General features: G+C 60.1%; 196 protein-coding genes, 5 pseudogenes and 3 riboswitches (2 of these 204 cut by a window edge). Of the genes and pseudogenes, 62 read left to right on the top strand and 139 right to left on the bottom strand.

Annotated features, from left to right (window positions below):
* The 15 genes from V0R60_RS01265 to V0R60_RS01195 all read right to left on the bottom strand — a co-directional run.
* Positions 1-676 carry the beginning of a class I adenylate-forming enzyme family protein gene (locus tag V0R60_RS01265; RefSeq protein ID WP_330078602.1) on the bottom strand. It extends 1,013 nt beyond the left edge of the window, so the window shows 676 of its 1,689 coding nt (coding positions 1-676); its start codon is at positions 674-676; the stop codon falls past the left edge of the window.
* Between the two features lie 3 nt (positions 677-679).
* A complete protein-coding gene (locus tag V0R60_RS01260) occupies positions 680-1,834 on the bottom strand; it encodes an acyl-CoA dehydrogenase family protein (RefSeq protein WP_330078603.1) in 1,155 nt (384 codons plus the stop codon).
* Between the two features lie 13 nt (positions 1,835-1,847).
* Positions 1,848-3,035 (bottom strand): acyl-CoA dehydrogenase family protein, encoded by a 1,188-nt coding sequence (locus tag V0R60_RS01255; protein WP_330078604.1) that lies wholly within the window; start codon positions 3,033-3,035, stop codon positions 1,848-1,850.
* 53 nt (positions 3,036-3,088) lie between these two features.
* Positions 3,089-4,258: an acyl-CoA dehydrogenase family protein gene (locus tag V0R60_RS01250; RefSeq protein ID WP_330078605.1), complete on the bottom strand. Its 1,170-nt coding sequence runs from the start codon at positions 4,256-4,258 to the stop codon at positions 3,089-3,091.
* Positions 4,259-4,268: 10 nt separating this feature from the next.
* Positions 4,269-5,447 (bottom strand): lipid-transfer protein, encoded by a 1,179-nt coding sequence (locus tag V0R60_RS01245; RefSeq protein ID WP_330078606.1) that lies wholly within the window; start codon positions 5,445-5,447, stop codon positions 4,269-4,271.
* A 19-nt stretch (positions 5,448-5,466) separates the two neighbouring features.
* Positions 5,467-5,886 (bottom strand): MaoC family dehydratase, encoded by a 420-nt coding sequence (locus V0R60_RS01240; protein ID WP_136476225.1) that lies wholly within the window; start codon positions 5,884-5,886, stop codon positions 5,467-5,469.
* Positions 5,858-6,991, bottom strand: a complete 1,134-nt coding sequence (locus V0R60_RS01235) for an acyl-CoA dehydrogenase family protein (RefSeq protein WP_330078607.1) — start codon at positions 6,989-6,991, stop codon at positions 5,858-5,860. Before V0R60_RS01235 ends, V0R60_RS01240 begins: the two co-directional genes overlap by 29 nt.
* A gap of 9 nt (positions 6,992-7,000) precedes the next feature.
* Complete coding sequence (locus V0R60_RS01230) at positions 7,001-7,981, bottom strand: bifunctional MaoC family dehydratase N-terminal/OB-fold nucleic acid binding domain-containing protein (RefSeq protein ID WP_330078608.1); 981 nt, start codon at positions 7,979-7,981, stop codon at positions 7,001-7,003.
* Between the two features lie 57 nt (positions 7,982-8,038).
* Entirely contained in the window at positions 8,039-8,824 is a 786-nt protein-coding gene (locus V0R60_RS01225; RefSeq protein WP_330078609.1) for an SDR family oxidoreductase, read from the bottom strand.
* A 32-nt stretch (positions 8,825-8,856) separates the two neighbouring features.
* On the bottom strand, positions 8,857-10,506 hold the full coding sequence (locus tag V0R60_RS01220) for a FadD3 family acyl-CoA ligase (protein ID WP_330078610.1): 1,650 nt from the start codon (positions 10,504-10,506) through the stop codon (positions 8,857-8,859).
* Positions 10,507-10,528: 22 nt separating this feature from the next.
* Entirely contained in the window at positions 10,529-11,575 is a 1,047-nt protein-coding gene (locus V0R60_RS01215; protein WP_136476233.1) for a ferredoxin--NADP reductase, read from the bottom strand.
* Positions 11,576-11,584: 9 nt separating this feature from the next.
* A complete protein-coding gene (locus V0R60_RS01210) occupies positions 11,585-13,294 on the bottom strand; it encodes an FAD-dependent oxidoreductase (protein WP_136476236.1) in 1,710 nt (569 codons plus the stop codon).
* Between the two features lie 89 nt (positions 13,295-13,383).
* Positions 13,384-14,571: an acyl-CoA dehydrogenase family protein gene (locus tag V0R60_RS01205; RefSeq protein WP_203541174.1), complete on the bottom strand. Its 1,188-nt coding sequence runs from the start codon at positions 14,569-14,571 to the stop codon at positions 13,384-13,386.
* Positions 14,572-14,703: 132 nt separating this feature from the next.
* Entirely contained in the window at positions 14,704-16,299 is a 1,596-nt protein-coding gene (locus tag V0R60_RS01200) for an amidase (protein ID WP_330078611.1), read from the bottom strand.
* A gap of 65 nt (positions 16,300-16,364) precedes the next feature.
* Positions 16,365-17,801, bottom strand: coding sequence for an aldehyde dehydrogenase family protein (locus V0R60_RS01195; protein ID WP_330078612.1), 1,437 nt, complete (start codon positions 17,799-17,801; stop codon positions 16,365-16,367).
* 236 nt (positions 17,802-18,037) lie between these two features.
* Here V0R60_RS01195 and V0R60_RS01190 point away from each other — a divergent pair, with 236 nt between their 5' ends.
* Positions 18,038-19,354: a spinster family MFS transporter gene (locus V0R60_RS01190; protein WP_330078613.1), complete on the top strand. Its 1,317-nt coding sequence runs from the start codon at positions 18,038-18,040 to the stop codon at positions 19,352-19,354.
* Positions 19,355-19,359: 5 nt separating this feature from the next.
* Here the strand turns inward: V0R60_RS01190 and V0R60_RS01185 are convergent, their stop codons facing one another.
* The 18 genes from V0R60_RS01185 to V0R60_RS01100 all read right to left on the bottom strand — a co-directional run bounded on the left by V0R60_RS01185 (position 19,360) and on the right by V0R60_RS01100 (position 37,239).
* Positions 19,360-20,550 (bottom strand): MFS transporter, encoded by a 1,191-nt coding sequence (locus V0R60_RS01185; RefSeq protein ID WP_330078744.1) that lies wholly within the window; start codon positions 20,548-20,550, stop codon positions 19,360-19,362.
* Positions 20,551-20,574: 24 nt separating this feature from the next.
* A complete protein-coding gene (locus V0R60_RS01180) occupies positions 20,575-21,612 on the bottom strand; it encodes a Rieske 2Fe-2S domain-containing protein (protein WP_330078614.1) in 1,038 nt (345 codons plus the stop codon).
* Positions 21,613-21,732: 120 nt separating this feature from the next.
* Positions 21,733-22,497, bottom strand: a complete 765-nt coding sequence (locus V0R60_RS01175; RefSeq protein WP_203479253.1) for an SDR family oxidoreductase — start codon at positions 22,495-22,497, stop codon at positions 21,733-21,735.
* Positions 22,498-22,628: 131 nt separating this feature from the next.
* Complete coding sequence (locus tag V0R60_RS01170) at positions 22,629-23,879, bottom strand: helix-turn-helix transcriptional regulator (protein ID WP_330078615.1); 1,251 nt, start codon at positions 23,877-23,879, stop codon at positions 22,629-22,631.
* Between the two features lie 197 nt (positions 23,880-24,076).
* A complete protein-coding gene (locus V0R60_RS01165) occupies positions 24,077-25,285 on the bottom strand; it encodes an acetyl-CoA C-acyltransferase (protein WP_330078616.1) in 1,209 nt (402 codons plus the stop codon).
* A gap of 8 nt (positions 25,286-25,293) precedes the next feature.
* Positions 25,294-25,764, bottom strand: coding sequence for a MaoC family dehydratase (locus V0R60_RS01160; RefSeq protein ID WP_330078617.1), 471 nt, complete (start codon positions 25,762-25,764; stop codon positions 25,294-25,296).
* Positions 25,765-25,774: 10 nt separating this feature from the next.
* A complete protein-coding gene (locus V0R60_RS01155) occupies positions 25,775-26,560 on the bottom strand; it encodes an SDR family oxidoreductase (protein WP_330078618.1) in 786 nt (261 codons plus the stop codon).
* Between the two features lie 145 nt (positions 26,561-26,705).
* Entirely contained in the window at positions 26,706-27,584 is an 879-nt protein-coding gene (locus tag V0R60_RS01150; RefSeq protein ID WP_136476259.1) for an SDR family oxidoreductase, read from the bottom strand.
* A 33-nt stretch (positions 27,585-27,617) separates the two neighbouring features.
* Positions 27,618-28,769 carry an acetyl-CoA C-acetyltransferase gene (locus tag V0R60_RS01145; protein ID WP_330078619.1) on the bottom strand — a complete coding sequence of 384 codons (1,152 nt, stop codon included), beginning with the start codon at positions 28,767-28,769 and terminating at the stop codon, positions 27,618-27,620.
* Between the two features lie 3 nt (positions 28,770-28,772).
* The gene (locus tag V0R60_RS01140; RefSeq protein ID WP_136476264.1) at positions 28,773-29,831 is read right to left on the bottom strand and encodes an acyl-CoA dehydrogenase family protein; all 1,059 of its coding nucleotides are present in this window, start codon (positions 29,829-29,831) and stop codon (positions 28,773-28,775) included.
* A 9-nt stretch (positions 29,832-29,840) separates the two neighbouring features.
* Complete coding sequence (locus V0R60_RS01135) at positions 29,841-31,001, bottom strand: acyl-CoA dehydrogenase family protein (RefSeq protein WP_136476266.1); 1,161 nt, start codon at positions 30,999-31,001, stop codon at positions 29,841-29,843.
* 9 nt (positions 31,002-31,010) lie between these two features.
* The gene (locus V0R60_RS01130) at positions 31,011-31,763 is read right to left on the bottom strand and encodes an enoyl-CoA hydratase family protein (protein ID WP_330078620.1); all 753 of its coding nucleotides are present in this window, start codon (positions 31,761-31,763) and stop codon (positions 31,011-31,013) included.
* A gap of 48 nt (positions 31,764-31,811) precedes the next feature.
* Positions 31,812-32,912: an NAD(P)H-dependent flavin oxidoreductase gene (locus tag V0R60_RS01125; protein ID WP_330078621.1), complete on the bottom strand. Its 1,101-nt coding sequence runs from the start codon at positions 32,910-32,912 to the stop codon at positions 31,812-31,814.
* Complete coding sequence (locus tag V0R60_RS01120) at positions 32,909-33,820, bottom strand: enoyl-CoA hydratase (protein WP_330078745.1); 912 nt, start codon at positions 33,818-33,820, stop codon at positions 32,909-32,911. Before V0R60_RS01120 ends, V0R60_RS01125 begins: the two co-directional genes overlap by 4 nt.
* 16 nt (positions 33,821-33,836) lie before the next feature.
* Positions 33,837-34,634: a CoA-transferase subunit beta gene (locus tag V0R60_RS01115; protein WP_136476272.1), complete on the bottom strand. Its 798-nt coding sequence runs from the start codon at positions 34,632-34,634 to the stop codon at positions 33,837-33,839.
* A gap of 11 nt (positions 34,635-34,645) precedes the next feature.
* Positions 34,646-35,521 (bottom strand): CoA transferase subunit A, encoded by an 876-nt coding sequence (locus V0R60_RS01110; RefSeq protein WP_330078622.1) that lies wholly within the window; start codon positions 35,519-35,521, stop codon positions 34,646-34,648.
* Positions 35,518-36,423: a VOC family protein gene (locus V0R60_RS01105; RefSeq protein WP_330078623.1), complete on the bottom strand. Its 906-nt coding sequence runs from the start codon at positions 36,421-36,423 to the stop codon at positions 35,518-35,520. Before V0R60_RS01105 ends, V0R60_RS01110 begins: the two co-directional genes overlap by 4 nt.
* A 120-nt stretch (positions 36,424-36,543) precedes the next feature.
* On the bottom strand, positions 36,544-37,239 hold the full coding sequence (locus tag V0R60_RS01100; RefSeq protein ID WP_136476277.1) for a TraX family protein: 696 nt from the start codon (positions 37,237-37,239) through the stop codon (positions 36,544-36,546).
* Positions 37,240-37,406: 167 nt separating this feature from the next.
* Between V0R60_RS01100 and V0R60_RS01095 the strand changes: the two genes are divergently transcribed.
* Positions 37,407-38,192 (top strand): enoyl-CoA hydratase, encoded by a 786-nt coding sequence (locus V0R60_RS01095; RefSeq protein ID WP_330078624.1) that lies wholly within the window; start codon positions 37,407-37,409, stop codon positions 38,190-38,192.
* A gap of 55 nt (positions 38,193-38,247) precedes the next feature.
* On the opposite strand, the gene V0R60_RS01090 is transcribed toward V0R60_RS01095, so the two are convergent.
* On the bottom strand, positions 38,248-39,384 hold the full coding sequence (locus V0R60_RS01090) for a CaiB/BaiF CoA transferase family protein (RefSeq protein WP_330078625.1): 1,137 nt from the start codon (positions 39,382-39,384) through the stop codon (positions 38,248-38,250).
* Between the two features lie 243 nt (positions 39,385-39,627).
* On the opposite strand from V0R60_RS01090, the gene V0R60_RS01085 reads away from it, so the two are divergent.
* Positions 39,628-41,604 (top strand): alkyl/aryl-sulfatase, encoded by a 1,977-nt coding sequence (locus V0R60_RS01085; protein WP_375547250.1) that lies wholly within the window; start codon positions 39,628-39,630, stop codon positions 41,602-41,604.
* 70 nt (positions 41,605-41,674) lie between these two features.
* On the opposite strand, the gene V0R60_RS01080 is transcribed toward V0R60_RS01085, so the two are convergent.
* The 18 genes from V0R60_RS01080 to V0R60_RS00995 form a co-directional block, all read right to left on the bottom strand.
* On the bottom strand, positions 41,675-43,003 hold the full coding sequence (locus V0R60_RS01080) for an MFS transporter (protein WP_136476285.1): 1,329 nt from the start codon (positions 43,001-43,003) through the stop codon (positions 41,675-41,677).
* A 74-nt stretch (positions 43,004-43,077) separates the two neighbouring features.
* On the bottom strand, positions 43,078-44,010 hold the full coding sequence (locus V0R60_RS01075) for an electron transfer flavoprotein subunit alpha/FixB family protein (RefSeq protein WP_330078626.1): 933 nt from the start codon (positions 44,008-44,010) through the stop codon (positions 43,078-43,080).
* Positions 44,010-44,759: an electron transfer flavoprotein subunit beta/FixA family protein gene (locus V0R60_RS01070; protein WP_330078627.1), complete on the bottom strand. Its 750-nt coding sequence runs from the start codon at positions 44,757-44,759 to the stop codon at positions 44,010-44,012. The genes V0R60_RS01075 and V0R60_RS01070 overlap by 1 nt, the downstream gene beginning before the upstream one ends.
* 52 nt (positions 44,760-44,811) lie before the next feature.
* Positions 44,812-45,954: an acyl-CoA dehydrogenase family protein gene (locus tag V0R60_RS01065; protein WP_330078628.1), complete on the bottom strand. Its 1,143-nt coding sequence runs from the start codon at positions 45,952-45,954 to the stop codon at positions 44,812-44,814.
* Between the two features lie 15 nt (positions 45,955-45,969).
* The gene (locus V0R60_RS01060; RefSeq protein ID WP_330078629.1) at positions 45,970-47,166 is read right to left on the bottom strand and encodes an acyl-CoA dehydrogenase family protein; all 1,197 of its coding nucleotides are present in this window, start codon (positions 47,164-47,166) and stop codon (positions 45,970-45,972) included.
* Positions 47,167-47,337: 171 nt separating this feature from the next.
* Positions 47,338-48,489 carry a thiolase gene (locus V0R60_RS01055; RefSeq protein WP_136476294.1) on the bottom strand — a complete coding sequence of 384 codons (1,152 nt, stop codon included), beginning with the start codon at positions 48,487-48,489 and terminating at the stop codon, positions 47,338-47,340.
* Positions 48,486-48,878: a Zn-ribbon domain-containing OB-fold protein gene (locus tag V0R60_RS01050; protein ID WP_136476296.1), complete on the bottom strand. Its 393-nt coding sequence runs from the start codon at positions 48,876-48,878 to the stop codon at positions 48,486-48,488. The genes V0R60_RS01055 and V0R60_RS01050 overlap by 4 nt, the downstream gene beginning before the upstream one ends.
* A 25-nt stretch (positions 48,879-48,903) precedes the next feature.
* Positions 48,904-49,371, bottom strand: coding sequence for a PaaI family thioesterase (locus V0R60_RS01045; RefSeq protein WP_330078630.1), 468 nt, complete (start codon positions 49,369-49,371; stop codon positions 48,904-48,906).
* A gap of 19 nt (positions 49,372-49,390) precedes the next feature.
* Positions 49,391-50,359, bottom strand: coding sequence for an NAD(P)H-dependent flavin oxidoreductase (locus V0R60_RS01040; RefSeq protein WP_330078631.1), 969 nt, complete (start codon positions 50,357-50,359; stop codon positions 49,391-49,393).
* Positions 50,360-50,413: 54 nt separating this feature from the next.
* A complete protein-coding gene (locus V0R60_RS01035; protein WP_330078632.1) occupies positions 50,414-51,826 on the bottom strand; it encodes a coniferyl aldehyde dehydrogenase in 1,413 nt (470 codons plus the stop codon).
* Between the two features lie 29 nt (positions 51,827-51,855).
* The gene (locus tag V0R60_RS01030; protein WP_330078633.1) at positions 51,856-52,656 is read right to left on the bottom strand and encodes an enoyl-CoA hydratase/isomerase family protein; all 801 of its coding nucleotides are present in this window, start codon (positions 52,654-52,656) and stop codon (positions 51,856-51,858) included.
* Between the two features lie 25 nt (positions 52,657-52,681).
* Complete coding sequence (locus V0R60_RS01025) at positions 52,682-53,830, bottom strand: acyl-CoA dehydrogenase family protein (protein WP_330078634.1); 1,149 nt, start codon at positions 53,828-53,830, stop codon at positions 52,682-52,684.
* 78 nt (positions 53,831-53,908) lie between these two features.
* Complete coding sequence (locus tag V0R60_RS01020; RefSeq protein WP_136476307.1) at positions 53,909-54,742, bottom strand: SDR family NAD(P)-dependent oxidoreductase; 834 nt, start codon at positions 54,740-54,742, stop codon at positions 53,909-53,911.
* A 17-nt stretch (positions 54,743-54,759) separates the two neighbouring features.
* Positions 54,760-55,176: a MaoC family dehydratase gene (locus V0R60_RS01015; protein ID WP_330078635.1), complete on the bottom strand. Its 417-nt coding sequence runs from the start codon at positions 55,174-55,176 to the stop codon at positions 54,760-54,762.
* 10 nt (positions 55,177-55,186) lie between these two features.
* The gene (locus tag V0R60_RS01010; protein WP_330078636.1) at positions 55,187-55,630 is read right to left on the bottom strand and encodes a MaoC family dehydratase N-terminal domain-containing protein; all 444 of its coding nucleotides are present in this window, start codon (positions 55,628-55,630) and stop codon (positions 55,187-55,189) included.
* Positions 55,631-55,657: 27 nt separating this feature from the next.
* Positions 55,658-56,842, bottom strand: coding sequence for a lipid-transfer protein (locus V0R60_RS01005; RefSeq protein WP_330078637.1), 1,185 nt, complete (start codon positions 56,840-56,842; stop codon positions 55,658-55,660).
* 34 nt (positions 56,843-56,876) lie between these two features.
* Positions 56,877-58,433: an acyl-CoA synthetase gene (locus V0R60_RS01000; RefSeq protein ID WP_330078638.1), complete on the bottom strand. Its 1,557-nt coding sequence runs from the start codon at positions 58,431-58,433 to the stop codon at positions 56,877-56,879.
* A 178-nt stretch (positions 58,434-58,611) separates the two neighbouring features.
* Entirely contained in the window at positions 58,612-60,300 is a 1,689-nt protein-coding gene (locus V0R60_RS00995) for a GMC family oxidoreductase (protein WP_330078639.1), read from the bottom strand.
* 323 nt (positions 60,301-60,623) lie between these two features.
* Here V0R60_RS00995 and V0R60_RS00990 point away from each other — a divergent pair, with 323 nt between their 5' ends.
* Positions 60,624-63,371 (top strand): LuxR C-terminal-related transcriptional regulator, encoded by a 2,748-nt coding sequence (locus V0R60_RS00990; protein WP_330078640.1) that lies wholly within the window; start codon positions 60,624-60,626, stop codon positions 63,369-63,371.
* Here V0R60_RS00990 and V0R60_RS00985 read toward each other — a convergent pair whose 3' ends face one another.
* The 3 genes from V0R60_RS00985 to V0R60_RS00975 form a co-directional block, all read right to left on the bottom strand.
* Positions 63,372-65,843 (bottom strand): LuxR C-terminal-related transcriptional regulator, encoded by a 2,472-nt coding sequence (locus V0R60_RS00985; protein WP_168198469.1) that lies wholly within the window; start codon positions 65,841-65,843, stop codon positions 63,372-63,374.
* A gap of 149 nt (positions 65,844-65,992) precedes the next feature.
* Positions 65,993-67,360 (bottom strand): DUF1329 domain-containing protein, encoded by a 1,368-nt coding sequence (locus tag V0R60_RS00980; RefSeq protein ID WP_136476321.1) that lies wholly within the window; start codon positions 67,358-67,360, stop codon positions 65,993-65,995.
* A 24-nt stretch (positions 67,361-67,384) separates the two neighbouring features.
* Positions 67,385-69,241 (bottom strand): DUF1302 domain-containing protein, encoded by a 1,857-nt coding sequence (locus V0R60_RS00975; protein WP_330078641.1) that lies wholly within the window; start codon positions 69,239-69,241, stop codon positions 67,385-67,387.
* Positions 69,242-69,402: 161 nt separating this feature from the next.
* On the opposite strand from V0R60_RS00975, the gene V0R60_RS00970 reads away from it, so the two are divergent.
* On the top strand, positions 69,403-70,161 hold the full coding sequence (locus tag V0R60_RS00970) for a class I SAM-dependent methyltransferase (RefSeq protein WP_136476325.1): 759 nt from the start codon (positions 69,403-69,405) through the stop codon (positions 70,159-70,161).
* Positions 70,162-70,201: 40 nt separating this feature from the next.
* Here V0R60_RS00970 and V0R60_RS00965 read toward each other — a convergent pair whose 3' ends face one another.
* From V0R60_RS00965 to ccsA, 6 genes are all read right to left on the bottom strand, one after another.
* Positions 70,202-71,893, bottom strand: a complete 1,692-nt coding sequence (locus V0R60_RS00965; RefSeq protein WP_330078642.1) for an AMP-binding protein — start codon at positions 71,891-71,893, stop codon at positions 70,202-70,204.
* A 141-nt stretch (positions 71,894-72,034) separates the two neighbouring features.
* Positions 72,035-73,192 (bottom strand): quinohemoprotein amine dehydrogenase subunit beta, encoded by a 1,158-nt coding sequence (peaD, locus tag V0R60_RS00960; RefSeq protein ID WP_375547251.1) that lies wholly within the window; start codon positions 73,190-73,192, stop codon positions 72,035-72,037.
* 30 nt (positions 73,193-73,222) lie between these two features.
* Entirely contained in the window at positions 73,223-73,546 is a 324-nt protein-coding gene (gene qhpC / locus V0R60_RS00955) for a quinohemoprotein amine dehydrogenase subunit gamma (protein ID WP_136476329.1), read from the bottom strand.
* A 1-nt stretch (position 73,547) separates the two neighbouring features.
* Positions 73,548-74,978, bottom strand: coding sequence for a quinohemoprotein amine dehydrogenase maturation protein (peaB, locus tag V0R60_RS00950; RefSeq protein WP_136476331.1), 1,431 nt, complete (start codon positions 74,976-74,978; stop codon positions 73,548-73,550).
* 74 nt (positions 74,979-75,052) lie between these two features.
* Entirely contained in the window at positions 75,053-76,618 is a 1,566-nt protein-coding gene (gene peaA, locus V0R60_RS00945; protein ID WP_330078643.1) for a quinohemoprotein amine dehydrogenase subunit alpha, read from the bottom strand.
* Positions 76,619-76,808: 190 nt separating this feature from the next.
* Positions 76,809-79,001: a cytochrome c biogenesis protein CcsA gene (gene ccsA / locus V0R60_RS00940; protein WP_330078644.1), complete on the bottom strand. Its 2,193-nt coding sequence runs from the start codon at positions 78,999-79,001 to the stop codon at positions 76,809-76,811.
* Positions 79,002-79,320: 319 nt separating this feature from the next.
* Between ccsA and V0R60_RS00935 the strand changes: the two genes are divergently transcribed.
* Complete coding sequence (locus V0R60_RS00935; RefSeq protein ID WP_330078645.1) at positions 79,321-80,814, top strand: aldehyde dehydrogenase family protein; 1,494 nt, start codon at positions 79,321-79,323, stop codon at positions 80,812-80,814.
* A gap of 118 nt (positions 80,815-80,932) precedes the next feature.
* Positions 80,933-82,246, top strand: a complete 1,314-nt coding sequence (locus tag V0R60_RS00930) for an alginate export family protein (RefSeq protein WP_136476337.1) — start codon at positions 80,933-80,935, stop codon at positions 82,244-82,246.
* A 4-nt stretch (positions 82,247-82,250) separates the two neighbouring features.
* On the opposite strand, the gene qhpG is transcribed toward V0R60_RS00930, so the two are convergent.
* The 5 genes and pseudogenes from qhpG to V0R60_RS00905 all read right to left on the bottom strand — a co-directional run.
* Positions 82,251-83,555, bottom strand: a complete 1,305-nt coding sequence (gene qhpG, locus V0R60_RS00925; RefSeq protein WP_330078646.1) for a flavin-dependent monooxygenase QhpG — start codon at positions 83,553-83,555, stop codon at positions 82,251-82,253.
* Positions 83,548-84,228: a subtilisin-like serine protease QhpE gene (gene qhpE / locus V0R60_RS00920; protein WP_330078647.1), complete on the bottom strand. Its 681-nt coding sequence runs from the start codon at positions 84,226-84,228 to the stop codon at positions 83,548-83,550. Before qhpE ends, qhpG begins: the two co-directional genes overlap by 8 nt.
* Complete coding sequence (locus tag V0R60_RS00915; protein ID WP_330078648.1) at positions 84,218-85,951, bottom strand: ABC transporter ATP-binding protein; 1,734 nt, start codon at positions 85,949-85,951, stop codon at positions 84,218-84,220. Before V0R60_RS00915 ends, qhpE begins: the two co-directional genes overlap by 11 nt.
* A 5-nt stretch (positions 85,952-85,956) precedes the next feature.
* Positions 85,957-87,864: a sigma-54-dependent Fis family transcriptional regulator gene (locus V0R60_RS00910; protein ID WP_330078649.1), complete on the bottom strand. Its 1,908-nt coding sequence runs from the start codon at positions 87,862-87,864 to the stop codon at positions 85,957-85,959.
* A 151-nt stretch (positions 87,865-88,015) separates the two neighbouring features.
* Positions 88,016-88,348, bottom strand: a pseudogene (locus V0R60_RS00905) (isochorismatase family protein); the annotation flags it as partial.
* 169 nt (positions 88,349-88,517) lie between these two features.
* Between V0R60_RS00905 and V0R60_RS00900 the strand changes: the two are divergent.
* Positions 88,518-89,428: pseudogene (locus V0R60_RS00900) on the top strand (LysR substrate-binding domain-containing protein).
* A 32-nt stretch (positions 89,429-89,460) separates the two neighbouring features.
* Here the strand turns inward: V0R60_RS00900 and V0R60_RS00895 are convergent.
* The 6 genes from V0R60_RS00895 to V0R60_RS00870 form a co-directional block, all read right to left on the bottom strand.
* Positions 89,461-90,867 carry a DUF1254 domain-containing protein gene (locus tag V0R60_RS00895; RefSeq protein ID WP_330078650.1) on the bottom strand — a complete coding sequence of 469 codons (1,407 nt, stop codon included), beginning with the start codon at positions 90,865-90,867 and terminating at the stop codon, positions 89,461-89,463.
* Positions 90,868-90,885: 18 nt separating this feature from the next.
* Complete coding sequence (locus V0R60_RS00890) at positions 90,886-93,312, bottom strand: efflux RND transporter permease subunit (RefSeq protein WP_136478953.1); 2,427 nt, start codon at positions 93,310-93,312, stop codon at positions 90,886-90,888.
* Between the two features lie 49 nt (positions 93,313-93,361).
* Positions 93,362-94,381 (bottom strand): WD40/YVTN/BNR-like repeat-containing protein, encoded by a 1,020-nt coding sequence (locus V0R60_RS00885; protein ID WP_330078651.1) that lies wholly within the window; start codon positions 94,379-94,381, stop codon positions 93,362-93,364.
* Positions 94,382-94,452: 71 nt separating this feature from the next.
* Positions 94,453-95,796, bottom strand: coding sequence for a DUF1329 domain-containing protein (locus V0R60_RS00880; RefSeq protein ID WP_330078652.1), 1,344 nt, complete (start codon positions 95,794-95,796; stop codon positions 94,453-94,455).
* Positions 95,797-95,813: 17 nt separating this feature from the next.
* A complete protein-coding gene (locus V0R60_RS00875) occupies positions 95,814-97,478 on the bottom strand; it encodes a DUF1302 domain-containing protein (RefSeq protein ID WP_330078653.1) in 1,665 nt (554 codons plus the stop codon).
* Positions 97,479-97,777: 299 nt separating this feature from the next.
* Positions 97,778-98,851, bottom strand: a complete 1,074-nt coding sequence (locus tag V0R60_RS00870; RefSeq protein WP_330078654.1) for an acyl-CoA dehydrogenase family protein — start codon at positions 98,849-98,851, stop codon at positions 97,778-97,780.
* A 138-nt stretch (positions 98,852-98,989) separates the two neighbouring features.
* On the opposite strand from V0R60_RS00870, the gene V0R60_RS00865 reads away from it, so the two are divergent.
* Entirely contained in the window at positions 98,990-101,686 is a 2,697-nt protein-coding gene (locus tag V0R60_RS00865) for a LuxR C-terminal-related transcriptional regulator (protein ID WP_330078655.1), read from the top strand.
* Between the two features lie 43 nt (positions 101,687-101,729).
* Here V0R60_RS00865 and V0R60_RS00860 read toward each other — a convergent pair whose 3' ends face one another.
* The 4 genes from V0R60_RS00860 to V0R60_RS00845 are packed head-to-tail and all read right to left on the bottom strand — an operon-like array spanning position 101,730 to position 105,287.
* A complete protein-coding gene (locus V0R60_RS00860) occupies positions 101,730-102,881 on the bottom strand; it encodes an acyl-CoA dehydrogenase family protein (RefSeq protein WP_330078656.1) in 1,152 nt (383 codons plus the stop codon).
* A gap of 37 nt (positions 102,882-102,918) precedes the next feature.
* A complete protein-coding gene (locus V0R60_RS00855; RefSeq protein WP_330078657.1) occupies positions 102,919-103,707 on the bottom strand; it encodes an enoyl-CoA hydratase/isomerase family protein in 789 nt (262 codons plus the stop codon).
* 26 nt (positions 103,708-103,733) lie between these two features.
* A complete protein-coding gene (locus V0R60_RS00850; protein ID WP_330078658.1) occupies positions 103,734-104,489 on the bottom strand; it encodes an SDR family NAD(P)-dependent oxidoreductase in 756 nt (251 codons plus the stop codon).
* Positions 104,490-104,531: 42 nt separating this feature from the next.
* Positions 104,532-105,287, bottom strand: a complete 756-nt coding sequence (locus V0R60_RS00845; protein WP_136476367.1) for an SDR family NAD(P)-dependent oxidoreductase — start codon at positions 105,285-105,287, stop codon at positions 104,532-104,534.
* Positions 105,288-105,567: 280 nt separating this feature from the next.
* On the opposite strand from V0R60_RS00845, the gene V0R60_RS00840 reads away from it, so the two are divergent.
* From V0R60_RS00840 to V0R60_RS00800, 9 genes are all read left to right on the top strand, one after another.
* Positions 105,568-106,755: a lipid-transfer protein gene (locus V0R60_RS00840; RefSeq protein ID WP_136476369.1), complete on the top strand. Its 1,188-nt coding sequence runs from the start codon at positions 105,568-105,570 to the stop codon at positions 106,753-106,755.
* A gap of 60 nt (positions 106,756-106,815) precedes the next feature.
* A complete protein-coding gene (locus V0R60_RS00835) occupies positions 106,816-107,253 on the top strand; it encodes a MaoC family dehydratase N-terminal domain-containing protein (RefSeq protein ID WP_136476371.1) in 438 nt (145 codons plus the stop codon).
* Positions 107,254-107,263: 10 nt separating this feature from the next.
* Positions 107,264-107,686, top strand: coding sequence for a MaoC family dehydratase (locus tag V0R60_RS00830; protein ID WP_136476373.1), 423 nt, complete (start codon positions 107,264-107,266; stop codon positions 107,684-107,686).
* A 35-nt stretch (positions 107,687-107,721) separates the two neighbouring features.
* A complete protein-coding gene (locus V0R60_RS00825) occupies positions 107,722-108,552 on the top strand; it encodes an SDR family NAD(P)-dependent oxidoreductase (RefSeq protein ID WP_330078659.1) in 831 nt (276 codons plus the stop codon).
* A gap of 86 nt (positions 108,553-108,638) precedes the next feature.
* On the top strand, positions 108,639-109,784 hold the full coding sequence (locus V0R60_RS00820) for an acyl-CoA dehydrogenase family protein (protein ID WP_330078660.1): 1,146 nt from the start codon (positions 108,639-108,641) through the stop codon (positions 109,782-109,784).
* A 103-nt stretch (positions 109,785-109,887) separates the two neighbouring features.
* Entirely contained in the window at positions 109,888-111,456 is a 1,569-nt protein-coding gene (locus V0R60_RS00815; RefSeq protein ID WP_330078661.1) for a long-chain-fatty-acid--CoA ligase, read from the top strand.
* A gap of 56 nt (positions 111,457-111,512) precedes the next feature.
* Positions 111,513-112,997: a DUF1254 domain-containing protein gene (locus tag V0R60_RS00810; protein WP_136476381.1), complete on the top strand. Its 1,485-nt coding sequence runs from the start codon at positions 111,513-111,515 to the stop codon at positions 112,995-112,997.
* Positions 112,998-113,035: 38 nt separating this feature from the next.
* Positions 113,036-114,472: a DUF1254 domain-containing protein gene (locus V0R60_RS00805; protein WP_330078662.1), complete on the top strand. Its 1,437-nt coding sequence runs from the start codon at positions 113,036-113,038 to the stop codon at positions 114,470-114,472.
* A gap of 100 nt (positions 114,473-114,572) precedes the next feature.
* The gene (locus tag V0R60_RS00800) at positions 114,573-115,394 is read left to right on the top strand and encodes an enoyl-CoA hydratase/isomerase family protein (RefSeq protein WP_330078663.1); all 822 of its coding nucleotides are present in this window, start codon (positions 114,573-114,575) and stop codon (positions 115,392-115,394) included.
* Between the two features lie 50 nt (positions 115,395-115,444).
* Here the strand turns inward: V0R60_RS00800 and V0R60_RS00795 are convergent, their stop codons facing one another.
* Positions 115,445-116,545, bottom strand: a complete 1,101-nt coding sequence (locus V0R60_RS00795; protein WP_330078664.1) for a CaiB/BaiF CoA transferase family protein — start codon at positions 116,543-116,545, stop codon at positions 115,445-115,447.
* Positions 116,546-116,727: 182 nt separating this feature from the next.
* Between V0R60_RS00795 and V0R60_RS00790 the strand changes: the two genes are divergently transcribed.
* Positions 116,728-117,285 (top strand): DUF2889 domain-containing protein, encoded by a 558-nt coding sequence (locus tag V0R60_RS00790; protein WP_330078665.1) that lies wholly within the window; start codon positions 116,728-116,730, stop codon positions 117,283-117,285.
* A gap of 19 nt (positions 117,286-117,304) precedes the next feature.
* Here V0R60_RS00790 and V0R60_RS00785 read toward each other — a convergent pair whose 3' ends face one another.
* The 14 genes from V0R60_RS00785 to V0R60_RS00720 form a co-directional block, all read right to left on the bottom strand.
* Positions 117,305-119,839: a spermidine synthase gene (locus V0R60_RS00785; RefSeq protein ID WP_375547252.1), complete on the bottom strand. Its 2,535-nt coding sequence runs from the start codon at positions 119,837-119,839 to the stop codon at positions 117,305-117,307.
* A 94-nt stretch (positions 119,840-119,933) separates the two neighbouring features.
* The gene (locus V0R60_RS00780; RefSeq protein ID WP_136476389.1) at positions 119,934-121,499 is read right to left on the bottom strand and encodes an arylsulfatase; all 1,566 of its coding nucleotides are present in this window, start codon (positions 121,497-121,499) and stop codon (positions 119,934-119,936) included.
* Positions 121,500-121,598: 99 nt separating this feature from the next.
* A complete protein-coding gene (locus V0R60_RS00775) occupies positions 121,599-122,600 on the bottom strand; it encodes an HAD family hydrolase (protein ID WP_330078666.1) in 1,002 nt (333 codons plus the stop codon).
* A 30-nt stretch (positions 122,601-122,630) separates the two neighbouring features.
* Positions 122,631-123,932 (bottom strand): BatD family protein, encoded by a 1,302-nt coding sequence (locus V0R60_RS00770; RefSeq protein ID WP_330078667.1) that lies wholly within the window; start codon positions 123,930-123,932, stop codon positions 122,631-122,633.
* Positions 123,929-125,527 carry a VWA domain-containing protein gene (locus tag V0R60_RS00765; protein ID WP_330078668.1) on the bottom strand — a complete coding sequence of 533 codons (1,599 nt, stop codon included), beginning with the start codon at positions 125,525-125,527 and terminating at the stop codon, positions 123,929-123,931. The genes V0R60_RS00770 and V0R60_RS00765 overlap by 4 nt, the downstream gene beginning before the upstream one ends.
* On the bottom strand, positions 125,511-126,527 hold the full coding sequence (locus V0R60_RS00760) for a vWA domain-containing protein (protein ID WP_330078669.1): 1,017 nt from the start codon (positions 126,525-126,527) through the stop codon (positions 125,511-125,513). The genes V0R60_RS00765 and V0R60_RS00760 overlap by 17 nt, the downstream gene beginning before the upstream one ends.
* Positions 126,514-127,020, bottom strand: a complete 507-nt coding sequence (locus V0R60_RS00755) for a DUF4381 domain-containing protein (protein ID WP_203541448.1) — start codon at positions 127,018-127,020, stop codon at positions 126,514-126,516. The genes V0R60_RS00760 and V0R60_RS00755 overlap by 14 nt, the downstream gene beginning before the upstream one ends.
* Entirely contained in the window at positions 127,017-127,970 is a 954-nt protein-coding gene (locus V0R60_RS00750; RefSeq protein WP_330078670.1) for a DUF58 domain-containing protein, read from the bottom strand. The genes V0R60_RS00755 and V0R60_RS00750 overlap by 4 nt, the downstream gene beginning before the upstream one ends.
* A 9-nt stretch (positions 127,971-127,979) precedes the next feature.
* Positions 127,980-128,954: an AAA family ATPase gene (locus tag V0R60_RS00745; protein WP_136476402.1), complete on the bottom strand. Its 975-nt coding sequence runs from the start codon at positions 128,952-128,954 to the stop codon at positions 127,980-127,982.
* An 82-nt stretch (positions 128,955-129,036) separates the two neighbouring features.
* Complete coding sequence (locus V0R60_RS00740) at positions 129,037-131,358, bottom strand: tetratricopeptide repeat protein (protein ID WP_330078671.1); 2,322 nt, start codon at positions 131,356-131,358, stop codon at positions 129,037-129,039.
* 130 nt (positions 131,359-131,488) lie between these two features.
* Positions 131,489-132,190, bottom strand: coding sequence for a response regulator (locus V0R60_RS00735; protein WP_330078672.1), 702 nt, complete (start codon positions 132,188-132,190; stop codon positions 131,489-131,491).
* Entirely contained in the window at positions 132,136-135,300 is a 3,165-nt protein-coding gene (locus tag V0R60_RS00730) for a hybrid sensor histidine kinase/response regulator (RefSeq protein WP_330078673.1), read from the bottom strand. The genes V0R60_RS00735 and V0R60_RS00730 overlap by 55 nt, the downstream gene beginning before the upstream one ends.
* 89 nt (positions 135,301-135,389) lie before the next feature.
* The gene (locus tag V0R60_RS00725; protein WP_330078674.1) at positions 135,390-136,610 is read right to left on the bottom strand and encodes an EAL domain-containing response regulator; all 1,221 of its coding nucleotides are present in this window, start codon (positions 136,608-136,610) and stop codon (positions 135,390-135,392) included.
* A 235-nt stretch (positions 136,611-136,845) separates the two neighbouring features.
* The gene (locus V0R60_RS00720) at positions 136,846-137,286 is read right to left on the bottom strand and encodes a hypothetical protein (RefSeq protein ID WP_330078675.1); all 441 of its coding nucleotides are present in this window, start codon (positions 137,284-137,286) and stop codon (positions 136,846-136,848) included.
* Positions 137,287-137,577: 291 nt separating this feature from the next.
* Between V0R60_RS00720 and V0R60_RS00715 the strand changes: the two genes are divergently transcribed.
* The 12 genes from V0R60_RS00715 (at position 137,578) to V0R60_RS00660 (ending at position 150,936) form a co-directional block, all read left to right on the top strand.
* On the top strand, positions 137,578-138,648 hold the full coding sequence (locus V0R60_RS00715) for an enoyl-CoA hydratase/isomerase family protein (RefSeq protein ID WP_330078676.1): 1,071 nt from the start codon (positions 137,578-137,580) through the stop codon (positions 138,646-138,648).
* A gap of 16 nt (positions 138,649-138,664) precedes the next feature.
* Complete coding sequence (locus V0R60_RS00710) at positions 138,665-139,816, top strand: acyl-CoA dehydrogenase family protein (RefSeq protein ID WP_136476409.1); 1,152 nt, start codon at positions 138,665-138,667, stop codon at positions 139,814-139,816.
* 967 nt (positions 139,817-140,783) lie between these two features.
* On the top strand, positions 140,784-141,881 hold the full coding sequence (locus V0R60_RS00705; protein WP_136476411.1) for a 3-deoxy-7-phosphoheptulonate synthase: 1,098 nt from the start codon (positions 140,784-140,786) through the stop codon (positions 141,879-141,881).
* A gap of 32 nt (positions 141,882-141,913) precedes the next feature.
* On the top strand, positions 141,914-142,195 hold the full coding sequence (locus tag V0R60_RS00700; protein ID WP_045201958.1) for a peptidylprolyl isomerase: 282 nt from the start codon (positions 141,914-141,916) through the stop codon (positions 142,193-142,195).
* 125 nt (positions 142,196-142,320) lie between these two features.
* Positions 142,321-144,141 (top strand): extracellular solute-binding protein, encoded by a 1,821-nt coding sequence (locus V0R60_RS00695; RefSeq protein WP_330078749.1) that lies wholly within the window; start codon positions 142,321-142,323, stop codon positions 144,139-144,141.
* Positions 144,138-145,196 (top strand): microcin C ABC transporter permease YejB, encoded by a 1,059-nt coding sequence (locus tag V0R60_RS00690; protein ID WP_330078677.1) that lies wholly within the window; start codon positions 144,138-144,140, stop codon positions 145,194-145,196. The genes V0R60_RS00695 and V0R60_RS00690 overlap by 4 nt, the downstream gene beginning before the upstream one ends.
* Positions 145,196-146,218: an ABC transporter permease gene (locus V0R60_RS00685; protein WP_330078678.1), complete on the top strand. Its 1,023-nt coding sequence runs from the start codon at positions 145,196-145,198 to the stop codon at positions 146,216-146,218. The genes V0R60_RS00690 and V0R60_RS00685 overlap by 1 nt, the downstream gene beginning before the upstream one ends.
* Positions 146,219-146,248: 30 nt before the next feature.
* The gene (locus tag V0R60_RS00680) at positions 146,249-147,640 is read left to right on the top strand and encodes a sigma-54 interaction domain-containing protein (protein WP_330078679.1); all 1,392 of its coding nucleotides are present in this window, start codon (positions 146,249-146,251) and stop codon (positions 147,638-147,640) included.
* A gap of 221 nt (positions 147,641-147,861) precedes the next feature.
* Positions 147,862-149,253, top strand: a complete 1,392-nt coding sequence (locus tag V0R60_RS00675) for a GntP family permease (RefSeq protein ID WP_136476420.1) — start codon at positions 147,862-147,864, stop codon at positions 149,251-149,253.
* Between the two features lie 10 nt (positions 149,254-149,263).
* Positions 149,264-150,034 (top strand): 3-hydroxybutyrate dehydrogenase, encoded by a 771-nt coding sequence (hbdH, locus tag V0R60_RS00670; RefSeq protein ID WP_330078680.1) that lies wholly within the window; start codon positions 149,264-149,266, stop codon positions 150,032-150,034.
* A 55-nt stretch (positions 150,035-150,089) separates the two neighbouring features.
* Positions 150,090-150,569 carry a serine protease inhibitor ecotin gene (gene eco, locus V0R60_RS00665; protein WP_203541465.1) on the top strand — a complete coding sequence of 160 codons (480 nt, stop codon included), beginning with the start codon at positions 150,090-150,092 and terminating at the stop codon, positions 150,567-150,569.
* Between the two features lie 91 nt (positions 150,570-150,660).
* On the top strand, positions 150,661-150,936 hold the full coding sequence (locus V0R60_RS00660; RefSeq protein ID WP_038611202.1) for a peptidylprolyl isomerase: 276 nt from the start codon (positions 150,661-150,663) through the stop codon (positions 150,934-150,936).
* Here V0R60_RS00660 and V0R60_RS00655 read toward each other — a convergent pair.
* The 3 genes from V0R60_RS00655 to V0R60_RS00645 all read right to left on the bottom strand — a co-directional run bounded on the left by V0R60_RS00655 (position 150,933) and on the right by V0R60_RS00645 (position 152,777).
* A complete protein-coding gene (locus V0R60_RS00655) occupies positions 150,933-151,193 on the bottom strand; it encodes a DUF1652 domain-containing protein (RefSeq protein ID WP_136476426.1) in 261 nt (86 codons plus the stop codon). The two genes, V0R60_RS00660 and V0R60_RS00655, sit on opposite strands and share 4 nt — an antisense overlap.
* A gap of 128 nt (positions 151,194-151,321) precedes the next feature.
* Positions 151,322-151,948, bottom strand: coding sequence for a LysE family translocator (locus V0R60_RS00650; RefSeq protein WP_136476428.1), 627 nt, complete (start codon positions 151,946-151,948; stop codon positions 151,322-151,324).
* Positions 151,949-152,093: 145 nt separating this feature from the next.
* Positions 152,094-152,777: a metallophosphoesterase gene (locus V0R60_RS00645; protein ID WP_330078681.1), complete on the bottom strand. Its 684-nt coding sequence runs from the start codon at positions 152,775-152,777 to the stop codon at positions 152,094-152,096.
* A 77-nt stretch (positions 152,778-152,854) separates the two neighbouring features.
* On the opposite strand from V0R60_RS00645, the gene V0R60_RS00640 reads away from it, so the two are divergent.
* Positions 152,855-153,373: a DUF3016 domain-containing protein gene (locus V0R60_RS00640; RefSeq protein ID WP_136476432.1), complete on the top strand. Its 519-nt coding sequence runs from the start codon at positions 152,855-152,857 to the stop codon at positions 153,371-153,373.
* An 80-nt stretch (positions 153,374-153,453) separates the two neighbouring features.
* Here V0R60_RS00640 and V0R60_RS00635 read toward each other — a convergent pair whose 3' ends face one another.
* Positions 153,454-153,654: a hypothetical protein gene (locus tag V0R60_RS00635; protein WP_136476434.1), complete on the bottom strand. Its 201-nt coding sequence runs from the start codon at positions 153,652-153,654 to the stop codon at positions 153,454-153,456.
* Between the two features lie 219 nt (positions 153,655-153,873).
* Between V0R60_RS00635 and V0R60_RS00630 the strand changes: the two genes are divergently transcribed.
* Both V0R60_RS00630 and V0R60_RS00625 read left to right on the top strand, forming a co-directional pair.
* A complete protein-coding gene (locus tag V0R60_RS00630; protein ID WP_136476436.1) occupies positions 153,874-154,278 on the top strand; it encodes a hypothetical protein in 405 nt (134 codons plus the stop codon).
* A gap of 90 nt (positions 154,279-154,368) precedes the next feature.
* Positions 154,369-154,809 carry a hypothetical protein gene (locus V0R60_RS00625; RefSeq protein ID WP_136476438.1) on the top strand — a complete coding sequence of 147 codons (441 nt, stop codon included), beginning with the start codon at positions 154,369-154,371 and terminating at the stop codon, positions 154,807-154,809.
* 252 nt (positions 154,810-155,061) lie between these two features.
* Here the strand turns inward: V0R60_RS00625 and V0R60_RS00620 are convergent, their stop codons facing one another.
* The 3 genes and pseudogenes from V0R60_RS00620 to V0R60_RS00610 form a co-directional block, all read right to left on the bottom strand.
* Positions 155,062-155,505, bottom strand: a complete 444-nt coding sequence (locus V0R60_RS00620; protein ID WP_330078750.1) for an acyl-CoA thioesterase — start codon at positions 155,503-155,505, stop codon at positions 155,062-155,064.
* A 114-nt stretch (positions 155,506-155,619) separates the two neighbouring features.
* Positions 155,620-155,748 (bottom strand): annotated as a pseudogene (locus V0R60_RS00615) (GNAT family N-acetyltransferase); the annotation flags it as partial.
* A 27-nt stretch (positions 155,749-155,775) separates the two neighbouring features.
* Positions 155,776-156,576, bottom strand: a complete 801-nt coding sequence (locus V0R60_RS00610) for a class I SAM-dependent methyltransferase (protein WP_330078682.1) — start codon at positions 156,574-156,576, stop codon at positions 155,776-155,778.
* 420 nt (positions 156,577-156,996) lie between these two features.
* Between V0R60_RS00610 and V0R60_RS00605 the strand changes: the two genes are divergently transcribed.
* The 4 genes and pseudogenes from V0R60_RS00605 (at position 156,997) to V0R60_RS00590 (ending at position 161,286) form a co-directional block, all read left to right on the top strand.
* Positions 156,997-157,329: a YceK/YidQ family lipoprotein gene (locus V0R60_RS00605; protein WP_330078683.1), complete on the top strand. Its 333-nt coding sequence runs from the start codon at positions 156,997-156,999 to the stop codon at positions 157,327-157,329.
* 630 nt (positions 157,330-157,959) lie between these two features.
* Positions 157,960-158,313: pseudogene (locus V0R60_RS00600) on the top strand (site-specific integrase); the annotation flags it as partial.
* Between the two features lie 20 nt (positions 158,314-158,333).
* Positions 158,334-159,920, top strand: a complete 1,587-nt coding sequence (locus V0R60_RS00595) for an ABC-F family ATPase (protein WP_136476445.1) — start codon at positions 158,334-158,336, stop codon at positions 159,918-159,920.
* 175 nt (positions 159,921-160,095) lie between these two features.
* Positions 160,096-161,286, top strand: coding sequence for an MFS transporter (locus tag V0R60_RS00590; protein ID WP_330078684.1), 1,191 nt, complete (start codon positions 160,096-160,098; stop codon positions 161,284-161,286).
* Here V0R60_RS00590 and V0R60_RS00585 read toward each other — a convergent pair.
* Together V0R60_RS00585 and V0R60_RS00580 are read right to left on the bottom strand one after the other, a co-directional pair.
* Positions 161,280-162,311: an alpha/beta hydrolase family protein gene (locus tag V0R60_RS00585; protein WP_136476449.1), complete on the bottom strand. Its 1,032-nt coding sequence runs from the start codon at positions 162,309-162,311 to the stop codon at positions 161,280-161,282. The two genes, V0R60_RS00590 and V0R60_RS00585, sit on opposite strands and share 7 nt — an antisense overlap.
* Before the next feature lie 125 nt (positions 162,312-162,436).
* A complete protein-coding gene (locus tag V0R60_RS00580; protein WP_136476451.1) occupies positions 162,437-163,048 on the bottom strand; it encodes an FMN-dependent NADH-azoreductase in 612 nt (203 codons plus the stop codon).
* Between the two features lie 128 nt (positions 163,049-163,176).
* Here V0R60_RS00580 and V0R60_RS00575 point away from each other — a divergent pair, with 128 nt between their 5' ends.
* Positions 163,177-164,085: a LysR substrate-binding domain-containing protein gene (locus V0R60_RS00575; protein ID WP_136476452.1), complete on the top strand. Its 909-nt coding sequence runs from the start codon at positions 163,177-163,179 to the stop codon at positions 164,083-164,085.
* The gene (locus tag V0R60_RS00570; RefSeq protein ID WP_136476454.1) at positions 164,078-164,437 is read left to right on the top strand and encodes an MmcQ/YjbR family DNA-binding protein; all 360 of its coding nucleotides are present in this window, start codon (positions 164,078-164,080) and stop codon (positions 164,435-164,437) included. The genes V0R60_RS00575 and V0R60_RS00570 overlap by 8 nt, the downstream gene beginning before the upstream one ends.
* Here V0R60_RS00570 and V0R60_RS00565 read toward each other — a convergent pair.
* Together V0R60_RS00565 and V0R60_RS00560 are read right to left on the bottom strand one after the other, a co-directional pair.
* Positions 164,430-164,876: a DUF1294 domain-containing protein gene (locus V0R60_RS00565; RefSeq protein ID WP_136476456.1), complete on the bottom strand. Its 447-nt coding sequence runs from the start codon at positions 164,874-164,876 to the stop codon at positions 164,430-164,432. The two genes, V0R60_RS00570 and V0R60_RS00565, sit on opposite strands and share 8 nt — an antisense overlap.
* A gap of 4 nt (positions 164,877-164,880) precedes the next feature.
* Complete coding sequence (locus tag V0R60_RS00560) at positions 164,881-165,711, bottom strand: undecaprenyl-diphosphate phosphatase (protein ID WP_330078685.1); 831 nt, start codon at positions 165,709-165,711, stop codon at positions 164,881-164,883.
* 261 nt (positions 165,712-165,972) lie between these two features.
* Between V0R60_RS00560 and V0R60_RS26900 the strand changes: the two are divergent.
* The 10 genes and pseudogenes from V0R60_RS26900 to V0R60_RS00515 form a co-directional block, all read left to right on the top strand.
* A pseudogene (locus V0R60_RS26900) lies at positions 165,973-166,788 on the top strand (cache domain-containing protein); the annotation flags it as partial.
* Positions 166,789-166,911: 123 nt separating this feature from the next.
* Complete coding sequence (locus V0R60_RS26895) at positions 166,912-167,646, top strand: methyl-accepting chemotaxis protein (RefSeq protein WP_408005537.1); 735 nt, start codon at positions 166,912-166,914, stop codon at positions 167,644-167,646.
* Positions 167,647-167,726: 80 nt separating this feature from the next.
* Positions 167,727-168,293 (top strand): nicotinamide riboside transporter PnuC, encoded by a 567-nt coding sequence (pnuC, locus tag V0R60_RS00550; protein WP_330078687.1) that lies wholly within the window; start codon positions 167,727-167,729, stop codon positions 168,291-168,293.
* Positions 168,290-168,841 carry an AAA family ATPase gene (locus V0R60_RS00545; RefSeq protein ID WP_330078751.1) on the top strand — a complete coding sequence of 184 codons (552 nt, stop codon included), beginning with the start codon at positions 168,290-168,292 and terminating at the stop codon, positions 168,839-168,841. The genes pnuC and V0R60_RS00545 overlap by 4 nt, the downstream gene beginning before the upstream one ends.
* A 297-nt stretch (positions 168,842-169,138) precedes the next feature.
* Entirely contained in the window at positions 169,139-169,576 is a 438-nt protein-coding gene (locus V0R60_RS00540; protein WP_136476464.1) for a hypothetical protein, read from the top strand.
* 1 nt (position 169,577) lies between these two features.
* Positions 169,578-170,150, top strand: a complete 573-nt coding sequence (locus V0R60_RS00535) for an adhesin (protein WP_136476466.1) — start codon at positions 169,578-169,580, stop codon at positions 170,148-170,150.
* A gap of 52 nt (positions 170,151-170,202) precedes the next feature.
* Positions 170,203-171,690, top strand: coding sequence for a heme utilization protein (locus tag V0R60_RS00530; protein WP_136476468.1), 1,488 nt, complete (start codon positions 170,203-170,205; stop codon positions 171,688-171,690).
* A 64-nt stretch (positions 171,691-171,754) separates the two neighbouring features.
* Positions 171,755-172,435: a C39 family peptidase gene (locus tag V0R60_RS00525; protein WP_136476470.1), complete on the top strand. Its 681-nt coding sequence runs from the start codon at positions 171,755-171,757 to the stop codon at positions 172,433-172,435.
* Between the two features lie 33 nt (positions 172,436-172,468).
* Complete coding sequence (locus tag V0R60_RS00520; RefSeq protein WP_136476472.1) at positions 172,469-173,221, top strand: hypothetical protein; 753 nt, start codon at positions 172,469-172,471, stop codon at positions 173,219-173,221.
* A gap of 46 nt (positions 173,222-173,267) precedes the next feature.
* Positions 173,268-174,548 carry a transporter gene (locus tag V0R60_RS00515; protein WP_330078688.1) on the top strand — a complete coding sequence of 427 codons (1,281 nt, stop codon included), beginning with the start codon at positions 173,268-173,270 and terminating at the stop codon, positions 174,546-174,548.
* Positions 174,549-174,613: 65 nt separating this feature from the next.
* Here the strand turns inward: V0R60_RS00515 and V0R60_RS00510 are convergent, their stop codons facing one another.
* Positions 174,614-175,939, bottom strand: coding sequence for a sigma-54 dependent transcriptional regulator (locus V0R60_RS00510; RefSeq protein ID WP_330078689.1), 1,326 nt, complete (start codon positions 175,937-175,939; stop codon positions 174,614-174,616).
* Positions 175,940-176,251: 312 nt separating this feature from the next.
* On the opposite strand from V0R60_RS00510, the gene V0R60_RS00505 reads away from it, so the two are divergent.
* A complete protein-coding gene (locus V0R60_RS00505) occupies positions 176,252-176,518 on the top strand; it encodes a hypothetical protein (protein ID WP_136476478.1) in 267 nt (88 codons plus the stop codon).
* 133 nt (positions 176,519-176,651) lie between these two features.
* Here V0R60_RS00505 and V0R60_RS00500 read toward each other — a convergent pair whose 3' ends face one another.
* The 4 genes from V0R60_RS00500 to cobW all read right to left on the bottom strand — a co-directional run bounded on the left by V0R60_RS00500 (position 176,652) and on the right by cobW (position 183,155).
* Complete coding sequence (locus V0R60_RS00500; RefSeq protein ID WP_330078690.1) at positions 176,652-177,230, bottom strand: vWA domain-containing protein; 579 nt, start codon at positions 177,228-177,230, stop codon at positions 176,652-176,654.
* An 83-nt stretch (positions 177,231-177,313) separates the two neighbouring features.
* Entirely contained in the window at positions 177,314-178,318 is a 1,005-nt protein-coding gene (locus tag V0R60_RS00495; protein WP_330078691.1) for an ATP-binding protein, read from the bottom strand.
* A gap of 1 nt (position 178,319) precedes the next feature.
* Positions 178,320-182,084: a cobaltochelatase subunit CobN gene (gene cobN / locus V0R60_RS00490; RefSeq protein ID WP_330078692.1), complete on the bottom strand. Its 3,765-nt coding sequence runs from the start codon at positions 182,082-182,084 to the stop codon at positions 178,320-178,322.
* Positions 182,085-182,087: 3 nt separating this feature from the next.
* A complete protein-coding gene (cobW, locus tag V0R60_RS00485) occupies positions 182,088-183,155 on the bottom strand; it encodes a cobalamin biosynthesis protein CobW (protein WP_136476486.1) in 1,068 nt (355 codons plus the stop codon).
* Between the two features lie 96 nt (positions 183,156-183,251).
* A riboswitch (cobalamin riboswitch) is annotated at positions 183,252-183,449 on the bottom strand.
* Between the two features lie 60 nt (positions 183,450-183,509).
* A riboswitch (cobalamin riboswitch) is annotated at positions 183,510-183,741 on the top strand.
* Positions 183,742-183,839: 98 nt separating this feature from the next.
* Here cobW and V0R60_RS00480 point away from each other — a divergent pair.
* The 5 genes from V0R60_RS00480 to V0R60_RS00460 are packed head-to-tail and all read left to right on the top strand — an operon-like array spanning position 183,840 to position 186,168.
* Positions 183,840-184,025, top strand: a complete 186-nt coding sequence (locus V0R60_RS00480; RefSeq protein ID WP_136476488.1) for a CbtB domain-containing protein — start codon at positions 183,840-183,842, stop codon at positions 184,023-184,025.
* A 10-nt stretch (positions 184,026-184,035) separates the two neighbouring features.
* Entirely contained in the window at positions 184,036-184,728 is a 693-nt protein-coding gene (locus V0R60_RS00475; RefSeq protein WP_330078693.1) for a CbtA family protein, read from the top strand.
* Positions 184,729-184,733: 5 nt separating this feature from the next.
* On the top strand, positions 184,734-185,135 hold the full coding sequence (locus V0R60_RS00470; RefSeq protein ID WP_136476492.1) for a cobalamin biosynthesis protein: 402 nt from the start codon (positions 184,734-184,736) through the stop codon (positions 185,133-185,135).
* Positions 185,136-185,162: 27 nt separating this feature from the next.
* Positions 185,163-185,912: a precorrin-4 C(11)-methyltransferase gene (gene cobM / locus V0R60_RS00465; RefSeq protein WP_330078694.1), complete on the top strand. Its 750-nt coding sequence runs from the start codon at positions 185,163-185,165 to the stop codon at positions 185,910-185,912.
* Between the two features lie 10 nt (positions 185,913-185,922).
* Positions 185,923-186,168, top strand: a complete 246-nt coding sequence (locus tag V0R60_RS00460; protein ID WP_136476496.1) for a DUF1272 domain-containing protein — start codon at positions 185,923-185,925, stop codon at positions 186,166-186,168.
* A 2-nt stretch (positions 186,169-186,170) separates the two neighbouring features.
* Here the strand turns inward: V0R60_RS00460 and V0R60_RS00455 are convergent, their stop codons facing one another.
* From V0R60_RS00455 to V0R60_RS00325, 27 genes are all read right to left on the bottom strand, one after another.
* Positions 186,171-187,703: an MFS transporter gene (locus V0R60_RS00455; protein WP_330078695.1), complete on the bottom strand. Its 1,533-nt coding sequence runs from the start codon at positions 187,701-187,703 to the stop codon at positions 186,171-186,173.
* Positions 187,704-187,748: 45 nt separating this feature from the next.
* Entirely contained in the window at positions 187,749-188,621 is an 873-nt protein-coding gene (locus V0R60_RS00450; protein WP_330078696.1) for a prephenate dehydrogenase dimerization domain-containing protein, read from the bottom strand.
* The gene (pabB, locus tag V0R60_RS00445) at positions 188,618-190,678 is read right to left on the bottom strand and encodes an aminodeoxychorismate synthase component I (RefSeq protein ID WP_330078697.1); all 2,061 of its coding nucleotides are present in this window, start codon (positions 190,676-190,678) and stop codon (positions 188,618-188,620) included. Before pabB ends, V0R60_RS00450 begins: the two co-directional genes overlap by 4 nt.
* Positions 190,675-191,010 (bottom strand): chorismate mutase, encoded by a 336-nt coding sequence (locus V0R60_RS00440; RefSeq protein ID WP_330078698.1) that lies wholly within the window; start codon positions 191,008-191,010, stop codon positions 190,675-190,677. Before V0R60_RS00440 ends, pabB begins: the two co-directional genes overlap by 4 nt.
* Positions 191,011-191,049: 39 nt before the next feature.
* On the bottom strand, positions 191,050-192,321 hold the full coding sequence (locus tag V0R60_RS00435; RefSeq protein WP_330078699.1) for an aminotransferase class I/II-fold pyridoxal phosphate-dependent enzyme: 1,272 nt from the start codon (positions 192,319-192,321) through the stop codon (positions 191,050-191,052).
* 19 nt (positions 192,322-192,340) lie between these two features.
* The gene (locus tag V0R60_RS00430) at positions 192,341-193,195 is read right to left on the bottom strand and encodes a HemK/PrmC family methyltransferase (RefSeq protein WP_330078700.1); all 855 of its coding nucleotides are present in this window, start codon (positions 193,193-193,195) and stop codon (positions 192,341-192,343) included.
* The gene (locus V0R60_RS00425; RefSeq protein ID WP_330078701.1) at positions 193,192-194,718 is read right to left on the bottom strand and encodes an NAD(P)/FAD-dependent oxidoreductase; all 1,527 of its coding nucleotides are present in this window, start codon (positions 194,716-194,718) and stop codon (positions 193,192-193,194) included. Before V0R60_RS00425 ends, V0R60_RS00430 begins: the two co-directional genes overlap by 4 nt.
* Positions 194,719-194,901: 183 nt before the next feature.
* Entirely contained in the window at positions 194,902-195,741 is an 840-nt protein-coding gene (locus V0R60_RS00420; protein WP_203541490.1) for a CsgG/HfaB family protein, read from the bottom strand.
* Between the two features lie 27 nt (positions 195,742-195,768).
* Entirely contained in the window at positions 195,769-196,188 is a 420-nt protein-coding gene (locus V0R60_RS00415) for a curli assembly protein CsgF (protein ID WP_330078702.1), read from the bottom strand.
* Positions 196,185-196,580 carry a curli production assembly/transport protein CsgE gene (csgE, locus tag V0R60_RS00410; RefSeq protein ID WP_136476512.1) on the bottom strand — a complete coding sequence of 132 codons (396 nt, stop codon included), beginning with the start codon at positions 196,578-196,580 and terminating at the stop codon, positions 196,185-196,187. Before csgE ends, V0R60_RS00415 begins: the two co-directional genes overlap by 4 nt.
* Positions 196,577-197,107, bottom strand: coding sequence for a type II secretion system protein (locus tag V0R60_RS00405; protein WP_330078703.1), 531 nt, complete (start codon positions 197,105-197,107; stop codon positions 196,577-196,579). Before V0R60_RS00405 ends, csgE begins: the two co-directional genes overlap by 4 nt.
* Positions 197,082-197,456 (bottom strand): type II secretion system protein, encoded by a 375-nt coding sequence (locus tag V0R60_RS00400; protein WP_136476516.1) that lies wholly within the window; start codon positions 197,454-197,456, stop codon positions 197,082-197,084. Before V0R60_RS00400 ends, V0R60_RS00405 begins: the two co-directional genes overlap by 26 nt.
* Before the next feature lie 5 nt (positions 197,457-197,461).
* A complete protein-coding gene (locus V0R60_RS00395; protein ID WP_136476518.1) occupies positions 197,462-197,935 on the bottom strand; it encodes a prepilin-type N-terminal cleavage/methylation domain-containing protein in 474 nt (157 codons plus the stop codon).
* A gap of 3 nt (positions 197,936-197,938) precedes the next feature.
* The gene (locus V0R60_RS00390) at positions 197,939-199,765 is read right to left on the bottom strand and encodes a secretin N-terminal domain-containing protein (protein ID WP_136476521.1); all 1,827 of its coding nucleotides are present in this window, start codon (positions 199,763-199,765) and stop codon (positions 197,939-197,941) included.
* The gene (locus V0R60_RS00385) at positions 199,762-200,262 is read right to left on the bottom strand and encodes a hypothetical protein (RefSeq protein ID WP_136476523.1); all 501 of its coding nucleotides are present in this window, start codon (positions 200,260-200,262) and stop codon (positions 199,762-199,764) included. The genes V0R60_RS00390 and V0R60_RS00385 overlap by 4 nt, the downstream gene beginning before the upstream one ends.
* The gene (pilO, locus tag V0R60_RS00380) at positions 200,262-200,810 is read right to left on the bottom strand and encodes a type 4a pilus biogenesis protein PilO (protein ID WP_330078704.1); all 549 of its coding nucleotides are present in this window, start codon (positions 200,808-200,810) and stop codon (positions 200,262-200,264) included. The genes V0R60_RS00385 and pilO overlap by 1 nt, the downstream gene beginning before the upstream one ends.
* A complete protein-coding gene (locus tag V0R60_RS00375) occupies positions 200,797-201,339 on the bottom strand; it encodes a PilN domain-containing protein (RefSeq protein WP_136476527.1) in 543 nt (180 codons plus the stop codon). Before V0R60_RS00375 ends, pilO begins: the two co-directional genes overlap by 14 nt.
* A gap of 1 nt (position 201,340) precedes the next feature.
* Positions 201,341-202,129: a hypothetical protein gene (locus V0R60_RS00370; protein WP_136476529.1), complete on the bottom strand. Its 789-nt coding sequence runs from the start codon at positions 202,127-202,129 to the stop codon at positions 201,341-201,343.
* Positions 202,110-203,813: a GspE/PulE family protein gene (locus V0R60_RS00365; RefSeq protein WP_330078705.1), complete on the bottom strand. Its 1,704-nt coding sequence runs from the start codon at positions 203,811-203,813 to the stop codon at positions 202,110-202,112. Before V0R60_RS00365 ends, V0R60_RS00370 begins: the two co-directional genes overlap by 20 nt.
* Before the next feature lie 53 nt (positions 203,814-203,866).
* Entirely contained in the window at positions 203,867-204,397 is a 531-nt protein-coding gene (locus tag V0R60_RS00360; protein ID WP_203482454.1) for a response regulator, read from the bottom strand.
* A gap of 229 nt (positions 204,398-204,626) precedes the next feature.
* Positions 204,627-205,271, bottom strand: coding sequence for a SurA N-terminal domain-containing protein (locus tag V0R60_RS00355; RefSeq protein ID WP_330078706.1), 645 nt, complete (start codon positions 205,269-205,271; stop codon positions 204,627-204,629).
* On the bottom strand, positions 205,268-206,803 hold the full coding sequence (locus tag V0R60_RS00350; protein WP_330078707.1) for a cytochrome c/ABC transporter substrate-binding protein: 1,536 nt from the start codon (positions 206,801-206,803) through the stop codon (positions 205,268-205,270). The genes V0R60_RS00355 and V0R60_RS00350 overlap by 4 nt, the downstream gene beginning before the upstream one ends.
* A gap of 5 nt (positions 206,804-206,808) precedes the next feature.
* Positions 206,809-207,453, bottom strand: coding sequence for an SCO family protein (locus V0R60_RS00345; RefSeq protein ID WP_375547255.1), 645 nt, complete (start codon positions 207,451-207,453; stop codon positions 206,809-206,811).
* 26 nt (positions 207,454-207,479) lie between these two features.
* Positions 207,480-208,145 (bottom strand): SCO family protein, encoded by a 666-nt coding sequence (locus V0R60_RS00340; RefSeq protein ID WP_375547253.1) that lies wholly within the window; start codon positions 208,143-208,145, stop codon positions 207,480-207,482.
* The gene (locus V0R60_RS00335) at positions 208,142-210,127 is read right to left on the bottom strand and encodes a cytochrome D1 domain-containing protein (protein ID WP_330078709.1); all 1,986 of its coding nucleotides are present in this window, start codon (positions 210,125-210,127) and stop codon (positions 208,142-208,144) included. Before V0R60_RS00335 ends, V0R60_RS00340 begins: the two co-directional genes overlap by 4 nt.
* Positions 210,128-210,145: 18 nt before the next feature.
* A complete protein-coding gene (gene mnxG / locus V0R60_RS00330) occupies positions 210,146-216,016 on the bottom strand; it encodes a manganese-oxidizing multicopper oxidase MnxG (protein WP_330078710.1) in 5,871 nt (1,956 codons plus the stop codon).
* Positions 216,017-216,166: 150 nt separating this feature from the next.
* Positions 216,167-216,772, bottom strand: a complete 606-nt coding sequence (locus V0R60_RS00325) for a lytic transglycosylase domain-containing protein (protein WP_136476548.1) — start codon at positions 216,770-216,772, stop codon at positions 216,167-216,169.
* Between the two features lie 176 nt (positions 216,773-216,948).
* On the opposite strand from V0R60_RS00325, the gene gspG reads away from it, so the two are divergent.
* From gspG to V0R60_RS00305, 4 genes are all read left to right on the top strand, one after another.
* Positions 216,949-217,371 (top strand): type II secretion system major pseudopilin GspG, encoded by a 423-nt coding sequence (gene gspG / locus V0R60_RS00320; RefSeq protein ID WP_136476550.1) that lies wholly within the window; start codon positions 216,949-216,951, stop codon positions 217,369-217,371.
* A gap of 15 nt (positions 217,372-217,386) precedes the next feature.
* Positions 217,387-218,574: a type II secretion system F family protein gene (locus V0R60_RS00315; protein ID WP_330078711.1), complete on the top strand. Its 1,188-nt coding sequence runs from the start codon at positions 217,387-217,389 to the stop codon at positions 218,572-218,574.
* A gap of 38 nt (positions 218,575-218,612) precedes the next feature.
* Positions 218,613-218,727: riboswitch (TPP riboswitch) on the top strand.
* Positions 218,728-218,771: 44 nt separating this feature from the next.
* Positions 218,772-219,419 (top strand): TenA family protein, encoded by a 648-nt coding sequence (locus tag V0R60_RS00310; protein WP_136476554.1) that lies wholly within the window; start codon positions 218,772-218,774, stop codon positions 219,417-219,419.
* Positions 219,420-219,422: 3 nt separating this feature from the next.
* Positions 219,423-220,082, top strand: a complete 660-nt coding sequence (locus V0R60_RS00305; RefSeq protein ID WP_136476557.1) for a TenA family protein — start codon at positions 219,423-219,425, stop codon at positions 220,080-220,082.
* Between the two features lie 362 nt (positions 220,083-220,444).
* Here the strand turns inward: V0R60_RS00305 and V0R60_RS00300 are convergent, their stop codons facing one another.
* From V0R60_RS00300 to V0R60_RS00280, 5 genes are all read right to left on the bottom strand, one after another.
* Entirely contained in the window at positions 220,445-221,872 is a 1,428-nt protein-coding gene (locus tag V0R60_RS00300; RefSeq protein WP_136476559.1) for a sigma-54-dependent transcriptional regulator, read from the bottom strand.
* Positions 221,841-223,337 (bottom strand): sensor histidine kinase, encoded by a 1,497-nt coding sequence (locus V0R60_RS00295; RefSeq protein WP_330078712.1) that lies wholly within the window; start codon positions 223,335-223,337, stop codon positions 221,841-221,843. Before V0R60_RS00295 ends, V0R60_RS00300 begins: the two co-directional genes overlap by 32 nt.
* Positions 223,338-223,442: 105 nt before the next feature.
* On the bottom strand, positions 223,443-224,408 hold the full coding sequence (locus V0R60_RS00290; RefSeq protein ID WP_330078753.1) for an SCO family protein: 966 nt from the start codon (positions 224,406-224,408) through the stop codon (positions 223,443-223,445).
* A gap of 46 nt (positions 224,409-224,454) precedes the next feature.
* Positions 224,455-227,238: a multicopper oxidase domain-containing protein gene (locus V0R60_RS00285; protein WP_330078713.1), complete on the bottom strand. Its 2,784-nt coding sequence runs from the start codon at positions 227,236-227,238 to the stop codon at positions 224,455-224,457.
* A gap of 177 nt (positions 227,239-227,415) precedes the next feature.
* Positions 227,416-228,885, bottom strand: a complete 1,470-nt coding sequence (locus V0R60_RS00280) for a sensor histidine kinase (protein WP_330078714.1) — start codon at positions 228,883-228,885, stop codon at positions 227,416-227,418.
* Between the two features lie 237 nt (positions 228,886-229,122).
* On the opposite strand from V0R60_RS00280, the gene V0R60_RS00275 reads away from it, so the two are divergent.
* Together V0R60_RS00275 and V0R60_RS00270 are read left to right on the top strand one after the other, a co-directional pair.
* Complete coding sequence (locus V0R60_RS00275) at positions 229,123-230,469, top strand: hypothetical protein (RefSeq protein ID WP_136476569.1); 1,347 nt, start codon at positions 229,123-229,125, stop codon at positions 230,467-230,469.
* A gap of 35 nt (positions 230,470-230,504) precedes the next feature.
* Positions 230,505-230,686 carry the start of an Ig-like domain-containing protein gene (locus tag V0R60_RS00270; RefSeq protein ID WP_330078715.1) on the top strand. The gene runs 2,050 nt beyond the window's last position, so 182 of the gene's 2,232 nt are visible here — the first part of the coding sequence; it begins with the start codon at positions 230,505-230,507; the stop codon falls past the right edge of the window.

Raw genomic sequence — 230,686 nt, 5'->3', positions numbered from 1 at the left:
GGGCCTGGCAAATGGCCCGGTGGCTGGACAACACACCCTTGGCACGGCTGGTGGTACCCGAGGTGTAGAGAATCAGTGCCGGGTCGTCAGGGCCGATGGAAATGGCAGGCAGCGCCAATGCCGGCGCCTCGACCAGGGTTTCGAATCGCTGGCAGTTGGACGGCAGCATCAGCCCGGCTTGCGCGCCGACCACAATGCTGAGCAAGCGCTCACCGAGCAAATCGTCCGCCAACAACTGCAGGCGCTGCTGGTCGCAGACCAGCACCTGCGCGCCGCTGTCCTGCAGGCCATGAAACAACTCATCGCGCAGGCCCCAGCTGTTGAGCGGCACACACACCGCACCGCAGCGCTGCACGGCGACAAAAGCCACCAGCCACGCGGGCTGATTGCGCATGGCGATGGCTACCCGGTCACCCTGTTTCACGCCAAAGCGTTGTGACAGTTGCCCGGCCAGACGGTCGACCTGATCAAAAAAGTCAGCGAACGTCAGGCGTTGCTGCTCCCAGATCAGGAACTCGCGCTCGCCATGCACGCGGCCTGCATCGATGGCCTCGAGCAGGTTCGCGCAGGCATGGCGAAAGTAGCGCGGGCTACTGTCGGGGGGCGTCACCACTTCAAAAGGCGATCCGGGGCCAATCAACTGCTGCCAGGCATTGCGCCACTGTTCCAGCTTCATTGTTCATTTCTCCAAAGACGCGAAAGCGCCATAGCGCGCGCAGTGGAAGTCACTGTCGCCAAGGCACGCCTGGGCCACGCGAATTCGCTTGAGGTACAGACCGACATCCAGCTCATCGGTTACGCCGATACCGCCATGCATCTGCACCGCTTCATTGCTGATCTGAGCAGCCACCTCACCCGCTTTCCATTTACCCAGGCTGACCCTACGCCCACGTTCGGCGGCGCTCAGGCTGCTGTCGTCGAGCGCCGCCAATGCGGCCATGACAGCGCTGCGCGCCAGTTGCAATTCCACGTGCAACCGCGCGGCGCGGTGTTGCAGGGTCTGGAACGAGCCAATCGGTACGTCGAACTGCACGCGGGTCTTAAGGTATTCCAGGGTCATGGCAAACAGCTGCTCACCGGCGCCAAGCAACTCTGCGGCCAGGCAGGCACGGCCACGGTCCAGGGCCTCGTCCAGGGCGGCCCAGGCCGCACCCACAGTCCCCAGCAAAGCCTCGCTACCCACCTGCACCGCATTCAAGCGCAGTCGCGCGCAGTTACGTGAATCGATCAACGCCAACGCGCTGACTTCAAGGCCGGGCGTATTCGCCGGTACCAGAAACAAGCTGATGCCTTGTTCGTCCCCGGCGCTACCGCTGGTACGCGCAGCCACCAGATAGGCATTGGCCTCCAAGCCATCGACGACGAAGAACTTTTCGCCGTCCAGACGATAACCACCGGCTTCGGCTTTGGCCGTCAATGCTGTTTGCAGCGGTGCATGTCGCGGCTTTTCATCCACGGCCAGGGCCAGGCGCTGTTCGCCACTGATCAGGGCCGTCAGCCATTGATCCTGCTGCGCCTGCGAGCCTGCCAGGTGCATCAGCGAACCACCGAGCACCACACTGGATAACAAGGGTGACGCCGACAGATTTCTGCCCATGGCCTCGAAAATCGGCCCCAGGCCCATGCAACCGAAATCCAGCCCGCCGAACGCTTCGGGAAATGGAATAGCGCTCCAACCCAGGCCCACCGCTTCCTGCCACAACGAGGTGTCGTAACCGCCAGCGCAGGCTTCGTCTCGCAGGCGCCGCTGCGCCGCTACAGGGCTGCGCGCGGCCAGAAACTCACGGGCGCTGTCCGCCAACAGGCGCTGCTCTTCGCTATACACAAGACTCATGATCAAACTCCCCTTACACACTCGGCAGGTTCAAGACCCGCTTGGCGATGACATTCAACTGCACTTCCGAAGAACCGCCGGAAATGGTCAGGGCATAGCTGTTGAGCCAGCCACGGGTAATTGCCAGTTCCTCGCTGCTGAACGGCTCGCCTTCAAGGCCAAGGGCGCGATAGCCCAGGGCATCGAGGAGAATCTCGAACTTGTCGCGCTCCTGCTCGGTGTGGACCAGTTTCATGATCGCCATGATCGCGCTGGTATCGAGCCCGGCCCTGGCCTCCTCGCCCATGCGCTGAACGGTAAGGTTGTAGGCATGTTCATTCATTGCGCAGGCCTGGGCGCGGGCGCGCAAGGCCACGTCGCAAGGCGACTGGCTGTCTGGCAGGTAGCGTTCGATCAGCGGCAACAGGTGAAAGTGCGACGGCAGGCTGAATTCGCCAAACTTGGACATGGCCTTGCGTTCATGCTGCAGCAGGCTCTTGCCCAGGTTCCAGCCACCGTTGAGGGGGCCGATCAACTGGCTTTGCGGAACGCGCACGTTATCGAAGAACACTTGGCAAAAGGCCGACTTGCCGCTGATCAAGTCAATCGGCGAGACGCTGATGCCCGGGCTTTGCATGTCCAGCACGATCAGGCTGATGCCCAGGTGCTTGGGTGCGCTGGGGTCGGTGCGCACCAACGCATACATCCAGTCGGACTTGTCGCCGTAGGAGGTCCAGATCTTGGTGCCGTTGACCACGAAATCGTCGCCATCGACAACCGCCGAGGTCTTGAGGCTGGCAAGGTCGGAACCAGCGTTGGGCTCGGAAAAGCCCTGGCACCAGCGTATCTCTCCCCGGCACATTGGCGGCAACAGCGCTTGCTTCTGCGCTTCACTGCCAAATTCGAGCAGCACCGGCCCCAACATCCAGATACCCAGGTTGATCTGCGCCGGCCGACACTTGAGCCGGCGCAGCTCGCTTTCCAGCACCGCGTTTTGCTCGGCGCTCAGGCCTCCACCGCCGTACTCGCTGGGCCATTGCGGGCAGAACCAACCTTTGTCGCGCAGGCGCTCGAACCACAGGCGAGCGTCATCGCTGGGAAACTCTACATGGCGGCCACCCCAGACCATCTCGCCGTCGGGAGTGGCGCTGCGCAGTGACGGCGGGCAATTGGCCTCCAGCCAGTCACGCGTCGCTTGCCTGAATTGCTCAATTGCACTCATTCGTTCACCTGAAAGGGACGTTATTGTTATTCGCTTCAAGGGTACAAGGTGACTCAGCGCTGCGTGCGCGGCATCCCCAGGCCAAACTGGGCGATCAATTCGCGCTGGATTTCGTTGGTACCGCCGCCAAAGGTCAGGTTTACCGACGCCCGTACTTCATACTCCAGCTCGCCAAGCAGATAAGCGGCTGCGGAACCTGCGCGGGTCAAGCCGCTGGCGCCGAGAATGGCCGACAGTTTGCGCAGGATCTCGATCGCCGATTCCGAGCCGTAGACCTTGGTCGTCGAGGCCAGGGCCACGTCGACACGCTCACGTTCAAGGTCGGCGGCGATGCGAAAGTTGATCAGGCGCATGGCTTCGAGCCGGGCATAACATTCGGCCAGGTCGCGGCGCACCCAAGCATGGTCGGTGGCGCGATGGCCCTGCTCATCGGCGCAGCGTGCCCACAAATACACCCTGCTGAACAGGCTCACCACTTTGTCAGACCAGGCACCCAAGCCCAGGCGCTCATGGTTGAGCTGCGCGGTGATGAGTTTCCAGCCACCGTGCAGTTCGCCCACCAGCATGTCCCGTGGCACTCGCACATTATCGTAATACGTCGCGGCCGTGGGGTTTCCGGAGGTCGGAATCAGGGTGCTGGAAAAGCCTTCGGCCTGGGTATCGAGAATCAGGATCGAAATACCCTTGTGCCGCGCCTGTTCGGGGTCGGTACGCGCCGCCAGCCAGATGTAATCGGCCGAATCGGCGCCCGACGTCCAGAGCTTGCTGCCGTTGACCAGAAAACCATCGGCATCTTCGCGGGCAGTGGTTTTCAGCACCGCCAGGTCGCTACCGGCGCTGGCTTCGGAGTAACCGATGGCAAAGTTGATCTCACCGGCGGCAATCCAGGGCAGGAACTTCTCTTTCTGCAGGGTCGAGCCGTGCGCCATCAACGCCGGACCCACGGTGCTGATCGTCACGAACGGCAGCGGCGCGCCGGCAATGTTGGCTTCTTCGAAGAAAATCAGTTGCTCGGTGGCGGCATAGCCCTGACCGCCATAGGCCTTGGGCCAGCCAACCGCCAACCAGCCATCGCGGCCGATCTGGGCAATGGTACGACGAAACAATTCGCCGCCTTCGGTGCCACGCATTTTCTCGCGTAGCTCAGGGGTCATCAGGTTCTGAAAGTAGTCCCGGACCTTGAGTCTGAGCGCACGCTGTTCGGGGGTAAGATCGACGAACATGGGACGCTCCTTATACCGCGCCGAGAATCAGGCCGCTGGTAGGCACGCCGGTTCCGGCAGTGACCAGCACGTTTTCCACACTCTGCACCTGGTTGACCGCCGTACCCCGCACCTGACGGACAGCTTCGGCGATGCCGTTCATCCCGTGGATGTAGGCTTCGCCCAACTGGCCGCCATGGGTGTTGATCGGCAGCCTGCCGCCACGTGCATGATGCCCGGCACGAATGAAGTCCTTGGCTTCACCGCGCTTGGCAAAGCCGAACTCTTCCAGTTGCGGCAGTACAAAGGGCGTGAAGTGGTCGTAGATGATCGCGGTCTGCAAGTCATCCGGGCCCAGGCGCGACTGGCTGTACAGCTCTTTGGCGACCACACCCATCTCCGGCAGGCCGGTGATGTCGTCACGGTAGAACGAGGTCATTACCTGCTGCCCGGCGGCGATGCCCTGGGCGCCGGCCTTGATGATCACCGGCTTTTGCCGCAAGTCCCTGGCACGTTCTGCCGAGGTAATGACCATCGCCACCGCGCCATCGGATTCCTGGCAGCAGTCGAGCAAGTGCAGCGGTTCACAGATCCAGCGTGACGCCTGGTGCTCTTCAAGGGTGATCGGCTTGCCGTAGAAAAAAGCCTGGGGGTTGGTGGCGGCAAAGTCGCGCACCGCTACCGCGACCCGACCGAAGTCTTCGGAGGTTGCACCGTAGGTGTGCATGTAGCGCTGGGCGAACATGCCGACCCAGGCTGCAGGCGTGTGAAAGCCGTGGGGCATGTACCAGCCGTAGTTGACGTTCTCAAAGGTCGGCGTCGAGGCAAAACCATAGCTGCCGGTGCCAAAGCGGTACCAGGAGCGTTCGTTCATGGCCCGATAAACCACCACCACCTTGGCAACGCCGGTGGCCACCGCCATTGCCGCGTGCATGACCGGCCCGCAGGCGGCGCCGCCACCGTGCGGCACCTGGGAGAAGAACTTGACGTCCTTGCAGCCCAACAGTCGGGCAATTTCATACTCGGGGACTTTGTCGACCGAATAGGAACTGAATCCCTCGACCTCGGAGGGATCGATCCCGGCGTCCTTGAGCGCTGCCAGGGTCGCTTCCATGGCCAGGCGCAATTCGGTGCGCCCGGAGTTCTTGGAAAACTCGGTCGCGCCCAAGCCGACAATGGCGGCGCGCCCGGAAATCGACGAATTCGTCATTTTTGCTGTCTCCCGCGAGTCAGGGCAGAACCAGCGTGACCGTGCCGGTCACGTGGTTGCCCATGGAATTTTTGCCCTTCAGGGCCACTTCCAGGCTGCGCGTAGCGGCATCCTGATGGGTAACTTCGCCACTGAACGTCATGCTGTCACCGGGGTAGTTCGGTGCGCCCAGCTTGATTTTCAGCGCACGGAACTGCACCTGCGGGCCACTCCATTGCTCGATGAAACGCTGTACCAGACCATTGGTGGTGAGGATGTTCATGAAAATATGCGGCGAACCCAGCTCCCGTGCAGCCTCCAGGTCATGGTGGCCGGGGAAGTAGTCGCGGGTGGCAATCGCACCACCAGCGATCAGGCCGACAGTGATCGCAATGGTCAGCTCGGGCAGTTGTTCGCCAGAGCGTACGTCTTCAAAGCGCTTGGTGTTCATCGAGGTCATATTTCCATCCCAAGGTGTCGTTATCGCTCAGCCAGTCGCCGAGACGTTCCAGGATCGCCGACGATCCTCCCAATGCACTGCTCAGTGCCCGGCTCCAATACAGGAACCGATGGATTGGGTATGAAAGGTCAACGCCAATACCACCGTGCACATGCTGTGCGGTGTGACCAATGCGGTGGCCGGCCTCGCACGCCAGGTACGCAGTGGCCAGGGCCTCGGAAGGCGCTGGCAGTCCGGCGTCGAGGCGATAGCACAGTTGCCACAGGGCACTGCGCAGTACTTCAAGCTGCACGTGGGTGTCGGCCATGCTCATCTGCACGGCCTGGAAGCTGCCGATACTGCGGTTGAACTGCTGGCGCTCACTCACGTAAGCAACCGTGCGGTGCACCTGCTCGGCGCTGACGCCCAACTGCAACGACGCCAGGGCTGCAATGGCACGCGGAGCCAGCCAGTCCAGCGCCGCGCCAGGCAGCACGTGATCGCTGCTGAGCATGACCCCCTCCACCTGCAGGTCTGCCAGCGCTTCGCCATGGGTCATGACCCCAGGCACGCTACGGATACCGGCCTGCTGCAAATCGACCAGTACCAGCCGTGGTTGTCCTGCGACCTGGGCCAATACCAGCGCAGCGTTCGACTGTTCGGCCAGGGCCAACGCTGCGATACGTCCGTCCAGGCGCCAGCCGTCCGCCTCGGGGCTGGCGTGCAGTTCGATGCCGCGCACGTTGGTCAGGCCATCAAGGGAAAGGGTCAATAACCCCGTCGCCGCGACGGCCCGTTCAACCCACGGGGCCACTGCCACACCACCAAACTGCGCCAAGGTTGCTGCCGCCAATTGGTGACGCCACAGCGGTACTTGCGCCAGAGCGCCGCCCTGGGCATCAAGAATCTGCATCAGCTCGATCATGCCCAGGCCGCTGCCACCCGCCGTCTCGGGAATGGCCAGGGCGTGCAGCCCGGTCTCCACACAGCTGGCCCACAATTGCTGCATATAGGCCTGCCCGGAAAGATCCCAGTCGCGCAGGTACTCGTCGGTGCAAAAGTCGCTCATCAGGCTGCCGGCCATTTCGGCGATGGCGCGCTGATCTTCATTGAGTTCAAAGTCCATACTCGCCCCCTACTCTGCCAATGGCCGGAACATCGGCAACGCCAGATCATCGTCGAAGGTCTGGAACTCGACCTGCACCCGCTGACCAATGTTGATCTCTTCACGCTTGACCCCAGCCAGACCGGCAATCAGGCGCACACCTTCGTCAAGCTCGATCAAGCCGATCGGGTTGGGATGGTCGAACGGCGCCACCTGCGGGTAATGCATCACCACAAAGGAATACAACTTGCCCTTGCCGCTGGCTTGCAGGGTGTCCCAGTCGAACGAGTGGCACTCCATGCACACCGGCGCCGGTGGATGACGCAACGTGGCGCACTCGGTGCAGCGCTGGATCAACAACTTGCCCTGCTGGCAACCTTCCCAGAAAAAGCGCGTGTCATCGCTGATACCCGGGGCTGGACGCTTGGCCACCGGGGCTGCGCCAGCTTCGGCTTGCGGCGTGGCCTCGCGCTTCTCGACGTTGGCCGGCTTGAACTTGAACACCCGGAACAACAGCTCGCCGACCTTCTCGTCGCCGCTCGCCAGTTGCGAGAAGTAGCTCATGACCAGGGTGACGAAGAAACCAGTGCCCAGGCCCGTGGTCTTCTCATCGCCAACCGATTCCAGGCGCGTGGTGTAGTACAGCTTCTCGCCCAGGCGCAGGTTGCGTTCGAAGGTCAGCTCCGAGTTCACCGCCACCACCGACGGATAGCCGTAGCTTTCGATCAGCGTGAGCACTTCATAAGGGTTCTCGGTGGTCGAGCCCGGTGCGTAGTTATTGATGTGAAAGCCTTCCATGCACCAGATCTGCAGCATTGGCGGCGGCGCAATGATGCCGTCGTTGCAGCTGTTGGCGGCCGTCAAGGGATCGGTGTAGAGCGGGTTTTCAAGGCCGATGACTTCGCACCACTGGCGAATCATTGGCGCGTTGACTTCGTCCCAGGCGTTCACGCGACCGTATTGGCGCCCAACCAGGGCGCGTACTTTGGATAGCAATTCTGGATCAGCCAAGAGAGTCTCCTGCGTGTTCAAAGTGGCGCCCGCTGTTGCAACGCCAACGTGGGTCGATCAGTGCGGCGCAACCTGCGCTGCGCTGAGATAAGCCGGGCGTTCACCGCCACCATGGAGCAACAGGTTGCAACCGCTGGCGTAGGACGCCTGCGAGGAAGCGATGTACAAGCAGGCATTGCCGATGTCTTCAGGGGTGGCCATGCGCCCGGCCGGAATACCCGCGCTGACGGCGGCGATACCGGTTTCGTCGCCGTAGTGCAGGTGGGCAAGCTCGGTGCGCACCAGGCCAGGGCTGACGGCCACCACCCGCACCTTCGGCGCCCATTCGACTGCCAGCGATTGCACCAGGGCCAGTACCCCGGCCTTGGCCGCACCATAGGCTGCGGTGCCGGGCGAGGCACGCAGCGCGCTGATGCTGCCGATAAAGACAATGCAACCGCCGCCGGCCTGCGCCTGCATCAGCCGATTGGCGTGCTGGGCAACGTTGAGCGGGGCAATCAGGTTGAGGCGGATAATGCCCTCGTGAAACCGTGGCGAGGCACTGCCGGCGTCGGCCGATGGGCTACCACCGGCATTGTTGATCAGTACATCAAGGCGGCCGTACTCGTGCTGGATGCTGTCAAACAGGCCTTGCAAGGAGTCCGGGTCGCGCACATCGGCGGCGATAAACGCCGCCTGCGCAGCGCCAACACCTGGCAATTGCTCTGGCGCGGTGCGCCCACACACGATCACCGTGGCGCCGGCTGCAAGAAAACTGCGGGCAATTCCTGCGCCGATTCCTTTAGTGCCGCCGGTGACCAGTACTACCTTGCCGTTGTAATCCAGCTGCGAATGACCACTCATGGCACGTTCCTCATGCTTGTATTAGGGTCACTCTAAGGAGAAACGCGCTCGGCAACTTCGTCTGAATGGACGATGAAAACGGCCTGGCGCAATTCACTTTTCACCACTTTGTTCGAAGCATTCACCGGCAACGCCTGAAAAAAGCGTACGTGGCGCGGCACTTTGTAATTGGCCATACGTTCCCGGGCCCAGGCGATCAGCGCCGGCTCGTCCAGTTGTTGGCCGTTGCGCAGGACCACGCAGGCACAGCCCACCTCGCCCATGCGCTCATCGGCAACACCGATCACCGCCACCTGGGCAATGGCTGGGTGCTCGATCAGGCCAGCCTCGATTTCTGCCGGGTAGCAGTTGAAGCCGCCGACGATGAACATGTCCTTGAGCCGGTCGGTGATTTTCAGGTTGCCCTGCGCATCCAGGTTGCCGATGTCGCCGGTGTGCAGCCAACCCTCGGCATCGATAGCCTGCGCCGTGGCCTCGGGGTCATTGAAATAACCGCGCATGACATGAAAGCCACGCAGGCAGATTTCTCCGGATTCGCCCTCGGCGACAGGCTGGTTGTCGCGGGTGCGGATGCACACCTCGGTACCGGCGATGGCCCGGCCACTGGTCGCAGCGACGATATCGGCAGGATCATCCGGGTTGCAAATGGTCGCCAGGCCGCCACACTCGGTCAGGCCGTAGGCGGTGGTCACGACCTTCAGGCCCAGCTCGCGGCGCATGCGCTCGATCAGCACGGGAGGAATGGTCGATGAGCCGGTCACGGCAATACGCAGGCTCGACAGGTCGGTTTCAGCCAGGCGCGGGTGCGCCAGCATCGATAGGTACAAGGTCGGTGGCCCCGGCAGGACACTGATGCGTTCGGCGGCAATGCGCTGGAATACCGCCTCGGCATCGAACACCGCATGAGGCAGAATGGTGGCGCCCGCCAGCAGGCAGGTCAGCCAGCCGGCCTTGTAGCCAAAGGCATGGAAAAACGGGTTGATGATCAGGTAGCGATCACCTGGCTGCAGGCCAATCACCCGCACATATTCGTTGAAGGCGCGCACGTTCTGGCCGTGGGCGCTCATCACCCCCTTGGGCTTGCCGGTGGTACCGGAGGTAAACAGCAGATCGGACAGGTCCTCGGCGCTAACCGCCTCTGCGCGCTGGCGGGCGTGTGCCTCACTGACTGCCGCGCCCTTGGCGAGGAACGTCGCCCAGTCCAGGTCCGTTGCCTGTTGTGGCTGGCCTTGGCCGAACAGCACCAACTGTTCGAGGCTCGGCGGGCGCAACGGCGCCAACATCGCCTGATAGTCAAGGCCCAGAAACGCGCCCTGCATCAGCAGTACACGGGCCTGGCTGCGCGTGAGAATATCGGCCACTTCGGCGCCTTTCATGCGCGTGTTGATCGGCACCAGCACCGCTCCGGCGCAATGCACGCCCAACGCAGCAATCACCCAGTCACGGCAGTTCGGTGCCCAGATCGCCACCCGGTCGCCCGCCACGATCCCCAGTGCCATCAGGCTACGGCAAACCCCCAGCGCCAACCCTGGCAACGCCTGGTAATCAGTGACAATGCCGTCTTGCTCGATAGCGGCCCGACCGGCATAGCGTTGGGCACTGGCGAACAACAAGGCAGGGATCGACAACGGCAGCGGGTTCCAGGCATGCAAGGTGCCCAGTGAAGCGGTACATGCAGTCATAGTGAAAAACTCGGCAATCGTATTATTCGGGAAAGAGCACGCGCAGGTGCTCGCTACGGGCCAGCGACTGGCAAGCCAGCGTCCAGCCCTGGTCAATTTCCTGCTGGTCGAGGGCTTCGTTGCGCAGCATCTGCACCTCGCCGCTTTCAACCGTGCACATGCAGGTGGCGCATGAGCCCACCAGGCATGAGCTGGGGGGTTGCAGGCCCGCTCGGCGCATCGCCTCGAGCAGCGTTTCGCCTTCGGCGCACGGCACCTCGAACTCTTCACCGTCCAGGCGCACCGAAAGCTGGCTACCAGGGCCGCTGGTGTCGACGGCCGGCAGCGCCTTGACCTCGCCCTCTTCGGGCAGGGAAACGAAGCGCTCGACGTGTACCTGCTTACCGGGCATGCCCAGGGTTTGCAGGGCGTCAACAGCAGCCTCCATAAACGGCCCCGGGCCACAGATGAACGCCTCGGCGCTGGCGAAGGGGCGTGCCAGTTCGGCCAACTGACTCACCGTCGGGATGCCCTGGACCGAGTCGAGCCAATGAATCACTTGCAGGCGCTGCGGATGCGCCGCCGCCAGGGCCTTGAGTTGATCGCGAAAGATCACCGACGCTTCATCACGGTTGGCGTAGATCAGCAGAATTCGCCCGTTTCCGGCCAGCAGTGCCGAACGCAGAATCGACAGCACCGGGGTGACACCGCTACCGCCCCCGAACAGCAGCAGGTCGGTGTCCAGTTGGCGCGGCACAAATACTCCGGCCGGCACCAACACTTGCAGGTTGTCCCCCGCCTGCACGGCGTCGCACAACCAGTTCGAGGCACGACCATCACGCACCCGTTTGATCGTGACCCGCAACGGCTCGTCGAGCAGTGGCGTACTCGACAGCGAGTAACAGCGCGGCAACCAGGCCTCCTGGTGCGGCACGCGCAGGGTCAGAAACTGCCCGGGTCGATAGCGAAAGCGCTCAGCCAGCGCATCGGGCACTTCAAATTCCAGCGAGCGGCTGTCGGCGGTTTCTTCGATCACGCGGGTCACGCGCAGGGTCAGGTAATCCAGGCTTGCAGTGGCAGCGGCTGACATGAAAGATCCTCACCGATTGGCGGCAATGTGATTGGCCGCGATGTACCCGAAGGTCATGGCCGGACCAAGGGTCCCGCCCGCACCGGGATAACTGGTGCCCATCACCGATGCCGAGCAGTTGCCGATGGCATACAGGCCTGGGATGGCCTCGCCGGTTTCGCTGACCACCTGGGCATGTTCGTTGGTCAACAGCCCGCCCTTGGTGCCGATGTCGCCGGCGTCCAGGCGCATCGCATAGAACGGTCCCTTGCCAAGCGGCGCCAGGCAGGGGTTGGGTTTGACGTTGCTGTCGCCGTAGTAACGGTCGAACACATTGCCGCCCCTGCCGAACTCGGTATCGATACCGGTACGGGCGAATTCGTTCATGCGCTTGACGGTCTGCTCAAGTCCGGTACTGTCGACGCCGATCTGCGCGGCCAGCGCCGGCAGGCTGTCAGCCTTGAAGTACAGCGTATTGAGCCATTCCTTGCGCAGGCGGCTGTCCGGCATGACCTGGGCCGGCATCAATGGGCCCATGGCGTAGTTGAAGCGAAAGCGCGCGTCGAAGATCACCCAGGCTGGAATCGACTGGCCACCGCTGCCGTGGTTATCGCGGTACATGGCATCGACAAATTCCAGGTACGGCGCCGCCTCGTTGACGAAGCGCCGTCCCAGGCTGTTGACCACAATGGCGCCGGGGAACGCCCGCTCGGCAAACACCCCGCGCGGTTTCTCTTCGCCGGGCACGGCAATGGTCGGTGCCCACCAGGCCCAGTCCATCAGGGCGGTGGCTGCCCCCAGCGCCATCCCGGCCTGCAGTGCGGCACCGGTGTTGTTGCCCGGTGGCGTGGCGCTCCAGTCGCGCGCGGTCGGCTGCGGCAAGAAGCGCTCGCGCAAGGCCTGGTTCTGCTCAAAGCCCCCGGAGCCGAAGATCACCGCGCGACGGGCATGCAATTGCTGGGGCTGCCCGTCACGGCTGACCTGCACCCCGGTGACGCGGCCGTTATCGGTCAGCAGCGCCTGAAAATCGGTGTTCAACCACAGCGGCACCTTGCGGTCCATCAACGAGCGACGCAGCGACGCGACCAAGGCACTGCCCAGGGCGGCACGGCGGTCACGGCGGCCCTTGCGGCGCCATTTGAAATCCAGTTTGTAACGCAACATCAGGCCGAGAATCAGCAGGCGCCAGCCGAACGAGCGCGACATGGCTTTGTGCGCATGGCGGGCGGTCCAGGCGATACGCCCCATCAACAGGGTCGATGGCGACGGCGTGCGCAGATTGGCGAGTTCATCACCGAGCAGGCCGGTGTCGAACAGCTCCGGGTCCAGAGTGCGTCCGCCCGCCAGAGCGCCTGGCAGTTGCGGGTAGTAGTCGGGGTACTTGTGCGCCACGGCATAACGTACGTGACTGTTCTCTTCCAGGGCCCGTATCATCTGCGGCGCGTGTTCAAGGTAGGCGCGCAAGCGTGGTTCATCGCCATGTTCACCGGTCGCCGCCTTGAGGTACTGCAGGGCCAGCTCGAAGCTGTCACGCCCGCCCTTGGCGGCAAAATAGTGGTTGTTGGGAATCCAGATACCACCACCGGAAATCGCCGACGTGCCGCCGAATTTGTCGCTTTTCTCGACAACCAGTACTGATAGACCCTGCTCGGCAGCAAACAGCGCCGAGGTCATTGCACCTGCGCCGGAGCCGACCACAATCACGTCGTAGTGGGAAGTTGACTGAGCTTTAGCTGTCATTGTTGTAGTGCCTTGGCTGTGATCGAAAGTACCCCGGCATGCCGCACGAGGTAAGCAACCCCGGGCCTTCAGGCAGGCCCGGGCATGGCTCAGACGTACGGATCAGGGTTAGGCAGGCCCAACTGCACAGCGCCAAGGCTGCGACCGAACGCCATGAAGTTGTTGGCGATATGCCCACGCGCCTGGTGCAGGTCACGGAACAGGCGCGCAACCGGGTTGCTGCTGTAGAGCCCGGAAGCGGCCATGCAGCGCAGCAGTTCGCTGACTTTCTCGGCGCAGACGTTGGTCACATACGAGGACTGGTAGCGGTACAACAGGCGTGTTTCAACATCCGGGTACTCGCCCGCCGTGGCCAGTTCCATCAGGTGCGCGTAGTTGCGCTCGAGCACAAGCTTCAAGCTGTCGACGATGATGGTCGCCTCTGCCACGGTGATCTGTGCCACCGGATCATCTGCGGTTTTCATCCCGTGCTTGCCGACGTGCGCCGCCGCGTTGGCGCGAAATTCGTTGATCGCGCCCTGCAAGGCACCGATGGCCGAGGTGGAAACGGCGCGGGTAAATACCTGGGCAAAGGGAATGGCATAGATTGGGTTGGTGTTGACCAGGCGCCCCGGAGTGGCTTCGGGCATGGGGTTGTTGGTGCGCTGCACACGGTGTGCCGGCACAAAGACATCTTCGACGACAATGTCGTGGCTGCCGGTGCCTCGCAAGCCCAGCACGTCCCAGTTGTGTTCGATACGGTAGTCGCTGCGCGGGATCAGGAAGGTGCCATGCTCGGCGGCAAATTCGTCATCGGCCGGCAGCACACCGCCGAGGAAGCACCATTGGCAGTGTTCGCTGCCGCTGGAAAAGCCCCAGCGGCCACTGATGCGATAGCCACCTTCGACCACGGTGACCTTGGCCACGGGCATGTAGGTGGAGGAAATAAGCGTGGCGTTGTCCGGGCCCCAGACATCGCGCTGGGCTTCGATCGGGTAGCGCGCCAACTGCCAGGGATGCACGCCCATCACGCCATAGATCCACGCCGTGGACATACAGCCTTCGGCGAGGATCGTCTGGATTTCGAAGAAGGTTCGTGGGTCTACCTCGTAGCCGCCAAACGCGCGCGGTTGCAGGGCGCGCAACAAGCCGGTCTCTTGCAACTCGCAGATCGTTTCGTCCGGCACCCGGAAGTCACGGTCAGCGCGCGCGGTGCGGCTTTTAAGGGCTGGCACCAGGCGCCGGGCATGTTCAAGCAGTTCGATTTCTTCCGGTGTTTTTACTCGCATGCTGTCCATCCGTTCGTTCTCCCAATCTCGTTGCGCGGTTGCGCGAGGCTGGCTTGATGATCGAACGCGGCAGGCGATTATTCATCGTCAAAGCGGACTAGAGAACACCGCAGCGGCGCCTTCCCTGGCGCCATTGCAGGTTTAAATCGACGCGCGGCGGGCGGCCCAGGGACGGTCGTGTTCCAATTGCGAAGCCAGGCGCAGGAGCACATCTTCTGCACCCAGGCGCGCAGTGAACATCATCCCCACTGGCAGGCCGTTGTCACTCATGCCCAGCGGCAAGGAAATCGCTGGCTGCCCACTGACGTTGGCCAGCACGGTGAACGCCGCACTGCCCATGGCCTTGCGTGCATAGCTCTCATACGGCTGGTTGAGCGACAGCTCGCCCAGCGCCGGGGTCAACGTGGCGGTGACCGGCGAGAGGATCACATCGAAGCGGTCGAACTGCTGCTCCATGACCATGCTGATGTCTTCAAACGCATGCCGGGCACGAACCACACCCTCACCCGTGGCCTTGGCAGCGCGCTCCAGCACACCGAAGGTGATGATTTCCAGGTCTTGCGGACCCAACGTGCGGCCCAGGGCCTTTTCCCGATCATTGACCGTGACCAGCAGCGAGTTGCCGATTGCCACACCGTGGGCGCCGAACAACTGCTGGGCCTGAATCGGCAGGCGCAGTTCATCCACCTCGTGACCCAGGCCGAGCAACTGCTTGACGGTTTCGTCGAGGACCTTGGCAATCGCCGGGTCCAGCGCAGCCCCGGTCAGCGACTCGCGCACCAGGCCGACCCGCAGTCGACCTGGATCGCGACCCAGTTCCTCGGCATAGGGCCGCAGCAGCGGCTTAGTCCAGTAGGGGCTTCCAGGCTCGTGGCCCTGGCCGGCATCGAGGAACAACGCCGTATCGCGCACACTGTGCGAAACCACGTTGGCCACGCTGGCGCCAAACGAGCCTTCCAGGCGCGCGGGCCCGCTCGGGGTGCGGTAGCGCGTCGGCTTGAGCCCGACCAGACCGCAATAGGACGCCGGGATGCGAATCGAGCCGCCACCGTCGGTGGCATGGGCAACCGGTACAATACCGGCAGCCACTGCCGCCGCAGAGCCTCCCGACGAGCCACCGCTGCTCAGCGCCAGGTTCCAGGGATTGCGTGTTTGCCCCCAGGCCAGCGACTCGGTGGTCGTGGTCAGGCCGAATTCCGGGCTGGTGGCCTTGCCGAAAGGTACCGCTCCGGCTGCTTCGTAGCGGCGGATCAAAGTACTGGTTACGCTTGAAGGCGGCGCGTCCTTGAACAAACGGCTGCCATTGCTGGTAGTGGTGCCTTGCAGGTAAGTATTGAGGTCCTTGAGCAGGATCGGCACCCCGGCCAGCGTTCCCTGGGCCAGGGTTCCTGCTTTTTGCCTGGCTGCCAGCAACGCCCGGGCGTAGTCATCATGGCGCATATTGACAGCATTGATCTTCGGGTTGACCAGGTCGCAACGGGCAAATGCCGCAGCCAGCAGATCCTCAGCACTGAAATCACCGGCTTGCAGCCCCTTGACCATGGCCCAGGCATCCAGGCTTAGGTATTCATTGGCCGTTAACCCGCCCGCTGCGCGCGCATCGGCAAAACGCCCCAAAAGCCCTACTCCCAACGCTACTGCGCCAGCCTTGAGCACCTGACGTCGCGGCCAGCCATCGGCAGCATCGGCGCCAGGGGCTGCGGCCGTATCAGCCGCTGGCACTGCTTTATTTTCCATGAACTGAATTCCGTTTTAATTGTAATAGTCATCTCGACACGCTCGACCTGCGCCAGAACCCGCGGTCAGTCCGCGGTGATCTGCGCCACCATCGCTGCCAGGAAGTGCTCGCTGTAGGGCGGCAACAAGCCCCACTCGCCACGCGGATCATGCTCGGGTGCCTTGAGCACGGTGCGCATGTGGCTGAACTCGAGGAACCCTTCGCGCCCGTGGTAGTGGCCCATTCCCGAGCCGCCGATACCGCCGAACGGCGCATCATGCAACGCGGCGTGCATCATCACATCATTGAGTGTTACCCCACCCGACAGTGTGTGCTCCAGCACATGGCGCTGCTCCTCGGCGTCGTTGCCAAAGTAATAAAGCGCCAGGGGCCGCGGGCGGCCGTTGATCTGGGCAATGACCTGGTCGACCTCATCAAAGGGCAGCAGCACCATGGCCGGGCCGAAGATTTCCTCGTGCATGATCAGGCTGTCCGGCGCCGGGTCGATCACCAGCTGTAGCGGTCGGCGGCGGTTCTGCGCATCGGCCGGTTGTGCGTAGGGCAGGCTCAGCACCCGCGCGCCGGCTTGCTCGGCCTGGGTAACCAGGGTTTCAACCCGGGCCAGGTGCTGGGGATTGACCACCGCGACCACATCGGGGTTGTGGCTCACCTCTGGAATGAACGTGCGGTAGGCGCTGGCGAACGCATCGATAAAGCTTTCCAATTGCTCACGCGGCACGTAGACCAAATCAGGGTTGATGCACACCTGGCCACTGTTGGTGGTTTTCGACAGGGCAATGCGAAACGCTGCGGTGGCCAGGTCGGCGCTGCGGGCGACGATGACAGGGGATTTACCACCCAGTTCCAGAGTCAGCGGCACCAGATTTTGCGCTGCGTTGCGCATTACCGACTTGGCCACCGCAGTGCTGCCAGTGAACACCAGGTGATCGAAAGGCTGAGCGGTAAAGGCCTGGGCCAGCTCTACCCCGCCGGTGACCACGCCCACCTCAAGCGGGTCGAACCACTCGGTTATCAGCTGCGCCACCAGCGCGGCGGTACGTGGCACCACCTCCGATGGTTTGAGAATGGCCCGGTTACCCGCCGCCAGCGCCGAGCCCAGCGGGCTGAGCAAGGTGTACAGCGGTGCGTTCCAGGTGCCCAGGATGCCCACCGTGCCCTTGGGCTGATACATCACCCAGGCCTCGGCGCCAAGCTGATCGTAGGGGCTGAACACTGGCCGCGGCTCATCCTGCATCCAGCTTTCGAGGTGATCGCGCGCGTGCTTGAGCGAACCCAACGAGCCGAGCACATCATTCATCAACGAGAAGCCCTGGGGACGACCGCCAAAGTCGGCGTCCATCGCTTCGGCCAGCGCCTGATGATGGGCCACGAGCATGTCGACCACGCGCTGGATACGCGCGCGACGCAGCGCTGCCGGGACGGCCCCCTGGGCGTTGAATGCGGCTTTTTGTTCAAGCAACAGCGCCGACAGATCGTCGACAGAAGAAATTGCACAACTCATTGATGCCTCCTCAACTGAACAAGGGCCAACGCCACTGCGCTGTACCCACCATGGCCGTCATTGCACAACGCCCTGTAGCGGAAACTAGCCTCGCGCCACGGCGACCGCGTCGTCCATGTGGACGAGTGAAGCGAAAACGTTAGTCCGTTGAGACGATGTGAAGCCCCCTGGCGCTGGGAATACTGCCACATACGCCAAAGGCGCTTGCAGTCTGCCCGCTTTATCAGGAGTCATCCATGAGTAATACGCACGCTCAACCTACAGGCTGGCGCAGCCATGGCCTGCTGTTTCTATTGGCGATGTTGTACGCCGACAGCTTCGTCGGTCGGCAGATCATTGCGGTGATGATCGAACCGATCAAGCAGGAGTTCGGCGCCAGCGATACGGAAATGGGCCTGGTCTCGGGCCTGGCCTTCGCGGCTGTCTATGTGGTGCTCGGCCTGCAGGCCGGGCGCATGGCCGATCACCTGTCGCGCACGCGCCTGCTGGCGCTCACCAGCTTGCTGTGGGCCTTGGCCACAGTGGCTTGCGGCTTGTCGACCAGCTTTGCCATGCTGGTCATCGCGCGCATGGCGGTGGCGGTATTCGAGTCACCCACTACGTCGGCGTCGATGTCGATCATCGCCGACATCTACCCACCCCATCGGCGTTCGTTTGCCATCAGCTGCTACACCGCTGCGCCGACGTTTTCGACGATTATCGCCCTCAGTGTCGGCGCCTGGGCCGTTGATCAATACGGCTGGCGCAGCGCATTTTTTGCCGTCGCCTTGCCGGCCCTGGCAATCAGTGCCGCGTTTGCCCTGGTGATGCGCGAACCGATACGCGGACGCTTCGACCTCACCCACAGTCACGCCGCCCCAGCCAAGCAGCGCTTGTTCGACAACGCTCGTGAACTGCTGGCCCTGCCCGCCTATCGCTGCCTGGTGCTGGCCTGCGGGGTCACCACCTTCAGCGCCTACGCCTATGCCATGTGGAACGCCAGTTTCCTCGTGCGTTCGCATGACCTGCCCTTGCAATATGCTGGCATCCTCGCGGGCGTGGTAGGCGGCACCTGCGCCGGCCTCGGCGCTTTGTTCAGCGGCTGGCTGACCGACCACCTGGCAGTGAAAAACCAGCATTGGCAAATCGGTATTCCGGTCTTCGGCCATGTGCTGGGTACCTGCGCGCTGGTCACTTACCTGCTCTGGCCGCAGAGCATTCTCATGTATGTGGGTGCAATTCCGGTACCCAGCGCCATGCTCTGGTGCGGGCTGGCCAGTTTCTTCTCGGTCTGGTGGGTAGGCCCGTCGTTTTCACTGTTGACCCAGTTGGTACCCGCCCAGCGCCGCGCCACTGCCGTAGCTCTGCAGACTATCGTCACGACGTTGTGCGGCGTGGGCATTGGTCCACTGGCAACCGGGCTGCTCAGTGACACCCTGATACCCACGTTCGGTATAGAGTCGTTGCGCTACGCCTTGCTGCTGATCAGTTGCACCATCTTCATCGCCGTCATCCTGCTCTGGCGCACCTACCGTCACCTCACCGTAGTCACCGAGCAATCTGCCTACGCCTGAGCCTGTCAGGCCTGCACTACAACCTGTGCAGGCCCGGCAGCGCCAGCGTCGAGGCGGCGTGCCAGCAAGCAGGTAAACGCCAGTACCGGAATCACTGCGCAGCCACCGGCAATCCACAGCAACGTGGCATAGCCCTCGCCCAACAGTTGCCCGGCCAGCGCAGGCCCAGCGATCGAACTCAAGGCAAAGGCCCCCGGAATCAGCATGATCGAGCGGCCGCTATGGTCCAGGCGAGCAATGGCAGCCGTCTGATAGACGCAACCCCACGTGAAGCCCACCTCCCAGATCCAGGCACCCGCGGCGTACATCAAGAAGCCGTCGGCGTTGCCCAGCAACAACAGACCCGTGCCGAGCACCAGCAACACGATGACATGCGGCATGCGCACGCCCAGGCGATCACCGACTGCAGCCAGAATCAACGCTGCTGCACCGCCGAGCAGCTTGAGCACAGCGAAGACGACACCCAGCTCGGTCGGCTGCAGCGCAAGGCCATGCCCCAGGCGCTCGAGAAACGCCCACAGGCCGATCTGCCCGGCACCAAACAGGAAGAAAAACCCCAGCGCCGCATAGGCCGCCGGGGGAAATTGAAAACGTGACAACACTGAGCCCGCCGTCTGCGCTTGACCGTTGGCAATGAAGTCCTGGCGACGCGGTAACGCAAAGGCGCTCAAGCTCAACAGCAGGATGATCGAGGCGAGCATCCAGGCCGCACCGGCGTAGTGGAAATAAGCGATCACCAGCGACGGCAAGGCAAACAGCACCGCAGCCACCACTCCCAGCTCAATGCCCAGGCGTAAACCCAGGGCGCGTTCCTTGTTGGCCATTTCGCCCATGATGCGCATGCCCAGGCACGTCATCAGCGCGGCGAAGAATCCAATCAACGCCCACAGCGGCAGTTGGGCAATCGCCGGCAACCGCGACGACAGCCAATACGCCTGGGCTGCCCCAATGGCGCAGCCCAGGGTCAGCAAACGCCAATTCATGCGGTCGATCAGTACCACTGCTACCAACGTGCCGAGCAGGTAGCCGGCGAAACACACCGAACCCAGCAGGCCGACCTGCTCGATGCTGAAGCCGAGGCTGTCGACCATCGAACCGAGCAGGATAGGCAAGGTATTGAACGGCAAGCCACCAATTGTCGAAGCGAAGCTGGCGGCGAGCATTATCGCCAGTGTTTTTTGCCCACTCGTGGTCATCATGCATTCCTGCTCGGGTGCTTATCAGCGGTGGTCGACAGTGATGATTTCTTTGCGTTCGGCGATTGCCGCCGGCACGTTGGCTTCGTCCATGAAGAACTGCTCGTACCATTCGCGCAGCTGGTACACCGGACCGTCACCTTCGGCCAGCACCGGCTTGTTGACGCGGATCTTGTGCGCCCAGATGTCCACGTCCTGGTAGAACGAGTCGCGCGTGCGCATTACATAGTCCTGAGCCAAGGCTCGGTTCTGCTCCTCGCTCCAGCCCTCGATCTTCTTCACCATGCAGCCAAATCGCAGTTCAAAGCTATTGGCACTGATAGGTACATGACAGTTGAGCAGGATCGAGTGGATTTCCATACCCTCGAACATCGCACGCATCCGGGTGAAATGCGTCGCAGGCCCGTAGTAGGCGGATTCCGCCACCAGGTCGCCGCCCAGTTGTGCTGAGTCACCATGGAAAATCTGCTGGGCAATATGGCCTTCGAAGACGTTGGCGAAGTACTTGGTCGGGGTGAAGTGCACGGGCCCGAAATGCTGGGCGTCTGCCAGGTTATCGACCAGTTCACGAGGGTTGGTTTCGATGACCAGCTTGTCCATGTGCCAGTCCTGCAGCCAGTCGTCGCTGTCTTGCTCCGGCAGATGCGGAATCACCACGGCCTGTGCCGGGGCGTTGCCCTCGGGGTTGTTCCAGACGAACAGCAGCTTGTTCTCTTCACAGGTCAGCCAGCTGCGGGTCTTGGCTTTTGGCGGGATGCGTTTGCAGTACGGGATCTCGACACATTTGCCACTGGCATCGTACTGCCAATGATGAAAGGGGCAGACCACACGGTCGTTGACCAGGGTCCCGCGGGAAAGGTCGGCGCCCATGTGCGGGCAATGCGCATCGATCACGCTGATCTGGCCGCTGGAAGTGGCAAAGGCCAGCAAACGCGTGCCGAAGATGTTCAATGTGTGCAGTTGGCCATCACGAAAGTCTGCCGCCTCCCCCACACAGTGCCAGCCTCGACCAAAGCGAGGGGCCAGTGCAGTGTTGATGTTGATTGCTGCGAGCTTGGTCATTGTTATTGTTCCTCGTGTGAAAATCCCCGGTTACATGCCAGGTCAATTCTCACCGAGCAGGCGCAAATGCTCATCCCTCGCATGGACTAGTTGAGCACCGCGCGCTGGTTGCTTTGCCGCCTAGAACCGTGTCGGACGCACCATGGCATCCATGCCACCATCGACGAACATCACGCTGCCATGTACAAAGCTGGCCTGTTCGGACTGCAGGAACGCCACCGCCTGGGCAATTTCCTGCGGGTGGCCAGCGCGCCCCAGCGGGGCCACGAACTCTCGAACGGCCTTGGCGAAACGTGGGTCATTCAGCGATGCCTGATGCAACGGTGTCTCGACCGCGCCGGGCGCCACCACGTTGAGGCGAATGCCCTGCCTGGCCCAGGCAACCGCCTTGCCGCGAGCATTGCAGGTCACCGCATACTTGGAGCTGGCATACGCCACATGCGACAGCCCCAGGCTGTTGGCGTGTTCCAATGCGAGCGCCTCGTTGCCGGCCAGCATGGCCTCGACCATCGCTTGCTGGTCTGGTTTGGTGTGGGTGGCAGCAATCGAGCCGATCACCGTGGCGGCAGGTTGTTTACCTTTGGCCAAGGCGTCGGCCAGGCCGTCGAGCAGCTCGGTCACACCAAAGTAGTTGACCGAAATAATGGTGTCGGACACCGCGCTGGAGCCCACCCCGGCGCAGCACACCAGACCATCGAGCACACCTGCACTTTGCTCGAGCACCGCGCTGATGGCCGCCTGACGCCCGGTTGCGCTGGACAGGTCGGCAATCACCTCGGCGTCTGCCCGGTCGATGCCAATGACTCGATGTCCTGCGGCGCGTAGCGCCTGGCAGACTGCTGCGCCGATACCCGACGCAGAACCGCTGACCGCTGTAATGGGCATAACCTTGATCCTCATGATGTAACGGAGGTGATTAGTATTGGTGGCGGACACGCTCGCCAACATCGTCCGCACGGACTAAAACGCCCCGGCCTTGAAAGCAAGACCGGGGCGGCAGTGAACAACGGCCACCGTCACGCGCTGCTGCGCACCGGGTGAGCCAGCTTCAGTGCCGGTTTGCTGAGCTTATCGGCGCCCAGCACGGTCAACTTGGGCTTTCCCAGGGCAACCACGCTGTTGAGGATGATGCGCACCAACTCGGTCTGGCGACGCACGCCGGTCTTGGAAAAAATCGAGCGCAAGTGTGCCCGGGCGGTGTTGCGGCGCACATTCAATACTTCAGCGGCTTCTTCGAGCGAAAGGCCATTGACCAGCTCCATGGCCAATGCGGTTTCGGCCCGGGTCAAGTTGAACAGTTGCTTGGTCAGGGTTTCGCTGGCCATGGAGCGACCGACGGCGTCGCGGATGTACACCACTACCACCGGCTTGCTCTTGCCCTCGGCCCAGTCCTGGGTCGGTATCGCCTCGACGACCACACCGAGGTTGATGTTTCCCGACGGCCTGGACACCGACATCGCTTCAGACGCCGCGCCGGTCTGCGGACTGTCCGGGTCGCGGGCGAAGGCATTGCGCACCAGGCGCTGCAATTCACGGTTATCGCTGGGATACGTGGCTTCAAGGTGGCCACCGACCAGCTTCAGGCCATCCGCCAGTTCCAACAGCTCACTGGCCATCGGATTCATGCGCAGCACGCTGCCATTCTGATCGAGGACGATGGTAGCCACCGACAGGCGACTGATGGCCTGGGAATACAACTCACTGATCGACTCGCTGCGGTCGAGCAGGTTGTGCACATGCATGGCACGGCGCAAGTGCGGCAGGAACATCTCGCACAGCTGGCGTTCAGCGTCAGTGAAGCGAGGGGCGGATCTGGGGCGGGTAATGCGAAAACGCAGCTTGCCACCATCGGGCGTAGAAATATCGGCGCCCATGATGTGGAAGGTGTCGTGGACAATACCGTAGGTCTTGAAGTACACCGAATTGGTCCACTGCGCCTCGGTCATCAGGTCGTCTACGGTAAACACCTTGTCCATCGGCGGATTGTTGAACGGGGTGACCGCTTGCGGGTAGGCCCAGTAACTGACCTCGCCCTCGCCTTCGATATCGCCGACCACAATCATCAGGCCCAGGTCGGGTTGTTCGGGTACACGCAGAATCAAGGTGACATAGTTTGCCTGGTACAAACTGCGGACATGGCGCAAGGTCTTGGCCATCAGCTTTTGATCCAGCGAGCCGTCATAGAACTCGCCGATGAGCCTGTCGTACTCCGCCAGCTCCAAGCCCATGTCTGCCAAGGCTTGAACACTCAAGCTGGAATTCTCCATCGCCAGTCTCCTCGAGGGACACAGCCCAGGCCATGCCCGTTTTTATTGTTATGTTTCGAACACTTGCGGATGCACTGTGCAGCCTGTCAGGGCCGCCCGGCGTACATTGACCATAAACATTGACGATAGCAATACCCTTGATCGGCTCCCGGGGCATCGTCCATATGGCCTACCCCGGTGCCGTCCAGCGCCTTCGATCAGTCCAGTTCAAACAGCCCTGCTGCACCCATGCCACCACCAATGCACATCGTCACCACCACGTAGCGCACGCCGCGTCGACGTCCTTCAAGCAGGCTGTGACCGACCATGCGCGCCCCCGACATGCCGAACGGGTGACCGATGGAAATCGCCCCGCCATTGACGTTCAGGCGATCAGGCGCAATGCCCAGGGCATCGCGGCAATGCAGCACCTGGCAGGCGAACGCTTCGTTGATTTCCCACAGGCCGATATCGGCCACGCTCAAACCGAAACGCTTGAGCAGTTTCGGCACCGCCACCACGGGCCCAATGCCCATCTCTTCGGGTGCGCAGCCCGCCACGGCGATCCCGCGATACGTACCTAGCGGACGCAAACCGCGTTCAGCCGCCTGAGCGCGACTCATCAACAAGCTTGCCGAGGCACCATCGGAGAACTGCGAGGCGTTGCCAGCGGTAATGAACTCGCCCTGCTCCACCCAGGTGCCGTTCTTCCACACAGGTTTGAGTGCAGCCAAGTCTTCGCGCTGAGTCGAAGGCCGGTTGCACTCGTCGCGATCGGCCAGTACCAGCTCATGCCCCGCTGGCTGACCCTCCTTGTCGAACAGTTGCTTGCGCACCTGCAGCGGCACGATTTCTTCATCGAACAGACCGTCGCGCTGGGCGGCGGCCGTGCGCTGCTGGCTTTGCAGCGCGTAGTCATCTTGCGCCGCCCGGCTGATGCCATAGCGCCGCGAAACGATTTCCGCGGTCTCGATCATCGGGATGTACGCGCTGGGCATACAGGCGAGCACCGCCTGCGACTGGTTGCGGTAGGTGTTCTTGTACTTGTTCTGGGTGAGCGACAGCGATTCGACGCCACCGGCGATGGCAATGTCCATTTCACCGACCAGAATATTTTTCGCGGCCATGCCGATGCTGATCAGCCCTGATGCACACATGCGGTCCAAGGCCATACCCGCGACGCTTTCAGGCAAACCGCCGGTGTAGGCACACAGCCTGCCGATGTTGTAGCCCTGGGTGCCCTGCTGAACCGCTGCGCCCATGATCACGTCGTCTACCGCGCCAGGTTCTACACCTGAGCGTTCAAGCACCGCCCGTACCACGTGACCGCCGAGCACTGGGGCTTCGGTGTCGTTGAACGAGCCGCGAAAGGATTTGCTCAGCGCAGTACGCGCGGTAGCAACAATTACAACGTCATTCTTGTCCATGCACAGGCTCACTCACTGATCGGGTTAAAGGTGTAGCGACTGATGGTGTCGACCACGCAGCCGGGGCGCTCGGCGCCTTCGATTTCAACGCTCATGCGCACTACCAGTTGTACGGCGTTGCCGATCATCTCGGCACTGATGACCTGGCCGCGACCGCGTACCCGCGAGCCGACCTTCACCGCAGCCGGAAAGCGCACCCGGTCGGTGCCGTAGTTCACGCCCATTGCCAGGTTGTCGATGCCCATCAGTTGCGGCATGAACAGGTTGGCCAGGGCCAGGGTCAGGTAACCATGGGCGATGCAGGCCCCGAACGGGCCATTGGCCGCGCGCTCAGGATCGACATGTATCCATTGCTGATCACCGGTCGCTTCGGCGAACAGGTTGATCCGCTCCTGGGTCAGTTGCAGCCAGTCGGTGACGCCGAGGTCCAGGCCCTCGGCCTCGAGCATTTGTTCGGCGCTGCTGAATCGGATACTCATGAGCTGTTCCTCAAGCCTGTTGTGAGCTGACCGAGAGCACTTCGCCGACCATGTAGGAGGCGTAGTCGCTGGCCAGGAAAATCATGACGTTGGCCACTTCCCAAACCTCGGCGGCACGGCCGAAGGCTTCGCGGTCGGCCAACTTTGCCAGCAGTTCTTCGCTGGAGGCTTTCTTGAGAAAGTCGTGCAAGGCAATCGACGGCGACACGGCATTGATGCGCACCCCGCTCTCGGCGGCTTCCACTGCGCTGCATCGGGTCAGGGCCATGACACCGGCCTTGGCGGCGGCGTAATGCGCCTGTTCTTTCTGTGCACGCCAGCCAAGCACCGAGGCGTTGTTGACGATCGCACCGGCACCGCGGCGCTCCATATGCGGCAGCATCGCGCGGGTCATGCGGAAGGTGCCGGTCAAGGTCACATCAATGACGCGCAGCCATTCCTCGTCCGTCATTTCGGTGACGCGCCTGGAACCACCCAGGCCCGCGTTGTTGATAAGCACGTCAACGCCGCCAAGGGTCTGCTCGGCGCTGTCGACCAAGGCTTGTACTTCGTCCTCGAGGGTTACGTTGCACAACTGTCCATACACTGCCTGCAAGCCAGTTTCGGCCTTGAGTTGCTCGACTGCCTGTTCCAGGCGACGCGGATGAACATCGGAGATCATCAGGGCACGGCAACCTTCTTCGGCACAGCGCTTGGCCGCGGCAAAACCGATGCCAGCGCCTGCGGCGGCAGTGATCAGTACCGACTTGCCAGCCAGCAGTTGATGACCGGGTACATAAGGTGGGGCTTGTTTCACGATGAATACCTCAGACGGGATACAGGTTGTCCATAGGTATAAAGGCCGAAGACTTCGGGCACATCGTCAAAACGGACGTGATAGGCGAAGGAAGACACAGGGAAACAGGCGCCGACGCGGCCGACGCCTGACATTCACGCCGCTGCTAGCTACCCCAGACCTTCTGCGCCTTGGGCGCTTCGTTGAGGATCGCATCGACGGCTGCGCCTACTTCTGCAACCTGCCAGCGGGCGCCCTTGTCACGGGTGACCCCGGTGCGCCAACCGTCGCCCAGGGAGATACGCCCGCCCTGGCTTTCGAACAACTGGCCGCTGACATGCGCCGAGGCCTCGCTGCCCAGCCACACCACCAGGGGTGCGACGTTTTCCGCCGCCCAAGCGTCGAAACTGTCGTCATCGGGCTTTTTGACCATGTCGGGCATGGCGCTTTCGGTCATCGCCGTGCGCGCTGCCGGCGCCAGGGCGTTGGCCGTGACGCCGTAGCGCGCCAGTTCCGCTGCCTGGACCAAGGTCAGGGAGGCAATGCCACCTTTGGCCGCGGAGTAGTTGGACTGGCCGATGGAGCCCTGCAAGCCGGCCCCGGAGCTGGTATTAATGATGCGCGCGGCCACCGGCGTACCCGCCTTGGCCTGGTCACGCCAGCGCCGACCGAGGACATTGGCCAGGCAGTAATGGCCTTTGAGGTGCACGCGCATGACCATGTCCCAGTCCTCTTCCGAGAGGCTGATGAACATGCGATCACGCAACACTCCAGCATTATTGACCAGCACATGGACCTCGCCAAAAGCCTCGAGTGCGGCATCGACGATGCCCTGGGCACTGGCCAAGGTGGTAATGTCGCCGTCGCTGGCAATTGCCCGGCCACCGCTGGAGCAAATCTCATCGACCACCGCTTCGGCGGCTTCGCGGCGAATATCATTGACCACGACATTGGCGCCCTCGGCAGCGAATGCCAGCGCATAGGCGCGGCCCAATCCACCACCGGCACCGGTGATGATCACGGTACGATCTGTACAGATTCCCATAGGGTTTGTTCCTGTGCTTGTGGATGGGCGGCGTCAAAGCCGCTCGATAATGCTGACGTTGGCCTGGCCGCCGCCTTCGCACATGGTTTGCAGGCCATAGCGCCCGCCCGTACGCTCCAGCGCATGCAGCAAGGTCGTCATCAAGCGGGCACCGGTAGCGCCCAGCGGGTGGCCGAGGGCAATCGCGCCACCGTTGATGTTGGTGGTGGCCGGGTTGTAGTCAAGTTCCTTGGACCAGGCCATGACCACCGAGGCAAAGGCTTCGTTGATCTCCACCAGGTCGATATCGGCCATGCGCATGCCGGCTTTTTTTAGCGCCGCGCGAGTGGCCGCAATCGGTGCGGTCAGGTGCCAGATCGGATCGTCGCCAAGCACCGACAAGTGATGAATACGCGCCCTGGGGGTCAAGTTGTAGCGTTTGAGAGCCGCTTCCGAGACCACCAGCAAGGCCGCCGAGGCATCGCAGGTCTGACTGGAAACGGCCGCGGTGATCGAGGCAAACTCGGCGCTCACCGGTTCCAGGCCGGCCATTTTCTCCAGGCTGCTGACCCGCGGCGTTTCGTCGTGGGCCAAGCCTTCGCAGGAAACGATCTCCCGGGAGAAATAGCCCGCCTCTGTCGCGGCCAGGGCGCGGCGATGGCTTTCCAGGGCGAACACTTCCATGTCCGCGCGGCTGAGCTGCCAGTGATCGGCGATCCGTTGGGCGGCATAGAACTGGTTGACCGGCTGATTGCCAAAGCGCGCCTGCCAGCCCTTGCTGCCGGAAAACGGGTCGCTGAAGCCTAACGCTTGACCCGCGATCATCGCCGACGAAATCGGGATCTGGGTCATGGTCTGCACGCCGCCCACCGCCACCACATCCTGCATGCCACTCATCACCGCCTGGGCGGCAAAGTGCAGCGCCTGCTGCGACGAGCCGCACTGACGGTCAACGGTGGTGCCAGGTACATTCAGCGGCAAGCCTGCGGCCAGCCAACTGGTGCGGGCAATATCACCGGCTTGCGAGCCGATGGTATCGACGCAGCCGAAGATCACGTCGTCATAGTCTTCGGCAGGAATGGCATTGCGCTCGACCAGCGCGCTCAACACGTGGGCGCCAAGGTCGATGGCATGGACATGGGCCAGGCTGCCCTTGCGCTTGCCCGTTGGGCTGCGCAAGGCGTCGACTATATAAGCTTGGGGCATGGCTCAATCCTCGAAGGTGGCGCCCGGCCCAAGCCGGGCTTCGTCGCTGAGCACATAGGCAGCGACGCGGGATTTATGGGTGGCGCGGTCACCCCAGGAGGGGTCCAGCGACCAGGCACGCTTCATGAACATCTGCAGGTCGACTTCCCAGGTGTATCCCATGGCGCCGTGCACCTGAATGCCATGGCGAGCTGCCAACCAGCTGGCATCGCAGCAGGCCAGCTTGGCTTGCGAGACATACACGTCGGCGCCGCGCTCACCCTTGGCCAGGGCGTGGGCGGCGCGATACAGCACCGGTTTGGCGAACTCGATCTTGCTGGCGATATCGGCCAGGTGATGCTTGACCGCCTGGAAGCTGCCGATCGGCTTGCCGAACTGCTTGCGCTGGGCGACGTAATCCACCGACAGGTCGAGAATCCGCTGGGCCAGGCCCAACAGTTGACCGGCCACCGACAAGGCACCGCGGTTGAGGGTTTCGGCCCACAGCGCGCGGCCCTGTTCGCCGTCGACCAGCAAGGTCTCGCCGCTGGGCTGCCAACTCACCTGACCCAGGCGTCGCGACGAGTCGATGCTGGCATTGGCCTGCACATCGACTTGCGAGCGCGGTACGGCATGCACTTCGTCGCCGTGGGCGAGAATCAGCCACTCGGCCAATGGTGCATCGGGCACCAATGGATTGATCGGGTGACCGATTGCCAGGCGCACACTGCCATTGGCAATGCGTGGCAGCAGGCTGGCCTTGACCGGACTGTCGTCCGGCAAGCCGTTGAGCAGGCCGGTAGCCACGTAGGCGGTGTCGGCCAGCGAATCGGGAATGGCGTAGTAGCCCAGCTCCTGTGTCATCAGCGACCAGGCGATGTCGTCCATGCCCAGACCGCCGAACTGCTCGGGCACCGACAACGCGGTAAGGCCCTGCTCGGCGATCTTGGCGCGCAGCTCTGCCGAGCGGCCGACATCGGTTTCCCAGATTTCACGAAGCATTTCCGGCGCCGCTTCGGTCATCAGGAAGCGGCTGATGGCTTCACGAAACGTGAGCTGGTCATCGCTAAAAGTAAAGTCCATGGCCGGCTCCTATTTCGGCAGGCCGAGCATGCGCTCGGCAATGATGTTGCGCTGGATTTCGTTGGTGCCGGCGTAGATCGGCCCGGCCTGGGCGAACAGGAAGCCGTCGAGCCAGGCACCACCCAGCGCTTGCGGGGCGCTGCCCAGCAACTCGCCGTGGGCACCGAGAATGCGCATGGCGGTGTCATGCATCTTCAGGTCGAGTTCCGACCAGATGATCTTGTTGATGCTCGACTCGGCGCCGATCTGTGCACCACGGCTGAGACGCCCGACGGTGTGATAGGACGACAATGCGTAGCCTTCGGCGCCAAGCCAGGCCTCGACTACCGCCTCACGAATGCTCGGGTCGCGGTCGGCGCTCTGTTGGTGCGCCTTGTACAGTTGTACCAACTTGCGGGCCGTGGCCTGAAAGCGCGCCGGCGAACGCAACAGCAAGCCGCGCTCGAAACCTGCGGTGGCCATAGCGACGTGCCAACCCTGGCCTTCGGCACCGATGCAGTTTTCCGCTGGCACCCGCACATCGTCGAAGAACACTTCAGCGAAGGTGTTCTTGCCGTTGAGTGCGCGGATCGGGCGAATGGTCACCCCCGGCGTATCGAGGGGCACCATCAGGAACGACAAGCCGTTGTGCCGCGTTGACGCCGGGTCGCTGCGAAACAGGCCAAACAGCCAATCGGCGTACAGCGCGCGGCTGGACCAGGTCTTCTGCCCGTTGAGCACATAGTGATCGCCATCACGGGTGGCCTTGCTGGTAATCGCAGCCATGTCCGAGCCCGCGTTCGGCTCCGACCAACCTTGGGCCCACATGTCGACACTGGAAGCCATGCGCGGCAAAAAGCGCTTCTTTTGCGCCTCGGTGCCGAACTCCATCAGGGTCGGCCCGAGCAGCAACTGGCCATTCTGGTTGACACGCATCGGCGCATCGGCGCCGTAGTACTCTTCTTCGAAAATCAGCCACTCGATCAGATCGCAACCACGGCCGCCGTATTCCTTGGGCCACATGACCATCGACAGGCGCTGCTCGAACAACTTCGCTTCCCAGGCACGATGCTGCTCGAACCCTTCACGGGTGTCGTAGTTAGCCAGCGGCTCGGTCGGTTGATTGGCCGCCAACCATTCACGCACTTCCGCTCGGAAGGCCTTTTGTTTCGGGGTATATGCTAGTTCCATGGCTGCCTCTCAGAACTTGGCGTCGCGCTTTTCGACGAAGGCGCGGCGGGTTTCGGCAGAATCGGGGCTGGTGTAGGCCTGCAGGGTGAAACCCTGTTCCCAGCGGTATTTGTCTTCCAGGTTGCCGTCTTCTATGCCGTTGAGGGCTTCCTTGGCCAGGCGGATCATTGCCGGGCTCTTGGCGGCGATCTTGGCGGCGATCTCCAACGCGGTCTCGCGCAGTTGCTCCTTGGCGACCACACGTTCGATAAAGCCGTACTGCGCAGCCTCGGCGGCGCCGATCTTGTCGCCGGTAAAGAACAGGTAGCGAACCTTCTGTACCGGGAACAGCCGTTGCAGGTGTGCACCGCCGCCCATGGCGCCGCGATCGACTTCCGGCAAGGCGAAGGTGGCGCACTCGGAGGCCAGGACAATGTCGGCGGCGCCGGTAATTCCAATGCCGCCGCCTAGGACAAAGCCATGCACGGCAACGATCACCGGCACTGGCGAGCGGTGTACGGATTTGAACGCGGCGTAGTTGCCGGCGTTGACCGCAATGATCCGCTCCGGGTGGGCGTCCAGTTCCTTGATATCGACCCCGGCACAAAAACCACGGCCTTCGGCGCGGATGACGATCACCCGCACTTCGGGGTTGGCGCCCAGGGCTTCCACTTGCAGGGCCAGGTCCATCCATTCCTGGCTATCCAGGGCATTGACCGGCGGTTTGGCGAGCACCAGTTCAGCAATGCCCGCGTCGATCTGTGTAGTAAATGCTTGACTCACGATGGTCTTCTCCAATGCTCAGCGGGCGTGTTCAGTACGCGTTGGTCTTCAACTTTCCTGCACCGGTGCAGGCTGACACTCGCGGTGGCGAGCGGTTAAGGCATCCAGGCAGCGCTCGGCCTGCTCGGCAATTTCCTCGATCACTTGCTGGCAACTTTTAAGCTCGGCAATCGCCGCAGCCACCTGGCCACTGGGCAAGATGCCCTCGTCCGGTACGCCATCGATCATTGAACGCTGCAGCAATACCGGCTGGTTGGCGGCCATGACCGTTTGCGACAGGGTGCCGGGGTCTTCCTTGAGAGCCTGACGCAGCACTGCGAACAAATGGCCGAGGCTCATGCCGGTCTGTTGTTTCCATTTCCACGCGCTGCGCAAGGCAATGCGCAGGCGCCCGAAGGCGCTGGCCTGCTCCAGGCGATTGATGAACGGGTTTTCGATCATGCGGTGGCGCATGCCGTCGACGGCGGTGCTCACCCGCACCAACTGCGGGTCGTTGACCTTGAGGTAATGCACCAGGGTGGCCGAAGGTGTCGGCGATTCACGGGTCATCAAGAAACGCGTGCCCATGGCGATGCCCGCAGCGCCGGCCGCCAGCGCGCCAGCCAAGCCGCGGCCGGTGGAATAGCCGCCGGCGGCAATCACCGGCACCGATACGGCGTCCAGTACCTGCGGCAACAGAATCGAACTGGGCACACCACCGGTATGCCCGCCGCCCTCACCGCCCTGAATGGTGATCATGTCGGCGCCCAGTTCCACCGCCTTGAGCGCATGCTTGAGGGCCCCGACCGTAGGAATGCACAACACCCCGGCGGCCTTGAAGCGGGCAATCGTCTGTTTGTCCGGCCCACGGCCATAACTGACCGCACGCAGGCGGTAGCGGATTGCGAGGTCAACGCACTGCCCGGCGTTTTCCTGGAACATGTGAAAGTTCAGGCCGAAGTTGCTGCCACCGGTGGCGGCAATCACCTTGTTGATCTCACCTTCCAGCGCGTCGGCGGCAATGGTTGCCCCGGCCAGAAAGCCGAAACCACCCGCCCGCGTCGTGGCTATCACCAGGTTGGCGTCGGCGACCCAGCCCATAGCTGTCTGCACAATGGGATAACGACAACCCAGAGCATCGGTCAGCGCTGTATTCATCCAGCGGCTCATGCCTGTTCACCACTGGCAGCGACTTTGTTGGCCTTGGCCATGGCCTTGGCATCGAAACCACCGAGCTTGTCGCCCGACAGCAACTCATTGTGCGCATGGGCAAAGTGGTGCCAGGCAAACGCAGCATCCATCGCTGTGCGCTTGCCCTGCAGGTCTTCAACATGGTTGATCGCCTGCTTGGTCAGGGCCAGGCCCATACGGGGCTGGCGCGCGATGATGGCCGCCAGCGCATAGGTTGCCTGCTCCAGCTCATCGCGCGGCAGCACCCGATTGACCATGCCCATCTGGTAGGCACGCTCGGCACTCATGCGGTCGCCGGTAAAGAGAAACTCCTTGGCGATACGCGGGTTCAGCTCGTAGGGGTGGGCAAAATACTCCACCCCCGGAATACCCATGCGCACCACCGGGTCCTGGAAAAACGCATCATCGCTGGCCACGATCAAGTCACAGACCCAGGCCAGCATCAGGCCGCCGGCCACGCATGCCCCCTGAACCATGGCAATGGTCGGTTTGGGCAACTCGCGCCAGCGCCGGCACATGCCCAGGTACACCTCCTGCTCCCGAGCATACAGTTGCTCTCCGCCCGGCTTGTTGGTGTGGTCCCACCACAAATGGGCACGCTCGAATGGCTTATTGATGTCTCGACCCGGAGTACCAATGTCATGGCCGGCAGAAAAGTGCTTGCCTGCCCCGCGCAGGACGATGACTTTAACCGCGTCATCGTCGACGGCCTGGCGCAACGCGGCATCCAGCGCATAGGTCATCTGCGAGTTCTGCGCGTTGTTGAAGCTAGCCCGGTTCATGGTCAGGGTGGCGATACCCTCTGCTGCGCTGTACAACACCGGTTCCTGCGTTTCGTACACCGCGAGATCTTCACGCTGGACGAACTCATTGTCTGGGCTGTTCATGCTCATGTCCCCTGCCTTACGCCTGGCGAATGCCGGCTGGGTTGCCCTTGATCGCCGCGCTGCGGTAATCGTGGGGATCAAGTCGGCGGATAATTGCCAACTGCTCGGGCGTCGGGTGCGCGGTTTCCTTGAGCGACGGTGACTTGAGCAGCGGGAAGCCGGTGCTTTCCTGCACCTGCTCGAAACTCACTCCGGGATGCAGGCTGCGCACCTGGACCGCACGCTCCGGGCCATCGAAGTCCATCACGCAGAGGTCGGTGATGATCAAGCGAATGTCCATCAGGTCGCGTCGCACCCCTTGTGGCCAACGGTCGGCCTTGAAGCCGACGCCGGAGACCATGTCCACTTCGCCGCTGACAAACACGCGAGGGTTATGGTTGGGCACGAAGAACGAGTTGATGTGGTTGATGCTGTTGCCAGGCAAGCCACGCACACCGAGCATGGCGGCCTTGGGCTTGTGGTAGTCACCCACGCAAGAGAGGTTGCTCTGGCCCCAGCGGTCGATTTGGGTTGGCCCGATCATGGCGTGGCGACGGCCACCCCAGACACACTCGAAGACGCGCTCGAAGTTCAACGAACCGCAATATTTAGGCACGTAATCGCCACGCGGGCCCAATGGAATCGGCTCTTCCACCAGATAGGCCTCGCTGTCGGTCATCAACAATTGCGGGCTGTGGCTGAGCTTGGCCAGGCTCGCTCCCAGACGCGGGATAACCCCCAGGCCCGAGGCGATCAGCTCGCCGTTGCCGCGCCAGGCTTCGCTGGCTGCGACGATCATCAGTTCAGCGAGGGTAAACTCACAGGTAGTCGACATTTTCATCCTCCTCAGAACACTGGCAGGGCCAGGGAGCCCATGCGTTCGGCACCGCCGTTTTTATCCTGGTAAGCCAGTTCGCCGGCCACCACGTACGCTTCGACATAGGCTTGCCAGCCGCCCTCCTCACCCGCACTGGCGGCGTAATGCTTGAGGTGGCTGCGGTCCCAGCCGTATTCGGGTTGGCACGCCGTAGGATGAGCGCCGAACGGTGCATGGATAACACCGCTGACCAGGTATCGCTCAAAGGTGTTGAAGCGGGCCTGCTCGGCCGTCAGCTCCAGGCGCTCGTGCAGTTGTTCGCAGGACACGAAGCACTGCTGGGCTGCGCGGGCGAACAGATGGTCGAAGTACGGATCCGGGCCGGTCACCAGGGTGTTGCCCAGACGGTCGGCTACGTTGACATGGACAAACGCCACATCGAGATTCAACGCCGGCATGGCCAGCAGCACTTCACCATCGTCATAGGGCGACGCAATGGTTTTCAACGCCGGATTGAGCCGCGTCACATCGGTGGCCAGGCCACAGCGGGTGGGCAGAAACGGCAGGCGCATGGCCGCCGCCCGCAGGCCCCACTGGAACATGCCTTCATCCACCTCCAGCAGTTCCAGGCCACCGGCTTCGCGCGCCTTGCGGTAGTAGGGTTCCAGCGGGATGGCATCGAGGGTGGCAAAACCGAACACCAGCTTCTTGACCTTACCCGCGGCGCACAACATGCCCACTTCCGGGCCGCCATAGGCGACAACGGTAAGGTCCTTGACTGGCGACCGCAGAATCTCGCGGACCACTGCCATCGGCTTGCGCCGCGGTCCCCAACCGCCAAAACCGATGGTCATGCCATCGCGCAGTTGCGCAACCGCATCGGCCGCTGTCATTTGCTTGTTCATTGCTCATCTCCTTGTTGTTGGCCGACTGAAAAGTCATGCCCCCACAGGCTTACGCGGGTAAATTCGAAGGCCGAGTGTTCAGCCCAGTCCACTTGCAGGCCGCCGTAGCCGAACTCCAGGTCGAAGCCGGACGGGGTCTTCATGTAAAACGAGGTCATCAGGTCATTGAGGTGCTGACCGAGGGTCGCCGACAGCGGCACCTTGTGAGCCAGGCGGCGGTCGTGGGCGCGGCCCACTTCGGTCATCGAGTCGACTTCCACCATCACGTGCACGCAGCCTGAAGGCGCGGCAAACTCAGCCAGCGCCAGAGAGTGATGACGGCTGTTACGGCAATGCAGGAAATGAATGCGGATGGGCGGTGCCAGTGGATCGGGACGAAAGTTGAAGATGTCCGAGAGTTCGAAACCGAGCACGTCCTTGGCAAACGCCAGGGTGGCGTCAAAGTCCGGGGCCGGCAGCACGGTATGGCCCAGGCCCATATCCCCGGTAACAAAGCGCGGCACGCCTTGCGGGGAGACAAACACCTGGCAATCGGAACGGTGTCCCCAGCTCAGTTCATGGCGATTGCCGGAGGGATCGAGCACACTCACCAGCGCTTGCACGCCCCGCTGCTCGATCTCGGCAGCGCTGCCCACCTGCCAGCGCACACCCTTGTGCTCCAGCACCTGCAGCGCCGCGTTGAAGGCACCTTCACTGGGCAACTCCCAACCCGAGGCCAGGTAGCCGGCTTGGCTGCCTTCGACGATGAGCATGCGAAACGGCCGCTGGTCCATCTTCACGTACAGCCCGCCACCGGGCGCGGGTACTACCATCATGCCCAGCACGTCTTCGGCGTAACGTTGCCACTGGCCGAGGTTTTCGATTTGAGCGACGAAGTAGCTCAGCCCGCGGATATCCATCATGCCCTGCTCCTCAATGAATGGACCTGTGTTGGTCTTCATTGTGATGAGGGCGAGCACCGGGCTCATCGTCCGTTGAGACTAAGCCGTTGATCTGTTGGGCAAACGGCGTGGAGGGCGTGTCTAGCGGGCCAAGAACTTGATAAGCAGCAGGTGCAGCGGGTAAAACCAGTAGCCCCAGCGGCCTACACGCCAGATAGCCCTGCCGTAATGACGGTGCAATACAGCCAGGCCAACCGGCGCCGACAACACCGCAACCGCCAACGCCATGAGGGTGATCGGCTCAGCCGGATGGCTACGCAGCCAGGCGTTGGTCAGGTTCGCCGCCGCTGCGATAAACCCGGGAAAAATCCAGGTTCCGCGCCCGCCGTGCAGCGCCAACAGGAACGCCGACGGCAATACCACCCCCGGCCAGCCGTACATCAGCACATCACTGACCAGCAAAGACAGCGGCAGTACCGCCGCGGCCAGCCAGCGCTGGTGCTGAACGCCCCATGCCAGCAGCAACCCCAGGGTCAACGTCGGCATGATACTGAACGTTCCGGTACTCACATCCAGTGATCGATAAGGCCACTCCGAGAGCACAGAGAAGGCCAGCATCCAGCCCAGATAACGGCCATTGGCAGCGCTGAACAACTGCCCTGGACGCGAGCGTGCCACATTCACCGCAATGGCCAGGCAAAATAGAGGAAACGCCAGGCGGCCGATGACGAACAGCCAATCAGCGGTCGGCCAGATAAAACGCAGGTGATCGGCGACCATCGTGACCATCGCCAGCCACTTGAGCAGATCGAGGCCTGCCGAACGCGGGCTATTCATGGACATCCTTGAATCAATGCAGGAACCAGCTCACAGCCTAAACGAAAAGACCGGCAAACGGCGCAGCGCGCAGTTGCCAATAGCTGAGCTTCGTCTGAACGGACGATGCACTTCAGCGGGTGCTTGATGACACTGGCGGCCAAAGACTTGCGCCCACGAGGATGCCAATGGACGACTCCACCCTACCACCGGTTCTGCTTGAACATCCCCTGCCCGGCGTGGCGTTATTGCGCCTGAACCGGCCCCAGGCTACCAATGCCCTGAGCCTTGAGTTGCAAGCACTGCTCTCCAGGTACTTCACCGAGCTGGCGCAAGACCCGCAGATTCGCTGCATTCTGCTGACTGGTGGCGATAAGGTCTTCGCTGCCGGTGGCGACATCAACAGCTTGGCGGGCGTGGGCCCTATCGACATCTACAAACGCCATACCGAGCGGCTCTGGGCGCCGATCCAGCATTGCCCAAAACCGGTGATTGCGGCGGTATGCGGCTATGCCTATGGCGGCGGCTGCGAGCTGGCGATGCACGCTGACCTGATCGTTGCCGGACGCAGTGCGCGCTTCTGCCAGCCGGAAATTCGCATTGGCATCATGCCAGGCATCGGTGGTACCCAGCGCCTGGTACGGGCGGTGGGCAAGGTCAAGGCCATGCGCATGGCCCTGACCGGACAACCGATCAGCGCCGAAGAAGCCTGGGTAGCGGGCCTGGTCAGCGACCTGGTGGACGACGACCAGGTACAAGCCAAAGCCCTGGAGCTGGCCGCAGTCATCGCCGCCATGCCAGCACTGGCTGCCGAACAGATCAAAGAAGTGATCCTCGCTGGCATGGATGCACCGCTGGAGGCTGGATTGGCCCTTGAACGCAAGGCCAACGCCCTGCTGTTCGCCTCGCGCGACCAGAAGGAAGGCATGCAAGCCTTCATCGAAAAGCGCCCGGCGCGATTCGACGGTCATTGAACAGCCTGGGATAACGCACGCCCAGGCCAAGGCCGCACCGCCTAGCGCAAAACGATTAGATAATGCGCTGCGCTTTCAACGCCTCGATCCGCTCGATCTCGATGCCCCAGTCGGCCAGGATAGCTTCACTGTCCGCCCCGCTCGGCCGTGGGGCGGTCGGGGTTGTAGGTACGCTGCGACTGAAGCGCGGTGCAGGCGCCGGCTGCAACACCCCATCCACGCGAATAAAGGTTTCGCGCTCGATATTGTGCGGATGCTCTGCTGCCTCGTCCCAATCCAGTACCGGAGCAAAACAGGCATCAGTACCTTCGAGCAATGCACACCACTGCTGCCGCGTCTGCGTCATGAACAACTCGCTCATGCGCTCCTTGAGCGGTGCCCAAGCTGACTTGTCCCGCTGAGTATGGAACGCCGGGTCGGTGATGTTGCACAGCTTGAGCAACAAAGAATAGAACTGCGGTTCGATGGCTCCAATGGCGATGAACTTGCCATCGGCACAACGATACGTGTCGTAGAAGTGTGCGCCGCCATCGAGCAGGTTGTCGCCCCGCTCATTGTTCCAGGCCCCCGCGGCCTTGAACCCGTACATCATCGCCGAGAGCAACGCGGTGCCATCGGTCATGGCCGCATCGACCACCTGGCCTTTGCCCGAACTGCGCGCCTCGGTAAGCGCGCAGAGCACGCCATAGCCCAACAGCATGCCGCCGCCACCAAAGTCACCCACGTAATTCAACGGCACCACCGGCTTTTCGCCTGCACGGCCAATGGCATGCAAGGCGCCGGCAATCGCAATGTAGTTGATATCGTGGCCCGCCGCGTGCGCCAGAGGCCCGAACTGGCCCCAGCCGGTCATGCGTCCGTAGACCAGCCGCGGGTTACGCGCCAGGCACACATCCGGTCCCAGGCCCATTCGCTCCATCACGCCAGGTCGAAAGCCCTCGATGAGGATATCGGCCTTGGCGATCAATTCCAGGACGGTGTCGGTGGCACCCTCTGCACGCATGTCGATGGCCAGCGAACGACGACCGCGATTGAGCACCTGCACACGGCTGTTGTCGGTGGCCTCGGCCTTTACCGGCTTTTCGATACGAATCACCTCGGCACCCATGTCCGCCAACATCATCGCGCAAAAGGGCGCCGGCCCAAGCCCTGCCATCTCTACGACTTTCAACCCTGCCAACGGTCCTGACATTGCGCTACACCTTTGTGGTTGTTTGATGACATCAAGCCTAGTGCCTGCGCCTGCCGCGACAATCGTTCGAACGAACCAAAGCCACCCCTGCAGCCGCCACACCGATAGTGCGCAAACGAAGCGTATGGTTCGTTCGATCTACTGCCATTGCCCACCCCGTCCTTTAGTGTGCAGTTTCCAAGACCTGCAACGTCAAGGTGGGTGAACACACCCGTTACGCATAACAATAACCAAGGTGGATTCATGAAACACGTCTTCAAACCCCTGCTGCTGGCTGCAACAATCGCTGCCATCAACAGCCCGATGCTGTACGCAGCCGAGCCTGCCCTCAACCAACCTGCCTCAAGCCAGACGATCAGCAGCAACAAGGCGGTTCTGAGCCAGTTGCCGTTTACCGATCGCGCTGACTACGAGTCTGTCAGTCGCGGTTTGATCGCAACATTCAACGGTCAGATCAAACGCGCCGACGGTAAGGTGGTTTGGGACACCACTGCGTATCAATTCCTCAACAAAGACCAGGTGCCCGACAGTGTCAACCCGAGCCTGTGGCGCCTGGGCCAGTTGAACAGCCATGCCGGCTTGTTCCAGGTTTCCGAGCGCATTTACCAGTTGCGCGGGATGGACGTATCGAACATGACCGTGATCGAAGGCGATCAGGGCCTGATCATCATCGACCCGCTGACTGTTTCCGAAACGGCTCGCACCGCACTGGACCTGTACTATCAGCACCGTCCGAAAAAGCCGGTGGTTGCGGTAATCTACAGCCACACGCATGCCGATCACTTCGGCGGCGTCAAAGGCATTGTCGACGACGCCGACGTGCAGTCGGGCAAGGTGAAAATCTACGCGCCGAGTGGTTTCATGGAACATGTGGTCAGCGAGAATATCTTCGCCGGTACCGCCATGAGCCGCCGCGCCTTGTACCAGTTCGGCAGCCTGCTGCCGCGCGGTGAAAAGGGCCAGGTCGATGCCGGCATGGGCAAATCGACCCCCGTGGGTGGCACGATCACCCTGATCGCACCGACCGTATCGATCAAGGACCCTTACGAAACTCACCGTATCGACGGCGTCGATGTCGAGTTCCAGCTGACCCCCGGCACCGAAGCACCTTCTGAGATGAACATGTACCTGCCGCAACTGCGCGCGTTGTGCATGTCTGAAAACACCACGCAAATGATGCACAACATCCTCACCCCGCGTGGTGCCCTGGTGCGCGATGCCAAGGCTTGGGCGCAGTACATCGATGCCAGCCTCGAGCGCTACGGCGACAAGACCGACGTCATGTTCGTTTCGCACAACTGGCCGACCTGGACCGGTGAACGCGTGCGCACCCTGCTCGCTGACCAGCGTGACATGTATGCGTTTCTCAACGACCGCACCTTGCACCTGCTCAACCAGGGCCTGACCCCCGCGGAAATTGCCGCGGACATGCAGAAACTGCCGGGCGACCTGGAGAATAAGTGGTACACCCGGGGCTACTACGGCTCCCTGAGCCACAACTCGCGGGCGGTGTACCAGCGTTACCTCGGCTACTACGACGGCAACCCGGCAAACCTTAACCCACTGCCACCCGAGCAAGCCGCCGAACATTTCGTCAAGGCTTTGGGAGGCCTGGCGCCGGCCATGGAGAAAATGAAGGAAGCACTGGCCAACGCCGAGTATCGCTGGGCTGTGCAACTGGGCAACAACCTGGTGTTCTTCGCTCCCGACAACCAAGAGGCGCGCGAGCTTCAGGCCCGGGCCATGGAGCAATTGGGTTATCAGAGCGAGAACGCGCTGTGGCGTAACATGTACCTGACCGGGGCCATGGAGCTGCGTCACGGTGTGCCGCAGTACCAGGGCGTCAGCAGCTCCCCGGACATGATCCAGGCCATGTCACCGTCGATGTTCTTCGATTACCTGGCCGTGCGCCTGGATTCGCAGAAGGCCCAGGGTCACGACATGACCTTGAACTGGGTGTTCAGCGACCTCGACCAGCCGTTTGCATTGACCTTGCGCAATGGCGTGCTGACGCACCGCTCGGGCAATCACAACCCGCAGGCTGCGGTCACCGTGACAATGGATAAGGCCACGCTGGATAAAATCAGCCTGCGCCAACTGGACTTCCCAACGGCCATCAAGCAAGGCGATATCCACATCCAGGGTGACAGCAAGAAGCTCGGCGAACTGCTGGGCATGCTCGATACCTTCACCCCTACGTTCAATATCGTCACACCTTAAGAAATTTTCGCGGGGCTTGGCGCCCCGCGATTCCTTTTCCCCATTGCGGGGAGAGCCCGCGCCTAGCGGTTCAGAGTTTGGCGCGTTCGGTCAGTTGCCGCGCAGGTATTGCCAGCAGCAACACCAGCACACCCACAATCAGTACACCACCAATCAGATCGAAGGCCAGGTACAAATCCCCGGTCGCTGACTTGATCGCACCAACGGCAATCTGGCTGACAACGCCCGCCAGGCCACCAATGCAACTGATCACCGCAATTCCGACCGGAGCCGCTGCAGGCGTAAGCAGTGCTGGGGGAATGGTCCAGAACAACGACAGCGAAGTCAGTGACGCTGCTGCGCCGACACTCATCAGCACCACCGAGGCAACCAGATTGCCTTGTGCCGGCCCCAGCAAAAAGAAACAACTGGCACCGACCATTACCGTCACCGCCACATGCCAGCGCCGCTCAAGGCGCTTGTCGGAGCTGCGCGCCAGTAGGTACATGCCCACCAGGGCCAGCAGGTAGGGAATGCTCGCGAGCATGCCAATGGTCTTGAGATTCTCCACGCCGAAGCCGCGGATCAGCGTGGGCATCCAGTACGAAACGGTATTCGAGCCGCTGTACAGGCAAAAGAACACCAATCCGGCAATGTACACCCGCGGGTTGCGCAGTACCTGGGCAAGGCTGGCATGGGCACTACCGGCGACCTGTCCCTGGGCCAGGGCGTTGGCCAACAGGTGCTTCTCGCGGGTGCTCAGCCACGGCGCGTCGGCCGGTTTGTCGACCAGCCAGAACCAGCCAAACAACCCCAGCAACATCGCCGGCACCCCCTCGAACACAAACAGCACCTGCCAGTCTCGCAAGCCCATGAAGCCGCCGAAATGACTCATGATATAGCCCGCCAGCGGCCCGCTGACGATTCCGGCGATCATCGCTGCCATTAGAAACACTGCGGTGATGCGCGCTCGCAACGCTGCAGGGAACCAGAAGGTCAGGTAAAGGATGACGCCCGGGAAGAACCCGGCCTCGGCAACCCCGAGCAGAAACCGTGCGGCAATCAACTGTCCCGGCGTGGTGACAAAGGCCGTTGCCACGGTCACCGCCCCCCACAGCACCATGATTCGAGTCAGCGTGGCTCGCGCGCCAATGCGCTGCAGATACATGTTGCTTGGCACTTCGAAGAGGATGTAGCCGAGGTAGAAAATCCCTGCACCAATGCCGTAGGCAGCATCGGTAAGGGCAATGTCTTCGGCCATGCGCAGCTTGGCGAAGGACACGTTCAAGCGATCGATGGTGTTGATGGCATAGGCCAGGAACAGGTACGGCAGCAGGCGCAGAATTACTTTGCGGTACACCGCGCGGGTTTGCTGCTCATCCTGCTCGGCCGCAGCCGGCAGTACGACGGCGTCATTCATGGAGCACTCCTTGGCTGACAGTTGCGCAGGCCGCCGACGTTGCACACGCCAGCGGCCAGGGACAGGAAGGTCGATTAGAGAGAGGCTTGCAGCTCAGGCACCGCCTCGAACAGGTCAGCCACCAGGCCGTAATCGGCAACCTGGAAGATCGGTGCGTCTTCATCCTTGTTGATCGCCACGATTACCTTGGAGTCTTTCATCCCTGCCAGGTGCTGAATCGCACCCGAAATGCCGACGGCAATGTACAACTGTGGCGCAACGATTTTGCCGGTCTGCCCGACCTGCATGTCGTTGGCGACAAAACCGGCGTCAACCGCCGCACGCGAAGCGCCCACCCCTGCGCCAAGCTTGTCGGCCAGGCTGTACAGGTGCTTGAAGTTGTCACCGTTCTGCATGCCGCGACCGCCAGACACGACGATCTTCGCCGAGGTCAACTCCGGCCGATCAGAGCTGGCCAAGGCCTCGCCCACAAAGCTTGAAATCTGCTCACACGCCACACTGGCCACCGGCTGCACGCGAGCGTGCCCGGCAGCCGAGCACGCCGCACTGGCAAACGCCGTACCGCGCACAGTAATGACCTTGATCGGCGCACTCGATTGTACCGTGGCAATGGCGTTACCCGCGTAGATCGGTCGCTTGAAGGTGTCAGCCGAGACCACCGCGGTAATCTCGGAAATCTGATCGACATCGAGCAGCGCCGCAACCCGCGGCAGAAGATTCTTGCCATTGGCGGTGGCCGGTGCCAGCACATGGCTGTAGCCCGAGGCCAGCTCAACGATCAGTGGCGCCAGGTTTTCCGCCAACTGATGCGCATACGCTGAATCGTTGGCGACCAGCACCGTGCTGACACCGTCGATGCTCTGCGCCGCGCTGACAGCGCCGTCGATATCGGCACCGGCCACCAGCACATGTACCTCAGCCCCCATCTGCTGCGCGGCCGTGACCGTGTTCAAGGTGGAGACGGCAAGTTCAGCGTGGCTGTGTTCTGCAATAACCAGGATTGTCATCAGATTACTTTCGCCTCGTTCTTCAGTTTCTCGACCAACTCCGCCACCGACTTGACCTTGATCCCGGCACTGCGGGTAGCCGGTGCTTCTACTTTCAAGGTGCTGACTGTCGATGCCGTGCTGACGCCGAGTGCTTGCGGGGTGACAGTTTCCAGCGGCTTCTTCTTGGCCTTCATGATATTGGGCAGCGACGCATAGCGCGGCTCGTTCAGGCGCAGGTCGGTGGTGACGATTGCAGGCAGGCTCAGCGCAACCGTCTGCAAGCCGCCGTCGACTTCACGGGTGACATCGATCTTGTCGCCAGCGACTTCGACCTTGGAGGCGAACGTGCCTTGGGCATAACCGCTCAACGCAGCGAGCATCTGCCCGGTCTGGTTGTTGTCGCTGTCGATGGCTTGCTTGCCAAGAATCACCAGTTGCGGTTGCTCTTTGTCGGCCACAGCCTTGAGCAGCTTGGCCACGGCCAGGGAACCCAGTTCATCGGCCGATTCCACCAGCACGGCGCGATCAGCACCCAGGGCCAATGCCGTGCGCAGTTGCTCCTGCGCGGCGCCAGGGCCTACACAGACCACCACGACCTCACTGGCCACACCCTGCTCTTTCAGGCGTACAGCCTCCTCGACGGCGATTTCGCAGAAGGGGTTGAGGGCCATTTTTACGTTGCTCAGGTCAACGCCGCTGTTATCCGCCTTGACGCGGACCTTGACGTTGAAATCGACTACGCGTTTGACGGCTACGAGGACTTTCATCGCAGAACTCCAAAATGCCGGGCCCGCAGGCCCGGGAAACAAGACGTCAGGCTCAGGCGACCTGCAGTAGCCGGGCGTATGCCTGCAGATGATGATCGTCGTCACCGAACTGGTGGCTGATCATCACTAAGTGCTTGGCATGGTGCGACAGCACATATTCCTGAGTCAGACCGATACCGCCGTGCAGTTGGATCGCCTGTTCGCAGATGAAACGGCCAGCACGGGTTACCACATACTTGGCGGCAGCCAGGGTTCGGCTGCGTTCATCGCTATCGGCTTGATCGGCCGCGCAGGCGGCCAGCATCGCCATGGAGGTGGCCTGGTCCAGTTCCGAGCGCATGTCGACCATGCGGTGTTGCAGGACCTGGAAGCTGCCGATTGGCTGACCGAACTGCTTGCGTGTCTTGAGGTAGTCCAGGGTCAGGCTGCAGGCTTCTTCCATGCTGCCCACCGCTTGTGCACACTGCGCGGCAATAGCGCGGCCCTGTTGGTAACGCAGTGCACTGTACGCCTTGCCGGGCTGGCCAAGCACCTTGTCGTTGGCCACGAAGACGCCATCAAACAGCAACTCGCAGGCTGTCACACCATCGATAGTCGGGTACACACGGCGGGTCACGCCCGCCGCTGTTGGATCGACCAGGAACAGACTGATGCCGTCTTCGTCGCGGGCACCTGCGGCCGAACGCGCCGACACCACAATCAGCCCCGCCGTCTGCCCACCGATCACTACCGCCTTTTTCCCAGACAACGTCCACCCCCCATCCACCGCTTGGGCACGGGTCTGTACATCGTTGAGGTGGTAGTGACTCTGCGGCTCTTCGAAAGCCACTGCCAATTGCAATTGGGCACTGGCAACCTGGGTCAGCAGTTGGTCTTTCTGCTCGTCGCTGCCCAGTTGCTCAAGTAGACCGCCGGCAAAGATCACCGAGTGCAGATACGGCTCCAGGCACAACCCACGGCCGAGCTCGTTCATCACCAGCATGGTGTCGACACCGCCGCCGCCAAAGCCGCCGAACGCTTCTGCAAACGGTACGGCTGTCAGCCCCAGCTCGCCCAGTTGCGCCCAGAACGGGCGGCTGAAACCCGCTTCGCTGCGGCGAAAGCTTTCGCGCTGCTCAAAGCCATAACCCTCGCGAACCAGACGGGCCACGGTGTCTTGCAGCATTTGCTGCTCTTCAGTCAATTTGAAATCCATGATCGGAGCAACCCCTTACAGTTCGAGAATCATTTTCGAGACGATGTTCTTCTGAATCTCGTTGGAGCCGCCATAGATCGAGAGCTTGCGCATGATGAAATACTGGCTGGCCAACGTCGCGCTGTAGTCGGTATGCAACAGCTCACCGGCATAGCTTTGCTCCAGTTCCTCTTCCAGGAACGGCAGCGCATAGGGGCCAATGACTTTGCGCAACAGGTGGGTGATGGCCTGGCGAATTTCGGTGCCCTTGACCTTGAGCAGCGAGCTTTGCGCGCCGGTTTCGCCCCCTTCCTGGCTGGCAGCAAGAATGCGCAGGTTGCTCATCTCGGTGGCCTTCAACTGAATCTCTACCTCGGCGATCTGGGCGCGAAGCAAAGGGTTGTCCAGCAGTGGCTTGCCGTCACACAGTTGCTCCTGGGCAATCGCCTTGAGCTGGGCAATCAACGCCTTGGAGAAGCCGACCCCGGCAAGACCGGTGCGCTCGTGGGTGAGCAGGTATTTGGCGCAGGTCCACCCCTGGTTCTCTTCACCTACAAGGTTCGCCACCGGCACCCGCACGTTGTCGAAGAACACTTCGTTGACTTCGTGCTCGCCATCGAGAGTGACAATCGGGCGTACGGTAATGCCTGGCGTATTCATGTCGATCAGCAGAAAGGAAATGCCGCGCTGCGCCTTGGCCTCAGGGTCGGTGCGCACCAGGCAGAAAATCCAGTCGGCGTGTTGGGCCAGCGTGGTCCAGGTTTTCTGGCCGTTGACCACATAGTGATCGCCGTCACGCACGGCTCGGGTTTTCAGCGATGCCAGGTCGGAGCCTGAACCGGGTTCCGAATAGCCCTGCGCCCACCAGTCGGTGCCATCGAGAATTCGCGGCAGGTAGTGAGCCTTCTGCTCCGGGGTGCCGAACTTGATGATCACCGGCCCGACCATGACCACACCGAACGGCAACACGCGCGGCGCACCGAACTGGGCGCACTCTTCATCGAAGATGTGCTTCTGGATCACGCTCCAGCCCGTACCCCCCAGCTCTACCGGCCAGCCGTTGGCGTACCAGCCACGCGCGTTGAGGGTGCTCATCCAGCCGCAAATATCGGCCTTGGACTGGCGTTTGCCGAGCTTGACCTTGGCTGCCAGGCTAGCCGGCAGCTTTTCACGCAGAAAGCTTCTTACCTCCTCACGGAAGGCAAGTTCATCGGGTGTGAAATGGATGTCCATCGAGACTCCTCGAGCAGTCGAGACGCACAGCCAGACCCTCGGCGTCGAGGGTCGCCTGCGCGTGGTTTCTTGTTGTTATGCGAACCTGTGGTGAGTATTGAATGACTCACCTGTCGAGGCTCTAGATCGTTCGGACCAATTTGCGTCCGTACTTCCTTTGCGGTGACGCGCTCAGAGCGCGTTTTCGCTCCCCAGGAACGCGGTTACCTGGCTCGACAACGTGCCACCGTTGCCATGCAGCAAAGCGATGTCGGCTTTTTTCAGTTGCCGCGCCCCTGCCTCGCCACGGATCTGACGTACCGCCTCGATGATCATGAACAGGCCGTACATGCCGGGGTGAACGCAGGAAAGGCCGCCACCGTTGGTGTTTACCGCCAGACCGCCGCCTGGCGCGATATGCCCACCCTGAACGAAGCGCCCGCCCTCACCCTTCGGGCAAAAGCCGAGGTCTTCAAGAAACAGGATGGTGTTGATAGTGAACGCATCGTAGAGCATCACCAGATCGATATCGGCGTGACTCACACCGGCCATTTCCATCGCCCGTGGCCCGCTCTCGGAGGCTGCCGTTACGGTGAGGTCGGGCATTGCCACGACCGAACGGTGCCACTGCGCGCCGGCGGCGCCGAGAAAGTAGGCCGGCTTGCGCTGCAAGTCACGGGCGCGATCGGCACGCACCAGCACACAGGCGGCGCCGCCATCGGTAACCAGGCAGCAGTCGGCGGACGACAACGGATCGCTGACCATACGACTGGCCATGACATCATCCAGGCTCAACGGACCACGGGCGAAGGCTTCGGGATTAAGGTTGGCCCACTGGCGTGCCGACACCGCGACTTCGCCGAGCATCTCCCGGGTAGTGCCGTACTGATGCATATGGCGGCTGGCCGCCAGGCTGTATGAGGTGATCGGGTGGCGCGGTTTGTAGAACGCCTCGTGCCATTGCGGTTCGCTCATCGAAACCAGGCGACCGCCGGCAGTGCGCTGGTTGGAGCCGTAGCAGACCAATGCGGCGTTACACAGGCCGGCTTCCAGCGCCAGGGTCGCTTGTAACAGATGCATCTCGAAGCTGGAACCACCGATGTTGGTGCCATCTACATAGGATGGCTTGATCCCCAGGTACTCGGCCACCGATAGCGTCGGAAAGGCATGGGAGCTGGTGGCGGCAAAAATACCGTCGATATCCTGCAACTGCAGGCCAGCATCGGCGATGGCCTGCAGCGACGCCTGGCCGAGCAACTCCATGGCACTGAAACCCTTGGCCTCGCCGACCCCGGCGGTACCGATGCCGACAATGGCAGTCTTGCCACGAATAGCCTGGTTCATGCCGCGACCTCCTCAATCACATCAAAGACCACCATAGCGACGCCCTCCTCCTCGATGATCCGTGCCTTAACGCGGCTGCCGATCGGCGCCGTTTCACGGCCTTCGATGCGCGACATCATCCGCGGGCCTTCGTCGAGATCGATCAGTGCCACGTTGTGGCTGCCGTTGCGTGCACGGTTGACGGTGATGGCGTAGAGCGTGCCGGTACCCTTGGCTTGCTCCCATACCAGGTCGGTTTCACCGGTGCCTGGAATCAGCACCCGCGGATAGAACACATAGCGGCCGCTGGACAGGCTGCGCTGCAGCATGAAACGGCCCTGGGCAAGAAATTCCAGGTACTGCTCCTGCGGGCCAAGCGTGGCCGCAGCCGTGGCTAAGACGTCACTCATGCGTTGCTCCAATGAGATGAATCATTTATTGGTTGTCAGGTTTGCTGGTCGGTGCGCCTGCGGCCGCGACGAAGATCGCGTTGCCCTTGGCAATTAGGCGCTCGCCGTCCTTGAGCACACAGCTGGCATTGGCAAGACGTGCACCGATCTTCTGGATCTCGACCGTGGACTCGACCCATGAGCCGGGGTATGCCGGGCTGAGGTACTCGACGTTCAGGCAGACCGTTACCGGCGGCACTTCGGTTTGCGTCGTCAACTTGATCGCCATGCCAAACGAGGTATCGATCAAGGTCGCAAGCATGCCGCCATGAGCAAAGCCCAATGGATTCAAATGACTTTGGGCAATCCGGGCGCCCATGCTGCGGCGCTGGCGATTGACATAAATGGCCCCAATCGAAGGGACAAAACCGCTGCCCTGCATGGGCTCGAAGCCTTCGGGTACATCAGTGCCCGGCACGGGGGCATGACCGGGATGAAGTGCTGGGGTATGCATGTTCGCTCCTCCTACAGGCTCAACCCATCAAGTTCCGGGCACGGTGCAGACTGTCGCGACACTCGCGAACCATGCGCTCGATCAGCTCGGCGCAGGTCGGTACATCGTCGATCAAGCCAACGCATTGGCCGGCGGTGATGATCCCGTCCTCGTGCTGCCCGGATTCCAGCGCCGCACGCCCACGGGCACCGGCCACCAGGTGGCGGATGTCCTCGAACTGCGCGTTGCCACGTCTCTCGATGCTCACCACCTCCTCGGAAATCGGGTTGCGCAACACCCGAGCGGTATTGTGCAAGGTGCGGAAAATCAGACGCGTATCGCGCTCACTGGCCGCCACCAACGCCTGCTTGATGTGGTCATGGATCGGCGCTTCACGGGTAGCGCAAAAACGCGTGCCCATGTTCACCCCTTCCGCGCCCAGGGTCAGTGCCGCGGCCATGCCGACACCATCGGCAATCCCACCCGAAGCAATCACCGGCACGCTCAGTTGACGGGCCGCCAGCGGGATCAGCACCAAACCAGGAATATCATCTTCGCCAGGGTGCCCGGCACACTCGAAACCATCGATGGACACCGCATCGACGCCCAGGCGCTGCACGGTCAGGGCATGGCGCACCGCCACGCACTTGTGGATCACCGTGAGCCCGGCCGCTTTGGCGCGGGTGATGATTTCGCCCGGGTTGTTGCCGGCCGTTTCCAAGACCTTGACGCCGCTGTCGATAATTGCCTGCAGGTAGAGCGCGTAAGGCGGCGGGTTGATCGACGGCAGCAAGGTCAGGTTCACCCCGAACGGCTTGTCGGTCATTTGTCGGCAGCGGGCGATCTCTGCCGATAGCGCCTCAGGGGTAGGCTGGGTCAGCGCAGTCAGTATTCCCAGGCCCCCGGCATTGGACACGGCGGCTGCCATTTCAGCGCGGCCGACCCACATCATGCCGCCCTGAATGATCGGGTAGCGAATCCCCAGTAACTCGGTAATACGGGTTTTCATAAGCGTCTCTCGTCTCGGTGCGCGCTACCAGGCTGGCGCGTCAGCCACAGGTGCTCAGCGGGTAATCAGCGAACTCACGATCTGGCGAACCTGTTCAACGTAAGGTGGGCGCATCAGGTCCGGGCCGTCGGCGGCGCGCAGCACGGCCTTGGCATGGCTGAAGGTGCGAAAGCCATCACGGCCGTGGTAGGCCCCCATGCCACTGGGGCCGACACCGCCAAACGGCAGGCTCTCGACGCCGACGTGGCGGATCACATCGTTCAAGGTCACACCACCACTGGTGGTACGGCTGAGCACCAGCTGTTCTTCGGCTTCATCGCTGCCGAAGTAGTAAAGGCCCAGTGGCCGGGGGTGGGCGTTGATGTAGGCGACCACCTCGGCGATGGTCTTGTAGGGTTTGATCGGCAACAGCGGGCCGAAAATCTCATCCTGCATCACCAGCAAATCGTCGCTGGGGTTGTTCAGCAAGGTCGGTACCAGCTTGTGGTGGTCTTGTTGGCTGAAGTCTTCGTTTGCCGGGTTGAGCTCGATCAACTCGACGCCCGCCGCTTGCGCCTGGCTCAGGTAGCCCTGCAAACGCTGGAAATGCCGGGCATTGATCAGCGAGGTGTAGTCAGGGTTATCCAGCAACCGCGGGAAAAAGGTCGCCACGACTTTTTTTGCCGCAGCGATAAAGTCCTGCAGCGACTCCTCTGGCACGAACACATAGTCCGGCGCCAGGCAGATTTGCCCGGCGTTATGCAGCTTGCCGGTGATGATCTTGGTCACGGCGGCATCGAAGTCCGCTGAACGCGAGATGATCGTCGGCGATTTTCCACCTAGTTCCAAGGTGACCGGCACCAGGTTTTCGGCTGCGGCGCGCATCACGTGCTTGCCGATGCTGGTCGCGCCGGTAAACAGCAAGTGGTCGAATGGCTGGGCGCAGAATGCCTGACCCACTTCTGGCCCGCCGGTAATCACTGCCACTTCACTTTCACTGAATACCGAAGCGATCATCCGTGCCATCAGTGCCGAGGTCTGTGGGGTGAACTCAGACGGTTTGATCATCACCCGGTTGCCCGCCGCCAAGGCGCCAGCCAGGCCGCCAAAGGCCAGGTTGACCGGGAAGTTCCACGGGCTGAGGATGCCGATCACGCCCAGCGGCTGGTACTGCACCCACGCCTCGCCACGCTCGGTGGGGCGAGATTCGGGCTTCATCCACTCGCTGAGCTGGGCCTTGGTCTGCTTGAGGGTCATCAGCGGCGAAAGCACTTCGGTAACGCGGCTGAAGTCTTTGCTGCGCTGGCCAAAATCGGCACACACTGCCTCGACGATGTCGTCCTGATAGTCCACCAGCAGGCCGATGGCGCGGTCGATCAGCTCGATGCGCTGGGCAGCGCTCAGGGGGTCGCGCTCCAGCAGGCTGGCGCGCTGTTTGTCGAGGATCGAACGAATGGCAAGCGGACTCGTGTTATCAATGCTGCTCATGGCACACCTCCTGTGGTGATGACAGTCGTTTATTTGCTGCTGGGCCGTGCCAGCGGCCACTGGTACAGCGGCGGCTGCTTGCTGGCAAAGCGCGCCGTGGCTTGCTGCAAGTAACTGGAACTCATGGCCACCGCCTGGCTGCTGGCTTCAGCGTCCAGTTGGGTCGCCAGATCGGTTTCGAACGAACGGGCCAGCAGGCGTTTGGTCATGCCAAAGGCGCAGCCCGACATGTTCGCCATGCCCCGCGCCAGCTCTTCGGCGCGGCTGAGCAATAGCTCGGCAGGCTGTACTTCCAGGGCGATACCCAGCGCCAAGGCCTGCTCGGCGTTGATTTCGGCCGCCGAGTAGATCAGTTGCTTGGCTTTCTGCAGCCCGACGATGCGCGGCAGAAAATAGGAAGCGCCAAGGTCCGGCGCCAACCCGACGCGGGCAAACGCCATGCAGAACCGCGCCCGCTGCGAAGCGATGACAAAATCTGCCGCCAGTACCAGGCTGAAACCGGCGCCGAAGGCGACGCCATCGACGGCGGCAATAACCGGGCGGTCAAAGTCGGCCAGGGCACTGAGCAAACGATTGTTTTCGACCATACGCGTGCGCACCGCGTCCGCCTCGACCGCGCCTTGCATGCTGCCCAGGTCGCCGCCAGAGCAGAAATCACCTCCGGCACCGGTCAACAGCAATGCCTTGACCGTGCTGTCGCGGCGCAAACTCGCAAGCGCTTCGAGCATCTCGGCGAACATCTGCGCCGTCAGCGCGTTCTTGCGCTCGGGGCGGGTCAACACCAGCGTTGCCAAACCGCGGTCAACGCCCACTTCAATGGTTGTGCTCATACCTGTACCCTCGCCACGCTCGCACCTACAAGGTGCGAGCGACCAGCTCTTTCATGATTTCGTTGGAACCGCCAAAGATCTTGCCAACGCGTGCGTTGACGTACAGGCGCGCGATCGGGTACTCGGTCATATAGCCGTAGCCACCGTGCAGTTGCAGGCACTCATCGATCACGTTGCAGTTCTGCTGGGTGCACCACCACTTGGCCATGGCAGCGGTTTCAGGGTCGAGCTCGCCCTTGAGCACCTTGGCCATGCAGTCGTCGACAAAGCTGCGCGCCACGGTGGCGATGGTCTTGCACTCGGCCAGCTTGAAACGGGTGTTCTGCAGGTCCAGCAGCGATTGACCGAAAACTTTGCGCTGGCGCACGTATTCAGAGGTTTCTTCAACGGCGCGCTCCATGGTGCTGATCGCGCCCAGGGCGATGATCATGCGCTCCTGCGGCAGTTGCTGCATGAGCTGGATAAAGCCCTTGCCCTCCTCCGTTCCCAGCAGGTTGGAGCACGGCACGCGGACGTCATCGAAGAACAGCTCGGTGGTGTCCTGGCCTTTCTGGCCAATTTTTTCCAGGATCCGGCCACGGCGAAAGCCCTTTAGATCCTTGGTTTCGACGACGATGATCGAAACACCCTTGGCGCCTTTTTCTGGGTCGGTCTTGGTCACCACCAGAATCAGGTCGGCGTGGTAGCCGTTGGTGATAAACGTCTTGGAGCCGTTGATGACATAGCTGTCGCCATCACGCACGGCGCGGCATTTGATGCTCTTGAGGTCGGAGCCTGCACCCGGCTCGGACATGGCGATGGCTGCAACCATTTCGCCGCGGGCCATTTTCGGCAGCCAGTTGAGCTTTTGCTCTTCGCTGGCATAGCGCAGCAGGTAGTGCGCGACAATACCGCTGTGTACGTTGGTGCCAAGGCTGGTGCTGATTGCACGGCTTTGTTCCAGGGTGACAATAGCGTCATGGGCGAAGGTGCCACCGCCGCCACCATATTCCTCCGGGATGCTCGGCAACAGCATGCCGAACTCACCGGCCTTGAGCCAGATTTCACGATCGACGTGCTGCTGCTTGGCCCAGCGCTCTTCGTGCGGGGTCAGCTCATTGGCTATAAATCGACGGATCGAATCCTGGAAGATCACCAGGTCATCAGTGATCCAGGGAGAGGTTTGGGCACTCATGAAAGCTCCTCGGCAAGACGGTCAAGCAACAGGAAGGGAGTGAGCTACCACGCCGATGCATGGCAGCTCGCAGGTCACTTATGGACGCCCGCCGCCCACGACCAGTACCTGGCCAGACACATAGTTGGATTCCGGAATGCAGAACAGGTACACCGAGCCCGCGGCTTCCTGCGGCGTACCGGCACGGCCCATCGGAATCATCGACTCGATGTTCTTCATCAGTTGCGGGTTGACCCCGACCTTGATCTGCTTGCCATCGATATCCAGGGTGGAGGTGTTGTTTTCACCCGCGGTGGCTTCGGTCAGGCGGGTCTTGATCAGGCCGAAGGCGACGCTGTTGACGCAAACCTTGTAGCGGCCCCATTCCTTGGCCAGGGCCTTGGTCAGGCCGTTAATGGCAGATTTGGCCGCGGAATAATTGGCCTGGCCAGCGTTGCCCATCACACCCGACACCGAGGAAATGTTGACCACTTTGCGGAACACTTCCTGGCCCGCTTCGGCTTCCTGCTTGGCGCTTTCACGGAAATAGTCACTGGCAGCACGCAGGATGCGAAACGGTGCGCTGACGTGCACATCCATGATCGCGTCCCACTGTTCATCGGTCATTTTCTGGATGACGTTGTCCCAGGTGTAACCGGCATTGTTGACGATGATGTCCAGGCGGCCGAAGGATTGCAGTGCAGTTTTGACGAAGCGGTCGCCAAAGTCCTTGTCGGTCACGCTGCCAACGCAGGCCACTGCCTTGCCACCGGCGGCGATGATTTCTGCCACCACTTCTTCGGCAGGTGCCGCGTCAAGGTCGTTGACGACGATGGCGGCACCGTCCGCCGCCAGCTTCAGGGCGATCTCGCGACCGATACCACGGCCAGAACCCGATACGATTGCCACTTGGTCTTGAAGTTTGTTGCTCATGTTTTTCTCCTTGTTGTTCAAGCGCCCAGGGCCACGATGGCTTCGCCGGACAATTTGATTTCGCCTGCCTGGTTGCGGGTGGTGACTTCAAGGCGGACCGTGCCCGTGGCCTCGTCCTTCTCCACGACGGTGCCCGAGCAGGTCACGGCATCACCCAGTTGGGTAATGGCGACAAAACGCACCGAAAACTGTTGAATCGATTGCTGCGGCACCCAGGCGGTCAACAGCCGTCCGAGGTAAGCCATCGACAACATGCCGTGGGCAAACACATCGGGCATGCCGGCCTTGCGGGCAAAGTCGAGGTCAACGTGAATCGGGTTGTGGTCACCCGACGCGCCGCAATACAGGGCCAGGGCCAGGCGGCTGATCGGCTCGCTGGTGAACGACGGCAACTGGCTACCTGCCTGCACGTCGACAAATTTGACTGGCTGCATCAGTTGCTCCTTATCCATTGCGCACCACCAGGCTGTTACGCAGTTCTGCGACCAGTTCACCGCTCTGGCGGGTTACGCGGGTTTCACGCACGACAAATTCCAGGGCGCCGCCCTTCTTGTCGTAGATGTCGACGATCCGCGACTCGAAATGCAGGCAATCACCGGCATATGCCATCTGGTGGTACTTGAAGCTCTGTTCGCCGTGCAGCACTTTGCCGATGTCGATGTTCAGCAGGTCCATGGTGGCGCGCGGGTTCGGCGCCTCCATGTCCAGGCAGAACAGGAACGTCGGCGGTACCGGCAGGTTCGGGTAACCGGCGTCTTGCGCCGCGGCCGGGTCGGTGTAACGCGCATCGCGCTGTCCGGTGGCCTTGGCGAAGAAGCGCAGGCGACCGGCTTCAACGTTTACGCTGTGGCTCGAGACCACGGCGCCGATATGGCTTTTATCGATCATGCAGATATCTCCGGTTCGGGGCGCGGGTCACTGACGCTGGTAGAGGGTGACGACGCAGGCGCCACCGAGGCCCAGGTTGTGTTGCAGGGCCAGACGCGCACCCTCTACCTGACGCGCTTCGGCGGCGCCGCGCAGTTGCCAGGTGAGCTCGGCGCATTGCGCAAGGCCGGTGGCGCCCAGCGGGTGACCTTTGGAGAGCAGGCCACCGGACGGGTTGGTGACCACGCGCCCGCCGTAGGTGTTGTCACCCTCGAGAATGAACTTCTCGGCGGTGCCTTCCGGGGTCAGGCCCAGGCCTTCGTAGGTGATCAGCTCGTTGGCGGTGAAGCAGTCATGCAACTCGACGACGTTGATGTCGGTCGGTGCCACGCCCGCCTGCTCGTATACGCTCAGCGCGGCGCTGCGGGTCATGTCGTAACCCACAACCTTGCGCATGTCGGCTTCATCGAAGCTGCTGTTGCGATCGGTGCTCATGGCCTGTGCGGCAATCACCACGCGGGTGTCCAGGCCGTGCTTTCTGGCGAAGGCTTCAGAGCAGAGGATCGCGGCCGCAGCGCCACAGGTCGGTGGACAGCACTGTAGGCGCGTCATCGGCTCGAACACCGTCGGCGAGGCCATGATTTCTTCCAGGCTCACCGGATTGCGGAACACCGCAAATGGGTTGTTGGCGGCGTGGTTACGCGCCTTCACCGAGATGCGCCCGAATATTTCCGCGCTGATGCCGTACTCACGCATGTAGGCACGCCCGGCGCCACCGAAGAACTGTGCGGCACGCGGCGCCTCGGGTTCAAAACCCTGGATCTCAGTCATGACATTGGCGAAACGTTCCATCGGACCTGGACGATCGGTCCAGGCTCCTTTCAGCGCGCCCGGCACCATCTGCTCGAAGCCCAGGGCGATAGCACACTCGACCGCGCCGCTTTCTATCGCCTGGCGTGCCAGGAACAGGGCTGTAGAGCCGGTGGCGCAGTTGTTGTTGACGTTGATGACCGGAATACCCGTCAGCCCAACGCCATAGATGGCCGCCTGGCCCGAGGTCGAATCACCGAACACGTAACCGACATAGGCTTGTTGCACCAGGGCGTAGTCGATACCGGCATCGGCCAGTGCCTTCTTTGCCGCATTGGCCCCCATGACCGGATACGTGTCGCTTTGGCCCGGCTTGGTGAACGGGATCATGCCGACGCCGGCAACCACAACTTTATTGCTCATGTTTTACTCCATCAGGGTCAAAGGTTGGCCGGGATCAGTTGACCGCTCGGGCCTGGTCTTTCCAGTAGGGTTCGCGCAGGTCGCGCTTGAGAATCTTGCCGGCGGCCGACAGCGGCAAAGCGGCAGTGAAATCCACCGATTTCGGACACTTGAAGCCGGCGATGTGGCTGGCGCAGTGTTCACGCAGTTGTGCTTCTGTCAGTTCGCTGCCGGGGGTGCGCACCACCACCGCGTGCACCGCTTCGCCCCAACGCTCGTGCGGAATGCCGATCACCGCGCACATGGCGACGTCGGGATGGCGGGCGATGACGTTTTCGACTTCGGCGGAGAACACGTTTTCGCCACCGGTGACGATCATGTCCTTGAGGCGGTCGACGATGAACAAATAACCGTCCTCGTCCATGTAGGCGCCGTCACCGGTGTGCAGCCAGCCGTTTTTCAGGGCCTTGGCGGTTTCTTCCGGACGGTTCCAGTAGCCCTGCATGATGTTCGGGCCGCAGGCAACGATTTCACCCACGGTGCCACGCGGCACTTCATCGCCATTCTCATCGACGACCCGCACCATGCCACCGTAGCCACCGCGGCCAACGCTGCGCACGCGACCACTGGCGATGCCTTCAGGACCATGACTGGAGTGCGGACTTACCGACACTACCGGCGCGGCCTCGGTCAACCCGTAGGCGTGCATGAATTCGATACCCGGCAGCGCTGCCATGGCCTTTTCCAGCAGCGTTGGCGAAATGGGCGATGCGCCATACGCCAGGCGTTTAAACGAACTCAGGTCGTAGTTGGCGAAGTCAGGATGCATGACCACGGCCTGCAGCATGGTCGGCACCAGGAGCATCTCGTTGACCTGCTCGCGCTCGATGGTCTGCAGTATTTCGAGGGCGTCGAAAGCAGGAATCAGCACATGGGTGCCGCCGACCACGAACATGCCCACGGCACGGGCCATTGCTGCGGTATGAAACAGCGGTGCAGCGTGCAGGCCGCGGCAATTGTCCAGGGCTGGAAACTGCGCGGCACGGGCAATAGCCGAAGACCACAGGTTCATGTGCGATTGCATGACACCCTTGGGCAAGCCGGTGGTGCCGCCGGTGTACATGATTGAGGCCAGATCGTCGCCGCCGCGCCCGGCATCGGCAATCGGCGCGGTTTCAGCGATCAACTGCTCGTAGGCATACATGCCTTCCGGTGCCAGGCCGTCGCCAGCATGGATGACGATTGGCGCACGGCGGGCAGTGGCGCGGATCTGCTCGACCATTGGCAAGAAGTGATCGTCGACAATCAGGATGCCGGTATCACAGTCGTCCAGGGAGAACACGATCTCCGGGACGCTCCAGCGAATGTTGACCGGATTGAGCACTCCGCCACCCCACCAGGTGGCCAGCATGTACTCCAGGTAGCGGTCGGAGTTGAGCGCAAGCATGCCCACCCGATCACCGCTGTTCATCCCCAGCGAACGCAACGCGCCGCCCAGCCGGCTGACCCGCTGGCCGAGCTCGCGATAGGTCTGGCGGCGGCCACGGTAGATCGTGGCAAGGTGGTTCGGCTCCTGTTGCAGCATGCGCTGCAAGCCTTGGGTCAGGTACATGGTCAAGCTCCTGATGCTGTTGTTCTTGTTGGTTTGATACTAAGGAGAGTGCGACCGCTCAGCGTCGATCAAAGGGATGAACCTGACGATGGTTTTCTCCTGGTTCGAATGAACTAGGGGCATCCCCCAGGCACGCAGACGCCGCAAGCCTGGACGGTTTGCGGCATCTGCTGCATGGCTAGGCGAGTGCCGGTTGGGACGTGTCGCCTGCGACCACCGGCGCGCGACAGTCGGCAATGATCAGGTCCGCAGCCTTCTCGCCGATCATCATGCACGGGGCATTGGTGTTGCCGGCGACCACCCGCGGCATCACCGAAGCATCGACAACGCGCAGGCCCTGCACCCCACGCACGCGCAGTTGCGGATCGACCACCGAGGCCACATCGCTGCCCATTCGGCAGGTCCCTACCGGGTGATACACGCCATCGGCGCGCTCGCGGATGACCTGCTTGATCTGTTTGTCATCGCTGCCGTCGAACTTGAGCCCGGCAAAGTGCAAGGCCTTGCCACCAAAGCGCGCCAGCGCGGGCTGTTCGAGAATGGCCTGGACCTGATGCACGCCCTTGAGCATCACCTCCATGTCGCGATCATCGGCGAGCATATTGAGCTCGATCACCGGCGCGTCACGCATGTCAGCGGACGCCAGGCGCACCTCGCCACGGCTATGCGGATGCAGAACGCAAACATGGCACGAGTAGCCGTGGCCGTAGCGGAACTTGCGTCCATGGTTGTCACCGGCAGACATCACAAAATGCAGCTGCACATCCGGTTCGGCCAGCGTGGGGTCGGTTTTCAGGAAGCCACCCGCCTCGGTAAAGCTACGGGTGAAGACCCCTTCGCGACGGCCTCGGTACTTGACCAGTTCCCAGAGATAGCGGAAAGCGCCGCGCACCGACACCCCGAACATCTCGGTGCGAAACAGACGCTTGTGCAGGATCACATCGACATGTTCTTGCAGGTTCTTGCCAACCTGCGGCGCATCGACCAGCACTTCGATACCTTTCTCGCGCAAATGCTCCGCCGGCCCTACACCTGAGACCATCAACAGTTGCGGCGAGATCAGGCTGCCAGCACTGAGAATGACTTCCTTGCGGGCACGCAGGACCTGCTCGCGACCGTCCTTGAGCACCACCACACCCACCGCCCGCACCCCTTCGAACAGCACCCGCAGCACTTGCGTGTTTACCTGCACGTGAAGATTGGCGCGGCCGCCGTTGAGTTGACCATCGCCGGTCCTGCCCTGGTGCAGATAGGCACGCGCCGCGTTCCAGCGCTCGCCGTTGCGCTGGGTGACCTGGAAGTAGCCGACGCCTTCCTGGACAGGGCCATTGAAGTCGTGGTTATAGGCATGCCCGGCGCTGCTTGCCGCTTGCAGAAAATGCCGAGCCATGGCGCAGGGTGAGCGTGGATCGGTCACATGCAGCGGGCCCGTGCCGCCGTGCAGCGGATCGTCGTCGCGACCGGCTACCCGCTCGTTGCACTCGGAGCGCTTGAAGTACGGCAACACGTCCTTCCAGCCCCAACCTTCAGCGCCCATGCTTTCCCAGTGATCGTAATCGGAGGCGCGGCCGCGGATATACACCATGCCGTTGATCGAGGAACTGCCGCCCAGGCCCCGCCCCCGCGGCTGGTAGCCTGCGCGGCCGGCCATGGTCGGCTGCGGCAAGCTGTTATAGGCATAGTTGAATTCACCGGCTCGCGGGATCACCAGCGCGATGCCGACCGGCGTCGTCACCAATGGACGATGATCGTGGCCGCCCGCTTCCAGCAGGGCCACCTCGCCACACTTGGCATCAGCCAGCCGTCCGGCTACCGCGCAACCCGCCGACCCTCCCCCGACCACGATGAAATCGTAAGCCTGTTCCATACCGTCACCCTTGTTATTGTTCGAAAGTCGCATTGCCGTGAACGGCAAGCCATTGGTACATACAGCGCCCAGCCTAAGCCGGCGACCAACGAGCACAATCGTTCGAACAGGTGAAACGGTGACTAGTCCCTTTGGCTCAGCGGTTGATTGATAAGCCGGGTAAGGGTGGGCTTTATGCCATCTGGAGACGTGAACTAGTTCGAAAGAACGGCATACCTGCCACATTTGACGTGGCAAGATACAAACCTCAAATAACAATAAAAGCGGAACCATGGCGGCGTCTATGGGCGCCCCCCCTCTAGCCCGCTTGCTGGAGACCCTCTATGCCCGATGTTCTGGAGCACCACGACTCAGCCGCCACGGACCTTGGCCACATAACGCCCGCCAAGGTGCTGCAAGCCAAGCTTTCAGCTCCGATTGCCGCGCCGAGCCATCTTGTTCGTGCCCACTTGCTGGACACCATGGACAGTATCGCCAGCGCACGGTTAATACTGGTGCGTGCCGCTGCCGGCTTCGGCAAGACCACTCTGCTCCTGCAGTACCGCGAACGCTGCCTGGCTGCCGGGCGCAGCGTGCAATGGCTGAACCTGGACAAAGCCGATAACGACATTCAACGCCTGATCAATCATTTGCTCTGTGGCATTCGCGAACTGAGCGCAGGCGATGCACTCGAGGGTAACGCCCAGCCCGCCTGTTTCAGCGCCGCCGAGCAGTTGCAGGAGTTGCTGGAGCGGATCAGCAGCTTTGTGCAACCGTTTTCAATCGTGCTCGACGAATTCGAAGCGATTGAAAACCCTTCGGTACTGGACTTCATTCAACGCCTGATGGACGCCCTGCCCCCCTGCGGGGTGCTGGTGATCGCCTCTAGAACCACACCCGACATCGGCCTGGGGCGCATCCGCGCCCGCGGTCAGTTGGTAGAGATCAACCCCGCCGCGCTGCGTTTTTCCCTGGAAGAGGCTACGCGCTTTATCCGCGAGAAGCGCCAACTGACGCTGCGCGACAATGATATAGCTACGCTGTTTCGCTGCACCGAAGGTTGGATTACCGCCATTTACCTCGCCAGCCTGTCGCTGCAAGGACGTACCGACCCTGCCGCTTTCGTCGCGTCTTTCTCCGGTTCCAACCTGGAGCTGGCGCAGTACCTGGCCGAAGACATTCTCGCCAGGCAAAGCGAAGACTGCCGCTTGTTTCTGATGCAAACCAGCATTCTCGACCAGCTCAACGCGCCCTTGTGCGATGCCGTCAGCGGACGCAACGACAGCCAGGCAATGATCGAGCATCTTGAGCGCAGCAATCTGTTCATTTTCCCGCTGGACAACGATCATCAGTGCTTTCGCTACCACAGTCTGTTCGCCAGCTACCTGAAGGATGCGCTGAACCGCCAATTCCCCGGACATGCGGTCACCCTTCACCACGCCGCTGCGCAGTGGTATTTCGAGGCTGAGCGACCGATTCCGGGCATCGAGCACTTGTTGCAGGCCGGGGCTACCGCTGAAGCGGCCAGCCGCCTGGCGATCTATGCCGGACAATTGATGGCCGAAGCACGCTCACGCCTGCTGCTCAGTTGGCTTGATCGGATTCCGGCGACTTACCTGGAACTGCACCCCAACCTCAACGTGGCCTATGCCTGGGCCCTGGCATTGCACCGCCGCTACCGCGATGCATTGAAAATTGTCGAACAGCTTGAGGCCCGCGCCGACGAAGACACGCGCAAGCTGTTCAAGCTCGAGGCCAGGACCATTCGCTGCATGGTCCTGGCCATTACCGATCAGGTGGACGCATGCTATGTCGCCGGTCTTGAGCACATTGACCAGATACCCCTCGATGAAGTGTTCCAGTACGGCGTGGTGACCAACTCGCTGGCATTCAGCATGCTGGTTACCGGGCGCCATGAAGAGGCTCGCCGCCTGTTTTCCCGGGCCTTCAAACGCAGCTCGCCGGACCGCGTTACCTACCTGACCACGGTCACCGATTGTATCGAAGGCGTTCTGGATCTGACTCAAGGTCGCCTGGGCAATGCCCTGGCGCGACTACAGGCTGCGGCCCAGCGTCAGTGGGTGGACAACCGCAGCAGTGCATTCGGTGGCAAAACCTCACTGAATATCACCTTGTCGCTAGCGTTGTACGAGTCCGATGCCTTGGAAGAGGCCGAACACAACCTTGCCGAGGCCTTGCCTCACGCCAAGGACGGTAGCCCGCCGGACTCGCTGATTTCCAGTCATGTGCTATTGGCGAGAATCGCCTACTTGAAAGGCGAACGCGACACCTGGCTGCGCTACCTTGCCGAACTGGAACAGATCGGTCGTCAATCCGGCTCCGACCGCGTGGTGTGTTCCAGCTGGCTGGAGCGCGCCCGCGTCGCCACCCTGGAGAACCGCCTGGACGTGGCCGCCCAGGCGCTGCGCTCGGCTAACCTGATCAGTAGTTGGGAGCGTCCGGGGCTGATCTTCCACGGCAGCGATGTCGATATTCCATCCATCGCCCGCCTGCGCCTGCAAATTGCCCAGGGCGGCTGTATGGATGCTGTTGGGCAACTGCAGGATGTCATTGTTCAAGCCAACCACCGTCAGCAGTATCGCCGCAAGCTGAAATTGCGCCTGCTGCTGGCCATGGCATTGGACGGCGCCGGGCAGCCGGAAGAAGGCTTTGCCCAACTGACCAAAGCGCTGCGCTTCGCCAGCCACGAAGGCTTCCTGCGCACCTTCCTTGATGAGGGGCATCGGCTGGCCGACCTGCTTCAGCGCTGGGCTGTGTCGTACCAGGCACGGGCCAGCAGCCTGGGCATCGAGACGCGTTTTCTAACCACCTTGTTGCAACGCGCAGGCAACCTGGGCGATTCCTCTTCAACCTCGTCGGGCGACAGCGACACACGCGAATCGCTGACGACCCGCGAAATACAGGTGATCCAGCAACTGGCGGCCGGGCTGCGTAACCGGGCGATTGCGCAGAAGATGTTCCTTTCCGAGTTCACGGTAAAATCACACTTGCGCAACATCAACGCCAAGCTCGGGGCGCAAGGGCGCACCGAGGCTGTGGCCATTGCCCGCGCCAAAGGTCTGCTCGACTGATCACCCCTGGGTCAGGCGATGCGCACGGTCGTTCACCGGCGCGTCGCCCCGCTCCAGCAGGCCCATTTCCTGGGCGCGCATCACCGCCAGCGCACGGCGCTTGACCCCAAGCTTGGCGTTGATGTTCTTGGTGTGGGCCTTGACGGTATTGAGGGAGATGAACAGGCTATCGCCGATTTCCTGATTGGTAAGGCCGCTGGCCAACAGGTTCAGCACCGCCAGTTCGCGGCTGGACAATTCAAAACGTGAGGGCTTGGCGACCGGTGGATCGGCCAATGGCGCATTGCCTTGGTCGTGGGCTTGGAGCGATGCAAGCTGTGAGCGCGCCTCTTTGGCCAGCGCATTGAACTTGAACCGCTCGCATTGCTCGATCATTGCCACTAGACGCTGGCGTGCTTGGTCTGCCTGGCCAAGCTCGCACTCAGCAACCGCAAGCACCCGCTGGATACGCAGTGGCAACGAGGGTGTGTGCAGGGGTGCGATACGCCCGGATTCCGGATTCAGCTGTGCTTGCATCGCCAGGGCAAGCGGCACAACCGCCTGCCAATCGCCCTTATGTACCAGCACACGCAGGCGCTGGTAGTCCAGCAGCATCTGATAGCAGCTGGCCTGGGCTTTCTGGCAGTGCATGTGCCGTTCGGCGTCATGCATTGCCCGGCTTGCCTGATCAAAGTCACCGCGTCTGGCAGCAATTTCACCCAAGCCTATATAGCCGTGCAGCTTGAACGGGTCAGCACTTTCGCGGGCCAGGCTCATACCCAACTGAAGCGCCTTGTCGGCGTCACTGGTATTGCCGCGCAACAGGTGCAGTTCGCCTTGCAGCAGCTGCAGGCGCCCCAACAACAGGCTTGGCCGGGTATCGGCGCGGGTCAGTTCCAGGCTCTGATGGAGGAGAATTTCGGCCTGGGCCAGTTCATCCGCGAGGATCGCCTGGCGGATACGGTCGGTGTTGATCAGTACTTCGTTGGCCAGACAGCCATGGCGGCGTGCAATTTCTACCGCGTCCTGGAGCAACTGGCGGCCGTCCTGACTGTTGCCGGTCGCCATTTCTACCCGGCCAAGGGTCGAGTAACACAGAATCGCCGATCGCCAGTCGTGACTGCCCAGGTGCGCCAGCGCCTGCCGACAATGTTCACGGGCCGTCTGCGCATGACCGCGCAAGCCTTCGAGGCTGCCGTGCAGTGCCTGCCAATTGGCAATCAGGCGCTGGTTCTGAACAGGATCGGGATGCGGCAAGAAGCGCTCCAGACGAGCGATGCAGCTGTGTGCTTCATCCAGGCGCCAGCTCAACAGCAAAGCCCGGGCGCTCTGGAAAACCAGGCGCGGTGAGCCGAGCAGCAACGACGGCGGCATCCTGTCGTACCAACCCAGCCATTTACGCAGGTGCTGGCGGGCGAATAGCCAATCGAAGCCCAGTCGATCCATCAGATTGGCGGCAAGATCGGGCTGGCCTGCACACAGGGCCAATTCTATGGCGTCGTCAATGCACCCTGCGCTGCTCAGCCAATGACAGGCGCGCAGCCGCAGTTGATTGAGCGCAGCGCCCTGGAGCTGATCGCGCAGGGCATTGGCGATAGCGGGCAACAGGCAGTACCACTGACCGGCCGCATCCAGCATATGAAAATAGGCGTTGGTACGCAGCATCAGTTCAAAGGCCGCGGTACCGCTTTCATCGTCCCACAGGTGCGCGTACAGCGCAGCGTTGAACTTGGGCAGATGAGCCAGGGCACAGAGTATCGACACTTGCCGCTCGGTCAGGCGCGACAGTACTTCATGCTGCAGGTACTCGCGCAACCAGACTGTACCTTGTTGCTGCGACGCCTCACACAACAGCCGCGTGGCGGCGCACCAGCCCAGCGATTGCTGCCAGAGCACCGCGTTGTCGTTGGCACAACGATTAGGCGCCAACAGGCCCATCAAGCGGTCGAACTCGTCGTGGCTGAACCCCAGTTGGCGGCTGTCCAGTTCCAGCAACTCATCCTCGAGCAACAACCGTGACAGATTCAATTGCGGGCGCTGACGACAACTGACAAACACCTGCAAGGTGCAGCCTGGCAAGCCAAGCAACTGGTCGAGCCAGTGACCGATCGGGTCCGGGCCCTGGCTTGGATAGTCGTCGAGCACCAGGCGCAGCGTTTCCTCGCACTGGCTGAACCAGGCGCGCAATGCATCCGCATCACGGTAGAACTTTGCGTTGACCCCGAAAGCCTTGCCGATTTGCTGGCAGAACGCTCCGAGGGTAAGCCACTGACCATTCATCGCAATCCAGGCACTGCGCCCATGCGGAACTTGGCGCAGGGTTTCGCACAATAAGGTGCTTTTGCCGAAGCCTGCCGGCGCGCACAACAGGCGCAGGCGCGGGTTCTTTTCCAGTAGCAGGTCGACCAGATGCGGGCGCGGCAAGTGCCGAGCGGGCAAGTTGGGGAGTGACAGCGGCAGCGAAGGCAATGTCTGGAGATGAAGACTGGTCATGACAACACCTGATAATTGTTATTGGCCAGGCGGCAGAGTGTGCCTAGCAAATCATCAGGGGCCCGCCTCTACAATCGGTCGTAGGAACTAGTTCCTGCGACCGTCCCGAGGCAAAGAGGCCGCGATCAGGACGATCGCGGCGCAGGGGTTCAGCGGATACCGGCGTTACGCAATGCGCCAGGGGTGAAGTCCGCCATCGTCGGCTGGGTGCCGTACTCGGTGCCATGCGGCGCCTCGTTGGCCAAGGCCATGACCAGATAGCGACCGGCGACCAGATCGTTGATCGCCATGGCCGCGTAGTTGCCAAGCCCTTGTTCATAGTCGTTCATGGCAAAGCCCTCGGCAACCCGCCACAGCTGGCCACGGCCATCGTAGTGGTCGATCTCGACCAACTGCCAGGTGTCTTCATCGAAGTACATGTGGCGCTTGGCGTAGATGTTGCGCTCACCAGGCTTGAGAGTGGCGACGACTTCCCATACGCGGTGCAGCTCGTAGCGGGTGTGGTCCGGGTTCATGTGCCCGGCCTGGAGCATATCCTTGTACTTGAGCTGCGGCGACGCGAGACGGTAATTGTTGTACGGAATGTACATCTCCTTCTTGCCCACCAGTTTCCAGTCGTAGCGGTCCGGCGCGCCGTTGAACATATCGGCATTGTCAGCTGTGCGCAGGCCGTCGGCGGCCGTCCCCGGGCCGTCATAGGCTACCTGTGGGGCACGACGTACCCGACGCTGGCCGGCGTTGTAGACCCAGGCCATGCGTGGTTCGGTCACCTGGTCGATGGTTTCGTGCACCAGTGTCACGCCACCGGCCAGGCGCGAAGGCGCAGTCACTTCCTGTTTGTAGTAGAACAGGACGTTCTCGGCTTTTTTTCCGTCGCCGTCCTTCATGTATTGCGGGTAACCCACTTCATCGCTCAACTCGACGGCAGTAAAGGAGCCATTGGTTTGCGGGGCTGCCTGAGCGGTCAGACGATGAAAGTTTTTACCACGGTAGCGGCTGATGTGGTTCCACAGCACTTCTACGCCGGTTTTAGGCAGCGGGAAAGCATAGAACCGCGAGCCTGTGAGGTTGCCGACATAGTTGCCGCCGGCCAACGATTCGGTATTCAAGGCACTTTTCTTCGCCGCATCGTAGACTTCCTGTGGGTTCGAGGCGGTGCGGTGGCTGGTGTATACCGGAATCCGGTAGCTGTCCGGATAGCGCTTGAACATCGCCATCTGCCCGTCAGTCAGCTTGTCTTTGTACTGTTGTGCATTCTGCGCGTTGATCACGAACAGCGGCTTTTCATCAGCGAACGGATCGCCCAGAAAGCCTTTCTCCACTTTCGCCGCCCCTGGTTTGAGCCCGCCGGTCCAGGCCGGAATGCTGCCGTCGCTATTGCCTTCCTTCTGTGCGCCAAGAGGCGTCAGTGTGGTGCCGAGTTGGTCCGCTTCCTGTTGTGACACTGCCGCCATGACACCAGTGGCCAGCAAGGTAAGGGTCAGCGCTGCACCCTGAAAAAAAGTGATGGGTTTCATCTGCAGATCTCCACGGAATCAGGTTTAGAAGTTCACGCCGAAACTGAGCGACATAAAGTCACGGTCCACCAGCGTGTTGAAGTCGCCGCCAAAGTAGTTGGTGTAACTGAGGCTTGCGGTGTAGGTGTTCTCGTAGTCGGCATCGAGCCCCAGGCTGACCGCCTTGGCGCCTTCCTCGAAGCTGACACCGGTGCCGTTGACGTCATGCGACCAGGCCAGACTCGGCGACAAGTTGATACCGGCAATCACGTTGGGATAGTCGAGCTTGCCGCGCACCCGATAGCCCCAGGAATCGCTGGTGTAATAACCTTTGTTGTTGCATTCCTGCTGCGGGTTGCTCGCTGTTGGTGTACCGGCGGCGGTACCTCGGCATACCGCACCGTTGTCGACCAGCGCGCCTGCACCGTAGGTTGGGCTGCGACCGAAACGCACGTCACCGGTATCGGTACTCAAGCCAGACACGCGGTTGTAGTCCACCTCACCCACCAGCGTGAGGCGGCTGGCGGCCAGTACCTGATCGAAGAACTTGGTCGCCGTCACCTGCACCTGGGTCACTGGCATGCGCTTGTAGCCCGGAATTGCCGCGCCTGGGGCGTTGGTGGCAAAACCGTCGACAAACACGGGCGAGACTGCACCCGGCACGCCATTGATCAGGCCCAACTGGTTGACAGCGGCCAGGTTGAGGTCGGCGGTGTTGATCTGCAGCGGCATGTTCGGACGGAAGCTCACCTCGCCGCCAAGCGCAACACCGGAAACGTTGGTCTGGAAACTCAAGCCATACAGGCGGATGTCTTCCGGGTAGTCGACGAAGTAACTGGCGGTACGCACCCGGGCCGGAGTGTTAGCGGTATTCGGTGGAGCCGCCACGGTGGTGCGGGTAAAGCTCAGGTACGGATTGCGGCTGTGATAATTCATCGCGTAGGCCGCCAACTCGGTGTCATTCAACTCAGGCAGGAACCAGCGCAACGCCAGGCCAAACTGGCCACTGTCCCCAGGCTCGTGGTCTTTGGCCCGTGGAATGTAGGCGTTATCCAGACCCTGGGCAACTGCTTGAATGTTCAGGCTGTTGCTTGCCACACCGGGGGCAAAATCGGGACCGGCAATAACCAGACGGTCATTACAGCCCTTGGCCACCGGGTCGGCGCCAAAGAACGTGCCGCAGTTATCGGTGACCGTCTTGTCCCACTCCAACTGGTAGAACATTTCTGCAGTCAGGTTCTCGGTCAGGCCCTGCGACAGGTAGAACATGTTGACCGGAATCAACCCTTCCTTGACCTCGGCCCCCGGGCGGCGCAGCGCGGCGACGTCGATCGGGTTGATGGCGTTGATCGAGTTCTGGATGAACGTGCTTTCCCCCCAACTGACCACCTGTTTGCCCAGGCGCACGTTGCCGGGCAGATCGCCGATCTGATAGTTGTGGTAGACAAAGGCATCGAGAAACTCTGCGCCCGAGGCCTTGGCCGAACGGTCACGGCCGTGGTCATCGATGTCGTAGAAATGCTGCTCGCCGTCCTTGAGCTCAAAGTCATACCAGTACTTGCCGCGCACAAACACGCCAGAGTCTTCGTACTTGAGCGACAGGTCGTGGATACCTTTGAAGATCTTCGAGAAGGTTTCGTTCTTCTTGAAGTTCAAACGTCCGTCGTCGGCGGTGCGAGAGGCGGCACGGCCCTCTTCGCCCATCACGTTGAAGTTGGAGATGAAGTCCGAGTCGGGATCTTGGGTACCCCAACTTGCACCAATGGACAGTGACGAGTCGAAGGTGCCTTCGATTTCCCCGATGTTGAAGCTCACGGCTTGCGCCTGAGTTCCCCACGCCAAGGCGATTGCGGTCGCCAACAGGGTGGGATGCAGGTTTGCGCGCTTTATTATTGTTTGCATGCGGCTTTCCAGGAGTTGGATCAGATGGAAAGCCCATGCTATGCAGGTAAACCGGCGAGCAATATTGCCTGAAGGGGTAGTTTTGCGAATCACCCTTGCGGGTAGTAACGTGGCGATAAAAGGACTATTGGCAACGACTCGACGGCCAGAGGTGAATATCAATGAATAGCAGCACCGCACAGAGCACCAACTGGTTTGACAAGGGTGCCGAGGCCTACGCGCGCTTCAGGCCGCAATACCCGCAGTCACTGGCCGCCTACCTGGCTTCGTTGGCGCCGAACATGGCTTTGGCGGTAGACGTTGGCTGTGGCAACGGCCAGCTTACCCGAGACCTCGCCGAGCACTTCAGCGCAGTCTCAGGCTTTGATCCCAGCGAAGACCAGATCGCCCACTGCACCGCGCAAGCCAACGTCAGTTATCAATGCGCCCCGGCAGAAGATCTGCCCCTGCAATCGCGCAGCGCCAGCCTGATCACTGCAGCGCAGGCGGCGCACTGGTTCGACTTGCCGCGCTTTTACGCTGAAGTTCGCCGCGTGGCGGTACCCGGGGCCATCCTGGCACTGATCAGCTACGGCGTGCCGCTGCTCGAGCCAACACTGAACGAGCGCTTCCAGCGCTTTTACTGGGACGAAATCGGGCCCTATTGGCCGGCACAGCGCAAGCTCGTCGATAGCGGTTACGCGACGCTGGACTTCCCGTTCACGCAAATCAACGGCGACGCCATCAGCTTCTGCCTGGAGTGGAACCTGGAGGAATTTCTTGGCTATATCTCCACCTGGTCGGCAGTACGCCAGGCATCGCATGCAGGCAAGGACGAGGTACTTACGCACTTTGCCGAAGAACTTGCCAGGCTATGGGGCGAGCCCACTAGCAAACGCCCTGTTACCTGGCCGATTAACATGCGCATTGGTCGCGTGTAACCCGCGACAGGCGCAAGCCTGATGCGGGCCACCCCCACTGCTAGCGACCATTGCCTTCCACGGTAATGGTCAACTCCTCGATACTGATCTCGCGCATTTTGAACTTCTGTACCTTGCCGGTCACCGTCATTGGGAACTCCTCGACAAAGCGGAAATGGCGCGGCACTTTGAAGTGAGCGATCTGCGCCTTTGCCCAGCTGCGTAGCTCATCCTCAGCGACGCTGTGGCCGGGATGAAACTTGATCCAGGCGACGATTTCTTCACCATAACGGCTGCAAGGTATGCCGATCACCTGGACGTCGGCGATGGCCGGATGGGTGAAGAAGAACTCTTCCAGCTCGCGCGGATAAATGTTCTCACCGCCACGAATGATCATGTCCTTGCTACGCCCGACAATGCGCACATAGCCCTGCTCGTCCATCACCGCCAGGTCGCCGGTCTGCATCCAGCCCTCAGCGTCGATGCTCGCCGCGGTGGCAGCAGGATTGTTCCAATAACCGAGCATAACGCTGTAGCCACGCGTGCACAGCTCACCGATCTCGCCCCGGGCCACGGTTACGCCTTCGCTGTCGATGATCTTGTTCTCCAGGCGCGGCTGGGTGCGCCCCACCGAGGTCACGCGCAGTTCCAGCTCATCTTCGGCGGCGGTCTGTAGCGATACCGGGCTGGTTTCGGTCATGCCATAGGCAATCTGCACCTCGCCCATGTGCATCTCGTCGATCACCCGGCGCATCACTTCGATCGGGCAAGTCGCCCCGGCCATGATCCCGGTGCGCAGACTGGACAAGTCGAAGTCGGCGCGTTGCGGATGGTCGAGCATGGCAATGAACATGGTCGGCACGCCGTACAGTGCAGTGGCCTTTTCTTCGGCAACCGTGCTCAGCGTCAGCAGCGGGTCGAAGGCATCGTTGGGGTAGATCATGGTGCTGCCATGGGTCATGCAGCCCAGGTTGCCCATGACCATGCCGAAGCAGTGATACAGCGGCACCGGGATCACCATGCGATCCTGCTCGCTCAGGCCCAGGCTCTCACCCACCATGTAGCCGTTGTTGAGGATGTTGTGGTGGCTGAGCGTGGCCCCTTTGGGGAAACCTGTGGTGCCGGAGGTGTACTGGATGTTGATCGGGTCTTCAGGGCGCAGGCTGGCCTGGCGGCTTGTCAGGGTTTCGCCGCTGACCGCGGCGGCCATTTTCTGCAGCTCGTTCCAGGCCAGAAATGCCTCGGGAGGGTCGCTGGCCAGGCTTACCACACCACGCAAGGCAGGCAGCCGTTCACAGTTGAGGGTACCGGGCTTGACCTCGGCCAGCTCCGGCACCAAGCCGAGAAACATGGCGTGATAGTCGGAGGTTTTGAAGGCGTCCGCGCAAATCACCCAGCTGCAGGCGGACTGCTTGAGCGCGTATTCCAGTTCGCTGCTGCGATAGGCAGGGTTGATATTGACCAGAATGACGCCGATCTTGGCGCTGGCAAACTGGGTGATGCACCATTCGGCGCAATTGGGCGCCCAGATGCCCAGGCGGTCACCGCTGTTCAACCCCAGGGCCAGCAATGCCCGGGCGTGGCAGTCCACTGCATCGGCCAGGGCCTGCCAGCTGTAGCGCAGGCCCTGATGCCGGACAACCAAAGCTTCGCGCGCTGCGAATTTGGCAACCGTGGTATCGAACGCTGCGCCGAGGGTCATGGCCAGCAGGTCTTTGTCCTGCCGCCCCTGGGAATAACTCAGGTGATTCATGTAGGCCCCTTTGTGATTGTTGTGGGCTGTAACGCGAATTCAGGCGCTGTGCTACCCGCCTTGGGCCGGCAGCACAGCGCGGGTCAACTGCAGCAATGCTAGACCATACACTGTGCTTGTAAGGCCAGCGCTGCGCTCAGGTCAACGTGTAAACACCTGGGCGGTGCCGGTCACCATGTCGCCACCGGGCAGCTTGATGTTGTTGGTCAGTTCGAGTTTGTCCGGATCGTAGACGGCGATGTCACTGAAGGTCCCGGTCAGGTACAGCTTGCTGCCTGCCTTGTTGAAGCTGATGCAGTAGTAGGAGTGCGCAAGCTTGGCTGCCTTGATCAGCTTCTGCTCCTTGATGTCGTACTTGGCCAGGCGGTTGAGCACGCTGAACATCTGGTTCGGGTCTTTGGGTGAGCGCATGCCGGTAAAGTACACCTCGGTCAACGGTGCGAAGTCCGTCGTCTCGGTCTTGCCGGTGGCGAGGTCGACACTGACGTACCCATAGACATAGTCGGCGGTGGCCGGGTCTTGCTTGTCATCCTTGAATTTCGCTGCGGTGTAGAGCAGCGAGAAATCGCGGCGCGGGCTCTGGTGCGACCAGATGTACAGCAGGTCCGGCGGGCTGTAATGCGGCCGCGTCCAGCTGCCGGTAGGCAAGGCCACGCTGTACTTGCCGGTGTTCACGTCGAGCTTGTAGATATCGCGACCGGCCATGTACAGGGTGCCGTCGTCACCCACCTGCATGATCGAGACCTGGCGCGGCACCGGGAAGGTGCGCACCGGCTTGGCGTCGAGGCCCGCGTCGGTGCTGTACACCTGCAGGCGTGGTTCCTGCACGGCATAGTGGTCGTTGAGTATCAGCGTGGGGTTGGCGACGGTGTAGACCTCCTTGCCGTCCGGGCTGACCGCCAGTGACAGCATGGCCCTGGCCTGCTCGCCCGGCTTGTACGCCAGACGGGCGTGGAACACGGTCTTGCAGGTATCCATATCGATACCATAGATATCGCCATAGTGGTTGTTGAGCACATAGGCCGTCTTCTTGTCCGGCGCCACCTGAGCGGCACCCGGACCGAAAGCGTCGGGCATCTCGCAGGTCTTGTAGAGCTTGTCGGTGGCAACATCGATCAGGTGCAGGTTGTTGGGGTAGTTGGTCGCCAGCAGGTATTCCTGACCGGGCTTGAGCGCCGGGCCGCTGTTGGCGGCACTGGCGCTCGGCACGCCCATGGCAAGGCCAACGGTGGCGGCGGTACAAACGGCAAACAAACCCATGCTCGTAGCAGCCAGGCGGCCGATGAACTGAAGCTTCATAGTGTTATCCCTTTTATTCTTGTCATCAGGTCATTTGTCGTTCGGGAACACAGTGCTGAGGTTGCGCCAGCCTTCCTCGGAGCTCTGCCCATCCTTGTTCCAGTCCTGGTAGGTGCTCATCATGTCGGGCACCTGCGCTGGCCACCAGCACGGGTCGGAGCAGCCATACAGGTCGGCCTCCATCGGCTGGCACAACGACGCCACGCCACCGAACACATCGACTTCCCAGCCTGGGTCCGTGGTTGCGGTACAGCCGGCCACGCTGCTCATTGCCACGACTTCTTCGAGACGATCTTCGGCAGCGGCCTGTTCGAGGATCAGCGCTTTATTGTTGAGCGGCTTCAGATGTTTCATGTCAGTGGACCTTGCGCGGAGTGATGTAACTGCTGATGAACGCCGGGTTGCCGGCCATGATGCGGCTATAGACTTCGATGCCGAAGTCCACCCAGTCACGCATCAGCTCGCAGTAGTGATAGGTCGGGTGGGTCGGGTCGCCGTAACGGGCATAGCTCTCGTGGTAGCAGCCACCGGAACACAGGTTGCGGATATGGCAGGTGTCGCAGCCGGTGTTGGTGCGATCCAGGCGTTGCGAAAGGAAGTCGGTCAGTTCAGTCTGCTTCAATTCGCCATGAACGTTACCGAAGGTCGGCATGCTCGAACCGGTAAAGCGATGGCAGAGGTTGAGCTCCCCCTTGTGGTCCACTGCCAGCATTTTCAGCCCGGCGCCGCACGGCAAGGCCTTCTTGTGCCCTTCGTGAATGTCGGTGATCAGCTGATGCAGGTTGGAGAAACCGATATTGCGGTGTTCCAGCGCTGCTTCCAGGTAACGCCGACCGAGGGCCTTCATGTTGGCGAAGACCTCGACCAGTTCCTCGCCGGTCAGGTTGAAGTTGGACATGTCGCCCGAGGTGACGGGGGCAAAGCCGACTTCAGCGAAACCCAGTTCATTGAACAGGTGATTCCAGATGGTTTCGACATCGGTGATACCGCGGGTAAGGGTCACCCGCGCGCCGACCGGACGGCTGCGATAGCGTGACAGCAACAGGTCGACCTTGCGCCGGACCACATCGTAGGTGCCCTGCCCGCCGACGGTAATGCGGTTGCGGTCATGCACCGTCTTTGGCCCGTCGATACTGACCGATAGGCCAAAGCGGTGGGCATTGAGGTAGTCGATGATCTCTTCGGTGAGCAGCGTGGCGTTGGTGGTCATGATGAACTCCACCTGCTTGCCCTGCTCGGCGAAGCGACGCTCGCAGTAGTCGACCATGTGTTCGATCAGCGGACGGTTGGACAGCGGTTCGCCGCCGAAGAACACCACGCTGTAGCGCTCCTCGTCGGGCGACTCGCGCAGGAGCATTTCCACCGAGGCTTCGGCGGTATCGGCGCCCATCTTCTTGCCCGCCGAGGGCTTGTCCAGGTCTTCCTTGTAGCAGTAGGTGCAGCTGAGGTTGCAGCCGGTATTGACGTTCAGCACCACGGTATTGAGTGCGGTGCGCTCGACCCGGCTGATGCCGATTTCAGGTGTCAGTTCCGTCCCGTTGCTGACCACCTCCAGTGCGATCAACTCGCGCAGGGTTTCGTCGATTTCCTGCCCGGCGAAGCGCCCGGCCAGGCGTTGGACCAGGTCTTCAGAGCTGCAACCCTGCTGGCGCAGGGCATCGATAATGCCACCGGTAACGTCATCGGTAGCGAACAGCGAACTGCTCGGTATGTGGAACAGCATGCGGTCGTTGTCCACCCGCACTTCGTGCAGGTTGCGTTCGACCAGATTCAAGATAGCGCCCATGGCGACCTCCCGGAAAAGTGCTCAATCGTCGTTGCCACATCGGGCGGGACCTACCCGCCCCCAGCCAGGCACGGTTATGGCAACGGTGGATTGTTCCAACGCTGTACGGTCACGATCAGGTGGCCTTCGCCTTTCATGCCACCTTCCTCCAACTGCGCAATCACTTTCAGGTTGCCGGCGTTGTTGGTCATCATCTTGCGCTGCGGGTTCGGCCCGGCCAGCCCCGGTACGAACACACCATCGTCCTGCATGGTGCCGGCGAACTTGACGTCCTCATCTTCCCTGGCCTGCTCGTTGAACGGCTCCACCGTCCATTTCGCCGGCAGGTAACCGATCCGATAGAGTGCGCCATCTGCGCCCTTGCCCCAGGCTTCCGCCTCGAAGCGGCCTTGCACCTTAGGCGTCGAGCCACCGTTCTCACCTACCCGGGCAATGGAGTACGCAGGCACTACCTTGACCTCGGCGATGTCTTTGTACACCGCCAACTCCACGCCCTTGAGCGCGCCCACGGCGATGCTGCGTACACCCGGCGCCGCATCGGCAGCCGCCTTGACCTGCACGCGCAGTTTGCCAGGCGCAGTTTCGAGGACTTTAAGCACCTCGATGCCGGCGCCCAGATCCGGCGTGCCGGTCAGTCCGCTGCCCACCAAGGTCAGTTCAGCTTCGCTACCTGCCTTGATGAAAGCCGGCTGCACTGCCAGCAACTTGGCGCTATCGCTCTTGGCCGCGCTGAAGTCCAGGCCGCGCTCATCATGCTCGGTCTCGAACATGCGCCCCTTCATCTCGCCGTTGAGTGCTGCAAATACCTGGCGCATGCGCACATCGCCGATCTGCAGGTTGCCGCGCCATTCGTAGCCGTTGTAGAGAATGGCCGAACCGCTGCCATTGAACGGGGTGCCGTCGGCGTACTGGCCCTTGACCTCGACCTTGAAGTTATCGACGGTGTCCGGGGTGACCGTCATCACGCCACGTACATCGCCTTTGGCCAGCATATGACCACTGAAGCTCCATTGCCCCGGCAGCGTGTCCGCCTTGGGCTTGTTCTTCTGCCAGTCGCTCCAGGCCTGACTTTCCAATGGGTAGTGCTTGGCAAGCAACGGTGCGACTTCCTTGTGCGCCAGGCCGAACCAGTCGCGATCGCGCGACAGCGACTGATACTCAAGCGACGGCCAACGACCCAGGTGGAAGTCCACCAGGCGTTCCCACTCCTGCAGTGGACGACGTTGCAGGGCGACCCGTGCCCCAGAGTGGCAGCGCGCGCACATCTGGTTGAGCGGTTCGTCGAACTTTTCCACGGTGTTCAGGCGCCGCTCCATGGCGTAGCGCACGCCATCGGTCTCACTGGGCGCCAGGCCTTGCTTGTCGGCGAGGAACTTGACCACCGTGCGGCGATCCTCGTCATCGATCTTCACGCCATACATGACCTGCATACGCGCAACGCTCATCAACCAGCCTTCCGGCGTTTTGCGCTGGTGGCTGATGCGGGTCAGGGAATCGTTGCCTTCGGGGGTATGGCACGCCATGCACTTGGCATTGAGAATGGCTTGGCCATCTTTTGCCAGAGCAGGCTGCATGACTGCGCAGGCCATCATGGCCAGGGTGCCGGCACCTAGATAATGTCGGAGTCGGGTCGTCTTCAAGGTCAGGCCTCCACGGTATTGTTGTTAAAATTTTCCGCACCCTTCGAGGGTTTTAGCACACAGCTACATCACACAAAGCATGTCGCATGCCAGAACGCATAAAGCCATGCAAAACAACTAGTTACCTACAACGCACACGTACTGCAGGGTGAATCACCCGGTTACCGGTGTCTAATTTCGCGAACCCTGTCTAACTCTGAGACACTTGCGTGGTGTTGCGTCGGGAAGGATGGCCGTGGCCTGGCAGCGCCAGAACACCGAACACCATTGCCAGCAGGCCGATCCAGACCAACGACACAAACGGATAACGACGCACCACCACGACTCCATAGCTGGCCTCTGCGTCACCAGTAGCCGTGCTACCGGCCTGCATCAATCGGGGCGAAGCCGGCACCCAGACCTGCAGGTCTTCAGCCCAGCCGCGCACGATGAACGGATGCAATACATAGCCGGGGTCTCCAACGTGACGCGCATAGCGGTAGTCGAGAATCTCACACAGTTGGCGCACTGGCCCCTGATAGGCTGGCGGCAGTTCGCGTCCGTCCTGGAACAACGCGTGCCCGGCAATCACCTGCCCTTCGCTGCGCAGTTCGACCTGAGCCACCGCGCGGTAGCCTGAGAAATTCGACTCGCTGCTGATCGGCAATACGCGTACTTGTATCTGCTCCGCGACCCGATGCCAGGCGTCCGCTGCGCTGGCAGGCGCGATATTGATCGGCATGTAGGTATTCAAGGCGGTTGCCAGCAGGCCGCCGACCAGCGCGATCACGGCACCGCCGTGAATCAGTGCCAGCGGCCCGGTATGGCGCAGGGTTCCCAGCCTGCGACTGCGCCACAGCACGACCGCGCCCCAGGTGATGCACGCCGCCAGCAGGAACAGGGCCGACAGCAAGGCAGCGTCGAGCCAGGGCAGCACATCGACAATGCTTTGCGACAACACGCCCTCGCCGCGATAACGTGGCGTCAGCCAGCCGCCGCGCCAGGCTGTCAGCGTCACCCACAAGGCCATCGCCAGGGTGATAATGGTCGCCCCCTGCGCGCGCAAGCAGCGGCGCAGAAACACCCAACCACCGATCAAGCCCAACAGGGCGATCACCGGCGTCAGCCACTTGCCAAGCCCGTGACCATCCACATCCCAGTGGTCGAAAGCACGGCGCAAATCGGCCATTTCCGCGGCGCTGGCCCAGGTCATCAAGGTTTCGAAGAAGGGTTTCAACTCAGACGCTTTCTCCATCTGCAGCCACTGGCCGATATGGGCATTGAGCAGCGCAGCCGCGGCAAGCAATGCCGCCCCGGCGAACAGCCAGATCGACAGGTCGAGGCCCCAGTCCGAGGCCGAACGGCGGATCTTCTTCAGGCCTTCGCTGGATCGAGCGAAGGCTTTCCAGGCATACACCAGCAGCAGGCAAATCAGTACCGCAGCCAACGCCAGGTGGCTCAGCCATGAAGTGGTGCCGATGTAGCGATGAGAGCTGGCCAGCACTTCACTGCGTGTCACCGACAAAGCCATGCATGCCAACGCGGCCGTCAGCACACTTAGAATCGGCAACAGGCGCCGGTTGTGGGACGTCGGACGCCAGCGTCTGGCACCATGCAACACTGCGCCCAACATCGCCCAGACAATAAAGGCGGACGTCTGTACCGGGTCCCAGTGCCAGAGTTGGCCAAAGGTAAAGTCTTCCAGCGCCCAGACCATGCCCATGCCGATACCGGCAGTCAGCACCAACCAGGAGCGCCTGCTGTAGGTCAAGGCCACTCGCCCATAGCTGTCACTGGCGCCATTCAAGGCATCGAGTGCTACACCGGCAGGCGCGATGGCCCAGGCATAAGCCGCCAGAATCAACGGCGCGTGAAACGCCATCCAGATTGTTTGTAGATGGGCGTTCATGCCCTGACTTTGCTGAGCCGCAAGCCAGTCGGGCGGTGTCGCCGTAAATGGACCAAGCCAGGCCGCGGCCAGGGTGTACCAGGCGGCGACCAGCGCATTGCTGCGCCCGCTCCAGCCGGGTGCGGCAGCGCTGCGCATACCGATGGTCATGCATAAGGTCGCCAGCAACAGCACCGTGCCCTCGTCACCGCCCCAGAGGTTGGACATTTTCAAATAGGACGGTAACGCGGCGCTGCTGTAGAGCCAGATGTAGCGCAAATGGAAGTCATCGGCGAGCAGGTGCAGGACCAGACTCAAACAGGCGCCATACAAGGCCGCCAAGGCAAACCGCCAGCACGCAATACGCAGGCTGGTTCGCAAAGCGCCCAGCACGATGAAGCCGGCAATCACCACCAGCAACCAGTTGCCGACCTGGGGCAAAAACCACAACAGCGTGCAGCTCAGCACCAAACCGAATGCCCATTGCCCCCCTCCACCGCGTTGCAGATCACTCACGTAGGCCACTCCTTGTTATTGTCTGCTCGACCACACAAGTTACGTGCCAATCTAGAAATTCATCGTATAACCAATCACTTAGCCAGCTTTCACGAAGGATGTGGAGTACCGGCGAATGTTACGTTCTGCGACACCCGTACCAGCGTGCGACACTGTCTCATCCGCCGCCTGATGCATCTCAAACTGCTACAGGCGATTGCGCTCGAAAATCATCCGCTGAAAAAAATAATTCTTATTTATTAATCAGTTATATCGGTCTTGCGGCGTTGGCACGGCGGTTGCGTTGGGCTTGGCAATACTCCCCAACGAGAGCCGACACATGTCTATCGAATTGCCTATCCTCGCGCAGACCCGCGCCTTCGCCAGCGGTCCGCTGAAAATGCTCATCGGTGAGCAATGGCGCGACGCGGCCAGCGGCAACACCATGAGCTTTCGTAACCCGGCAACAGGTGAAATTCTTGGCAATGTTCCCGCCGCCAGCAGCGAGGATGTCGATCTGGCCGTGCGCGCCGCGCGCCAGGCGTTCGACGACTCAGCCTGGAGCCGCATGCGTCCACGGGAGCGCCAGAACCTGCTGTGGCGCCTGGCCGACCTGATGGAACGCGATGCACAGGAACTGGCCGAGCTCGAATGCCTGAACAACGGCAAAAGTGCCGCCGTGGCTCAGGTCATGGATGTGCAACTGGCGATCGACTTTCTGCGCTACATGGCCGGCTGGGCGACCAAGATCGAAGGTTCGACCGTCGAGGCTTCGTTGCCGTTGATGCCCAACGACCAGTTCCACGGTTTTATCCGCCGTGAAGCGGTCGGGGTGGTCGGGGCGATTGTTGCCTGGAACTTCCCGCTGCTGCTGGCTTGCTGGAAACTCGGCCCGGCCTTGGCCACCGGCTGCACCGTGGTTCTCAAGCCGGCGGACGAGACCCCACTTACCGCCCTCAAGCTGGCGTCCCTGGTGCTGGAGGCCGGCTATCCGGCGGGTGTCTTCAACGTCATTACCGGCACCGGCCTGAACGCTGGCGTGGCGCTTACCCGTCACCCCGGCGTGGACAAACTCACCTTCACCGGCTCCACCGAAGTGGGCAAGCAGATCGGCAAAGCGGCGATGGACAACATGACCCGAGTGACCCTGGAGCTGGGCGGCAAGTCGCCGACCATCGTCATGGCCGATGCCAACCTGGAGGAAGCCGCCGCCGGTGCCGCCAGCGCGATCTTCTTCAACCAGGGCCAGGTGTGCTGCGCCGGCTCGCGCCTGTATGTGCATCGCAAGCACTTCGACAATGTGATCGCCGACATCGCTGGCATCGCCAATGGCATGAAGCTGGGCAACGGCCTGGACCCAAGCGTGCAGATGGGCCCGTTGGTTTCGGCCAAGCAACAGGAGCGCGTCAGCCGCTACATCGAACTGGGTCGCGAACTCGGTGCCACCATTGCCTGCGGCGGCGACAGCTTTGGCCCTGGCTACTTCGTCAAGCCGACGGTGATCGTCGATGTCGACCAGCAGCACCGCCTGGTGCAAGAAGAAATCTTCGGCCCGGTACTGGTGGCCATGCCTTTCGATGATCTCGACGAAGTGGTACGTCTGGCCAATGACAACCCGTACGGCCTGGGCGCGAGCATCTGGTCCAACGACCTGTCGGCGGTGCACCGGATGATCCCGCGCATCAAGTCTGGCTCGGTGTGGGTCAACTGTCACAGCGCCCTGGACCCGGCGCTGCCATTTGGCGGCTACAAACTCTCGGGCGTGGGCCGGGAGATGGGCGCTGCGGCCATCGAGCATTACACCGAGCTCAAATCAGTCCTGATCAAACTCTGAAACGCTCGCCTGGCCCAGTAGCAGTGGCTGCCTGACGGCGTTGTCCACGGCTGCTGGGCCCGGCAGCGGCCTGTCGTTTCGCGTTCCATCCGCCAATAAAAACAACAAGGAGCATCCGATGATTCGCAGCAACCGCACCCTTCTCGCCCTGGCCTTGCTCGCGGGTACCTCCCAGGCCCACGAGCTCTACAACAAGGATGGCAGCGTTCTCAATGCCGACCTTGAAGCGCTGTTTGGCGTGTTCCACAGTGACGAAAGCTATGCCATTGGCGGTAATCGCCAGCCCGGCAGCAGTGCCTGGCGCGAGGGTTACGCCAAGTACGGGCTGAGCGGCAGCCAGGCCTTTGCCGACATCGGCAGCCTCTACGGCGCATTCTCTCTGCTCAGTTCTGCCACCTGGGGCGACGGTGATGCCGCCGGCCTGACCTTGGGCAGCGAGCGCCGCACCGCTGTCGAGGACGCTTATCTAGGCTGGCGTTCCGACAATCTGTTCCCGGCGTTGGGAGAAAACGGCGTGGACATCTCCGGCGGGCGGCAAGTGGTGACCCTCGGCGAGGGTTTTCTTATCCAGGGCGATCCGGTCAACCTCGGCAAGGTCGACCTGGGCGCCAACTTCAACCGCGGTGGCGCCTATTACCTGGCCGCGCGCAAAGCCTTCGACCGCACCGCAGTACTGCGTCTGGGGGGCAGCGAAGGCCTGCGTGGCGATCTGATCTGGCTTAAATCCGATAACCACTATCAGGCCGATACCGAACTGGCCGTTGCCAACATCGAACATATCAGCGATGCCGGCACCCTCGGTCTGTCCTGGATTCACGGCATGGACGTCGATCAGCGCTACGCATCGATCCTCGGCCTTGAGGAACGCGACGGCATGGACACCATCAGCCTGCGCGGACGCAGCAGCCTGGGCATCAAGGACTTGGACGTGGCCGCCGAATACGTCACTCAGGAAAAAGACAGCGGACGCGAGAACGCCTGGTACGTGGAAGCGGGATGGACCTTCTCCGACGTCGCCTGGACACCGGCGGCCAGCTATCGCTACAGCCGATTTTCTGAATCATTCGACCCGCTGTTCTATGGTGCCAGCCGTGGCTATGGCACCTGGTTCCAGGGCGAAGTGGCGGCCAACTACGCCGGGCCTTTCAACACCAACACCCAAGTCCATCACCTGGCCTTGAAAGCCAAGCCGCGCGAGAACTTGACGGTAGGCGCGCTGTATTACGACTTTGCCACGCTGGACAAGGACCGGGGCAACCTCGGCGGCCGGGAACTGGACCTGTACCTGGAGTGGATGGTCAATGACCATTGGCTGATCAGCCCGCTGGTGGGTTTCTACAAACCCGAGCGCAGTGCCGAAGACGGCGGCGTACAGTTGGGCAGCAGCGACACCAGCACCTATCTGCAGTTGTTGGTGGGCACCTTCTTCTGAGGTGTCAGCCCTGATAACCCTGCGCAGCCAGCCAGTTGCGCAGCATGGCCTGCTCGGCAGCGGGCCTTGCGCCCAGCAACTGCTCCAACCCTTGCCCACTGCGCAGGCCACTGACCACTGGCGCCAACGGCACACCCTGCAAGTGCCAAATACCCAGGGGCTGGTCTGCACTGACCACCACCTCGGCCTCATCGATGAAACCATCGCTCACCACCGGCCGACGCTCGACCCGCAACTGGCGGTAGTCAGCGGCCAGATGAAGCGGTTGGGCATCCGGCCAGGACTGGCGCTTGTCCCAGAATGCTTGGCCGACCTTGCCCTGCTCCTGGGCATAGAAGTCCCTGCCGATGCGGGCGAAGCGCAAGAACAGCTGCTCGATGCGCTCCTGATGAAAACGCAGCGCCAACGCCTTGTGTCGAGGACGGCGCAGTAACGTGTTGATCACCGCAGGCGCCTGCAACGCCGAAGACAACGACTGGAAAATACCGTTGCCGGACAGCGGGTCCACGGCCATCGCCGCATCACCGACGCGCAGCCAATTGTCCCCGGCGCACCGGCCGGCAAGAATCGCCGTGCTGCTGCGCGCGTAGACCTCTACGGCCTGGGTGGCTGCAGCACCAAACATTTCAGCGACCAGCGCCGACTGGCGCCGACGCTGGGCACAATACTCGGCGAGTTGCGCCTTGCCCGGCAGTGCACCGGCGCTGCTGTCCAGGCTGATCTGCCAATAGCACCGGCCATCGGCCAGGCGCGCCATCCAGGCCCAGCCGTCGGCGAGGCTTTCTACCGCCGACAGCGGCTCACCCGGTTGCTCACGCCACAGATTGAGCAAGCTGACACTTTCCGGCCCGCGCAGGCGACTGGCGGTCAGCGGCGCCTGACGCCCACGAGCCTCAACCAGAAACTCGGCCGTCAGCAACCTGCCGTCGTGCAGTTGCACCTGGTGCCCGTCGGTGCGACTGCTCAGATCAGCGACGCGTGCTTCGATCACCTCGATACCCGCATTACGCAGGTCTTCGCGCAGCGCCTGATCGAAGCAACTGCGATCAAGCAGGCATTCCTGGTTGAGCCATTGGCGCTGGCCATTCCACTCCACCCGGCGCCTGGAAGGCATCGCGGCCTGTTCCAGTGCCTTGCCCAAACCGGCATGGCGCAGCCCTTCCAGTACCCGCTGCGACACCCCTTCCACGGCGTCGAACCGACGCCAGTCGGAGACGACCTGCACCCGGTAACCCAGTCGCTGCAAACCCATGGCAGTTGCCGCACCCGCAGGGCCGGCGCCGAGCACCAAAATACATGGCTCAGTCATGTTCGCTCCCCCGGCGCTCCGGGCCGATAAATGCCGCGTTATCGCGCAGGTAGACCAGCACCTGCTCACGGCTGGCTGCCGGTTGTGCGCTCAACAACCCGCGGATCTGACCGCACAATGCGGCGCTGGCCAAACTCGCTCCAGCCCGGCCGCAAGACGGATCAACCTGTGCGCCAAAGTCTGCCTGGGCCGTGTCCAACCGCGACCATTGACCGTGGCCACAGCGAGCGTCGCCGGTCACGCGAATGACTTCCGGATAACTGGCCGGATACACCGCCGCTCCGCGTGCCGGGCTCGAAGCACAGAGCAGCACGCCAGCCTCGACAGCCGCGGCACAGGCCGCACGCAGCACATGACGATCCTGTTGCAGACCGAGGCTCATGTTGATCAGCGTCGCCCCCTGTTCGACCAGCCACAACAACGCCGCACTGACCTGCAGGGCCGAGGTCAACCATTGTTCAGCGAACACTTGCGCTACCAGCACCTCCCCGCTGCCTCCCTGCTCCAGCAGACAGTCGAGCACTTGGCTGCCATGGCCCAAGGCATCAGCCAGCGTCTCGCCCTCGCACAGCACTCCCTCCTGTAGCCAGAAGCGCCGGGCAGCGGTGACGCCTTCGGCCTGCCGCGGCGCAAAGCCGGTATCGATCACACCGACGCGTACCTCAGTGTCCATGGCGTACCGGCTCATTTTCGATCAGGCGCAAGCGACCATCTTCCAGGTGCAGATGCAAATCGGCATCGGCCAATGTCGACGGGCGATGGCTGATAAGAATGCGTGTACGTCCGGCAAACAGTTGGTCAATCGCACTGATCACCTCACGCTCGGTGGCTTCATCGACGGCCGAGGTCGCTTCGTCGAGCACCAGTATCGACGGTTCCTGCAACAATGCCCGGGCAATGGCGATACGCTGCTTCTGCCCTCCAGATAGTTGCTGGCCACGCTCGCCCAGTGGTCCGTCCAGCCCCATGGGCAAGCTCTGCACCAGGCTGTCCAGGCGAGTCAATTGCACTACCCGCTCCAGATCGGCACGGCTGGCGTTCGGACGGCTGTAGCAGAGGTTCTGTGCCAGCGTGCCGCGAAACAGCACAATGTCCTGGCTGACCACGGCAATGCGCTCGCGCACCGCCAGCAGGTCGAGGTGACGCAGGTCTTCGCCATCGAGCCGAATCCGCCCCTGATCAGGGTCGTAGAAGCGCTGCAGTAGATCGATCAAGGTCGACTTGCCGACCCCCGAGGCACCGCTGATGGCCACCTTCAAGCCAGCGGCAATACAGATATGGGCGTCGGTCAACACCGCACCACGGCGTTGTTCATGGGCGAAATGCACACCCTCAAGGCGCAGCTCGCCAGGCCCCTTTGGCATCGGCACTGGCGATTCCGGCTGGCATACGGTGACCGGCTCCTGCTGTAGCTCCATTACCCGCATCAGGCTGACCGCCATGCGTTGCACGGCGACATACAGCCCAAGCAGACTCTGCACCGGCCCCACCGCCATACCCAGGTAAGTAGAGAACGCGATCAGCGCACCCAATTGCCAGGTGCCCTGGATCACCCAATATCCGCCCAGCAAAAACGCCGCGGCGCGGCATAGCGATGTCAGGGTGCCCGGCACCGCTTGAGTGAAAAACTCGGTGACCTGCACTTTGAGCAACTGGCCCATGTAACCCTGGCCCAAGTGCCCGAGGCGCACAGCTTCTCGCTTTTGCTGACCGGCCGCCTGAATGAACTTCATGGCAGGCAGGGTCTCGACCAGAAACGAGGAGACATCTGCCGAACGCTCGCGCAGGCTGCGCACTTCGCGCTCGACCTTGCGGCGCATCCAGCGCAGCCACAGCACTTCGATGGGAATCAGCAGCGCCAGCAGCAACGATAACTGCCACGACAGCATTAGCATCAGACTCACTGCACCGATCAGGCCGATCAGGCTGGAGACTGCAGAGAACATCGAGTCGACGGCAAAACGCTGAATCTCGGCAACGTCCCCATCGAGCCGCGAGAGAATGTCACCCAGGCGCTTGCGTCCGTAGAAGCCCGGTGACAGTTGCTGCAGGTGGCCATAAAGGTCGTCGCGCAGGGCGAACAGGATGCGTCCGGACAGGCGCGTGTGCAGGTAGCGGTTGATCCCCGACAGCACGGTGCCGAGCACACCGGCGGCGATCATGATCAGCGCGATGTGCCACAGGGTGTCGAAGTTCTTCGCCAGCAGCCCGTCATCGATCAAGGTCTTGACCAGCCAAGGCTGGGCCAACACCAGCAGCGAGGCACTCAATGACAAGCCCAGCAGCACCGCGATCGCCCGCCACTGGGGACGCACAAAGCTGTACAGCCAGGCCAGGGCACGGCGCATGAGTTCGGGGTCGTTGGCGTCGACCAAACGCAGGAAAAGACCACGCATGACCGTCAACTGCGCAATTGCTTGAGTTTACGGTACAGGGTCGCGCGACTGATGCCCAAGGCATCGGCCGCCGCTGTCACATTACCCTGGTGCCGCTCCAGTGCGCCGCGGATCAATTCCACTTCATTCTCACGAATGCTGCCCGGTGGCGGGCTGCTGCCGTTGAGCTCTTCTAGCAGGCAATCGGTCAGGTGCTCGAGGCCCAGCACCTGCTCATCGGTTTCAAGCATTGCCAGGGCCGAGCGCAGGACCATTTCCAATTGACGGATGTTGCCCGGCCAGTCGAAGTTCTCCAGTAGTTCGCTCAGGTCCTTGTCCAGGCGCACACTTTCAGCGCCGAACTTGCGCATCAGGCTGGCAATCACTGCCTTGAGGTCATCGCGGTCGCGCAGCGCTGGCAGTCGCAGGCTGACTCCGTTGACCCGGTAGTAGAGGTCTTCACGAAAATGCTTGTCGAGCACCAGGCGCTTGAGGTCGCGGTGGGTGGCGCAAATAATCGCCACATCGATGTCCTGCTCGTCGCCCGCACCGAGCGGCGCCACCCGGCGCTCCTGCAGTACCCGCAACAGGCGCGCCTGCAACGCCAGCGGCATGTCGCCAATCTCGTCAAGGAACAAGGTGCCGCCGTGGGCCTGCATCAAGCGCCCGACCATGCCGCCGCGCCGTGAGCCGGTAAAGGCCCCCTCGCGGTAGCCGAACAGTTCCGATTCGATCAGCCCTTCGGGAATGGCCGCGCAGTTTACCGCGACAAAGGCTTTGCCCGAGCGTGGACCCGCTTGATGCAAGGCCCGCGCAACCACTTCCTTGCCGGTGCCGGTCTCACCCAATAGCAGCACCGGCAAGTCATTGCTCAAGCCTTGGCGGGCCATGCGCAAGGCGCGGGCGAAGCGCAGGTCGTTACCGGCCAGCGCCTCGAGCTCGGCGCCTTTCTGTGGGGCCGCAGGCTTGCTGGTGACGGGAACCGAATTCAGGCTGGAATGACGCGGTAGATGAACGGTGCGGAAGAAAAACTCGCCCTTGGCAGTCTGCACGCTGCTGATGCCGCCTTGCCACAAACGCGCCATGAATGCCGCCGAACGCTCGCCCATCAGCTCACTGCAGCAGCGCCCGACCAGTTCCTGGCGCGGCACCTGCAACAACGCACAGGCCTGGTCATTGGCAGCCAATACCTCGCCCGCCAGGCTCAGCGCCAGCAGGCCATGCCAGGCACTGCCAAGGTATTGCGCACGGCTGTGGAAGGTCAGCACCAACTGCTCAGGGTAGCGCTGGCCGAACATACGGCTTTCGATATTGCCGGCCGCCAGCAGCAGGGTCGAGAGGTTGTCCTGAGGCTGGGCCATGACCCCTTCACGGGTCAGGTCAAGCACACCGATCACCTCGCCTTGCGGATCGCGCAGCGGTACCGAGGTGCAGGAAAATGGACTGAGGCGGTCGAGGTAGTGTTCGCCACAGTTGATCAGCGTCGGGCGCCCTTCCACCACTGCAGTGCCGATAGCGTTGGTACCGCGCAGCGATTCGCTCCAGCAGGCACCTGGGTGAAGGTCGCGCAGGCCGGATTGACGCAGCACATCGGTGGGGCCATCGATTGCCAGGACGTTGGCCTCGGCATCGCCAAGAATAATGATGCCGCCTTTGCCCTGGCGACCGACCAGGTATTCAAGTTCAGGGGTGGCAGCGTCGATCAGCAGACGGTTGCTTTCCAGCAACGCCTTCAGATCGGCGGCCTGGGACATCTCACGGTGTTCGCCTTCCAGGCAGTTCAAGCCGTAGCCAAGGCTGCGCCGCCAGGACGCATCGATTTCCTCGCGCAGCATGCCCTGCGGCAGTTCACCGTCGTGAACCAGTTTTAGACGAGCCTGACGAGACTCGTGGAGCGGATCAGCAGCGTTTGTTATTGGTATATATCGCGCCATTTGAAACTCCGGGACTGCCAGGTGTCATGGACTTCTGGCAGTTTGCTTGAGCTTTGTCCCGTCGTCACCTGCTTGTGCCGACAGCCTCGTCAGGCAGAGTGGCACAAGGTTCCGCTTACGTAAAGGTAACAAAGGGCAACGTATGCAGCTATTAGCGAGTACCCTCCTTAAGACCGAGCAATTGCCATTCCCAGCGCAGACCCTGGCCAAAACCGCCACCCAGCTCAGCAAAGAGCTTGGCAACGTCGCCTGCAGTTTCTTCGCGCGACCAGTCCCGCTGCAATTCGCTCAGATAGACCGCGGCAGTGATGGGTTTAGCGCCTGACTGTACCATGTGCTGGACGCCACGCTCACGACCCTCCTCGCTCCCACCGCCGGAAGCATCGGTGACGATGTAAACGTCATATCCAGCAGCCAAGGTGCTCTGCACGGCGAGGTTCAAACAAACTTCGGTCCACAGCCCGGCAATTACCAGCTTGGTCTTGCCAGTCTTCTCGACCTAGTTGCGTACCCGCTCATCGTCCCAGGAGTTCAGGCCGGTACGGTCAATCGGCTGCTGCTCGGGGAACACCGCCTGTACTTCCTGGAAAAGCAGAAGCCGCTTTCAAACTGTCGATAGTGCGCTCAACGCCCCCTATTTCAGAACGATAGACATGCAGGACCTCAACGATCTCTATTTATTTGCTCAAGTTGTCGAGCACGGTGGTTTCACGCCAGCCGGCCGGGCACTCGATATACCAAAGTCAACACTCAGTCGACGAGTCGCGGGCTTGGAAAAGCGTCTGGGTGTACGCCTCATTCAGCGCTCGACACGTCATTTTTCGGTGACCGAAATCGGCCACGAATACCATCGTCATTGCCTGGCCATGCTCGTCGAAGCGGAAAGCGCAGACGAAGTTGTCGAGCGACATCGTTCCATACCGCAAGGCATTGTGCGCTTGAGCTGTCCCACCGCGCTGCTCAGTGCCTGGGTGGGCCCAATGCTGGCCGAATTCATGGCCCAGTACCCGCTTGTTGAGTTGCAGGTAGAAAGCACTAACCGATCGGTCGACTTGATCCAGGAAGGTATGGACCTGGCACTCAGGGTTCGCTTTCCACCCTTGGAAAACAGTGAGCTGGTTATGAAAACACTGGGTGAGAGTCGCCAGGTTTTGGTGGCCGCCAGCGAGTTACGTGCACGCTTGCCAAAACGCCCAACGCCGCTGCAAGTAGCATCCCTCCCTACCCTGCATTGGGGATCTCAACAACGCGAGTATCACTGGGAAATCGAGGGGTCGGGTCGGATCGGATACTGACCCTCATTCGTCACCAGCCACGCTACATCACTGAGGATCTGATGGCGCTGCGCGCGGCAGCATTGGTGGGTATCGGGGTAACGCAATTGCCGGAGGTGGTCGTGCGTGACGACATCGCCCAGGGTCGACTGGTCAATGTGCTACCCGAGTGGGCGCCTCGTGCGGGAATCGTTCATGTTGTATTCCCTTCCCGCCGAGGCTTGCTGCCTTCCGTGCGCTCTTTAATTGACTTTCTGGAAAAGCGCTTCGCTCAAAGCACCCTGAGCTGAAAAGGGTGTTTTGAGTCGATGGGACTGAGAAGTCAGTCCACGCGTTCCACGGCCGGTAACCGATAGCTTCCATCCAGCACTGAGGAGGCGGGGCCGTAGAAGCGCATGGTCAAATTGAAATCACCTTCAGGCGCCGGCAGCCAGTTGCTGGTGTCCGCAGGCCGGTCTTTTTGAATGACCACGGTCAACGTGCCATCGGCATCGGGTTTGACCCCCTCGGTTAGGTTACCAATACTGTAGCGACCGAATGTGTTTTCAACGAATAGCATGTCAGGTCCAAATAGCGACAGATTCCAGAACAATGACACCGGCGGCGGCTGGTCTTTTGCAAATCGCAGCTCGTACTTGTGCTGGCCGCTCAGCGTGGCGCCTTGTGCATCTACTTGGGTATTGGGATAAATGACCTCTTCTGCGAACTGGGCACCTAAAACATGCTTTGCTTGCGCCGCACGCAAGGCAAAATCGTAACCGGCCCGACCACCTGAGAAGGTATAGCGCCAGCCGTTGTTGATTTCGCCCACGTTGTTCCAGCGTTGGACGACAATCTGTTCACCCATTTTCACGGCGCGAGCCAGACCTCGCTGAGTCGCTTCGTCCAGCGATTGCCAGGCGAAGCCCTTGGCGACACTCAAACCTATCAGGTTGAAGGTACCCAGCAACGCATCGTCTCGATCGCCACTGAGTGGAAGATATTGTTGCATCGCATAGCCCAGTTGGTCGAAGAAGCGCAAGCCTTCTGGCGCTGAGGCAATGAATGCTGGTGTAAGTGTCGGTTTGGCAGGTTGAGACTGCAACCCTTCACGCAGGTAGGCCGATAGTGGTAGAACCTGGAAGCCTTTCTGAACCTCTACCGCCGCAGCGACGTCCTTCTCGCCCTTAGCCAGGACACGCACTGCAACAATGCCTTTGTGGGTGCGCACAGGCACTTGAATCATCCCGCTCGGCACTTGGCCACGAAAGCCCGGCCCCGTGATCAAGTAGTTGCCGGGTTGAGGGCCTTTAATGCCGCCGACATTGAAACTCACTTCGTCGAACATGTCGCCAATCTGCACCAAGTACCATCGGGGCGTTGTCAGTGCAGGTATGTGAACAACGACCGGTTCTTCAGCCAGATACAAATGCCCATAGGCATCAATCGTAGCGTTATTGGGGGTAACCACGAAACGGTCTTTGGCGGTTTTCAAGCTTGTGTATTTACGCAAACTGTTGGCGCCCACAGCGCTGATTTTTTGCGCTTTCTCACCCGAATTCAGATAGTGATACAGCGGATACCCCCACAGGTATGCTTGTATTCCCAAGGCGTAGGCTTGCTCTTCACGCGCCTGTGCCGCCGACACACTGGCCGACCCTTGGTTCTCGACCACTGAGGCATAGCCGTGAGCAGGCCCCAGCAGCATCAGGCCAAGACTCAAGGCTATCGCGAGTTTTGACTTCGTCATTGGTGTTCTCCGTGAAAGTTAAACCAGCACACGTCGTTGAGTCGCAACCGACACCGCCGCTCGCTTCTGGCGCGTACGCTGAAAATATCCATCCGATAACAGAAAGTGCGACATCGCAGGAATCAGCACCAGTGCGCCAACCATGTTGAGCACAAACATGAACGTCAGCAGAATGCCCATATCTGCCTGAAACTTGATCGGCGACCAGGCCCAGGTCACGACCCCAGCTGCAAGGGTCAGGCCGACCAACGCCACTACCCGACCGGTGAAGTCGACCGAGTGCCGATAAGCCTCGCGTAAGCCCTGTCCTGCCCGCTGTTGTACCAACTGCACGCTGACCAAATACAACGCGTAGTCCACCCCGATTCCCACGCCCAGGGCGATCACCGGCAAGGTGGCCACTTTTACCCCCATGCCAAGCATGACCATCAGCGCTTCACAGAGGATCGAGGTGATTACCAGCGGCACCACCGCGACCACCACTGCCCGCCAACTGCGGAACGCGATGTAGCACAGCACGATGACCGCTCCATACACGAAAAACAGCATACTGCGGTTGGCTTCGCGCACCACGATATTGGTGGCCGCTTCGATCCCGGCGCTGCCGGCCGCCAGGAGGAACTGACGCTCGTCACTGTTGTGAGCTGCGGCGAAGCCTTCGCTAGCTTTGACGACACCGTCGAGGGTCGCTGCCTTGTGATCGGTAAGGTAAGCCACCACCGGTATCACCGAGCAGTCTTCGTTGAACAACTCAGGGTTGTTTGCCGCAGCTGTACGTGCTGCGTAATTGATCACTGCCTGGTCGGGGGACAAGGTCAGCCACTTGTTATTGCCCTCGAAGGAGCCCGCGGTAATACGGCGGGCCGCGTCGGCAAAGGAGCTGGTGGTCTGGACCCCTGGTGTGTTCTGTAACGTCCAGCTAAGTCGATCGATCTCCACTAAGGTTGGGTAACTCAGGCAGCCGTCTGGACCGGCCTTTACGATGACCGCGAAGAGGTCGCTGGACAGAGCGTAATGACTGGTGATGTACGCGTTATCAAGGTTATAGCGCGCATCGCGGCGCAACTCGGGCGCACCCGGATCCAGGTCACCGATCTTCAACTGCAGGCTCAGAGCAAAGCCCACCGCCGCCAGGGTAAACCACACACCAATTGAGGCAATGGCCCAGGGGCGCGAGGTAAAGCGCTCAAGGAGTGCCCACGTAGCCGACTCCCTGCCGTCTCGGCGCAACGCACGTTGTGCCGCCTCGGGCCGCACCCCCGAATACGACAGCATCACCGGCAGTAAGATGAGGTTGGTGAACACCAGCACAGCCACGCCAATGCTGGCGGTGATCGCCAAGTCTTGAATCACCGGTATATCAATGAAGATCAGAACAGCAAAGCCCACGGCATCAGCCAGCAATGCGGTGAGTCCGGCCAGGAACAGGCGTCGGAACGTATAACGCGCCGCCACCAGCTTGTGCGTACCTCGGCCGATGTCTTGCATGATGCCGTTCATTTTCTGCGCACCGTGGGATACACCGATGGCGAAGATCAGAAAGGGTACCAAGATAGAATAAGGATCAAGCTCATATCCTAGTGCCCGCACCAGGCCCAATTGCCAAACAACTGCGACCAACGAGCAGCCCAATACCAGCAAGGTGCTACGCACGCAGCGGGTGTAAGCGTAAATGATCAATGCTGCGATTAAGGCTGCCGCGAGGAAGTAACTCATTACCTCCAGTACGCCATCGAGCAGCTCACCCATCACTTTGGCGAAACCAACGATGTGCAGGCGCACCGGTGCAGTACCCGGTTCTGCCCCTTGTTCATATTTATGTCGAATCGACTCCAGGGCTTGGGAGAACTGGCGATAGTCCAAGGCAAGGCCCGTCGCCGGATCACGCTCAAGCAACGGCACGAAAATCATGCTCGACTTGAAGTCGCCGGCCACAAGGCTGCCTTGCAACTGCGCTCGCGCAATGTTCTGACGCAAGCTGTCAATGGCGCTAGCTGAGCCATCGTAGTTGTCCGGCATCACCGGGCCACCGGAATACCCTTCCTCGGTTACTTCATTCCAGCGCACTGCCGGCATCCACAATGACTTGACCCAGGCGCGGTCGACACCTGGGGTCAAGAACAGCTCATCATTTATCCGACGCAATGTTTCCAGGTATCGGGGGTCGAAGATATCGCCCTGCGGGTTTTCTACCACCACACGCAGGGTATTGCCCAAGCCCCGCAAATCATTGCGATGCTCCAGGTAGTTACGGATATAAGCCTGCCCTTGCGGGATGGTTTTTTCGAAGCTGGCGTTGAGCACCAGCTTGGTTGCTGAATACGCCAGCACGACGCTGACCAGGCTGCAAAAGAGAATCACCAACAGCCGGTGGTTGAAGATCAACCGCTCTAGCCGGTTGCCTGAATGGGCATCGAACTCATCCAGTGTCTTTACTACAGGCATGTCATTGATGTTACTGGTACCAGTAGCCACGGCAGTCTCCACATTCTTGTTATTTAACCTGGCGCACGCCACGCAAACCGACCAGGCTCAGGCAGGCCTCCCCCGCATCGGCGACGGCAAAGTACGGTGCAGGCTGCTCCAGGGAACGGCGCGTGAACGTGCGTCCCTGGTCGTGACTCTGCAGCAGATCACCGGCCAGGCTAACCAGCACTATCGAGCCATCGGCACGGACAGTCCCCGCAGCCAAACTGCTACTCAAGCCTGTCTCAGCCTTTTGCCAGCTCTGCCCTTGATCGGTGCTGCGATACGCCGTGCCACGCAAGCCGATGGCGAGAATCAGCTGTGGCGTACCGACCAAGTTGAAGTAGCTGCCCTTGTAGGGTGTGGTCACCCCTTCAAAGTGTTGCTTCGCCGGGTTCAGGCGTAACAGCAGCCCCTGCTCCCCGGCTATGTACACGCCACCGGCCGCTGGGCGGATGGCATAGAGGTGTAGTGCCTGCGGATTTTGGGTACGTGACGACCAGTTGCTCCAGCTTTTGCCACCGTCTTCTGTACGCAGAATCAGGTTGAACGCACCGATCACAAAGCCGTTCTGAGCGCTCTCGAACCACACGTCCAGCAGCGGGAAATCGCTGCTGCCTTGCGTCGGCAACGCCAGTGCGTTGGTCTCTTGCCCCTGTTGACGCAACAGTGCCCCGATCGCCAGGCCGTCGAGCTGCTTTTCCCAACGGCGACCACCATCCCGGCTATGCAGAACCACGCCCTGATGCCCCACCGCCCAGCCCAGTAATGGCGTAGTGAAGTACACCGCGGTCAGGTCGGTACTGCTTGGAGACTGTGCTTGCTGCCAGTTTTTACCAAAGTCTTCGCTGTACAGTATGGTGCCACGCAGCCCGACGGCCACCAGGCGATCTCCTGCGCGCACCACCGCATTGAGAGGTGCATGAGCGGCCAGCGCGCTAGGCATCGGCGGCACATTCAGAGGGTCGCGAAACGTAGGTTGTGCCAGCGCGGGCAGACAACTGAGGGCGGCCACGACTATCACTGGCCGAATCCATTGTTCGAACATGGCAAAAATCCTTGTCGAAGTAAGCAGACACCTTGTACGGCCAGTTGCAGTACAAGGTGTCTGGCTGTTGCTTAGCGAATGCCGCTTCCGGCCAGTGAGTCCGGCGACCAGAAATTGTCAGGCTGATGTTCGGCAACGATGCGCAGGCCATTGCTGCCCGGCCAGAGATTGATGTAGTAGCTGCCGCCTATCAGGTCATAGTGGCCCGAGGTGTAGCTGGAAAATGCCTGTACGTCGTAGCTCTGGGTCGGGTAGTTGAAGCCGACTCGCCAAAGACTGTCGCGGGCATCGTATTGATCGACGGCCAGTGGCGACCAGCTGTCTTCGTCCAGGTAGAACTCACGCTTCTTATAGACGTGTCGAGCACCCGGCTTGAGTGTCGCCTCCACGACCCACACCCGATGCAGCTCCCAACGCACCATGTCGGGGTTGATGTGATTGGCCTTGAAGACCGCCTTGGGGTCGTTGGCATACACCATCCGGTAGGTGTTGTAGGGCACATACAACTCTTTTTTACCTACCAGTTTGAAGTCGAAACGGTCCTGTTTGCCGTTAAACAAACCGACGTCGTCCATGGTCGCCATTCCTGAGGTGGTGGTGTTAGGCGTGTCATAGGCGAGGTCAGGTGCCAGCTTGACGCGTCGTTGCCCTGGCAGATACTGATAGGCGCGACGTTCAGCCTGCTCGTAGTTGGCGGGCTCCAGAATCATCAACGACTCCCCTGCCCGCCGCGCCGGCCCGTTGTAATCGGCACGGGTGCGCTGCAACAGATTGCTACCTTGCTTGGCGTTGTTGTAGTACTCGGACTCGACCAAGAAGCGCCCTTGAGTGGAAATAGCCAACTGGCCGGCGGACGTCACGTTAAAAGCAGTGAACTTACGAAAGTCCATGGTATCGCCGTTGTATCGCATCAACATGTTCCACATCGCTTCGTTGCCATTTTGCGGTATCGGGAACGGCGTACTGGCATGCACTCCAGAGACCGAAGTGCCCCCAGCCTCCAGCTTGGCCTTGCCGGCATTGTTGATGGTGTTGTCCTGCACCCACTGCGGATACGCCGCCGTGCGGTGAGTGGTGTATACATCAACGCGAAAACTGGGATAGCGCTTGATCAACGCGATGGTGCCGGCGGTGAGCTTGCTCGCATACTGATCGACATTGCTTTGATCGATCGACAGGAGCGGCTTCTCGTTGGCGAACGGATCAGGTCGGACAAATGTGTTTTTATCGAAGCCCGCCGGGGCGGTGGTCAGCCCACCGGTATAAGCGGGGATGCTGCCGTCCTGATTAGCGCTTTTCTCAGCACCGACTGCGGTCAGGCTTTTGCCCAACTGACTGTAGTCAGGTGCGGCAACGGCGATGCTGCTGGACAGCGTCAACAGACTAGCCACCAGTACTTTATGTGATGTTTTCATCGGTTTTTCCTCGCCACTTAAATGGTGGTCTTGAAGGTGAAGGTGATGAGCCCGCGATCCTTGAGAATGGCGGATGTGCCGTTGGCGACGCTCACCACGCCATTGGCGCCCTTGTCGACATCACCGAAGAAGTCCACGTACTTGAGGTCAAAGCGGTACTGCGACAGGTAATCCAGACCAACGCCAACTGCATAACTGCCGGTGTCTTCGTTGCCGCCCAGGGTTACCGCTGAGTTACCGTGCAGCCCCTGGGAGTAGCTCAGCGGCAACGACAGGTCGGCCCCCGGAAATACCTGATACCAGGTCGGGGTGAAATTCAGCCCCATGGCGAGAGCATTCTTGTCGGGCTTGTCGAGTGCGGTGTAGCTGTCGTTGCCCTTGAACAGGGCTTTGTTATCGGTCACTGCAGTCCAGGTGTTCCAGGTCAGTTCGGCGGCATAGGCCGCTGAATCGAACAACGCTGTATCACCTAAAGTACCGACGGCGTTGATCAGGCCATGGGCGGTGTTGCCACGAGCCCCGGGAGTGTCCTCAGGCAGGGCGCCAGCCGGGAGTCCGGCGATGTTGCTGACAAGTGGCATGTTGGTGCGATAGTTGAGGTCGACACCGATACTCAAGCCGCCGAGCATGGTTGAAAGGCTCACGCCATACAGGTCAACATCGTCTCCATAGGCCAGGCCAAAAGTACGCGTGGAGGCTTGCAGGTAGACCTGGGGAAGCTTGTCGGTGAAGTTGCGGTAGTAAAAACCCAAGGTGCCGTCCAGCCACTGTGGGCGCCAGCGCGCGGCCACGCCGTAGTCACCGTGTTTTTCTTTGATGATGTCCGAACCGCGCAGAAAGCGCACACCCGGTACGCCGGGTACTACCACCAGGCTTTCAGCGCCTTCGTTGACGATGTCCTGAGCACCAAAGTAAGTCCCCGCCTCTGGCATCTGCATCCGCTCCCAGTCGAAGAAATACTGGGCGGCCAGGGAGAGCTCAGGCGTCAGTTGCACCTGGGTGGAGACCTGCGGTTGCGGCCGGTAAAGCTCCTTGGCTTCGATGCCAGGCGAAGCCTGCGCCTTGCCCAGGTCCAAGGGGTTCTGGCTGTAAGACACGCCATGAACTGCCCCACCGGTGAGCAATGCTTCGCCCCACGCCAGTGAATGCTGACCCAGCTTGCCGTTGATCTGCATATCAGCCAGGTCAGTCTGGCCAAAAACGAAGGCATCGAGGATCTCACCTGAGGGCCCGTTGTAATAGCGGTCTGCGTATCGGCTCAGGCCCAATGCAGGCTGATTGTTGTTGCGATGGTTGGAGGTGGCGACGTTATCGTTGTCGAGGTTTTCGTACGCCTGGTCATACCACGCAGCGGCGCTGACCCGGGCACCATAGCGCTGGTTGAAGACGATATCGGCTTCGCTGAGCAGGTCCAGTCGATTGGTGACCACACCGCGCTCGAAGTTACGATTACCGTCATCGAAGTTGGGGTTGCCAAGGATCGAGTTGTCCTGTGATTCGACTCGATATCCGAGGTTGTAACGGATGGTGTTATCCCAACGCAGTTGTACATCCGGGTTACCTGTGTCGATGGCAACAGCACTGGCGTTTTGTAACAACCCCGAGGACATGGCGGCGACAGCGATACCGAGGGCAGCCTTTGGCAAGCGGCTTTCTCGCACCCACAAATGAGCGGACTTCATTACCCCTCCATCTTGTGCAAAGCACTTTCTTATTCATTGTTTGGATTGGTTCAGCTACGGGACAGACCGCCCAGCGGTGTACCGTGTCTCCAGCCTACGTACTCGCTGTACTGCTGAAACCACCCACTAGCGGCAGGTGGGGCCCAGCCAGTATTGGGTGGGATGCCACCCCACCCATGGTTCACGTTGTTACCGACACCTGTTTGCGCCTGGAACGCGCGCACAAACAACAACGCCACCAGCCTGGAACAAGGCGGGTGGCGTTTGGGTGTTTGGAGAAGCGGGTTAACTTGCGAGCATCACGAGGTCGTACGTAACCGAACGATGGCCGCGGCGGCTTGACTTATGCTTGGGCGCGAAAGCGGCCCAAGCTGCAACGACACCAAGGGGCTGCGACCGGTACCAGCGGCATTGACCCAGGCGGCGTGATGCTCCACGCGCTCGATAGCACTCCGGGCAAAAAACAGTGCCATGTTCGATTCGGTTTCACAGTCCTGGCCACTTTGGGCCAGCACAAGACCGTGATGACACATTAGCCGCGCGGACTCCACCTGAGTAATCATCTCAGCAAGATGCAGGTTTACCAGCCGCTCGGTTGTCGCAGCGCCGGGCTTGGCTCGCTCTGCCAGGAATGCATCGAGAATCGCTTGGCCTTGAGCGACCCGGCTGATGCCTTCATGCAGACGGACAAAGTTCATCAGCTTGCGGGTAAGCACTGAATCCGGTCCAGCCCCCCCAAGACAGAAGACTTCGTTGACGCGTGTCGCCGTGACCTGGGCACGCGCGGCGTTGCTCTCCAGGCGAATACCGCGAGTTTCGAACCGATCCCGCCGACGATCAAGCAGCAACATGCAGGCGCCCTGGTCTTCGACCTCAACGCTGCTGATCAGAAAACTTGCCCAGAGGCCGCTGGCTACCTCATCGATATTACCGTCGAGGAAAAAGTCGGGGCCTACTCGCTGTGCCCGCAGTCCGTGCCCCTCGCCAACCAGCGCTGGCCCCAGACCTGCAATGCAGCGTCCTGCCAACAAATCAGGCAAATATTGCGGGCATAAAGCCGGTTGTTCCATCAGAACCTCAACCGCCAGCATATTTATCAGCACTACACTGGCAAGCTCAACACTGCCTTTGACCAACTCTTCAAACAGGCGCGCCTGGATGACCCAGTCCATCCCGGAGCCGCCAAAAGCCTTGGGCACAGCCAGTCCTGGCAAGCCGAATTCGGCTACCGCCTGGGTATATTCCAACAACTGTTCACGCGATGCCGGACCAAAGCGCAGCAAAGCCTGATGAGGCTTTACCTCCTGCTGCACAAAAGTACGCATGCTGTCGATTGACAGTTGCTGAATGTCCGTAAGTAGTGGAATCTTCAACTTGAGCTCTTGAACGCCGATGAAAACAGCAAAATAGCCGAAAAAACCGGCGAATCCGCCCACCCTTATTGGGGTGGGAAAGGTTGAATCAGGTACCCCATACTGCCAATAACAAGAACAAAAGAACCTAGATCATCAATGAAGTCGACTTCCCTTCTGGTCACCACCAAATTTGCCCCTCCGCGCGTATCCGTCAACAGCATCCTGCGCGAAGACCTGGCAACCCAGCTACAGCACGCCCAGTACAGCAAAGTTATTCTGGTATGCGGTGGCGCGGGCTTTGGCAAAACCACCGTGCTTGCCCAATGGCGCCAGGGCCTGATCAAGCAAGGTGTTTGTGTGGGATGGCTGTCGCTAACACTGGAGGATGGCGCGTTCGCGTTGTTCTGCGCGAGCCTCATCGGCGCGTTGCAGCAAGTCGGCCTGCCGCTGGCCGATGACCTGTTGTTATTGGGGGATAGCGATGACAGCGACGACCTGCTGTCACTGGCCTCGGTGTTGATCAACGCGGTAGCGCAACTTGATAACGAGCTGTACTTGATGCTCGATGATTTTCATCAGGTGAACTCACCGCGTGCCAATCAATTGGTTCAAGCATTGATCGACAATGCGCCGGCAAATTTGCATTTCGTCATTGCTTCACGCGTTGCTCCGTCATTACTTCTGGGCCGTCTACGCGCCATGGGGCAGTTGTGCGAGATCACAGGCAACGAGCTGTCCTTCAACTTTCGTGAATCGCTGGCGTTTCTCAAAGCTCATCTGGACGCGGAAATCGACTTGGAGGCAGCCCATTCGATACACGCTCAAACCGATGGCTGGCCAATAGGCCTGCAGTTAATGGCTATTTCCTTGAAGTCGGTACCACGCAAGCGCTCAAACTCGGGAGTGCTGGCGACAAACAGCGCCGACCTCAGCGCCTATCTGTCCGAGGACGTGATAGCCAACCTGCCCGAGGGCCTGATCGAATTTCTCCAACAAATTTCCATCCTACGGCGCTTCAATGCCGACCTCGCCGCCCATTTGAGCGGCTGCAAAGAGGCTGCACAGCATATCGCCAATATCGAAGCGCTCAACTTGTTCCTGCTTCCTGTGGACATGGAGGACCGCTACCAGTGGTACCGCCTGCACCCGATGTTCGCCGAATTCCTACAGCAAAAGTTACAGCACAGCGGTGCCGACGTCCGTGCCCTCCATCAGCGAGCGGCGCATTGGTTTGCCAGTCAGGATCTGGTCATTGAAGCCCTTCGTCATGCGTTGCTTAGCGAAGACTTCGATACCGTTGTTCAACTGCTAGAGCACTCTCTACAGCCATTGACCAATATCCGTCACCTTGGCACGTTTTTGCGCTGGATCGAAAAAGTACCCATCGCCCTACTCCCTCAACACCCGCGCTTGGCGCTATTCGGCGCTTGGGGCTATGCCTTGAGCGCACGCCTTGAACAGAGTGAGCGTTGGCTCACATTGCTTGAACGCTCGACCCAGGACCCGAAATACGCCATCCATGCCTGTCTGGTCAAAGCGATGATTGCCGGGCAACAAGATGACTCGGAACGCAGCTTGCTGGCCATCGATGCATTGACCGACACGCCGTTGCGCAATCCTATGCTGGAAAACTTCCGGCTAGGGCTGGTGATCGGTAATCAGGCGATGCTCGGCAACTACGCTCTGGCCCGCGCAACATTCCGTACGCTCAACCTCGCCAGTACCGATGAGCCAGCGTTGATCGCGCGTAGCTCAATGGCCGTGGCGGCATTTCTGGAAGGTAAGATTCTTGAGGCCGAACGTCATGCCGCGCCTATGTTGTCCCTGGCTGAAGCAGCCCATGGTCGACGCTCCATCACCGCCTGCACATGCGCGGCAATATTGGCTGAGGTGCAATACGAGCAAAATCGTATTGATGATGCTCGCGAAATACTGGTCAATCGCCTGGACATGCTCAGCTTTTCCGTGCCCGCCTGCAGCTACAGCGCCGCACTGGTTCACGCCCGCCTACAGCTGTTGCAGGAAACGCCACGGGCTGCACTGGACTACCTGGACAAGAGAGCCGACCATTTCCGGGCTCGTCGACTCGACCGCGGCATTGCCTTGATGCTCGCTGAGCAGATACGGATCGAGGTGCTTGGTGAAGAATGGAAGCATGGAGACTGGCGACATGGTCAGATGTTGCAGAGTGAACTTGATGAGCTTGCTTCACATCATCAGGGGGAAAAAGCCCGAGATCGTGAAATCGTTGCCGCTGCAGCACTTTCGCGTGCGCGCCTGGCCCGGGCCAGTCAACTGCCCGAGCAGGGACTGGTAGCACTTGAAAACGTGTTCTGCATCGGCCAGGCGCTAGGCAGAGGCACGTTACTGGTCAAGGCCAATCTACTCAAAGCCCAGGCCCTTACCGATCTTGGCCGGGATGACGAGGCTCGCAGTTGTCTGATTCAGGTGCTGCAAGATAGCTATTCCCTCGGCCTGTTTCGCACGTTACTCGACGAAGGTGACGATGCTTGTGTGCTGTTAGCCAATCTCAAGGATGTACCCGGTAAGGCACTCGAGGTCTTCCAGCAACAACTCAGCGCTCAGATCAGCGGCCAAATACCGAGCGCGACCTCCACTGCGACCGGTGTCAGCTCGGTGGCGGGTGATATCGCCCTCACCAATCGCGAGGAAGACATCCTTGCCCTGCTCGAACAGTCGATGCCCAACAAGCGTATTGCCCGGACTCTCAACATCAGCGATCAGACAGTCAAATGGAATCTGCGCAATATTTTCATGAAGTTCGGTGTTTCCAGCCGCTATGAAGCGATCATCATCGCCCGCAAACGCGCGAACAGATCCGACACTCAATAAAGTCAGCCCTCCAGCTGGAGAATGCTGCAGGGCTGAACGGTGACTAGAGCTTGCGAGCGATCAGCTCTTTCATGAGTTCGTTGGTACCGCCGTAGATTCGCTGGATCCTGGCATCGGCGTACATGCGTGCGATTGGATACTCGTTCATGTAGCCATAACCGCCATAGCATTGCAGGCAATCATCGAGTACCTTGCATTGCTGCTCCGAGCACCACCATTTGGCCATGTACGCCGCTTCGGGGTCGAGCGTCCCATCGAGCAGACGTTGCGTGCAGTCGTTGACGAAGCTGCGCACGATATGAGCAATGGTCGCGCATTCGGCGAGTTTAAAACGAGTGTTCTGGAAGTCGAAAATGCTTTGACCGAAGGCTTTGCGTTCGCGAGTGTACTGCACGGTGTGCTCAACGGCGCGCTCGATTACCGCTGCCGCGGCGACAGCAACGATCAATCGCTCCCAGGGCAACTCACTCATCATCTGTGCAAAGCCCAGGCCTTCGACGCCACCAATCAGATTTTCCACCGGTACCTTGACGTCGTCGAAGAACAATTCACAGGTATCAGCGGACTTCTGTCCCATTTTGTCCAGTACCCGCCCCACCCGGAAACCCGGCGGTGGGTTGTCGACCTCTACCACCAGCAACGACACGCCCTTGGCTCCCAAGCCAGGATCGGTCTTGCAGGCGACCACGATCAGCTGCGCGGTGGAGCCGTTGGTGATAAAGGTCTTGGACCCATTCAGCACATAGTGGTCACCCTGGCGCTGGGCGTGGGTGCGCAACGTCTTCAGGTCCGAGCCGCAACCGGGCTCGGTCATGGCTATAGCCGTCAGCCATTCACCACTGGCGAGCTTGGGCAACCAACGCTGGCGCTGCGCTTCGGTACCATAGGTCAGCAGGTAATGGGCGACGATCGAATGCACCGAATGCTTCATCGGCATTTCAGCCCGCGCCAACTCATCGACCACCACCAGTTGATAGGCCAATGAAACGCCCGCACCGCCATACTGTTCCGGGATTTCCGGGAGCATCATGCCGAGCTCGCCCAGCTCGCGCCAGATAGGCCGATCGATGTAACCCTGCCTGCGCCACTTTTCAGCTTGCGGCAGCATTCGTTCTTCAGCAAAGCGCCGGACCTGCTGGCGGAACATCGCCAATTCTTCGGTCATCCACGGGTGCTGATTCAATTGCACAGTCATCGCGATACCTTCATAGAGTCAAACAGGAACGGTGCTGTTAGCGTCCGCAGTAAACCGGCGCACGTTTTTCCAGAAACGCATTGATGGCTTCCTTGTGGTCTGCGCTATAGAAGTTTTCCTTCTCGAGCGCCAGCGAGGTATCGAGCACAAGGTTGACCGTGTCGCGCAGGATCTTATTCACCGACGCTTTGCTCGCGGCGATGGCCAAACGCGGACCGTCAGCCAGGCGACGCGCCAGCACTGTCGCGTGTTCGAGCACCTGATCGTCGGCGAGCACCTGGTTGACCAGGCCAATGCGCTCGGCCTCGGTGGCCGTCAGACTGTCGCCGGTAAACAGGTATTGTTTAGCGCGCGCCGGCCCTACCAGCCAGGGCCAAATCGCCGCCCCGCCATCGCCTGCTGCCACGCCGATGCGCACATGCGGATCCGCGATTTTTGCCGATTCGGCAACGAAAATGATGTCGCAGAAAAGCGCAAGCGTCGCTCCCAACCCTGCGGCATGACCATTGACAGCGGCAATGATGGGCTGAGGCAGCTCCAAAAGGTCGATGATCAGCTTACGCGCCTCACGAAACAGCTTGTCGACGCCTGCAGGGGTGATATCGCGAAACCAGCTAAGGTCGCCCCCGCCACAAAAGCCGCGCCCTTCCCCGGTCAGCACCACAGCATGTACCTCTGGGTCCGCAGCGATATCGGCGAACACTTGCGACAGCTCCTGGTGCAGACCGGCATTGATCGCGTTCATTGCTTCTGGCCGATTCAGGTGCAAGGTCATCACGCCGTTGTTCAAGGCGAATTTTATGAACTCATAATGTGCGTACTTCATGGAACCTCCGCAGGCTCTGCAAGGGATTAGGCGGTTACGCCGCCATCGACAACAAAATGCGCGCCGGTTACGTAGGAGGCGCTATCCGATGCAAGCCACAGGACCATTTCGGCCTGCTCAAAAGGCTCACCCATTCGGCGCAAAGGAACGCGCTTCAGTGCAAGCTCCAATGTGCGGGCGTCAAATTCAGTCTCCGGCCCGGTCGTCATGGGGGTGGTGACGTACCCCGGGCACAGGGCATTGATGCGCACGCCATGCTTGCCGTACTCAAGCGCCGCGCTCCTGGTGAGGCCGATCACACCGTGCTTCGAGGCGCTGTACGCGCAAGCACCTGGGGTACCCTGCAATCCCATGATCGAGGCGGTGTTGATAATCGAACCACCCTGGCCTTTCATGGCCCGCAACTGGTGCACCATGCAGTTGAAGACGCCAGTCAGATTGACGTCCAGCACCAGCCGCCATTGTTCAAGCGGTTGCGCGTCGGTGAGTGCCGGCGAGCCACTGATTCCGGCATTGTTGAAGGCGATGTCAAGTTGACCGAATCGTGCCAGCGTCGCTGCCACCAGGGCTGCGCACTGCTCATCACTGCGCACATCCAAGGGTTGAAAAAATGCCTGCCCCCCCACCTGTTCGATTAAATCGACGACTGCTCGACCTGCAAGCACATCAGTGTCTGCGACCACCACGCGAGCGCCTTCATCGGCGAACAATCGGGCAGTCGCCTTGCCAATACCAGATGCGCCACCAGTAACAATGGCCACTTTGCCTTCCAATACTTTCATAAAAGCTCCCGAATCGAATGAATGTGCAACGTAGCGCCGGTTTTACGCGGTGGCTCCGCCATCGACGGTGAACTGTGCTCCCGTCACATATGAGGACTTGTCCGATGCCAGCCACAACGCCATGACTGCCAATTCTTCCGGCGCAGCCTGACGACGCAGCGGCGCGTTGTGCGTTGCCATCTCGATCATCCTGCTGTTGAAACCACTGTCCGCCCCTTGAGTCATGGGCGTTGCAACCAGCCCTGGGCACAAGGCATTGATGCGAATACCGTACTTGCCATATTCCAGCGCAGCGCTTTTGGTCAGCCCGATGACTCCATGTTTGGAGGCGCAGTAAGCAGCAGTACCAGGCGTTCCAGTCTGGCCAGCGATCGAAGCGGTATTGATGATTGAACCGCCCCGCTCTTTCATTGCCTGCAACTCAGGCACCATGCAGTTGAATACCCCTGTCAGGTTGACCTCGAGCACTCGCTGCCATTGCTCAAGGGTCTGCTCTTCCAAAAGCACCGGGGGCACAAAGATCCCGGCGTTGTTGAAGGCGATGTCAAGGCGTCCATAACGCGTCAGGGCTGCGTCGACCAGTGCGGCGCAGTCTTCTTCACGACATACATTCAGGTATTGGAAACAGGCTTGACCACCTTGCTGGGTGATTTGCTCGACCAATTCCATCCCAGCGTCCACGGCCATATCGGCAACCACAACACGAGCACCTTCTCTGGCAAACAGCTGAGCGGTAACACGGCCGATACCTGATGCTCCGCCAGTAATGATCGCTACCTTGTTGCGTAGAAGAGTCATAGAAGCTCCAAAAGTAGGTTGCGCTGGCTGCCGGCCCGGCAAAGGCCCACAGCCACAGCGCTCATAGGCGATCAAGGTTATTACAGCCACCTCAGGCGCCTAACCACCCACTTCGTATGGGCCTTGATAGTCCTCTGCACCGATGAGCACCCCACCCATCCTGATCAGGTTACTCAACCTCACTGTTGAGCCAGAGTTGAACCATGTGCGGCACCCTTTGCCGCTGGCGCCTCGCCCGTCTTTTCTGGCGAAGCAACCTCAACTGAGCGTGGAGATTGAGATGTCGCAGAAAACCTATGTGGCCGGTGTCGGCATGATTCCTTTCGTGAAACCGGGCACCAGCGGCACCTATATCGAGATGGGCTCCGAAGCGGTAAACCTCGCCCTCAAGGACGCGGGAATCACCTATGACCTGATCGAGCAGGCGTACGCCGGTTATGTGTATGGCGACTCCACGTGCGGCCAGGCAGCGCTGTACAAGGTCGGGCTAACCGGTATCCCAGTCATCAATGTCAACAACAACTGCTCGACCGGCTCCAGCGCACTTTTCCTGGCACGCCAGGCGGTGGAAAGCGGCGCAGTCGAATGCGCGCTGGCCGTGGGTTTTGAACAGATGCAGGCCGGTGCGCTCAAGAGTCACTGGGACGATCGCCCAGGCCCAATGGGCCAAAGTATTGCCATCGTCGACCACCTCGCGAGCGACGCTGCCGAATTGCCGATGGCGCTGAAAATGTTCGGCGGCGCAGGCCGTGAGCACATGGAAAGGTACGGCACCCAACTGAGCACCTTCGCCGCTATCCGCGCCAAGGCCAGCCGCCATGCTGCCAACAACCCCTTGGCGATGTTTCGCAAAGTGGTGACTACCGAAGACGTCATGAACGATCAGGTGATCTGGCCAGGCGTCATGACGCGACTGATGGCCTGCCCGCCGACCTGCGGCGCCGCTGCTGCCGTTGTCTGCACTGAAGCGTTCGCCAAGAAGCATGGCCTGCGTCGCGATGTAGTTATCCTGGCCCAGTCGCTGACCACCGATAAACCGATTGCATTCGAGCCACCGTCGATGATCCAGATGGTTGGCTTTGACATGGCCCAGCGCGCAGCGCAGCAGGTTTACGAGAAAGCTGGCATTGGTCCTGGCGACATTCGTGTGGCCGAGCTGCACGACTGCTTCGCCCATAACGAACTGCTCACGTATGAATCCTTGGGGCTGTGTCCCGTAGGCGAGGCGGAGCAATTCGTCCTCGATGGCGACAACACCTATGGCGGTCGGGTTGTCACCAACCCGTCCGGCGGTTTGCTCTCCAAAGGCCATCCGTTGGGCGCCACAGGCCTGGCGCAGTGCTACGAGTTGACCCACCAACTACGCGGCACCGCCGCAGCACGCCAGGTTGAAGGCGTGAACTTTGCGCTGCAACACAATCTCGGCCTGGGCGGCGCCTGCATCGTCACCCTGTTCGGCCGTAATTGATAACTGACCCGCGCCGCTCGCGCGGCGCGTATTTGTGACCCAAGACAGGAAGCACCTGATATGGCAGACAAGAGTCTGATCGGCCGTTCCCTCGGCGTGACCACCGCCGAAGTCGAAAAAGGCCGCTTGCGGTTCTTCGCCAAGGCCATTGGCGAAACTGATCCGATCTACACCGATGAGGAGGCAGCCAAAGCCGCGGGTTACCGCTCTCTGCCGGTACCGCCAACCTTCCTGATGTGCCTGGGTGGCGAAGGGCGGGACCTGGACGAGCAGTTGAACATTTACGGCTTTGACCTGGGCCGTATCCTGCACGCCGAACAAGAGTTCATCTATCACCGGCCGGCCGTCGCGGGAGACACACTGACCTTCGATAGCAAGATCGTCGATGTCTACGAGAAAAAAGGTGGCGCCTTGCAGTTCGTGGTCAGTGAGATCCGTGTCACCAACCAGGATGGCGAGCATATTGCCGACGTCCGTTGCTCGCTCGTACAGCGCTAAGGAGCCCCCGATGACTGCTGCCGTTCAATACTCCGATATCCAGGTTGGCGACGAGATTCCCCTGCTCAAACTGCAACCTGTGAACCGCACCACACTGGCTCTGTACTGCGGGGCTTCGGGCGATCACAACCCAATTCACATCGACATCGACTTCGCCCGCAAGGCGCGTATGCCCGATGTGTTTGCCCACGGGATGCTCTCGGCTGCCTACCTGGGGCGCTTGCTGACCAATTGGGTGCCACAACAGCAAGTGCGCAAGCTGGCCATTCGTTTCACCGGCATTACTCAACTGGGTCATGTCCCCACTTGCACTGGCAAGGTCACCGAAAAATTTGAAAAGGATGGTGAAAAGCTCGTTCGCCTGGCCATCCGCTGCAGCAATCAATACGGCGAAGAAAAGCTCGCCGGTGAAGCCATCATCGCCCTGGCTTAAATCCCCACAAAAATAACAATCTACAGGAATAAAAGATGAAAAAGCTCGAAGGTAAAGTCGCTCTGGTTACCGGTTCCGGTCGCGGTATCGGCCGCAGTGTTGCCCTGCAGTTGGCCGCTTATGGCGCCCGTGTCGTGGTCAATGATCTGGATGCAGGCCCTGCCGAAGAAGTCGTCGCTGAGATCCGCAACGCTGGCGGCGAAGCTGTGGCCTGTGTAGGCAGTGTCACCGCCGTCGATTTTGCTGACCGCTTTGTCCAAACCGCGGTGCAGAACTTTGGCGCTATCGATATCATCATAAACAACGCCGGCTACACCTGGGACAACGTCATCCAGAAGATGACCGATGAGCAGTGGTACGCGATTGTCGACTGCCACCTGACCGCGCCGTTCCGCATTTTGCGCGCTGCACAACCGATCATCAGCGTCCAAGCAAAGAAAGAAGCTGCCGAAGGTAAGGAAGTGTTCCGCAAGGTGGTCAACATCTCCTCGGTAGCCGCTGGCGGTAACGCCGGACAGACCAACTACTCGTCCGCCAAGGCCGGTATTTTGGGTATGACCAAGACCCTGTCGCGCGAGTGGGGCCGGATGAAAGTCTGTGTCAACGCAGTAGCCTTCGGTTTCATTGATACCCGCCTGACTCAGGCGCTGGCCGGTACCGAGAGCAAAACCGTGAACATCGAAGGCCGCGAGATCAAAGTCGGCGTTCAACAGGCGATGATCGACGGCGCCAGCCAGAATATCCCGTTGGGCCGTCCGGGTACCGCTGAAGAGGCCGCAGGCTCGGTAGTGATGCTGTGCCTGCCAGAAGCCAACTACGTCTCGGGTCAGACTTTGGTCTGTGGCGGCGGAATGGGCAGCCTCTAATAATCGCTGCTTTTGGCTCACGCCTGTTGCTGCATTGAACAGGCGTGATCGGGCATAGAATTACAAAAACAACCGAGGAATTTGCCATGTTGGAAAACTATCGCTCGCCGTGGATGACGGAAGACGTACAACCTTTCGCCGACAGTATTCGTCGCTTCGTCACTCAGACTCTGGCCCCACGCGAAGATAAATGGCGTGAGCAGCATCAGGCCGACCGCGAGTCATGGCTGGCGTGCGGTGAAATGGGCATGATTCTGCCTGATCTACCTGAAGAGTATGGCGGTGCGGGCGGCACTCCTGCCCACGTCGCCGCAGTGGTAAACGAGCTCAATTATGCCGGCGTGTCGGGTCTGGGCCTGACCATCAACCATATCGTCGGCCACTACATCCTTGATGACGGCACTGCGGCACAGAAGCAGTTCTGGTTGCCGAAGATTGCCTCCGGTGAAGTCATCTGTTCGGTCGCCATGACCGAGCCTGGCACAGGCTCTGACTTGCAGGCGGTGCGCACCCGCGCGGTGAAGCAAGGCGACCGCTATATCATCAATGGTGCCAAGACCTTCATTACCAATGGCCAGCTCAGTGACATGGTGGCTGTGGTCGCCAAGACTGACCAGAGTATTGGCTCCAAAGGCATTTCGATCTTCCTGGTCGACACCTCGCTGCCCGGCTTTCGTCGCGGCAAATGCCTGGACAAGGTGGGCCTGCAATCTTCCGACACCTCGGAAATGTACTTTGATGACGTCGAAGTTCCCGCCGGCTGTTTGCTAGGCGGCGTCGAAGGCAAGGGTTTCTACACCCTGATGAAACAACTTCCGTACGAACGGGTGCAGATAGCCATGTGCGCAGCCGCGCAGATGGAGCGAGCACTGGCGCTGACCCTGGATTACACCAAGGAACGCACTGTATTTGGCAAAGCCGTTCTGGACTACCAGAACACCCGCTTCACCCTGGCTGACGTCAAGGCGACGGTGCTGGCATCGCGAACCTTCTGTGACCATCTGATCCAGCAATGGGTCGAGGGCAAGCTGGATTCGGCGACTGCCTCGATGGGCAAGTTCTGGCTGACCGAACGCAACAGCGAAGTCCTCGACCGCTGCCTACAGTTCTTCGGTGGCTACGGCTACATGAACGAATATCCGATTGCGCGGATGTGGGCCGATGCCCGGGTGGCAAGAATCTACGGCGGCGCCAATGAAATCCAGCGGGAATTGGTTGGCCGCTCACTTTGAAATCTGTTTCTTGCCAGGGATGGCTTTCGGCATTGTTGTGCGTACCAGCGCCGTGCCAGATGTGGCGATACGACTAACGATAACAACAAGATTGGAGTAGCCCATGTACATCACTCAAGGTTTGCACCGTCATTTGCAAGCCAGGCCCCATGCCACCGCCGTGCGCTTTGCCGGGCGTAGTATCACTTACGTCCAATTGGGCGAACGCGTTGCACGGCTTGCCAGCGCCCTGCAGGGTTTGGGGGTAGCCCGCGGGGATCGCGTGGCGATGCTTTCACTCAACTCTCAGCGCTACATTGAGTATTACTTGGGCGTGCCCTGGGCGGACGCCGTGCTCAATCCGGTGAACATCCGCTGGAGTGCCGCCGAAATCATCTACTCCCTGGATGACTCGGAAACCTCGGTTTTGATCGTCGATGACACCTTCCTCGATCTGGGTAGAAAAGTTGCTGCCGAGTCCAAGACCCTACATACGTTGATTTACGCTGGCGAGGGTGACACCCCCGACGGCATGCTCAGTTACGAAGACCTGCTGGCATCCGCCTTGCCAATCGAAGACGCACGTCGTGGCGGTGATGAACTGTTAGGGATCTTCTATACCGGTGGTACCACTGGATTCCCCAAAGGCGTAATGCTGAGTCATAGCAACGTTGCCTTTTCCGCGATGGCGACTTTGAACTCAGGCAGCTACGGGGCGAATGCAGTTTTTCTCCATGTGATGCCAATGTTTCACCTGGCTGACTTCGCCGCCATGACTGCACTGTTCTTCAGTGGCGGAACACACGTTGTACAGCCGTCCTTCGTTCCCCAGAGGGTACTGGAGGCCATCGATCAGGAACGAATTACCGAGATTCTGCTGGCCCCGACCATGATCCAGATGCTGCTCGATTGCCGCGACAAATCCGAGCAAGCACGCAGTCTTGATCTGAGTTCACTGGCGTGTATCGGCTATGGAGCCTCGCCCATTACCCCTGCGCTGCTCGATCGTGCGCAACTGGCCTTCCCCGCCGCGGGCTTTTCCCAGGGCTACGGCATGACCGAACTTGCCCCCATGGCCACTACCTTGGCGCCCGAATACCACTGCCAGGCTCACCACGACAGCGGCAAGATGTATTCGGCCGGGCGTCCAGCCATTTGCGTAGAAGTGCGCATCGTCGATGCCCAAGACAATGAGGTACCGCGCGGTACCGTCGGCGAGATCGTCGTTCGTGGCCCGAACGTCATGCTGGGCTACCTGAACAAACCGCAAGAAACTGCCGAAGCGCTGAGAAATGGCTGGATGCACACCGGCGATGGTGGATACATGGACGATGATGGGTTCATTTACGTCTGCGACCGCCTCAAAGACATGATCGTCAGTGGTGGCGAGAACATCTACAGCGCCGAAGTCGAAACCGCAATCGCCAGCCATCCCGCCGTTTCACAGATCGCTGCAATTGGTATCCCCTGTCAGAAATGGGGCGAATCGGTCCACGCCATTATCATCCTCAAAGCTGGCGTGACCGTCAGTGGTGAGGAAATCATTGCCCATTGCCGTGAGCGCATTGCTGGCTACAAGTGCCCACGAAGCGTTGAATTCCGCGACAGCCTGCCGCTGTCCAGTGTGGGTAAGGTGCTAAAGAACGAATTGCGTAAAGCCTTCTGGGAAGGCCATCAGCGCAACATCGCCTGAATCATCGCCCTCTGCCATTACAGCAGAGGGGATAATCACTCTGTGGAGCCAGAACAATGACAATACGCATTGGCGTACCGCTTCGACGCGCCCTGAAAACCCTCACTCTGATCAACCTCGCAACTGTCCAGTTGGCACTGGCGCAACCCACACCCCCTGGTGCCTCTACTCAATACGAGTTTCAAAACGGCTACCCGAGTCCGGCCACCATCAGCCAGGTCTACGATGAAATCGACCTGAACCGAGCAGTACAGGCCTACCGATTTTTTTACCCAAATGTCTCGATGATGAATCTCTGGCAGGCCAACATCGAGGACGGCATGCAGCCCAACCAGGTGTTCGCGCTGATGCAGGGCTCACCCGCCAAGCGGGCATTTACGGCGAACTCTGATACCCCGTATGCCGGAGCGCCCATAGACCTGTCAGCCGGGCCGATGGTCGTAGAGTTTCCGCCAGGGCCACTGATGAGCGTGGCCAATGATCTGAACCAAAGTTGGATCATGGACCTCGGCGTGCCTGGTCCCGATGCAGGCAAGGGTGGCAAACACCTGATCCTGCCTCCGGAATATAACGGACCGGTTCCAGAAGGCTATTTTATTGGTCGTTCTACCACCAACAAGCTGTTGTTGCTGCTGCGTGCACTGCCGATAAAAGGTGATATCGAGGGTGCCATCGCATTAATGAAAAGCGTAAAAGTCTACCCGCTGAACAATTCCGCGGATTGGGTGGCGCCAAGCTGGGTGAATTTGAGTGAGCACGCAGTTGACCTGACACCAGTAAAGCTCGAAGACAACCTCCAATATTGGCGCACCCTACACACCTTGCTCGATTCAGAGCCGGCCAACCCGGCCTACAGCAACTACTACGGTGAACTTGCAGCATTGGGTATCGCCAAGGACAAACCGTTCGAGCCCGACGCTCGCATGCAGCGCATTCTGATTGAGGCAGCAAAAAAAGGCATGGTGCAAATGCGCGTGCAATCGTTCGCCGACCGTCGCCCTGATCGCGTCGTGTGGCCGGATCGCCAGTGGGAATGGGCGGTGTTGCGCCCGGAAAACGGTACCTTCAGCACTGGTGGCTACACCGATCTGCAAGCCAGAGAGAAATGGTTCTTCCAAGCCATGATCGCCTCTCCAGCAATGTTCCGGCGCGCGCCGGGTGCAGGTTCACTCTACTGGCTAGGTAGCCGTGACGCCCAGGGGCAGTACCTGGACGGAGCAAAGGCCTACACCCTTAGCGTGCCGTTGCCATTGCCGGCAAAGCTGTTCTGGTCAGTCACTGTCTACGACAGCCAGACACGCTCACAAATCGAAACTCCGCAGGCCAAGGCAGCCCTGCGCTCCCTCGAGGAGCTCAAGGGTCAAGGTCACACTGGCACAGCCCAGCTGTACTTCGGCCCTACTCCGCCCCCCGGCAAGGAACAGAATTGGATCAAAACGACTCCGGGCAAGGGTTGGTTCGCCTACTTCCGTATTTATGGCCCCGACAAACCGGCCTTCGACGGAGCCTGGAAGCCAGGTGACTTCAACCCAGTGAACTGAACCGGTGACGTCATTTTCTAATACATAAAGGATTGCTCATGAGACATCATTTTGGCTTGAACCGTCCGACAACGGCGACGGTCCTGGTACTGCTTGCCTTGCTGGTTATTATGTTTCAAAAGGCCCCGGCCGCTGCCAGCCAATCGCAAATCACCACACGGGTAATGGAAAGCCGTGCGATGGAAGCAGCGTTATGGGGTATGCCCTTGTTGAATTTCAACGCCATGCGCCAGGCCTATTTTCGCGATGCTGGCGCCCAATACAACGACATCATGTACTGGTCGCGCCCTTCAGATTGGCGCAACCAGACCGCTACTCCTAACCACTCCACCTTGTATGTGATGTTCTTCATCAACCTCAAGGACGGACCTGTGGTCGTTGATATTCCTGCGACGCAGGAGGCAGGTTTGTATGGAACGCTGATCGACGCCTGGACCACACCGATGGTCAACGTCGGTAACAAGGGCCAGGACCAAGGCAAAGGTGGACGATACCTGGTACTGCCACCGGGCTATAGCGGGCAGGTACCAGCAGGCTATGTTCCAGTACAGAGCAAGACCTTCAACAACTACAGTCTGCTGCGGGTAATAACCAGGTCGGGTGGCGAGAAGGACCTGGCGCACGGTGTCGATTATCTGAAAAACATGAAGGTCTACCCTCTGGGGGGGACTGGTAGTTCCTCATCAGGCCGCTTCATCGACATGGCGGACAAGGTCTACGATGCACTGCCCAAATTTGATGACAGCCTGTATGACTCGCTCGCGACGATGGTCATCGAGGAGCCAATGCAGGAACGTGATGTGGCCATCATGGGGCAGTTTCGTACGCTCGGTATCGGTAAAACGCTGCACTTCAACCCTGACCCTCAACAGCGCAAGTTGCTCGACACGGCAGCCAAGCAGGCTCAAGCCTACCTGATGACAGGTTACGAACAGTCTGGGCTGGCCATCTGGAGCGGACAACGGAAATGGCGCACATTGGCCGATCCGAAAACCAGCTTAGCGTCCGGGGTAACCTTCGTGCTGCCAGATCAAGATCTACTGCTCGATGAACGTGCCTTTGCCTGGTTCGCGATGTTTGGCCCTGTTGTGCCACCAACACCACACGTCTACATGAAAAGCTATGAGACCGGTGCAGGTCAGCTACTGGACGGAAGCAAACGCTACCGTCTGCGTATCCCTGCCAATGCGCCCGCCAAGGAATTCTGGTCGGTGGATGCCTATGATGCCAGCACTGGCGGTTTCATCCGCAAGGCGCCGGTAGTCGGTCTGGACTCCTATGACAAAAAGCTCAAGCGCAATGCCGACGGTACCGTAGACCTGTACTTTGCCCCAGAACCACCTCCCGGACAGGAAAGTAATTGGATCAGCACCCAGGCTGGCCAACGTTTTTTCACTTTGTTCAGAATCTATGGTCCTGAGCAGGCCATCAAGGACCGCAGTTGGGTTCTCAACGACATCGAACAGATCAACTGACGTTCTGACGTTCATGGCCATCGGTGCGCGAGCCTGCACCGATGGCTACTGGACAAGCTGCTGACGCCCTGCCCATACACATCTTCCTCGGAGTACCGCCATGAGCGATTCACTCGCCCGTATGCCTTTCACGCGCCTACACATTGCTGGACCAGATGCCGACGGCATCGCCCTGGTCACCCTGGCTCGGCCTGAAAGCCTCAACGCTATTGATCTGGATATGTTCCACGAACTCAAACAACTCGCCCTCGTCGCCGAAACGGACCCCGAGGTACGCGCTTTGATCCTGACCGGTGCGGGTCGTGGCTTCTGCGCAGGCCTCGATCTTGAAGTGGCGGGAAGGCTGTCGCAGTTGAGTATCGAGGCGTATATGAAGATTCAGGAGCTGGCCGGCAGCACTGTCTATGCATTGCGCCTTTTGCCCAAACCAGTCGTCGCCGCGGTCAATGGCGCCGCCACCGGTGGCGGACTGGCGCTGGCGTTGGCAGCCGATATTCGTATCGCCAGCGAACAGGCCCGTTTTGGCGTCGCGTTCACCCGCCTGGGACTGTCGGCCTGCGATGTCGGTATGTCCTGGTTGCTGCCACGTATCATTGGCATGGCTCATGCCAGTGAATTGATGCTTACCGGGCGCATCATCGACGCCCAGGCGGCTGCACGCATCGGCCTGACCAATCGAGTGGTTGCCGCCGAAGAACTGCTTGGTTGTGCCTATGAGGTTGCCCGCGAGATAGCCCGCAACTCAGCATTTGCCATGCGTTTGACCAAACAAGGCTTGCAAATGAACGTTGATGCGCCTTCGCTGCAGGCCGCTATCGAGCTTGAAAACCGCAGCCAGGCGCTAGCCGCCCGCTCGGATGAAATGCCTCAAGTATTTGCCCGGTTTCGCCAAGAGCAGGCCACCAGCCGTCGCCAACGCTAAAAAAAGCCGGTACGCGAAAGCGACCGGCTTGCTATTTGTGGTTTGACCTGTCAACGCCATACCGATGCAGTAGCGTCTTCTAGCGCTGCCTGAACTTGTTCGGTGTGCTCACCAAAGCCAGGGATTGGTCCTGGAATCACCACCTTGTTATCAAACCGCGGTGCAGCCACCGTTTGCAACAGTTCATCGCGCTCAAAGTACAACTGGCGAGCGACGTTATGAGGGTGTTGCGCAGCCTCATCCGGGCTCAGTACCGGCGCAAAACAAGCATCGGAGTACTCCAACACCTCGCACCATTGCGCACGGGTGCGCGACTCAAACAGTTCAGCGAAGTGCTGATGCATTTCGTGCCACTTGCTGCTGCCCCACTGTCGGGCAAAACGTGGGTCGTCCGCCAGGCCCAATTTTTCGAGCAAGAGTGTATAGAACTGCGGCTCGATGGAACCTAGCGTGATGAACTCGCCATCAGCGCAACGGTAAGTCGAATAGAAGTGTGAGCTGTCATGCAGGTTGTTGCCGCGTTGGAAGCCCTCGCCGAAGAACCCGGCGTTCCGGGTAGACAGCATCAACTGCATCATATGCGCCGAACCGTCGAGAATCGCTGCATCTACCACAGTGCCCTGCCCGGTCTGACGTGCCCGCAGCACCCCAGCCAACAGCCCCACCGCCAGGTACAACGCACCACCGCCGATATCACCGAGCAGCGTGATCGCGGTACTCGGTGGTTCGCTCGATGTGCCGTTATGAAACAGTGCACCGGATAGCGCAATGTAGTTGTTGTCATGACCAGCCGCCTGAGCCATCGGCCCGCTCTGACCCCAACCCGTCATACGGCCAAACACCAGACGCGGATTACGTGCCTGACACACCTCGGGCCCAAGCCCCAGGCGTTCCATAACGCCGGGACGCATGCCTTCGATCAAAACATCGGCATCTTCGATCAGACGCAGCACCAGCTCGCGACCTTCAGCTGATTTCAGGTCGGCGCTGACGGAGCGTTTGCCACGATTGATCAAGTTGGTCCTGGCGTTCGCCCCCTGGTCGGCGCGCTCGACAGCGATGACATCCGCCCCAAGGTCGGCCAAGTGCATGGCACAAAATGGCCCGGGGCCAATTCCACAGATTTCAACAACCTTGATACCCGACAACATGGACGCTCTCCTTTCTTGTTTTTGCCTGATTTGGGCAGTACGTCGCGCAAACAGATGGCAGATTAAGTGATTTGCCGAACCCTGCCTCCAACCCATGAAAGGTGGTGTTCTTTCAACCCGCAGCCCACCGAAAATCAAGCATTGCCGCTGTAATTCTCTTTTAGCCAGAAAAGGTAAAGGGTATGCCACGCCACACCGATGAACGTACCAGCCGCCGATTGCTGCACTCGCGACAAGTAACCTGTAACGGCTATGTCCGAAGCGATGGTCTGTACGAAATTGAAGGTCGCTTGCAAGACATCAAGACCGACGACAGCGATATGTTTTTCAAGTATGTGCGTGCGGGTGAACCGATCCATCAGATGCGCCTGCGCCTAGTCATCGACCTGGATCTGGTTATTCATGACGTTGAAGCTTTTACCGAAGCAGGGCCCACACCTTACTGCGCGCAAATCAATGCGAGCTACACGCAACTGATCGGCCTGAAGATTGGGTCTGGTTTTAAAAAACAGGTGTTCCAGCGAGTGGGGGCCAGCCTGGGTTGTACCCACTTGACCGAACTGCTGGGTCCGATGGCGACCACCGCTTTCCAGACCACCTTTTTCTTTCAGCACCAAGCCCAACAGCAGAAACATGCCAATAACTCTAGCGCTCCCGTGCCAAGACCCTGGGTGATTGGGACCTGCCATGCCTATCGAACCGATGGCGAAGCGGTTCGGCTGATATGGCCGGAAGGCTGATCTGCTGGCGCCGGCCTACTCACTGGCTGTTGGTAAAAAACCAGCGGAAATACGGATTATCTGGAGCCTTTTGCATCAACTGCGGTACTTCCCGCGCCCAGCCCTGGCGGTCACCGCCATAAGCCATCAGGGTCAAGCCGTAGAACTGGCGCAACAGCCTCCACTGCTGCTCCACGGCTAAGCGCTGGGCTTGGTCGGTGTGTTGCAGCGGCGGCGACGTCCTCAATGCCAGTAATGGCGGCAGCACCCGGGTGATTTCTCGCGAACGGACCCAGGGCGCGTATTCGATTCGCGGCAGGTCGTCGGTGACCGCTGGGGCATCACCGGCAAAGTGCTGCAAGCCCTGGCGGTCGGTCAGCCAGGTGGCGAGCAAGGCTTCGACTGTTGGCACCCCGACTTCGGCCAGCGCCGCCGCCACGTGCGGTTGGGCAAAGCGCTGGCTGATCCGTTCAACGTCCAGGGCCAGCGGCTGCAGCGAGCCGATCAACAGGGTTTCGTGGAACTCGGTGGTCCACAGGCTGGCATACGGGAATACGTCAAGAAAGCTGCGCACCAGCGAGCGGCTGTCGTCAACGTTCTGGGTCGGCAGCGGCAACCACTGGGCGACAATGCCATTGCTCTCCAGCCGCGAGGCAGCCAACTGATAGAAGTCCCGCGAATATAAATTGACCACGCCGCTCGCCGACGGCGGTGGCGGCTCCAGGGTGATTAGGTCATAACGTTCGTCGCTGCGCAGCAGTTCGCGCCGACCATCACGCAGGCGGATGTCCAGGCGCGGGTCGTTGCTCGCTGCGAAGTTACCGTTGAACAACGGTGCGGCCTGCAGCACTTGCGGTAACAGCTCGGCGACCACCGGACGCTGCAGCCCGGGAAACTGCAGCATGGCGCCAGCGGTGATCCCGGTACCAAAACCGATGACCATGGCCGACTGGGGCTCGCCGTTGTGTATCAGCAGCGGCAGCAACGCCTGCAACCGCATGTAGCGCAACGACGGCATGGCGTCGCCGGTATTGGACACACCTTGAATGTACAGGCGGTTGAAGCTGCGCCCTTGACGTTGCTGAGAGACCACAGCGACGGTGCCGCCCCGGCCCTCTTCATAGAATGTGAGGGTGCCATTGCGCGCCCCTGGCATCAGTTCGGCAAGCCGCTGCGGCGGCGTCAGCACGCCGACCGCAAGAGTTGCCAGGCTTACGCCGAGGATAGCCGCACGCAGGCCCTTGTGCTGCGCGCGACCGCGCCACATGGCAATGCAGCCGGTTGCCGCAGCAATCAACGCCAGTACCACCAGGGTGCGAACCAGCCCCAGTTCCGGCACCAGCACAAAACCCACCAGCACGACGCCGGCGATACCGCCCAATGTATTGAGTGCGACCACCGTACCGACATCCCGGCCGACCTGGCCGCTGTCGACCGCCAGGCGCAGGGCCAGGGGAAACGCCGCGCCCAACAAGGTGGTAGGCAGAAACACCACACACACCGCTGCCGTGGCAAACCGCGCTGACATGCCCGCCAGTTCATTGCCGGTCAGGTGCAGGACGAACGCCTCCACTTCGGTCTGAGCGAAGATCAGCCAGCGCCCCAGCCCAGCAACCAATACCAGCGCAAGCAAACCGGCCAAGGCAATCAACAGGCCGAACAGTCCCCATGGATCACGAATCCGGTCGGCGCGCCGGGCATAAATAGCGCTGCCAATGACCAAACCGGTCAGGTAGGTCGCCAGCACCACGGCGAAGGCGAAAGCGCGGGTGCTCATGAACTGCACGATGGACTGGGTCCACACCACTTCATAGCCAAGCGCAACACCACCCGCCACGCAGTACAGGGCAATGGCCAGGCGCGCCGCAGAGGTACGCGGCATGGCCGGGCGCTGTGTTTCAACGGGCAGTTGCTGGTCGCGACGGCGGTAGAGCCAGGCGCCAGCCGCTGCCAGCAGATTGAGTACTGCGGCAATCAGCGCGCTGCCGGTTACACCAACATTGGCCAGCAGCACGAACGCTGTCAGTAACGTGCCGCAGATTGCCCCCGCGGTATTGGCCGCATACAGGCGCCCACCGGCCTCGGCCATCTGCCCCTGGGCAGGGGTCAGGGCGCGCATCAGCACCGGCAGCGTGCCGCCCATGAAAAAAGCAGGAATACCCACTAACAGAAAGGGCACAAACCAGGCCAATAGCCCGACGCTGGCTTCAAGCCGGGCGAACAGTCCGGCGCTGTTGGCCAGTGCCAATGTCGCCAGCACACCCAACACCGCTACACCCAGTTCCAGCATGGCATAGAGCCCGACCGGACGCTGTAGGCGGTCCGTCCAGCGACCGAACAGCAGGCCGCCCAAGGCCAGGCCGATGAAAAAGGCACTGATCCCGGTGGTGATGGCGTACACCTCCACCCCCACCACCAGTGACAATTGCTTCACCCACAGTACCTGGTACACCAGCGCCGCCGTGCCGGAGACGAACAATAACGCGGCCGGTATCAGCATTTGTAGGCGATGCTCGCGGCTTGCCGCTTGCGGGGTAGCAGTGCGAACGCGCGAGGGACTGACAGCTGAACGCATCGATCAACCTTATCGGGCGGTCAGCTGGCCGTGGCCGCCGCGCCCGAGTCACGAAAAAGGAAGCGCCCGTCGGGGACGGGCGCTGGTGCACGGTTTACTTCTTCATTTTCTCATCGATCCTGCGGTCAACATCGGCACGAATCTGGTCGATGCTAAAGCTCGCCGGGCGTTGGCTTGGTGGGTAATCAACGAAGGTTTCCAGGAAGGCTCCGGCCTTCATAGTGGCTTCGAAAAGCAAGTAATCGTTCTTGGTCAACCAGTCGTAATACTGGTCAGAGACCACATCGGCCCGCTCATAGGGATCCATGCGCAGGTTGAACAGCTTGGGTACCCTCAAGGAGGTAAACGGCTCGCTCCACACCTTGAAGCCGCCAGGTGCACGCTGCTCGGCGTATACCACTTTCCAATCGTTCATGCGCATGGCGACCAGCTCGCCATCGTCGTTGAAGTAGTAGAACTCGTTGCGCGCGCTCTTGTCAGCCTTGCCAGTGAGGAAGTCCAACTGGTTGTAGCCGTCCAGGTGCACCTTGAAGTTCTTGCCGCCAACATCAGCGCCTTTAAGCAAGCGATCCTTGATGTCAGTGTCACCCGCTGCCGCGAGTAAGGTCGGAAACCAGTCCAACCCGGAGAACATCTGAGTCGTCACCGTGTCTGCCTTAATCTTGCCAGGCCAGCGAACCAATGCGGGAACCCGATAAGCGCCCTCCCAGTTGGAGTTTTTCTCGTTGCGAAACGGTGTGGTCGCAGCATCCGGCCAGGACCATTGGTTAGGCCCGTTGTCGGTGGTGTAAACCACAATGGTGTTGTCGGTAATCTTCAAGTCATCGAGCTTCTTGAGCAATTTGCCAACGTCGCCGTCGTGTTCGAGCATGCCGTCGGCGTACTCGTTGCCGAGCATGCCGCTTTGCCCCTGCATGGATTCACGCACATGAGTGAAGGCATGCATGCGGGTGGTGTTCATCCAGACAAAGAATGGCTTATCGGCCTTGACCTGCTTGTCGATAAAGTCGATGGCGGCCTGAGTGGTCTCGTCATCGATCGTTTCCATGCGTTTCTTGTTGAGCGAGCCGGTGTCCTCGACCTTACCGTCGGCACTGGATTTGATCACCCCACGCGGTGTGGCAGCCTTGAGAAACGCTGCATCATCCTTGGGCCAATAGGGACGTTCCGGCTCCTCTTCGGCATTGAGGTGATAGAGGTTGCCGAAGAACTCATCGAAGCCATGGTTGGTTGGCAGGTATTCGTCGCGATCACCCAAGTGGTTCTTGCCAAACTGCCCTGTCGCATACCCGTGCGACTTCAGGGCCTGGGCAATGGTTACGTCGCGCGCCTGCAAGCCTACCGAAGCGCCGGGTACGCCAACCTTCGACAAACCGGTACGCAGCGCCGCCTGACCAGTAATGAAGGTCGAGCGCCCGGCAGTGCAACTGTTCTCCGCGTAATAATCGGTGAACATCATGCCTTCTTTGGCGATACGGTCGATGTTGGGCGTCTGGTAGCCCACCACGCCATTGCTGTAGGCACTGATGTTGGTTTGCCCAATGTCATCGCCGAAAATCACCAGGATGTTGGGTTTATCTGCTGCATGAGCCACGTTGATGCCCATCGCCACGGTGGCGGCGAAGGTCATTGTCGTTAACCACCCTCTACTCGGATTCATAAGGCCATTGCTCCGTTTCACGTTACTGGCATGTGCCACGACTACGTACACGTGAGGCCGACTACCTGACTGGTTCCCTGTGTGCCTGCGGGTTCTCGTTCACTGGTCTTTATTGCTGTCAAAGGGGTAGATGCGCTGCCACTCACGAGCCATGTCGACTACGGTCCAGCCGTTGTCCCTGGCAGCAGTCAGGGCCTTGTCCAGGCGTCCGACCTTACTCTGGCGGTCATAGGCCCATTCGCGCCGGGCATCGGTGTGATGCACCAAGCCTGCAAAGCGCAGGCCGTTGCCGGCGGTGGTCCACTGCAGCATCTGCAAGTCACCATCGGAATTGCCGAAAGCCAGGATCGGCCGCCGACCGATGATCGAATCAATACTCACCGGTTTTCCGGGGCCATCATCGTTGTGCAGCAACTTCGGCGAACGAACGATCGAATACTTGCCGCCGGTGTCCTGGAAGCGCGCCTCAAGTGTCGTGCCGATAACCTGCTCCGGGGGTATGCCGTAGACTTCCTCGGCAAAGGCACGCATGAAGGCAACCTCACCGCCCGAAACGATGTAGGTTTTGAAACCATTGGCGCGCAGGTAATCAAGTAGCTCGAGCATTGGCTGGAAAACCATTTCGGTATAGGGCTTACCCGTTTTCGGGTGCACGGCGCTGGCCAGCCATTGGCGCGTACGGGCGATGAACTGCTCGGTGCTGACATCTGAGTGAGTCGCGGCGACGATTTTCAGCAGGCCATCCATGCCAGTGGCGGCCAGGGCTTTCTGGTCTCCGGCAAGCACTGCCTTGAACGGTTGCTGAGTTTTCCACTCCGGGTGTTGCGGGGCCAGGCGCCGAACCTCGTCCAGGGCAAACAACACCTCGAAGTACATCGGTTGCTCGCTCCACAGGGTACCGTCGTTATCAAACACTGCGATGCGTTCGGGTTGTGCCACATAGTCCTTGCCACCGACCTCGGTCACGGCAGTAACAAATCGTACGATCGCCTGTCGCGAGGCGCCGTCGTACCAGGACGGCAGCGGCTCTGCGGCGACGCCAAGCAGCGGCGCCAGCATCAGCAGCGCAAACAACCCGTACAGCCGAGATAGCCTTTGCATAGTTCGCCTCTGGATGACTGCAGCAGGCAGTCAGGGATTCAGTGGTTTCAAACCTTTCCTTGCATCGGTGGCGCTGTTGCGTTTCAACCGCTGGCGCAATTGGCCCAGGTTTTTCAGCAAGCCCGCAGGCACTTCGGCGCTTGCCGATGCCCGGCTGTAGCGGGTTTCGAGCAAGTCTAGTGAACGAAAATCGGCGGCGTCGGAAAAAAGTTCATAAAATGTGCGCAGTGTCCGTTTGCCGCTGCTGCGGCGTACCCACAGGTACAACGCGTCCAGCCGTGGTGGCTGACTGTGCAACTGCTTGCCCAGTTGTTTCCAGGCATAGTCAGCTGAGGCCAGGCGCTCGCTGCGACGCTTGTTCTGCCAGGCACGCAAGCCGTCCCGAAGCGGTCGCCACCAGCGCCGGCCAAGGGTCGCCAGCAAGGCTAGCGCCACCAGCACAACCGTAAGCAGAAACCAATGGGCGCTGAGACGAATGTGCGCCTGCTGGCCAAGCGCGCGTAGGTCGTCGCTGATGGAAAAGGGTGTGTTGTACTGCGCCTGAACTGTATCGAACGACACCGCCTCCACTGCAACGCTGTGCGCTTGGCCTGCGTAATCCCACCACCTCAGTTCGATGGCCGGGAGGCTGAGCGGTCCTGCTCGCGTTACTACATAGATTGCTGTGTCCTCACGCACGCCGCCTGATGTACCCCCTCGTCCATCATTGAGCGCCTTGACCGCAGGTGGTTGCAGGTAGCGTTTGAAACCTTCTACTTCGACAAATTGCGGTGCTGGCATCAGCATCGCCTGGGCACCTTCAGCCTGCAGGGTAAGTTGCCGGGTGATGCTGTCGCCGACCCGCAGGGGCTCATGAGAGCGTTGCAGCACCTGGGTAAAGGTTACGTTGCGCGCTACCAACTGCTGCTGATTGCCGCCCCCGGCCAGGGCCCGGGCGGTAAAGCTCAGTGGCTGGCTGGTGAGGGTTACCGGGCCACTGCCCTGCCCTGGCTGAACCACGAACGGCAGCGCCGGAATTGTGAACTGCCGTGCAGCTTGCGCCGTGATCTGGTAGGTGTAGCGCAGGCCAAAGAAGGTCTTGCCATCGATCTTCTGGTTCAGGTGTTCGGCTTCACCAGTGGGCGGCGTGACCACTGCATCTGCCAGCTCCAGTTTTGCCAGCACCGGCGCTGCGGTGTACCAGGTGTCGACCAGCAGATCGACCTCCAGGCTGACGGTCGCCCCCACCAGCGGATCACCCTCGGGCAACAGACGACTTTGGATGCGCACATCGGGATCGGCCACGGCAAACCATGGCATGCAGATCAGCAACAGGCAGGCCAGGCGCTTCATGGTGTTGTTCCTGCTGGGGACTGGCGGGCGGCATCCTGCAGCGAAAACTTGCGCCTGAGGAACTGTGCCGGTGACGTGCTCAAGTTGTTCAGCCAAAGTTCATCGGAAGCCGCCTGGGCAGTGGTCTGCTGCTTGTCCTTGCCACCTTTGCTGGACGTCTGGTCCTCGACCACCTTGTCGGCTTTCTCATCGGGGGTGCCGGCCTGCTGCTGATCGTCATAGTCCTTCTGCAGCGCCTGGGCCAGGGCGAGGTTCGCCGTGGCCTGCGGGAAGTCCTTCTGGCGTTGCAATGCCTGTTGGTAGGCGGCTATCGCTTGCGGGAACTTGAACAGGTGGACGTAGATATTACCCAGGTAGAAATAGGCGGCTGCCGTGTCCAGGCGGGCAAATTCGCCCAGCGCCACTTTATAGTCGGCCGCGCTGTAGGCCGCCACGGCGCGCCAGTACGGATCCTGGAAATGTGCGGCTGCCTCGGCGTAATGACCATGCTCGAAGGCCCAGCGCCCTTGCTGGTCGGCGCTAAAAAATGCATCGGCAAGCGCTCCTGCACGGGCTGCTTGCGGGGTTATGCCGGCTGATACCATCAGCAGCACGGCCAACCAGTGCACTCGCCAGCCACGGCGAATGCAGCACCATGCAATCAGGGCCAACGGCCAGCACAGCCAATAACCGGCGTCCTTCCAGTGCACTTCCTGGCCTTGGTCCTGGACTGCCTGGAAATGCTGCTGCGCATGCAAGGTTATCCAATCAAGATCGTCATCGTTGAGGGTCAAGCTGCCCAACGGCGCGTTGGCGGCCTTGGCCAGACCTTTGAGGCCCTCGGCATCGAAGCTTGCCAGCAGCGGGCGGCCATCGTTACCGATGCGCGGCCGCCCTTGTTTATCGTGCAGCACGCCCCCGTCCTGACTCCCCACCGCCAGTACCAGTACTTGCAAGTCGCTGCCCTTGATGGCCGCGGTGATGGCCGCGAACTGCTGGGTATCGGCGCCATCGGTGATCAGCACCAAAGTCCCGGGCAGCTTTTCGGCAGCCAGCAGGGCCCTGGCCTGCTCGATTACACCCAGCACATCCTTGCCGGGACGATCCATCAACCCGGTGGCCAGCGCCTGCAGAAAGCTGTCCAGCAGACTTGGATCCTCGGTAGCTGGAAGTACCAGATGGGCGCTGCCGGCATAGGCAATCAGCGCCGTGCGGGCCCCGGCACGGCGGGTCAGCAGGTCGTGCATCTTGTGTTTGGCGGCTGCCAGTCGCGAGGGCGGCACATCGTCGGCGTCCATCGACGGTGACAGGTCGAAGGCGAGAATCAACGGTGCGCGGTTGTCGACAAAATCAGGCCGATCCTCGGTCCAGGTCGGTCCTGCAGCAGCCACCGCGCCCAGGCCCAGAATCAATGCAAGCAGGTGCACCGGGTGAACCTTGGAGCGCACCGGAGGGGTGATCACCAGCGCGGTGATCAGGTGCGGTGCAATCAAGCCGTCCAATTGACGCTTGAGGTCATGACGGCGTGTCCACAGCCAGGGCAGCAGCACTGCTGGCACGATCAGCAGCAGCCATAGCGGGCGCAGGAAATGAAAGGCGCTAAGGTCGATGTCCATCCCGGCCCCCTTCTGACAACGACTTCAAACCCCGGTGTGGCAGCCGCCCATACAACGCTGCAACAACATGGGTGACCGTCAACAGCGCCAATGCAACGCCCAACGGCAACCAGAAAAGGTCGCGCTTGGGTTGGTGGCGCAGGGTTTTCACCTGATGCGGGGTGATCCTGTCGAGCGTTGCGTAAACCTGCTGCAAGGCATTGCGGTCCTCGGCGCGGAAAAACCGTCCCCCGGTTTCCTCGGCGATAGCCTTGAGTACCTGCAGGTCAACCTTGGCGTCACCACTGGCCTCGGGGTCACCGATACCGATGGTGTGAATCACGATACCCTGTGCCTTGGCCAAACGTGCCGCGTGCGCCGGCGTGATGGCACTGCTGGTGTCGTTGCCATCGGTCAGCAGGATCAGCACTTTCTGTTGTTCGTGCGCCTTGGCAAACAGCTTGATTGCCAGGCCGATAGCATCGCCCAATGCGGTGTTGGGCCCGGCCATGCCGATCCCCACCTCATTCAACAGCACTTGCAGGCTGGCATGGTCCAAGGTAAGCGGTGCCTGCGGGTAGGCGCCGGTTCCGAACACGATTAGACCAATGCGGTCATCCTTGCGCTGTGCAACGAAATCACGCACCACATCCTTGACCACGCTCAGGCGGTCGGTACGGGTGCCTGCGGCATCGGTATAGTCGAGGGTTTCCATGGACTGGGAAATGTCCAGGGCGAGCATCATGTCGCGCACCGGTTGCGCATGCTCAATGGCTTTTTCGACCCACACCGGACGCGCGCATGCCGCCACCAGCAGTGCCCAGACCAACAGGTTCAACCACAGTTGCCAGCGACTGCCCCCACCGTCGGCCTGGGGCTTCAACCCGGCGGCGCGACTCATGGCCGCGAAGAACGGCACCCGCACTGCGCTGCGCGCCTCGCGGTATTCACTGAGGTAGCGCCAGGCAAACCACGCCGCTGGCAGCAGCAACAGCGCCCAGGGATAGTCAAACTGCCACATGGTGAGTCTCGATCCATTGTCGGCTATGGGCGAGCAACAGGCGCAGTTCCTGCTCCGGAATATTCAGCACCTGGGCCTGCGGCGCGTACGCCAGCGTCTGCAGTTGAGCGCCGAACTGCTCAGGCAACGGTGTACGCGCTCGCTGCAGCAGAAACGCCTGCCACTGCGCCCCACCCAGCGCTGCCACGGGCGGCGCGTCGGTCATCGACAGGGCAACGCGCTTGAGCAACGCTGGCACTGCGCGCAGTGCTTGCAAACGCAATTGCGGATCAGCCAGTTGCTGGGTCAACTCATCGAATTGCGCCAGCGCTTCGCGCCGATAGCGATCGCGCTGCCAACGCCACCAGCGCCATGCTACCCAACCGGCCACAGCGGTCAGCAACAACGCCAGCAACACCCACCAGCCCCAGGTCTGCGGTGCGTAACTGAACGGTGGCGTGCCCAGTGGCAGTTCCTGCAACTGGTCAATCGACGGCACCACGGCGGTACTCACCGCGCGGCCCCAGACAAGCGCCCCAGTTCGCGGCGCACCTGCAGCAAGGGTTCTTCGCCGGTACTGATCATCAGCACCGGGATCTGGCTGCGCCGCAGCAGTTCGGCGACTTCCTGCAGGCGTCCGCCGAGAAACTCGGTCAGCGGCCGGTTGACCTGGCGGCGGTCTACCTGCAGCTCCACTTGCAATTCGCCCTGGGTCACGGTAATGCGTCCCTGCTCCGGCAGGCGCAACGCCAGTGGGTCGTAGACCTGCATGGCGATCACATCATTGTGCGCGCTGAGCTGGCGCAACAGCTGTAAGGTCTGCGCCGACACCCCGGCAAAGTCGCTGATGATGCACACCAGCGCATCATGCCCGGCCAAGGCGATGCAACTGCGCAAGGCGGCGTCCAGTTGCAACTCGTTCTCGCTATCCGGCCCGGTCGCAGACAATGCCCGATTGCTGCGAATGATCTGCGCGCATAACGCTTCTATGCGACTGCGGCTACGCAATGGACGTACTTGGCGGATGCCCTGGTCGTCGAACACCAGGCCCCCGACCCGATCACCGGCATGAAACGCCATCCATGCCGACAGCGCCGCCAACTCTGCCGCCACCACCGACTTGAAGGCGCGCTGCGAACCGAAGAACATGTTCATGCGCTGGTCTACCAGCAGCCAGGTTGGACGGTCACGTTCCTCAGTGAATGTGCGCACAAAGGGCTTGCCGTAGCGCAGCGAGGCGCGCCAGTCCAGATGGCGAAGGTCGTCTCCGGGAATATAACGGCGCAGTTCATCGAAGCTCAGGCCGCGTCCGCGCAGGCGCGAGGCATGACCACCGGCAAGAATACTCGACAGCGGCTGCCTGGAAACAAAGCTCAGGCCGCCGACCCGATGCTCCAGCGCCATCAATTGCGCCAGCGATGCATAGACGAAGCCGTCGGCCGGCAAGGTATCGACAGTTGGCATTGGCATGGCTCAGGCTGGGATCGCTACACGATCAAGCAGCCGATCGATCACCTGATCGGCAGTCACCGCCTCGGCAATGGCGTCGTAGGAGAGTTGCAATCGATGGCGTAGAACCGGATGAGCCACCGCACGCACGTCGTCCGGGGAGACGAAGTCACTGCCGGCAAGCCAGGCATGCGCACGTGCCACGCGGTCGAGGCTGATGCCCCCACGTGGACTGGCGCCGATGCGGATCCAGCGTGCCAGATCGGGATCATAGTCATGCGCATGGCGGGTGGCGTTGACCAAGTCGACCACGTAACGGTCTATGGCTTCTGAAACATGCACCCCGGCGACTTCGGCCCGCGCGGCAAACACTACCTCCTGGGCCAGTTGCTCAGGCGCCTGCACGCTGTCGCGCCCCTGCTGCTCCTCGCGGCGCACCAGGCGCAAGACCAACGCTTCGTCTTCGACGCGGGGGTAGTCCAACTGCAATTTCATCAGGAAACGGTCCATCTGCGCTTCGGGCAGCGGGTAGGTGCCTTCCTGCTCGATGGGGTTCTGGGTGGCCATGACCATGAACAGCGGCGGCATGGCATAGCTCTGCCCGGCGACGGTAATCTGCCTCTCCTCCATCGCTTCAAGCAAAGCGGCCTGGACCTTGGCCGGCGCGCGGTTGATTTCGTCGGCGAGAATCACGTTGCCAAACAGCGGTCCCGGCTGGAACTTGATCTGGTTGCCTTCGGCAGTCTGCTGGAGAATTTCGCCACCGGTAATGTCCGAGGGCAACAGGTCCGGGGTGAACTGGATACGCCGCATTTTTGCGTCCAGGTGCGTGGCCAGTGCCTTCACCGTACGGGTCTTGGCCAGCCCCGGCAGGCTTTCCAGCAGCACGTGCCCATTGGCCAGCAAGCCCAGCAACACATGGCGAATGGTCTCGGCCTGACCTAATACCTGCTCGGCGACTCTGGCCTCCAGGGCAGCTATTTCCTCGCGTATGGTCACGGGCACACTCCTTGTCAGCGCAGCGATGGGGTAAATCTAGCAGCCGCTTTCGCTGGCGCCAGTTGTGGTCCGAATGTTTGGCCTACTGAGTCTTCCAATATGGCTCGATCGCCTGCAGCCGCGGATCATCGGGCGCCACCTGACGCATGCGTTTGACGTACTCGAAGGCATCGCTTCGCTCACCGGCCAAGGCATGCAGGTAAATCAGCGAGTACAGCAGGTCGGGGTCATCCGGCGACTGCTGCAGGCCACTGCGCAATGCGCTGACCGCCTCGTCACGGCGGTTGAGTCGCGACAGCAACAGGCCCTGGTTGTAGCGAATCCGCGAGTTGCCCGGTAACGCCTGGGCCGCGGTCTCCATCCACTGCAACGCTTCGTCTTGCTTGCCCCGCTCGACCAGCAACAGCGCCAGCATGTAGGCCAGGTTGCCATGGTCAACGGCAGGCATCTTGTCCAGGGCAACGCCGTCGCGCAGCAGTTGTTCTGCTTCGTCGAGTTGCTGCGCAGCGCTGACCATGGTGACCAGATTGACCCGCGCCGGAACGAAATACGGGTCGATCCGCAACGCCTGGCGATACTGCTCCATTGCCTCGCCGTCGCGGCCTTGGCGACTCAACAACACGGCAAGATTCAGACGCCCACCAGGCAAGTCGGCATTGCTGCGCAGGCGCTGCTCGTAATTGTCCAGCGCGCCCTTGAAGCTGTCCCGCACCTGCTCGGGCAGTTGGTCCGCCGGTACATCGGCAAGTACCCGGAGCGCTTCATCGCGTACCGCCAGGGTTGGGTCCTGAAGCAAAGGCAGTAGCGGCTGCAGGCGCTGCGCCGCAGGTACACTGGCGAAACCGGAGATCGCATAGGCTCGCACCAATGGGCTGCTGTCCTTCAATGCCCAGCCAAGGCTGATTATCGACTGCGGGCCAAGGTCGGCCATCTGCTCGGCAGCGGTGGCGCGCACGATGGCAGGTTTGCCCGGGTCGGCCAGAATGGCGCCAAGCTGACTGAGCGCCACGCCTTCACCGCTGCGCACCGCGTGAAAGCTCTCACCATAATGCGCAGGACGCTTGCGCGCGCCGAACCAGCCATCAATAGCGCTAGCGGCCCATTCCGGCGTCTGCCCCTGGTGACAACGGGTACACGCGTCGGGACTGGCAGTCTTACTGGCCAAATCCGGGCGCGGGATACGCAAGCTGTGATCACGCCGTGGATCGACCACCATATAGGTCTTGGTTGGCATGTGGCACTCGACGCATTGCGCCCCCGGTGTGCCCGCTTTGTGGTGATGGTGCGCTTCACTGTCGTAGTTCTTGGCCTGCAGGCTTGGAAAGCGCTGCGATGGCGGCTGATCGTTGTGGCACTGCAGGCACAGGCCGTTACCCTCGATTTTCACCTTGGCAGTGTGAGGATTGTGGCAATCGCTGCAACCCACCCCGGCGGCGTACATTTTGCTTTGGGTGAATGAGCCATATTCATAGACTTCGCCGTCGATCTGGCCGTCTGCATGGTACAGGCCGCTGCGCAGGGTGGCCGGCAGGCTCTGGTCCAGTTGTGGATGCCCGGGTAACTGGCCGACGCCCAGGGTTTGCCGCCGGCTGTGGCAGAAAGCGCATTGCTCGACCTGCCCCTGGCTCCCCAGCGCCTTGTAGTCCACCGCCAAGCCAAGGTCCTTGGCAGGACCAGGCACCTCACCGGGCTTTGCTATCTTCGCCCAGTCGACATGGGCTTTGCCGGGCCCATGACAGCTCTGGCAACCGACGTTTTTCTCCTGCCAGGTCGTAGCGAAACTGTCGTCCTGGTCGTTGTAGTTTTTCAACAGGCGAGTGGAGTGGCAGTCGGCGCACATGCCGTTCCAGTTCTGATAGCGGCCGGTCCAGTGCAAAGGGTCGTTGGGCGCAAAGCGTTGCCCGGGATACAGGGAAAACCAGCGTTGTCCGCCTTGCGCCTTGGCACGGCTGTCCCAGGCAATGGTCAAGGCCTGCAAACGCCCGCGTGGCAGCGAAACCAGGTATTGCTGCAGCGGGTAATGGCCAAAGGTTTGGCGAATTTCGAAGTCGGCCAGCTTGCCATCCTCGCCTTCGATATTGACGAAGAAACCCTGGTTCTTGCGAAAGAAACGCGCCTTGACCCCCGCTTCATCGAAACGGGCGTTGTTGAAATTGCCCAACACATTGCTGGCACTGGCATCACGCATCGCCCAGCCGTGATCAGAATCTTTCCATTGCGCCGCTTCGGTTTGATGGCAACCGAGGCACGTGGCGGTCGCCACATAGCCCTCGGCAGGACTTGCCTGCCCAGGCTCTGCTACAAGGGAAGAACTAGCGGATGCCAACGGGGCAAAACTGCACAAACCCGCCAATAAAACCGTGGAAATAACGCGACGCCAGAAAAACGCCCACCTGCTCTCCATAGGTACTGCCTGCCCCATTCCTTGCTCCACGGTCAGTTCTACGGGCCCTGTGCCGGGCTCTCATGCAACCAGCGTCGACGGGTTGCGAGCATTAGGCTAGTGCATTTTTAGCACCGCGGCCGGTAAACATTCAAAGTAGGCCGTTCCTCAAGGCATACTCGTACAGTCCTCTATCGTTGGCGATGCCGAGCTTTTGCTGCGCAGATATTTTCTGATGGCTGATAGTTTTCACGCTTCGATTGAGGATGGTAGCGATTTCGGAAACCGTATGACCGGCCACGAACAGGCGCAGCACTTCAGACTCTCTTACCGAAAGCTCTCTGTTTTCTTGCTGGCCCCGCGAGTTGAAGTCTTCGACCTTGGCCTCGCTGATCAACTTTTTGACCGCGGCACCGATGTACTTTTTGCCTTGTACAACTGCTCGAATTGCATCCACCAGGTTGTCCTGCCCTGCACTCTTGAGCAAAACACCATCTGTACCGGCATTGGCAATATTTTTCAGTACCGACGGGTTGGTCATCATGGTGAGGATAATCAGCTTCAATTTTGGATAGCGTCGCTTAACGAACGACACCAGGGTCAAGCCATCCCCATGCTTTCCGCCAGGCATGTAAAAGTCACTGACCAGCACGTCGGGCTTTACTTTGTCGATTAACTCGGCCAGCGCGGTCGAGTCCTGCGCCTGCCCGCAGACTTCTATGCCTGGCTCACGCTCAAGAATCATACGCACGCCGAACAACACAATCGGATGATCGTCTGCCAACACCACCTTAAGGGTCATGACGACGTCTCCAAGATAGGTTCGAGGTATTCCTTCAAGCTCACCAGGCAACTATTTATCCGTGATAAATCACCTGAAGCGGCAACTTCCTCAAGGTGCAGAAAGTCTTCGGCATTCAATGCACCGATGGTTGCAAGCGCACCTTTGATTCGATGCACATACCGGGTGACAGCCAGGGCGTTACCCTCTGACAGCGCACTCATCATTGACACCCAATCGTGCCGGGTAGTCGAAATAAATAAATCTCGCATCGTCGGCTTGATCTCGTCGAGTTTGGCATTCACATTGGGTTTCGAAACTTCAGCAACGCACACGCCCACCGTTTGCAACGCCGCGCGTAACCCCGTGAGCGAAAAAGGTTTGAGCAAATAACCATCCATGCCCGCCTGCATGCAGCGTTCGCCCTCATCCGCCTGAGCATTGGCTGTCACACCAACAATGGGCACATCGATTCCTTCTGCGCGTAGCTGTCGTGTCAACTGATAGCCATCGAGTTCAGGCATGTTCACGTCGGTCAATATGACGTCGAAAAACTCTCCTTGCTGCAAACGCTGCAAAGCTTCACGTCCATTCGCGCTCATCGTTACCTGGCAGCCTAATTGCTGCAGCTGGTCGGTAAGCACCAACTGGTTTATGGGGTGATCTTCTACTGCCAGTACGCGCAGTGGCTTAAGCTGCGCAGGTAAAGACAAAGGCGCGGCACGGGCTTCTACCGCGTCGCCACCGCCCGCTTGCAGCAATGCCTGCAAAATACCCTGCTGACACAAGCCGCTTACATGCCAGCCGTCGCTGTGCAATTCAGGTATTGCAACACCTTGCGGTTCAAGCCAGACAACGGCAGCAAAGTTATTGGTGACTGATGTTTGAGGGCGGTGTGGCCAGCCGACTAACAACAGGTCATTGCTTGGCTTACCTGATGACGAAGATGTCATAGGCTGTGCTTGCCCTCCTGCATACGCAATCAACGCAAGCAATGTTTCGCGTTGCTCGTTCGCGCCTGCAAACACCTGGACAGCCGGCAGCCCAGCCAGGCTGATGGGTTGCTGTTTTCCGGCACTTGGCAAATCAAGCAACAAGGTAAAACTGCTGCCAAGTCCTACTTCGCTGACCAGTTCGATTGTGCCCCCCATCAACGCCACAAGCTTGCGGCAAATCGCCAAACCCAGGCCTGTACCGCCATAACGCCGGGCCGTCGAGCTATCAGCCTGATTGAACGGCTCAAATAGCTTGTCCTGCGCTGCCTTGCGAATGCCAATGCCCGAGTCGCAAACCTGTATACGCACATCAACGCTACCTGCTGCATTTTCGCTGCCAGCGAGGCGAACGACGATCTTGCCGCTGTCGGTAAACTTGACTGCGTTGCTGAGCAAATTACTTAGCACTTGCTGCAAACGATTTCGATCGCCGATGAGGAGAGGTAAGTCCGGTTGTAGGCAGCAGTAAACGTCGACGCTTTTTTTCCGTGCCAGGGAAATGAAGCTATGGGTTACATCTTCTATCAGCTGTATCAGATTGAATTGGCTTAGTTCCAACGTCAGCTGGTCTGCCTCTATCTTGGAGAAATCCAGAATGTCATCGATGATGTGCAACAGGTAATTGGAGGAATGCTCAATGGCACTCAGATAGCCGTGTTGTTGTGGCTGCAAGGGTGTGTTCGCCAACAGTTCCAATGTTCCCAATACACCATGCAGCGGCGTGCGGATTTCATGACTCATCATCGCCAGGAACGTCGACTTGGAGGCGTTGGCCTCATCGGCTGTTTCTTTGGCCGCCGCCAGCATCAATTCCGCGTGCCTGCGCTCGCTATCATCGACAAACGAAAAAAACAGCACGGGCTGATCGTTGTAGTGCAACTCCGCCACTGAAATATGCAGGTGTCGCGGTGAATGATCCTGGACAGTGAAGGTTGTTACCCCGGTGCGAAGCGTCGACTCACCTTCTGCGAGTGGGATGCTCATAAAAAAATCTCGCAAGCTTGTGCGACCGTCGCCTACCTTGACGTAAGACGCGAGCATGGCCCGAGCGCTTTCACTTTGAAGTAACAACTCTCCGCTGTAGCGGCTAAACACACAGATACCCACCGGCGCCAAGTCCAGCATGGTTCGGTTGAACGCTTCACGCTCCAGAAGTTGCATTGCCTGTTCTTGAGCGGGCTCAAACACAGCACGCCGCACGTAGCGCATGACGACGCAGGCCGAAACAAGGGCTGCAAGAAAAATAACGACACCCGACACCAACGAATAGCGCATTTGCCATAGCACGTCACTGTGGCTCGCATAGTAAACAACCCAGCGCTGGCCACCGCCCAGCTCTTTCTTCAGAAACACTTTGAATATCGGAGCGCCATAACTTTCAAAGCCATCGTTGTTATTTTTTAGTGCATTCAAAAAAAGCTGTGTGCTTCTTCGCGTCAGATCAGGCTGCGGAACACCACTGACAACGTCCCTATCTTTGTCCAGAATCAGGTATTTAATGCCCAATTCCGGCGCTTCCGTCATTGCCGTGGTCAACGACTGCTGGACGCGTTCGTGGGGAATTTCTACACCGAGCCAAGTGTTGGGCATAAGCCGAGGAGAAATAGGCTCAAACAAGTAAGACTTTCTGTCGCGTCCCTCTCCCAATTGAAAAACCTGCAGACCATGGCCGGTTTCTTTTCTCCAATCAACAGGCGCAAGCTTTTTAAAGACCTCATCCAACGTGCCATTATGCGTCGCGTTTGCGTTAAATACATACCGGGCAACCCCAGCTGCGCGGTCCATATAAATAATGTTGAGGTTCGACTTGCGAAGCCCACTGCGCATCTTTGCAGAGAGAATCAAACTCCCTTTTCTACCGTCAACTGCCGGGGGGAAATCGAAACGAAAGCTGTTATCTTCCGATCGATAGACGGCCACCAAAGGTTCGGGCAAAAACTCTATCCCTTTGATCATGCCGGCGAGCAGTAGCTCATTTTCTTCGAAAAAGTCCCGCCCCGCCGTGTAACCATTATTGAAATTCTTACGGTACACGGAGGCTTCGGACATCACCGAGGCATAAAAAAACATAATCACCGCACCCAGCACACCCACGACGAATGCAATCGACAGACAAACAATCAGCTTATAAGCAAATTCCGGCTTTAAGGTTAAACTGTCTTGAAGGCGCGCAGCATACTTAATCATCTCAGCATACTATTCACCCGGCGTTCGGTATTGAATAGGAGAATTCTTATATTCCTTTGAATAAACTCAAGCGCCGAATGCGCACACCATCAGCCTCGTAGGTGCTCCTCCAGTGCTGACGCAGGCATGGGCCTGCTGAAGAGGTAGCCTTGCGCTATTGAGCACCCGAGCGCTTTAAGTAGCGCCAGGTCATGAGGGTCTTCGACCCCCTCCGCAACCACCTTTATGTTCAGCCGTCGGGCCAGGGAAATGCTGCTTTCCAGTGCCGCCTGCGCCACTGCGCTCTTATGAGCGCCATGAACAAAAACTCGATCGATCTTGATTTCGTCAAACGGAATGGACATTAAATTCAACAAGGATGAGTAGCCCGTTCCGTAGTCATCGATGGACAACTTGAAGCCTTTGAGTTTTAGCCGCGCCGCACCTGCCAGGTAATCGCTGTAGTCGTCGGTTTCTGTCGTTTCAGTTAATTCCAGCATCAACGTTGCCGGGTCAGCGCCACAGTGTTCGACGATGCTGAGCAGACGTTCGGGAAGTGACTCATCGGAAAGCAGCGATACCGGGAGGTTGAACGATAAAGTTAGCGGCCGGCCCATCAGCCGCCACGCAGCCTGGGCCTTCAAGGCTTTTTCCAGGAGCATGCAGTTAAGCTGATTGATCCATCCCGAGGCAATAATCGTTCTCAGGAATTCCGAGGGCAAGAGCAAACCTCTGGTGGGGTGATTCCAGCGTGCGAGCACCTCCACCCCCACAATCCTGGCAGTGTTTATATCGTGTTGGGGTTGGTACCAGGCCGTGAACTGGTTTGCGATCAACCCTTCAAGTATTTCGATTGAGCCGGAGGGCATCGAAGCTGCAGCGCTCGTAACTGAAGGCGACTGCAACTGGCTGCGTGCGCTTTCAAACCGACGCAGGGTCGCACTGAGCTCACTTGAGTTGAGCGGCTTGGCCAAGGCACTCAGTTGCTTGAAGCCCAACGAATTCGCCAAACGTTCTACCAGCTGAATAAGCGAGGCGGGTTGGGAAGACAGTACAATGAGGTCCGGCTTTTCATTCAACTGCGCCAAGCGTTTAATAAACACAATGCCGTCCATGTCGGGCATGGCCAAATCGCAGATCACCAGGGCGTAGCGCTTGAGCTTCAACATTTCCAACGCCTGAATGCCGTTTGAAGCGCACTCCACCTCAGCACCGATATCTGTACGCAGCTGTTGGGCCACGTATTCCCGCTGGAACACATGGTCTTCAACCAACAGCACGCACATCGATTCTGCCCTGTGTAAGGCTTTCGATGCATCGTCCTCGCTCATACATTTCCCTCGGATGACGGGTTCGGATTAAGCCTTCCCGCATGCGTCCGCCAAATTTCCGCATGCCTGATCAGCAGCTTCAGCCTATAGCGCTTACCCCGCAGGTAAAATGAGACAGTTCGTAATTTGAATGACGAGCAACCGGTCCGCTTCACCGATTGCGCCAGCAGGACGTTAGCGTCGAAACCAGAAGGGTGATAGAGCAGGCTGGGCATTGCACCCAGCCCGGCAAAACTTAACGAATGTTCTTGATGCTGCCTTTGCTACCGGTCACTTTCACGTCGACCTTTTTGAACACGAAGTAGTCTTGAACCGAAACTTCGTAGCGCGGAGCGACAATCAAGTCGGCGTCGCTGCTCTTCACCGCTTTGAACGCGGCTGCAGCCTTGGCCGCAGAGACCGGATCAAATGCTGCCAGGCCCAGGCCCGAACCGCCATCCGCACCGTAGGTCACGCCATCGGCGAACTGGCTGTCACCACCGAGCTTGATGAAACCGAACAGGATGTTGACGTTCGATTGGCCGCTGATCTGCTCCCCAACAGCAACGTCGGCTTTAAGGTCGGTTTTTACCGATCCCACTACCGGAGCGATCGGCTGGCTGATGTTATAGCTGGTGCAGCCACCGATCAGGGCGGCAGCGGAAACCAATACAGCAGCGCTCAAAAACTTTTTCATGACAACTCCATTTATATATTTTTGGCCCCTAGAAAGGGCTGAAGAACTATGGCGTCGACAGGAAATAAGCTCTATCAGAAGTTTCTTAAAGTTGAATACGATAGATCTGAGAGATCAGATGTACCAGACAAGTGGAGGTGGCTAAACGCCCATGCAAAAATGCAGACTGCGCCTGCAGTTTTGTCGATTGTAATGAGCAAATTTGCACTGATAGGATCCCTCGATCCTCTAGCGCCTATCCAGCTCGTGTAAATTCACGTGGAAAATCAATAACAAAGCAGGGAGACAGCGATGACCGCGCACGCTCAAATGGCAACTGACGCCTCCATACTGGCCCAGGTTCGCAACCACATCGGTCACTTGACCCTCAACCGCCCCGCCGGCCTCAACGCCATTACCCTGGATATGGTCCGCAGCCTCCAGCAACAGCTTGATGCCTGGGCCAATGACCCTCAGGTACACGCCGTCGTCCTGCGTGGCGAAGGCCCCAAGGGCTTCTGCGCCGGGGGTGACATCCGGTCGCTGTACGACAGCTACAAGAGCGGCGACACCCTGCATCGGGATTTCTTCATCGAAGAATACGCCCTCGACCTGACCATCCACCATTACCGCAAACCCATCCTGACCTTGATGGACGGCTTTACCCTGGGCGGCGGCATGGGCCTGGCACAAGGCGCAGAACTGCGCATCGTCACCGAACGCAGTCGCCTGGCCATGCCGGAAGTCGCCATCGGTTATTTCCCCGATGTCGGCGGCAGCTATTTCCTCTCCCGCGTACCCGGCGAACTGGGCACCTACCTGGGCGTCAGCGGTGTTCAGATCCAAGCTGCCGATGCATTGTACTGCGGCCTGGCCGACTGGTATGTCGACAGCAGCAAGCTGGCCTTGCTTGATGAGCGACTGGACACCCTGACGTTCAGCGAACATCCGCTCAAGGACTTGCAAGGCATACTGGCGAAACTTGGCACCCAGGCATTGGAGGATGCACCGCTGGCCAAACTGCGCCCGGCCATCGATCACTTCTTTGCCCTGTCGGACGTCAGCAGTATCGTGGAACAACTGCGCAGCGTAACCGTTGCCGATAGCCACGACTGGGCGCTGAAAACCGCTGACCTGCTGGAAACCCGCTCGCCGCTGGGCATGGCGGTCACCCTGCAAATGCTGCGTCGTGGCCGCGAACTGAGCCTTGAAGACTGCTTCAAGATGGAACTGCACCTGGACCAGCAATGGTTCGACCATGGTGACCTGATCGAGGGCGTTCGTGCGCTGATAATCGACAAGGACAAGCAGCCGCGCTGGAACCCTCCGACCCTCGCAGGCTTGAGCCGTACGCGCGTGGATCAATTCTTCGAAGGCCTGTGATGCCTGGAGTATGCAGATGCAAGACCTGGAACTGACTGAAGAACAGATCATGATCCGCGACATGGCCCGCGACTTCGCCCGTGGCGAAATCGCGCCGCACGCCCAAGCTTGGGAAAAGGCTGGCTGGATCGACGATGAAGTGGTCAAGAAAATGGGCGAACTGGGCCTGCTCGGCATGGTGGTGCCCGATCAATGGGGTGGCAGCTATACCGACTACGTCGCCTACGCCCTGGCGGTGGAGGAAATCGCTGCCGGCGATGGTGCTACCGGCGCCTTGATGAGCATCCACAACTCGGTGGGTTGCGGCCCGCTGTTGGCCTACGGCAATGCTCAACAGCAACAAACCTGGCTGGAACGTCTGGCGAGCGGCGAAGTGATCGGCTGCTTCTGTTTGACCGAACCGCAGGCCGGTTCAGAAGCGCACAATTTGCGTACCCGTGCCGAACTGCAGGGTGATCACTGGGTCATCAATGGCGCTAAACAGTTTGTCAGCAACGCCCGTCGTGCCGGCCTGGCCATTGTCTTTGCGGTGACCGACCCGGACCTTGGCAAGAAAGGTATTTCCGCATTCCTGGTGCCTACCGACAACGAAGGTTTTGTGGTTGACCGCAGCGAACACAAAATGGGCATCCGCGCCTCGGACACCTGCGCAGTCACCTTGAACAACTGCCGCATTCCTGCCACCAATATGCTCGGTGAGCGTGGCAAGGGCCTGGCTATTGCCCTGTCCAACCTCGAAGGTGGCCGTATCGGCATCGCCGCCCAGGCACTGGGGATCGCCCGCGCTGCGTTCGAAGCGGCACTGGCGTATTCGCGTGATCGCATCCAATTCGGCAAACCGATCAATGAACACCAGAGCATTGCCAACCTGCTGGCCGACATGCAGGTTCAGATCAACGCTGCACGCTTACTGATTCTTCATGCCGCGCGTCTGCGCAGCGCCGGCAAACCCTGCCTGAGCGAAGCCTCGCAAGCCAAGTTGTTCGCCTCGGAAATGGCTGAGCGGGTGTGCTCCAAGGCGATCCAGGTGCATGGTGGCTATGGCTACCTTGAGGACTACCCGGTCGAGCGATACTACCGCGATGCTCGGATCACCCAGATCTACGAAGGCTCCAGCGAAATCCAGCGCATGCTGATCGCCCGCGAACTCAAGCACTACCCCCTGTAATCAACCGTCAAAAGGAAACGGCAAGCGACACAGAACTGCTTTCGCTCTTGATTTTGATTTTGATCTTGATCTACCTGCCCCGTTAACCAGAAGGGCCGAGTGAAGGTGTTGCGAAAGGGCTAGCGCGCAGCGCCTTCGGCTTGGCCGAAGTTGCGAATCGTAGTGTTGCTTGCAACGCGTAGATCGCAATGCCCTGTAGCGACACCGTAGCGAGGGTACCCGAAGCGCAGCGTAGGGCCCCTGGTGGGGCAAGCCCTTTGCTTACTTTGGGGCGACTGCCAAAGTAAGGCGCCGTAAGGGCGCAAGGGTGACTCAGCGTCACCCTAACAAACGGATCAGCACCAGATCGAAGAGCCCCATCGCAAGCCAAGCCAAGCCAACCCAAGCCAAGCACCAACACCCATCCCCCCCACAATAGTCACCCCAAATCAAACTAATGCAAATTAGCGATTGAAACCGTAGCAACGGCTGAAGTAAGCTCGGAACCATCACCTGGAGAGTCCCATGTCGCCAACCACCCTCAAACACACTCAACACGCAGGTCGCCCATCGCGTCCCGTGCTGACTGTGGCCGAGTGCGCGACTGCCGCTCCCGCTGCATTTTATTTTGGGTATTGGTTTAGCCACAGGCGCCGCTGATACCCACACCGGCGCCCACTTTCAAGGGGCCGCCGAACACGAGAATACTCAACCCCCGGTCGGCTCCCCGACCGGGGGTTTTGTTTTTCAGGCCCCCGGACAACCGAATAGATAACGAGGATTTACCCATGACCTACACCACCTACCACCGTTACCCAAGCTTTGCATGGCGATTTAGCCAATCCCGTTCGGGCCAGCCTGCCGCCTCCGATCGGTCCTGCACAGGTGGCGCCATCACACCGAATTCCAATCCGGCTCTTTGTCGAACACCTCGATAGGGCCGACAACGCGGGCTTGAACCCGCCGTCTGCCCAGGGAAAAAATCGCCATGCAATCGTCTTCGCTCGCTCTGCCCCTGACCCAACCTCAAGCTGCCAACTCCGCTGTCAGCCAACGCCTGCCCAGCCCGCACTTGCTCAAGCAGCAAATGCCGCTCAGTACCGCCCTCGCCCATCAGGTCGATCACCATCGCCAGGCCGTCCGCGCCATTCTCGAAGGCCGTGACCCACGCCTGCTGGTCATTGTCGGCCCATGCTCTATCCATGACCCGCGCTCAGCCCTGGAATACGCCGACCGTCTCGCTGCCCTCAACGCAGCAGTCAGCGATCAACTGCTGCTGGTCATGCGCGCCTACGTTGAAAAACCGCGCACCACTGTTGGCTGGAAAGGACTGACCTACGACCCACACCTGGATGGTAGCGACGACATGCACGCGGGCATCGCACTGTCGCGTGGGTTGATGCTGGGCATGCTTGAGCGCGGCCTGCCGATTGCCACTGAACTGCTGCAGCCGATGGCGGCCGGCTACTTCGATGACCTGCTTAGCTGGGCGGCCATCGGCGCGCGTACTACCGAGTCGCAGATTCACCGTGAGATGGTCAGTGGCCTGGCGCTTCCTGTGGGCTTCAAGAACGGCACCGACGGTGGCGTTGCCATCGCCAGCGACGCAATGCGCAGCGCGGCCCATGCACACCGCCACTTCGGCATGGATACCCAAGGCTACCCGGCGATTATCGAAACCCTGGGCAACCCGGACACCCACCTGGTACTTCGCGGTGGTCACCAAGGGCCGAACTACGACCGAGCCAGCGTGGCAGCGGCTCGCCAAGGGCTGATCAAGGCCGGGCTGGCCCCGCGGATCATGGTCGACTGCAGCCATGCCAACAGCGGCAAGGACCCCTTGCGCCAACCAGCGGTGTTCGACGATGTGTTGCGTCAGCGCCTCGATGGCGATCGTTCGATTATCGGCATGATGCTCGAAGGGCACTTGTTCGATGGTTGCCAGGCACTGGGCAAAGGAGCGCTTGAATACGGTGTCTCCATCACCGATGGCTGCCTGGGATGGGACGCCACGCAAGCGCTGTTGCGTCAGGGTGCGGCATCTCTGCGCAACATTTCCCAGGAAAAATCGGCGCTAATCCGGTAGTCTCGGCACTTTCTGGAAAAGGAGTATGTCCCATGGCCAAAGCCACTGCCCGTCACATCCTGGTTGCCACTGAAGACAAGTGCAATGAACTGAAGGCTCAGATCGAAGCCGGTGCCGATTTCGCTGAAGTCGCCAAAGCCAACTCCACCTGCCCATCCAGCCGTCAGGGCGGCGACCTGGGCTCCTTTGGCCCAGGCCAGATGGTCAAGGAGTTCGACACCGTCGTCTTCAGCGCTCCGGTCAACACTGTGCAAGGCCCGGTGAAAACCCAGTTCGGTTATCACCTGCTGGAAGTAACCAGCCGCCAGGACTGAGTCCACCATTGAGCCGGCCCGCCAGGGCCGGTTCAAGCACTGCGGTCTGACCTGCTAAGCTTCAGCCACAATCGTGGGCACAGGTAGTCAGGCGCTTGCAAACCGGATCTTCCCTTCTTGCTGTAATGCTTGCTCTGGCCCTGGCCTGGAGCCAAGCTGCGTTGTCAGCCCCTGGGCATGCCCTGACTGTTTATGGCGAGTCGCCTCGCTATCCTGCCTCCTTCCAGCACTTCGCCTACGCCAATCCCGACGCCCCCAAAGGCGGCAGCCTACGCCGCTCGGCGATCGAGATCGGCCAGTTCGACCATATCCTGCCTTATATCGACAAGGGCATCGGCATTGCCGAGGTCGATGGCTGGCTGTATGCCCCCCTTGCCGTGCGTTCCCAGGACGAGCCCTACACTGTGTATGGGCTGATTGCCCGCCAGCTTGAACGGGACCCCGATGGTCGCTGGCTACGTTTTTATCTGGACCCGCGTGCACGCTTTGCCGATGGCCAAGCCATTCGCGCCGAGGACGTACGCTACACATTTGAGCTGCTGATGCGTGAGGGCAATCTCAAATATCGCACGCAGTTTGCCGATGTCGAACGGGTGGAGATCGAAGGCCCCCGGCAAATTCGTTTTCGCTTCAAGAGCAATCAAAGCCGAACCCTGCCTTTGGATCTGGCTACCTTGCCAGTGCTGCCTGAACACTGGTGGAAAGACCGAGACTTCGCCAACGGCGGCGGTTTTGAAGCACCGCTGGGCAGCGGCCCGTACCGAATCGGCCGGATCGACAATGGCCGCAGCGTGACTTTCGAGCGCGATCCGCACTGGTGGGGACGCGATCTGCCGGTAAACCGTGGACGCTACAACTTCGACCACCTCACCATCGAGTATTTCGGTGATACCGAAGTCGCACGCCAGGTGCTGCGCGGCGGTGGCTTCGACTACAACCGCGAGTTCTCGGCGACGGGTTACTCGATCGGCTACAACAGCCCCGCGCTGAGCGACGGCCGCCTGCAGCGCGCCCATCTGGCCAAGGACGCACCACAGACCGCCCAGGGCTTTGTGTTCAATCTGCAGCGGCCGGTGTTCAAAGACCGTCGCGTGCGCCAGGCGCTGGCCCTGCTGTGGGACTTCGAGTGGAGTAACCGGCAGATGATGCGCAACATGTACATCCGCCAACAGAGCTTTTTTGCCAACAGCGCTCTGGCGGCTCGTGCCTTGCCGGATGCCCAGGAGCTCAAGCTGCTTGAACCGTTGCGCGGGCAGGTCCCGGATGAAGTCTTCAGCCAGGTATTTCTGGCCCCCCGCACCGACGGCTCCGGGCTGATTCGCGACAAGCAGTTGCAAGCCCTTGAACTGCTGAGCGCTGCAGGCTGGAAGCCGGAGGGCGATCAACTGGTCAACGCCCAGGGCGAGCCACTGGCATTTACCTTTCTCAACGGCCAGGCCGGTTTCGAGCGTCTGTTGCTGCCATGGAAGCGCAATCTGGCGCAGATCGGCATCAGCATGGACATCCGCCGGATCGACGCCTCGCAGTACGTCAACCGCCTCATGGCTCGGGACTACGACCTGATCGTTACCGGCTACCCGGTGTCGCCTTCTCCGGGCCTTGAACTGTACAACTTCTTTGGTTCGGCAGCGGCCAACGACCCAGGCTCGAACAACTACATGGCGCTCCAGGACCCGGCGGTGGACCAATTGCTCGACGGCCTGGTCAAGGCCGAAAGCAAAGCCGACATGCTCCGTCACGCCCACGCCCTGGATCGGGTACTGAGCTGGAATTACTACTGGATTCCCAATTACTACCCACGAGGCTCCTCGACGGTGTGGTGGAACCGCTTTGGCCTGCCCAAGGTACAGCCGAGCAACGATGAAGGCCTGGACAGCTGGTGGGAAGTCAGCCCGACGGCGTTGACCAACGCGCAGATGGCCGAGCGTCTCAAGGAGCAGCCATGACCGCCTACATTCTGCGTCGACTGCTACTGATCATTCCCACCTTGCTGATCATCCTGCTGGTCAACTTCGTCATCGTCCAGTCCGCGCCCGGTGGGCCGGTGGAACAAGCCATTGCACGCTTGCAAGGCATCGGCGGCGGTGCGCCGGGGGCAAATGTCGAAGCCCTGCACGCCAGCTCCCGGGCCAGCCGCGGCCTGGACCCGAAGCTTATCGAAGACATAAAGCGCCAGTACGGTTTCGACAAATCCGCCCCTGAACGGCTGTGGCTAATGCTCAGCCAATACGCCCACCTGGATTTCGGCAACAGTTTCTTTCGCGGCGCCAAGGTAACCGACCTGATCCTGGAGAAAATGCCCGTGACCCTCTCCCTTGGCTTCTGGGCCACCCTGATCACCTACCTGGTTTCGATCCCGCTGGGCATTCGCAAGGCGATACGCCACGGCACCGCCTTCGACGCCTGGAGCAGCAGCCTGATAGTGATTGGCTACGCCCTGCCTTCATTCCTGTTTGCCTTGTTGCTGATCGTGCTGTTCGCCGGAGGCACCTCACTGAACTGGTTCCCGGTTCGAGGGCTGGTCTCGGAGAACTTCGACCAGTTGAGCCTGCTGGGCAAGTTGGCCGATTACTTCTGGCACCTGGTGCTACCGGTAGGCGCTCTGGTGATCGGTGGCTTTGCCACCCTGACGTTGCTGACCAAGAACGCCTTTCTCAACGAAATTACCCGCCAGTACGTCATCACTGCCCGCGCCAAGGGCCTGAGCGAGCGTCGTGTGTTGTACGGCCATGTATTTCGCAACGCCATCCTGCTGGTGGTCGCAGGCATTCCCCAGGCATTGATCAGTGTGTTCTTCGCCGGCTCCTTGCTGATCGAGGTGATTTTCTCCCTCGATGGACTTGGACGCATGAGCTACGAAGCTGCCGTCTCCCGAGACTACCCTGTGGTGTTTGGTTCGCTGTTCATCTTTACCTTGTTCGGCCTGCTGATCCGTCTGCTGGGGGACCTCTGCTACACCGTGGTCGATCCACGTATCGACTTTGCCACGAGGGCACACTGATGTTCAGTCTCTCGCCCATTTCGCGCAGACGCCTGCAGCGCTTTCGGCGCAATCGCCGCGGCTGGTATTCGCTGTGGCTATTCGCTGTAATGCTGGTGTTGAGCCTGGGCGCGGAACTGGTGGCCAATGACAAGCCACTGGTGATGGGTTACCAAGGACAACTGTATTTCCCGGCATTCAAGCGTTACACCGAGCAGATCTTCGGCGGTCAGCTGCCTTTTCAACCGGATTACCGCAGCCAATATGTGCAAAGGCTGATCAAGGATCAGGGCGGATGGATGCTGTTCGCCCCCGTGCCATTCAGTGCCGACACGCCCAATTACGACCTGCAGCAGCCCGCCCCTAGTCCACCTTCGCCGACCAACTGGCTAGGCACCGACGACCAGGCCCGCGATGTATTGGCACGAGTGCTCTACGGCACACGGGTATCGATCCTGTTTGCCCTGGCCCTGACCTTGATCAGCACGGTGATTGGTATTGCCGCTGGCGCCTTGCAGGGTTATCACGGCGGCTGGGTGGACCTGATCGGCCAACGCTTGCTGGAGGTCTGGTCCGGCCTGCCGGTACTTTACCTGCTGATTATCCTCAGTGGCTTTGTCGAGCCGAGCTTCTGGTGGCTGCTGGGGATAATGGCGCTGTTTTCCTGGCTGGCCCTGGTGGACGTGGTGCGCGCCGAATTTCTTCGCGGGCGCAACCTTGAGTACGTACAGGCCGCACGCGCCCTGGGCCTGCAAGACAGCGGCGTGATCCTGCGGCATATCTTGCCCAATGCCATGAATGCCACCTTCACTTATTTGCCGTTCATTCTCACCGGCGCGATCACCACCCTTACCGCTCTGGACTTTCTCGGCTTCGGCATGCCCGCCGGAAGTGCCTCGCTCGGCGAGTTGGTCAATCAGGGCAAGCAGAACCTGCAGGCGCCCTGGCTGGGCTTTACCGCGTTCTTTGCTCTGGCCTTGATCCTGTCACTGTTGGTGTTCATTGGCGATGCCTTGCGCGAAGCCTTCGATCCACGGGCATAATCGCAGCTTTCAAGCTCAAGAGAGTGGCCCATGCCTGCCAGTGACAGCCTCAAGGATTACCAACAGGTGCGCCAACTGGCGATTCGTTCGCTGTTCGAAATCATCGAGCAGTTCAGCGAGGGCACCCTTATCGTCGACCGCGATGCGCGGATTGTGTGGATGAACGAACGCTACGCCCGCCGGTTTGGCCTCGAAGATGCAGCCAGCGTCATCGGCCAACCCTGCGAGAGCGTGATTCCCGGCAGCTTGATGCGCGAGGTGATCAGCAACGGTCGACCTATCCTCCTGGACATGCTCGACACCCCCAAAGAGCCATTGGTGGTGATGCGCCTGCCGGTCCACGACGCGCAGGGCGAGTTGATCGGTGCCATTGGCTTTGCCCTGTTCGATGAACTGCGCAGGCTGTCGCCGCTGCTCAAGCGCTACGCCAGCATGCAGCAAGAGCTGGCCTCGACCCGTTCGCTGCTGCGTGCACGCCAGGCCAAGTACAGCTTTGCGCAGTTCATCGGCACCAGCGCCGCCAGTCTTGAAGTCAAGCGCCGCGCCCGGCGCGGCGCCAGCAGCGACTCATCCATTTTGTTGCTGGGGGAAACGGGCACCGGCAAAGAGCTGCTTGCCCATGCCATTCACGCCGCTTCACCCAGGGCGCACAAGCCCTTTGTCAGCATCAACAGCGCTGCCATTCCAGAAACCTTGCTGGAAGCCGAATTCTTCGGCACCGCACCCGGCGCTTTTACCGGTGCCGACCGCAAGGGCCGTCCGGGCAAGCTGCAACTGGCGGAGGGCGGTACCCTGTTTCTCGATGAAATCGGCGACATGCCGCTGCCATTGCAGAGCAAGTTGCTGCGGGTACTGCAGGAGAAGGAGTACGAGCCGGTGGGTTCCAATCAGATGATGCACAGTGATGTAAGAATCATCGCCGCGACCTCGACCGATCTTGGCGCGGCAATGGCGCGTGGCGAGTTCCGTGCCGACCTGTACTACCGGCTGAACGTCTTGCCGATTCATGTCCCGGCATTGCGTGAGCGCCTGGAAGACCTGCCAGCCTTGAGCGAAGCGATTCTTGAAGAGTTGGGCAGCCAGCACGAACTGGACGCCGGAGCGCAGTCGTTATTGGCCCGCCACACCTGGCCAGGCAACATCCGCGAACTGCGCAATGTGTTGGAACGCACGACGTTGCTGGCTGACCAGACGCAGCTGAACGCTCGGGACCTGCAGGCAGCGATGGGCAACTTCGAGCCACTTGAGCGGGAAACTGCGCCAGTGAGTTATAAGCAGGCCTGTGCCGATTTTGAGCGACAGTTGCTCGGTACAACCCTTGCCCGCTGCGCAGGCAGCGTGCCAAAGGCGGCGAAGGAACTGGGGCTGGGCCGGTCTACCTTGTATAAAAAATTGGTTGCGCTGGGGCTTTCGTCTCAATAACGAGACTTTAGTTTCTAATTTGAGATTACTTCGCCAGGCTAGCCTGCTCCTAGCAACTGCAGCAGAAGTGACCTCGCCCTAAGAGATCATCATCTCCATTTAGAGACAGACGTCGTTATAAAATACAAATTACCCATATAAATCAGTAACTTAGTTAGTTGGCACGATTCCCGCTATCTCCTGCAACCTACAAAAACAAGATGCACCCAAGGAGACACTCGATGAGTGTAATCATCGCCCTGGCAGCCCTCGCGCTGCTGATGCTGGCTGCTTACCGTGGTTATAGCGTTATCCTTTTCGCCCCAATCGCCGCCCTTGGCGCGGTACTGCTTACCGACCCTTCGGCCGTGGCCCCCGCCTTCACCGGCGTGTTCATGGAGAAGATGGTCGGCTTCATCAAGCTGTACTTCCCCGTGTTCTTGCTCGGCGCCGTGTTCGGCAAGCTGATCGAGTTGTCCGGCTTCTCTCGTTCGATTGTTGCAGCAGCTATCCGCCTGCTCGGCACCCGCCAGGCCATGCTGGTAATCGTATTGGTGTGCGCGCTGCTGACCTACGGCGGGGTCTCGCTGTTTGTAGTGGTGTTCGCCGTCTACCCGTTCGCTGCCGAAATGTTTCGGCAGAGCAACATCCCCAAGCGCCTGATCCCGGCGACCATCGCCCTCGGCGCATTCTCTTTCACCATGGACGCCCTGCCCGGCACCCCGCAGATCCAGAACATCATCCCCAGCACATTCTTCAACACTACGGCCTGGGCTGCGCCGTGGCTGGGCTTGATCGGTACCTTGTTCGTGTTCTGCTCCGGCATGCTGTACCTGCAACGCCAGCGCAACAAGGCCCAGCGTGCCGGCGAAGGCTATGGCACAGACCTGCGCAACGAGCCGGAAACTGCCGCCGACCTCAAGCTACCCAACCCGCTGCTGGCCCTGTCGCCGCTGCTGCTGGTCGGGGTGATGAACCTGCTGTTCACCCACTGGATTCCCGATTGGTATGGCAAGACCCACAGCCTCAGCCTGCCAGGCATGAGCACCCCAGTGCAAACCGATATCGCCAAGCTCACGGCGATCTGGGCGGTGGAAGCAGCCCTGCTGCTGGGTATCTTGCTGGTATTGGTGACAGGCTTCGGGGCGATCAAGAATCGTTTGGCCGAGGGCAGCAAAGCTGCGGTCAGTGGCGCGCTGCTGGCCGCGATGAACACGGCGTCCGAATACGGCTTTGGCGCGGTGATCGCTTCGTTGCCAGGGTTTCTGGTGCTGGCCGATGCCCTGCGCGCTATACCGAACCCCTTGGTCAACGAAGCAATCACGGTAACCTTGCTCGCCGGTATAACTGGCTCCGCCTCCGGCGGCATGAGTATCGCCCTGGCGGCGATGTCAGACAGCTTCATCGCCGCGGCGAACGCGGCCAACATTCCTCTTGAAGTGCTGCACCGGGTTGCGGCCATGGCCAGCGGCGGCATGGACACCCTGCCGCACAACGGCGCGGTTATCACCTTGCTGGCCGTAACCGGTCTGACACACCGCGAAGCCTACAAAGACATTTTTGGTATTACCCTGATCAAGACCCTGGCAGTGTTCGTGGTGATCGCCACTTTCTACGCGACCGGCATCGTTTAAGGAGCAATTGATGAATCTCACAGGCAAGACAGCAGTAGTGACCGGCTCCACCAGTGGCATCGGCCTGGGCATCGCGCACGTGCTGGCACGAGCCGGCGCCGATTTGATCCTCAACGGTTTCGGTGACGTCAACGCTGCCATCGCCGAAGTTGCCCGCCACGGTACACGGATCGGGCATCACCCCGCCGACCTGGGCGATGTGGCGCAAATCGAAGACCTGTTCGGCTACGCCGAACGCGAGTTTGGTGGCGTCGATATTCTAGTCAACAACGCGGGCATCCAGCACGTAGCGGCGGTGGAAGATTTTCCGGTGGAGCGTTGGGACGCGATCATCGCGATCAACCTGTCTGCGGTGTTCCACGGCACACGCCTGGTGCTGCCGGGCATGCGCGCGCGTAACTGGGGTCGTATCGTCAACATTGCCTCGGTACATGGCCAGGTCGGTTCAACCGGCAAGGCAGCCTATGTCGCCGCCAAACATGGCGTCGTCGGGCTGACCAAAGTGGTTGGACTGGAAACCGCGACCAGCAACATCACTTGTAACGCCATCTGCCCAGGATGGGTGCTGACTCCGCTGGTGCAAAAACAGATCGATGATCGCGCCGCCAGCGGCATTGACCCGCAGCAGGCACAGCACGATCTGTTGGCCGAAAAGCAGCCTTCTCTGGCCTTTGTCACTCCCGAACACCTGGGTGAGCTGGTATTGTTTCTGTGTAGCGAAGCTGGCAGCCAGGTTCGTGGCGCTGCCTGGAACATCGATGGTGGCTGGCTGGCCCAATGACGGGCCGCTTGGGACCTGGCTGCGGCAGCGTCTTTTTTATCTGCAAGGAGGCCTTATGCGCCCAATCCCTTTCACTGCGTTGCTCACCCTGACTCTGGCAGTCGGTACCTCGGTACAGGCCGCCAGCCTCAAGGACGTAGCACCTTACCCCGAGGCCGAAAAAGGCTTTACCCGTCAGGTCATTCACGTGCCTGAGCAAGCCGACGAGTCGGCGTTCAAGCTGGAAGTACTGGCGGGCAAGCAACTGCAGGTCGACTGCAACCGCCAGCACTTGGGCGGCACGCTGGAAGAAAAAACCCTGGAAGGCTGGGGCTACAGTTACTACCGCCTGGATAAAGTCATGGGCCCGGCATCCACGCTGATGGCATGCCCGGACAACCGCAAGCAAGAGGCCTTTGTGCCAGTCGTCGGCGACGGCTTCCTGCTGCGTTACAACAGCAAACTGCCGGTGGTGGTATACGTGCCCGAAGGTGTCGAAGTGCGTTATCGCATCTGGTCGGCCTCTGACGAGGTGAAGAAGGCCAGCGTCGAGTAAGGCGCTCAGGAGGCGCGGCGCGTCGCGCCTCCTCTGATCGGCGAGATCAGGCATAATGCGCGGTTTTAGCGCGTTGCGAAGGTACCTCGAAATGAAAGCACAGGCCCGGCATATTCTGGTCAAGACCGCCGAAGAAGCCGAACAGCTCAAACAACGCATCGCCAAGGGCGAAGCGTTCGATGTGCTGGCCAAGAAGTATTCGACCTGCCCCTCCGGCAAACGCGGCGGCGATTTGGGCGAAGTGCGTCCTGGACAGATGGTCGGCGCGATCGATCAGGTCATCTTCAAAAAACCGCTACGCGTCGTTCATGGTCCGATCAAGAGCAAGTTCGGCTATCACCTGGTCCAGGTGTTCTATCGCGATTAAAGGCTGTCACGCCGACGCCCCGCATACCGCTGGCGCTGGTCGGCGAGATCATTGCGCAAGCCTGCGATCAGATCGGAAATTGCCCGACTGCTGGTCAACTGCTCGGCATCGATACCGGTAACCAGCAGGTCGACCCGTTCGCAGGTTCGATCAAACACCTTAACCGTAAGGGAACGATCAGCGGCCAGTGTGCATTGGCAGCGTACGGGCAGAAAACTGCATTCAATGATGTTACGCAACTCCAGGGTCGAGAGCATGGTGATGTCTCCTTGGCAGAGGTGGGCAGCAATCCGTGTGCCCGGTCCAGCCATAAGCCTAGGACATTTCAGGCAACGCTCTCAGACCCTTTGTCTATAAGTGCCTACAACCCCACCTTGCGCGGTGGTTAGGCACGGCGCGCCGCCAGCAGACCGATCCCCGCGCAGCCGAGCAATGTGGCGCTGACCCGATTGAACAAACGTCGCGGTCCGGGCTGATTGAACCAACGCTGCAGGTAAGCCCCCAACCAGGCATAGATTGCGATTGCAGCCCATTCCAGCAGCAAGAACAAACCGCCGAGCCAGACGAATTGCTCCGAGACCGGCACGGGACTATTCACCGTGACGAACTGCGGCAAAAACGCAGTGAAAATCAGGATCGCCTTGGGGTTACCCGCAGCAACGAAAAATTCCTGACGCCCCAGGCGCAGCACGCCGCCCTTGTGTTCGCCTGCCGGTCCGCTTTGACCAACAGGCGCCCGCCACAGCTGCCAGGCGATATAGAACAGGTAGAACGCACCCACCACCTTGATGGTGAGGAACAGGTACTCGCTGGTGTGCAACACCACCGCGAGCCCCATCGCTGCGAGCATGATCATCCCCGCAAAGGCCAGCAGCCGGCCAACCCCGGCGACGCAGGCAGTACGCAAGCCGTAACGGCTGGCATTGTTGAGTGACAACAGATTGTTCGGTCCAGGCGCCATATTCAAAGCAAAGCAGGCGGGAACGAACAGCGCGAGTAACGACAGGTCCATCAACAATCTCCAACGGCTCGATCCAGCAGACTCCAGCCTGAGCGCCATCGCGTCAAGGTACAGTTGAGCAGCAAAACTGTGTGTTTACTGTGCGCCCCCTTGGAGGGACGGACACGCCCGAACGAAAGTGGTTTGGACTGACTCGCTACGCGTTGGCCAAACTCAAGGTGTCCAATGCCAACAAACTGAAGTGGCCACGATTCCAGCCACCCGTGTCGATATGCCAGATATTACCCAGTACCCGCACCTCGCTCAGCGGCGTATGGCCGACGATCAATGCACGCAATCCGGCAATCGGTCGCTCGTCATCGGCCTTCAGGCGCCGTCGCGACCATTGGCAGTACTCCTGCAGTTCATGGGGAGCCTGGCGTTGCAGTTGTTCACACATCTCGGCCCAACTGGCACACGGACAGTCGGCATGCAACAGCCCAACCAGCCCAGCAGACGTTTGCACCTCCAGGGCCAGGGGCATGCGCGCAAAGCGCTCGGCGAAACGTGCTTGCTCGTTGTCCGGCAGGTCGAGAAACCAGCCACCGCCAGCGGCACGATACTGGTCATAATCCAACCAGCCGCCACTGACATGGGTCACCGCCAGCGCTTCGTGGTTACCTTGCACAGCGTGAAACCATGGCTGGTCCAACCAATCCAGGACCTGGGGGCACTGCGGGCCGCGGTCGACCAGGTCCCCCACGCTGAACAATCGATCCACTGCCGAATTAAAACCGATCGCTGACAGCTGTTCTTGCAGGCGCTCGAAGTGACCGTGAATATCACCCACGGCGTAATCCCTGCCTTGCCGGTTAATGGCAAACTGCTCGATACGACTCACCCTGTTCTCCCCTAACCCACCATCCCTGGCAGGCGTACAATAAAAGCTGTGCACAGACTCGCACCTTGAGGTGAATCATGCGCCCTGTATTGATCTTTGTCGCCTTGAGCTTAGCCGTCACAAGCAGCCTGGCTCAAACACCGCCCGGCCCTTCGGTGGAGGTCATCTACGACAACCCCGAACACTTTCGCGATGCAAGCCTGGACAGTAATGGCTACGAGCGCGGCGCCGATCAGCAGGTGATGAAGGAGCTGCGCAGTTACCTGCAAACACTGGGCAAACGCTATCTGCCCCCCGGCCAGACCCTGCGTATCGATATCCGCGATATCGACCTTGCCGGTCGCTACGAGCCTTGGCATCGGCAGGCCTACAGCATTCGTTTCATGCGTGATATCACTTGGCCAAGTATTGACCTGCACTATGTACTATCGCAACAAGGCCAGCCGTTAAGTCAGGCCGATGCGCGGGTCACCGACAAGTTCTACCTGCAACGGCCGGGACGCAGCGCCAACAGCGATCGACTGTATGCCGAGAAGGCTATGCTCGAAGAGTGGTTTCGCAAACAGTTTGCCGTTCAGCATCAGAACTCGTCCTGAACCAGGTTCGTGATGGGCGTGCGCCAAAGCCCCAGGGCAGCCAGCACCGGGGCCGTAAGCACCGGGCCGGCTAGTTCAACTCAGCGTGGCTCAGGGTGCTCACTGGATACCGAGTTGTTGGCCTCTACATCGGCCAGTTCCTTTTCGACAGGCGCTTGATCATCGGCGGGCAATGGAATCTCACCTTCTTTGTGCTTGGGGTCGTGACCGCTCTCGCTGTCCGTTTTGCCGCCTACACCCTGCTGGGATGTATTGCCGGGTGCATTTTCATCAATGTCCATGCTGTTTCTCCTCTGCAGTCGCGCGGGAAATCCGCACATACACATGAGAGAAAGCACGACATATCAAGTGCCCGGAACTGGACGAGTGGTCGCTGGAGGAATATGGGTTTTTCTTGAAGTTTTGTGGAGCTTTGGTGTGTTGGTTAGACAGCGCCTGGTTGTCATTTTTAATATCAACCACCTTTTCTCAACAACAGCTGTCAGTGAGACGAACTTTATATGCAACCCTGGAAAAAGTGCGCCCTGAGCATCATCATCTCCCTCTCGGCCATCCTGTTATTCACTTATGCCATTTCAGGCACGCCTGACAACCCTGACGACCCCAGCGATACGCGCGGGATACCCGTTGCGGCTATGTATACAACGATAATAATCGTCCTCGGCCTGTTCTCCTGGGGCGCTTTGTTAATCGGCCTACTGGTGAACTGGCTGATCAATCCAGAATGGAGAAAATCCAGTTTATTTATCTCGCTGATTACCAGCCTACCGTTATTTTTAACCTCGGCTCTTGGGGTTTTCTGTGTGGCGGCATTCGCCAGTGATTCAGTCAGGGGAATATCCAGCGGTGCGCTGTTTTTTCTAGTGATGGTGTGCCTGCTCTGGAAGACCAAGCGATCAATATGACCACCCATCAGCCAGACGCCGCGCCACAAGCAGATCACTAGACTTCATAGGGGGGACGAAATCAACGCACCTCAATGCAGGAGATCTGTGATGAACAGAATATCTTGGCTTGCGTTGGTAGCAGCAGGGGCAATTTCTGGTTGTGCAAGCAACGCCCGGATTGTCGATGTCCCTCTCACTGCTACTTCTCAAAACGCAGAGCACATCGCTCGAGCCACCCTTAGCCCTGTGGGCGATCAGACCAGCATCAAACTCACCGTCGGTGGTGTTCCTCAGGATATGGCCGTGCCGAGCCGTCTTGACCCGGTTATTTATGCAGGTTCATGCCAACACCTGGGCGCATCGCCTGCCTATGACAGTCACCAGGCCAATAGCGTCGATTATCCGTCGCTAACACCCCGAACCCAACATTGGGCCCTGGCACCGGTCGCGCTGAGCGATCTGGCCAGAGGTGACTACGCGCTGCTCATTCGCAGCAGCCCGGCAGACGGCAGCCGTCCGTTGTTCTGTGGCGACATCCGCACTGGCTAGGCAACCGGCTGTTAGCGGCGCATTTCTATCTGAATAGCCGTGGATGACAGCGTGCCAGGCAAATGCGTTCACGAACCTTTCACAAGCCTCGGTGCATAGTCTCCCCTACTCCTCTTGAAACTTTTTAGCCCGCCTTTTTTGTGCGGGCTTTTTGTTGCCAGGGTTTGCGCCTCCGCACTCCCGGCACTGTGACCCGAACCGCCCGAGCCAAGCGCTTGCCGCTGAGGCGCCTGAACCTCTTCCATCAGAGAATCAGCCCCCGGCCGTCGCTCTACTCCCTCTTCGCTCATCAGGGGCAAGTAACGCTCTCAGCGCTTGAGGAACTTCAATAATTTCCTTGGTAACCGGTGAGACGCAAACATGTGTCAGGCTTGCGGTAAATGCCTTGATATCTGGCGCTAGATTTCCCTCGATTGCAAATGTGAACGAGTGAAGCGAAACACTGGAAACAGTTACCGTCATGGAAAGTTCATCATCCCAAGTGACCGGATGGAGGAACTCCAGCGAAAATGCCCTTGCCGGAGGCAACAAATCAAAACCCAACAGAGTTCTCAAACCGGGACCAGACAGCCAAACTGAAAGCGCATCATGAACGGCCTCAATCACGAAGTACGAAAACCTGGGCGTATAGACAATCCCTTCCGGGTCGCAGTCGCCAAACAACACCTTTCTTTTGACAATCACTGAGTTCGGCACAACATCAATCCTTAATAGAGAGTGACAAAGCTCTGACGCGGCTGCCGACACATCGAGCCCGTGGGAGCGGGCAATTGCTAGCGCATCGATGGATGCCAGCCTGATGGATAATGAATCAACACTCATCTGACTGCACGTACTGCTGGCATGATCCAGTAGCGAGCGGCCAATACCTTTCCCGCGCAGATCCGGCTCGATGAAGAACATCTCTACGCGGCTTTCATTGAGCCCGATAAACCCCTCCGGGCAGTCTAGCGGAGCCGGAAAAAATCACCTCGGCTTAACTGAACACGTTGCGATAAAAGTTGGCATGTAATTATCGATCAGAAACCGCGGCGTCGGCTGAAAAGCTTCCTCGAAGCCTGTAAGCAACAAACCAGCCTGCAACTGCCCATTTATTTGTTCCGCCAAAGTGTGACCGAATACGAAAGCCTCATTTCTGGCAATCTTGTCTGCAATTTCACCCTCACTCAGATCAGTTATATCGGCGTAGGGCAGTGTAAAACGCGGCTTCATTAAACCTTCCTTGGCTAGATCAGCAGAGCGCTCAAAAACAAATACCGCCGGATTGTAGAAGCTGCTGAGCAATTTCCCTCCTTTACAGAGGACGCGATAACATTCAGCCCACACTTTCTGAATATTAGGCACATACAGATTCGAAATCGGATGAAAAATCAGGTCAAAGGATTCATCATTAAATGCTGACAAGTCCTGCATATCTCCCAAGACTGTGCGTAGAGACAGATTGTCCCGTTTTGCAACCATCTCATCTAGTGCCAACTGATCTTGAGAAGCATCCACCACAACTACGTCAGCCCCCGCAGCCGCCAACACTGGAGCTTGTTGTCCTCCGGAACCAGCCAGGCATAAAATACGCTTCCCTTGCACATCGTCAAGCCATCCTGCTGGGAGTTCTGCAGGGATTAGCTGTATTTGCCACTCCCCTCTTCGGGCAGCCTGAATAACTTCCGAAGAAACGGGTTTTGACCAATCACAACCTTCGCGAGCAAGTCGATTCCAGACGTTCTGATTATGTTGGTAAACATCTTTCGAGAGATAGGGGGTAGCCATCGTTTTCTATCCTTAGCAAAGGAAAACAACGCCAAATAGTAAAGCACGAAGGCTTTATCAGCCGCCACCATCAGTCAACCCAAGGTAACTGGCCATAGAGATGCGAACGACCATGCGCTTTTACTTTTGGCAAAAGAGTAAAAAGTAAAGACACATTAATTGTTCATTTCTGGAGAGTCTCGCGGAAAAATTGATACGGTGTGAATATTCTCAATATAACCACCCATGCAGATTCATGCAAGTTTAGGACTCGAAGTCCAGAACGGACTGAAGACGGCCTGAACCATGATGAGTTACATCACTTTCCGGGACACGATAAAATCACCGTTCGGTTAGGTTGTGGCTTGTCGATCGTGACTCAGCCAGAATGGCTTAGCAATTGCGCTAAAATCAACGCCACATTCAGCACGGACGCGCCAAATGAAATTCGTAATCACGCTGCTCGTTTCTAGCTTGTTAACAGGTTGCGGGACGATCAACACCGTCTTCAACGATGACATGATTTCAAGCAACAAGCTTGCCCGCTGGCACTCACATTGCGATGCCATTCCACGAATCTACAGCGGTGTCGCAATGAATTACTGCATTCTGGATGCAGAGCCCCGCCGCGCTGTCGGCTTCGATGGCTACCCTGGGACGCCGTTGATAGTTTTCGATATCGCGCTCTCTGGCATAGCTGACACTGTAATGTTGCCCTACACAATCTATCTGCAGACCGAACACGGAGATATTCCAAAGGCGCATTTCGAGTAGTGGCAGACAAGTCCCTCAGAATTGCAGGTCGTTGCCGACAATGCGGTACCGGTCACCGTATTTCGCCCAACCGTGATCGGACCTTAAAGGGCCTGAAGCACATCGCGCCTGCCCGACAGCAAGCGCGCGGGTGATTCGTAGCAAGGCGTTGGCCCGCTGGGTGACCCGCAGACACCAGTTTGGAGATAGTTACTCACTGCTTCGATGTAGGGTGAGTTCTTGACCAGCGTAGCGTCTCGCATTGTCAGATTGACTGAGTCGCCTGATTTCTGCCCAACGATGCTGCTGAATATCTGCGGGCCGCTCATGCTCTGAGGGCCATACTCAATCCGGAATTCGCCCATTTTAGGGTAGATAGCACTGCGCACGATCCACTTCCCGCAATCACTATTGCTCGGAGCGCCAGCGGTTAGCTTGTAAAAGACCTCCTCGAGGTCCCCAGCTACCGTCATGCGTTTGGTGACCGGAGCTTGGTTGATGTCGCCGGCACAGCCCGACACGCTCAACGCAGCTGCAATCAGAAAAGCCAGTCCCGTCGCTTTACGCATAACTATTTCATCCCTATTTGAGGCACCGACGTTATGTCGGTACACACAAATAACCCAGACTCTCAAATCACGCCACCCCGGCGCCGAGCAACCTAAGAAGGGAAAGGGAGGGATCACGGAGTCACCATTGCTTTTCCCGCCATCGATGATTGCTGAGTTCGTCCAGCAGATCTCAGACCTCCATCATCACGGGCGTTCGCTACTGAAAGAACTGGGGATTCGTTACCAACCGCCATACAACTGTCGCCACACCTATGCGACAATACGCTCAATGTCTGGCCTCAACCCCGCATTTATCTCCCAACAGCTCGGCCACAGCGTGCAAATGCTGCTGTCGACGTATGCGCGTTGGATTAACTCAAGCTCCGACTGGAGCGAGCTGGAAAAGCTGCAAATTGGTATCAAATCGGTATCAGCCGCAATGCCAGCGACGTAAGCTATTGATAGGTAAGCCCTTTGATCTCCACCGCTAACATCACCATGCAGTTCGGCGCCAAGCCGTTGTTCGAGAACGTCTCGGTCAAATTCAACAACGGCAACCGCTACGGCCTGATCGGCGCCAACGGCTGCGGCAAGTCGACCTTCATGAAAATCCTCGGCGGCGACCTGGAGCCTTCTGCCGGCCAGGTAATGCTTGAGCCGAACGTGCGCTTAGGTAAGCTGCGTCAGGACCAGTTCGCTTACGAAGAATTCAACGTGATCGACACGGTGATCATGGGCCACGAGGAACTGTGGAGGGTAAAAGCCGAGCGCGATCGTATCTATTCGCTGCCGGAAATGACCGAAGCAGACGGTATGGCCGTTGCCGAGCTGGAAACCGAATTCGCCGAAATGGACGGCTACACTGCCGAGTCCCGCGCCGGTGAACTGTTGCTGGGCCTGGGTATTCCCCTGGAACAGCACTTTGGCCCGATGACTGAAGTCGCGCCAGGCTGGAAGCTGCGCGTATTGCTGGCCCAGGCACTGTTCTCCGATCCTGAAGTGTTGCTGCTCGACGAACCGACCAACCACCTGGACATCAACACCATCCGCTGGCTGGAAACTGTTCTCACGGCGCGTAACAGCACCATGATTATCATTTCCCACGACCGCCACTTCCTCAACAGTGTGTGCACGCACATGGCTGACCTGGACTACGGCGAGCTGCGTCTGTTCCCAGGGAACTACGATGAGTACATGACCGCTGCGACGCAATCGCGTGAGCAATTGCTGTCGGACAACGCCAAGAAGAAGGCCCAGATCGCCGAGCTGCAAACCTTCGTCAGCCGCTTCTCGGCCAACGCCTCGAAAGCCAAGCAGGCTACTTCCCGTGCCAAGCAGATCGACAAGATCCAGCTGGCCGAAGTCAAGCCATCGAGCCGCGTCAGCCCGTTCATCCGCTTCGAGCAAACCAAAAAGCTGCACCGTCAGGCAGTAACGATCGAGAAGCTGTCCAAGGGCTTCGAAGGCAAGACCCTGTTCCAGAACTTCAGCTTCACCGTTGAAGCCGGCGAACGCGTTGCGATCATCGGTCCTAACGGTATCGGCAAGACCACCTTGCTGCGCACCCTGGTTGGTGAGCTGGGCCCGGATGCCGGCGCGGTCAAGTGGACCGAAAGCGCAGAACTGGGCTACTACGCTCAGGACCACGCCCACGACTTCGAAGATGACGTCAGCCTGTTCGACTGGATGGGTCAATGGACCCAGGGCGAGCAGATGATCCGTGGCACCTTGGGTCGCATGCTGTTCTCCAACGATGAGATTCTGAAGTCGGTCAAGGTCATCTCCGGTGGTGAGCAAGGTCGCATGCTGTTCGGCAAGTTGATTCTGCAAAAGCCAAACGTGCTGTTGATGGACGAACCCACCAACCACCTGGACATGGAATCGATCGAGGCGCTTAACCTGGCGCTGGAGAACTACCCGGGCACGCTGATTTTCGTCAGCCACGACCGTGAGTTCGTATCGTCCCTGGCCACCCGCATCATCGAGCTGAGCCCGAGCGGTGTCGTGGACTTCAGCGGCACCTACGATGACTACCTGCGTAGCCAGGGCGTCGTGGTTTAAGAACGTAACCGCAAGGCAAGCCAAGTCAGTTGCAGCAGCGTCTGCGGCGCAACTGACTTGAGCGAGTCTTGGCACAGCAAGCACTGTCCTTTTTAAAATTAGTTAGCCTGCTTTCTTTTATCGTCGCTGCCAGCCATCATGGGCGCTCTTCTTCCGCCCGCCAGCGAACGAGCACATGACTGCGTCACCCTCCTCCTCAGCCAACACGTTCGCGGTTACGCTGCAGATCCTCTCGATTGTTTTCTACACCTTCATAGCCTTCCTCTGCATCGGTCTGCCGATAGCCGTATTACCTGGCTACGTGCATGACCAGCTGGGATTCAGCGCGGTCATTGCCGGGCTGACGATTGGCCTGCAGTACTTGACCACGCTGCTGAGCCGTCCTCTTGCCGGACGCATCGCCGACAGCAAAGGCAGCAAACAGGCGATCATTCTCGGGTTGATCGGCATTGCTACCAGCGGCGTGCTGACGTTTGTCTCCGCACTGACGGTAAACACACCAATAGTCAGCTTGTTGGCGCTGCTCGCCGGACGTGTGTTCCTGGGCCTGGCTCAAGGCTTGATTGGCGTCGCCACCTTGAGCTGGGGCATCGGCGCGGTCGGCACGGAGCATACCGCGCGGGTGATTTCCTGGAACGGCATTGCCTCCTATGGGGCCATCGCCATCGGGGCACCGCTGGGTGTGATGCTCGCCGATGAGATGAACTTTGCCACCCTGGGGCTGGTGTTGACGGCACTCGGCCTATTGGCACTACTGGTGATTCGCAACAAAGCGTCGATTCCCGTGGTACGCGGTGAGCGCCTGCCGTTTTGGGCCGCATTCGCCCGGGTTGCGCCCTGCGGCATGGGCCTCACTCTGGCCTCGATTGGCTACGGCACCTTGACCACCTTCGTTACCCTGTTCTATCTGGAACAGGGCTGGAGCGGCGCGGCCTGGTGCCTCAGCGCTTTCGGCCTATGCTTTATTCTCTCGCGGCTACTGTTCGTCAATGCCGTGAACCGCTTCGGCGGCTATCCGGTGGCAATCGTCTGCATGAGCACCGAGGCGCTGGGCTTGGCGCTGCTGTGGCTGGCCCCCAGCCCCATGTTGGCACTGGTCGGCGCCGGCCTTACCGGCTTTGGGCTGTCATTGGTGTATCCGGCGCTGGGTGTCGAAGCGATCAAGCAAGTGCCCGTCTCCAGCCGTGGGGCGGGCCTGGGCGCCTATGCGGTGTTTTTCGACCTGGCGTTGGCGATTTCGGGCCCATTGATGGGCGCAGTGGCGCTGCACTTGGGCTATGCCTGGATCTTCTGCATTGCCGCCCTGTTATCGCTGGCAGGCGTTGGCCTGACTCTGCTGTTGTCGCGACGCTCCCGAAGTTATTGATTGACGGTATCCAGCCTGGAACGGCCGCTGCGGCTCAATGTGCGAGTAAAGAAGTGCGCAGCTTCCTCTTGCAATGACAGGTGAATCGTCTCGCGATCGACACCCTCCGGGTCGTCGCACAGCGCAGCCATGTGTTCTCGCTGCTCGTCTTCGCACGGCGCCATGAAGACGAAGTGCCCTGCCCCGGCGAGCAACTTGTAGTTTGGCGTGACTGGCAACTTGCGCGCCAGGGCTTGGGCGTTCTTGTCGATAGCCAGCAACTGGTCGTTGTCACCGCTGTAAATCAACGCCGGCACCTTGACCTGTGCCAACGCATGGCGGCCGAACATCAAGCTCAACGGCGCCATTAGCAATAAGGCATGGATGCGTGGATCGGCTTCGGCTCGCAAATCGGCACGGTCAGCGATGAGTACGCCCTGGGTTTTGCAGGCATCGGCGTCATGCGGCCGCTCCAGGCAATAGCGGCGCAATCGATCCAGGTCGGGCTGGGCGCCGGACAGAATCAAGGCAGTTTCACCGCCTGCCGAGTAACCGATCATGCCCACCTGTTCACCACTGACATAGGGCCCAAGCAGCGGGTCGGCAAGGCTGGCGGAAATAGCGGCGCTTATCTGCAACGGCCGTCCGTAGAGATTGCTCAAGGTTCCCAGACGGCTGTGATCGTGGGCGTTGTCACCTGGATGGACCACCGCCACCACGACAAATCCTCGTCGCGCCAACGCCGTCGCCAGGTCATGCAGAGCCAATGGTGTTCCGGTGTTGCCATGAGACAGCATCAACAGCGGATAGCGACCGGAGGCGATGGGCGCACCTTCACTGGCAGCGACTCGGTAACCGTCGATGCGACTGTTGCGCTCAGGGCCGCTGGAGGGATAGAACGCCAGCGCTTGTACCGGTCGCGCATCGAGCGGGTCGGCAAACACCATGCGATGCAAACCAACGCTGTGCTGCTGTGCAGGTTGAGCATGCGCCAGGCAAGCGAGGCCAAACCAGAAGGCCATGAGTATCGCAGCGAATCTGCCCATCGGCTGTCACCCTGCCTGGTTGATGCCCCAGCATAGAGCGCACTGTTGCGTCGCGGATGAAAGCTCAATGAAAAAACCGACAGCAAGCGCAGCCTGCTGTCGGTTTCGGTCACGCGAGCCAAGCATCAGGCGGCAGCAAACAGCTCGGTGCTGATCTGCTTGCGTGCAGCATTCATGGCGTTGTCGCGGTGTTCCTCGCCATAGGCCAGGCCGTGGGCGCGAACGATCTCGACGTCGGTGATGCCAATGAAACCCAGAAACACCTTAAGAAAGTCTTCGTGGCCAACACCGGTAGGCTGACCAACGTGCAGGCCACCCGACGTGGAGACCAGGATGACTTTCTTGTTGCCACACAGACCTTCAGGGCCGGCTTCGGTATAGCGGAAGGTCTGACCGGCAACGGCGACGCGGTCGATCCAGGCCTTGAGCTGGGTTGGAACGGTGAAGTTGTACATTGGCGCGGCAATGACGACCGCGTCTGCTTCCAGAAACTCTTGCAGGGTTTCGCTGCTCAGCTTGGCTTCATGCTGTTGCGCGGCATCACGCATCGCTTCGGGCGTACCCGCGGCAACCAGGGTAGCGGCAGAGAAGTGGCTGATGGCATCGGCTGCCAGGTCACGGTAAACCACTTCCAACGCAGGATCTGCGGCTTTCCAGGCATCAACAACTTCGCGGCTCAGCTGGCGGGAGGCGGAATTGTCGCCCAGGATGCTCGAATCGATATGCAACAGTTTCATGGGACTCTCCTGATTGAAGACCGCACCTGGGCGATCACGATGGGAAGAATCCTACCTGGATAGCGAATAGCTGATAAGTAGGCAAAAATGCGTTAGTTTGTCCTACTGACAGGACAATGGTGATCCCCATGCAAGACCTCAACGACCTTTTCTACTTCGCGCGGGTAGTCGAAGCAGGTGGTTTTGCCGCTGCCGGGCGTGTGCTTGGCATCCCCAAGTCGCGCTTGTCACGCCGTATCGCCGAGCTTGAAGAGCGCCTGGGCACGCGGCTGCTGCAGCGCACCACACGGCAACTGAAACTTACAGCCGTCGGAGAACGCTACCTGCGCCATTGCCAGGCGATGCTGCTGGAAGCCGAAATGGCTGACGAGGCCGTCGCCAGCATGACCAGCGAACCCCGCGGCCGCCTTCGAGTGTCGTGTCCGGTGGGACTGGCACATACCCTGCTGCCGCAAGTCATCAGCCGCTTTCTTGAGCAGTATCCGCAGGTTCAACTGGACATGATCCTGCTCAACCGCCGTGTCGACCTGATCACCGAAGGCGTTGACGTGGCCCTTCGCGTTCGGGATCTAGGTAATGAAGACCCAATGTTGGTAACTCGACGTTTGCGCCAGGCTCAGATGTATCTGGTCGCTGCACCGAGCTTCGTCGCCGCCCACGCCCCCGTCACCCCCGAAGACCTGCGCGGCCTGGCAGTATTGGGGGCGGTAGAGGCCGACCGTCTTGTGCATCTGCAACTGCTCGATACGCGAGGTCACAAGCAGGAGCTGACCCTGGAAGCGCGCCTGGCCATCGACGACTTTGTCGTGCGCAAGGCTGCGGCAATTGCGGGGCTTGGGTTCACCGCCCTGCCGAGCATGCATTGCGAACAAGAACTGGCCAGTGGCGAACTGGTTCGCTTGCTGCCCGATTGGTCGTTGCCGGGCGGCTACCTGCAAGCCGTCTATCCTCACCGGCGTGGCCTGCTACCGGCTGTGCGGGTATGGATCGATCACTTGGTCGAGTCTTTTGCAGAGTGTGGGGAGCACTATGTCTAAGGGGAAAATGAGCGAAGCGCAGGTGGCGGACTTTTGCCTGAGCCTGCCGGGGGCGCGGGAAGACTATAAATGGGGAGGCATTCGGGTGTTTTCGATTGCCGGAAACAAGATGTTTGCAGTGCTGGACCTGGCGGGCGCCGGGCTTTCGTTCAAAGTCGACAGTGATCTGTTTCTCAGCTACGCCGACCATCCCGGCGTGCGACCTGCACCGTACCTGGCGCGGGCTCACTGGATCAGCATGACGCCACCTTACCCCATGGGGCGCGAAGAGCTTTGCGACCTGCTGCAACGCTCCCATCAGTTGGTTGTCAGGCGCCTGCCAAAGCGCCTGCAACCGGGCCTGCTCATCTGAGCAAAGGCCCTAGCGCGCTACCCAACCAACGACCGTCGAGCAGCAGGTGATCGATCCAGAACAATTGATGCACGGCGACAATTGCCCAAAAGCTCAATTGGAACGAGACTTTGCGGGTTTTATGCCGCAAAGCCTGCTGAGCCAACAGGGCCCCAGGCCAACCGCCCAGCATCTCGCTGGCATGCAGCACCTTCTCCGGGGTTCGCCAGCCTTGTGTGCGAGCCTGATGCTTGTCTCGCCAATACAGCGCAAAACTAACCAGACTGACGAGCGGGTACGCCACGGCAGGCAACCAGGACTGCCCGCTGAGCAGCATCTGCAACGCCCCTCCCAGCGGTAGCAGGCACAGGCCAACAAACACCAGCAACTTGCTGCGCGGATGCTGGACAGTAGCGTTTGCACCGGCAACGTGACGGCCGGAGGGCTGTGCTCGGCTCATCGACTCAACCCTGGGCCGTGGCCCAGTCGACCCAACCGAACTGCCAGGTCGCCAGGATCATCAAGCCAAAAACAATGCGGTACCAGGCGAACATGGCATAGCTATGGTTGGCGATAAAGCGCAGCAAGGCCCGCACGGCAATCATGGCGAAAATGAACGAGACGACAAAGCCGATGGCGAAGACCGGAAAATCGCCGGGCTGGAACAGATCGCGGTACTTGTAACCTGAGTACACTGCGGCTCCGACCATGGTCGGCATGGCCAGAAAGAACGAAAACTCGGTGGCAGCCTTGCGCGACATGCCGAACAGCAAACCGCCGATAATGGTCGAACCGGAGCGTGAAGTACCCGGAATCATCGCCAGACACTGGGCAAAGCCGATTTTCAGGGCGTCAGTCCAACGCATGTCATCGACACGCTCAACGGTGATGACATGCTCACGGCGCTCGGCCCAGAGCATGATCACACCGCCAATCACCAACGCAGTGGCGACAGTGATGGGGTTGAACAGGTAATGGTGGATCAGATCGGCAAACAGCACGCCCAATACCACCGCTGGCATGAAAGCGATCAGCAGGTTGGCGGTAAACCTTTGCGCTTCACGCTCCTTGGGCAGCCCGACGACCACGTCGAAAATCTTGCGCCGAAACTCCCAGACCACGGCCAGGATCGCACCCAACTGAATGATGATGTTGAAGGCCATTGCCCGCTCGCCACCGAAGTCGATCAGGTCCGCGACCACAATCTGGTGACCGGTACTGGAGATCGGCAAGAACTCGGTCAAGCCTTCGACAATACCCAAAATGACGGCCTGCAGGCCAGTCCAAAGATTCATTATTCCCCCACGAAGCGATGCCAACGGCATGCCCCCGTTGTAGTTTCCATAAGCCAAGGCTGTTACGAATATTCGGTCGATTTACCGCGACAGTTGGTCGCACAGTCGGCAAAAAAGTTCAGTCACCCTTCAGGTTTGCCGCGACCGGGCCGAAATCCTATCAGACCTCTCGTATAAACGCTGCTGGTCGCTACTACACACCTGGGTAGATCGGGCACTTAGCCCTTGGTCGAGTAGGTGGTGGGAAAAAACCATGCTGGGATGCGCAGGACAATAAAAAGAATCCGGGGTGACCGTTCTATGAAGACTCTGCGAAATATGTCGATCAGCCGCCGCTTGTGGCTGATTCTGGTAGTGGCGGTGGTGATGTTGCTGACCCTGGGCTTGTTGATGCTCAGACAGATCCACGGCGACCTGTATCAGGCCAAGGCCCAGAAGACCCAGCACGTGGTGGAGACCGCAGCCGGCATCCTCACCTATTACCAGGGGCTGGAAGCCGCTGGTACGCTGAGCCGCGAGGCTGCCCAGCAACAAGCGCTCAATACCGTACGCGGCCTGCGCTACGACCAGAACGACTACTTCTGGATCAACGATCTCGGGCCGAAGATGATCATGCACCCGGCCAACCCCAAACTGGATGGACAGGACCTGTCCGGCATTCGTGACCCCGATGGTTTTGCCCTGTTCAACGAAATGGTCACACTGGCCAAGGCCCAGGGCGCGGGCATCATCGACTACCGCTGGCCGAAGCCTGGTGCCAGCGAGCCGGTGGAAAAGACCTCCTACATCCAATTGTTCAAGCCTTGGGGCTGGGTCATCGGCTCGGGGGTTTATATCGATGACATGCAGAACGAGTTCATGCGTCAGCTGCGCGATGCCTCACTGCTGGGCCTGGGCATCGCCCTGATCATGACCCTGCTGGTGGCATTGATAGCCCGCAGCATCTCACGGCCGTTGCAGGAAGCGGTCGATGCCATGTCCATGATTGCCAGCGGTGAAAGCGACCTGACCCGCCGCCTGGACACCCACGGCCGTGACGAAGTAACCCAGTTGGGTGAGCATTTCAATCGTTTTACTGGCAAGTTGCAGGGTGTCATCGGCCAGTTGCAGGGTGCGGCCCATGCCTTGGGGCAATCGGCGGTCGATGTCGGCAGCAATGCCAACCAGGCCCAGCAACACAGCGAACAGCAATCGGCGCAAATGGAGCAAGTGGCTACCGCAATAAATGAAGTGACCTACGCCGTGCAGGATGTGGCCAGGAATGCTGAACAGGCTTCCAGCGAAATGCGTGATGCGCAACAGCGTGCCACTCAGGGTCAACACAGTATCCACGGCAGCCTGCAGCAGATCGATCAGTTGTCGGGCACCATCGATGAAGCGGTTCAGGTGATCCAGACCCTGGCCAGCCAGAGCACCCGCATTGGCAGTGTTCTGGAAGTAATACGCTCGATTGCAGAGCAGACCAACCTGCTGGCACTGAACGCGGCCATCGAGGCGGCCCGAGCGGGCGAGCAAGGCCGCGGCTTTGCCGTGGTTGCCGATGAAGTTCGCCTGCTGGCCCAACGTACCCAGCAGTCGACGGCAGAAATACAGAGCATGATCGAACACCTGCAGGGCCAATCCGAAGCGGCAGTGAAGGCAATCGATGCCAGCAGCGCCGCTTCGCGGCAAACCATCGAGCAAGCCAATGAAGCGGGTGTCAGCCTCGATGCCATCAGCCAAGCGTTGCACAACCTCACCGCCCTCAACGCCTCGATTGCCAGTGCCACGCTGCAGCAGTCGCATGTGGTCGAGGAGATCAACCGCAACGTGACTGAAACCGCAGACCTGTCACGCCAGACCGCCACGGCAGCACAGCAGTCGAGCAATGCCGGTGTGGCGTTGAACCAGCTGCGCGAACAGCTGGATCGATTGCTGGGCCAGTTCCGGGTGTAAAGCGATAGCGGTTGGAGTGTGGCTTGCGAGGCGACTCAAGGTACAATCGCCGCCCTCCTCCGAACCGCCAAGGAACGCCGATGTCCGGCCTCGAACTGTTCGCCGCCGTACTCGGCGTTATCGCCGTATGGCTCACGACCAAGCAGAATCCGTGGTGCTGGCCCATTGGCCTGGTCATGGTGCTGCTCTACAGCTGGATCTTCTTTGAAGTGCGCTTGTACTCGGACATGCTTTTGCAATTGGTCTTCGCGGTGCTGCAGGTCTACGGCTGGTGGCAATGGACGCGGCCAGACCGCCAGCGCGAAGCCCGTCAGGTAAGCCAGCTTGCCACCCAGCCGCTGCTATTGGGCCTCGGCCTGGGGTTGCTGGGCAGCCTCGCTCTAGGCGCAGCGATGTCGACCTGGACCGATGCTGCACAACCTTGGCTAGACGCGGCGCTGACCGCATTCAGTCTGGTCGCGCAGTTATGGATGGCACAAAAACGCGTAGAGTGCTGGCCTCTGTGGGTGATACTGGACGTGATTTTTGTTGGCCTGTTCCTTTATAAGGGGCTGTACTTGACCGCAGCGCTGTACGCCTTGTTCACCTTGATTGCAGTGCGTGGCTGGCGCGAATGGCGTCGCGACCTTTCGTTGGTCAGCGCATGAAGGTCCTGGTGCTGACCGGCCCCGAGTCCAGCGGCAAGAGCTGGTTGAGCGGCGAAATCCAGGCGCATTTCGGTGGCGAATGTGTGGGTGAATACGTACGCCACTTCATCGATGAGCAAGGCCGCGACACCTGCTACGCCGACATTCCTGCGATTGCCCAGGGCCAATTGGCCTGGGAGGACGCCGCACGGGCCCGTCAGCCAGAACTCCTGATTCTTGACACGCACTTGTTGAACAATCTGCTCTGGAGCCGGGTGCTGTTTGGTGATTGCCCGGCCTGGATCGAGCAGGCCCTGCTCGCACGCCGTTATGATCTGCATCTGTTGCTGGACCCGGCAGGCGTGAGCTGGGTAGGTGATGGCCAACGCTGCCAACCCGACCTTGGCCAGCGCCAGGCGTTTTTCGCCGACAGCCTCGGCTGGCTGCAGCGCAACGAGCAACCCTTCAAAGTAATTGGCGGTGACTGGCCGCAGCGTAGCGCGGCGGTATTGAGCGCGGTACAGCAGTTGCTTAGCGGCAAATCGCCAGCCTGCCCCACCGAGTGTTAATGCGTTGTAACACCCCAGTGGGCCATAGCCCCCGTTTTTGCGCACTGGTCCCCAATTCTGGGGGCCGTGTTAAGCCGACGATACAGTCGGTTAAAAAAGCCTTCGGACACCGCAGCCACCACTCCAAGCAGTAACCTCGCAAAAAAATGTCTCACGGTTGATACAGCGAAATCACTTCCTCTCTGCGACTACCCACCAAGCCTTTGTTTCTTAATCAAAAACCAAAAGCGGCACGGCTTCTGCTCTCCTCCTCACAACGCTGAAAAGGGCCAGCGCACTGAAGAAGGAATCGCCATCGTGGGAACCCTAGATAAAGGCATTTATCGCCTCCTACTGGTCGGCTGCGTTTTAGGAACAAGCCTCAGCTTGCCAGTCCAGGCCGAAAACGGAGTCGTCGTCATCACTCGCGATGTGCAAGTGCGCAACGCCGTTCGTGCCCCGCTCATACCCGACCCCAGTCCGGTCACCGTCAATACCAATCCCTCCGCGCATATCCTCAGACAGACCAACGAACTGAGCGACGGTGATTTTGCCGGCGTCAGCAGCGGTGCAGGCATCTCTTCCCTGATCACCCAACAGACCAACAATCTGGGCGCCAATATCAACCATCAGAACCAATTGCCTAATCTGGCCGGCGGGCGATCCGGCAACTCCGGCAACGGTATCTCCAACATGGTCAACTCCAACATCCAGAAGGGTCTGGCGCCCCTGCAAATCCTGACTGGAGGCAAGTGAGATGAGGCACACGCTGCTGATTCTGGCCACCTTTTGCAGTGCATCGGCCTTTGCCCAACCCCCAGTCATCAATAACGCCACCATCGACAATTCCGGCAAGCAGTATCAGGGCAACTTCGCTGTGAACCAGGCTGCTGGCGATCTGCTGCAACAAGCCAATGCCCGGGCGTTCGCCATCGGCCAAGGCGCCAGTGCAACCACTGACATTCGCCAACGCTCGATCAGCATTGTCGACCCCTCGATCGCCGCCCAATCCAACATTCAGGGCGACTCTTTCAGTAATGGCACCGGCGCGCTAGGCGTCAACCAGAGTGCAGGCGCCAGCAACCAGCAAGCCAACGCACTTCGTATCAGTATCAGTAATCAGCCGCAAAGCATCGATGACAGCGTCCTCATGCAACAGAACGTGGCGCTGGTCAACAACTCCGATCCAACTGGCTCTGCACCCGGCTATCGCCAGATCACTACCAGTGATCAGGCATTCACCGGTAGTCGTGGGGTGATCCAGTTGAATCAGAGCGCCGGGGTAGGAAATCGAACAGCAAATACCCTGAGCGTACGGGTCGCGGACTGACCCAAACAGGTAAGAACAACACTTAACCTAAAATAAAGTACGGAGAATCACCATGAAACCCTCGATGGCACTCAAGCCTCTGGTTTTCGCAATTGCTGCGGTCATGGCTGTTGCTGTACAAGCTGAACAAAACGATCGGCGTGGTAATGGCCACAATCACAACCACACGCCTCCTCAAAGAATGATTGATATCGATGCAACGGCCAACGCACACGACAGGCAAACCAGTACCAACAATAAAATCTGGAACGAAGGCGTTCAAAACGAAGCAGAAATGAGCAGCTCTGCAGGCGGCACCAGCGGCAACGTCGGTGTCAACGTGGCTGCAGGCTCCGGCAACCAGCAGGACAACGCCGCGGCCATTGCCAACGCGGCTTCTGATGCCAGTGCCATCGACAACAGCTTCGTCTTCGGTACTGCCGAAGCCACCGCTCGCGTCGTTCAAACCAGCAACAACAACAAGGTCTTCAACTTCGGCACCACCTCATCTGCTGTGATGAGCGGGTCTGCCAACAGTGCCGACGGCAACATGGGTGTCAACATTGCCGCTGGCGACCTGAACCAACAGAAAAACACCATGGCAATTGCCAACACCAACGCAGGACTTGGTAGTGCAACCGCCACCGCCTCCGCCGATCAAAGCGGCCCAGGCCTGGAAGTCACCAACAGGGCCGACCGGACCTATCGTGTGGATACGCTGACGGTTACCAAAACCTCCAGCGGCTCATCCTCTCGCGAAGGCACATTCGAATCGACCGACAACAGAAGTTCCTCTTCGAGCCTGAACCTGAGCGGTTCCCACAACTCGTCGGCGAACGGCTCCAACAGCACTGCCTCCAGCGGTTCCAACAGCTGGAATGCCAGCGGCTCCAACTCGTCCAATGCCAGTGGCTCCAACAACTGGAATGTCGACGGTTCTGCCAATGCTAACGCCAGCGGTTCCAACAACAGCAGCTCGAGCTCTACCTCGGCTTCTTCGTTGAACGCTGCGCTGAACGTTGCGGCAACTGCTGCCGGGAACGTCACCTGGGATGACGGCCGTCGTGAACGCAGCCGCAGTGTAGATGCCAGCGCGTCGCTTGATGCAACGCTGGACGCATCACTGAACACCTCGCAGCAAAACACCAACGAGTCGTCCTTCGATACCGCGTTCGATGCCTCGTTCTCCAAGTCGTTGAGCTCTTCGTACGACAGATCGCGTGACTCTTCATATGAAAAAGCGCACGACTCTTCATATGAAAAAGCCCACGAATCTTCGTATGAACAAGCGGCCGCTTCCTCGTTCGACAAGTCGTTCGAAAAATCGTCCGAGTCTGCCAACGATGTATCGAAAAGTTATAGCGAGGCCAACTCCTATGACTTGAGCAACACCATCTCGTACCAAGTGCTGACCCCAACCGGCTGGGCTAACCCTGTGACCAACACTGCAACCCTGAGCGGTTCGGTGAACGGCGGCAGCGGCAACCTCGGCGTCAACGTGGCATCGGGTGTAGGCAACCAGCAAAGCAACTCGCTGGCCATCTCCAACCAATCGTTCTGATTGTTATGGCCTGGAGGCCCCCTTCGGGGGGCCTTTTTTCAACAGAACCAGAAGGCGCCCGACCATGCGCATCATTGCCTTGGCGTTTTTGCTTTGTGTGGCCAGTGTGAGTGAAGCTGCTCAGATGCCACTTTCCGTGTTACCCGGTGGTGCGGTGGTATTCAAGCCCATCCAAAGCGTACGCGAGCGCAAATTCGCTGACCTGGTTCAACAGAAAACCGATTTCAGCTGTGGCGCCGCAGCGCTGGCGACCATCCTGCGTCAAGCCTATTGGCTGGACGTGAACGAAGAGCAGATCATCGAAGGCATGCTCGCCCACGCCGACCAGGACCTGGTCCGCGTCCAGGGTTTCTCCATGCTCGACATGAAGCGCTATGTAGAAAGCCTGGGCATGCGCGCCCGTGGCTATCGGGTTGCACCCGAGACCTTGAACAATGTCCGCATTCCGGTCGTGGTACTGATGGACATCCGCGGCTACAAGCACTTTGTAGTGCTACAGAAAGTCGACAAAGGCTGGGTGTATATCGGTGATCCGGTACTGGGCCACAAGCGCTACACCATCGACGACTTTGTCAAAGGCTGGAACGGCATCATATTCGCCGTCATCGGCCAAGGCTACGACAAGACCAATGCCTTGCTCGACCCGCCGCTGCCGCTTACCGCCAAAAGAAAAATAAACAACTTCACCCCGGTGCAAGACGCAGAGTTGATGGATTTCGGATTCATCCAAAGCGACTTCTTCTAATGACACGTGAGCACGACGCTCCTGGAGCATGCAATGAAGACTCCAATCTGGCTGACCCTTGCATGTCTGGCTGCCAGCCTGCCCATCCAGGCCCAGACATTTCAACCCATTGAGCTCAAGGACCAGGAATTGGCGAACCTGCGCGGTCGCTACGTGATGCCCGGACGCATCATCAGCTTCGGCGTTGTCATGACCAGCACATGGCAAAACGCCAAAGGCGATGTAATCGGCGCAACCTCCTCGATGCAAGTGCAGCAATCGACCATCAAGCCCCAGTTCTATGTGTCGATGATCAATGAAAAAGGCAATGGCACGGCGCATTCAGGGAATACCGGCACGGGTACCGGTACCGTCAATGGTGGTGCCGGCCTGAACAGCACCGAAGGCGTAACGCAGATCGTGCGAGCCGCCGGCGACAACAACACAGCCTACAACGGCGTGGACATCAGAGTCACCAAGGCCAACCAGGCACCCGCCGGCCAACAACAAGGCAAACCGTTGGCCCCAGGCTCGACCGTGGTCGGCGCGAACGGCGCAGGTTCGCTGAGCGTTTCCTCCACAGGGTCTGGTGTACAGATGAACATTGTTGCCAACAATAACCAGGGCAATACCGTACAACGCCTGGCCCAGGGCGGTCTGATGCAGAACACGACGTTGCTCGGTGGCGGCAACCAGGTCAGGAACCTCACCTCGCTGAACGTGGTGCTGCGTGAGAACGTGCCGACCGCCGGTTCGCTCAATGGCAACCTGGACCAACTCAAAGGCCTTCGTACTCTCGGATACTGATCTACGCTGAGTCTCATCGAATGTAGTCAGAAGGGACGGCTAACCCATGCACCGATCGTTAACGTTCAGAGCTGTCGTTTGTTTGAGTACCCTGGCACCGGCTACATTGCTTTACGCAGCAACGGACCCCCAGGTCGAAGCACTAAAACAAGAACTCATGGAGCTGAAACAGCGTTACGAAGCACAACAGAACGCGCTGATGGTACTCGAGCAGCGCGTTCGCCAAGTGGAAGAAGCACCAGCTACACCTGCTCCCAGACGCCTGACCAAGTCTCCAGCTGAAACCCCCAGGAGCGGCCAGACCGTGGCCGCAGGCGCGCCTGGCACCACCGGCAGTTCATACGGGCAGTCACTCAAAGATGACTCCGAACCGGCGCAGAGCGTTTCCAATTTGTATGACGAAGCCAGCGGCTTCTTCGGTGGCGGCAAGTTCAGCGTCGAAACCGGCCTCACCTACACCCACTACGACACCCGCGCACTGGTGCTCAACGGTTTCCTCGCGCTGGACTCGATTTTCCTTGGCAACATCAACCTTGACCGCATCAAGGCCGACAACTGGACCCTGGACCTGACGGCCCGCTACAACCTGGCGCAACGTTGGCAATTCGACATTAACGTTCCCGTGGTCTATCGCCAGTCGACCTATTCGTCGGGTGGCGCCGGCGGTTCCGGCCCGACTACATCGGATGCAACCGTCGATCGCGACCCGACCATAGGCGATATCAACGTTGGCGTTGCCTACAAATTCCTCGATGAATCCGAGAACCTTCCCGACGCGGTGTTCACCCTGCGCGTCAAAGCGCCGACTGGGGATGACCCCTATGGCATCAAGCTGGTCACCGACCCGACCAACGACAACCTGGCGGTGCCTGAAAGCCTGCCTACCGGCAACGGTGTCTGGGCGATCACACCCGGCATCTCACTGGTCAAGACCTTCGACCCTGCCGTGCTCTTTGGTAGCCTGTCCTACACCTACAACATGGAAGACTCGTTCAGCGACATCAGCCCGGCAGTCAACTCCAAGGTCCCGGGTGACGTGAAGCTCGGCGACTCCTGGCAGATCGGTGCCGGTATTGCCTTTGCCCTGAACGAAAAGATGAGCATGTCCTTTTCGTTCTCTGACCAATTTGCCAGCAAAAGCAAGATCAAGCCTGACGGCGGTGACTGGCAATCGATTTCCAGCAGCGACTACAACGCGGCGAACTTCAACATCGGCATGACCCTGGCCGCTACCGATAACCTGACCATCGTCCCCAACCTGTCCATCGGGCTGACAGACGACTCTCCGGACTTCTCCTTCAGCCTGAAATTCCCGTACTACTTCTGATGGCGGGCTGGGTGAAAGCAATAGTGCATGACTGCGGATCGGTTGCTTTGGGTCGTGATCTGCAGTCAGCGAATCTGATGTTTGTGCAGCAAGCGGTAAAAGGTTGGCCGAGACACCCCAAGCACCTTGGCGGCGATACTCAAGTTATCGCTGTGCCGATTGAGTACGTCGCATAGCGCCTGGCGCTCGGCACGGTGCTTGTAGTCTTCAAGGGTACCCATGCTCAACGTGAAAGCATGCTGACTGAGCAAACCCAAGTCCTGCGCCTCGATCTGCCGCCCTTCTGCGAGCACCAGGCCACGCCTGACGCGGTTGGCCAGTTCACGCACGTTACCCGGCCAATCATGCTTGCCCATAGCAGCCAATGCGTCTTCACTGAACGAGCGCGGTCGGCGTCCGGTTTCCAGGCTGTAGAAGTGCGAAAAATGGCTGGCGAGCATCGACAGGTCGCCATGGCGGTCACGCAGGGGCGCGGTGATCACCTGCAGAACGTTGAGCCGGTAGTACAAGTCCTCCCGGAAACGCCCGCTGCTGATGGCCCTTTCCAGGTCCACATGGGTAGCCGCCAGAACCCGCACATCGACTGCTATCGGCTGGCTACCGCCAACCCGTTCAATGTGCTTTTCCTGAAGAAATCGCAACAAGTTCGCTTGCAGTTCCAGGGGCAGGTCACCAATTTCATCCAGGAACAACGTGCCGCCGTTGGCCGCTTCGATGCGACCGATCTTGCGCTGATGGGCGCCAGTAAACGCGCCCTTCTCGTGGCCGAACAACTCGGACTGAATCAGGTTTTCAGGAATTGCCCCGCAATTGATCGGCACAAAGGGTTTGTCGCGGCGCTGGGACTGGCGATGCAAGGTCCGCGCGACCAGCTCTTTGCCGGTGCCGCTTTCGCCGCGAATCAACACCGGAGACTCCGTGGGCGCCAATTTGCTCAGCAGCTTGCGCAGTTCGCGAATCGGTCGGCTTTCACCCAGCAGCTCATGCTCCAGCTCATCGACATGCACGCTGCCCTTGCCTCGCAGGCGCGCCATACCGAAGGCTCGGCCGATGGTGACCTGAACCCGCGAAACATCAAACGGCAAGGTGTGAAAGTCGAAAAACCATTCACAGACAAAGTCGCCAACATTCTGCATGCGCAGCTCGTCAGGGCTGAGTACTGCGATCCACTCGGTATTGCTGCGCGTGATCAGGTCCTTGACCGCATCCGGATGCTGCAGGTGTGATGCCTGTAAACGCAGCAAGCCGACATCACAGGGCTGTTCCAGGGCCGAGGACAAGGTTGAGCTGAAAACATCCCAGCCGACATTGCGCAAGCCTGGCAACAAACGGTGGCAATCGTCGCACGGGTCAACGATCAGCAGGCGACGGTTGGGTACAGGTTCGAGCATGACCTTTCCTTGGCGCCAATTATGGAATTTTAAATAGAAACAGCACGTTGGCAGGCCCGTCTGTAACAGTAGCAACGTTGCGTCAATCGCCCACTACCGTTTGTCCATAAAACGTGAAAACGGAGTTAAGTCCGTGTTGTTATTAAACTTCCTGCGTCGCCGCTGGCTGCCAACCTGTATGTTTTCCAAAAATAATTAAATTATTTTGAAGATTGTTGTGACTCGATCCCCCCCTGCGCGCATCAGTACAAGTAACTCACCGCTAACGCGGCTATTGATTATCTTGTTTGGGCCCACAGAGAGACCGAACCCATGAACGCCTCGCTCCGTGTCAACGAAGCACTGCTGATTGCCGACCACGCCTTCGAACCCTTCCAGTGTGTTGCTTGGGATTCGCCTAACGGTACAGGTGAGCTGAGCTTGGCAGTGATCGACCGGACCAGCACCCGCATCGGCAGCAAGCAGGTGCCAAGCAGCACCTACTCCGATCCCAAGCAACTGGCCAATCTGATTGAACAGATGCGCGCCGAGCTGCAAGAACAAGGCTGCCACTTGCAACCTTGGTCGATGCCAAAGTAATTATCCGGCGTACCTGCTGAACATATAGCCGCACATTTTTTCGCTGTGCGGCTAGCAACTTTTTATTTAAAAAAGTTCAAACTGCGACAACGCGTCACAGCCCTCCCCTCGTACAGTTTCGTACCCGCCTTAGTTATTCCACAACGCTGAAACTTTCAATCGACCGGTAATCAGCCTGTATCTGCTGCGCCAATAAACGGGCACGCCCAAGGCGTACGGGCGAAGACTCGATATCCACCAACAGGCTCGGACACGGCAACGGTTGCAGGGGTTCCCAGGCTTTCAGCCGGCCATCGGTCACGATCAGGCAGCGCTGCTGCTCATCGGGATGCTGGCGTTGACGCTTCTCAAGCCAATGCCGTGCCTGCTCCAAGGCGCCAAGCAGCGGCGTACCGCCACCGGCGCCGAGACTGTCGAGCCACGGCTTCAAGGCGGCCGAGGCTTTCAGACCATGACGCTGCCAACGCGGCGCATTGCCACTGGCGGTAAGCAGGGTCAGGCGTACGCGCTGGAGATAGGCTTGGTCGAACAACGCTGCCAGCAGCCCCTTGGCCTTGCTCAATGCCTGGTAGCGCCGGGTCGAGGCCGAGGCATCGACAATAACCAGCCACTGCTCATGGGCACTGGCAGTGCGTTGCTGCCAACACAGATCGCGACGCTGAAGCGGACGGCCCTTGAGCAAGGTTGCCGGCCATGCGACCGAACCTTGCAAGGCCTCGCGGGCGCGCCCGCGCGGCCCTTGCTTGATCGGTCCCGAGCGGGGTTTGGCATCCGCCGCCTGGGGCCGACGGATGCTCAGGGCTTTTTTGCCCAGTTCGGCACCTCGCGACGGGCACCGGTCGTTATCGCTTGTGGCGGGATCTCGCCCCAGGCCCCCTGCCCTTGTTCGGTGCTGGAGTCCTGGCCAGCCGGAGGCTGTGGCGCCGAGCCTTGTTCAGCCTGTGGCGGCACATCGCGGCGCCGATGACGCAGGGCAAACTCGGCCACTGCATCGATATCCTGGGCTTCAATCTGCTCAGCACCCCGCCAGGCGGCGTGCGCCCGAGCAGCGCGTAACCAGACCAGATCGGCGCGCAGACCGTCTACCCCAGCAGCAAAACAGCGCTCGGTGATCTGTGCCAGCGCCTGATCATCCAGAGCAATGCGCGCCAGCTGCTCGCGGGCCGTTTGGCAGCGTTGGCGCAAATGCGCCTGCTCAGGAGCCCACTGCAGGCAAAATGCTTCTGGGTCAGCATCGAAATCCAGGCGCCGGCGAATGATCAGGCTACGCGCCTCGGGAGCAGGATGACCTGCGAGCACAACGTTGAGACCGAAGCGGTCGAGCAACTGCGGGCGCAACTCACCTTCTTCCGGGTTCATTGTGCCAATCAGCACGAATCGCGCACTGTGACGATGAGAAATACCATCGCGCTCGACCCGGTTGGTACCGCTGGCAGCGACATCCAGAAGCAGATCGACCAGGTGGTCGGCCAGCAGGTTGACCTCATCGACATACAGCACGCCGCCGTCGGCCTTGGCCAGCACGCCCGGGGAAAACTGCGCCTTACCCTGGCCCAGCGCGGCGTCAAGATCAAGCGTACCGACCAGGCGCTCTTCACTCGCGCCCAATGGCAAGGTCACGAACGGTCCCTCGCCAAGCAGGTCGGCAAGCCCGCGAGCCAGCGTGCTCTTGGCCATGCCGCGTGGGCCTTCGATCAGCACGCCGCCTATCTTTGGATCGATGGCGGTCAGGCACAAGGCGAGCTTCAACTCATCGGCGCCGACCACGGCAGACAGCGGAAAATGTGCGGGTTCAGTCATTTCAAATCTCTTCTTCGCCATCGAGCAGTTGCTCTTCGAGGGCTTCACGGTAATCCCCCGGGAACTCCCACAAGCCACGCTGCTGAGCTTCCAGGAGCCGCTCGGTGATGTCGCGCAGGGCTTGCGGGTTGTGCTGGCGCATAAAGTCGCGGGTCGCAGCATCCAGAACATAAGCCTCGGCCAGCGACTGATAGTGGTGATCGTCTATCAAATGGGTGGTGGCATCGAAAGCGAACAGGTTATCGACGGTCGCGGCCAGTTCGAAGGCACCTTTGTAACCATGGCGCTTGACCCCGTCTATCCACTTGGGATTGAGCGCCCGCGCACGCACCACTCGATTGAGTTCCTCTTTCAGGGTGCGGATGCGCGGACGGTCCGGCTGACTGTGATCGCCATGGTAGCTGGCTGCCGGCTTGCCCCCCAAGGTTTCAACGGCCGCCAGCATACCGCCTTGAAACTGGTAGTAATCATTGGAGTCGAGCAGGTCATGCTCGTGATTGTCCTGATTCTGGATTACCGCCTGCACCTGGCTCAGGCGCCGGGCGAAGTCGGCGCGTGCCGGGGTGCCGTCATCGGCTGCGCCGTAGGCATAACCACCATGATTAAGGTAAACCTCGGCAAGGTCCTTGCGCTCGTTCCATAGGTGCCCGTCGACAGCATTCTGTACGCCCGCACCATAGGCTCCAGGCTTGGCGCCGAATACACGCCAACCGGCCTGGCGTGTGGCCTGCTCGGTCGTCAAACCCTGGCGTTCGAGTTCACTGCGCTCTGCACGCACCCTGGCCGCGAGCGGGTTCAAGTCGTCGGGCTCATCCAGCGCCGCCACTGCCTGGACTGCGGCGTCAAACAGCTTGATGAGGTTGCCGAACGCATCACGGAAGAACCCCGAGACGCGCAGCGTTACATCCACCCGCGGTCGGTCGAGCAGGTTCAAGGGAAGTATTTCGAAGTCATCGACGCGCTGGCTGCCACTCGCCCATACCGGGCGCACGCCCAGCAAGCCCATGGCCTGGGCGATATCATCGCCACCGGTGCGCATGGTCGCCGTCCCCCAAACCGACAGACCCAACTGACGCAAATGATCACCATGATCCTGCAGGTGGCGTTCAAGAATCAGGTTCGCCGAAGCAAAGCCGATACGCCACGCCGTGGTGGTCGGCAGATTGCGAACATCGACGGTAAAGAAGTTGCGCCCGGTCGGGAGCACGTCCAAGCGCCCGCGACTGGGGGCACCACTGGGCCCGGCCGGGACAAAGCGTCCTTGCAGGGCTGCCAGCAAGCCGTGCATCTCAGCCGGCCCACAAGCGTCCAGTTGCGGCGCAATACTGTGCTGCAGGGCCAGCAACACAGCCCTCACATCCGACCAAGCCGTATCGTCCGGTAACTCGATAGTGCCTGCCAGGGCTTGTGCTATGTAGGTGCCGGCGAGGATTTCCAAGCGTTCACGGGTGTCACCCTGGGTCCGCCATACGGCCTCATCCTGCGCCTGTAAAAGTGCCGGGCGCGGCCCTTGCCAGGGCTGGCCCAGGTCGCAATCAAGGGGATCGAACCCCAGCGCCAAGGCCTTGGCCAAGGCCCGGAGTAAACTGCAATTGGCACCGCGACCATCGCCTCGCGCCACCCGCAGCAGTGCCTGCAGAGTATCGAGACGCAGCCGTCCTGCGGGTGACTCGCCAAACACATGTAGGCCATCACGAATCTGCGACTCCTTGAGGTCGCACAAGTAGGTATCCAGACGCGGTAACCACACCGCAGCATCATCCAGTGCACCTTCAAGCTGCAGCTCACGATCGATGTGGTTATCGCGCACCAGTTCGAGAATATCGCGCTGCAACTCTCGGGCCCGGCGTGGATCGAGCAACTGCGCTTCGTAATACTCATCGGCCAGCGCTTCCAGGTGTCGCAGCGGACCGTAGGTTTCGGCACGGGTCAACGGCGGCATCAAGTGATCGATGATCACCGCCTGGGTGCGACGCTTGGCCTGGGCGCCCTCGCCCGGGTCATTGACGATGAACGGATAGATGTTCGGCAGCGGTCCGATCAACGCATCTGGCCAGCAATTGGCGGACAAACCCACGCCCTTGCCCGGCAGCCACTCCAGGTTGCCGTGCTTGCCGACATGGATCAATGCATCGGCAGCAAAGCCATGACGCAGCCAGAAATAGAACGCCAGGTAGCCATGGGGCGGCACCAGGTCGGGATCGTGGTAAACCGCGCTCTGGTCCAGTTGGTAACCACGCGCCGGCTGGATGCCGACAAAGGTCAGGCCAAACCGCAGACCGGCGACCATCATCCGTCCGTTGCGGAACATCGGGTCGAGCTCCGCCTCGCCCCAACGTGCGCGCACTGCATCCTGGTTGGCCTGCGGCAGTGTGGCAAAGGCGGCCTGATACTCCTCCAAGGCCATGCTCTGCAGGCACGGACGCTGATCAAGGCTGTGCAGATCATTGCTGACGCCACCGAGCAGCGCCTGAATCAGCGCCGTGCCGCTATCCGGCAAGGTGCTGCTTAGCGGATAGCCCTGACGTTGCAGGGCACGCAGGATGTTCAGCGCCGCGGCCGGGGTATCCAGACCAACGCCATTGCCGATGCGGCCATCACGTGTCGGGTAGTTGGCCAGAATCAAGGCTACACGCTTGTCCTGATTGGGCAACTGCGCCAGTGCACACCAGCGACGGGCCAATTCGGCAACGAAATCCATGCGCTCGGCATGCGGGCGATAGCAAACCACATCCGACTGGCTGCGCTCGCTACGCCAGGCCAGGTCCTTGAAGCTGATCGGTCGTGTGATGATGCGCCCGTCCAATTCCGGCAAGACAATGTGCATGGCCAGGTCGCGAGCCCCCAGGCCCTGCTCGCTGGCCTGCCAGCCTGGCTGGTTGTCCTGGGCGCAAATTGCCTGCAGCACCGGAACGTCGCGGCGAAACGGACGCAGGTTTGGTTGTTCCGGGCTGGACTGGGCAAAGCCGGTGGTGTTGATGATCAGCGCAGCGTCGACCTGATCCAGCCAGTCTTCGACCTGACTTAAACAACCGGCCTCCTTGAGACTGGCCACAGCGATAGGCAACGGGTTGAGCCCGGCTAGCTGCAAACGCTCGCAGAAGGTATCGATAAAAGCAGTGTTGGCAGCCTGCAGGTGCGAGCGGTAGAAGAGTATCGGCACCACTGGCTGTTCGACCTGCCACTGGGCAAACCAGTCGTCGAGCACCGCCGTGGCTTTGCGCGGGTGATAAACCGCCGTCCGTGGCAACTGCTGCGGTTCATCCCAGGGATAATCGCGCTGCAAAAGCTGATTGGCCAGGCAGTAGAACAGATTCAGGGCATTGGCCTTGCCGCCCTGGCGCAAAAAGTGCCAGAGCCGCTCGGCCTGTTGTGCGGGCACCGTACTGAGGCCGGTGAGCTCCGGGTCCGGGCGATCATCGCCCGGCACCAGAATCAACTGCACGCCACGGGCGGCAAGCTCCAGCAATTGCTCGACGCCGTAGCGCCAATAACCGACACCGCCGTGCAGCGATACCAGAATCACCTTGGCATGGCGCAGAACCTCATCGACATAGAGGTCGACCGAGGCATGATTCTGTACCTGCATCGGGTTGGCCAGACGCAGGCTGGGATAATTTTCGGGCAACTGCTGGGCGGTTTCGGCCAGCAGCGCCAAGTGCGAGTCACCGCTGCAGAGAATGACCAGCTCGGCTGGCGTCTGGCCGAGGTCGGCAATACTGTCGTCCGGTACGAATCCACCGGGCTGGGTGCGCAGCAGGTGCATGGGTCAAGCGCTCAGTGCGGCCCGCAGGCTCGCTTCCAGTTGCAGCGCATCCAGTTCCTGGCCGATCAGCACCAGGCGCGTAGAGCGCGGCTCTTCACTGCGCCAGGCGCGGTCGAAATGCTTATCGAAACGAGTACCGACACCCTGGATGAGCAAACGCATCGGTTTACCGGGAATTGCCGCGAAGCCCTTGACTCGCAAAATGCCGTGCTGCACGACCAATTGAGTCAAGGCATCCAGCAATTGGCTTTCGTGCGCTTCTGGCAGCTCGATGGAGATCGAGTCGAAGGCGTCATGGTCATGATCATCGTGATCGTCATCATCGTGGTGCGAATCATGGTGGGTACGCCGGCCATCGATATGCGCTTCCGACTCGGCGCCCAGGCCCAGCAGCACTTCCAGCGGCAAACGGCCGCTGCTGGCTTCGATCACCTTGACCGCTGGCGGCAACTCTTCCTGCACTTCGGCACGGACCTTGGCCAGGTCTTGCGCAGCAATCAGGTCGGCCTTGTTCAGCACCACCAGATCGGCGCTGGCCAGTTGGTCGGCGAACAGTTCGTGCAGCGGCGACTCATGGTCCAGGTTAGGGTCAAGTTTGCGCTGGGCATCGACCTGATCAGGGAACGCCGCAAAGGTACCAGCAGCCACCGCGGGACTATCGACTACGGTGATGACCGCATCAACCGTGCAGGCATTGCGGATTTCCGGCCACTGGAACGCTTGAACCAGCGGTTTGGGCAGCGCCAGGCCGCTGGTTTCAATAAGGATGTGGTCAAGATCGCCACGGCGGGCAACCAGTTCGCGCATCACTGGGAAGAACTCTTCCTGCACGGTGCAGCACAGGCAACCGTTGGCCAACTCATAGACACGACCGCTGGCCTCTTCTTCGGTGCAACCAATGCTGCACTGCTTGAGAATCTCGCCGTCGATGCCCAGCTCACCGAACTCGTTGACGATCACCGCGATGCGCCGCCCTTGGGCATTGTCGAGCATGTGCCGCAGCAGCGTCGTTTTGCCCGAGCCGAGAAAGCCGGTGACGATAGTGACGGGAAGTTTGGCCAGTGTTTTCATTGTCGATGCCCTTGGCAGGATGGCGGGCATGCGGGACGAGAACCACAGGTGCTACCACCTGGGCGCGTTCGCCACCGGATCACCCCGCCCGGTTTATGTCGGAAACTGTTCGAGGCAGGTCTCCTGGCTTGCATTGCACCGACCGCGGGCCAGTCGAATGACGCCTTCCCGCAGAACTGCAGTGGCTGTGTCAGACGCTTTCAATGCTTACAGTTGCGGGGGCAGCCGCGGCTTGAACCGCGTTCCCGTCTTAGCTTCGGCCGACGCCGAAGAACCTCGAAGCGGCTAGGCTACGCAGTGCCCGGTACGGGGTCAACTGCTGTCACGATTGACGCCTGACTTCGCCCATGATTTGCTAGTGCGATTCGTTTGGGTGCCCTTTACAGGGTGAAACTGGGAAACCGGTGCGTCATACACGGCTATTTAAGGGTGTACGACAAGTCCGGTGCTGCCCCCGCAACGGTAAGTGAGCAAAGCGTCAGTACAACTGTGCCCGTAGTTTGGCATGGGAAGGTGACGCCCTTGGCTGAGCGTAAGTTTGCCAGCCCTCACCAGCCCGGAGACCGGCCCAACACTGATTTGACAAACCCGCGGTGGGCGGGCGCTGTTGCAACCCCTGGGCGAGCTGCGTTCAGGGGTTTCCTGCGCTTGCCTGTTGCCGAACAACACCAAGAGGAAAGCGCCATGCGTACCAGTACCGCCAGTCACCCTACCGTTACCCCTACAAGCCTCAGCCAGCGCCTGCTGGTGGCCGTTGGTGCCTCGCTGCTGGGCCTGTGCCTGGTCTACTTCGCCGGATTCTCGCATATCGAAGCGGTGCACAACGCTGCCCACGATACGCGCCACAGCGCTGCTTTCCCTTGCCATTGAGTACTTTCCGATGATCAAGCGTATTGCAAGTACTGCAGGCTTCGCCGGACTGTTGGCTGCGCTGCTGCTGACCCTGCTGCAAAGCTTTTGGGTCGCGCCGCTGATTCTTCAGGCCGAAACCTATGAAAGCGCAGCACCGGCCGTGGAAGCACACGAGCACGCTCCCGGCGTGGCTGCCGATCACCACCACGACAGCGAAGCCTGGTCGCCCGAAGACGGTTGGCAACGCGTTGTCTCGACAACCGGCGGTAATCTGGTGGTCGCGGTTGGCTTTGCCCTGATCCTCGCCGCGTTGTACTCACTGCGCGCGCCGAAGACGGCGATCACCGGAGCCCTCTGGGGCCTGGGTGGCTTTGCTGTTTTCTGCCTGGCACCGACCCTGGGCCTGCCACCGGAGTTGCCGGGTACCGCCGCTGCCGACCTGGCCCAGCGCCAGGCCTGGTGGGTGGGTACCGCTGCTGCAACCGCCGCAGGGCTTGGGTTGATCGTGTTTGCTCACAATTGGTTGTTCAAGGCCCTCGGCGTTGTGCTGCTGGTAGTGCCGCACGTAATCGGCGCCCCACAGCCTGAAGTGCATGCAATGCTTGCGCCGCAAGCACTGGAAGCCGAGTTCAAGATAGCTTCACTGCTGACCAACGCGGCGTTCTGGCTGGCCTTGGGCCTGATCAGCGCCTGGCTGTTCCGTCGCCCAAGCCAGGCTTGACTGCGATGCAGATATTCGTCGGCATCGGTTGCCGACGAGGTTGCCCAGCACAAACCCTGGGCAACCTGCTGGAACACACCCTCAAGGCCCACGACTTGCCGCTTGAGGCAGTCGCGGGTCTTGCCAGTATCGATCTCAAGGAACACGAACCCGGGCTGTATCAATTGGCCCGGCGCCTCAATGTTCCCCTGCTGTTTTTCTCTGCCGCTCAACTGGCAGCTTTCGAGACGCGCCTGAGCCATCGCTCAGCCGTCGCCTTTGAGCACAGTGGTTGCTATGGCGTTGCCGAAAGTGCAGCGCTGGCGCTGGCCGAGAAGATGGCAGGCTCGGCGCAACTGTACGTCAAGCGCACCCTGCTGAGTGACGCCAGCCTGGCATTGGCCACGGCCACAGGCTTTGGCGGATAATCAGCACTTTCTTTCCAAGGATTTCGCATGACCGTCTATTTCATCGGCGCCGGCCCCGGCGACCCCGAGCTGATCACGGTAAAAGGCCAACGCCTGATCCATCGCTGCCCGGTGATCATCTATGCAGGCTCGCTGGTACCTGCCGCGGTGCTTGAAGGCCATCGCGCCGAGACAGTCATCAATAGCGCGCAGTTGCACCTGGCACAGATCATCGAAGCCATTGCCCACGCTCACGCACGTGGCCAGGACGTGGCTCGCGTCCACAGTGGCGACCCCAGTCTGTATGGTGCCATTGGCGAGCAGATCCGCTGCTTGCGCGAACTGAACATTCCTTATGAAATCATCCCTGGGGTTACCGCCGTGGCCGCCAGCGCCGCCCTGCTCGGCTGCGAACTGACCTTGCCGGATATTGCCCAGACCGTGATCCTCACCCGCTACGGTGACAAGTCGCCGATGCCCGCTGGCGAGCAACTGGCCGACCTTGCCCGGCATGGCAGCACCCTGGCGATACATCTTGGGGTCAAGCACCTGGAGAAGATTGTCGAAGAACTGCGCCCGCATTACGGCGGAGACTGCCCGATTGCAGTGGTGCATCGCGCCACCTGGCCGGATCAGGACTGGGTGCTCGGCAGCCTTGATGCTATTGTCCAACAGGTACAGGCCAAGGGCTTTCGCCGTACCGCGCTGATTTTGGTCGGGCGGGTGTTGGCCAGTGACAGCTTTTCCGAGTCGGCGCTGTACCGCGCCAGCCACGCTCATCTGTATCGCCCCGGCTAGAGGACTGCCCATGCTGGAACTACGACCCAATTGCGAATGCTGTGGCTGTGACCTGCCTGGCGATAGCCAGGATGCGTTGATTTGCTCGTTCGAGTGCACGTTTTGCAAAGCCTGCAATGCGCAGCACCTCAAGGGCAAATGCCCCAATTGTGCCGGCGAACTGGTGAAACGCCCCGCACGGGCTGCGGCGAAGCTGGTCAACAACCCAGCTTCGACCACACGAATCGTCAAGGACCAGGGCTGTCCGAGTCACTGACGTCAGCTCAATTCAGGCTGGACGACCGTCGGAGCCGTTTTCAGGGTCACGCGGGCAATGACGATGGCAAGCGCCGCGAGAACGAATGTTAGCCATGACATCAAACCAATCCCGCCCTCGAATGCACGCCCGGCAATGGCCATCAACTCGCTTGCCTGATCAGTGCCCAGGGTTGCCGCCACTGTGTGAGCACCCGCCAGCGTTTCGCTGGCCAGGCGTTCTTGCAGCGGTGTAAGAAACGCGGGCAACTGCAATGCACCCCGGTAGTAGGCCGTAACCACCCCGCCCAGTACCGTAGTGCCCAATACCACGCCCACTTCATACGCGGTTTCACTGATCGCCGAGGCTGCTCCGGCCTTGGTCGGTGGCGCGGCGGACAGAATGATGTCGTTGGACACCGTGGCGATTGCCCCGACACCGATGTTCAACAAGGCAAAGGCGACGACCAGCACGATCAGGTTGATGCCAAGACCTGCAACCAGCAAAAACGCGCCCCCCGTGAACGCCACCAACACCGGTATCAATACCTGCGCTGAAACCCGCTGGGCAACGGGAACCACCAGCATCCCGACGACAATCGCCATGATTTGTCCCGGCACCAAGGCCAGGCTTGCCTTGAAGGCAGACATGTCCAGGACGATCTGCAAGAACTGGGTGGCGAAAAACACAAAACCAACCAGGAACGCCAAACTCATCAGGTTGATGGCAACCGAGCCGCTGAAGGTTTTATTGCGAAACAGCGCCAGATCCATCAAAGGCACCGGCAGCCGCAGTTGGCGCCGAACAAACAGCCAGCCACTTGCCGCACCGATGGCAAAAGCCGCCACCGCCTGCGCGTCCAGACCTGCGCTGGCCAGATGCTTGATGCCATAGACCAGTGCGCCGAGAGCGACCATTGACTGCAGGATACTCAAAGGATCGAGGGGCCCCGACGCATCCGCCTCGGACTCAGGCAATAGCCACGGCCCGAGGAGCAACAGCGGTACCAGTACCGGTACAGCCAGCAGAAAAATCGCCCCCCAGTCGAAAAACTCCAGCAGTATCCCGCCAACCAATGGTCCGAGTGCCGAACCTACTGTCAGGGTGGTGGCCCAGATGGCGACAGCAAGACGGCGCTCTTCGCGATCCTCGAACAGCGAGCGAATCAGCGCCAGTGTCGAGGGCATCAACATGGCGCCGAAAATACCCATGCAGGCGCGACCGGCGATCAACTGTCCGGCATTGGCAGAGTACGCCGTCATCACCGATACGGTGGCGAAACCCAACGACCCGATCAGCAGCAATTTACGGTGACCTATCCGGTCACCCAGACTGCCCATGGATACTAGCAATCCTGCCAATACCAGCGAATAGGCATCGATCATCCACAACTGCTGACTGGCGGTTGGCTGCAACGCCTCGGCAATCTTTGGCAGGGCGAATCCCAGCACGGTGTTATCTACCGTCACCAGCAGTACCGGCAACATCAATACGGCCAGTCCCCACCAGCGCTTAGTTCGAGGCTGTTGTTGGATCGCCCCTGTCGTCGATGACATGTACAAAGCTCCATATTCAAGCGGGCTCTCACCCTGTTCATGTTTTCAGTTCAGTTGAGAAAAAATCTGTTGGCAGTCCAGGGCACCGCTGTCCAGGCGCTCGCCCAGGGCTCTGGCGACGGTCTGCAGGTCCTCCTTGAAGAGTGGGTAATCTTCATCGCTGACCGTTCTGATCAAACACTCCATTCCCTGCAGCAGTGCTTCACGCTGCTGACTCGCCTGATGGTTTTGCAGTTGTATGTCCCAATACACCTCGGCTGGATTGACCAACAGGCGAGACAGCAACGCCAGCATCGTGCGCATTGGCGGCGGCATGACCTCCTCGATCAGAGCCAGGTCCAGCGTCGACTTCGCCAAGGCCATGCCAAAACCAATAATGGCGGCATGAGGCAATGCCTGACAAAGCGCCATCAACTCATCATGACTGGCAGGCGACATACGCCTGATCTTCATGCCGGCGGCGATCAACGCCGTTTCAATGAACGTTTCGGCCGCCCCCTGGTCGTCCCGGCAGATCGCAACGGTACGCCCTTGTGGCGAAAGCCTCGGAGAAAACATTGGATTGATGCCAATGCACGGCTGCTGCGCAGAATGCGCTCTCAATGCTGCGTAGAAAGGGCCTTGAACCGAACAGGTCGGCACGAACATAACGTCCATCGACACAGCCTGGAGCACCCAGGGGATGGCATCGACGGCAACTCGCTCTGGTAACGCGAAGACGACAGCGATGGCATTGCTGAAGAGCTGAGCGCTATCGCGGGGTGGATTGCTCACGTCTATCTGGTGACGCTCATCCTCATGTTCGCCAGCACGACAATCGACCACCCTGGTGTGCAATCCTTGCTGCTTGAGAACACTGCACATCAGCGTGCCGACCAGACCGCCGCCGCCCAACACGACAACCGTGTCATTGGTCATTGTCGATTCCCCGCGACAAAACTGTAATAAGGGACACTGGCCTTGACCAGGGTCTCTTCGAGCTCCTGATCCGGGTCGGAATGGGCGACGATGGCGCCGCCGATACCGAACTCCGCCTGCTGGTTCTGCAACACTGCGGTACGAATAACGATACTCAGCTCTGCCCCACCCCTGAATGATATCCAGCCTAACGCTCCGGAGTAGACACCTCGCGCCGAGGACTCCAGAGTATCGATGATCTCCATGGTGCGTTTTTTCGGCGCGCCGGTCATCGAGCCTCCCGGGAAGCAGGCGCGGATGGCCTCTACGCTGGATACCCCAGGTGCCAGGTTGCCGCGAACGGTGGAAACCAGTTGATGCACCGAAGAAAAACTCTCCACTGCGAAAATTTCCGGTACATGCACACTGCCTGCCCGGCACACACCGTTCAAATCATGACGCACCAGATCGACGATCATCAGGTTCTCGGCACGATCCTTGGCCGAGATGGCCAGGTCTTCGCGCAACTGCAGGTCTTCGCCGGGGTCTGCGCTGCGCGGTCGTGTGCCCTTGATCGGCCGCGACTCGATCACACCGTAGGCGTCGATTCGCAGGAAAGTTTCCGGAGAGGCGCTGAGCACTGAAAATCGCTCGAACTGCAAGAATGCACCGTAGGGTACCGGACTCGCTGCACGCATCCGACGATAAGCATCGAGCGGCGCACCCTCGTAGGTCACTCTGGCACGGTTGGTCAGGCATATTTCATAAGACTCGCCATCGTTGATGTACTGCAGCGACTGCTTGATCTTGTCGATGTACGCCCGCGGGCTGTCGTCCAGGACCAGATCGAGGCCATGCACGGCTCCCGGTACAAACTGTTGAGATTCGGCGGCAAACCGATTCGTCGGTAATACGCCTGGCGGCCACTCGGGTTGCTCGCCGACTTTACTCATCAAGCACTCGTAAAGCCTGTGCTGATGGTGATCAAAAACGAAAAAATGCGGGGTAAAGATGAAACTGGCGTCGGGGTATTCGGATCGATAGACCTTGTGCCCACCCACCAGCGCTTTCAACTCGTAGCCCAGGTACCCTACCAAACCGCCGCTGAATACGAAGGGCAAGCTCTCTGGCAACGTCACCTGTACCGTTTCGATGATCTGGCCGATCAGCGTGAAGCAGTCGCCCTCGACCTGAAGGCGTCCGTTTGGCCCCTCCAGGGTCAGGCGTTCGTAGTTGACGTTGTACTCAAGGCGGACAGCCCCCGGCGTTTGGCCACTGCCCATGATCGAGTAGCGCGCGTTGGGCCTTTCTGATTTTTCACTGTCGAGCCAGAACGCATAGCGGTCATTAGCATACCGCTGCGCAAACAATGCCAATGGCTCGACCTTCCCGGCGTGCTCTCGATAACTCAACTGCATGTTTGACAAGCCGCCGGCGGCGATGAATAGGTCACCCGCCGACTGACGCCCCAGGCTGCCTCCCGGTTGCGAGCGGTGAATGCAGTTATATTCCAGGGCCATTCGCACAAAGTTGCCGAGTAGTGCATGGCCGTATTCAGAATCGATCGACTCAGGATGAAACTGCACCCCCCAAAGTGGTCGGTGGCTGTGCTCTATCGCCATGACCACGCCGTCATCGGTCCAGGCAGTGCAATGCAGGTCGTCCGGCAGGTGAGTACAGGTCAAGGAGTGATAGCGAACAACCTCGAACTGCTCCGGCAGATCGCGGAACAATCCTTTTCCGGTATGGGTAATACGGCTGCGGTAGCCATGTACCGGGCGGGGTGCATGGGCGACCGTGCCCCCCAGAAATTGTGCGATACCCTGATGCCCCAAACAGATGCCGAGCAAGGGCACCGTCGACTGCACAATCACCTCTGCACACACCCCAAAGTCTTCGCCTGATCCTGGGTGGCCAGGGCCAGGTGATACAACAATGGCGTCGTAGTCTTCGATGTTCAGGTCGCTGTAGCACACCGTGTTGGGCAGCGTATCCGCCCATACACCGGTTACCTCATACAGGTATTGGGCAATATTGTGGGTGAAGGAGTCGAAGTTATCGAGGAGCAGTATCTTCATGCCTGCCCTTCCTGGTGCAGTCGCTGATTGATCAATTGGTTCTCTTGGACACAGGTCTCTTCGATGATGAGCCTGAAGATCGACTCGACGTACCCGGCATTCAACCCTACCTGAACAGCCTTCGCCTTGATCGCGTCGAGCACCTGGGTAATACGTTGCGGCTGCATCATTGCAATACCATGCGCGGCCTTGAGCTCGGCGATCACCATGCAGACTTGCATACGCTGGCAGAGCAACTCGACCAGTTGGTTATTGATCACATCCAGTCGGTCCCGCTGGGGTTGCAAAATAGTCGTAATAGAAGGTGGTAACGTTCCTTGTTGCGTCATCATCACATCTCCTGTTGTAAAGCCACCTGATGCGGCTGAGCCTCAGCCTCGAGCTGCCGACTTGCCCGGCGATTTCCACAACTTCGCGTGCGCGATCTCGCTCAGCGCGACGCCCACTTGCCGTATGTCGTTTTCACTGTGAAGGGCCGAAATCGCAAAGCGCAGCATCGCCTGCCCCTGGGCGATGATGGGATAGAACACCGGAAACAGCAGAACGCCGTGGGCCCGCAGGATTCTCGCGGCTTGCAGGCCAGCCTCTTCGGAGTCGAACAGCGCGCCCCGGACCGGCGATTGCATACCAGCGTTGAGCATTTGCTTACCGGTAACGGCATCGAAGCACGCCACGTTCTTCCATAGCCTCTGCTGCAACACGCCCACTTCTTCACTGAGATGGATTTTTGCCGCAGCAACATTGGCCGCTTGCATCGGCAACATGATCGAATGGCCAAACACCAATGGGTTGGCGAGGGTCTGGATGGTTTCGATGTCGCCTGGGTCGGCCACCACGATAAAACCGCCTGCGCCGCCGAAGGCCTTGGACAGCGATCCGGCCAACAGCATGTTGGCCGGCAACACCTGGCCTACCGCGTTGAAGGCATAGCCCGCGCCATGCTGCCCGGTAATGGAAATGCCGTGAGCGTCATCGACATAGAGATAGCCGCCCACCCGCTGCAACTGTGCGCAGAGCTCGGCAATGGGTACCTGGCCACTCATTGAGCCGATGCCGTCAATCAGCAAGACCGGCGTTTGCTGGCTGTGGCTACAACGCTTAAGTGCACCGTCCATCGACTCCGGGTCAGTCGATTCGACTCGCGACACTTCCCCAAACTGCTCGAGAATGCCCCTGAGCACCTGCATGGAGGCATGCGCGGTCTTGTCCATCAACCAGTGCACACGCCTGGGAATCGGATAGCCTTTGAGCGAGCCACTGCCAAGCAATGGCAGCACGCCAAGGTGCACACTGCTGGTCGAGGTAAACACAGTGACTGCGCAGCCTGGATACATTTCACCCAGCAGGACCTCAAGCTGCGGCAGGTAGACCGGGCGCATGGCGCTGCGCGACGAAGACAAGTGCAAGCCGCCAATCCTCATGGCTTGGCGTGCCGCTTCCATCAGGGCCGGATGTGTTTCCAGGCCCAGATAGGAGCAAGAGACAAACTCGGTGAACGTTTCACCATCCTGCAGGGTGATACGTTTGCCTACACGCCGCGCAACAGTGAAGCCGGTCAGGCCTTCCTTGAGCGCGGTTGCCAATGCGCTGCTGGTGTTGTCACGACGAGTCGTCATCCAATCCTGTTTGCTCTGTGTATTCATTGCACCAAGCTCCTTTTGTTCAGCAATCGTCACGCAGACGGCCAACCGTCATTACCGCAATGCCGGTGGTATCGGACGCAGCAGGGTCGATAATTACCTCGACTTGCGTGAAGCTGTGTTGTTGGAACAACTGACACACAGCGCTGGCCTGGTCCACGCCGTGCTCAATGATCAACCACCCTCCAGGCACCAGCACAGCGACCGCCAGTTCGACAATGTGCCGAATCAACTCCAGACCGTCGCCTCCTGAGTACACCGATGCTTGCGGATGGTGACTGCTCCACTCGGGCAGTAACTCAAGACCGAGGGGAACGTAGGGAGGGTTGGCCACGATCAGCGCTACCTGACCGGCGAACGGGACGAACATCGCGGTGTCGCGAATATCCGCCTGCACGGCGTTGGCCTTTATGCCTTTGCAGGCCATACGGGCGATATTTCGTTTGAGATAATGCGCGGCGACATCATCGAACTCCACACACGTAACCACCAGATCAGGTCTGCGTCGTGCGATCGCCAGGCCAATCGCACCACTGCCGGCGCAGAGGTCCAACACGCGACTGCCCTCGTCCAACTGCTGCTTGTCCAGCCACTTATGAATAATGGTGCTGTGCTGCCGGGGGATAAATACGCCACTGCCTATTACCAGCGGCAACTGATCGAACTCGGCGGCGCCTACAATATGGCCCAACGGTATTCGATTGCAGCGCTCACTGACCGCCAGTTTGAATTCATAGAGTGCGCGAGCCCTATTATTTCGTTCAAGAAAACGATCGACCAGGGCCTGCAAGTCACCCTCCACATCCCAGACGTTTGCCGCCTTCAACATTTGACGCGCGCGAGCAACTTCATGTTGTTCGCGTTCATCCAGGCTCATGACCAAGCCCTGTAATAGTTCGAAAGTTTCGTGCGCATTGACTCATACAGATAAGAAAATGCAACCAACTCTGGCGGTGGTGTAAACGTAGGATGCAGCGCATCAATAAGTTGCTGATAGTTGTTCGATAGGCCCTTATCGAGCAGGGGTAGCCAATAAGGTTTTACATCCCAGCGGTATTCATAGCCTGTGGCGAACATCTGCTTGACGGTTTCCTCTACCGTCGTTTCCCGTGCCAATCCAGTCAGCGGCGCGCGCACCGGGGTGAACACACTGAGGTCCAGATCAGTGGTGTTCACCCCCGTCAGGCAATCGGCAATGTAAGCGGCCAGCAACGGCGACTGGTGCAATCCATCTCGATAGGTTCCGGTCGCCAACCACAACCCTTCGATACCGCATTCACCTATCAGCGGGAAGCCATCGGCTGGAATGGGACGGTTACCAACCTGGATAGAAATGATCTCGGCGTCATGCAGGTCGAGATTCAATTGATCGACAGCGCACCCCAGCAGGAATTGAACATCTGAAACCAGCGCCTGTTGCTTGGGCTCTTCACTGAGAATATTGGTGGCGCCCAGGTACAGCACCCCATCGCCACGCGGCACGCAATGCAGTCCGCAGGCAAAGGCGCGATTGGGCGTGCGTATGACCGAGGTGGGAAGCGCCATGTGACTGGGCAGTTTCACCAGGATAGAAACGCCATATCCACTGAATAATGGCGGTATCTTGCTCACAACCTGATCAAGTCCACTGAGCAGTTCCAGTGAGTGTGCGCCGGCGGCTACCACGACTTTTTTCGCAAACAGAATTTCGCCACTGTTGAGTTCGACGCCGGAGGCAACTCCACCTTCGGTCAGTACACGCCTGGCATTTTCGGCCTTTATTGTGCCGTGCTCGGCCAGCAATGCCTGATCCAGCTTCTCCAGCAGCAGGTGGGAATCTACCGCGTGCTCGCCCGCAATGAACAAGCCACGTAATGGGCGTACCAGTTGATTGGGGTTGAGCCAGCCGAGCGATCTCGGGTCGATGCTTTCAAACGGCTCGCCATAGCGTTCAAGGGTGTGTTCGATGGCGTGGTAATTGACGGTATCGACTTCACCCATGCCGGCGCTGTTGAGCACAACATGGGTACCTTGGGCGCTGAACAGATTGCGGTTGTTTACCGATGAGCGCGCAAGTCGCTCAGACCACGCCGGCCATAAGTCTTGTGCCTGGCGGTCCATGTGTAACTTGAGACGACCATAATCGCTGGCAAGCAGGCCGCTGGTGACCTCGCCAAAACAGCCATTCATTGCACCTGCGGCCTTGGACGCCGCATTGACCCGATCGGTTTCACCGACCCGGCAAACAGTTAAACCCCGCGAGCAAAGCTCATAGGCAATAGAACCGCCAATGGCGCCCGCGCCCACAATTATAACGTCATATACCATACTTGACCCACCTCTAAACTTGTCGCAACAAGCAACTATGCGATAACCACTAAACCGTTGAGTATTTTCAACATCGCAGTGCTTGCGACACACTTTAGGGTAGCCATTACACCCACGTTAGCAACAGACGAAATTTCCTTTAATTATGCAAGCAAGCTCCCACAAAACCATTCAACCCATAAACATTATGTGAACCTCAACAACACCAAAACGATTTAAACGTACTTATATCTTGAACAACTTACCGCCTTCGCCCGTAGAACACAGCGCTGTTTATCAAGGCGCCTGGTATTGGCTCAGGTATTTATCCAGGGTCGCCTGATCGCCACTTCCGCTGTCCGCCACTTGCCACAAACGCCGTTCGATACCCTGGGCCAACAGGTGCCCCACCGCCGCTTCAATGGCCGAAAGTACGCAGAGTTGCGCCGGCTCGTTGGTGGTGTAGCCTACCTCGGCTTCGAGCAGTTTCTTGAACTCGATGAATTTGAATACCCCGGCGCTGCGCCCTACCGAGTAGATGGTCTTGCTGGTCATGACGTTGGCCAACACCTGACCGCTGCGCACATCGACGGCCCGCAGGTTGACCGAAACCTGGTCGACGCGATACTCGCGGGAAATATCGATCCCCAGGTAGCGCGCCCCTTCCCCGCCACTGCGCACGTTGGTGTCATAGGCAATGATGCCGCCCTCGAGCATCAGGTTGGCCGCCTGCAGCGGCGGCAGCTCACCCTGGATGTTCACGGGGGCGTCTGGTTTTTTCTGCGAGGCACGGATGATCTTGCGTTCGGTCAGCAGGTTCTGCAGCCCTTCGCGCTCCAGTACTACAAACCAGCCGCTGGCCTGCAAGGCATCCATTAGCATGCTTGCTGCCCCTTGGGTGACGCTGGTGGAAAACGAGCTGGCCGGTGTCGGTTTGTATTGCCCGGTCTGATCGCGAAAGCCATACACCACTGCCATCAACCGCCCCTTGGGGCGCGGCATGTTCAACAGGTCGTAGTAGGTCGAGGCCCGTGGTGTAAGCGTCGGGCTTTCGGTGTCGTCGGCAGGCATCGGATCACGCAAGCTGCAGCCTTGCAAGGTGGCGAGGATCAGCAGTGTGGTCAGAATTCTTTTCATGATTGTCTCTCCCCATTGCCCCGCCCTTCAAGGGTTCAGGCCGTTTACCAGAACTTCCGAAATTTCACCTGTCGCCCGGTCGGTGATCTGGATCGTCAAGGCCCCAGAGTCATCGAGCACATTGATGATGAAAGCGTCCGTCTGCAGGCTGCCGGTGGTGCCGTTATTGATGTTGTTGAGCAACTGCGAAAGCAGGCGTGATTCAAGCTGACTGGTGAAGCGCTCCAAGGCCGAGGTTCCGGCCAATGCCGAGGCACGACTCTTGATGGCCGGGTCCTCGTGATCGTTCTGCGCCTGCGCATTGTTGAGCAGCCAGGTGCCGTTGAGCGGGTTGCCACCAAAAGCAGGGTTGACCGGGGTGTACACCAGTTCGGTGGCGCCGGCCTGGCTGCCCAAGGCTGCCAGCAGGACCAGGGAGGCCAGGCGGCAGGTACTATTGTTATTCATAGCTCGTCCCTCTCTAGATCAGTGGTGTCCTGCAGCAGCATCTGCAGCTTGCGCTGGATGATCTGCGCCTTGACCAGGTCAGCCGCCTCGTACGCGGCGTCCTTCAGCTCGGTGGTGTTGGGCGGCAAGAAGCGCCGGTAGATCACGCGTTGCTCGTACTCGACCGTTACCAGACTGCCCCAGCGTGCATCCGGCCGTTCCCGTACCACCAGGTTGAAATCCAGGCGGCTGGTGGCACGCAGCCGTTCGGCGAAGCTGTAATAGAAGTCATGACCGATATGCGAGATGGTGTTGTCGACGATGAAACCCATCATCTCGTCCTCGGCACCGCCGCGTGCAGTGCCGCTCAGCAGCACCAGGGCCAGGGCGCAGGCGGCCAGTTGGCGGTTCATTCTCCTGCTCCCTGGCTCAGCCCCTTGCGAGCACCGGCGGCGGACTCGGAGAACGCCTTCTCGGCAACGAACTGCCAGTCGGAGTAATGCTGCAGGCCTTCGAAGTCCGACCATTGGGCGGCAAAGCCGGCCTGTTTCAGGGGGGCCTGTTCGGAGCGGCTGAACACGCCGGTGATACGTCCGTCGATAGAACGCAGCAAGCCCCAGTCATCGCTGCCGGTAATCGGGTCTGGATACAGACGTCGCAAGTGGCGCTTGAGATTGGGATAGCGTGGATCTTCCAGCAGCTCGTCCAAGGTCTGCGGGTACTGGGCAAGGCCTGGCGAATCGCGGTAATAGCTGCGCAGTGCCTGGGCATATTGGCTGCCGACCCAGAGCAGATCACGCTCCCGTTCACGCATGGACTGGGTCGACCACAGTGTGACCGTGGCGCCCAGAGCGATACTGGTCACGGCGATCAGCAGCAGCACACCCAGGTAAGTGAAGCCCGCCTCGGCGGCGCTACCACTCGGCAAATAAGCTGCCATCACGCGCCCTCCCGGTTGCACCGCTCTTGATATCGGCCACGGCACCTGCCACACCTTCGGGAGGTGCAATCACTTGCCACAGGTCACGACGCTCAGTGATCGGGTCCAGCGGCGCGTTGCGCAGGTAGCGTTGCTCGACCAGTTGCTCCAGCGATTCGGGGTAATGCCCGGTGTCGCCATAGTAGTGATCGAGGGCTTCGCGCATCACTGCCAGGCTCTGACGCAAGGTGGCTTCACGCGAGGTTTCCAGGCTCTGGAAATAGCGCGGCATGGCAATGGTCATCAGCGTGGCAATGATCGCCATCACCACCAGCAACTCGATCAGGGTAAAGCCTTGGTTGCGACGCATGCTGATCACCACTGCCCGTAGGCGATGCCGTTAAGACCCTTGCCCGACGCCTTGGAATAGACATCGAAGACATCCTCGCCCTCACGCGGGCTTTGCGCTGAACTGTCATAGGCACGCAGCCCCCAACCGCCTTCATCATCGTCCTTGCGGCTGCGCAGCGGATCGTGGGGAATCCGCCGCAGAAAGTAGAACTTGGCGCCCTTGGCGCTGCGCACATCGCGGACACCGTCGACCAGCACCTGAAGGTTGGGCGGATAACCCGTGGCGTTGAGCGATTTCTCGATGTAGCCGGCGTCGAAGGCACGTTTGTAGGCATCGATGGCATCACGGATTTGATACAACGCAATTTTCAAGTCCTGTTCCTTGCCACGGCGTACCAGGGTTTCGGTCAGCGGTGCAGCAATCGAGGCCAGCAACCCGAGCAGGGCCAGGGTCAGCATTACTTCGATCAAGCTGAAACCTGCCATCGAGCGTTTCATCGCTTACGGCCTCACTGCATTAGGAACGGCGGCTATCGGCTGCTCTTCGCTAAGCTCTTCGGCAGTGCGATTGAGGTTGCGAATATGCATGCTGGTCTCGGTACCTGAAGGGAACTCCATGTCCGATGGGCTCTGATACGGCAGGTTGCGCACGATGCGCGGGGTGATCGACAACACCAGCTCGGACTGGCCCTTATCACTTCTGTTACTGCCGAACAGGCGTCCCAGACCGGGAATGTCGCCCAGCCACGGGATCTTGTTGCCACTGGCGCCCTCGTCATTGCGCACCAGGCCCGCCAGCACCTGGGTTTCACCGTCATGCAGGCGCAGGCTGGTCTGGGCGTTGCGGGTGTCGACCTGTACCGGAATGGTGCCTTGGCGAGTAGGTTCAAGAGGCTTGGCGTTGCTGACTTCCAGGGCCACCTTGATTGCCACTTCATTGTTCAGGTGCACCACCGGCGTGACTTCCAACTTCAGACCGACATCAAGGTAAGTCACGCTTTCAGTGATCACCGGACCTTGTGTCGACGGCACCGACGTGGCGCTGATAATCGGCACCCGCTGACCGATGTGGATGCGCGCCTGTTCGCGGTTGCTGACGCGGATCACCGGGCTGGCCAACGTGTTGATGTCGTTGTCCTGGGCGTTGATCTTGGCCTGCGGCGAAGGCGAGATGGTGATGCGCGAGGAGTCAATGCCGCGCAGATCATCCAGGGTACCCACTGGCTTACCGTCTTCATTGAGTACGCCGAAGGTGTTGGGCCACTGCAGACCCAGTTCGAGAATGCGCGAGCGAGCGATCTCCATCACCTCAACCTCCAGGACTACCTCGGGGTTGGACTGGTCCTGGGACTGCAGCAACTTCTCGGCCATGCGCACGGCATCGGGGGTATCGCGCATGGTCAGGGTGTTGAGGCGCTCGTCGACAAACACGTCACGGGTTTTGAGCATGGTTTTGACCATGTTCAGTGCGGTGTTCGAATCGATGCTGGTCAGGTAGAACGTACGCATCACCAGTTCTTGGTAATCCTTGGTCTTTTGCGGCGAGTCCGGGTAGATCAGCAGGGTGTTTTCGTTGACGATTTTCTGGTGCAACTGGTTCTGTTCCAGCAGCAATGCCACTGCATCTTCAATGCGCACATCCTTCACAAAGATGGTCGCCTTCATGTCCGGACGCAGGTCCTTGTCGAAGATGAAGTTGAGACCAGCCACCTGCGACAGCACCTCGAAAATGGTTTTCAGGTTGGCGTCACGGAACTCCAGGGTCACCGGCCTTTCCATCTTGGTGCGCAACTGCGGGTTGGGCTGCGAAGTGCGGCTCTGCACCAGCTCGATGTCCTTGCGCAGGGCCAGGCCATCCTGATTCTGCGGGTCGAGCTGGAGCACTTCGCGCATGAAGCGTTCGGCACCGAATAGATCACCTTGACGCAGTGCCGCCTGGCCCAAGGCCACGCGTTCGTTGATGTTGCCGATTTGCTCGATCTGACGGACCGCCTCCTGCGCCCGACGGTTGTTCGGTTCCAGGGTCAACACCCGGCCGTAACCCAGGCGGGCATTGGCAAAGTCATGACGAGTGCGGTCGCTGTCAGCCTGGCTGAGCAAGGACTCCACCGCTTGCCGACGCCCCTGGATCACCGCGATATTGAGTTCGGTATCGCGTGGGTTTTCTTTCAATGCTTCCTCGAGCATGGAAATACCGGCTTCGTATTGCCCCTCGGCAATCAGTGCCTGGCCGTCTTTGCGTACCCCGCTGGTACCGCACCCGGCCAGGGCGACACATAGTGCGAGCATCAGGAATGGCGCCTTGTTGCAGTGCCTGGACGAAATCATGGTGCGCTCCCTACAGACAAAGTCTGGGACAGATGCAACGGCAGGTAGACCACGCTCAGCTCCGTGGCGGAGATGTGCTCGATCCGGTAAATGTCATCGATTACGTCGCCACGGCGTACGACGTAGAGCTTTTCGCCGCTTTGCAGGAAGATTTGTTGATCGTCGCGATCATCCAGGCGGCCGACAAATTGAAACGGCAGCGCCGGTGCTGCAGGAGGCAAGGCCACCGGCGCCACGGCAACAGGCTGTTCGGTCACCGTGGCCAGTTGCACGGCCGGCTTCCAGCTCTTGCTGGGGAATAGATTGCGCAGTTTCAGCGCAGCCGGCTTGGTGCTCTGGGTTGCCGAATCGGCGACTGCAATTGAGCTTTTTTCGGCAACGGCGACCGCCGCGTCGCTGTCTGCAGTTTCGCTGTCGAAGAAGTAACCCGGCGCCCAGCTCAACGCTGCAGCAGATCCGAGAAAGGCCAGCCAGGCCAGACGACGTTGAATGTTCATCATGACCTCGACAGATAAATGGTCATCCGCAGGCGACCGGTCAATTCGCTGTCGCCGATTTTCTTGCGCTGCAAGTCGACGTCTTCGAGCACCAGTGCAGGCAACTGGCCGAGCATGGCGTGGACGAAACGGCGGATCTGCGGGTAGCTGCCACGTACCGGCAGAAGAATCTGGTAGCGGGCCAACTGAGTCTTCGGATCGACGCCCAAGGCGTACTCACCACGCGACAGGCTGATGCGCTCAGCCTTGGCCAGGCTATAGATGCGGTCGATGACCACCGTGGCCTGAGGCTGCGCGGGCAGTTGCTTGTGAAAGTCTTCCAGTTCGCGCTGCGGCACTTGTGGCAGTTTCAGATCTCCCCGCTTGAACTGCTGCAGTTGCTCGTGGGCTTGCTCGCTGTGCAATTTCTGCTGCTGCAACTGTTGCCATTGCGGCACCAGCACCGCCGCGACATAGACCAGGGCCAGCAGCCCCAGGCCAACACCTGCCAGGCCAACCACGCCCAACTGGCGAGCACGTTCGTGGACAATCAGGCTATGGATGCGCATTGCCGATCTCCCAGGTGGCCGATAGGTTGAACTGCACAGGGTGCTCGGCTTGTTTGGCCATGATTTCGTGATTGAGCAGCGATACATCGCGCAACTCGCCACTGGCTTCCAGGCGCTTGTGAAAGCTCAGCATGGCCTCCAGATCCCGCGCTTCTGCGCTGATGCGGACCTGACCTTTGCGTGCATCCGGGGTCAGGGTCAGCAGCGCTACGTCGTCCTGAGGCAGGGCTTCGAGCATGTCGAACAGGCGCTCCCAGGGCCGCTGCAGTTGCTGCGACACGCTGCGCATCTGTGCCAGTTTCTCGGTTTGCTCGCGACTCTGTGCCGGCGTCAGCGAGGTGCTGTGTTCAGGGCGCTTACCCAGTTGCCGCTCCAACGCTGCCAGTTGCTGGTCGAGATCCGCCTGTTGCTGCTCGAAGGTGTGCGCAAGCACGATGGCCCCCGCCAGCAATGCGGCGCCCAGACCGAGCAGCACCCAGGCCCAAAGGGCTGTGCGCCGTGGTTGGAAGTCCAGCTCCAGGCGGCGCATTTCAGGCCACCGCCCGAGTCATGCGGCACAGCACATCTGCTGTTTCACCGCCCAGCTCACACAGCTGTACACCCGCCAACACCGGTGGCTGCTCCTGGCGGCCAGGTGCGTGGAGGAACACCGGCAGTTCGCGCTCAGAGGCACTGAGCTCACATTGGCGGGCAATCAACGCTTGCAGTGCGGCGTCGCTGTCTGCACCGCCCTGGGTGCTGACCTGCCGCCACACACCGTTCTGCGCCAACAGGCAGACGGTACGTTGCGGCTCGGCGAGGACGAACAGAAAGTCGTTCTGCCCCAGTTGCTCGGCAAAGCGGTTATAGGCGGCCATCAGATAAGGACGCACCGAGCGCAGACGCAGGCCCAGGTCGCGGCAGTGCTCATGCAGACGTTGCAACAGCGCCTCGGGTACCGCAGTGGCGATGCGCGCCTGTCCCGCAGCTTCCGGCGAGACCACCAGGCGCCAGCCGTCCAGGCTTTGCCCGTAGTGAGCCTCGAAGCAGGCCCGAGCATACTGCTGCAGCTCGTCAGGGCGGCTGATCGCAGCGCTCCAGGGCACCAGGCAAAAGCGGCAGTACTGCGCCGACAGCAGCAGTTGCAACTCGCCACCCTTGCAGCGCTGTTCAGCCAGCAGGCTGTGCAGCGTGTCGAGGGCCAGGTTGGCAGCCTGGCTGCGCTCGGCGATAAAGCCCAGGCTGCCGAGCCACTGTTGTTCTTGTCCCAAGCGTTGGCTAAGACCTACACCCTGGGCGCCAAGCACGGCGATAAAGCGATCAGGCGATAAATGTGACACGATTGATCTCCTCCAGGGTGGTCCGGCCATCGCGCACCAGTTCCAGTGCCGAGCTGCGCAACAGGCGCAGGCCGCGTTGACATGCCAGGGTCCTGATCTGTGCCAGGGGCCGGCGCTCTACAATCATTTGCCGCAGTTCGTCGTCCAGATGCAGCAACTCGGCAATCGCCGTGCGCCCGCGATAACCACTGCCCCGGCACTGGCCGCAACCGCTGCCGTGTACAAAGTGGTAATGCCCCACCTGCCCTGCCTCCAGGCCGGAAAGGCTGAGCTCTTCGTCGTTTGGTTGATAAGGGCTGGCGCAATGCGGGCAGGCCAGGCGAATCAGACGCTGGGCCAGCACCGCATTGAGTGCGGAAACAAAGCTGTAGGGGTCGACCTGCATTTGGCTGAAGCGGCCGATCACATCGAATACGTTGTTGGCGTGGATGGTGGTGAACACCAGGTGGCCGGTCAGGGCCGACTGCACGGCGATCTGCGCAGTGTCCGGATCGCGGATCTCGCCGACCATGATCTTGTCCGGGTCGTGACGCAGGATCGACCGCAGGCCACGGGCAAAGGTCAGGCCTTTTTTCTCGTTGACCGGAATCTGCAACACCCCCGACAGCTGATACTCGACCGGATCTTCGATGGTGATGATCTTGTCCACGCCGTGGTTGATCTCGCTGATCATGGCGTAGAGAGTGGTGGTTTTACCGCTGCCGGTGGGGCCGGTAACCAGGATCATCCCGTAAGGCTCATTGGCCAACCGGCGCAGGCTGCGCAAGGTCTGGTCTTCAAAACCCAGGGCCTGCAGTTGGACACCACTGACGCGATCTGCCAGGTCCTGTTTGTCGAGCACCCGCAGTACCGCATCCTCTCCAAAGATGCTGGGCATGATCGACACCCGAAAATCGATCTGCCGGGCGCTGATGCCGATCTTGAAGCGGCCATCCTGAGGCACGCGTTTCTCGCCAATGTCCAGCTCGGCCATGACCTTGATCCGCGAAATGACCTGTTCAGCGAACTCGCTGCCGCTGACTTTGCTGATACTGTTAAGCACACCGTCGATACGGTACTTGATCACCAGGCCGTTGCCGGTCACCCCCAGGTGAATGTCGCTGGCATGCATCTTCAATGCGTCGTAGAGGGTGGAGTTGACCAGCTTGACCACCCGGCTCTGGTCCTCGCTGATACTGGCCAGGGACAGGCTCTGCACGGTATCGAGTTCGTTGACCGCTTCGCTGTCGTTGTCGAGCGAATCGACGGCATGGAAGCTTTCTTCGTGACGGGCGAGAAAACCGGCGAGGTCAGCAGCCTCGACCAGGTACAGCGGTGCGCCTTGCAGACACTCGTCGATCCAGGCCAGGCGAGCGCTGTCGAACGGATCGGCGAACACGCCCAGCGCCTGGCCGTCATGCTCCAGAAAAAGAAACTCGCGCTTCAGGCATTGGGCCAGACTGACCCGATCGAACAGCGGTATGGCGGTGAACAGCGTCTGGCCGTCGAGGACTGGGTAATGCAAGGTGGCGCCCAGACGGGCGACGAAATCGGCGGGATTCAGGCCGCTGAGGCGCTGAAGGGTATCGAGCAGGCGCTCAGCATTCTGTTCGGCAGTTGCACGGGCCTGGACGAGCAACTCACGACCGAGGGGTGCGGGAGCACCTTCCTGGGTAGCGACAACAGCGAGCGACACGGTGTCCATGACTTGCTCTCCAGCGCGGAGCGCGGCAAGCCATATTCAGGTCTGCTCGCGCGTTACTCCCCGGTGAGCAGTTGGTCGTCGTCTGGTTTGGGCTTTCGTTCGCCACGGCGGCGATCTGCCAGAACCCAACTACCGTCGAACAACTGCAGGGGGAAACTTTCACTCCTGCTCTGGCGTCGCTCAACGAACCCTGTGTCCGTGCTCCCCTCGCTCCCGGCTTCGCGCTTGATGCCCATCAGGTCGTTGACTGCACGGGCCAGTTCGGCCAGCGGAAAAGGCTTGAACAGGATGTGGCTGACTCCCAGCTGGCTGGCTCGCTCGCGAACCTCGACGGTCGGATGGCCAGTGATCAGCACGAAATGACAGTTCCTGCTCTTGCGCACAGTCTCCAGTACCTGAAACCCCTCCATATCGGGCAAGCGGAAATCGATCACTATCACGTCGGGTTGGGTGCGTTCGGCTTCGCCAATGGCACTGGCCCCGTCGTGGGCAACATGGACGTTCAGGCCTTGCGCATCCAGGTAAGCCTGGATATTGCCCGCAAGGGTCTGTTCGTCATCGACTACCAATACTGTGTTAACCAAGGTCGACTCCTTGAAACATCACAGGCCCGGTCAACCGGTCTGCCGAAGTGCGCCCTTGTATAGGCTTACGCATGCTTCGTGCCAGACCGCAGACAGCGCTTTCGAATGTGCTATGTCGTTGATTCTTTAAGAGTAGACGCAAACGGGCCATAGCCCCTCCCCCAATCCCGGGGACCAGCTGGCGTTTTGCCCCTACTGATATCCCCAACATTGGGGGTCAGATGAGTCGTCAGTCAAGTCGTTGCACCTGCCCGGCGTCACGTAGACGCTGTAGCAAGGCCTGGCGCGCCTGCGCCTGCTGCTGCTCGACAAGTAGACGTTTTGCCAAAACCAATCCCTGCTCTGGTACGACAGAGGGGTCGGCACTTTGGTTCTGCACTGGCGGCAAAGAACTTGCGTTGGCCAGGTAAAAGGCGCGAACTTGCGCTGCATCCGGCTCCGGAACCTGCGAAGCCTGCATGAAGACCTGCTGTGCAGCCAATTCGTGGCGGGTGTATGCGGCGAAACTTTCAGCATCGAAACCGGCGTCGGCCAGACGCTGATCAAAACGCTTGGCTGTTCCCAGGGCCAGGCGTAACTGGTCGATCTGTGCATTGACCTCAGTGTCGCTGACGCTGACGCCCTGGCGCTGCGCTTCCTGCCAGAGCAGCTCTTTGTCGATGAGGTCGGTCAGGGCCTGGTCACGCAAGCGTTTATAGACGCCCGGGTTGCGGATACTGGTTACTGCCCTGCCCTGGGCCTGCAGATAGTCGGCGAAATAGCGCTCCAGCCGCAACTGGCTGATGATCACACCGTTGACCGTGGCTGCCGGTAGCTCTTGCTGAGCGTGCAGTTGCGTTGCCACCAGGCACAACAACAGAGCGAACAGTTTCATGGCGCAGTCTCCTCAACGACAGGACGATAGGCCGCCACCGGATAGAATACCGGGCCGGGCATTTCCAGGGTCACGACATGGGCGCCGGCCAGCCCTTGTCGGCGCCCGGGTCCGAAGCTCAATGGCGGGGTAAGGCCGGTCTGTACATCGTGCAGGTCTTCCAGCGCCTGGATGAACTTCTCCCGGCTGACATCGCGCCCAGCGCGCTTGAGGGCGTCGCCCAGCAGTTGTACTGAACACCAGGTGCTGACCTGCAAAACACCCTGATAGCCATCCAAGCCCTGGCGTGAGCGCATTTCACTCATTGCTCGACGTCCGGTGGCCGTCCAGTCCCCGGGTACGAACGGATAGGCGAGAAACACCCGCCGCGACCAGGCGTCAGGTACTTGCGGCAATTGGCTGGACACCTGACTGGAGATGGCAAACAGATACGGCGTGCGCCCGACCTGCTGCAGTTGTGCGGTGAGGCGAGCGAAGCCCTGGGCCTTGCCGAGAAAGAAGATCGCCTGCCCTTCGGGGGCTTGTTCGGTCAGCGGCTGGGCCTCCACCTCGCTCCAGCCACGTTGCAGCAGTTGTTGCCCCAAGTGCTCGGCCAAGTTCGCCTGCTCGGCGTCGGCGTAGACTATCCGCGTGCCGGCCTGTCGTAGCGCCAGATTGGCCTGGGCGTAGTCGGCCAGGCTCAATAATTGGTCATCGAGCCCTGGCAAGGGATCGAACATTTGGGCGCTGGCACTCAGGGTTGGCGCGGCACCGATCAAAGGTACTCGCGCCAGCTCCAGACGCGCCGCCAATACGGGCTCCAGTGCAGGAGCCAACGGCGCAATCAGGGCGAATACCTGCTCCTTTTCGAGCAATGTGCTCAGCGCCTGTTCGGCACTGGCCAGGCTAGGCCCAGGGTCGACGGTGATCAGTTGCAACTGCCGGCCATGAATGCCGCCTTGCTGGTTGAGTTGGGCAATACGATCTTTGAGCACCGCCGCCACCACTCGCGCGGACGCAGCGTTCGCGCCCTCGCCGGGCAACAAAGTACCCAGGCGCAGCGTGCGTTCCTCCAAACCTGGGTCACGGTCATCGGCCAGACGTTTGAGGTAGGCATTCAAATTGCGCTGGTCAGCCATGCTCAGGATGAAGCGTGGCATGGCCGGGTCCAGGCGATTACCGGCGGGGTCGCGACCCTCTTGAATGGCCCGCGCCAGACTGGCCTCGGTATACGCCGGATAATCGCGGCCGTTGACTGTGCGCCGGCCCTGGCCGAGTGCCAAACGCTGCCAACTCAGCGTAGGCGGACGCACCCCGCCCTCTGCGCGGCCCAACCCATCGGCACCATGGCAACTGCCACACGGCACGACACTGGCGGGCACCAGCATATCGGCCGCCCCCACTCGCGCTGAAACCTGCGCGTCGCTGCTCGACAGCCCTTCCCGGTACAAACGTTTGCCTGCCAGTTCCGCCGCGGTCAAGTCCAGGGCCTGAGCGGCGTGACTGACACCAACAATCAGCAGCAGAGTCAAGGTACGAAGTACGCTGACCATGATGCTCATCGCCCAGCCAGGGGTTGCGACAGCAATTGCAGGCGCTGGGCAATCGCCATGGCCGGCGCATCGGGGCGAATTTTGCTCCAGCGCTTGTTGGCCACGTCACCTGCAATCAACTGGGTGGAATGCTGTTCCGGGCTGGGGATCAGGTGGCCGAGGCGCATCAGCACCAGGTCCATCTGCGCCTTGTCACCGGTGAGGAACAGCCAGTTGGGACCATCGACACCCTGCTTCTCGGCGAATGCCTTGAGCACCTGCGGGGTGTCGTTGGTGGGGTCGCTGCTCAAAGAGATGAACGTGACCTTACTGGCAGCGTCCTCACCCATCGCCTCGCGCACCTCGCGCAATTTGCGGGTGATCAGCGGGCAGGCATCATTGCAATGGGTAAAGATGACATTGAGCAGCACCACCCGATCCTTCAGCACATCACTGTAGAAGCGCAGGCTGCGACCGTTCTGGTCCTGTACCAGGCTGTCGGTGAAATACGCCTGGGCATCGTGGGTGCCAGCCGTTGGCGTTACCGCGTTGGTGCTGGGGGTCGGCGTGGGCTCGGGGCTGGCTTGCGGCGCGTGCCCCTCGTGGGCAAAGGCCACCGAGCTCAAGATCCACAAGCACACCGCCAGGGCTACCCAATCGACCCCGCGCATGGTGGTTTTACCAGCACTGGCAGGGCTCATGGTTGCACCTCCTGGGCAATGGCGGTGTGTTTGGCATGTATACGCCGAGCGCTGAGACGATCAACTTCGTTGACCAGCAGCGCAGGGTCGGTGAAGCCATAGAACCGAGTCCACTTGCCGGTGCGACCGTCACCGACCAGGATCAACGGCGGGTGCTCGGCAAGGTTGGCACTGAAGCTGCCCAATCCCTTGAGCGTCTCGTTGACGGCATAGGGCGAGCCCGTCAGCCAGCTCCACCCTGGCCCAACCTGAAAAGTCTTGGCGTAGTCTTGCAAGCGTTTGGAGTCATCGCGTTGGGGGTCGACACTGATCGACACCAACTGCACTTCTTCACCCACCCTGCCGCCCAATTGCTTTTGCACCTTGCCCATGATCGACGACACCACCGGGCACACCGTGGTGCAACTGGTGTAGATAAAGCCCATGACCACCAGGCGGTCGGCAACCAGGTCCTTCTCCAGACGCACCGGCATGCCGTTCTGGTCGAGCAACTGCACATCGGCAAAACGTACCGAGGTTTTTTCCTGGTGGGCCTCGGGTGCGGTATGGCCGCTGTGATCATTGGCGCCGCCATGGTCGACGCCTCCATGAGCCTGGGCGAAGCCACAACTGGCGGCCAACAGGCAGAGACTGAACAGTCTGCAGCGATCAAGCATTTTCATCGCACACTCCTTGAATCCGAGTCGGACGCTTGTTGAGCCGCGGCGGGCAGCACCCGCAGGCTGGTGTAGTTTTTCTCGGCAAAGGCACTGCCCAGGGAGGGCGCCTGTACGTGCAAGTACCAGGCCCCGGCTTCGGCCAGTTCCAGAGGTGCCTCATAGACCCCATCGCCGACCTCATGCACGTGGCTGTCGCGGGCCATGGAAGAAGGCGCCAGGAAGTAGCGCACGCTCAGATCCTTGATGCCATTGCGCGGGGTGCCGTTGCCTTCGACGATACGAAAGCGCGCAGTGAACGGGCTGCCCTGCACCACCGCCACAGGGTCGAGCATGAACTCGATCTGCGGTGTCTGGCGGTGCGGCGCGGTGGATGAAGCCGCCACCTCGGTACTGAAGCAGTGGATGATCTGCGGCTGGTTGAGCAGGAACGCCACATCGAAGGTGCCGGAAGCAGGCAGCTTGACGGTGGAGCTGTACACCCCGGGGGCAACCTCACGCAGGCTGCGGTCGATTACCAGGGCTGCGCGGGCGTTATGACCGCGATTGGAGTAGCCGGACATCGGTGCGTTCATGCCTTCGGCGTAGAAGTAGGTGGTGTTGTCCACCGGGTTGACCACGAACACCGAGTTCTCGTCGCGCGCCGTGGTCAGGCCCTGGGCCAGCGGCAAGTCACCCGCCTGGCGCGGCGCAGCAGTACCAGCCTCGAAGCCCTGGATGATCGGCTGACGACCCTCACCAAGACTGCTCAGGTTGATCATGGTGACCTTTGCCGAGGCCAGGCCACGGATGTACGCATAGGCCTTGGTGAAGTTCAGTTGGTACGGTTCTGCCGATACCGGCAAGCGGTGAATCAGTTGGTCGGTACTGGCGTCGATCACCAGCGCCTCGCTCTCCAGTGTGTTAAGGACAATGCCGAAGCGCCCGTCACTGCTGAAGCGCATCGGGCCCAGGCCCTGCTTGCCCTCGATGCGGTGGCGCAGTTGATGACTGCGGGCATCGATAACGCTGATACTGCCGTCGCGCCCATCAGCGACATAGACCGCCTGGGACAGCGCCGAATACGCCACCGACAGCGGGTGTGAGCCGACCTTGAGAGTTTTCACCAAGCGCATTTCGCTGGCATCGATCACGCTCAGGGTGCCGCTGTCGCGGTTGCTGACAAAGGCGTAGCGTGAATCGGCGCTGAACGCGATTTCATGATGGCCGGCGCCAGTGGCAAAGAACTTCATGTTCTTGCGGCTCGGCACATCGATCACGGTGACACCGCTGTGCTGCGGGTCGCTGGCGTTGTTACCGACCCAGAGCAGGCGCTGGTCCGGCTGCAGCGCAACCCGCAAGGGCTGCTTGCCCGCATCGATATTACCCACGCGCTTGAAGGTCTCGGTGTCGATCAAGGCGATTTCGTCGCGCTCGGGGATAGACACAAACACCTGTTTGTCGTTGCTGCTGGCCGCCCAGTCCATGGGGATACCAGGCAACTCGATACGTGCCAGCGTGCTGGTGACCCCGCCAACGGAAACCGACGGGTCAATTACGGTCAGGCTTGCATCCTTGTTGAGCATCAGCAGGAAATAGCTGTTGAGATCCAGCAAGGGTCGAGCGCCGATACTGCTTTTGAGAAACAACGCCACCCTGGCCTTGCAGCTCTTGCTGCGGTCCTTGGCGGCATCGCCGGTCAGCGCCGGGTCGAGCCAGGCGCCGGGCGACACGCCCGACAATGGCTGGCCGCTGTTCTGGTCGGTGACTTTGAAGCGCACATTGGCAAAGCCGCCTTCGATGAGCTTCCCGCCCTTGTCCAATGGCCGCGCCTCGAACTCGACGGTGACGCCGTCGCGACTAAGACGGTGCAGCGCCTGAGGATCCGGGGCGTTCTCGGCCAACTCGCTACGCGGGTCGCACCACAGGCTTTCGTAGCTGATACCCAGGCCAATCAGGGTCAAGCCCGCCATCAGTCCCAGGTACAACGGTCGATTTTTCTTGTTCATGACCTCTCCCCCTTCCCTTTACTGCGCTGGCGCTGTAGTCGGTGGCGCTTCTTCGGTTACCCGCAAAATCCCCCACAGCCCGGACGAGTTGCCATAGGCAGCGTAGTCGCGGAACAGATAGTCACCGGGCACCGCGTTGCTGCCCCCGGCGCTGGGCACCATGAAGCTGAAGTGCGCCGCTGGCAGCACGCTTTCCTGGGCACCGATGTACATGGCCTGCGGGTTGTAACCGAAACGCACCGAGCCAATCCCCGGCAAGCTCAACGGATAGCCGCCGACATCGGATTTCTCCGCCTGGAAGTTATGCAGCGGCCACAGGTGCCCGTCCAACTGGAAGGTCGTGCCGCGGCTGCCGCCGGTCGGCATCAATACATGGGTGCGCAAGGCCTGCCCAGGCTTGGCCCAGAGCACGGGGGTTTTGGGATCGCCGCCAACCAGAGCGTTGCTGTAGGCCATGTGTGCGTTAGGAACATCCGCCCAACCATTGCCATCGGCATGCCCGAACGGCGCATTCGGGGCCAGGCCGAAGCGGTACCACAATGGTTCGGTCTTGTAGTTGATGGCCATGTTCGAGTTGTCCTGCGGATCGGTTGGCACACCGTTGCCTTCTGCCGCGATGCCTTCCACCGGCCGCCCGCTGGCCCAGCGGGTATTGAGGGCTTTCTGGAACACCAGGGTGAAATCGCGGTAGGGGTTCAGGCCCGGCACCTGGACGGTGGCCGAAGCGCGGCTGGCAGCATCCTCTGTCCAGGTCGCCGTCTGTGGCAGGATGCTCATCGCCCCGACCAGACCTTTCTGCGGCTGCTTGATCACATCCGCAGGCGTCAGGTTCAAGCCACCGAACTCGATTGCAGTGGTGTTGATGTTGTCGACCGAACGTCCGGTTTGCGATACCGGTTTGCCTTCACGCTCCAGGTGTCCGGCGTAGTACTGATAGACCTTGCTCGGATAGGCACCACTGCTACCGGTGCGCGGCGGCACGGTCTGCACCGGGTTGAGGCCGACGTTGACACCATCGGACTTGGTGATGTCGTAGGCCAGCAATTGCGCATGCAGCCCGACATGGCTGGATGGACGCATCAGGTTGTTGTTGAAGGTGGTGGAGCCCTCACTGTCATTGCGGTTGCGTTTGACCATGCCGTGCATTACAGCGGTATTGGCCAGGTCCGGCATGACCGTTGGCAGGCGGTTCTCCAGCGTCACGTTGAGGCAGTCACCAGCGGCGGCGCGCAGCACCAGCGGTTCGATCGGCACACCGGGCTTGAGCTTGCCGGTGATCGGGTCGAGGTCGCTTTTGCGCACATAGAGCACGGCAGTCGGGTCGTGCAGCGGACCGCTCTGACCGCCAATGGTGAAGGTCTCGCCATCTTCAGGGTCGGTTACTGTCACTTGCGCAATACTGACCGGCCGCGAGTTGTACACCAGCGTGCCGCCGTTGGCCTTGAGCGGTCCGCCGACGTGTTGGCCGACGCCAGCAGCATCGGTGATGCTCAGGTTCAGCGGATTGCCGAGGATATCGTTGGCCAACGCCGCGACAATCTCGTAGTTGCGCTTGACGGTTGCCCGGGTGCCAATGCCGTTGGGGTTGGCGGTGAAGCGTGGGCAGATACCGTCGAATGCCACGGTATTGCGCGCCGCCATCGGTTGCGGGTTGTTGGGCAGGGCAAACAGATCGCTGCGGCTGTTGGTGTAGTTACGCATGACGCCCCACAAGCCGTTCCAGTAGCCTTCCAACGAGGCGTCCAGGGAATACAGGTAGTCGCCGTTGGGTGACGAGGAACTGGAGATCATCGACACCGGCGCCATGAAGCCCAGTTGTTCGGAAATACCCACCATCTGCGAGGCTTTCCACCCCGAGTTGGAGCTGTTACCGAACCCCGAGCCGTTCTGCAGCCATTTGACGCCATGCAGGGTTACGTTGTGTTCCTCTTCGTGGCCACCGGCGTGCATGCGCAGGCGCACATTGTCGCCAGAGTAGGTACGCAGCATGGGGGTGAACGGATCGCCCGGTTCGCTGCCGCCCTTGTTGACATGCGGTGGGAACAGCGTGGTGCCGCCGGTTGGGCCCACGGCATAGGTGACCGCCGAGGGTGCCAGGTTGAGTGCCGGAATTACCCGATCAGTGCGGCTTTGCATGGCATAGGCCAGGTCGCCCGCCAGGCCGTCGGCCTGCATCCCGCGCTTGCCGTCCGGTGCCACTTTGTAGGGGTCGAAAACCCGCAGTGCCAATGGCTCGTTACGGTAGTTGACGACGAACATGCCAGGGTCATCGACCGAAATCGCTTGCGGGCATGGACGGCTTGGGCAGTTCGGCATCAAGCCGCCCCGGGCTTCGGTGACCGCTTCAAGTAGACCTTCGGCTTCCTTGCGCACCGGTGGGTTGATGGCGTAGCGGAAACTGTCGGACGTGGCCGGGAATGCCTGGGCATTTGGCACCCCGTCTGGTCCGGCACCTACATATACACCCGCCTCGTAGGCATGCTGGAAGTCACTGTACTCAAGGAAGAACTCGCGGTAGCTGTCGTTGCGACCATCACCGTCCAGGTCACCGGTCTTGACTACAGCCTGCCATGAGGTCGGCCCGCCATCTTCGCGCAGAGCAGGGTTGTACAACAGCTCGCCTGTCTCGGCGTGGTACCAGGTGGAGCCGGCAGGTTCTGCCAGTACGGTGGCGTACAGGCCCAGTTGCTGGTGAGTCGATGGGCCAAGGTGGTCGTGAGTGAAGATGGTGCCCAGGCCACGGTCGACGTTATGAACGTTGACGACCGGGTCGATGAACCAGCGCTGCATGGCGGTGCGGGCGCCCATCCAGTCGGCCCGCCCGTAGCGTCCAAAGTAAGGATGCGCCTTGGCCACCGGGCACTCGGCACTGCCCTCGCGCGGATCGCCGCTGGTGCATTTGTTGTACTCGCGAATGGCTTTAATACGCTCGACCACGGTGCCGGGCGAGAGAATGCCGTCTTCGTAGTTCCAGCCGTTGGCCGAGCCATCGGCGGCAGTCAGGTCCCATTTTGGCAGGTGGATATGCTGGCCGATCACGTCGGTCGGGGTGCGCACCTGATAGTCGTCCATCTCGTAGTAGGAAGGAATCAGGTTGGTGTGCTGGTACATCACGCAGTCGAAGGTATTCATGCGCATGACCAGCGGTTCAGGTGGGCGTTGCTTGTTGATCACCGCCCAGGCGTCTTCCCAGAGGCTGATGATGCGCGCCTGCGGGAAGTGGTAGCCGACTTTGTTGTACACCGCGTCGAACTGGATATTGGCGCCTTTGTAGATACGCGGGCGATCGGCGGTGAAGGTCGAGGAGCCGGTGAAGGTCATGCTGTCCAGGCGCTCACCACTGTTGAACTCGCCATTGCCAGCGGCCAGAGTGAGACGCTTGGCGCGGTCATCCATGCATGGTTCGTAGTAAGGAGCGCCCGCGGTGGGGGCAGCGCCATTGGTGCGGAAATTGCGCGCAACCAGCTGATTGCTTGGCAATACCGCAAAGCTTGGATGCTCCAGTTTTGAATGAAAGCTCATCGCGGCTTGTTCGACGTCTGTGCCCTCTTCGGGCAGGAACACCGCCTTGGCCTTGGTAATCTGCTTGGAGAAATCCAATGCCGTGGTGGTGACCTCTGCCTCACCGCCAGCGGCCATGCCGTCAAGCGCATGGCGCGGCAGCCCGCCATCCCAGCCGCCGACCTGGGCCGGATCAAGGTTGGCCCACAGCGCGTTGCCGGTACTTTTCAGCGCCTGCGCCATGGCCGGATCAAGCATGTCCAGCGGCGGGGTGGGTGGACGCTGGCCCACGGTGCTTTCGATACCGCCAATCCAGAAGGGATAGCCAGGGTTCTTCAGGCTGCCATCGGCGTTGCGGTTCTCGAAGCCACGATCCACCAGGGCGACCGAGCCGATAGCCCGTGGGGCGCTGGAATGCTGTGAGGCGTCGTCATCGCCCTCTTCTTCTTCGTCGTCGTCATCATGCTCGGCGACCAGGGTTTCGGCGAGTTTCGGAATAACTGCCACCTTACCCGGCATCGGTGCCATGGCTTTGCCTGGCAGCGGCACAACAGCAGGGATCGGCGTGCCGGCGATGATTTCGCCGTCTGGCAAGGCGCGTGCCCCAACGGCCGGTTTGCCGTTGCGCAAGGCATAGGGCTCGCTGTGATAGCCGGTTTCGCTTTGTGCGGAAACCTCCAGGCGTGTGCCTTCTTCAAACACATCATGTACCCGCCACATGGTCCACATGCCTTGGGCAAAGTGCGGGTAGAAGTGGCAATGGTAGATCGCATCGCCGGCCACGCGGTTGCGGTTACCGGAGCCGCCGTTGGCAATTTCATAGGTATAGCCGGCACCGGGGCCGATACCCTGGGCATCGACATAATCGGAATTGTCGTCGTTGGGGTTGAACAGCCACTGATGCCCGTGCAGGTGGAAAATGTGCTGTTCGTGGCCGTTGTGCGTGTTGCGGAATTTGACGAAGTCGCCGATGTAGCTGTGGTTGACGTTGGAAGGCTCGGCCGGGTACAGCGCCATGGTGGCCTTGACCCCAACCTGTTCGGCGCCAGGTTTTTCCCCTGGGCGAATGCTTTCCAGGCCTACGTTGGCCGGAACGTCCACCAGCATCGCCACATCGCCCACGGTGTGCGAACTGAGGAAAAACTCTTCGTAGGCACAGGACAGGCAGTCATGCATCGGTCCCACGCCCAGGCGGTTGGCGATGACCTCTGCGCCCATGCCACCGGACCCGTAGTTGATCATGAACGAGTCGCGGGTAGGTTCGAGCACATGCCCCATTACCGGGTCAGCCCAGTAACCAGGAAACGCCTGGGTCACTGCAACTTCATCGGTGAACTGCGAGGCAAAGTCACGGAAAGGCTCCAGGCGGTTGGGCAACGCCGGGTTGCGCTTGCCGATGCTCTCCAGTGGGTAGGTGGACGGCGGGAAGCTGCCGTCGTCATTGGGACCCATGACGATTGCGTCAGAGTCGCTGGAAATAATCTCGTTGCCGTCGACCATGGCGATGATCGGCGAGCCGGCCTTGCCTTCACGGATCCAGGGCTCGACCTGAGGGTAACGGGCCTTGTAATCGACAATCGGCTGGCCGGTCGGCGCCCGGCCAACCGTGCTCAGGCGCATTTCTTCCTCGGTCAATGTATTACGGTAGGTGCGCCCATTTTTGGGGACTACGATCACTTGGCCGAACAAGCCGTTGGCAACGTTGCCTGCGGCACCCTCCCCACCAAACGGGGCACCACGGCTGGAGGCGGCAAATACGCCTTCGCGTTCGGCGTACAAGGTGTAGCTGCGGCTGCTGCCCGGCGCCACCAGAAAGTTGCCGTTGCGCCCGGTGTTGGAGGCGATGTCGCCAATACTGTTGACTGCTTGCAGGCCGTTGACCTGAAAACCGACATGGCGGTCGGTGACCTGATCATCGACCACTTCGTTTTCAGCACCTTCAGGCGCTTCAGCGCCTTCGTCTTCCTCGCCCTCCTCGCCCTCGACTTCGTTCTCTTCTTCGTGATCGATGCCGTGCTTGTTGGGGTTGGCTTGATAAGCCAGCAGGTTCTGCAGATTGACGGTCAGGCAATCACCGGCCGCCACCCGCAGCACAATCGGCCGTGGGCGCTTGTCCGGGCGCAACGTGACCTTGCCCGGCACTGCTGCACCGCCCTGGTCGAGAGTGACTTGGTTTTCATCAACCACATCGCGGCGCAACGCGAAGATCATGCCGTTGGCATTCTGGGCACCGAGGCGGTTGAACATCAGTGGCTGATCGAGCGCCACCACGTTGGCCACCAGGTTGCGCTCACAGCGCACGGCAGCTTCGCTGACTGTCTGCCAACCCATGGTGGCGGCAGTGATCAGCAGTGAAGTCAGGACTGAGCCTTTGATCGGAGTCATCATGGCGTGCCTCTGGTGGTGCAAGTGGACTCTGAAAAGGCTTCAGCAAGCCTCATGCCAGAGTTTTTTGTTGTTTTATTTCAACAACTTGAGCTATTGAATGAATCTCAATTGGGGGTTATTCCCCGGTATTCCCCATTTCGGGGTGCGCGCTTATAGCGGCGCATCCACAGCCAGCCCCTGCAGCCGTCGGTACTGGCGCAGCACTTTTGGCACGTAGCTCTGAGTCTCGGCATAGGGCGGCACTACCCGGCCTCGACGTAGCACCGCATCCGGGCCGGCGTTGTAGGCGGCCACTGCCAGGGTGATGTCGTTATCGAACAGGGTCAGCATGCGTTTGAGATAGCGTGCGCCGCCCTGCAGATTCGAGGCGGGGTCCAACGAATTGGTAACCCCCAGTTCCCGGGCGGTATCGGGCATCAACTGCATCAGGCCGACCGCACCGCTGGCTGAACGGGCGTTAGGGTTGTAGCGAGACTCGGCCTGGATCACCGCATGCAGTAGCGCCGCCGGCACATCGTTGGCTTCAGCCGCCGCCGCTACCAGCTCGGCATAGGGCATACCGGTGATCATCTGCGCCTGGTCGCTGCTGGCCAGGCTAGTTGCCGATTCACTGATGACCCGTTGATAGGTGCGGCCAGGGCGGTGAACGTTGGACAGCACATAGCTGCCGTCAGCCTTGATAGAGATGTACATATCGGCTTGTACCGGGAGCACCCAGGTCAGCCAGACAAAGATTCCTGCAGATAACCAGTACATGGTCCCGCCCTCCCCGTTGCGGCCCCGAAAAGTGGGGCATATGCCCCGATTGCCGAGGCGCAAGGCTACTGACGCAAGCACTGTGCCGCCTTGCCGGCCGCGCAGCGCAAAGGCTTGCAGCAGACGCGCACGGCAATTGCATGAGGCCTTGCAGGCGCACGATGGAGGGCCTTGTCATGAACAAAAAAAAGTACTCGCAACAGGGATTCACCCTGCTCGAACTGCTGGTGGTATTGGTGGTACTGGGGCTGCTCGCGGGCATAGTTGCACCCAAGTACTTCAGTCAATTGGGGCGTTCTGAGGCCAAGGTGGCACGGGCGCAGATCGAAGGCCTGAGCAAAGCGCTGGATCTCTATCGACTGGAAGTGGGGCATTACCCCAATTCCGAGCAAGGCCTGCAGGCGCTGGTCGCTGCCCCCAGCGACGAGACACGCTGGTCAGGCCCCTACCTGCAGAAAAAAGTCCCCCAGGACCCGTGGGGCCGCAACTACATCTATCGCCAACCCGGTGAGAACGGTGAGTACGACCTGCTCTCCATGGGCAAAGACGGACAGCCCGGTGGCGAGGGTGAAAACGCCGAAGTTACCAGTTGGCAGTAAGCGGAGGAGCGACACATGCGCTACGAGCTCAAGGCATTGGGAAAGTCCGGCGTGGTCCTGCTTACACTCGATGCCCAGGACGCCGGGCAAGCCCGCCTGCAGGCTGAGCAACAAGGCCTGCGGGTGGTCAGCGTGCGCAACTGTGAGCGCTTGCGCAAAATACGTTGGCGACGCAAGGAAACCTTCGACCTGGTGTTGTTCAGCCAGGAGCTGACCACCCTGCTCAACGCCGGCCTGCCGTTGATTGATGCCCTGGAAAGCCTGGCAGAAAAAGAATCGGCGTCGCAGGCGCGCAAGACCCTAGGGGAGCTGGTCCGCCTGCTGTATGAAGGCAAGTCCTTTTCCCAGGCGTTGGCTCAATTACCCAGTGTGTTTCCCCCGCTGTACATCGCCCTGGTGCAATCCAGCGAGAAAACCGGGGCCCTTGGCGATGCCCTGGGGCGTTACGTTGCCTACCGCCAGCGCATGGACGAGGTGCGGCAGAAAATCGTCAGCGCCTCGATCTACCCCTTGTTGCTGTTGATCGTTGGCGGTGGCGTGGTGCTGTTTCTGATGGGCTATGTGGTGCCGCGTTTCAGTCTGGTGTTCGAGGGACTGGGCACTGAACTGCCATGGCTGTCACGATGGCTGATGCAGGCCGGTATGTTCCTGCATGCCAACCAGGCGCCTTTGGGTCTGGGTTTTATTGGTGTTCTCGCCAGCCTGCTGGCGCTGCGCCGGGATCCACGGGTACGAAGTTGGCTCAATCGCCAGCTCGAACGCCTGCCGGCCCTGCACCGGCGCCTGGTGATGTATGAACTGGCGCGTTTCTACCGTTCCCTGGGAATCCTCTTGCAAGGCGGCATCCCCATACTCACCGCCATGGAGATGGCGCGTGGTCTGCTTGGCCTTGCTGCCAAACAGCGGCTGGAGCTCGCGTGTGAAAGGGTACGTGAAGGCCTGTCGTTGTCAGCCGCGCTCGAAGCCGGGCAACTGGTCACGCCTGTCTCCCTGCGCTTGCTGAGGGCCGGTGAACAATCCGGCAACCTGGGACAGATGATGGAACGCAGCGCCGACTTCTACGATGAAGAAATCAGCCGCTGGGTCGAATGGTTCGTGCGTCTGTTCGAACCCTTGCTGATGACCTTCATCGGCTTGTTGATCGGCCTGATCGTTATCCTGATGTATATGCCGATTTTCGAATTGGCCTCCAGCATTCATTAGTGACAAACGTGACAATCCTGACTGCTTGCTGTATAGATTCGGCCACCAAGGGGAGCCTGGCAACAGGCTGAGAAACCGCTGGCACCTGCAGCGCGGTGACCCTTCGAACCTGATCCGGATAATGCCGGCGAAGGGATGGGGGATTGCCAACCTGCCTCTCTGCCGGTCTCACTGTCGCCATCTTTGAGGCCAGTACCATGACCGAACGCTTCACCGACACCCTTCGCCGCCAGAGCGAGCCGAGCTGGACGCAATCTGTCGAGCACCGCTTCGTCAACGAACTGCTCGACGGCACCCTCGACGATGCGGTGCTGATCAACTACCTGATCCAGGATCACCGCTTCATCGATGCTTTCCTGACCTTGCTCGGCGCCGCGATTGCCAGTGCCGATACCTTCGAGGCGCGCATTCGCCTGGGACGTTTCACCGGCGTAATTAGCGGCGAAGAGAACACCTACTTCCTGCGCGCGTTCGAGGCCCTCGGGGTGACGCCAACGCAGCGCCAGCAAGCACCCGACGCAGTGCCCACCGCAGGTTTCAAGGCGATCATGCGCGAAGCGGCGGCGACCCGCTCCTATGCCGCCGCCCTGGCCGTGCTCAACGTTGCTGAAGGCCTGTACCTGGACTGGGCATTGCGCGCGCCCAAGCAACTGCCGCCGCGCTTCGAACATGCCGAATGGATAACCTTGCATGACAACCCCGACTTCCAGAGCTTCGTCGCCTTCCTGCGCGCCGAACTGGACCGTGTCGGCCCTGCTCAAGCGCAGATCAGCACCGACTTCTTCCTGCGCGCCGTTGCCCTGGAGCACGCATTCTTCGACGCCGCCTACGACCTCAAGGGATAAACCATGGATATCTTCGACCGCCTGAAACAGGCAGCCGCGGCTGACTGGAACAGCTACGTAGACCACGACTTCGTTCGCCAGATGGGTGCCGGCACCCTGGCGCAGCCAGCGTTTCGCAAATACCTGGTGCAGGACTATCTGTTCCTGATCCAGTTTGCCCGCTCGTGGGCGCTCGCAGCCTACAAAAGCCGTACCCTGAGCGACATACGCGCGGCGCAGGCGGGGCTGGCCGCGATCCTTGATGAAACCGAGCTGCATGTACGTTTATGCGAGCGTTGGGGACTCTCCCCCGAAAACCTGGCGGCTACACCCGAGCATCAAGCGACCGTCGCCTACACCCGCTTCGTGCTGGACTGTGGTGCCGCCGGTGACCTGCTTGACCTGCACGTGGCGTTGGCACCGTGCGTCATCGGCTATGCCGAAATAGGCCGCAACCTGACACCCGAGGGTATCGAAGCCCTGACCGATCACCCTTACCGGGACTGGATTGGCGAATATGCTGGCGCGGGATACCAACATGTCGCCAGCGCAGCGCGCGCCCACCTGGACGACCTTGCCTCAAGAACAATGACAGAACGACGCTTCGAGGACCTGGTCAAAGTATTCGCCCAAGCCTCGCGCCTGGAAGCAGACTTCTGGCAGATGGGCCTAAATGCAGAATAATCCTATAGATCTGGATCTGGATCTGGATCTGGATCTGGATCTGGCTCTTGATCTTGCTCTTGATCCACTCGCCCCGTTAACCAGACGGGCCGAGTGAAGGTGTTGCGAAAGGGCTAGCGCGCAGCGCCTTCGGCCCCAGCCGAAGTTGCGAATCGTAGTGTTGCTTTGCAACGCGTAGATCGCAATGCCCTGTAGCGACACCGTAGCGAGGGCACCCGAAGCGCAGCGTAGGGCCCCTGGTGGGGCAAGCCCTTTGCTTACTTTGGGGCGACTGCCAAAGTAAGGCGCCGTAAGGGCGCAAAGCTGACTCAGCGCCACCAAAGCAAACGGATATGTGCAAAATCAGGTGGCCCCGTACACCCTCACCACTGACGCTTGTCCGGCCGGCTCAGGCCAAGCTTCTCGATACGGTAGCGCAACATATCGCGACTCAGCCCCAAAAGGCGGGCCGATTTCGTCACGTTCCAGTCTGTGCGGTCGAGCATCTTGCGCACCATTTCCCGCTCCACCTCCGGCAAACTGGTTGAAATCGCAGATTCCCCATTGCCATGACTTTCATGAAAAGCCGGGGCCGGCATTTCAAAAGGCTCATCAACCAGACTCATACACACATTGAGCTGGTGCGGAGCAATCTCTTCGGCAGGTGCAAGCAACACTGTCTGCTCAAGCATATTGCGCAACTCCCGCACGTTGCCCGGCCAGCTGTAGTTGAGCAGCACCTCTTCAGCCTCAGGGCTGAAATAAAGATGGGTCTTGCCGTAGCGCTTGCCATGCAAGCTGAGGAAATGCCGGGCCAGCAACAGGATATCTTCACCCCGGGCATACAACCTGGGAACCTTGATCGAAATGATGCGCAGGCGAAAGAACAGGTCACGGCGAAACTTGCCCTGTTGCACCATCTGCTCCAGGTTGCAGTTGGTGGCACTGATAATACGCAGATCGACCTTACGCTCCTTCACCGCACCGATACGGCGAATGGTACGGTCCTCGAGTAGCTTCAACAGCTTGGCCTGCAGCAGCAGGTCCATTTCACCGATCTCATCAAGAAAAAGCGTGCCGCCATCGGCCGCCTCCACCAAGCCGACCCTGCGGTCCTTGGCATCGGTGAACGCGCCCTTCTCATGGCCAAAGAGTTCTGCCTCCAGCAGGTTGGCTGGAATCGACGCACAGTTGAATTCGATGAACGGCCCTTTGCTTCGCGCGCCATCATAATGCAGGGCCCGAGCCACCAGCTCCTTGCCCGTGCCAGTTTCCCCCTCGACCAAGACTGGCGGCAAGTCGCCGCTGGCCATGCGCCGCTCGGCATCGAGCAATTGCGTGAGGGTATGCTTGAGGCTCAGCATGGCCGGCGATTCACCAATCAGTGACTGGCCTCCGGACTTCTGCGCTTCACGCTCCTGGTAGAACGACAGCGTGCGTTCCATGCGCTCGGCCGCGAGCGCCTTGTCGAGCATCAGTTTGAGCTCGGCCAGTACCACCGGTTTGGTCAGGTAGTGAAAAGCGCCCTCTTTCATTGCCAGCACGGCATCTTCGACATTGCCGTAGCCCGTCATCATGATCACTTTGAGTTCCGGCGCACGCACGGCCAGGGCCTTGATCAGCTCATGGCCACTCATGCCCGGCAGCGAATTGTCGGTCAACACCGCATCGGGCTGGCACTGAGCCAATTGCTCCAGAGCCTGCTCGGCGCTATGGCAAACGGTGACCTCAAAACCTTTTCGCTCAAGATAGGTCTGGATGTTTTCTGCGAGGATTTCATCATCCTCCACCACCAGGATGCTGTGCTCCATGATCCCCTCCCGCTGCAACATTGAAAGTCAGGCTTACGCGGGTTCCTTCCTCTTCGCGACTGGTCAGACTGACCGCGCCGCCGAAACGCTCCATTATTCGTTTGACCAACACCAGACCGACGCCAAGGCCGCCTTGCTTGGTGGTGAAAAAAGGCTTGAACACCATCCGTTCCTGCTGCTGGCTCATACCCTTGCCGGTGTCACTCAAGACTAGCTGGATCTTGCCTTCATCAGTCAGTTCACGCACGTGCAGGGTCAGCCGGCCGCCACCGGGCATTGCCTCCAAGGCATTGGAAAAAAGACTGTTGAGAATCTGCGTAAGCAACACCGGCTGGCTAATCACCAGCGCCATTGACGGTGTATCCACCTGAAGCTGCACCTTATTGCGCTCGGTCTGAGAGGCAAAAGCGCTGCAGGTGTCTTCAACTGCCGCGACCAGGTCGACGGCTTCGGCATCGTCCTTCAACGGCTGCAAGGACACCAGTAGCTCACGCACCCAACGCGACATACGGTCGACCTGGCTAATAATGTCACCGATATTCTTTTGCGAATGTTGGCTGGCCACATCCTGCGCCAACTCGGCGCTGGTGCGGATAGTTGCCAGCGGGTTACGCAAGCTGTGCGCCACCGCCGAAGACATTTCGCCGAGGGCGCCGAAGGTTTCACTGGCCACCAGTTTGCTCTGCTGGGCGCGCAGGAGGCTGGCAGCGCGGCGAACGATCCAGAACAGGCCAAAGTAGATCAACGCGCCGCCCAGCAGCGTCGACGTCCAGATCAATACATAGCCGCGCTGGATACGCCGAACCAAATCCTGCGGCTCCTTGTAAACCTCGACCATCGACAGCACCTGCGTACCGCTTTCGTCGAACATTGGAATGTAGTTTTCAATGAACAGGTACTGCGGCTCGCGCAGGAATTTCTGTTCATCGCGGTCTTCGTTGGCCTTGTGGTAGCTGGCCGAGACGGGCACTTGCGAATTGAATGATTCATCGAGGTCATCATCGCCTTCGATCTTGCGTCCAACCAGCTGCGCATTGGTGGACCAGACAATCGTGCGATCAAGGGCATAGACGTTGGTCAGCAAGGTATCGGGCAGATGCTCGACGTGGTCGAGAAATTCGATACGGGTGGAGGCCACCAGGTCAGGACTGATTCCCGGATGCTGGTTGTCCAGGCGCGGATCCAACAACTGCGCCATGGTTGTGCCCGGCGGAATACGCGAATGGCGCACTTCTGCCTTGGCCATGGCCTGGATGAACTGGGCGGTGAGCATGGCATCCCGCTCAACGCTGTCATTGACCACAAAGCGCGTCGAGACATAGCCCAGGCCAACCGCCACGGCAGTGATAATCAATAGGCTGACCACGGAAAACCAGCGCAACAAATTGAAGTCGCGCAAGCTCCGATCAGGTGACGCATGGAACTGCTGGCCCTCATCGGCCTGTTTCTTATTCAGCACCTGCATTGATATTTCCTGGCGGGCTGTTTTTTTTTAAATGTATAGCCCAGTCAGGCTCTGGTGTTTCAAATCAATTCTAATGATCCGCTGCTCACTGATAGTATTTTGCCTCTATTGGGCGATAGCCGCCTCGTCGTCTAGCGCTTGGGCTTGTTCAAACACGCCCTGGCGCCGAGCTTCCTGCTCGAGAAACTCCAGAACACTGTCAGTGTTGTCCGAGGACAGGCGCAAGTTCGGCATGGCCACCCGATTGAACTGTTCGAACAGGGTCAGCGCCAGGGCATCACGCTCTGCCAGCATGCGATCTGGTTCGCGTATCCAGCGACTGAGCCAGGCGCGATCACGTCGCTGGGTTACGCCCAGAAGATCCGGACCAACATTGCGCATACCAACGCCCTGCCCATCTTCAGGGCCAACACTGTGGCAAGCGGCGCAACGGGTCCGGAACAACTCTTCGCCGCTGCTGGGCGGGCGTATGTCCGGTGCCTGGACGTAACTCTGCTCGCTACTGGGCGCCTTCCAGTTCTGCAGGCTGTTGGCCAACTGGTCGGCAAGAATCCAGGGGTTTTCGAATGGCGAGGCCTTCATCCAGCGACCGGTGGCCTGGTTGCCAACAATCAGACTCAGGTTGTGGTCGCGACTGCGACCGTTGTCCACCCCTTCGATAAACAACCCCAGACGCCGGCGCAAAGCATCGATCTGCTCCTTGTCACCGGTCAGAAAGCGCCACCCGGGGCCGACTTTGAATCGCTCTGCGTAAGCCTTGAGCACCTGCGGGGTGTCACTGAGCGGATCGATACTGATGGAGTAGAAAAACACATCGCTACCCACGCGTTCGCCCAGCAGTTGCTGAACCTGGCGCAAGCGCGCAGTTTCCAATGGACACGAGTCGCCACAACCGGTGAAGATGAAGTTGACCACCACCACCTTGCCCTTGATCAAATCATCGAAAAAGCGCACCTGCCGACCATCCTGGTCGGTCAGGAGCGTGTTGGGAAAGTAATCCGCCCCCCAAGGGGTGGCATCCTCAGCCAGCCCCTGGAGGGCCCAGCACAGCAGTGCTGCGCCGAACCAGATTGAAAGTCGCCGCACGATTCACACCTCGTTCGCCATTGGCCAAGGGCTACTTGTTGATCTTCACCTGCGGCCCCTTGCCATCCCCGCTGCGCCAGGTGGGCAGCGCGGCAGAGTTGATGTACTGCACGCCGTCCCAACTGGGCAATGGCGTTGGCATCAACTGCAGTTGGCCTGGGTGATCAATGTCCCAACGCAGCAACATCGAGTTGTCCTCATGTTGGGTGTTGTGACAGTGCTCCATGTAGGTACCGGCGAACTCGCGAAAGTTGATCGCCATCTCGACGTTATCCAGGCCGTCACTCTCGTTGCCGATGCGGTAGACGTCCTTGCGCGCCCATTTTTCCCATTCCGGTGGCGCTTTGCCGCCGCGACTGAGGATGATGCCTTCCTCGAAGTGCACATGCACCGGATGGCTCCAACCATTGCCACCGTTCTGGATCTTCCACACTTCCAGGGTTCCTGCGCCGCTGAATCCCGCATCGGTGGGGCCGGTTGCCAATTGTGGCGAGGCATTGAGCCGACGCGGGTCCATGTTGTAGCCCAGGCCGCCGTCCGTCTTGATGGTCCACGGCACCTGGTCGGTACCGTCGGAGCGACCGAAGATGAACGTCCGGTGCCGAGCCTGGGCCAGGCGCGCCTGATCGGCCGGATTGTCACGGTGCAGCTTGAGCGGAATCATCACCTTGCCTTCGGCCTTGCCCGGTTTGGCTGGTTCATAGTCTGCCGGGTCCATGGCCAGGTCCTGGCCGCTGTAGGCCTTGACGTTAAATTGCAGGACTTTGCCCACCGCCGGGTCACCCTTGTCCCATTGCGGGCCTTTGCTGGTCTGCTTGATGACTGCCAGGTACTTCTGCGAAAGCACATCGGCAAGATCGATATCTTCCTTGGGCCCTTTGCCGGTGTCGTGGGCCTTGAGGTTGATCAGGTACAACTTGTCACCCGGTTTGATACCGTTCCTGGCAAAGTTGACGATAATGTCGAAACGCTCGGCAATGCCCTGGGTGGGCAAAATCGCGTTGTGATTGTTGCGGTTACCGTCACCGTCCAGGTCCATGCTGCCGTCGAAGGGCACCGAGTGCTCCATGATGTTGCCGTCGTTGGCAATCATGTGGAACGGCACCCGCGCATAAGACAGACCCGAGCCTTTGGGGCCGGCAAACTCGCCGCCGCTGCCCTTGATTTCGCGCACCATTGCCAGTTTGAAGTAGCGCGAAACCGAACCATTGAGGATGCGCAGGCGATAGCTGCGAGCACGCACATCGAGGAAGGGTTTGTACTGCCAGTTGACCAGCACCTGGTCGCCCAGGAAGCCATCGGTGTTGAACGGGTTGAACCACAATTGGCCATCCTGGCCCCAGGCCTTGTCGGCGATCAGCAGGTTGACGTCATAGTCGCGATTGCCCCAGGACAACGCCGAACCACTGGGCAGACGCAAGTTCACACCGTCAGCAAAGGCTTCATTGCCGCGATCCAGTGCGCTGTAGTAGTTCATCATCGCCGCGTTGCCCTTGTAGACATTCTGCGCGGTGAAATCGAGCATATGGTCGTGGAACCAATGAGTACTCATGGTTTCGCGCCAGTCGCCACGAATGCGGATACTGCCGTTGTCGCAAGTTTTCAGCCCAGGCTCGGCGTCATTGACCCAAAGCTTTTCCCCCGGTGTGCAAGGGAATGCCGCGCGTGGGTCTTCGGCACGGGTATTGATACTGTCGTATCCGGCCAATTGCAGCGGCCAGCGATAATCATAGAACTGCCCGGGAAAGAAGAAGGCGTTGGCATAGCCGTCGCTTTCTGCGGGAGAGTGACCGTTGTGCTCATGGGTACTGATGGTGTGCAGGCCAAAACCATGGTTGGCCGCAGGATCAATCGGCAGTGCGTTGTAGTGACGCATCAGCAGCGGCTGACCGTAACGCACCATCAGCAGCTTCGCAGGCAGCGTGCCGTCAAAGGTCCACATCGACTTGTGATCCTGCAACGGCATGTTGGGGTGAAAACGCGTATCGACGCCCTTGGTGGTACCGAGGGTATTGGCCTGCCCGGCAGTGTTGTAATACAACCCGCCCGGGGCAAACTCGCCAACACTGTAGTGATGCATCTGAGTGGCATCGCGCACGCCACCATTGATTCGCGCACCGGCCTGGGCTGTCTTGTAGGCGGCTTGCGGGTAGAACTCGTTCCAGCGCTGGTGCGACCAGCCTTTTCCAGGTGGCCGCCCTTCGGCAGGTGCGCCAATATGACGGTTAAGGAACATCTCGATCTGCGTTTGCCACGGGTTGCGGTCTACCACGTTGGCGAACTGACTGGGAAATGGTGTCAGTCCAGGTTGCTTGAGAAAGGCATCAAGCAATGCACCATTGGGAGCGCTACGGGCAACGCTGACAGGGTCCTGCTGCGGCGCAGGGCCGGTGGTCGGCGCAGGAAACACCAACAAATCGGCGGGGGCGGTAGGGTCCAGGCGGGTCGGTCCAAATTCTTCGAACAACAACAACTGTTGGCTAAAAGGCGCTGCGCCAAACATCGGGCTTGGCGCGCCATTGGTGGGGTAATTGAATGATGTCTGCTGGGCAGGTGGCCGCGGATTTTCCTGCCGAGGCGTGTCTCGATCGCCCTCTACACCATCCGGCAGGTCGAACGCCCCGACATTCGCCTCGGGAAGCGTCAGCAGGTTATTCAAGGCAGCTGCCGGATTGGCAGGTACATCGCTAAACGCCGACGGATCTCCCGACTCCGGCGGGTCAACGTCGTCAATTGGACTGGCAGAGGCTTCAGCGACGAGTAGTAGCGCCAAAGCTGCGCTCAGGCAGAAGGGGTATTGAACGCGTTTGAACATGATCTTTCACCCAGTGTTGGCTACCGGTAATGTCGATTTGCAATTACCCAGCCAAAACTGTTTCAAGATATGTACATACTCTTTATCAATGAGTTACATCATCTACTCACAAGATATTGACTATGCGCGGGGAAATCCCCCCCATTATTGGGCCTGCCAACCCCGAAAAAAATTCGCTCAAACCCCCGCTGATTTACGCACCACGCGAAAGCTCATTTGCACGCAGGTGCCCTTGCCTTCGCGACTGCTCAAGCGCACCGTACCGCCAAAGCGCTCCATGATCCGCTTGACCAGTACCAGTCCCACTCCCAGCCCTCCCTGCTTGGTGGTGTAGAACGGCCTGAAGGCCATGCGCAGTTGATCGCTACTCATGCCCTTGCCACTGTCACACAGACGTAATGTCACACTCTTGCGGTTGTGATGAACCAGTTCGACGCGCAATATTCCGCCCTCGCTCATCGCCTCCAGCGCGTTGGCAATCAGGCTATTGAAAATCTGCCCGAGCAACACTGATTGGCTCAGTACGCGAACATTGGCGAGGGGATCGAGGCGTACCTCAACACCGTTGCGTTTCAGTTGCAGGCTGAATGCCTGCAAGCTGTCCTGCAGCACCCGCTCCAGCTCAACCGCTTCGACCTCATCATTGAGGGGGCGCAACGACTGCAGCAACTGGCGAACCCATTGAGACATGCGATCGACCTGGCTGATGATGTCGCCAATGTATTTTTGCGCCGGGCCTTCCTCGATCTCCTGCGCCAGTTCGGCGCTGGAACGGATGCTGGCAAGGGGATTACGCAAACTGTGCGCCACTGCTGAAGACATCTCTCCCAGCGCGACAAAGGTTTCGTTGTTGATCAGACGCTTTTGCTGGCGCGCCAAATGACGGTTTGCATGGAACATCAGCCAGTACAAGCCGCCATACACCAGCGTCGCGCCCACCGCCACAGCCAGCCAGATCATCAGCAGGCCGTATTGAATACGATCGATAAGGTCGCGAGGCTCTTTGTAGATTTCGACCATTGCCGTGACGTTTTCATTGTCGGCATCGAACAGCGGAATGTAGTTCTCGATGAACAAATTTTCCGGCGGGGTAATGAACTTCTGCTCGCTGCGGGCCTGATCGACGTCGTGGTAGCTGGCCGAAACACGGACTTTGTTGTCGAAGGCATGATCAAGGTCGTCATCCGACTCGATCAGCCGTCCGACCAATGCCGGGTTGCTTGACCAGATCACTGTGCGATCAGGCGCATAGATGTTGGCCAGAAGCATGTCCGGCAAATGCGCGATGTGGTCGAGAAACTCGCCGCGGGCATCGCGACGCGCCACCGGATTGACCTCGGGGAAGTTCTGGTCCTGTCGCGGATCAAGCAACTCACCCATGGTGCGTACATTGGGGATCGACACATGACGCACTTCTGCCGAGGCAATGGACTGGATGAACTGCGCGGTCAGCAGTGCATCGCGCTCGACACTTTCGTTGATAACGAAACGACTGGAGATCAGTCCCAGTCCTACCGCCACCGAAAGGATAATTGCCAGGCTCACAAAGGCGTACCAGCGTAGCAAATTGAAAGGCCGGGGGCTCGTTGCCTGAGTGGGGACGGTTTCTTGCTGCGGCAGTGAATCCAGACGTGATTGCAGGTCCATCACGAACTCCTGGCAAAGGGCTTCTTAGGTTATAGCCCAGTTAACTTCGATTGCCCCGCCTGCGCCCCCAATTACCCCCAACCCTGGGGCATCGGCCCCGCTCAAGCGCCCTGGCGCCAAGCCGAAAATCCCCCTCCAGGCCAGACTCCGCAAGGGTTTCTGAAAACTGGTATGGAAGTTGCCGAACCCTGTGCAGACGACCCAAACCCATGGGCCCGATTGCAAGAGGGAAGACTCATGCACCGTCCAACGCCCCACCCACTGGCACTGCTGATTCTGGCTGGCCTGATCCAGGCGCCGGCCCACGCCGCGCTGTTCGAAGTTGACCCTGGCCCTTACCTGCCGGCCACCGGTGGATTCGCTGCGTGGTATCACGACACCCACGGTCGGGTACTCGACCTGTGCCTGACCACGGCGGTCAGTTCGCGGGTAGCCGGGGCTCCAGGGGCTCCCTCGTACATGTGCATCTTGAACCCGGCACCCGGCGTGTACGATGACACCAAGCCGATCAGCTTTCCAACCAACTACCCCGATGAAACATTCTGGTTTACCGCCGACGCAGCCATCGTCGACGCAAACCGCGGGATCGACTTGAGCTTCGGCACTGCTGTCGAGGCGGCTTTTGCCGCCGATGAAGTGGTCGATGGTGACCAGGTCAGCTTTGCCCGGGTGCGGATCCGCGTCGATGTTCCAACAGCCGGTACCTACATCATCACCCACCCATACGGTGTCGAGGTGTTCGATGTGCCAGCAGCCGGGCGGCGCGCGATCAATATGACCCGCGACATTGGTATTGGCGGCCAGAAGTCCTATACCGGCGCACTCAAAGGTGATGTCGGCCCGTTTCTGCGCGGGGTCGGTGGTCCCTACACCGAGACCAACCCCATCTCGGGTGCCAGTGAGCGCTTCATCGGCGACCCAAATCTCAATGAAGCGGTCACCGGAAGCCCATTCAATACCAACTTCGTACGTATCGAAGGCCCAAATGGTCTGGACCTGCGGACCACCTTGTTCGCGGTCTCGGGCAAGCTCTCCAACGTTGTCCGGCCAACCCCTGTCATTGCACAGCGCAGCACTTATTCGCGTCATAGCGACAACGGAGACCTGCGCGCCCAACAAGATATCTTCGTGCAAGCCCCACCACCGCCCGGCACCGCGGCCCTGACCAGCCAAACGCCTAATTTGAACCTTACCGAAGCCAACACCACGGGTGCCTGGTACGCACAATCGCCACTCAACCCAAGTCTGCCAGTGGATCTGCTGGTGACTGCCAACAATCAGTTGGCGATCCCCAGCAGCACACCGACCACCCTGAAGATGCCGCTCACCGACCTGGTTGTCATCCAGCGCGCCGAATTCAGCCTGGCCTCTGGCGACCTGACCCTGGTCGCATCTACCAGTGATGAAACCGAAACGACGGTGCTCAACGCCTTCACCGGCAATGGAGCAGTCATCGGCACCATGAGCGGCACTGGCGCGGTCAAGACTCTCATCACCGGGCTCTCGCCGATCCCGCCGGCCGTGGTCACCGTGACCAGTGGCAACGGTGGTAGCGACAGCGAAGAAGTGGTGCTCGTGCCATGAACATCTTTACGCCACGTCCCGTAGCAGGAGGCAGCATGAATAACTGGCCACGCCTGGCGCTTTGCGCAGCCGGGCTTTCCCTCTCGCTGGCTGGCACCGCCTGGGCCGGCCTCAAAGCAGTCGATCCAGGCCCCTACACGCTGGCCACCGGGCGTTACCCGATGTGGTACCAGGACAACAATGACCTGTCGATGGAGCTGTGCCAATCGAGGGCCAC

The organism is Pseudomonas auratipiscis, from assembly GCF_036324085.1.
GTDB classification, from domain to species: Bacteria; Pseudomonadota; Gammaproteobacteria; order Pseudomonadales; family Pseudomonadaceae; genus Aquipseudomonas; species Aquipseudomonas auratipiscis.
Note: the sequence above shows the minus strand (reverse complement) of the source record. Positions and strands in the feature narration are given on the sequence as shown.

Excerpts from the sequence above, each read along its gene's own strand:
- V0R60_RS01075 (WP_330078626.1), bottom strand. The coding sequence starts at position 44,010 with ATGACAATCCTGGTTATTGCAGAACACAGCCACGCTGAACTTGCCGTC.
- V0R60_RS00860 (WP_330078656.1), bottom strand. The coding sequence starts at position 102,881 with ATGACTGTGCAATTGAATCAGCACCCGTGGATGACCGAAGAATTGGCG.
- V0R60_RS00280 (WP_330078714.1), bottom strand. The coding sequence starts at position 228,885 with ATGGACCTGCAATCACGTCTGGATTCACTGCCGCAGCAAGAAACCGTC.
- V0R60_RS00365 (WP_330078705.1), bottom strand. The coding sequence starts at position 203,813 with ATGGACACCGTGTCGCTCGCTGTTGTCGCTACCCAGGAAGGTGCTCCC.
- V0R60_RS00850 (WP_330078658.1), bottom strand. The coding sequence starts at position 104,489 with ATGAAAGTATTGGAAGGCAAAGTGGCCATTGTTACTGGTGGCGCATCT.
- V0R60_RS00705 (WP_136476411.1), top strand. The coding sequence starts at position 140,784 with ATGCAATCGTCTTCGCTCGCTCTGCCCCTGACCCAACCTCAAGCTGCC.
- V0R60_RS00770 (WP_330078667.1), bottom strand. The coding sequence starts at position 123,932 with ATGAAGCGCCTGGCCTGCCTGTTGCTGATCTGCATGCCATGGTTTGCC.
- qhpC (WP_136476329.1), bottom strand. The coding sequence starts at position 73,546 with ATGAAACATCTGAAGCCGCTCAACAATAAAGCGCTGATCCTCGAACAG.
- V0R60_RS01080 (WP_136476285.1), bottom strand. The coding sequence starts at position 43,003 with ATGAATGACGCCGTCGTACTGCCGGCTGCGGCCGAGCAGGATGAGCAG.
- V0R60_RS00995 (WP_330078639.1), bottom strand. The coding sequence starts at position 60,300 with ATGGAACAGGCTTACGATTTCATCGTGGTCGGGGGAGGGTCGGCGGGT.
- V0R60_RS00385 (WP_136476523.1), bottom strand. The coding sequence starts at position 200,262 with ATGAACATTCAACGTCGTCTGGCCTGGCTGGCCTTTCTCGGATCTGCT.
- V0R60_RS00505 (WP_136476478.1), top strand. The coding sequence starts at position 176,252 with ATGAACGCCTCGCTCCGTGTCAACGAAGCACTGCTGATTGCCGACCAC.
- V0R60_RS00655 (WP_136476426.1), bottom strand. The coding sequence starts at position 151,193 with ATGCTCTCGACCCTGGAGTTGCGTAACATCATTGAATGCAGTTTTCTG.
- V0R60_RS00695 (WP_330078749.1), top strand. The coding sequence starts at position 142,321 with ATGCTTGCTCTGGCCCTGGCCTGGAGCCAAGCTGCGTTGTCAGCCCCT.
- V0R60_RS01160 (WP_330078617.1), bottom strand. The coding sequence starts at position 25,764 with ATGAGTATCCGATTCAGCAGCGCCGAACAAATGCTCGAGGCCGAGGGC.
- V0R60_RS00935 (WP_330078645.1), top strand. The coding sequence starts at position 79,321 with ATGTCTATCGAATTGCCTATCCTCGCGCAGACCCGCGCCTTCGCCAGC.
- V0R60_RS00570 (WP_136476454.1), top strand. The coding sequence starts at position 164,078 with ATGTCTAAGGGGAAAATGAGCGAAGCGCAGGTGGCGGACTTTTGCCTG.
- cobN (WP_330078692.1), bottom strand. The coding sequence starts at position 182,084 with ATGCACCTGCTGCGCACCCAGCCCGGTGGATTCGTACCGGACGACAGT.
- V0R60_RS00725 (WP_330078674.1), bottom strand. The coding sequence starts at position 136,610 with ATGAGCGAGGACGATGCATCGAAAGCCTTACACAGGGCAGAATCGATG.
- V0R60_RS00345 (WP_375547255.1), bottom strand. The coding sequence starts at position 207,453 with ATGCGCGGGGTCGATTGGGTAGCCCTGGCGGTGTGCTTGTGGATCTTG.
- V0R60_RS01190 (WP_330078613.1), top strand. The coding sequence starts at position 18,038 with ATGAGTAATACGCACGCTCAACCTACAGGCTGGCGCAGCCATGGCCTG.
- V0R60_RS01085 (WP_375547250.1), top strand. The coding sequence starts at position 39,628 with ATGAAACACGTCTTCAAACCCCTGCTGCTGGCTGCAACAATCGCTGCC.
- V0R60_RS00685 (WP_330078678.1), top strand. The coding sequence starts at position 145,196 with ATGTTCAGTCTCTCGCCCATTTCGCGCAGACGCCTGCAGCGCTTTCGG.
- V0R60_RS01250 (WP_330078605.1), bottom strand. The coding sequence starts at position 4,258 with ATGTTCGTCGATCTTACCCCCGAACAGCGTGCGCTCAGACTCAAGGTC.
- V0R60_RS00580 (WP_136476451.1), bottom strand. The coding sequence starts at position 163,048 with ATGAAACTGTTGCATATCGATTCGAGCATCCTGGGCGACAATTCCGCC.
- V0R60_RS01195 (WP_330078612.1), bottom strand. The coding sequence starts at position 17,801 with ATGAGTTGTGCAATTTCTTCTGTCGACGATCTGTCGGCGCTGTTGCTT.
- V0R60_RS00520 (WP_136476472.1), top strand. The coding sequence starts at position 172,469 with ATGAAGACTCCAATCTGGCTGACCCTTGCATGTCTGGCTGCCAGCCTG.
- V0R60_RS01045 (WP_330078630.1), bottom strand. The coding sequence starts at position 49,371 with ATGCATACCCCAGCACTTCATCCCGGTCATGCCCCCGTGCCGGGCACT.
- V0R60_RS00830 (WP_136476373.1), top strand. The coding sequence starts at position 107,264 with ATGACTGCTGCCGTTCAATACTCCGATATCCAGGTTGGCGACGAGATT.
- V0R60_RS00640 (WP_136476432.1), top strand. The coding sequence starts at position 152,855 with ATGCGCCCTGTATTGATCTTTGTCGCCTTGAGCTTAGCCGTCACAAGC.
- V0R60_RS00985 (WP_168198469.1), bottom strand. The coding sequence starts at position 65,843 with ATGACCAGTCTTCATCTCCAGACATTGCCTTCGCTGCCGCTGTCACTC.
- V0R60_RS01170 (WP_330078615.1), bottom strand. The coding sequence starts at position 23,879 with ATGGAGAATTCCAGCTTGAGTGTTCAAGCCTTGGCAGACATGGGCTTG.
- V0R60_RS00350 (WP_330078707.1), bottom strand. The coding sequence starts at position 206,803 with ATGGTCAGCGTACTTCGTACCTTGACTCTGCTGCTGATTGTTGGTGTC.
- V0R60_RS00825 (WP_330078659.1), top strand. The coding sequence starts at position 107,722 with ATGAAAAAGCTCGAAGGTAAAGTCGCTCTGGTTACCGGTTCCGGTCGC.
- pilO (WP_330078704.1), bottom strand. The coding sequence starts at position 200,810 with ATGCGCATCCATAGCCTGATTGTCCACGAACGTGCTCGCCAGTTGGGC.
- V0R60_RS01235 (WP_330078607.1), bottom strand. The coding sequence starts at position 6,991 with ATGGACTTTGAACTCAATGAAGATCAGCGCGCCATCGCCGAAATGGCC.
- V0R60_RS00795 (WP_330078664.1), bottom strand. The coding sequence starts at position 116,545 with ATGTTGTCGGGTATCAAGGTTGTTGAAATCTGTGGAATTGGCCCCGGG.
- V0R60_RS01245 (WP_330078606.1), bottom strand. The coding sequence starts at position 5,447 with ATGACGAATTCGTCGATTTCCGGGCGCGCCGCCATTGTCGGCTTGGGC.
- V0R60_RS01240 (WP_136476225.1), bottom strand. The coding sequence starts at position 5,886 with ATGACCTCGATGAACACCAAGCGCTTTGAAGACGTACGCTCTGGCGAA.
- V0R60_RS01015 (WP_330078635.1), bottom strand. The coding sequence starts at position 55,176 with ATGCAGCCAGTCAAATTTGTCGACGTGCAGGCAGGTAGCCAGTTGCCG.
- V0R60_RS00730 (WP_330078673.1), bottom strand. The coding sequence starts at position 135,300 with ATGATTAAGTATGCTGCGCGCCTTCAAGACAGTTTAACCTTAAAGCCG.
- V0R60_RS01000 (WP_330078638.1), bottom strand. The coding sequence starts at position 58,433 with ATGTACCTGACCCAAGGCTTGCAGCGCATGCTGCAACAGGAGCCGAAC.
- V0R60_RS00820 (WP_330078660.1), top strand. The coding sequence starts at position 108,639 with ATGTTGGAAAACTATCGCTCGCCGTGGATGACGGAAGACGTACAACCT.
- V0R60_RS00875 (WP_330078653.1), bottom strand. The coding sequence starts at position 97,478 with ATGAAGTCCGCTCATTTGTGGGTGCGAGAAAGCCGCTTGCCAAAGGCT.
- V0R60_RS00700 (WP_045201958.1), top strand. The coding sequence starts at position 141,914 with ATGGCCAAAGCCACTGCCCGTCACATCCTGGTTGCCACTGAAGACAAG.
- V0R60_RS00990 (WP_330078640.1), top strand. The coding sequence starts at position 60,624 with ATGCCCGATGTTCTGGAGCACCACGACTCAGCCGCCACGGACCTTGGC.
- V0R60_RS00890 (WP_136478953.1), bottom strand. The coding sequence starts at position 93,312 with ATGCCTGTAGTAAAGACACTGGATGAGTTCGATGCCCATTCAGGCAAC.
- V0R60_RS00800 (WP_330078663.1), top strand. The coding sequence starts at position 114,573 with ATGAGCGATTCACTCGCCCGTATGCCTTTCACGCGCCTACACATTGCT.
- V0R60_RS00710 (WP_136476409.1), top strand. The coding sequence starts at position 138,665 with ATGCAAGACCTGGAACTGACTGAAGAACAGATCATGATCCGCGACATG.
- V0R60_RS01090 (WP_330078625.1), bottom strand. The coding sequence starts at position 39,384 with ATGTCAGGACCGTTGGCAGGGTTGAAAGTCGTAGAGATGGCAGGGCTT.
- V0R60_RS00790 (WP_330078665.1), top strand. The coding sequence starts at position 116,728 with ATGCCACGCCACACCGATGAACGTACCAGCCGCCGATTGCTGCACTCG.
- V0R60_RS01110 (WP_330078622.1), bottom strand. The coding sequence starts at position 35,521 with ATGAACAAGCAAATGACAGCGGCCGATGCGGTTGCGCAACTGCGCGAT.
- V0R60_RS00530 (WP_136476468.1), top strand. The coding sequence starts at position 170,203 with ATGAAACCCTCGATGGCACTCAAGCCTCTGGTTTTCGCAATTGCTGCG.
- mnxG (WP_330078710.1), bottom strand. The coding sequence starts at position 216,016 with ATGATGACTCCGATCAAAGGCTCAGTCCTGACTTCACTGCTGATCACT.
- V0R60_RS01010 (WP_330078636.1), bottom strand. The coding sequence starts at position 55,630 with ATGATCGATAAAAGCCATATCGGCGCCGTGGTCTCGAGCCACAGCGTA.
- V0R60_RS00405 (WP_330078703.1), bottom strand. The coding sequence starts at position 197,107 with ATGGCAGCTTATTTGCCGAGTGGTAGCGCCGCCGAGGCGGGCTTCACT.
- V0R60_RS00335 (WP_330078709.1), bottom strand. The coding sequence starts at position 210,127 with ATGAACAAGAAAAATCGACCGTTGTACCTGGGACTGATGGCGGGCTTG.
- hbdH (WP_330078680.1), top strand. The coding sequence starts at position 149,264 with ATGAATCTCACAGGCAAGACAGCAGTAGTGACCGGCTCCACCAGTGGC.
- V0R60_RS00300 (WP_136476559.1), bottom strand. The coding sequence starts at position 221,872 with ATGGAGCACAGCATCCTGGTGGTGGAGGATGATGAAATCCTCGCAGAA.
- V0R60_RS00865 (WP_330078655.1), top strand. The coding sequence starts at position 98,990 with ATGAAGTCGACTTCCCTTCTGGTCACCACCAAATTTGCCCCTCCGCGC.
- V0R60_RS00495 (WP_330078691.1), bottom strand. The coding sequence starts at position 178,318 with ATGACTGAACCCGCACATTTTCCGCTGTCTGCCGTGGTCGGCGCCGAT.
- V0R60_RS01175 (WP_203479253.1), bottom strand. The coding sequence starts at position 22,497 with ATGCCCATTACAGCGGTCAGCGGTTCTGCGTCGGGTATCGGCGCAGCA.
- V0R60_RS00560 (WP_330078685.1), bottom strand. The coding sequence starts at position 165,711 with ATGAATCTTTGGACTGGCCTGCAGGCCGTCATTTTGGGTATTGTCGAA.
- V0R60_RS00375 (WP_136476527.1), bottom strand. The coding sequence starts at position 201,339 with ATGCGCCGCCTGGAGCTGGACTTCCAACCACGGCGCACAGCCCTTTGG.
- V0R60_RS01180 (WP_330078614.1), bottom strand. The coding sequence starts at position 21,612 with ATGACCAAGCTCGCAGCAATCAACATCAACACTGCACTGGCCCCTCGC.
- V0R60_RS00630 (WP_136476436.1), top strand. The coding sequence starts at position 153,874 with ATGCAACCCTGGAAAAAGTGCGCCCTGAGCATCATCATCTCCCTCTCG.
- V0R60_RS00285 (WP_330078713.1), bottom strand. The coding sequence starts at position 227,238 with ATGTTCAAACGCGTTCAATACCCCTTCTGCCTGAGCGCAGCTTTGGCG.
- V0R60_RS00475 (WP_330078693.1), top strand. The coding sequence starts at position 184,036 with ATGATCAAGCGTATTGCAAGTACTGCAGGCTTCGCCGGACTGTTGGCT.
- V0R60_RS00720 (WP_330078675.1), bottom strand. The coding sequence starts at position 137,286 with ATGAAAAAGTTTTTGAGCGCTGCTGTATTGGTTTCCGCTGCCGCCCTG.
- V0R60_RS00515 (WP_330078688.1), top strand. The coding sequence starts at position 173,268 with ATGCACCGATCGTTAACGTTCAGAGCTGTCGTTTGTTTGAGTACCCTG.
- V0R60_RS01040 (WP_330078631.1), bottom strand. The coding sequence starts at position 50,359 with ATGAAAACCCGTATTACCGAGTTACTGGGGATTCGCTACCCGATCATT.
- V0R60_RS00590 (WP_330078684.1), top strand. The coding sequence starts at position 160,096 with ATGACTGCGTCACCCTCCTCCTCAGCCAACACGTTCGCGGTTACGCTG.
- V0R60_RS00400 (WP_136476516.1), bottom strand. The coding sequence starts at position 197,456 with ATGCGTCGCAACCAAGGCTTTACCCTGATCGAGTTGCTGGTGGTGATG.
- cobW (WP_136476486.1), bottom strand. The coding sequence starts at position 183,155 with ATGAAAACACTGGCCAAACTTCCCGTCACTATCGTCACCGGCTTTCTC.
- V0R60_RS00450 (WP_330078696.1), bottom strand. The coding sequence starts at position 188,621 with ATGACCAATGACACGGTTGTCGTGTTGGGCGGCGGCGGTCTGGTCGGC.
- V0R60_RS01220 (WP_330078610.1), bottom strand. The coding sequence starts at position 10,506 with ATGACTGCATGTACCGCTTCACTGGGCACCTTGCATGCCTGGAACCCG.
- V0R60_RS00785 (WP_375547252.1), bottom strand. The coding sequence starts at position 119,839 with ATGCGTTCAGCTGTCAGTCCCTCGCGCGTTCGCACTGCTACCCCGCAA.
- V0R60_RS00805 (WP_330078662.1), top strand. The coding sequence starts at position 113,036 with ATGAGACATCATTTTGGCTTGAACCGTCCGACAACGGCGACGGTCCTG.
- V0R60_RS00980 (WP_136476321.1), bottom strand. The coding sequence starts at position 67,360 with ATGAAACCCATCACTTTTTTTCAGGGTGCAGCGCTGACCCTTACCTTG.
- V0R60_RS01255 (WP_330078604.1), bottom strand. The coding sequence starts at position 3,035 with ATGAGTGCAATTGAGCAATTCAGGCAAGCGACGCGTGACTGGCTGGAG.
- pnuC (WP_330078687.1), top strand. The coding sequence starts at position 167,727 with ATGTCCGGCCTCGAACTGTTCGCCGCCGTACTCGGCGTTATCGCCGTA.
- V0R60_RS01025 (WP_330078634.1), bottom strand. The coding sequence starts at position 53,830 with ATGAGTGCCCAAACCTCTCCCTGGATCACTGATGACCTGGTGATCTTC.
- V0R60_RS00845 (WP_136476367.1), bottom strand. The coding sequence starts at position 105,287 with ATGACTCTTCTACGCAACAAGGTAGCGATCATTACTGGCGGAGCATCA.
- V0R60_RS00780 (WP_136476389.1), bottom strand. The coding sequence starts at position 121,499 with ATGAATCCGAGTAGAGGGTGGTTAACGACAATGACCTTCGCCGCCACC.
- V0R60_RS00525 (WP_136476470.1), top strand. The coding sequence starts at position 171,755 with ATGCGCATCATTGCCTTGGCGTTTTTGCTTTGTGTGGCCAGTGTGAGT.
- V0R60_RS00760 (WP_330078669.1), bottom strand. The coding sequence starts at position 126,527 with ATGTGGCAGTTTGACTATCCCTGGGCGCTGTTGCTGCTGCCAGCGGCG.
- V0R60_RS00835 (WP_136476371.1), top strand. The coding sequence starts at position 106,816 with ATGGCAGACAAGAGTCTGATCGGCCGTTCCCTCGGCGTGACCACCGCC.
- V0R60_RS00930 (WP_136476337.1), top strand. The coding sequence starts at position 80,933 with ATGATTCGCAGCAACCGCACCCTTCTCGCCCTGGCCTTGCTCGCGGGT.
- V0R60_RS00305 (WP_136476557.1), top strand. The coding sequence starts at position 219,423 with ATGGATATCTTCGACCGCCTGAAACAGGCAGCCGCGGCTGACTGGAAC.
- V0R60_RS00470 (WP_136476492.1), top strand. The coding sequence starts at position 184,734 with ATGCAGATATTCGTCGGCATCGGTTGCCGACGAGGTTGCCCAGCACAA.
- V0R60_RS01065 (WP_330078628.1), bottom strand. The coding sequence starts at position 45,954 with ATGGATTTCAAATTGACTGAAGAGCAGCAAATGCTGCAAGACACCGTG.
- V0R60_RS01200 (WP_330078611.1), bottom strand. The coding sequence starts at position 16,299 with ATGGAAAATAAAGCAGTGCCAGCGGCTGATACGGCCGCAGCCCCTGGC.
- V0R60_RS00885 (WP_330078651.1), bottom strand. The coding sequence starts at position 94,381 with ATGTTCGAACAATGGATTCGGCCAGTGATAGTCGTGGCCGCCCTCAGT.
- V0R60_RS01205 (WP_203541174.1), bottom strand. The coding sequence starts at position 14,571 with ATGGACAGCATGCGAGTAAAAACACCGGAAGAAATCGAACTGCTTGAA.
- V0R60_RS01120 (WP_330078745.1), bottom strand. The coding sequence starts at position 33,820 with ATGAACAGCCCAGACAATGAGTTCGTCCAGCGTGAAGATCTCGCGGTG.
- V0R60_RS00440 (WP_330078698.1), bottom strand. The coding sequence starts at position 191,010 with ATGATGACGCAACAAGGAACGTTACCACCTTCTATTACGACTATTTTG.
- V0R60_RS00915 (WP_330078648.1), bottom strand. The coding sequence starts at position 85,951 with ATGCGTGGTCTTTTCCTGCGTTTGGTCGACGCCAACGACCCCGAACTC.
- V0R60_RS01125 (WP_330078621.1), bottom strand. The coding sequence starts at position 32,912 with ATGAGCCGCTGGATGAATACAGCGCTGACCGATGCTCTGGGTTGTCGT.
- V0R60_RS00585 (WP_136476449.1), bottom strand. The coding sequence starts at position 162,311 with ATGGGCAGATTCGCTGCGATACTCATGGCCTTCTGGTTTGGCCTCGCT.
- V0R60_RS01145 (WP_330078619.1), bottom strand. The coding sequence starts at position 28,769 with ATGCCCCAAGCTTATATAGTCGACGCCTTGCGCAGCCCAACGGGCAAG.
- V0R60_RS00435 (WP_330078699.1), bottom strand. The coding sequence starts at position 192,321 with ATGAATACACAGAGCAAACAGGATTGGATGACGACTCGTCGTGACAAC.
- V0R60_RS00430 (WP_330078700.1), bottom strand. The coding sequence starts at position 193,195 with ATGAGCCTGGATGAACGCGAACAACATGAAGTTGCTCGCGCGCGTCAA.
- V0R60_RS00275 (WP_136476569.1), top strand. The coding sequence starts at position 229,123 with ATGCACCGTCCAACGCCCCACCCACTGGCACTGCTGATTCTGGCTGGC.
- V0R60_RS00910 (WP_330078649.1), bottom strand. The coding sequence starts at position 87,864 with ATGGCGCGATATATACCAATAACAAACGCTGCTGATCCGCTCCACGAG.
- cobM (WP_330078694.1), top strand. The coding sequence starts at position 185,163 with ATGACCGTCTATTTCATCGGCGCCGGCCCCGGCGACCCCGAGCTGATC.
- V0R60_RS01035 (WP_330078632.1), bottom strand. The coding sequence starts at position 51,826 with ATGAGCAGCATTGATAACACGAGTCCGCTTGCCATTCGTTCGATCCTC.
- V0R60_RS00575 (WP_136476452.1), top strand. The coding sequence starts at position 163,177 with ATGCAAGACCTCAACGACCTTTTCTACTTCGCGCGGGTAGTCGAAGCA.
- V0R60_RS01060 (WP_330078629.1), bottom strand. The coding sequence starts at position 47,166 with ATGGACATCCATTTCACACCCGATGAACTTGCCTTCCGTGAGGAGGTA.
- V0R60_RS01140 (WP_136476264.1), bottom strand. The coding sequence starts at position 29,831 with ATGGACTTTACTTTTAGCGATGACCAGCTCACGTTTCGTGAAGCCATC.
- V0R60_RS00635 (WP_136476434.1), bottom strand. The coding sequence starts at position 153,654 with ATGGACATTGATGAAAATGCACCCGGCAATACATCCCAGCAGGGTGTA.
- V0R60_RS00455 (WP_330078695.1), bottom strand. The coding sequence starts at position 187,703 with ATGTCATCGACGACAGGGGCGATCCAACAACAGCCTCGAACTAAGCGC.
- V0R60_RS00750 (WP_330078670.1), bottom strand. The coding sequence starts at position 127,970 with ATGCCAACTGTCGATACCTTGCCGGCCGACGGCTTCGTCTATGCATCG.
- V0R60_RS00340 (WP_375547253.1), bottom strand. The coding sequence starts at position 208,145 with ATGAAAATGCTTGATCGCTGCAGACTGTTCAGTCTCTGCCTGTTGGCC.
- V0R60_RS01225 (WP_330078609.1), bottom strand. The coding sequence starts at position 8,824 with ATGAGTGGTCATTCGCAGCTGGATTACAACGGCAAGGTAGTACTGGTC.
- V0R60_RS01055 (WP_136476294.1), bottom strand. The coding sequence starts at position 48,489 with ATGAACCAGGCTATTCGTGGCAAGACTGCCATTGTCGGCATCGGTACC.
- V0R60_RS00325 (WP_136476548.1), bottom strand. The coding sequence starts at position 216,772 with ATGTACTGGTTATCTGCAGGAATCTTTGTCTGGCTGACCTGGGTGCTC.
- V0R60_RS00395 (WP_136476518.1), bottom strand. The coding sequence starts at position 197,935 with ATGAAACGCTCGATGGCAGGTTTCAGCTTGATCGAAGTAATGCTGACC.
- V0R60_RS00660 (WP_038611202.1), top strand. The coding sequence starts at position 150,661 with ATGAAAGCACAGGCCCGGCATATTCTGGTCAAGACCGCCGAAGAAGCC.
- V0R60_RS00460 (WP_136476496.1), top strand. The coding sequence starts at position 185,923 with ATGCTGGAACTACGACCCAATTGCGAATGCTGTGGCTGTGACCTGCCT.
- V0R60_RS00880 (WP_330078652.1), bottom strand. The coding sequence starts at position 95,796 with ATGAAAACATCACATAAAGTACTGGTGGCTAGTCTGTTGACGCTGTCC.
- V0R60_RS00390 (WP_136476521.1), bottom strand. The coding sequence starts at position 199,765 with ATGATTTCGTCCAGGCACTGCAACAAGGCGCCATTCCTGATGCTCGCA.
- V0R60_RS00310 (WP_136476554.1), top strand. The coding sequence starts at position 218,772 with ATGACCGAACGCTTCACCGACACCCTTCGCCGCCAGAGCGAGCCGAGC.
- V0R60_RS00535 (WP_136476466.1), top strand. The coding sequence starts at position 169,578 with ATGAGGCACACGCTGCTGATTCTGGCCACCTTTTGCAGTGCATCGGCC.
- V0R60_RS00895 (WP_330078650.1), bottom strand. The coding sequence starts at position 90,867 with ATGACGAAGTCAAAACTCGCGATAGCCTTGAGTCTTGGCCTGATGCTG.
- V0R60_RS01020 (WP_136476307.1), bottom strand. The coding sequence starts at position 54,742 with ATGAGCAACAAACTTCAAGACCAAGTGGCAATCGTATCGGGTTCTGGC.
- V0R60_RS00675 (WP_136476420.1), top strand. The coding sequence starts at position 147,862 with ATGAGTGTAATCATCGCCCTGGCAGCCCTCGCGCTGCTGATGCTGGCT.
- csgE (WP_136476512.1), bottom strand. The coding sequence starts at position 196,580 with ATGAACCGCCAACTGGCCGCCTGCGCCCTGGCCCTGGTGCTGCTGAGC.
- V0R60_RS01050 (WP_136476296.1), bottom strand. The coding sequence starts at position 48,878 with ATGAGTGACGTCTTAGCCACGGCTGCGGCCACGCTTGGCCCGCAGGAG.
- V0R60_RS01210 (WP_136476236.1), bottom strand. The coding sequence starts at position 13,294 with ATGACAGCTAAAGCTCAGTCAACTTCCCACTACGACGTGATTGTGGTC.
- peaB (WP_136476331.1), bottom strand. The coding sequence starts at position 74,978 with ATGGGCGCTATCTTGAATCTGGTCGAACGCAACCTGCACGAAGTGCGG.
- qhpE (WP_330078647.1), bottom strand. The coding sequence starts at position 84,228 with ATGGACACTGAGGTACGCGTCGGTGTGATCGATACCGGCTTTGCGCCG.
- V0R60_RS01115 (WP_136476272.1), bottom strand. The coding sequence starts at position 34,634 with ATGTCGACTACCTGTGAGTTTACCCTCGCTGAACTGATGATCGTCGCA.
- eco (WP_203541465.1), top strand. The coding sequence starts at position 150,090 with ATGCGCCCAATCCCTTTCACTGCGTTGCTCACCCTGACTCTGGCAGTC.
- V0R60_RS00510 (WP_330078689.1), bottom strand. The coding sequence starts at position 175,939 with ATGCTCGAACCTGTACCCAACCGTCGCCTGCTGATCGTTGACCCGTGC.
- V0R60_RS00815 (WP_330078661.1), top strand. The coding sequence starts at position 109,888 with ATGTACATCACTCAAGGTTTGCACCGTCATTTGCAAGCCAGGCCCCAT.
- V0R60_RS01135 (WP_136476266.1), bottom strand. The coding sequence starts at position 31,001 with ATGGAACTAGCATATACCCCGAAACAAAAGGCCTTCCGAGCGGAAGTG.
- V0R60_RS00415 (WP_330078702.1), bottom strand. The coding sequence starts at position 196,188 with ATGAATAACAATAGTACCTGCCGCCTGGCCTCCCTGGTCCTGCTGGCA.
- V0R60_RS00810 (WP_136476381.1), top strand. The coding sequence starts at position 111,513 with ATGACAATACGCATTGGCGTACCGCTTCGACGCGCCCTGAAAACCCTC.
- qhpG (WP_330078646.1), bottom strand. The coding sequence starts at position 83,555 with ATGACTGAGCCATGTATTTTGGTGCTCGGCGCCGGCCCTGCGGGTGCG.
- pabB (WP_330078697.1), bottom strand. The coding sequence starts at position 190,678 with ATGAAGATACTGCTCCTCGATAACTTCGACTCCTTCACCCACAATATT.
- V0R60_RS00610 (WP_330078682.1), bottom strand. The coding sequence starts at position 156,576 with ATGGCTACCCCCTATCTCTCGAAAGATGTTTACCAACATAATCAGAAC.
- V0R60_RS00295 (WP_330078712.1), bottom strand. The coding sequence starts at position 223,337 with ATGCAGGTGCTGAATAAGAAACAGGCCGATGAGGGCCAGCAGTTCCAT.
- V0R60_RS01165 (WP_330078616.1), bottom strand. The coding sequence starts at position 25,285 with ATGGACAAGAATGACGTTGTAATTGTTGCTACCGCGCGTACTGCGCTG.
- V0R60_RS00740 (WP_330078671.1), bottom strand. The coding sequence starts at position 131,358 with ATGGAGAGCAGGTGGGCGTTTTTCTGGCGTCGCGTTATTTCCACGGTT.
- V0R60_RS00715 (WP_330078676.1), top strand. The coding sequence starts at position 137,578 with ATGACCGCGCACGCTCAAATGGCAACTGACGCCTCCATACTGGCCCAG.
- V0R60_RS00855 (WP_330078657.1), bottom strand. The coding sequence starts at position 103,707 with ATGAAGTACGCACATTATGAGTTCATAAAATTCGCCTTGAACAACGGC.
- V0R60_RS00690 (WP_330078677.1), top strand. The coding sequence starts at position 144,138 with ATGACCGCCTACATTCTGCGTCGACTGCTACTGATCATTCCCACCTTG.
- V0R60_RS00775 (WP_330078666.1), bottom strand. The coding sequence starts at position 122,600 with ATGCAAAGGCTATCTCGGCTGTACGGGTTGTTTGCGCTGCTGATGCTG.
- V0R60_RS00565 (WP_136476456.1), bottom strand. The coding sequence starts at position 164,876 with ATGAGCCGAGCACAGCCCTCCGGCCGTCACGTTGCCGGTGCAAACGCT.
- V0R60_RS00355 (WP_330078706.1), bottom strand. The coding sequence starts at position 205,271 with ATGAAACTGTTCGCTCTGTTGTTGTGCCTGGTGGCAACGCAACTGCAC.
- V0R60_RS00625 (WP_136476438.1), top strand. The coding sequence starts at position 154,369 with ATGAACAGAATATCTTGGCTTGCGTTGGTAGCAGCAGGGGCAATTTCT.
- V0R60_RS01185 (WP_330078744.1), bottom strand. The coding sequence starts at position 20,550 with ATGACCACGAGTGGGCAAAAAACACTGGCGATAATGCTCGCCGCCAGC.
- V0R60_RS01070 (WP_330078627.1), bottom strand. The coding sequence starts at position 44,759 with ATGAAAGTCCTCGTAGCCGTCAAACGCGTAGTCGATTTCAACGTCAAG.
- V0R60_RS01215 (WP_136476233.1), bottom strand. The coding sequence starts at position 11,575 with ATGTCAGCCGCTGCCACTGCAAGCCTGGATTACCTGACCCTGCGCGTG.
- peaD (WP_375547251.1), bottom strand. The coding sequence starts at position 73,192 with ATGAAGCTTCAGTTCATCGGCCGCCTGGCTGCTACGAGCATGGGTTTG.
- V0R60_RS00480 (WP_136476488.1), top strand. The coding sequence starts at position 183,840 with ATGCGTACCAGTACCGCCAGTCACCCTACCGTTACCCCTACAAGCCTC.
- V0R60_RS01095 (WP_330078624.1), top strand. The coding sequence starts at position 37,407 with ATGGACGACTCCACCCTACCACCGGTTCTGCTTGAACATCCCCTGCCC.
- V0R60_RS01030 (WP_330078633.1), bottom strand. The coding sequence starts at position 52,656 with ATGAGCACAACCATTGAAGTGGGCGTTGACCGCGGTTTGGCAACGCTG.
- V0R60_RS00605 (WP_330078683.1), top strand. The coding sequence starts at position 156,997 with ATGAAATTCGTAATCACGCTGCTCGTTTCTAGCTTGTTAACAGGTTGC.
- gspG (WP_136476550.1), top strand. The coding sequence starts at position 216,949 with ATGAACAAAAAAAAGTACTCGCAACAGGGATTCACCCTGCTCGAACTG.
- V0R60_RS00420 (WP_203541490.1), bottom strand. The coding sequence starts at position 195,741 with ATGAAAAGAATTCTGACCACACTGCTGATCCTCGCCACCTTGCAAGGC.
- V0R60_RS01100 (WP_136476277.1), bottom strand. The coding sequence starts at position 37,239 with ATGAATAGCCCGCGTTCGGCAGGCCTCGATCTGCTCAAGTGGCTGGCG.
- V0R60_RS01005 (WP_330078637.1), bottom strand. The coding sequence starts at position 56,842 with ATGAGCAATAAAGTTGTGGTTGCCGGCGTCGGCATGATCCCGTTCACC.
- V0R60_RS26895 (WP_408005537.1), top strand. The coding sequence starts at position 166,912 with ATGGAGCAAGTGGCTACCGCAATAAATGAAGTGACCTACGCCGTGCAG.
- V0R60_RS00970 (WP_136476325.1), top strand. The coding sequence starts at position 69,403 with ATGAATAGCAGCACCGCACAGAGCACCAACTGGTTTGACAAGGGTGCC.
- V0R60_RS00765 (WP_330078668.1), bottom strand. The coding sequence starts at position 125,527 with ATGGACATCGACCTTAGCGCCTTTCATTTCCTGCGCCCGCTATGGCTG.
- V0R60_RS00840 (WP_136476369.1), top strand. The coding sequence starts at position 105,568 with ATGTCGCAGAAAACCTATGTGGCCGGTGTCGGCATGATTCCTTTCGTG.
- V0R60_RS00650 (WP_136476428.1), bottom strand. The coding sequence starts at position 151,948 with ATGGACCTGTCGTTACTCGCGCTGTTCGTTCCCGCCTGCTTTGCTTTG.
- V0R60_RS00965 (WP_330078642.1), bottom strand. The coding sequence starts at position 71,893 with ATGAATCACCTGAGTTATTCCCAGGGGCGGCAGGACAAAGACCTGCTG.
- V0R60_RS01260 (WP_330078603.1), bottom strand. The coding sequence starts at position 1,834 with ATGAGTCTTGTGTATAGCGAAGAGCAGCGCCTGTTGGCGGACAGCGCC.
- V0R60_RS00975 (WP_330078641.1), bottom strand. The coding sequence starts at position 69,241 with ATGCAAACAATAATAAAGCGCGCAAACCTGCATCCCACCCTGTTGGCG.
- V0R60_RS00315 (WP_330078711.1), top strand. The coding sequence starts at position 217,387 with ATGCGCTACGAGCTCAAGGCATTGGGAAAGTCCGGCGTGGTCCTGCTT.
- V0R60_RS01150 (WP_136476259.1), bottom strand. The coding sequence starts at position 27,584 with ATGGGAATCTGTACAGATCGTACCGTGATCATCACCGGTGCCGGTGGT.
- V0R60_RS00545 (WP_330078751.1), top strand. The coding sequence starts at position 168,290 with ATGAAGGTCCTGGTGCTGACCGGCCCCGAGTCCAGCGGCAAGAGCTGG.
- V0R60_RS00680 (WP_330078679.1), top strand. The coding sequence starts at position 146,249 with ATGCCTGCCAGTGACAGCCTCAAGGATTACCAACAGGTGCGCCAACTG.
- V0R60_RS01105 (WP_330078623.1), bottom strand. The coding sequence starts at position 36,423 with ATGATGGATATCCGCGGGCTGAGCTACTTCGTCGCTCAAATCGAAAAC.